We start from the raw sequence: 182,174 nt of genomic DNA on the forward strand, positions 1-182,174 counted from the left end.
CTTCGTTGTTCGAACGACGGCGGACACGTCGCTTCGCTCGCAATAACGGCGATTTTCATCAAGCAAGCAGTTCATCGAGCAGACGGACAGCAATAATGGCCACCCGACAAACCCAACTGCTCGCGCGGGCGCTGATGTCGCCGGCCGTCATCCTGCTGTTCATCTGGATGATCGTGCCGCTGGCGCTGACCATCTATTTCTCGACCTTGCATTACAGCCTGCTCGATCCCGGCTCCGAGAGCTTCGTCGGCCTGGAGAATTTCGAGTACTTCCTCACCGATCCCGCCTTCCTCGCCTCGCTGCAGAACACGCTGGTGCTGGTCGGCTCGGTGCTGCTGCTCACCATCGGCCTCGGCATTCCCCTCGCGATCCTGCTCGACCAGCCGGTGATCGGCCGGAATTTCATCCGCCTGATGGTGATCGCGCCGTTCTTCGTGATGCCGACGGTCAGCGCGCTGGTGTGGAAGAACCTCTTGATGCATCCGGTGTCCGGCCTTTTCGCGTGGATCGCGACCTCGCTGGGCCTGACCCCGATCGACTGGTTCACGGACGCACCGCTGCTCGCCGTCATCTTCATCGTCGCCTGGCAGTGGCTGCCGTTCGCGACGCTGATCCTGTTGACCGCGCTGCAGTCGCTCGACGAGGAGCAGAAGGAAGCGGCCGAGATGGATGGCGCGAGCGCGCTGTCGCGCTTCATCTATCTGACGGTGCCGCATCTGGCGCGGCCGATCACGGTGGTGATCCTGATCGAGACCATCTTCCTGCTCACTGTGTTCGCCGAGATCTTCGTCACCACCGGCGGCGGCCCCGGCCTGCAGACCACCAACATCGCCTTCCTGGTCTATTCGCAGGCGCTGATCCAGTTCGATGTCGGCACGGCGTCGGCCGGCGGCCTCGTCGCCGTGGTGATCGCCAACATCGTCGCCTTCTTCCTGGTCCGCATCGTCGGCCGCAATCTGGAGGCCTGACCATGGCGCGCAAGGTCACCGGACGTCATGTCGTGATCTCAACGGTCGGCGCCTGGCTCGCCGGCTTCGTGATCTTCTTCCCGATCCTGTGGATGGTGCTGGCGAGCTTCAAGACCGAGCTGGAGGCGTTCGCGACGCCGCCGTCGTTCCTGTTCTTCCATTGGACCACCGAGAACTACGTCACGGTCCAGGAGCGCAGCGACTATCTGCATCACGCGCTCAATTCGCTGATCGTCGCCGGCGGCTCGACCTTGATCGCGATGCTGATCGCCATTCCCGCAGCGTGGTCGATGGCGTTCTCGCCGACCAAGCGCACCAAGGACATCCTGCTCTGGATGCTCTCGACCAAGATGATGCCGCCGGTCGGCGTGCTCGTGCCGATCTATCTCATCTACAAGAACATGGGGCTGCTCGACACCCGCACGGGGCTCGTCTTCATCCTGTGCCTCGGCAACCTGCCGATCGTGATCTGGATGCTGTTCACCTACTTCAAGGAGATCCCGAAGGACATCCTCGAAGCCGCACGGATGGACGGCGCCACGATCGGGCGCGAGCTGATCTACGTGCTGACGCCGATGGCGATCCCGGGGCTCGCCTCGACCTTGCTGCTCAATCTGATCCTTGCCTGGAACGAGGCGTTCTGGACCTTGAACCTCTCGACCCTGGAGGCGGCGCCGCTGACGACCTTCATCGCCTCCTATTCGAGCCCCGAAGGCCTGTTCTGGGCGCGGCTCTCGGCGGCCTCGACGCTCGCGATCGCGCCGATCCTGATCATCGGCTGGTTCAGCCAGAAGCAGCTCGTGCGCGGGCTGACCTTCGGCGCAGTGAAGTAATAAAGGGGCTGAATCATGGGACGGATCACGCTTGAGGGTGTGCAGAAATCGTTCGGGCCGGTCCACATCATCAAGGGCGTCGATCTCGACATTCCCGACGGCGCCTTCGTGGTGTTCGTCGGTCCCTCCGGCTGCGGCAAGACCACGCTGCTGCGGCTGATCGCGGGGCTGGAGGACGTCTCCGGCGGCCGCATCCTGATCGACGGCAACAACGTCGTCGACGTGCCGCCGGCCAAGCGTGGCCTGTCGATGGTGTTCCAGTCCTATGCGCTGTATCCGCATATGAGCGTGCGCGGCAACATTGCGTTCGGCTTGAAGATGGCGGGGCTGCCGAAGGCCGAGATCAACCAGAAGGTCGAGGCTGCCGCGGCGACCTTGAACCTCACGCCCTATCTCGACCGCAAGCCGCGCGAGCTCTCCGGAGGCCAGCGCCAGCGCGTCGCGATCGGCCGCGCCATCGTGCGCGAGCCCAAGGCGTTCCTGTTCGACGAACCCTTGTCCAATCTCGACGCCGCCCTGCGCGTGCAGATGCGGCTCGAAGTCACGCGGCTGCAGAAGCAGCTCGGCACCACCGCGATCTACGTCACCCACGACCAGGTCGAGGCCATGACCATGGCCGACAAGATCGTGGTGCTGAACGCTGGCCGCATCGAGCAATATGGCTCGCCGATCGAATTGTATCAGCGGCCAGCGAATCTGTTCGTTGCCGGCTTCATCGGCTCGCCGAAGATGAACTTCATCGTCGGCGAGGAAGCTTCGCGGCGCGGCGCCACCACGATCGGCGTCCGGCCGGAGCATATCGCCATCGTCGAGGACGGCGGCGAAGGTTGGCGCGGCAAGGTGCTGATCGCCGAGCATCTCGGCAGCGACACCTTCCTCTATGTCGACGCCGGCGCGCTGGGCACGCTGACGGTGCGCTGCGTCGGCGAGAAGCGCCTCAGCGCCGGCGACGCCGTGACGCTGCGGCCCGAGCCCAACCGCATCTACCGCTTCGACGACAGCGGCCATTCCATCTTCGCATGAGAGGTGACGTCCCCTCCGGACGTCAACGACAACCACGGACCACGACGATGTATCTGGAAAAATTCAAGCTGAACGGCAGGACCGCCTTGATCACCGGCGGCGCGCAGGGCATCGGACTTGCCTGCGTCGAGGCGCTGGCGGAGGCGGGCGCGCATGTGGTGATTGCCGATCGCGACGCCAAGGCCGCGGCGGACGCGCAGGCGGCGATGAAGGCCAAGGGCTTCAGCACCGAGACGGCACTGATGGACGTCACCAATTCGGCACAGGTGAGCGCGGTGGCCGACGATCTCGTGGCGCGGCACGGCAAGGTCGACATCCTCGTCAACAATGCCGGCATAGCCCGCAGCGAGACGCCGGCCGAGACCGTCACCGACGAGCACTGGCTCAACGTGATCGACGTCAATCTCAACGGCACGTTCTGGTGCTGCCGCGCCTTCGGCAAGCACATGCTGGCGGCCAAGAGCGGCACCATCGTCAACATCGGCTCGATGTCCGGCTTCATCGTCAACAAGCCGCAGGAGCAGTGCTTCTACAACGCCTCCAAGGCCGCGGTGCACCATCTGACCAAGTCGCTCGCCGCCGAATGGGGCGCCCGCGGCATTCGCGTCAACGCTGTGGCGCCGACCTACATCGAGACGCCGCTCAACGCCTTCGTGAAGAGCAATCCGCGCATGTACGACGCCTGGATCGGCGGAACCCCGATGGCCCGCATGGGGCAGGTCGAGGAGATCGCCTCGGTCGTTCTCTTCCTGGCCTCGGAAGCGGCAAGTTTGATGACCGGCAGCGTCGTCGTTGTCGATGGCGGCTACACTTGCTGGTAAGCTCGCGTCAAAATTGACGGGAGCGAAACATGGCCAGGGCCTTTGTCGGTGTCGATGTCGGCACAACCAGCACGCGCGCCGGGATCTTCGACTGTCAGGGCCGCCTGCTTGCGGCAGCGCGGCACCCGATCCAGACCTGGCACGAGGCCGGAGATGTCGTCGAGCAGTCGTCCGACGACATCTGGCGCGCCTGTTGCGCCTCGGTCAAAGCCGCGTTGGCGGAAGCGGCGATCGCGCCGGAGCTGATCAAGGGCATCGGCTTCGATGCGACCTGCTCGCTGGTTGTCCTCGATCCCCGGGGCGAGCCGGTCACCGTCAGCGGCTCCGGTGAGTCGGCCCGCAATGTCATCGTCTGGATGGATCATCGGGCGCTCACGGAGGCCCGCGACATCAATGCGACCCAGGACGAGGTGCTGCGCTATGTCGGCGGGTCGATCTCGCCCGAGATGGAGATGCCGAAGCTGCTCTGGCTGAAGCGGCATCTGCGCGCGAGCTTCGATTCCGCCGGGCATTTCTTCGACCTCGCCGACTTCCTCACTTGGCGCGCCACCGGCTCGCAGGCGCGCTCGATGTGCACGGTCACCTGCAAGTGGAACTACCTCGCGCATGAGACGCGCTGGAGCGCGGACTACTTCCGCCGCATCGGGCTCGAGGATTTTGTCCGCGAGGATTACGCGCGCATCGGCACCGAGATCGTCGCGCCCGGCACGCCGCTCGGCCACGGTCTGTCGGCGTCAGCGGCGGCGGAGCTCGGCCTCGTCGCCGGCACACCGGTCGGTGCGGCGCTGATCGACGCCCATGCCGGCGGCATCGGGGCGATCGGCGGCCGCGCCGCTGATGGCGGCGATGTCGATGTCTGCGAGCGGCTCGCCTACATCATGGGAACGTCGGCCTGCATCATGGCGACCACGCGCGCGCCGTCTTTCGTGCCCGGCGTGTGGGGACCTTATTACCAAGGCATGGTGCCCGGCTTCTGGCTCAATGAGGGCGGCCAATCCGCGGCCGGCGCTGCGATCGACCATCTGCTGCGCTCGCATCCGGCGGCGGCCGAGGCCACTGCCGCCGCGCGCGCGGAGGGGCTCGACCTGATCAGCTTCCTCGAAAAGCGGATCATGGCGCGCACGACCCATCCCGGCGCCGCCGCGCTGCTGGCGCGTGACATCCATATTCTTCCCGAGTTTCTCGGCAACCGCTCGCCCTATGCCGATCCGGATTCGCGCGCCGTCATCGCCGGCCTCGACCTCGACGCCGATATCGGCGCGATGGAGCGGCTGTTCGTCGCGGGGTTGTGCGGCCTTGCCTATGGGCTGGCCGATGTGATCGATGCCTTCGCCGCCAACGGCGTCGCCAGCCGGACGCTGGTGATGGCCGGCGGCGCCTCGCGCAGCCCGCTGGTGCGCCAGATCATGGCGGATACGACCGGGCTGACGGTCGCCTTGCCCGGCACCCAGGAGCCCGTGCTGCTGGGTGCGGCGATGTTAGGGGCGGTCGCCAGCGGCGCCTTCCGCTCGATCGGCGAAACGATGGCTTCGATGTCGACGCTCGGGCGCCTCAGCGATCCGACCGATCCCGAGATCGCGGGCTTCCACCGCCGCAAGCGCCGCGTCCATGGCCTGCTGCGGACGCTTGATCGCGACAGCCGTTCCGTGATGCAAGGAGCGGGGGAGGGCTGACCATGATCCTGAGCTGCGGCGATGCGCTGATCGATTTCGTGCCGGCGAGGCTGGCGGATGGACGCGACGCGTTGCGGCCGGTGGTCGGCGGCTCCTGCCTCAACGTCGCCGTCGGCCTGGCGCGGCTGGGTGCGCCGACCGGCTTCGTGGGCGGCATTTCGACCGATTTGTTCGGCACCATGATCGCGGCCCATGCGGAAGCCTCGCAGGTCGATCTCCGGTTGGCGACGCGTGGGGATGACCAGACGACGCTGGCCTTCGTGCGCCATGTCGGCGGCGAGGCGCAATACGCATTCTACGACGCCGAGACTGCCGCCCGGAAATGGACCTATCGCCCGGACAGCATTCCCTTTGCCGATGTCGATGCGCTCCATGTCGGCTCGACCACGCTGATCCACGAGCAGGGCGCGCGGGAGACGCGCGAGATGATCGCGGCCGCGAAGGGGGCGGTGACGATCTCCTTCGATCCGAACTGCCGGCCGAACCTGGTACGGGACAAGGCGGCCTATCGCGCGGGCATGGACGTCTTCGCGGCCACGGCCGACCTCATCAAGATGTCGGATGTCGATTTCGACTATCTGCACGGCCATGACGATTATGCCGCTCGGGCCGAGGCGCTGCTCGCGCGCGGCACCCGCGTGGTGGTCGTGACGCGCGGCGCCAAGGGGGCACTGGGCTGGCATGCGGAGGCCGGAGCTGTCGAAGTGCCGGCGCCGGCCGTCGATGTCGTGGACACGATCGGCGCCGGCGACAGTTTTCAGGCCGCCCTGCTGTTCGCGCTGAGCAAGCTCGGCCGTATCCGGAAGGCTGACCTGCCTTTGCTCCGCGAGGCGGAATTGCGCCAGGCCTTGAGCTTCGCCGTCCGTTGCGCCGCGGTCACCTGCACGCGCGAAGGCGCCGATCCCCCACGATGGGCCGAGATGGCCGCGGTCTGGAATGATTTGAGCTGAGGACCTTCAGCTGAGGACCTTGAGTTGAAGGATCTTGGGTCGCAGCGCTTCGGATCTAAGACCTGGGCTGAAGCTCCCCATTGCACTCCGCATTGGGAACTGGTTGGCTGTTTCCCCGTCATATGAGAGTACCAGTCGTGGCCTCGGAGCGTCGGGGTCGCCACTGAAATCATGACGCGACAACGAGTTGCAGGGAGGAGAACCATGGCACCCGCCGCACGGACCGAGCCGCTGTCCCGTCACGCGCTGGCCTTCGTGCTGGCGGGCGGACGTGGCAGCCGCCTGCTGGAGCTGACCGACCGGCGCGCCAAGCCCGCGGTCTATTTCGGCGGCAAGTCGCGCATCATCGATTTCGCGCTGTCGAACGCCGTCAATTCCGGCATCCGGCGCATCGCGGTGGCGACGCAGTACAAGGCGCACAGCCTGATCCGGCACCTGCAGATGGGCTGGAACTTCTTCCGCCCCGAGCGCAACGAGAGTTTCGACATCCTGCCCGCGAGCCAGCGCGTCTCGGAGACGATGTGGTACGTCGGAACGGCCGATGCCGTGTACCAGAACATCGACATCCTCGAGAGCTACAATTCGAAATACATCGTCGTGCTGGCCGGCGACCACATCTACAAGATGGACTACGAGCTGATGCTGCAGCAGCACGTCGACCAGCGCGCCGACGTCACCGTCGGCTGCCTGGAGACGCCGCGCGCGGAATCCTCGGGGTTCGGCATCCTCCACATCAACGAGGACGAGACCATCCGCGACTTCATCGAGAAGCCGGCCGATCCGCCGCCGATCCCCGGCAAGCCCGACAAGTCGCTCGCCAGCATGGGCATCTACATCTTCGACGCGAAGTTCCTCTATGACGAGCTGAAGCGCGACGCCGCCGACCCGAACTCGAACCATGATTTCGGCCGCGACATCATCCCCTACATCGTCAAGAACGGCCGCGCGGTGGCGCATCAGTTCGCCCGCTCCTGCGTTCGCACCGAGCATGATACGCGCAGCTATTGGCGCGATGTCGGCACCGTCGACGCCTACTGGGCCGCGAATCTCGACCTGACGGATGTCACCCCGGAGCTCGATCTCTACGACCGCGCCTGGCCGATCTGGACCTATTCCGAGATCACCCCGCCGGCCAAGTTCGTCCATGCCGATGACGGCCGGCGTGGCGAGGCGGTCTGCTCGCTGGTCTCTGGCGGTTGCATCGTCTCCGGCGCCTCGGTGCAGCGGTCGCTGCTGTTCACGGGCTCCCACCTGCATTCCTATTCCAAGGTGCACAATGCGGTGCTGCTGCCTTACGTCAATGTCGCGCGTCATGCGCGCCTGACCAACGTGGTCGTCGATCGCGGCGTGCAGATCCCGGAAGGGCTCGTCGTCGGCGAGGATCCGGAGTTCGACGCCAAGCGGTTCAGGACGACGGAGAATGGCGTGACGCTGATCACCCAGCAGATGATCGACGGGCTCAATTCATGACGCCATTGCGCGTTCTGTCGGTTGCGTCCGAGGTCTATCCGATCATCAAGACCGGCGGCCTGGCCGACGTCGCCGGTGCCTTGCCCTGGGCGCTGATGGCGGAGGACATCGAGGTCCGCACGCTGATCCCCGGCTATCCCGCCGTCATGAAGGCGCTGGAGCAGGCCAGCGAGATCAGCTCGCTGCCGAACTTCTTCGGCGGCAATGCCCGGCTGCTCGGCGGCAGCCATGGCGCGCTCGACCTGTTCGTGCTCGACGCGCCGCATCTCTACGATCGCGAGGGCAATCCATATCTCGGGCCTGATGGCAAGGACTGGCCGGACAATCCGTTCCGCTTCGCGGCGCTGGCGCGCGCGGCGTCCTATATCGGTCTCGGCGCTGTCCCAAGCTTCGTGCCGGACATCGTCCACGGCCACGATTGGCAGGCCGGGCTCATCCCCGCCTATCTGCTGTACAGCCATCGTCCGCATCCGGGCACGGTCATCACCGTGCACAATCTGGCGTTTCAGGGCCGCTTCCCGCGCCACTTCCTGCCGCCGCTCGGGCTGCCGCCGGAATCGTTCTCGATCTACGGCCTCGAATATTACGGCGACATCAGCTTCCTCAAGGCGGGGCTGCAATTCGCCGACAAGATCACCACGGTGTCGCCGACCTATGCCAGGGAGATCCAGAGCGACGAGCACGGCATGGGCCTCGGCGGCCTGTTGCGCCAGCGATCGTCGGACCTCGTCGGCATTCTCAACGGCATCGACACCCATGTGTGGGATCCCGGCAGCGATCCCGCCATCACCTCGCATTTCGGCATCGAGAAGCTCGATGCGCGGGCGCCGAACAAGGCCGCGCTGCAGACCCGCATGGGCTTGCAGGTCTCGCCGGAAACCTTCCTGCTCGGCGTCGTCAGCCGCCTGACCTCGCAGAAGGGGCTCGATCTGCTGCTGTCCTGTCTGCCGACCTTGACCAGCGCCGGCATCCAGCTGGCGCTGCTCGGGGACGGCGAGGCCGAGCTGCGCGACGCCTTCCGCGCGGCGGCCGCGCGGCATCCCGGACAGATCGGCGTTCTCATCGGCTATGACGAGCAACTCGCGCACCTGATCCAGGCGGGCTGCGATGCGCTGGTGGTGCCGTCGCGGTTCGAGCCGTGCGGGCTGACGCAGCTCTGCGCGCTGCGCTATGGCGCCCTGCCGATCGTCACGGCGGTCGGTGGGCTCGCCGACACCGTGATCGACGAGACAGAAGCGGGTGTCGCCGCAACGGGTTTCAAATGCGCAGCCGTCACGGCCGAGGCGCTCGACCAGACCCTGCGCCGCGCCGCCGCAGCCTTCTACGCCGCCCGCAGCAATGCCTCGAACTGGACCCGCATGCAGCTCAACGCGATGCTGACGGATGTGTCATGGCGGCACCGCGCCGGGCGCTATGCCGAGCTGTATCGGCAGATCGTCGCGCAGCGGCGTCCGGCGGGTTGAACGCCCAGCGGCTTTTGACCCGAGTTTCGCGCCGCTTGCTCCGTCCCTTACCTCGCCCCGTCAGGGCGAAGCGAAGCTTCGCTAGGGCGGGGAGAGGTCGGATTGCATCGAAGATGCAATCCGGGTGAGGGGGGCTTTCCGCACGGTCGGTGCTCGTGGCTGCCCCTCACCCCAACCCTCTCCCCGTGAAGAACGGGGCGAGGGAGCAGACTGCCGTCGCCGAAGCGTTCCATGTCGCGCGCGCGAGTAGTGACTGCAACAATGGGAACGCAATACATCCCGACCGACGCCTCATGCCTCTATCAAAACCTTCAGCGCATGCGTTTTCGCGGCTGCGCCGAAGGTCTCATAGGCATCGAGGATCTGATCCAGCTTGAAGCGATGCGTGATCAGCCGCTTGGGCTCGAGCTTTTTCGACTGCACCGTCTTGAGCAGCATCGGCGTCGTCACCGTGTCGACCAGCCGCGTGGTGATCGCGATGTTGCGGTCCCACAGCTTCTCCAGATGCAGGTCGGCCTTGACGCCGTGCACGCCGACATTGGCGATGATGCCGCCGGGCGCGATGATGTCCTCGCAGGTCACGAAGGTGGCGGGCACGCCGACCGCTTCGATCGCGGTGTCGACGCCGCGGCCCTGAGTCAGCGCCATGACCTTCTCGACGGCCTTGCCGTCGCTGTTGTTGATGATGCTGGTGGCGCCGAAGCGGGTGGCGACTTCGAGACGGTTGTCGTCGAGGTCGATCATGATGATCTCGGCCGGCGAGTAGAACTGCGCGGTCAAGAGCGATGCCAGGCCGATCGGGCCGGCGCCGACGATCGCGACGCTTGAGCCCGGCTCGACCTTGCCGTTGAGCACGCCGCACTCGAAGCCGGTCGGCAGGATGTCGCTGAGCATCACCAGCGCCTCCTCCTCGGTGCCGGTAGGCACGTGATAGAGGCTGGTGTCGGCATGCGGCGTCCGGACATATTCCGCCTGGGTGCCGTCGATCTTGTGGCCGAGGATCCAGCCGCCGTGACGGCAATGCGAGTACATGCCGCGGCGGCAATAGTCGCAGGTGCCGCAGGCGGAGATGCAGGAGATGATGACGTGGTCGCCCGGCTTGAACGCGCGCACCGCGCTGCCGACGGCATCGACCACGCCGACGCCCTCATGACCGAGAATGCGTCCTGGCGTGCAGGTCGGCACGTCGCCCTTGAGAATGTGGAGGTCGGTGCCGCAGATCGTGGTCTTCAGGATTTTGACCACGGCATCGCCGGGTTCGAGGATCGCAGGCTTCGGGCGCTCGTCGAGGGATTTCTGACCGGGACCGTGGTAGACCAGGGCTTTCATGAGTGCTCCTCCGCAAAGGTTGCTGGAGGAAGAGTGGCGCAAGCGAGGTTGCGCGCCGTTGAGGCGTATCAAGGCCGGCCGCGATCCGTCTCACGATCCCGTGTCTCAGAAAACGGGACAGGGGGCGTCGATACGAGGACCAGACCGGCGCAGATGACATGCTGTTGACGCTGGACGCGCCGACATGGCTCCTCGATAGTTCTGTGGTTCCCAGCGAGACCCGACCACATGACCAATCCTCCGACGTCCTTCGATCTCATCATCCGCGGCGGCACCATCATCGATGGCACGCGTGCGCCGCGCTTCACGGCGGATGTCGGCATCAAGGACGGCCACATCGTCGCGATCGGAGAGGTCGCAGGTGAAGCTCGCCGCGTGATCGACGCGACCGGCCGCATCGTCGCGCCCGGCTTCATCGACGCGCACACCCATGACGACAGCGCGGTGCTGGTGGATCCCGGGATGACCTGCAAGGTGTCGCAGGGCGTGACCTCGGTCGTGACGGGCAATTGCGGCGTCAGCATCGCGCCGCTGAAGCCGGGCTCGCCGCGGCCGATGCCGCTCGGCCTGCTGTCGCCGGGCGATGGGCGCGTTGCGGAGTATGCGTCGTTTGCGGACTACGTCGCCGCCTTGCGTGCCGCACCGGCGGCGGTGAATGTCGCGGCGATGGTCGGCCACACCTCTCTGCGCGCTTCCGTCTTGAGCGATCTCGGTCGCGCGGCGACGGACGCGGAGATTGCCGAGATGCGCGCCTACGTGCAGGAGGCGCTCGATGCCGGCGCCATCGGCGTCTCCACCGGAACGTTCTATCCGCCGGCCGAGGCGGCGCCGACCGAGGAGATCATCGAGGTCTGCCGCCCGCTCTCCGGCAGCGGCGGCGTGTATGCGACGCATATGCGCAACGAGGCCAACGACGTGATCAAGTCGCTGGAGGAGAGCTTTGCCATCGGCAAGGCGCTCGATGTCCAGGTCGTGATCTCGCACCACAAGGTCGTGGGGCCGGCGAATTTCGGCCGCACCAAGGAGACGCTGCCGCTGATCTCAAAGGCGATGAGCTGCCAATGCGTGGCGCTCGACTGCTATCCCTACAATGCGTCGTCGACGATGCTGCACACCGATCCGGCCAAGCTGCAGGTCAAGGTCGTGGTCGCCGCGTCCGGCCCGCATCCGGAAGTCGCCGGCCGTGATCTCGCCGACATCGCCGCCGAATGGGGCGTCGACCGGCTCGAGGCGGCGAAGCGGCTGCAGCCGGCGTCGGCGATCTACTTCTCGATGGACGAGGCCGACGTGCGGACCATCCTCGCCTTCGAGCCGACCATGATCGGCTCCGACGGCCTGCCGTTCGGCGAGCGGCCGCATCCGCGGCTCTGGGGCACGTTTCCGCGCGTGCTCGGCTACTACTGCCGCGAGCTCGAATTGTTCTCGCTGGAAACGGCGGTCTGGAAGATGAGCGGGCTGACGGCGCAGAACTTCGGCATCGAGGGCCGCGGGACATTGGCGGTCGGCAACCACGCCGACATCACGATCTTCGATGCCGCCAGCGTGCGCGACAGCGCGACCTATGACGAGCCCTGCGTGCCGGCCGCCGGCATCGACGCTGTCATCGTCAACGGTGCGCTGACCTGGTGGCAGGGCGCGCACCAGAACGCGCGCACCGGCCAAGTGATCACGCGCGCGGGCGTAAGCTAAGCCGCCGCAGCCAGCGACCGCGCGAATTCCGGATAGCATTCGGCGAGCTCGTCGAGGATCCGCCCGCGGATCAGCTCGACAGTGGCGCGATCGGGCGCAGGCGTCGGCGGCACGATCTGGGGCAGCTCGTAGTCGAAGCCGGTGCGGTCGCGGACGTCCTCGGCCGTGTAACCCGGGTGCACCGAGCGCAGCCGGAAGCCGCCGCTGTTACGGTCGAAATCGAACAGCGCCAGGTTCGTCAGCAGGGCGTGCGGCCCGCCGCGCCGTTTCACCTCCGGCGTCACGGCGGCGGCGCTGACGAAGTCGACCTTGGGCACCAGCACGCGCGGCGAATGCTCCTCGCGGAACAGGATCACGCGCGGGATGAGGTGATAGAGATAGGCCGAGCCGAACGAGCCCGGCCAACGCACGTCCATGCGCGGATAGTCACCGGTGCCGACCAGGTTGATATTGCCCGCGCCGTCGATCTGGCCGCCGCCGAGAAAGAACGCGTCGACACGGCCCTGCGCCGCGCAGTCGAACAGCTCGACGCCGCCATTGGTGAAGAAGTTGTGCCGGCTCGAGCCGAGGATCGAGATCTTGATCGGTGGTTTGCCCTGCTGGTCGTTGCGGGCGCGCAGCAGCATCGCGCCGGCGGCCGGGATCGGCGAGGAGGCGCCGACCGCGACGTGGCGGATGCCGTCGAGCAGGCCGGCGATGATGGTGATGAGCAGCTCCTTGCGCGCGCGATCGTCCTGCATGTCAGGCCACCTGCTTGCTGCGGCTCAGGAACGTCGAGAGATAAACGCGGAAGCCTTCATCGGTGCGCGCCATCGCGGCGTAGCGCGAAAGCTCCGCGCCGTCGGTCTCGTATTCGTCCCACAGCGGCAGCGGCCAGGCGCCGTTCTCGGCCACCGCGATGGCATCGACATAGAGCCCCGGCAGCACGCCCGCCGCGGAATCCTCGGTCGCCATCAAGTCGCGCTCGACGATGCGCTCGACGGTGACGAGCGTGCGCTTGGCGGCGTAGGCCATCGTCGCCAGCTCGCGATAGCGGCCGATGCGGACATTGCCGAAGCGGTCTGCCTCCGGCGCATGAAACAGCGCGACGTCGGGCGTGATCGCGGGCACCACGACCACCTTGCCGGGCTCGCCGACCGGGCTGTCGATCACCTTCCAGTCGGGACGGACCTGGAGCAGGTCGCTGCCGATGATGCCGGCGATCGGCATGAACGGCACGCCCTTCTGCCCGGCCAGCAGGCCGGCATGAATCGCGGGGCAGGTGGCATCGCGCAAAGTGATGCTGCCCGCGCGGACGGCGGCCGAGAAACGCGGCGCGCCGCCGGCCTCGCCCAGCGAGACGGCGCTCGTCTCGACCACCGCGGCCACGCCGGCGCCGATCAACAGGTCGGCCTGCAGTCCGCTGATGGGCACGCAGACGAGATGCAGCCCGGTCAGGCCGGCTTCGATCATGGCCGCCGTGGCGGCCATCGAGACGCCGGCGCGGTCGACGGGGATCGCGACCGATTGTCCCGGTGCGATGGATGCGACGAGCGCCTCCAGGCTGACCATCTCGGTCATCGACGTATCCTCCTGTTATGCTTTGAGCTCGAGTGTAGCGGTGCGCCGCCCGCCTGTCAGTGCTCGCGTGCGATCGTCGAGCCGCGGATGATCAACTCCGGCGCCAGCACGATGTGCTCGCGCGATGCTCCGGGCGCAGCAATCCGCGCGAGCAGCAGCCGCGCCGCGGCCTCGCCCATGTCGCGCTGGGCGATGCGCACGGTGGTGAGTGGCGGCGAGACCATGTCGACGAACGGCATGTCGTTGTGGCCGACCACGGAGACATCGCCGGGGCAGGCCAGGCCGCGCGCGGCGAGCGCGTCGTAGACGCCGAGCGCGAGCAGGTCGTTGGCGGCGACGATCGCTGTCGGTCTGGTGCGGCGTGCCAGCAGGCGAAGCGCCGCTTCGCGGCCGGCCGCGCGCGTGTAGGTTTCGGCGATCTCGACCGGCGTGTGGCGTGCGGGCAGGCCGGCATCCTTGGCGCTGGCCTCGAAGCCTGCGCGGCGCCGCGCGCCGGTCGAGATCTCCTGCGGGCCGGCGACATGGCCGATGCGCTTGTGACCAAGCGCGACGAGGTGCTCGACCGCGAGCCGCATGCCCGCGGCGTCGTCACTGGCGGCCGACGGGAGCTGCCCGGCGGCATCGACGCGATTGACCAGCACCACCGGCAGCGCGGCGTCCAGGCAATGCTTCACGACATCGTCGCGCAGGCTCACCGTCGCCAGCACCAGGCCGTCGACGCCGCGCGCGATCAGCCGATCGACCAGATCCTGCTCCGAGCCCTTGCTGCCGACGTCGACGACGATCGTCGCATAGCCCTCCGCATTGAGATGATCGGCAATCCCGGAGAGCACCGGCGGGAAACCGGGATCGGCGATGTCAGGCGCCAGCACGCCGATCAGGCCGCTGCGCCCCGTGCGCAGACCCTTGGCCGCCATGTTGAGGCGATAGCCGATCGCGTTGGCGGCGGCCTGGATGCGGTCGGCGACCTCAGTCGCGACCAGATGCTTCATCGCCGGGCTGAGCGCGCGTGACACCGTCGAGGGATGCACGCCGCAGCGGGCGGCCACGTCCTTGATCGTCGGGCGTGCGGACGCGGTTGCCCGCAGGCCACTTGCCGGTCGCAATGTCTGCTTCATGTGCGGCCCCTGATGTCGCAATGCAGCGACGTTTCCACCCTGTCTTACCTTGACACCCTTAACGTGCGTGCAATAAATCTGCATATGCAATCGATTGCAATAACAGAACGGGAAGCGTCCACATGACAGCCAGCGCGTTGAAGCCGCATCTGGTGAGCCCCGAGCATCTCGATCCGCATTGGCGCTGGAGCCGGGCGATTCCCTCGCATGGCCATGTCTCGGTGGATTTCGAGCGCCGCGTCGATTTCGATCGTCTCCGGCGGTACCGATTGGCGCGGGCACGCCAGGCCCTGAAAAACTCGGGCTGCGGCGCGCTGTTGCTGTTCGACGTCAACAACATCCGCTACGTCTCCGGCACCAAGATCGGCGAGTGGGAGCGCGACAAGCTCTGTCGTTTCGCGCTCTTGGCCGGCGACGGCGAGCCGATCGTGTGGGATTTCGGCTCGGCCGCCGTGCACCATCGCATCTTCTGCGACTGGCTGGCGCCGGAGAACTGCCGCGCCGGCATGCTCGGCATGCGCGGCACGGTGCCGCCGGCCGTCGGGCTGATGAAGGCCCATGCCGAGGAGGTGATGAGCCTGTTGCGATCGGCCGGCGTGGCCGACATGCCGGTCGGCGTCGACCTCGCGGAAACCGCGATGTTCTTCGAGCTGCAGAAGGCCGGCATGAAGGTGGTCGACGGCCAGCAGGTCATGCTGGACGCGCGCGAGATCAAGAACATCGACGAGATCATGCTGCTCAATCAGGCCGCGGCGATGGTCGACGGCGTGTATCATTCGATCTACGAGAATTTGAAGCCGGGCGTGCGCGAGAACGACATCGTCGCGCTTGCCAACAAGATGCTCTACGAAATGGGCTCCGACGACGTCGAGGCGATCAACGCCATTTCCGGCGAGCGCTGCAATCCGCATCCGCACAATTTCACCGACCGCATCCTGCGTCCGGGCGACCAGGCGTTCTTCGACATTCTGCAGTCCTATCAGGGCTACCGCACCTGCTATTACCGCACCTTCAATGTCGGCCGGGCGACGCCGGCGCAGCACGATGCCTATAAGCAGTGTCGCGAGTGGCTGGACAATGCGATCGCGCTGATCAAGCCGGGCGTCTCGACCGACACCGTCGCCAAGGTGTGGCCGGCCGCGGAGGAGTTCGGCTTCCCCTCGGAGATGGCGGCTTTCGGCTTGCAGTTCGGCCACGGCCTTGGCCTCGCGCTGCATGAGCGCCCGATCATCTCGCGGCTCGTCTCGCTGGACAATCCGATGGAGATCAAGACCGGCATGGTGTTCGCGCTGGAAACCTATTGCCCGGCCTCCGACGGCTTCTCGGCGGCGCGTATCGAGGAGGAGGTCGTGGTCACCGACAAGGGCTGCCAGGTGATCACGCTGTTCCCCGCGGAAGAGCTGCCGATCGCCAACCGCTATTGAGCGTATTTGAGAGGGAGTAACGCAGATGGCAGCGACGCATTCGCTCGGCTGGATCGGCATGGGGCGCATGGGCTATCCGATGTCGGAGCGCCTGCTGAAGGCCGGCCACACGGTGTCGATCTACAATCGCACCCGGGCGAAGGCCGAGCCGCTGGCGGCGAAGGGTGGCGTGATCGTCGATCATGCGAGCGATCTCGCCGGCTGCGACATCGTGTTCTCGATGGTGTCGACCGGAAAGGATCTCGAGCAGGTCTATTTCGGCGACAGCGGCCTCGTCGCGTCGGGCTCCGGTCCGCGTCCGAAGATCCTGGTCGACTGCTCGTCGATCGGCGTCGAGCAGTCGGAGGCGATCGACGCGAAGTTGAGGCGGCTTGGCTGCGCGTTCGTCCGGGCGCCGGTGTCCGGCAATGGCAAATGCGTCAAGGCAGGCAAGCTGTCGTCGGTCGTGTCCGGTCCCAAAGCGGCGTTCGACGTCATCGAGCCCTATCTCGCCAAGATCGCCGTCTCCGGCGTGTCCTATGTCGGCGAGGGCGAGCTCGCGCGCATTTGCAAGATCGCGCACAACGTCTTCCTCGGCGTCGTGATCCAGAACCTCGCCGAGATCACCATTTTGGCGCAGAAGGCCGGCGTGCCGCGCCATGCCTTCCTCGACTTCATGAATGCGAGCGTGATGGGCTCGACCTTCACGAAGTACAAGAGCAATGCGCTGGTCAATCTCGACTGGACGACGACGTTCACGCCGCCCTTGCTGCGCAAGGATCTCGATCTCGGCTTGTCGGCGGCGCGTCAGCTCGATGTCGCGATGCCGGTGACCGCGGCGACGCGCGAGGCGCTGCAAGCCCATGTCGGCGCCGCCTCGCTGCAACCAGATCCCGCGGCCTATCTGGAGAAGGATTTTGCGGCGCTGCTCGAGACCGTGGCGCTCGCCGCCGGCCTCAAGCTGAAGCCGGAGAACGTGCCGATGCCGACCGGGCTGGAGACCGAGGGGTAGCGCGACCTATTCGCCACGGACGTCATTCCGGGTTCAATCGTCAACGCGCTGCCGCTTCGCGCCGTCGCATTGACGATTACCCCGGAATGACGGCGAGAGGCTGAAGCTCGCTCAATGCAGCCCAACTATCCGGCAGCCAGCGCCCGCCACCGCGTGTCGCGCGCCGAGGGGCGGCGGTGCAGGCGGGCGTCGAGCAGCGCGCGCGCCTTGGCCAGATCGCCGCTGCGGATCAGCGCGAGGATGTAGGTGTCCTCGATCACCTCGCGCTGGGCGTGGCTGCCGCCGACGCGGGCGAGGTCGCCGATGACGGGTGTGAGCTCGCGTGCGCAGGCGCGCCAATTGTCTTCGGCGAAGGCGCGCAGGGCCCGCAGCATGTTCGGCATGATGGGGCCCGCGGGGAGCTTTGCCTCGAGCTGTCGCCGCTCGATTGCGGTGAGACGCCCTTTGAGAGCCGCTGTGTCGTTGGTGGCGGCCGCGATCATCATCAGGTGCATCTCGATGAAAGCAAGCGTCGAGCCGGTGAAGCGGGGGCTGGCATAGGCGGCAATGTCGGCCCACGCGCCGTCGGGCAAGGCGTTATCTTCGGCCATCAGCCGCCACAGCAGCGAGGCGCAGTCCGACAGCGTGTTGAGCGGCGGCGCGGTGTCCATCGTCAGCACCAGAACGTCGGTGTAGACCTTGAGCGCCCCGGCCGCATCGCCGCGGTCCAGCGCGCCGAGCGCTTGGTGCCAGCAGATGTGACCGTGAAGCATGCCGGTGCGGTCGTAGTCGCCGATCCAACCCTCGACGAGCGCATCGGCCTCGTCAAATGCGCCCTCCTCGAACATCGCGTGCAGCAGCGCGTGCACGGCATAGGCGTTGTGTCGGCGCAGCGCGAAGCTGCGCTCGGTGATCGCGCGGCCTTGCGTCACGTCGCCGGCCTCAGTCAACGCCCAGCCATGGTTCGACAGGAACCACCAGTCCTCGCCATAGGCGGCGGCGAAGCGGTCGCAGAGGTCGCGCCGGGCGATGTCGTGGTCCCGCCGGCCGGAGAAGGCGAGCAGGCCGAAGGCGCCGAGCGGCAACGCCATGATCATCGCATCGCGCGGCCAGCTCTCGAGATGGGCCAAGGTGGCGTTGAGTGCTTCGGCACCGCGGCCTTCGATCGCCAGCGCGAGCGTCGCGACATGACTCTGCTCGCGCTCAGTGCCGCGCTTGGCGACGAGGTCGCGCGCCCGCTTGATCGTCTGCAACGCCGCCTCGCGTTGCATGTAGATTGCATGGATCCGGGCTCGCGCGGCGTGCGCCAGCGCGAAATCCGGATCGAGCATGATTGCCCGCTCGAACGCGTCCGTGGCTCCGGGCCAGAACGCCAGCAGGAGATCCATGCCCTCGCGATAGGCGGCTGCCGCATCAGCGGAGGCGGTCGACAGCGGCAGGCCGTAGCGATCCTCTTCCATCTCAGCTCACCCGCGGCCTGCGGCCTTCGATCGGATAGGCCGGGTCGTTGTAGCCGGGGGTCGAGGCGTGGCCGGTGACCACGAGGCGGTCGATCAGCGCCTCGTCGTCGGCCGCGAACGGATAATCCAGCGCGCGAATGTAGTCGTCCCACTGCGCTTCGGTCCGAGGGCCGGCGATGACCGAGCTGATGAAGGCCGAGTTCAGCACCCAGGCCACCGCGAACTGTCCGGGCGTAAAACCTTTGGTCTCGGCGTGGCGCTTGATCTCCTGCGCGAGCTTCAACGACTCTGGCCGCCACTCCGTCTGCATCATCCTGGTGTCGTTGCGGCCGGCACGCGTTTCCTTGTCGGGCGGCGCATCGGGGCTGTACTTGGCGGTGAGCACGCCGCGGGCCAGCGGGCTGTAGGGCACCACGCCGAGGCCGTAATAGCCGCAGGCCGGGAGATGCTCGACCTCGGGCATGCGGTTCATCGCGTTGTAATAGGGCTGGCTGACCACGGGACGGTCGATGCCCATGCCGTCGCAGAGATTGCAGATCTCGGCGACCCGCCAGGCGCGGTAGTTGGAGACGCCGAAATAGCGGATCTTGCCGGCGCGCAGGAGATCACCGATCGCGCGCACGGTCTCTTCCAGCGGCGTCGCGTGGTCCTCCTTGTGCAGATAGTAGATGTCGATATGGCCGGTGCCGAGCCGCTTGAGGCTTTCCTCCGCGGCCTGCAGCACCCAGCGCCGCGACAGGCCGGCTCGGTTCGGATCGTCGCCCATCGGATTGGCGAGCTTGGTCGCGACGATCCAGCGGTCGCGCTCTTGCGCGATGGCGCGGCCGACGACCTCTTCGGAGGCGCCCTTGTTGTAGGCATCCGCCGTATCGATGAACTTGATGCCGGCGTCGCGTGCTTTCGCGATGATGCGTCCCGAGGTCGGCTCGTCGGTCGGGCCGCCGAACATCATCGTGCCCAGGCAGATCGGCGACACTTTCAGGCCGGAACGGCCGAGCTGGCGATAGTTCATGGAAGCCTCATTCCTGCCATAAGCGAGCATGGTTTTGACGGACGATAACTCGCTCAGCGCGTCATTGCGAGCGTAGCGAGGGTCCGCCGAAGCCCGCAGGGCGAAGGCGGAAGCAATCCAGGGCTGCGCGTGCGACTCTCGATGGCTTCGCCGCGCTCGCAATGACGCCGGAGAAAGCCTATTCGCTCTTCAAGATCTTGAACACGCCGGAAGCCATCGCGATCACGCGGTCGGCCGCCGTGACCTCGGTGGTGATGAACACCAGGCTGCGGGTGATCCGCACCACATGCGGCCGCGACACCAGGGTCTCGCCGATCTTGCCGGACTCGACGAAGTGCGTGTCGAACTGGATCGTGGCCATGTGCTCCTTGCCTGCGGCATAGCGGGCGGTCATCCCGCAGCTGCGGTCGGCGAGCGTCATGATCACGCCGCCCTGAACCAGGCCGCGGCGGTTGTGGTGCTTGTCCTCGGTCTGAATCGCGTATTCGTGGACATCGTCGACGACCCGCTGCCACAGCGGGCCGATCAGATGCAGGAAGCCGGAGGTGTCGACGATCTCCCAGCCCTCGGACTTCATCTTTGCCGCGGCTGATTTCGTCATGTTGGACACTCCTCCGGTCGATGCCGCAGCCCGGCACGTGGTCGTTTCTTCCGTCGTGCGGCTGGTGTAGTCAAGCTGCATGGCCATGCCGTTCGACGATGCCACACGACGGAAAATCGAGCGCTGCTGCGCGCGCTTCGTGCGCCAGGATGCGGCGGCGCCGGTGCCGTGCCTGAAGCGCGCGGCGGTGGCGATTGCGCTGGCTCCGCATGATGACACCGGCACCACCGCGCTGCTGCTGACCCTGCGCGCGGCGGGGCTGCGCAGCCACGGCGGCCAATGGGCGTTGCCCGGCGGGCGCTGCGACGCCGACGAGACGCCTGTCGAGGCCGCCTTGCGCGAACTGGCCGAAGAACTCGGCCTCTCGCTGACGCCGGACGCCGTGCTCGGCCTGCTCGACGACTATCCGACACGGTCCGGCTATCTGATTACCCCCGTCGTTCTCTGGGCGACCAATGGCCGCACGCTCCGGCCAAATCCGGACGAGGTCGCCTCGGTGCATCGGATCGGGCTGGATGCGATCACGGCGGACGACGCGTTCGATTTCACCGCGATTGCCGAAAGCACGCGGCGCGTGATCCGCTTTCACGCTCGCGAGGGCCTGATCCACGCCCCCACGGCCGCGCTGATCTATCAGTTCCGCGAGGTCCTGGCTGGTCGTGACACGCGCGTCCACGAGCTGGAACAGCCGGTGTTTGCCTGGAAGTAACCACCGTTTCGGCTACAAGGACGGCATGCTGCACCAGCCGATTCGCAAGCTTGCCCTGATTCTCGCCTGCGCTGTCGCGAGCGCACCGCCATCGTTCGCCGGGGAACCCGCTCCGGCCGCAGCCTCGCGCGAGGCGCTGGCGCAAATGGTGTCGCCGGCTGCAATTGCCGAGTATCAGCGCCGGCTGGCCGAGTATCAGCAGGCGCGCGCGGAGTTCGACCAGGAGGCGGGCGCCTATTGGAAGGCCATCTCCGACAAGCGCCGCATCCGCAATGCCAAGCGCCGCGATCGCCAGCCGATCGGGCTCGACGACTATGTGCTGGAGCAGCCGCCGGTCTATAACGGGCCGAAGCGGCCGGTGAACCCCGAGCCGGAGCCGGAAGGCGAGCCGCGCGAGCGCAAATACATTCCGGTCGTCGCCGATCTCCTGAAGGCGGCGCAGGAGCATTTCCAGTGGTCGCCGCAGCGACCGACCAACGACAGCGATTTCAAGCGCGCCTATGCGCGCTTCGCCGCGGCCTCCGGCCTCACCCGCGAGCAGGCGGTCCGCGTCTATTCCTTCGAGACCGGCGGCAATGGCCGCCACGACTCGCAATCCGGCTTCAAGGGCAATCGCGCGATTTCGACAGCGATCGGCTACAATCAGCTGCTCACGACCAACACGGTCGAGCTGCTCGCGGAGCAGGGGCCGCTGTTCATCCGTTTGCTCGGCGAGCGCGTGGCGCAGACCTCGGGTCCGGCGCGGGCAGCGATGGAGCACAAGCTCGCCGTCTTGAAGAAGATGGTCGCGATCGCGCGCTCGGTCCCCGACGAATGGTCGGCGCATGAGAAGATCGGCAACACCCAGCAGGGTTGGGCGATGCATGCGATGGTGCTCGACATCGATGTCGGCCCGATGCTGCAGACCCACAAGCTCCTGACCTCGGTGCTGTTCGCGCGCGCCAAGGGCTACACCCGGCCGCTCTCGGCCGCCGAGCTCGAGATGATGAACCTCACGGGCGACGGCACCGGGTTCGACATGGTGACGATGCCGCTGGAGATGCGCGACCAGGTGCCGACCGCCAACTTCTTCCAGCGCGGCGGCTACGAGCGCAATCCGGTCGCCGTCCGCCACAACACGGTGGCAAAGCTGCTCGCGGTCACCGATTCCCGTATGGACTCGCTGAGCAGCCTGCCGGGCGCGAAGGAGCTTGCGGCAGCGTTCTGAGGCGCCGGGGCAGTGCGGGTACCAAAGAATTCCGCTGTCGTCCCGGGCAAGCCTTGACGTCGCATCGCGACGGCAAGGCGCCGACCCGGGACCCATAACCACAGGACGTCGTGGTTGCGAAGATCGTAGCTCCAGCGTGCTCGTCAACCGAACGCGGTGGTTATGGGTCCCGGCGTTCGCCAGGACGACACTGTTGATGTGGCGCGATCGCGCAGCTCAAACGAGTGCACTCACTCGTCCGCGCCGAACGAGAAGCTGCCGTCGCCTTCGAGATAGGGCGCGGTGCGCATGTAGAGCTGGCCGTTCTGGCCGACGAAGAACAGCGTGCCCTTCGGGACCTTCTTGGCGCCCTTCAGCAGCATGTCGGCGTTCTTGGTGCCCATCTTGTAGGCGAGCGTCTTGCCGTCCTTGCCATAGGCGTAGCCCATGTCGGGCTTGAGCTCCCACGGCTCCGGCGGCGCCGCGTGGGTCGCGCTGGCCAGCGCGCACAGCGCTCCCAGGGTGATCAGGGCTTTCAGAACCGGGCTCGTCATATCCTCCTCCACTTCCCAATTGGCTTGAACAAATCACGAACGGGATTGCGAGGTCAACGCCGTCAGCGGGTGGCGGATGCGGGCGCCTGACGGAATTTCCATTCGCAGATTTCGCGATTATCTTGCAGCGTGGTTTAGAAACAAATGCCAAGAAAACGATTTGGGGATGATTCGGATGAGCCTCGTCACGAAGATCGGTTGGGTTGCGGCGATGTCGCTGATGGCGCTGGCATCCGCTGCCCGGGCCGATGACTTCAAGCTGTCCAACAACCAGCGCATTGCCTGCAGCCGCGGTCTGTCCGCCGGCAAGCTCAACACCGCCGTCTGCAAGTCCTACGCCTATCTCTTCAACGTGAAGACCTCGGAGTATTTCCGCTGCCAGGTGTCGCTGTCGCTGACCCGGGACAACAAGGAAGTCCTCAACGTTCAGACCGATGGCAGCTGCACCAAGAAGCCGCGCGTGTTCGACACCGATTCGAAATACGAGTTCGACGCCACCGAGACCGAGCCGGCGAACACCAATTCCTTCTTCGGCAATGGCGGCTATTCGATCTGGGTGGCCGACACCACCCAGCAGAAGCTGCGCGGCTGCATCACGATTTCCTCGGGCCTCGGCTCCGACATCTCCAAATGCGTCGACATGACGTTTCAATGAGCCACCCGGCCTGACGACACGTCGCGGCCGCGACGCCCCGGTGGATCTGCGGTTCAAGCGGCCGGCCCGGTCAATGCTGGGTTGAAGCGTGGGGCCGGATTCCGCCTCACCGCCCCGGAGCTGCCGGACAGCCGCGCCGTGCGCCGCTGCCAGTCTTTCGGATGGGTTGACCCCGCGGCTGCATCCGTCCAATTTGCCGGCAAAATCAATGGGAGGACTGATGCGTTTCCTTAAATTCTCATGCACTGCAACCGGATTGTTCCTGGCCGCCGCCAGCCTGCTCGCGGCTCCCTCGGCGCAGGCCCAGAGCTTCATCAACGTGCTCACCGGCGGCACCTCGGGCGTCTATTATCCGCTCGGTGTCGCGATCGGGAAGATCTACGGCGACAAGATCCCGAACGTGAAGACCCAGGTGCAGGCGACCAAGGCGTCGGTCGAGAATCTTATCCTGTTGCAGCAGGGCCGCGGCGAGCTCGCCTTCGCGCTCGGCGACTCCCTGAAATCGGCCTGGAACGGCGAGGAGGAGGCCGGCTTCAAGACCAAGCTCGACAAGCTGCGCACGATCGGCGCGATCTATCCGAACTACATCCAGATCGTCGCGACGGCCGAGTCCGGCATCAAGACGCTGGCCGACCTGAAGGGCAAGAGCCTGTCGGTCGGTGCGCCCAAGTCGGGTACGGAGCTGAACTCGCGCGCGATCCTCGCCGCAGCCGGCATGAGCTACAAGGATCTCGGCAAGGTGGAGTATCTGCCGTTCGCGGAGTCGGTCGACCTGATGAAGAACCGGCAGCTCGGCGCAACCTTGCAGTCGGCCGGCCTCGGCGTCGCTTCGCTGAAGGACCTGTCGACCTCGTCGCCGATCACCGTGGTGTCGGTGCCGAAGGAGGTCGTCGACAAGATCGGCGCGCCGTTCGTGGCCGCGACCATCCCGGCCAATACCTATACCGGCCAGGACAAGGACGTGCCGACCGCGGCCGTGATCAACTACCTCGTCACCAGCTCAGCGGTCTCGGATGATCTCGCCTACCAGATGACCAAGCTGATCTTCGAATCGCTGCCGGAGCTCGCCAATGCGCATGCCGCCGGCAAGGAGATCAAGCTGGAGACGGCAGCCCAGGACAGCCCGGTGCCGCTGCATCCGGGCGCGATCCGCTACTACAAGGAAAAGGGCATCCTGAAGTAGGGGCGCCGCTCGCCGGACCGCTCTGCGGGCCGGATGGTTTGCATCCGACTGCGCGGGACACCTCCCGCGCAGTCTTGTCGTTAAGCGGGACGCGTTGGGCGCGCCGACTTCGGGACGCGTTGGGGACATCATGACGATCGAAGCCGTGAACATGGAGACGCCGGTCAAGGTCGAGTTCGACAATTTCGAGCACGGCTTTCCCGAAGGTTTCGGCCCCGGCCGCTGGGGCTATCTCGCCTACGGCATCGGCCTCGCGTTTGCGCTGTTCCAGCTCTATGTCGCCGCCTTCAATTATCTGCCGAGCCAGGTGGTGCGCGGCGTCCATGTCGGCTTCCTGCTGCTGCTGACCTTCGGCCTGATCGGCAACTTCACCGCCAAGACCGACGCCGGGCGCATCGCCGGCTGGGCGATCGGTGCGATGGGGTTCCTGTGCGGCCTCTACCAGTGGATCTTCTATGCCGATCTGATCGCGCGGGACGGCGATCCCACGCGCGCCGATCTCGTGGTCGGAACATTGCTCGCCGTGCTGATCTTCGAGGGCACGCGCCGCCTGATGGGCCTTGCGCTGCCGCTGATGTGCGGCGCCTGTCTGCTGTACTGGTTCTTCGGCCAGTACCTGCCGTCCCCGCTCAACCATCGCGGTTACGACTTCGATCAGGTGATCACGCATCTGTCGTTCGGCACCGAAGGCTTCTACGGCGTGCCGATCTACGTCTCCGCGACCTACATCTTCCTGTTCATCCTGTTCGGCTCGTTCCTCGAACATGCCGGCATGATCCAGCTGTTCACCGACGTCTCGCTCGGCCTGTTCGGCCGCACCCGCGGCGGCCCGGCCAAGGTCGCGGTGTTCGCCTCGGGCATGATGGGCACGATCTCCGGCTCGGGCGTCGCCAACGTCGTGACCGTCGGCCAGTTCACGATTCCGCTGATGATCAAGTTCGGCTATCGCCGCGCCTTCGCGGCCGGCGTCGAGGCCACGGCGTCGATGGGCGGCCAGATCATGCCGCCGGTGATGGGCGCCGTCGCTTTCATCATGGCCGAGACGCTCGGTGTCGACTACTCGGTGATCGTCAAGGCTGCCGTCATTCCGGCCATCCTCTACTTCGTCTCCGCCTTCTGGATGGTGCATCTGGAGGCCGGCAAGCACGGCCTCACCGGCATGAAGCCGTCGGAGATCCCGAGCGCCTGGAAGGCGCTGGTGGCGCGCTGGTACCTCGTGCTGCCGCTGGCCGCGCTGGTCTACATGCTGTTCGAGGGCTTCACGCCGCTCTATGCGGGATCGATGGGCTTGGCGCTGACGGTGGCGCTGATCCTGGGCACCTCGATCACGATGGGCTTCTCCAACCAGGTGCCGCGCTACGTGTTCTGGATCGGGCTGGCCCTGGTGGTCGGTGCGCTCTCGCGCGACGGCCTGCAGATCGTGCCCGTCGCCTCCGTCGTGGTGGCGCTGGTCGTCATCACCGGCTTCGTGCGCGGCGGCATGGCGACCCTGCACGCGTGCCGCGACTCGCTCGCCGAAAGCGCCAAGTCGGCGCTGACCGTCGGCATGGCCTGCGCCATCGTCGGCGTCATCATCGGCATGATGACCCAGACCGGCGTCGGATCGATCTTCGGCAGCTGGGTGATCGGGCTCGGCAAGACCAGCCTGTTCGCGGCGCTGATCATGACCATGCTGCTGTCGATCCTGCTCGGCACGGGCATTCCGACCATCCCGACCTACATCATCACCGCGGCGCTTGCCGCGCCTGCGCTGGCCAAGCTGGGCGTGCCGCTGATCGCGAGCCACATGTTCGCGTTCTACTACGGCATCATGGCCGACCTCTCGCCGCCCGTGGCGCTGGCCGCGCTTGCCGCAGCGCCGATCGCCAAGGAGAACCCCGACAAGATCGGCTGGGAAGCGATGCGCATCGCGCTCGCCGGCTACGTCATTCCGTTCCTGTTCGTCTATTCGCCGGCCCTGATGCTGCAGGCCGGCGATCCGATGGAGGCGCAGATCGGCTTCTACGGGGCGGTGGCGTACGCGTTCGCCAAGGCCCTGGTCTCGATCGGCCTGTTCGGCATGGTCGCGATCGGCTTCCTGTACACGCGCATGACGGTGGTCGAGCGCCTGGTGGCGTTTGGCGCATCGGTCTGCCTGCTCGGCGAGTTCCCGTACAGTGATGTGCTGGGCTTCGTGCTGGCCGTCGTGATCGTGGCGTGGCAGTGGCGGCAGCGGCCGTCGGCGACTGTGGCGGCGTCCGCTTGAGCCTCTGCCTGGCGTCATCCGGTGTGGTGAAGGCGCTGGCGCTGGCCGGCTTCACTCTGGCCTGGACCCATTCGGTGGAGAAGACCGGATGGCAGGAGGACTGGCGCGTCGCGGCCGACGGCCTGCAACTGGTGCAGGCGCGGGTCAAGGGCTCCGGCGCCGGCATGGAGCCGCCGCCCGAGGCGCGGCTGGTCGATGGCTGGTACCAATGGTCTATCGATCGCGGGCCGCTATCGCGGATCGTGCTCGCCAATTCCGGCGCGGCCGGGGAATGGCGGATCTGCAACGATGGGCAATGCCGGACGATGTCGGAGATCTTCGGCCATGACATCGGCACTGCGACGATCACGATGAGCGCCTGCAACGAATAACAAACAACGGGAGAACGCGATGGGACGTCTCGAGGGCAAGGTCGCGCTGGTGGTGGGCGCAGGCTCGATCGGGCCGGGCTGGGGGAACGGCAAGGCGACCGCGGTGACGTTCGCGCGGCAGGGTGCCAAAGTGTTCTGCGTCGACCGCAACAAGGAAGCGGCGGCGGAGACGGCCGCGATCATCAACGGTGAAGGCGGTCTGGCTGAGGCCTATACCGCCGATGTCTCGAAGGCCGCCGAGGTCGAGGCGATGGTCAAGGCCTGCGTCGCTGCCTATGGCCGCATCGACGTGCTCGACAACAATGTCGGCATCGCCGAGATGGGCAGCGTCGTCGATGTCGAGGAAGCCGAATGGGACCGCGTGTTCGCGGTCAACCTCAAGAGCGCCTATCTCGCGATGAAGCACGTCATTCCCGTGATGATCGGGCAGGGCGGCGGCTCCATCATCAACATCTCGTCGGTGGCGTCGATCCGCCAGGTCGGCATCTCCTATGTCAGCTACGGCGCCAGCAAGGCGGCGATGAACCAGATGACGCGTACGACCGCCGTCGAGTTCGCGCCCAAGCATGTGCGCGTCAACGCGATCCTGCCCGGCCTGATGAAGACGCCGATGGTCGAGCATTCCGCCGGCTTAGCTGCAAGCTACGCCAAGGGCGACGTCGATGAGATGTGGAAGAAGCGCGATGCGCAGGTGCCGATGGGGCACATGGGCGACGCCTTCGATGTCGCCAACGCCGCTCTGTTCCTCGCCTCTGATGAAGCGAAATACGTCACCGGCATCACGCTGGTGGTGGATGGCGGATTGACCTGCCGGAGTTGACGCGCCGGAAGTCTCCTCCGTCATTGCGAGCGAAGCGACGCAATCCAGAGCCCTTGAGCGGCCCCTGGATTGCTTCGTCGCCTTCGGCTCCTCGCAATGACGAAGAGGCCGGTGGGCGGTTACTGCGCCATCGCCAGGATGCTGCCGCCGATCGCATGCCACGCCGGCGTCATGCTGATCGGCCAGTTCAAAAGCTTCACTGCCATCAGCGCAATCCCGCCATAGAGATAGACCGGATGGACTCGTCCGAAGGTGCGGCGGTCGTAGATGATGGCGACGACGAGCAGCAGATAGGCGACGAAGGCCGGCGGGATGGTGACGAACACCGGCGGCGGACCGAGCGGGCCGGGTGGCGCCAGGAACGTCAGGAACCAGCGGGCAACAGCGGCGTCGAGCAGCGAGATGCCGGCCAGCAGCATCAGCCGCTTGTGCGTTTCCGGGTGCCGCGCCTGCATGATCGCGAGCGTGAACACCGCGGCGAAGAAGGCGATGCCGCCGAGCGGAACGATCGCAAAGGCAATGCCCGCGTCGGTCTGGCCCATGGCGGCGGACCGCTTCATCGCCTCGACCGCCACGAGAAAGCCGAAGATCGTCATGGCGGTGGCGAGCGACACGCCGAAGATGCCGAGTGATCGGTGCCATGACGTCCGCCCCGAGGCGGCAAGCCAGCTTTGGAGCACGAAATACAGCGTCCAGGTGAAGAACAGGAAGCCATGGAAATGAACCACGGGCGCGCCGGAGAACGAACCGCGGGCCAGCGGCAGCCAGTAGGTCGGCGCAAAGCCGAGGAAGGCAACGGCCATGCAGGCCAGGGCCATATGGAAATAAAATGTGCGCGCAGGGGACGCGATGACGCCGCGTGCGCGCGAATGCTCTGTCAGGATCGTCATGGAGGTTGTGTCTGCCGCCGGTGCTTCAGGTTCAATTCCCGGGCAGACGCGGCAGTCTCGCCGCATCGACGAGAGCGCGAGCGGAGCGCGCCGGGCGATCACGTGGATGTCAGTTGTCTGCGAGCGCGATTCGGCGCGGCGGCGCCCAGGCGTCAGCCTCGCGGGAGGGACTTCCTTCGCGGTGCAGCGGCTGTATAGTTTTGGCGAAGGACATCGCTCTGCCGCCGGTGTCCGGCTTGCCCACGCCTCGAGAAACAGCCGCATTGCTGACATCCATTTCATCACGGACCAGAATTGTTCGCCGCGGGAACGCGCGCCGGTTGGCCGCGCTCGTCACCTCGTGGTTATTGTTCGCGACGGCGGCCCATGCCATCGGCGCAGCCGAGCCGGCCAAGGAGCCGGTGGTGGATGCGACCGCCTGCATCGCCGCATCCGAGGCGCGTGATGGCGACAAGGTGCTGACCGAATGCGGCGCGCTGATCGACAATGCCAAGGTTCCGAAGAGCGACCGCATCAATGCGCTGATCGCGCGCGCCTCGATCTACATCGTCAGGGGCGAGGCCGATCGCGCCATCGCCGACTATGGCGTCGCGCTGCAGCTCGATCCGACGCTCGCCAGCATCTTCAATGCGCGCGGCGAGCTGTATCGGAAGAAGGGCGACCGGCCGAAAGCGCTGGCCGATTTCGCCGCGGCGCTGCGGCTCAATCCGGATCACGCCAGCGCCCGCAGCAACTATCATGACCTCGCCGTCGAGCTCGAGCGTCTCGGCGCGCAGATGGCGGTCGCCGGGCGGCCCAGCTTCAATTGCGCGACGGCGCGGCGCGCGGTCGAGAAGGCGATCTGTGCCGATCCGGAGCTTGCCAATCTCGACCGTGAGATCGACGGCTCGCATGCCCGCGTGATTCGTGAGGCACCGGGGCCGGCCGCGGCCCGCGCGCTGCAGCGCGAGCAGGACGTGTTCGTTTCCCGGCGCAACGCCGGATTTGGCCAGCCCGGCTACGATCTCAAGAAGGCGATGCAGGACCGGCTGCGGCGGCTGAACGGCTCGGACGGCTATTAACCATCGGATTGGCGGCTTGAACCCGGCTCGGGCCGGTGACGACAACGGGGAAGCCGACCGCTCCCGGTCGATGACCCAAGCCGAGCCAACGCCGATGCCTTGTTTTATTCGAGCCATGTCGCCCCGCAAGTCTTACCGCGCGCTGTCACTGGCTGCTGGATTCGTCCTCTGCCTGCGAGCTTTTCCAGCGGTCGCGGCGGAATGCACGCCAGGCAGCAAAGCATCTCCATCCGAACTGATCACCGCGTGCAACGTCGCGATCGAGCAGGCGGCGAGCGCGCCGAGGGATCAGTCCGCTGCGCTCGTCATCCGCGCCGATGCCCAGGCGCGCACGACGGGCGGCATGAGCCAGGCGCTCAAGGATCTCGATCGCGCCATCGCGCTCGACGGCAAGAATGCGCGCGCCTATCGGCTGCGCGGTGATCTCATGCGCGAGGCCGGCGGCGATGCCGGCAAGGCGACGGCCGATCTGAGCATGGCGATCTCGCTCGATCCCAATGACGCCGAAGCCTATGAGCTGCGCGGCGTCGTCTACACCGAACAGCGCCGGCTCGATCGCGCGCTCGCCGACTACGACCAGGCCATCCGCCTGAAGCCCGAGTACGCGCAGGCCTATGCCGATCGCGGCGTCGCGTTCTATCTGCGCGGCGACAACGAGAAGGCGGTGCAGGACTACAACGAGGCCATCCGCCTCGACCCCGATCGTCCGCGCACCTTCACCAACCGCGCCGCCGCCTATAAGAAGCTCGGCCAGATGGACAAGGCGCTGGCCGACGATGACGAGGCGATCCGCCGCGATCCGAAAGTGCCGGAATATTACGACAATCGTGGCCTGACCTACGCCGCGATGAAGGAGTACGACAAGGCGATCGCCGATTACGACCAGGCGATCAAGCTGCAGCCGAAGCCGAACTTCCTGACCAACCGCGGCGATTCCTATCAGTTCAAGGGCGAGCTCGGCTCGGCCCTCAACGATTACGATGCCGCCTTGCGCCTCGATCCGAATTTCGCGCTGACCTACAACAACCGGGCCGTGCTGTTCCGCAAGATGGGCGAGCGCGCCAAGGCGCTGGCGGACTACGAGGCCGCGCTGCGGCTCGATCCGGGCAACGACAATGCCGCGAGCGGCCGCCGCGTCATGATAGCGGAGATCAGGAAGTTCGGCGCCGAGCCGCCGCGGCCCTTGAACGCGCCGACGGAACACAGCGGCCCGTCGTTTGCGTGCGCGACCGCCGTACGTGAAGTGGAGAAGGTCATCTGTGCCGATCCGCAGCTGTCGGTGCTCGATCTCGGCATTTCCGAAAGCTACGCCCGGCTCTTGAAGTCGTCGCGCGGCCGCTCCGCCGCCGAGCTGCGCGGCACCCAGCGCGACTTCATCGCCGAGCGCAACGCCCGCTTCGGCAAGCCCGGCTACGACCTTCGTCTAGCCATGCAGCGTCGCCTGGACGCCCTGCGCGACGCAGCGCATTGATCCGGCCTGGAAAATTGCCGGAGGTTCAGGTCCACCTGATCTGGATCAATTCATGACGGCTTGAACTGTCGCTTTGTCCCGGACAATAGTCGGGAATAAACACAGATCTTGGGGAAACGTCATGAGCGCTGCGAGCCGCTATCACGAGGTCCATGCCCGGTCGCTGCAGGACCCGGAAGGGTTCTGGGCCGAGGCCGCCCGCGCGATCGACTGGATCGAGCCGGCCAAGAAGGTCTTCGACCCCACGATGGGCGCCTATGGTCGCTGGTTTGCCGGCGCCGTCGTCAACACCTGCTACAATGCGCTCGATCGCCACGTCGCCGCCGGCCGCGGCGACCAGCTGGCGCTGATCCATGATTCGCCGCTCACCAACTCGGTCACCAGGATCACCTACGCCGAGATGCTGCGGGAGGTGCAGACGCTCGCCGCGATCATGCAGGATTTCGGCGTGGGCAAGGGCGATCGCGTCATCCTCTACATGCCGATGGTGCCGGAGGCGATGGTCGCGATGCTCGCCTGCGCGCGCATCGGCGCGGTGCATTCGGTGGTGTTCGGCGGCTTCGCGGCCAAGGAGCTCGCCACCCGCATCGACGATGCGACCCCGAAGCTGGTGCTGTCCGCGAGCTGCGGCATCGAGCCCGGCCGCATCGTGCAGTACAAGCCGCTGCTCGACCAGGCGATCGAGCTGTCCGACAACAGGCCCAAGGCCTGCATCATCCTGCAGCGTCCCGAGCATGTCTGCGAGCTCAAGCCCGGCCGCGACTACGACTGGGCGGCGCTGCGCAAATCCGCGCTCGCCAACGGCAAGCTCGCTGCTTGCGTGCCAGTGCTCGCGACCGATCCGCTCTATGTTCTCTACACGTCCGGCACCACGGGCAAGCCGAAAGGCGTGGTGCGCGACAATGGCGGGCATCTGGTCGCGCTGAAATGGTCGATGGAATATCTCTACGGCATCAAGCCCGGCGAGGTCTGGTGGTGCGGCTCGGATATCGGCTGGGTGGTCGGCCACAGCTACATCATCTACGGGCCGCTGATTCACGGCGCGACCTCGGTGATGTATGAGGGCAAGCCGGTCGGCACGCCCGATGCCGGGGCATTCTGGCGCGTCATCGCGGATCACAAGGCGGTGGCGCTGTTCACCGCGCCGACCGCGTTCCGCGCCATCCGCAAGGAGGACCCGGAAGGCACGTTGCTGCGCCAATACGATCTGTCGCAATTCCGCACGCTGTTCCTGGCCGGCGAGCGCGCCGACCCGCCGACGGTGGAATGGGCCGAGCAGCAGCTGAAGGTGCCGGTGATCGACCATTGGTGGCAGACCGAGACCGGCTGGTGCATCGCCGGCAATCCGGTCGGCCTCGGCCTGCTGCCGGTCAAGCACGGTTCGCCGACGGTGCCGATGCCGGGCTATCAGGTCGACATCGTCGACGAGGCGGCCAAGCCCGTGCCTGCGAACACGATGGGCTCGATCGTGATCAAGCTGCCGATGCCGCCGGGCTGCCTGCCGACGCTGTGGCAGCAGGAAGACCGCTTCAAGGAATCCTATCTCAGCGAATTCCCCGGCTACTACAAGACCTCCGACGCCGGCTTCAAGGACGAGGACGGCTATGTCTTCGTGATGGGCCGCACCGACGATATCATCAACGTCGCGGGACATCGGCTCTCGACCGGCGGCATGGAGGAGATCCTGGCCTCGCATCCGGATGTCGCCGAATGCGCCGTGCTCGGCATCAAGGACGCGATCAAGGGCGAGGTGCCCTGCGGTTTCCTGGTGCTCAAGGCCGGCGTCGCGCGCAGTCCGTCGGTGATCGAGAAGGAGATCGTGGCCCTGGTGCGCGACAAGCTCGGGCCGGTCGCCGCGTTCAAGCTCGCCATCACCGTCGGCCGCCTGCCGAAGACGCGCTCCGGCAAGATCCTGCGCGGCACCATCAAGAAGATCGCCGACGGCGAGCAATGGAGCATGCCGGCCACGATCGAGGATCCCAAGGTGCTCGAGGAGATCGGCGAGGCGCTGAAGAGCCGGGTGTAGCGTCACGCTGCTCAGGGTCACCGCGCGGCGTCGATCGTGCTCAACCCTCATGGTGAGGAGCGCCGAAGGCGCGTCTCGAACCATGAGGCCACAGTCGGGCCTCGCCCTTCGATATGCCCGCCTCTGGCGGGCTCCTCAGGGTGAGGAGCACGGGTGCGCTCCTGGGCTTGACCCCGGCCTTCATTGTCGTCAAGCAACGGCCTCAGACCGCCCGATCGACGAGAATGGAACGCTCGATGCGACAGACTTCCGCCCGCCTCGCTTTGGTGCTGCTGACCGCGCTCTCGCTCGCAGCCTGCGCCTCCCGAAACCAGGGCGCGGCGGTCGCGCTGGGCAATGATGACGACGATGCGGTCTGCCAGGCCGGAGGCAAGGTCGCGCCGGGCTCGTCGGACTATGTTGCCTGCCGCAAGGACCGCGACGTGCAGCGGCAGCGCGCGGAAGCGCGCGCCGATCGCCGGCAGCGCGATCTCGGCGAATACATGATGAACCATCCCGATCGCCCCTGACCGGGACTGCAACCGCCTCGCATGGCGCGTGTCTCCCATGCAACAGTTTGGCGACATCGGTGCTGCAACATCGCCGATTGATTGAGATCAAATCCAACCCCATGGCGTCCCTGCCACATCTGTGACCGCAAGAGCGCGGCTTGGCCCGCGCGAATTGAGCGGAAGTGCAGCTCAACTGTGGCTATGGGGACCCCGATGAATAGAACCTTCCAACTCTCGTCGTCGCTGCTGGTGCTGGCGGCAATCTGCGGCGCCATGGGCTCTGCGCAGGCAGCCGACCTGCAGGCCGCGCCGGTCTACACCAAGGCGCCGGTTGTCGAGGCCTGGAATCCCTGGATGCTCCGCGTCCGTGCGCTCGGCGTGCTGCCGGATGCCGGCGGGTCGAGCGTGAACGTCGCCGGCGTGCCGGCGCTGTCGTCGCCGAATTCCGGCCTGAAGATTTCCAATCAGGTCGTGCCCGAGCTCGACATCAGCTATTTCTTCACCAAGAACATCGCGGCCGAGCTGATCCTCGGTGTGACCCGGCACTCCATCAGCGGCACCGGCACGCTGGACGGCCTCAATATCGGCAAGGCCACGCTGCTGCCGCCGACCCTGACGCTGCAATATCACTTCACTGATTTCGGCGCCTTCAAGCCCTATATCGGCGCGGGCGTGAACTACACGGTGTTCTTCAACCAGAGCGCATCCAATCAGGTGTTCAATGGTCTCGCGGTGACCAACCTGCACATCTCGAACCAGTGGGGCGGCGCGGTCCAGTTCGGCTTCGACTACATGCTCGACAAGCATTGGGGCTTCAACGTCGACGTCAAGAAGCTGTGGCTGCAGCCGAACTACTCGGCGACCGTCAACGGCGCCATTCCGGTCACCGGGCGCGCCAACATCGACCCGTGGCTGGTCGGCGCCGGCATCACCTACAAGTTCTGATTTTTGAAATTCCTCCCAAGACTGCGATGGCGCCGGATTTTCCGGCGCCATTTTTTTCGGTAGGATTGCTGCTGCGGGTTTATTAGCTCGATGGGGAGATCGCGTTAGCTTGATGGGGAGGTCGCGCCTTCCCACAGCTGTCGTCCCGGCCTTGAGCCGGGACCCATACTCCGCAGCGGAGGTGAGGAATGAGGCGCCGAGTCACGGCCAGCTGGGCCGTTCCACAATCCTGTGGTTATGGGTCCCCGCGTTCGCGGGGACGACGTCGGAGAGCGTGTTGTGCGCCGGTGACGGATAACAGACCGGCGATGGATGCGCCAAGGAGCTGGACGCCCTCGCGTCCTACTCCTCGTCCTCGTCGTGCTTCTTGCCGCCGATGGTCTTGAGCTTGGCGAACACGGCGTCGACGTTGAGGTCGTCCTCGTCGCGGCCCGCCGGCTCGTACTCGTCCTTGCGGGTGGTCTCGGAGGCCGGCAGCAGGGTGGCGCCGCTGTAATTGGCGTCGAGCGGCTTCTCCTTGGCGGCGCGCTGCACCTCGAAATCGAGCTCGATCTGCGAGCACAGGCCGAGCGTCACCGGGTCCATCGGGGTCAGGGTCTGCGCGTTCCAATGGGTGCGGTCGCGGACGCTGGCGATGGTGGTCTTGGTGGTGCCGACCAGGCGCATGATCTGCGCGTCCTTGAGCTCGGGATGGTTCCGCACCAGCCAGAGAATGGCGCTCGGCCGCTCATGGCGGCGCGACACCGGGGTGTAGCGCGGGCCTTTGCGCTTCGGCTGCGGCGGCAGCACCACCTTGCTCTCCTGCAGCCGGAGCCGGTAATTCGGGTCGCGCTCGGCCTTCTCGATCTCCTCGCGGGTGAGCTGGCCGGTCGAGATCGGGTCCATGCCCTTGATGCCCTGGGCCGCGTCGCCGTCGGCAATGGCGCGCACCTCCAGCGGGTGCATCTTGGTAAAATCGGCGACCTGGTCGAAGGTCAGCGCGGTATTGTCGACCAGCCACACGGCAGTTGCCTTCGGCATCAGCGGGGCGTTGCTCATGGCAAATCTCCTTTGTGCTCCGCCCCGGCCCTGGGAGGCGAAACCTGCGGTCATCGGCGATGACGGGGAATTCGCCCTATATAAGCCGTCCCGGGGGCAGGGCGCAATGGCCTGACGAAAACGGCCTTGACAGGGCTCGAAAGCAGTCCCAAGTCCTACCTAAACGAGTTCTAGCTCGAAGCCGTGACGTTTCGACCGCCCCCGCTTGCCGGCCCGGGGTGCCTCGGTCGCCGCAACAAGCCCGCACAGATCAGCTCAGACCGCCCATGGCAGCCAAACCAGACCTGAAAATCGTGCTTTGCTCGCCGCGCGGCTTCTGCGCCGGCGTGGTCCGCGCCATCGATACCGTCGAACGGGCGCTCGCCATTTATGGCGCCCCGGTCTATGTCCGCCACGAGATCGTGCACAATAAATACGTGGTCGACAGCCTGAAGACCAAGGGCGCGATCTTCGTCGAGGAACTCGCCGAGATCCCCGACAGTACCAACGCACCGGTGGTGTTTTCCGCCCATGGCGTGCCGAAATCGGTTCCCGCCGAGGCCCAGGCGCGCAATTTCTTCTCCCTGGACGCGACCTGCCCGCTGGTGACCAAGGTCCACCGTGAGGCAGCCATCCATTTCAAGCGCGGCCGCGAGATCCTGCTGATCGGCCATTCCCACCACCCGGAGGTGGTCGGCACCGTCGGCCAGCTGCCTGCCGGCGCCGTGACCCTGATCGAGACCGCCGATGACGCGGCGACCTTCACCCCGAAGGATCCGAACAACCTGGCGTTCGTCACCCAGACCACGCTGTCGATCGACGACACCAAGGATATCGTCGCGATCCTCAAGGGCCGGTTCCCGAACATCTCCGGCCCGCACAAGGAAGACATCTGCTACGCCACCACCAACCGCCAGCTGGCGGTGAAGAAGGTGGCGCCGGTGGTCGATGCGCTGATCGTGGTCGGCGCGCCGAACTCGTCCAATTCGCAGCGCCTGCGCGAGGTCGCCGAGCGCGAGGGCTGCCCGATCGCCGTGCTGGCGCAGCGCGCCTCGGACATCGACTGGTCGCGCTTCGAGGGCATCAAGAGCCTCGGCATCACCGCCGGCGCCTCGGCGCCCGAGGTGATCGTCGAGGAGATCATGGGCGCCTTCGCCGAGCGCTACGTGCTGCATGTCGAGACCGTGTCGGCCGCGGAGGAGAACGAGTTCTTCCCGCTGCCGCGATCGCTGCGGCCGGAAGCTGCGGCCGAGTAGATCGGCCGCCGTCTTTTCCACCCTCGCTCGCCCATCGGCCTTGAACGCGGCGCCCGCATGCGCGATGAAGGGCGCAACGGGCCTGTCCGATGATGAAGTTCGCATCGGAGAGGCGGGGCAGGCGAACTTCGATCACTGGGATAGCGCATGGCGGTCTACACCGATGTCGCCGCCGACGAGCTTGCGGATTTTCTCAAGACCTACGACATCGGCGAATTGCTCTCCTACAAGGGCATCGCCGAAGGTGTCGAGAACTCCAACTTCCTGCTCCACACCACCAAGGGCTCCTACATCCTCACGCTCTATGAGAAGCGCGTGGCGGTGGACGACCTGCCGTATTTTCTAGGCCTGATGGCGCATCTCGCCGAGCGCGGCGTGAGCTGTCCGCAGCCGGCGCGCAACCGCGACGGCGCGGTCTATTCCAGCCTCTCGGGCCGGCCTGCGGCCATCATCAACTTCCTCGAAGGGATGTGGCCGCGCAAGCCGACCGTCGTGCATTGCACGGGTGTCGGCGAGGCGCTGGCGCGGATGCATCTGGCCGGCCGCGATTTCCCGCTGGTGCGCAAGAACCCGCTCTCGGTGTCCGGCTGGCGCTCGCTGTTCGCCCAGGCGGGCGACCGCGCCGACTCGGTGCAGGCCGGTTTGTCGACGCTGCTCTCGACCGAACTCGATCTGCTCGCGCGCGCCTGGCCGACGAATCTGCCGGAAGGCGTCATTCACGCCGATCTGTTTCCGGACAACGTGTTCTTCCTTGGCGATGAACTGTCGGGGCTGATCGACTTCCCGTTCTCCTGCAACGACATCCTCGCCTATGACGTCGCCATCTGCCTGAACGCCTGGTGCTTCGAGGCCGATCATTCCCTCAACGTCACCAAGGCGCGCGCCTTCTTCAACGCCTATGGCCGCGTGCGGCCGCTGTCGGAGGCCGAGCTTTCGGCGCTGCCGCTGCTGGCGCGCGGCGCGGCGATCCGCTTCCTGCTGACGCGGCTGGTCGACTGGCTCAACGTGCCCGCGGGCGCGCTGGTCAAGCCGAAGGATCCGCTCGAATATCTTCGCAAGCTGCGCTTCCACCAGGCGGTGACTAGCGTGCGCGACTACGGCATTGGGGCTGCGGCATGAGCGAGCATCCGGTCGTCAGCATCTTCACCGACGGCGCCTGCTCGGGCAATCCCGGCCCCGGCGGTTGGGGCGCGATCCTCCGCTTCGGCGACAAGGAGAAGGAGCTCAAGGGCGGCGAGCCGCACACCACCAACAACCGCATGGAGCTGATGGCGGCGATCTCGGCGCTCGAAGCGCTGAAGAAGTCGTGCCAGGTCGAGCTCTACACCGACAGCCAATATGTCCGTCAGGGCATCACCGGCTGGATCCATGGCTGGAAGCGAAATGGTTGGAAGACGGCCGACAAGAAGCCGGTCAAGAACGCCGAGCTCTGGCAGCGCCTCGACGAAGCGCTGAAGCCGCACAAGGTGAACTGGCACTGGGTCAAAGGCCACGCCGGCCACCCCGAGAACGAGCGCGCGGATCAGCTCGCGCGCGATGGGGTCGCGATGGCGCGGATGCAGAAGAACGTGCGGAGTTAGCCGTATCGCCATTTGAGCGTCCGGCGAACCAGGAGCGTCGCGACGATCAATATGAGTTCAGCGCTCCAGAACCAGCGCCCTGCGTCTGTGAATCCCATGTGCTCACGGGCCATGTACATCGACAATCCGAGCACGATCAGCGCCATGACGCTGCCGATCCAGTAGAGCGGGTCGCGGGCCAAGCCGCTCGCCCAATGCTCTGCCGCATCCTCGTGCGCGCGGCGCATGCGCCATAGGCAAAAAACGGCCACGCCGCAGGCGATCAGGATTGTTGTCATACGATCTCCCGACCTATTGCTGTCTGTTCCTAGCGACCGAACGTTTCCGATGCTCGTCTCGGTTCGGTAAAATGCGAAGGCCAAATAAGCAAAAGGCCCGCGCGTGAGCGCGGGCCTTCGTATTCAGATCAAGCCATGCCGCCTTACAGCTGCCCGAGCAGCGTGTCGCCGCCGGAGACTTCGACCTTGCCTGGAGCGGCTTCGAGGTTCAGCTTGGTGACCTTGCCGTCCTCGACCAGCATCGAGTAGCGCTTGGAGCGGATGCCGAGGCCAGCGCCGGAGGCGTCGAGCTCCATGCCGATGGCCTTGGTGAAGTCGGCATTGCCGTCGGCCAGGAAGATCGCCTCGTCGCGCTGATCGGTGTCGCGCTTCCAGGCGTTCATCACGAAGGCGTCGTTGACCGAGACGATCGCGATGCTGTCGACGCCCTTGTCCTTCATGGCATAGGCGTTGAGGAAGATGCTCGGCAGATGCATCTTGTGGCAGGTGCCGGTGTAGGCGCCGGGCACCGCGAACAGCGCGACCTTCTTGCCCTTGAAGATGTCGTCGGTGGTTTTCACCTGCGGGCCTTCACCGGTCATCACGCGGAACTGGGCTTCCGGCAGCTTGTCGCCAACCTGGATCGTCATATCGAAACTCCTTCCCCTGGATCTGTCTGGTAGCGCGTCTTGCGAAGTATCTTTGCGAACGTGTCTTGCGCCGTGCGCGCTACACTATTCGGCAGGCCGAAAACGGCAACGGCCCGCCGCGTTCACGACTCCGTCATCGCACAACGGTGCTGCGGTGCCAACGGATCAGGCGGCGGCCGCCGGATTCTTCTTCTCGTCACGCAGCTCGCGGCGCAGGATCTTGCCGACATTGGTCTTCGGCAGCTCGGTCCTGAACTCGATCTGCTTCGGCACTTTGTAGTTCGTCAGCTGCTCGTGGCAGTGCTTGAGGATGTCCTCGGGTGTCAGGTTCGGGTCCTTCTTGACCACGAACGCCTTGACGACCTCGCCGGTCTTCTCGTCGGGCAGGCCGATCACGGCGGTCTCCAGCACGCCCGGATGGGTGGCGATGACCTCCTCGACCTCGTTCGGATAGACGTTGAAGCCGGAGACCAGGATCATGTCCTTCTTGCGGTCGACGATCTTGACCGAGCCGTCCGCGGCCATCACGCCGACGTCGCCGGTGCGGAAGAAGCCGTCCGAGGTCATCACCTTGGCGGTCTCGTCCGGCCTGTTCCAGTAGCCGGCCATCACCTGCGGGCCCTTGGCGCAGATCTCGCCGGGCTGGCCGAGCGGCACCTCGTTGCCGTCATCGTCGCGGATCGACAGCCAGGTCGACGGCAGCGGCAGGCCGATCGTGCCGGTGAACTCGGTCGAGGTCGGGACGTTGCAGGTCAGGACCGGCGCGGTCTCCGACAAGCCATAGCCTTCGGCGATGCTGCAGCCGGTCACCTGCTTCCACTGCTCGGCCACCGGGCGCTGCACCGCCATGCCGCCGCCGTTGGAGACCTTGAGCTTGGAGAAGTCGATCTTCTTGAAGTCAGGGTGATGCAGCAGGCCGTTGTAAAGCGTGTTGACCGCCGGGAAGGTGTTGACCTGGTACTTCATCAGCTCCTTGATGAAGCCCGCGATGTCGCGCGGGTTCGGGATCAGCAGATTGGCGCCGCCGGCGCGCACCGCGAGCAGGAAGCAGCAGGTCAGCGCGAAGATGTGATAGAGCGGCAGCGCGCAGACGATCAGCAGCTGATCGACATGCGGCGGCCTGTCCATCACCGGCTGCAGCCAGGCATCGTTCTGCAGCACGTTGGCGACGACGTTGCGGTGGAGCAGCGTGGCGCCCTTGGAGACGCCGGTGGTGCCGCCGGTATATTGCAGGAAGGCGACGTCGTCGGGGCCGATCACGGGCTTCTGGAAGCGCTTGCCGCGGCCGGCAGCGAGGGCATCGTTGAACGGCACCGCGCCCGGAAGCGAGAATGCCGGCACCATCTTCTTCAGCCGCCGGACGACGAGATTGACGATCACGCCCTTGAAGCCGAGCAGGTCGCCCATGCTGGCGACCACGATATGCTTGACCTGGGTGTGGCCGACCACCTGCTGCACCGTGTGAGCGAAATTCTCCAGCACGATGATCGCTTCGGCGCCGGAGTCCTTGAGCTGGTGCTCGAGCTCGCGCGGCGTGTAGAGCGGGTTGACGTTCACCACCGCATAGCCGGCGCGCAGCACGGCCGAGATCGCGATCGGGTACTGCAGCACGTTCGGCATCATCAGCGCGACACGCGCGCCCTTGGCCAATCCCAGCCCCTGCAGATAGGCGCCCATCGCGACCGACATCTCGTCGAGCTCGCGATAGCTGATCGCCTTGTCCATGCAGATGAAGGCGCGGCGGTCGGCGAATTTCTTAAAGCTCTCTTCCAGCAGATCGACCAGCGATTGATATTTGCCGGGATCGATATCGGCGGGAACGCCGGCCGGATAGTGCTTGAGCCAGATGCGCTCCATGAACCTTCCTCTCCTGATCGTCTCTTATGGCTGCTTGATGCGTCTGCGCCGGTCGTGTCCGGGCGACTTTCGGCGCCAATATCCAGCCTCCGGCCGGGCAAGGCAAGCGGCCGGGGCGTAGACCAAAGAGGGACGGGGAGAACCGTCCGCCGGCGGCGAGGTCGCCTGCCGGCGCGGGTGTGCGGCGCGGGGATCAGCCGTCCTTCGGCGCCGGCTTGCCCTCGGTCTTCGGCTTGGCGGCTGCCTTCGGCTTGGCTGGCTTGGCCGCTGTGTCGGCAGCGGGTTTTTCCAGCGGTTTCGTGCCGGAATCGTGCTTGGCGGCGACGTGGCGGGCCGCAGCCGGCTTGGCCTCGGCGTTTTTCGCGTCGGGCTTGGCGACCGGCTTCGCCTCCGCCTCGGACTTCGCCGCGGTGCGGGTCGCCGGCTTGGCGTCCTTCCGGGCGGCCACGGCATGCGCCTTCTTGCCGCGGTGTTTCGCCGGGGTCTGCGCGTCTGCATCGGCAGCGACCGCGGCGATCAGCGCCGGGCCCGTGCGGGTGGGACCGGTATAGACCAGCACCGGCTCGGACGGGGCGGGCGCTGCGGCCAGGAGCTCTGACGGCTTCATCGTCGGCGTCTGCAACCCGGCGAGCAGGGTGCCGCCGGTGGTCGTCTCGCCCTCGGTGCTCGCCTCTTCGCCGTCATCGTCGCTTGCAGGCCGGTGGCGCTTGCCGCTGCACATGTCGTCGCGCAGGTTCGGCGGCGTCGCGTCGACCGGCACCAGCTGCTCGACATTGCCGAGCGGCGCTTTCAGCCAGCTGAGCTGGTTGCCGTTGAAGCCGCGATCGAGCATCTGGATCGCGCGCACCGCGCGCATCTGGCCCGAGGAGGCGCCGAGCACGACCGCGATCAGGCGCTTGCCGTTGCGCGTCGCCGACGCCACGAGATTGTAGCCGGAGGCGCAGATGAAGCCGGTCTTGAAGCCGTCGGCGCCGGGATAGCGCCCGATCAGCCGGTTGAAGTTCTGCACCACGCGACGGCCGTAGCGGATCGACGGGATGTGAACGAAGTACTCGTATTCGGGGAGGTCGCGGATGATCGCGCGCGCCAGGATCGCGAGGTCGCGCGCCGAGGTGATCTGGCCGTCGGCCGGCAGGCCGTTGGGATTGACGTAGCTCGTCTGCGTCATGCCGAGCCGCTGCGCGGTCTCGTTCATCATGATCGAGAAACCGTCGATCGAGCCGCCGATGCCTTCCGCCAGCACGACCGCCATGTCGTTCGCCGACTTCACCAGCATCATCTTCAGCGCGTTGTCGACGGTGAGCTGCGTGCCCGGCCGATAGCCCATCTTCGACGGTGATTGCGAGGCCGCGGTCGGCGACACCGTCAGCAGCGTGTCGAGCGAGGCCTTGCCGTCCTTCACCGCCTTCAGCGTCACGTAGGCCGTCATCAGCTTGGTGACGGAGGCGGGGTACCAAGGATAGGTCGCGTTCTGCGCCTCGAGCACCTTGCCCGTGTCGGCCTCGACGAGCAGCAGCGCTTCGGCATTGGCCAAGCGCGGCGCGAGCACGAGCGCGGCAGCAACAGCGATGATCTTGAGCGGGGAATAGCGGAACAACAGGCGAAGCGTCTGCACTGGTCTGGTCCGGTCCTTTGAGAACCCGCCTCGGTGACGCGAGGTGGGCAAACGGGCTTTCGGGTTTCAAGCGTGTCCGGCGCCGCGTCGGTTGCGGCAGGTCGCGAACCTATACCGGGTCGATGCTGGTTAACAGAGCCCAGCCATTCAATTCCACGATGAAAGCGTCCCGCGATCAGGCCTTGACGGTGGAGGCATCGCTCTCCGCTGCTGCGAGGGTCGCGCGGGCATTCTCCTGCACCATGAATTGGGCCTTCGCGAGTTCCGCGAAGTGGCCGCCCCTGGCGACGAGTTCATCGAACGTTCCGCTTTCGATCACGCGTCCGTTCTCGAACACCAGAATCCGGGTCGCGTTGCGGATGGTGGAGAGCCGGTGCGCGATCACGAAGGTCGTGCGGCCCTTCATCACTTCATCGAGCGCAGCGTTGAGCTTGGCCTCGGTCACGGCATCGAGCGCCGATGTCGCCTCGTCGAGAATCAGGATCGGCGGATCCTTCAACAGCGCCCGCGCGATCGACAGCCGCTGGCGCTCGCCGCCAGAGAGCATGCGGCCGCGCTCGCCGGCGTTGGTATCGAAACCCTGCTCGGCGCGATCGATGAAGTCGAGCGCTTGAGCGCGGGCAGCTGCGGTGCGCAGCTCCTCGTCGGTCGCATCGGGCTTGCCGACCAGCAGGTTCTCGCGGATGGAGCGATTGAACAGCAGCGCCTCCTGAAACACGACGCCGATATTCCGGCGCAGCGCCGCCAGCTTCAATCCGCGCACATCCATGCCGTCGATCTTGATGAAGCCGGATTGCGGATCGAAGGCGCGATGCAAGAGCGCGATCGCGGTCGACTTGCCGGCGCCGGTCGGGCCGACCAGCGCGATGGTCTGGCCGGGCAGGGCAGTGAAGGTGAGGTCCTCCACCGCCGGACGCTTGCCGTCATAGGAGAACGAGACGTCGTTGAACTCGACGAGCCCCGAGAGCCGGCCGACATCGATTGCGTCGGGACGATCGCGCACGGCGGGGACGGCATCGAGCACGGTGAAGAACTCGGCGAGCCGTGGCGCCTCCATGAAGACGTTGTTGATGAAGGACACGACCTGTTCGAGCTTCTGGATCAGCATGGTCGCGAACGATACGAACATCACGATCTCGCCGACCGAGGTGAGGCCGGCCTGGTGCAGGGCGATGCCGAGCGTGAAGATCGCGAGCACGGTGATGGTCGTGGAGGCGCGGGTGATGACCGTCACCAGCGCCCACCAGCCGAGCACCGGCATCTGCAACGACAGCAATTGTCCGGCGACGCTGCGCAGCCCCTGCACCTCGGCATCGATGCGCACGAAGCTCTGCACCAGCGCGACATTGCCGAGCGCGTCGGAGGCGCGTGCCGACAGATTGCTGTAGTGTTCCTCGACCTCGCTCTGCATGCCGTAGGTCTTGCGCACCACCAGCGTCGTCAGCACGGTGAATACGACGCAGAGCACGAACAGCAGGATCGCGAGCCGCCAGTTGAGATAGAGCGACAACGGCAGCAGCACGAGCACCGACATGATCGCGGCGAAGTGCTCGCGGAAGAACGACAGCCACAGCTTCCACAGCGCATCGGTGCCGTTGATCATCACCTTCATCAGCCGTCCCGAATGCGTGCCGGAATGGAACGTCAGCGGCAGCTGCAGGATGTGCTCGAAATAGCTGGTCAGCACCGCGTGGCGCTGGCGGTGGGCGAGCCGGTCGGCCTGCAGCGCGACCCAGGCGCTGGCGAGAATCGTGAACAGGCCGAACGCCGCCCAGGCTGCGAGCAGCGGCCAGGCGGTGGCGGTCGAGGCGTTGCCGGACAGCGCATCGACAATGCGTCCGAACAGCACAGGCTCCGCGAACTGCGCGACCGCGAGGGCAAGATTGGCGATCGCCACGATCCAGCCGAGCCGCGCCTCCTTTCCGAGCAATTGGAGCACGCGAGCATAGATGCGGAGCAGGGACATGGGCGAGGCGCTTCTGTAGAGGCGGTGACGGAATCGGCGCCGGAGCGGCGCGCGCGCATGTTAGCAAGGGATGGCCACCGGGTGACAGCGCAATCCGCGGCGTCAGTTGACGAGGCGGCTGTCGGCGGGCGGCAGGAAGCCGTCGTCGAAAATGTCGGCCGCAGCGGGACGCTTGTGCTGGAATTTGAAATCGTCGGCGATCTGGCTCAATGCCCGTTCGAACCGCGCGGGATCGATGCCGCCGATGCCGTCGCGTCGCACGTCCGACGTCAATACATTGTCCGCCAGCACCGTCTGCAGCCGCTCCAGCTCGAGCTCGCGTGAGCCATCGTCCATCCGGCTCACCACCTCGGCGGCCGCGCCTTGCGGGTCCTTGATCGCGAGCTGAAGGCCCGATGTCAGCGCTCGCAGCACGCCCTTCACCGCTGCCGGCTGCTTGGCGGCGAAGGCCGGATTGACGATCACCGCATGTCCATAGGCCTCGCAGCCATAATCGGCGAAGCGCAGCACCGCGAGATCGGCCGCGGGCACGCCGCGGTCGCGCAGATTGATCGCCGAGAGGTAGGAGAATCCGCTGACGGCATCGACCTGGCCCGCCGACAGGATCGGCTCGCGCACGGCCGCGCCGACGCGCGACAGCTTGATGGTCTCGGGCTTGAGATGGTTGTGCTTGACGACCGCCGGCCATAGCCGGATCGACAGGTCGCCCTCGGCGACGCCCAGCGTCTTGCCATCGAGGTCGGCGAGCCCGTTGATGCCGCGGCTCTTGCGGGCGATGATGGCGTAGGGGGCGCGATTGAACAGCACGAACACGGCCTTGACGGGCGCGCTGTTGGCGCCGTCGCGATAGCGGATCAGCTCGTTGATGTCGGCGAGCGCCATGTCCGCCTCGCCCGATGCCACCCGCGCAATCGCATCCGGCGAGCCCTTGGCGGTGGTCATGGTGACGGCCACGCCCTGGGCGCCGAACAGTCCGCGGCTTGTGGCCAGCACCACCGGTGCCATGCTGCCGTCGAGTGGACGATCCAGCGCAAACATCACGGCGACCGGACGCTTCGGCTCCTCGGCTGCAACAACCTGCCCGGACAGCCATGCAGGCACGACGAAGGCTGCGATCAGCGCCAGGGCAAGCAGGGTGACTGGTGTTCGCATACGCATCGGGTCACGCCGGTCTTCGCAGGTCGCACCGGTCTTGTCACGCCGGTATTCTAATCAGTTGATGCGGCAAGTTCACTCGGCTCGTCCCGCGCGATGTGTCAATTCCGTGACGGGCTGTCCGGACGGCCAGCGCTGGATCATGTCCGATCGAATCTGAACGGTCCATGAGCAAGACCTGCGGCGAATTGCGGCTTGGACTCCGGGTTTCCAGGCGGGAACTGTAGGCCTGGTTGGAGAGTTGGTTCGCGAGACTGATCGAACGGAGGATCCACATGATCGCACAGCGCGGAAATATTTCACGCGTCGGCCGTGCTACCGTCCTGGCGACGGTGGCCGCGCTGACGCTGACGGCAGTTCAGCCGACGCTCGCATTTGCCGGCTCTGCCCCTGCCGACAAGGGTGTCGTCGCCAAGACGGCCAATGAGGGCGGCCTGACTGACGTCAGTGCCCGTCGCCGTCACTATCGCGGCAATGGCGGCGGAGCCGCGGCCGCAGCATTTGCCGGCATCGTCGGCACCGGCCTCGCCATCGCCGCGGCGCAGAACCGCCGCGCCTATTACGAGGACAACTACTACTATGGCCGCCCGGCCTATTACGGCAACCCCGGCTATCACTATTACGGTGGCGGCGGTCCGTACTACGGCAGCGGCTACTACAATCCCTGGTGACGATTGATCATCTCGAACGATCCGCCGGCCTCAGTGCCGGCGGATTTTTTCATGCCTGCCGCAGACTTTAACACCGCTGCCATTGATTTTAACTATTGTGCGCCGATGACTGATTCGATCGAGCGGCTCTATCGCGCAGTTCTGGCGGCGCGGGATCAGGATCCCGCGCGCTCGCGCACGGCCAAGCTGATGCAGCAGGGCACCGGCAAGATGGCCAAGAAGCTGGCGGAGGAGGCGATCGAGGTCGCGATCGATGCGGTCGGCGGCGACGCCCAGGCCGTGGTGCGCGAAAGCGCCGACATGATCTACAATATGACGGTGCTGTGGGCCGAATTGGGAATCCAGCCCGAGGACGTCTGGCGCGAGATGGAGCGGCGCGAGCTGATGCTCGGAATCGCTGAGAAACTGCCGAAATCGCCGGTGAAGGTCGCCAAGGCCGCGTCCGCCCGCGTCCCGGGGCGACCGATCGTCGCGGCTGAAAGCCGGGTCATCCGCAAGCGGCACTAGACGACCGTTTCCGAAGTCCTGGCACGCGGATCATGTAACCCAGGCTGTCATCGTCCGCGAATGCTTTCGCGGAGCATGACAGAGGTGGAGATGGCGAGAACTCGCCCCGGAAACGACCGGTTCTAAAGAGCCGCTCGTCTGGTGCCGCCGCTGACGGGCCATCGTCAAAGACAAACGCATGGACAAACGCTGTCCGGTTTGCTTCATCGCCAGCCATGCTCAGACGGATCTATGACTGGTGTATCGACGCCGCCCACAAGCCGCATGCCCTCTGGATCATGGCTGCGATCGCCTTCGCCGAAAGCTCGTTCTTTCCGGTGCCGCCGGATGTGATGCTGATCCCGATGTCGCTGGCGAAGCCGCAGCGGGCGTGGCTGTTCGCCGGCGTCTGCACGGCGGCCTCGGTTGCAGGCGGCTTGGTCGGCTACGCGATCGGCGCACTGCTCTATGACTCGCTCGGCCAGTGGTTGATCCATCTCTATGGTCTCGGCGACAAGGTCGAGGCCTTCCGCGCCTCCTATGCGGAGTGGGGCGCAATCATCATCCTGTTGAAGGGGCTGACGCCGATCCCCTACAAGCTGGTTACGATCACCTCGGGCTTCGCCGGCTACAACCTGTTCCTGTTCATCGTCTGCTCGATCGTCGCGCGTGGCGGCCGCTTCTTCATCGCCGCGATCGTGCTGAACCGGTATGGCGAATGGATCCGGGTGCACATCGAGAAGCATCTCGGTCTCTGGGTGGCGCTTGGTGCGGCCGTGCTGGTGGCCGGCTTCGTCGTCGCCGTGAAACTGATCTGATGGCGCCCTCGCGTCCCAGCCTCGTCGTCGGTTGGGCGCTGCTCGTCCTCGCGCTCTCCACGGCGTCGGCATGGGCGCAATCGGCGCCGGGCCTGGGTGTGCGCGAAGCGCCGCCGCCGCAGCCCGCGCCGGCCGTCGAGCCGGCGCCGCCGCCGTCCAATCCCGGCCTGGTGGAAGAGCTCGGCAAGCTGTTCGAGAAAATGTCGATCATTCCGCTCAAGCGTCCGGAGGCGGCCGCCGAGCCTCCTGCGACGGACGGCGGGGCAGCTGCTCCTGCCGACCAGGCGCCGCAGCCGCCCCGGCAAGCGGTTGCACCGGTCGCGCCGAAAGGCGGCGATGCGCTGCCGAATGGTCTGCCGGGCACCACCCCTCCGAGCGCCTCGACGAATGTCCTGAAGGAGACCGGCGACACGCTTTCGCGGCTCACCAAGCCCTCCACGATGGTCTCCGGCCGCATCGTCTGTCCGATTGCGGCGAACGGCACGCCGGATTGCAAGCTCGGCGCTGACAGGCTGTGCCAGGGTAAGGGCTACAAGGAAGGCAAGAGCCTCAACACCGATTCGGCGGAGACCTGCTCGGCCAGGGTGCTGATCCCCGGCCGCCAGCGCAAGCCGGGCGATTGCCGGACCGACACATTCGTGACGTCAGCGCTCTGCCAATGAGCGCATCGTCCCGGCCGAAGGCGCGCCAGCGCCTCAACGCAAGACCCTGATCGCGCTTTTCCGGTCCCTCTGCGAGCGAATTGCCATCACGGCATGATGTCGGGCATGCTCGCCATCACGAGCATCACCGCATTTCACAACGAGGAATTCCCATCCATGTCCATGCCCGCCTTGTTCAAGGGGCGCCTGTCGATCCCGGTGATCGGCTCGCCGCTGTTCATCATCTCCGTGCCTGATCTGGTGATCGCGCAATGCAAGGCCGGTGTCGTGGGCTCGTTTCCGGCGCTCAACGCGCGGCCGGCCGCGCTGCTCGACGAGTGGCTGGCGCGCATCACCGAAGAGCTCGCGGCCTATGACCGCGCGCACCCGGAGCGTCCGTCGGCGCCGTTCGCGGTCAACCAGATCGTGCACCGCTCCAACAACCGGCTCGAGCAGGATCTGGCGCTGTGCGAGAAGTACAAGGTGCCGATGATGATCACCTCGCTCGGCGCGCGCGAGGAGCTGAACCAGGCGGCGCATCGCTGGGGCGGCATCGTCTTCCACGACGTCATCAACCAGTTCTTCGCCCACAAGGCGATCGAGAAGGGCGCCGACGGCCTCATTCTCGTCGCGGCCGGCGCCGGCGGCCACGCCGGCACGATCTCGCCGTTCGCCTTCGTGGCGGAGACGCGCAGCTGGTTCGACGGCCCGATCGCGCTGTCGGGCGCGATCGCCAACGGCCGTGCCATCCGCGCCGCGCGCGTCCTCGGCGCCGACTTCGCCTATGTCGGCTCGGCCTTCATCGCCACCAAGGAGGCGAATGCCGTCGAGGCCTACAAGGACATGATCACCAAGTCGGGCGCCGACGACATCGTCTATTCGAACCTGTTCACCGGCGTGCACGGCAACTACTTGAAGCCGTCGATCGTCAACGCCGGTCTCGACCCCGACAACCTTCCGACGTCGGACCCGTCGAAGATGAGCTTCGGCACCGATGCCTCCGGCGAGCGCAACAAGCCGAAGGCGTGGAAGGAGATCTGGGGCTCCGGCCAGGGCATCGGCGCCATCAAGGACGTGCTCCCCGCCGCCGAGCTGATCGCGCGCTTCAAGAAGGAATACGACGAGGCGATCGACCCGCCGCTGTGAGGCGGTGACTCATTCTCGGTGTCATTCCGGGGCGACGCGCGCCAGCGCGGCGAGCCCGGAATCCATCGGGCCGCACGCTCTGTCGTGAAATGGATTTCGGGCTCGTGCTGCGAACGCCCCGGAATGACCGCGGAGAGAGCGGGACTCATTCCGGCACGCCATGGGCGTGAGGCAGCCTTTGATGTGAAGCAGCCTTGCGCGTGAGGCAAGAAGGACCGGAAAACGAAAACGCGGCAGCCGGGGGGCTGCCGCGTCGATTGTGGGGGTCTGAGTTCGAGAGCTTGGACTACTCGAGCTCGATCGCCTGGAACTTGCCGCGGTCGTCGAGCGCCGTGCCCCAGATCTTGTGCGAGGCCTGGTGCTCGGCGCGGCCGAAGCCGAGCTTGGCGCCAAGGCCGAGATCGACGTTCTGCATGTTCTCCAGCGTGTCGATCAGCGCCTCGGTGTCGAGCTGCGGCCCGACCTTGCGCAGGGCCTGGATCAGCACGTTGGCGGCGACATAGCCCTCGAACGAGACGTAGGAGGGCGCCTCGCCGGGGAAGTACTTCTCCAGCGCACCCTTGTACTCGAGCACGGCGCTGGAATAGCCGCCGACCGCCGGCACCACCTGGGTGACGATCACGCCGGACGCATAGCGCGGGCCGAGCAGCATCAGCTCATCGGACAGCTCGGTCGATCCCACGAACGACACGTTGGTGTAGATCATGTTCGGATACAGATCGCGCGTCTTCTCGATGAACTTCGCGGCGGCTCGGTAGGTCGCCACCATGACGATCGCCTTGGGCGGCGTCTTCATCGCGCGGAGCTGGTTGACGGCCTCGTCGACGTCGACCGTGTTGCGCTTGTAGTTGAAGCGCGTGATCGCGGTGTCGGCCAGTCCGAGCGAGCGGAACGCCTTCGCCACACCCGAGAAGCCGGCATCACCATAGGCGTCCTGCTGGGCGAACACGGCGATGTCGCGCGCCGGCAGGCGGCGCAGCTTCACGAGATAGCGGACGACGGTGTCGGTTTCTTCCGCATAGCTCGCGCGATAGTTGAAGACGTAGCGATCCGGCGGATCGTTGCGCAGGATGTTGGCGCCGGTGAAGGCACCGTAGAACAGCGTGCGGCGCTGCAGGGCGAAGGGCATGGCCACCGCCGATGTCGGCGTGCCGACATTGCCGATGAAGCCGAACACCTTGTCCTTGTCGTAGAGCTGCTTCATCGCGTCGAGCGTACGCGACGGCTCGTAACCGTCGTCGGCGGAGAAGAGCCGCAGCGACCGGCCGGCAACGCCGCCGGAGTCGTTGGCGCGGTTGAAGGCGGCCTCGATGCCCATCTTCATCTGGCGGCCGAGCTCCTTCGACGCGCCCGAGAACGGAGCGGCGATGCCGAAGCGGATCTCGTTCGCGGTGACACCCTGGACGTTGCTGGCGGCCTGGGGCGGCAGCGTCACGGTCGGGGCCGTTGCGGCAACGGCCGCGGCCGGGGCGATCACGCCGGCGAGGCTGGCTCCGGTCTGGCTCGGCGCGGTCTGCCCGAGCGAACGCTCCAGCTCGGCGAGCTGGCGGCCCGCCGTGTTGCAGTCCGTCTGGGCTGCACCCACGCGGTTGCGTCCGTCGGCGACGTAGCCGTTGAACACGCGGGTGAGTTCGTCCCGATCCGAGCCGCCGGTGGAGGCCTCCCGGATCACCTCGCGAAATTTGTCGACGATGGCCTGAACGCGGCCTTGGTCGATCGCCTGACAGGCGGATGCTGCTCCCACGATCGGCCCGACCCGGCTCGCAAGATTACGCACCACATCCGCATTGGTGCCCGCCGCGCTGGCGGGCGTTGCGAGCAATGCCGCAACCAAGAACACGCTAGAACGAAAGCTCATTGCCACTATCCCACTATGGACCCCATCCAGGTCTTCCGCCTGGTGATTTGACGCTCTGTGTCTGAGACGGAGTAGACATAAGACCGTCACCATGCACAGACCAGCCTTTCCTAAGAGCATGACCATTTCGGTAACCCGGCACGCCTTTCTCCGATCATGCTTTAGGACTTGCTAATACGTCGCATACAACCAGTTCATTCCCCTTAAGCTCAGTCTATTCCAGTTCGATTGCCTGATACGTGCCGTTCTCGTCGAGCGCCGTGCCCCAGATCTTGTGCGACGCCTGGTGCTCTGCGCGTCCAAATGCAAGCGGGGTGCCGAGGCCGAGATCGAGGCTGCGCATGGACTCCAGGGTGTCGACCAGTCGTTCGGTATCGAGCGGGTTGGTCTGCTTCAACGCCTGGATCAGGATCGTCGCCGAGATGTAGCCTTCGAGCGAGGTATAGTCCGGGGCCTCGCCCGGAGCGTATTTGGCCAGTGCATTCTTGTAGTCGAGCACCAGGCTCGAATAGCCGGAAACGGCGGGGACGCCCTGCGTCACGATGACGCCATTGGTGAAGCGCGGGCCGAGCAGCTTCAGCTCGGTCGCGAGCGAGGTCGATCCGACCGCAGACACGTTCGCATAGATCAGGCCCGGTACCGCATCACGCGTCTTCTCGATGAACTTGGCCGCGGCACGGTCGGTCGCCACCATGATGATGGCCTTCAGGCCCGGCTTGTGCGCCTTGACCTGGGCGACGGCCTCTTCCACGTCCATGGTCGCCCGCGGATAGCTGAACCGGGTCACCGCGTCGCCGATGTTCAACTGCCGATAGGCCTTGCCGACACCGGCAAAGCCGTCGTCGCCGAACGCGTCCTGCTGGGTGAACACGGCGATCTGCTTCGGCGGGATGCGCTTCATCTTGACGAGATAGCGCACCAGGGCGGCAGTCTCCTCGGAATAGCTCGCCCGATAGTTGAACACGTAGCGATCCGGCGGATCGCGCCGGACCACCGCTGCCCCGGTGTTCGGCGCGAAGTACAGCGCGCGCCGCTCCAGCGCATAGGGGATCGCGACTTCCGAATTCGCCGTGCCGACATTGCCGATGAACCCGAACACCTGCTCCTTGTCGTAGAGCTGCCCCATCGCCGCTAGCGTGCGGTTCGGATCGTAGCCGTCATCAGCCGCGACGAGCCGCAGCGTGCGCCCGTTGACGCCCCCGGCATCGTTGGCGCGCGCAAAGGCGATCTCGATGCCCTGTCGCATCTGGCGCCCGGTCTCCTTGCGGATGCCGGAGAACGGCAGGACCATGCCGAAGCGAATTTCGCGGTCGGTGATCCCGCGCACCGGAGCGCTGGTGACAGCGCCCGTGGTCGCGTCAGCCCTGGTCTGCGGCGGTGTTCCGGCCGCGGCCGGCTGGCTGAGCGAGCGCTCGAGGTCGGTGAGCTGCCGCTCCGCCGCGGGACAGTTCGCCTGCGCGGCTCCGGAGCGGCTGCGGCCTTCGGCAATGTAGCCGTTGAAGGTCCGGGTCAGCTGATCCCGTTCGCTGTCATTGTTCGTGGCTTGGCGGATGGCTTCGCGGAATTTGTCGACGATGGTCTGGACGCGCCCCTGCGCGATATCCGGGCAGGCCGAGGCCTGTCCCACGATCGGTCCGACCCGGCTGGCGAGGTCCCGGACCATATCAGGGGCCGCCGCAAAGGCGGTGCCGAAGGGAGCTCCAAACAGGCTCCCGATGATCAACGCGGACCAACGGAGTGTCATCGAACTATCCACTTGCTCTCTAGCTAACCCTCATTGCTCTGCTATTCGTGCCATTTCGAATTAATGTCGGGTTTCTCTGTCGCGCTTTTGTCTGTGGTAGCGGGTACCGGCTCCCTGTCCAGCGGTATCCTAATCAAGTTCGATCGGCTGATAGTTGCCGCTTTCGTCCAGTGCAGTGCCCCAGATCTTGTGCGAGGCCTGGTGCTCGGAGCGGCCGAAGCCGAGCTGAGCGCCCAGTCCGAGATCGACGTTGCCCATGGTCTCGAGCGTCTCGACGAGCTGCTCGGTGTCGAAGCTCTGGCCGGCGCGCTTCAAGCCTTCGATCAGGATGCTCGCCGAGACATAGCCTTCGAGCGACATGTAGTCCGCGGTCTCACCCGGGAAGTACTTGGCCAGCGCATTCTTGTAGTCGAGCACCAGGCTGGAGTAGCCGGCGACGCCCGGCACCGTCTGTGTCACGATGACATTGTCGGTGTAGCGCGGCCCGAGCAGCATCAGCTCGCTGGCGAGCGCCGAGCCGTCCACGGCCGAAATGTTGGCGAAGACCACGCCCGGAAAGACGTCGCGCGCCTTCTCGATGAACTTGGCGGCGGCACGCGTGGTCGCCAGCATGATCACGGCGCGGACCGGCGCCTTCAGCAGCCTGAGCTGGCTGATCGCGTCGTCGACCTCGATGCTGTTGCGCGGATAGTTGACGCGCACGATCGCGTTCTCGTTGGCGCCGAGCGTCCGGAACGCCTTGGACACGCCGGCAAAGCCGGCATCGCCGAATGCGTCGTTCTGAGCGAACACGACGATCTGGCGCGGGTTCAGCTTGCGGACCTTGACGAGATAGCGCACCAGCGCGTCGGTCTCCTCGGCATAGCTCGGCCGGTAGTTGAAGACGTAGCGATCCGGCGGATCGTGGCGCACGACATTGGCGCCGGTGTAGGGCGCGAAGAACAGCGTGCGGCGCTCGAGCGCGTAGGGAATGGCGACCGCCGCGGTCGCCGAACCGAAGTTGCAGATGTAGCCGAACACCTGCTCCTTCTCGTAGAGCTGCTTCATCGCATCGAGCGTGCGCGCCGGATCATAGCCGTCATCGGCCGTCACGAGCTTCAGCACGCGGCCGTTGACGCCGCCGGATTCATTGACGCGATTGAAGGCGGCCTCGACTCCGATCTTCAGCTGCCGCCCGCTTTCCTTCACGGGGCCGCTATGGGGGATGACCATGCCGAACTTGATGTCGCTCTGCGTCACGCCGCGCGTCTCGACCACGGGCGGCAGGATCTGCGCGGGCGCAGTGGCGGCGACGGCGGCCGAAGGCGCGATCGTCACGCCCGGCAGGTTCGCGCGCGCCGCCGGCGGCGCTGCGATGGATTGTTCGAGATCGGCGAGCTGGCGCTCGGCGCCGCGGCAATCCATCCGGCCCGACGTGACCAGGCTGCGACCTTCGGCCACATAGCGGTCGAGCAGGCGGGTCAATTCGTCCCGATCGGCCTCGCTCGTGGCGGCCTCGCGGATGACGAGCTGAAACTTCTCGATGATCGCCTGGACGCGCGGCCGCGCGATGTCGCGGCAGGCGAGCGCCGAGCCGATGATCGGTCCGACGCGGCTGCCGAGCTGGCGCGCCACGCTCACAGTCTCGCCCGGCGCTGCCTGGGCGTCGCCGGTCACGGCAAAGGCTCCGACGGCCACGATGGTCCCGAGCAGCATGGCTGCGATACGGGCGTGAACCAACGGACCGCGTGCTGCCGCTTTCTGCGGTAGGACGTCGATCATGATCGCCTTGTGCGAGATCTTTGTTTGAGTTCGGCTCAGGCGTGGCGGATTAGCGAACCCGCTCCATCTGACCCGTCTTCTGATTCCACTGCATGAACTGCTGCAGCATCGGCTTTTCGGGCGTATCGGCCTCTGCCGCCGGGGCCGGAGCGTCCGCGAGCAGCGACTTGAACTGTGACAGCGCCGGGACCTGGGGCTCGACGCGCTCGGGCAGAGCGCTGGTCTGGTCGGCCTTGGCGGCGTCCTGCGCATCGGCCGCGACCGGCGGCAGCGTCTTCATCGACTGCACGGCGGCAACGAAGGAGGAGCTCGCATCGGGCTGGCGCCACACCGGAACGATGTTGACGAAGAACAGCGCGACGACGGCGGCGACGCCGGTGGCGGCTGCAAAGCGGCCGGCGATCTTGAACACGACCGAACGGCGGTCGCGCTCGCGCTCGAACTCCGGCGGCTCACGCATGACTTGCGGATTCAACGATTGACGAAGGGACTCGAACACGGCGGTCTCCAGGCGAGCATCGAGCGGTCCTTGCTGTCCCGAAGCGGGACGCTCGGCCGCCTCCGCTGCCTTGGTGGTGTCACCGACGAGAGATAGACGCGCGGCTTCCGGACGTTCGCGCAGCCACCGCGGTGCATAGTGCAGCGGGTCCTGCGGGTTCATCGGATTCTGTTCACTCAACGAACTCATACGCTACTCCTCTGACGCTCGATTCCGGTAAACTGATACGCTTCTGCCACGGTCGTATGAGAGCTAGTTTCAAACGAAGAGCGGGAGCGGTTCTGCCACTTCAGTTCAGCCGGAATCACATGCAGAATCAGACGGTTCGCGCCGATCAGCGATCGCACGCCAAGAGCCCTTTCCTGCAAGGCGCCATGACACGTTGATCGTGCCTTCGGCGCCTCTATCGATCCCATGCCCCGCCCCCTGACGAGTGTCAATTGATCGGAACCGCTTAAAGCCGTCGGCTCCGAATTATATGTACGTTAAAGTTATCATCATGATGTGATTAAAATGAGGCGAGTTTAGTCTTGACGCATCTGCTCATGATTTGCGTCTCAATGCCGCCAAGTTTGCGCCTTGATTCGATCATCATCGAACCATGTCAGGCGCGCCGCTGTCGATTTTCGAGCGGCTTAGCGTCGATTTAACCATCCGTTAACCATCTGGCGCCGAGAGTTAACCAATCGCTAAGAGGGTTGGGTCGGATGGTCATGAGTGCCAGCGCTGAAACGGTACGTCCTGTTATTCGTCTGCGCGGGCGCTCCTACGTCGCCTTCGTGTTCTCGCCGGTGGTGCCGGTCGCCGACTGGCTCGCCGAGCTCGACGCGACGCTCAGGAATTCGCCCGGCTTCTTCGTCGGCAAGCCGGTGGTGCTCGATCTCTCGGCGGTCGATCTGAGCCCGCTCGCCATCACCCATCTCATCAAGAGCATCGAATCGCGCAACATCCGCGTGCTCGGCCTCGAAGGCGTCGAGCAGGCGCGGCTGTCGCTCGGCATGCCGCCGCTATTGTCCGGCGGCCGGCACTGCGCGGTGCAGGAGATCGAGCCGGAGAAGCCGTCTCTGCAACAGCCGACCTCGCTGCTGCTCGATCAGCCGGTGCGCTCCGGCCAGTCGATCGTGTTTCCCGACGGCGACGTCACCGTGCTCGGCGCGGTGTCCTCCGGCGCCGAGATCGTCGCCGGCGGCTCCATCCATGTCTACGGCGCGCTGCGCGGACGCGCGATGGCCGGCATCAACGGCAATTCCGCGGCGCGCATCTACTGCCAGAAGATCGAGGCCGAGCTGGTCGCGATCGATGGCTACTACCAGACCGCCGAGCAGATCGACGATGCATTGCGCGGCCGGGCCGCCCAGGCCTGGCTCGAAGGTCATTCCATGAAGATCGTTGCATTGAACTGAGTAGCAGGAGGATTCGTAAAATGGCGAAAGTACTTGTTGTGACGTCGGGCAAGGGTGGCGTCGGCAAGACCACCACCACGGCGGCGATGGGCGCGGCGCTGGCGCAGGCCGGCGAGAAGGTCGTGGTGGTCGATTTCGACGTCGGCCTGCGCAATCTCGATCTCGTGCTCGGCGCCGAGCGCCGCGTGGTGTTCGACCTCATCAACGTCGTGCACGGCGTCGCCAAGCTGCCGCAGGCCCTGATCCGCGACAAGCGGCTGGAGAATCTCTGGCTGCTGCCGGCCTCGCAGACCAAGGACAAGGACGCGCTGACCGAGGACGGCGTCGGCCGCGTCATCCATGAGCTGCGCAAGAGCTTCGACTGGGTGATCTGCGACAGCCCGGCCGGCATCGAGCGTGGCGCGATGCTCGCGATGCGCTACGCCGACGAGGCGCTCATCGTCACCAACCCGGAAGTGTCGTCGGTGCGCGATTCCGACCGCATCATCGGCATGCTCGATTCCAAGACCGTGCGCGCCGAGAACGGCGAGCGCGTCGAGAAGCACATCCTGATCACCCGCTATGATGCCGGCCGCGCCGCGCGCGGCGAGATGCTGTCGATCGACGACGTGCTGGAGATCCTGGCGACGCCGCTGCTCGGCATCGTGCCTGAGAGCCAGGACGTGCTGCGTGCCTCCAATGTCGGCTGCCCCGTCACGCTCAACAGCCCGGCGAGCGCCCCGGCGCGCGCCTATCACGACGCGATGCGCCGCCTGCTCGGCGAGACCGTCGAGATGCAGATCCCGAGTGAGCGCAAGGGCCTGATGAACCTGCTGCTCGGACGGAGGGCTGCATGAGCGTATTGCGGCTCTTTACAGGACGTGCCGCGTCTGCGCCGGTCGCCCGGGAGCGGCTGCAGATCCTGCTCGCGCATGAGCGCAGCCTGCGCGGCCAGCCCGATCTCCTGATGCAGCTGCGCGAGGAAATCCTCGCCGTGGTTTCGCGCCATGTGGTACTCGATCCGGACAAGGTCATCGTCCGCATGGACCGGGGGAAGCATGTCTCGACGCTCGAGGTCGACATCGAACTACCAACCGGCGCCGATCGCGCGTTTGCCAGCGCGGGCTGACGCGTGGCGAGACGTGCGCTGATGCGGCCGATCTTCCGCGTCACGGACAATCAAGTCATCGTCAGTCCCGACGCTGCGGGTCCCTGGGATCCGACCATGCAGCACGGCTCGGCGCCGTCGGCGCTCGCCGTGTGGGCGGCGGAACGCATCCCGACCAAGTCGCCGATGCGCATCGCTCGCGTCACCATCGACCTGATGCGGCCGGTGCCGCTCGCCGAGCTCAGCGTCGAGACCGAGGTGCTGCGCGAGGGCCGCAAGATCCAGCTCTCGGCGGTGCGCCTGCGCGCCGGCGACACGGTCGTCGTCACCGCGACCGTGCTCAAGATCCGGCAGGAGGCCGTGCCGCTGCCGGATGACGTCCGCGAGCTGCCGGTCGATCTCGCCGGCCCCGACGAGGCGCAGCCGGAGCCCGCGGATTTCTCCACCAGTCCCTTTGTGCGCGGCATGACCTTGCGCGCCGCGCGCGGCCGCTTCGGCGTCAGGGGCCCCGGCGCGATCTGGTACCGCGTCGACTGGCCATTGGTCGAGGGCCACGCCGTGTCACAGGCGATGCGCGCAGTCGTCGCCAGCGATTTCTGCAACGGCACCTCGGCCGCGCTCGACTTCCACAGCTACACGTTCCTCAACGCCGACCTCACCGTGAACATGGCCCGCGAGCCGGTCGGCGAGTGGATCCTGCTCGATGCCGAAAGCTGGATCGGCCCCGATGGCGCAGGACTGGCAATGGCGCGGCTGGGGGATGCGAGGGGCTATTTCGGCCGGGTGGTGCAGAGCCTGGTGATCGAGAAGCGGTGAGGAGGGGGACGGATTCGTCGCGTCCATGGCTGGACTGATCAATCCCCGTCGTTCGCGCTCTATATAAACGACAAAAGCTGCCGCAACATGGCGCGGTGCGCTCCCTCTCCCCGTTCTTCACGGGGAGAGGGCTGGGGTGAGGGGCAGCCACACCCAGTGGCGCATACTATCAAGCTCATCACCGCCAATCAGTTGGCACTCGAGGATGTCGATTAGATTGAGCGGGATGCAAATCTCGCAACTCACACTTCCCGTGCGGCTGCCCCTCACCCCGACCCTCTCCCCGTGAAGAACGGGGAGAGGGAGTGCACCGTCGCTGCCGACGATGCCTCTCCCGATCATTCTCGTCCGAAGTTCTCCCTCACGTCGCGCGTTACGCCGCCCGCACCGTGTTCAGGAACCGTCCCACCTCCAGCTTCAGCCGGTTGCTGTCCTGCGACAGCGTCTGCGCGGCCGACAGCACCTGTGTCGAGGCGGAGCCGGTCTCGCTGGCGCCGTGCTGCACGTCGGTGATGTTCGCCGAGACCTCGTGCGTGCCCTGCGCGGCCTGCTGGATGTTGCGCGAGATCTCCTGGGTCGCCGCACCCTGTTCCTCGACGGCTGCGGCGATGGTCGACGAGATTTCCGCAAGCTTCTCGATCGTGCCGCTGATCTCCCGGATGGCGCCGACCGACTCCTGTGTCGCCGCCTGAATGCCGGAGATCTGCTGACCGATCTCGCCGGTGGCCTTGGCCGTCTGCTCGGCCAGCGCCTTGACCTCGGTCGCGACCACCGCGAAGCCGCGGCCGGCATCACCGGCGCGGGCCGCCTCGATGGTGGCGTTCAGCGCCAGCAGGTTGGTCTGGCCGGCGATGGTGTTGATCAGCTCGACGACGTCGCCGATCCGTGCTGCCGCCTTCGACAGCTCGCTGACGCGATCATTGGTCTTGCGCGCCTGGTCGACCGCCTCGTTGGCCATCCGGGCGGAGTCCTGCACCTGCCGGCTGATCTCGCTCACCGACGAACTCAGCTCCTCGGTCGCGGATGCGACCGACTGCACGTTGGCGGTGGCCTGCTCGGAGGCGGCAGCCACGGTGGTGGTGCGCTGCTGCGTGCGCTCGGCGGTCGAGGTGAGCGTCGAGGCGGAGGCTTCGAGCTCGGTCGAGGCCGAGGACACCGTGTTGATGATCTGCCCGACCGCGCTCTCGAAGCTGTTGGCAAGCTCATGCATGTCGCGCTTGCGCCGCTCCGCGGCGAGCTTCTCGGTCTCGGCCTGCTCGGCGCGCAGCCGCTCGGTCTCGATGGCGTTGTCCTTGAACACCTGAACAGCGCCGGCCATGTTGCCGATCTCGTCCTTGCGCCCGGCGCCTGGAATGATGGCCGACATGTCGCCGCCGGCGAGCCTGCGCATCGCATCCGTCATCGCGGTGATCGGCCGCGACACGCCGGACACGATGAGATAGCCCATCGCGATACAGAGAATGGCGGCAAGTGCGATGACCGCGAGGATCCAGCTGCGCGAGGTCACGTACACCGCCGCGCCGCGATCCGCCTCCTTCTTGCCTTGCTCGACATTGAACGCGAGGTCCTGTTCGAGCGCCTTGCGAATGTTGCTGAAATCATCCCGCAGCTTGCCCATGAAGTAGGTGGCGGTCTCAGAGTCGTTCTTGTGTGCGAGCTCCATCAATTTCTTGCTGTCGTCGCGATATGTAAGCCACGGTTGCTTGAAGGCCTTGACCAACGCCTTCTCCTCCGCGGAGGTCACCGTGGGCTCGTAGAGGCTCCACGTCTTGTCGAAAGCCTGGAGCGTCTCGTCGATGAATTTCTCCTGCCGCTGCTTCTCGGCAGCCGTGGGAGCAACGATCAACTGCGCCTGCCGCGACCGATACATTTCAACCGTTTTGGAGATTTCGCCGAGCCATCCGGTCGCGGGCAGCCAGTTGTCGCGCACCTCCGCTGCCGAGCCGTTCACGCTCGCCAGACGGTCGATCGAGAAGACGCCAAGCCCCATGGCCGTGAGCAGTACAATGCCGAAGGCCAGCAGGACCTTGTTGCGAATGGACAGGTTGGAAAAAGACGGCATCTGCGACTCCAGCTCGAATGGTCCCGGAAGGATTGAAAGGGGGAAGGACCCATGAGGGCAGCGCACGCTGGTGAGGGTGCGCGTGAGATGCTCGCCGTTGAGGCATCGATTATGGGGCTCGTCGTGATTAGCAGCCGAGAAGTTAAACGATGCGCTAAAATGACGCAGATAAGGATGACGGTACAACTACGGTATGGAACCGGAGTGATGGCGGGGAGCACGATAGTGATGGCGACATTGAAAGACACCAAGCACGCGCCTGGCGAGGCGTCGGCTCTGATCGACGGCCGGATCAGAGAGCTTGCCGACTGGCGCGGCGCAACGCTGGCGCGCGTGCGCGAGCTGATCAAGCAGGCCGACCCCGACGTGATCGAAGAGTGGAAATGGCGCGGCGTGCCGGTGTGGTCGCATGCCGGAATCATCTGTACCGGCGAGAGCTACAAAGCGGCGGTGAAGCTGACCTTTGCCAAGGGCGCCTCGCTGCCGGACCCGTGCGGCCTGTTCAACGCCAGCCTGGACGGCAACACCCGTCGCGCCATCGATCTCCACGACGGTGACGAGATCGACACGGTCGCGTTCATAGCGCTGATCCGCGCCGCGGTGGCGCTGAACACGGCAAAGCGAAAGCGCTAGTGCGTACAGGCCGATGTCGCTGTCGCCTCATGAGCCTGCTCGTTCCAAACCGTGATGTCCGGGGCCGTCCCGGGCATCACAGTGGATCTTCGTCTTCTCATGATCTCCGTCTGTCCTCGTCCGGCGCGCGACCTCTCCGGACAATGATGGGAGCAGGCTTCGCCGTCGTGACAGATCGCATCCAGGAATGATCTCAGCCTGGAGGCGCGCTACGCGGCGCGCACCGTGGTCAAGAAGCGTCCGACCTCCAGCTTCAGGCGGTTGCTGTCCTGCGACAGCGTCTGGGCGGCCGACAGCACCTGCGAGGAGGCCGAACCGGTCTCGCTGGCGCCGTGCTGAACGTCGGTGATGTTCGACGACACCTCGTGCGTGCCCTGCGCGGCCTGCTGGATGTTGCGCGAGATCTCCTGGGTCGCGGCGCCCTGTTCCTCGACGGCTGCGGCGATGGTGGAGGAAATTTCCGACAGCTTTTCGATCGTGCCGCTGATCTCCCTGATCGCTCCGACCGAATCCTGCGTCGCGGCCTGGATGCCGGCGATCTGCTGGCCGATCTCGCCGGTCGCCTTTGCGGTCTGCTCGGCCAGTGCCTTGACCTCGGAGGCGACCACCGCGAAGCCGCGGCCCGCGTCGCCGGCCCGCGCCGCCTCGATGGTGGCGTTCAGCGCGAGCAGGTTGGTCTGTCCGGCGATGGTGTTGATCAGCTCGACGACGTCGCCGATCCGCGCGGCCGCCTTCGACAGCTCGCTGACACGGTCGTTGGTCTTGCGTGCCTGGTCGACGGCCTCATTGGCCATGCGCGCCGATTCCTGCACCTGCCGGCTGATCTCGGTCACCGACGAGCTCAGCTCCTCGGTCGCGGATGCGACCGACTGAACGTTGGCCGAGGCCTGTTCGGAAGCGGCTGCGACGGTGGTTGTGCGCTGCTGCGTGCGCTCGGCGGTCGAGGTGAGCGTCGAGGCGGAGGCTTCGAGCTCGGTCGAGGCCGAGGATACCGTGTTGATGATCTGCCCGACCGCGCCCTCGAAGTTGTTGGCGAGTTCGTTCATCTCGCGCTTGCGCCGCTCGGCGGCAAGCTTCTCGGCCTCCGCCTGCTCGGCGCGCAACCGCTCGGTTTCGATGGCATTGTCCTTGAAGACCTGCACGGCGCCGGCCATCTTGCCGATCTCGTCCTTGCGCTCGGCGCCGGGAATCTGCGCGGTCATGTCGCCGCCGGCGAGCCGTCGCATCACCTCCGTCATCGCCGCGATCGGGCGCGACACCCCGGTGACGATCATGCTGCCCATCGCGATGCAGAGAATGACGGCGAGCGCGATCACGGCCAGGATCCATGAGCGTGAGGACTGATAGACCGCAGCGCCCTTGTCCGCTTCCTTCTTGCCCTGCTCGACGTTCCAGGCGAGGTCCTTTTCCAGCGCCTTGCGGGCTTCGACGAATTCATCCCGCAGCTTGCCCATGAACAAGACGGTCGCCGCCTCGGTCTGGTTCTTGCGCGACAGCTCGAGCAGCGGCTTGCTGTCTTCGAGATAGGCGGTCCATGGCCGCTTGAAGGCGGCCACCAGCGCCTTCTCTTCCGCTGTCGTCACTGTCGGCTCGTAGAGGTCCCAGGTCTTGTTGAACAGCTCCAGGCTCTCGCCGATCTGCTCTTCCTGCTGCTTCTTCTCCTCGGCCGTGGCCGCCAGCAGGAATTGTCCTTGGCGCGCCCGGTACTGCTCGACGGATTTCGAGATCGTGCCGAGCCAACCCGTTGCCGGCAGCCAATTGTCGCGCACTTCCGCGGCCGAGCCGTTCACGGTGCCCAGGCGGTCGATCGAGAAGCCGCCGAGGCCGACGGCCGTTATCAGCACCACACCGAAGGCAAGAAGAACCTTGTTGCGGATGGACAGGTTGGAAAAGAACGACATCTTCTACTCCGGTTCGGTGCCAACGAGCCGTGCGCATGGACTCGCTGCTACAAAAATGCGCATGATCTGCTTCTTGAGTAAGCATCGCAGTGCGAAATCGTTGTCGATTAACGATCCGAGACTTAAATTTTGCCCTAAACTTGAGCAGGAACCCTGGGCCGTAGAACTACTGCGGCTGCTCTGCGATGGACGGCGTTGAAGGACAGGATCAATGCGGTTGTCGAGGAACGGATGGATGACCTGCCGCAGTGAACGCCCGATGCCGGCTGCAACGAAGGAATCCCGCAAGGGAATCGTTCAAGGCAATCCCCCAAGGGGCCTGCCTTGCAACTGATCGAACGCGCAACTGATCGAAGCGAGGATCTTGAACTCGATGATTGGCGCGGCGTAAAGCCGGCGCGTGTCCGCAGCCTGATCAAGCAAGCGCATCCTGATATCGAGAACCAATGAGAATGGCGCAGCGTGCCGGTGTGCTCGCACGCCGGCGTCTGCGTTTGCACCGGTTTCCGCAGTCCCCATCGTCTTCCCGGCCTCGTGCGCGATTGCGCACGCGGCGCATGCGCCTCGACAACGTGCCAGGACTTCGGAAACGGTCGCCTGGCCCTTCCGATCTCGGGGCTCTGTCATCGTGGCGATCGTCTCAAGAGTGACCGCCGGCAGGGCGATTTCGACGTGGCATCCCAGGCCCCCGTGAAACTACGACCGCCAAGATTAACCATCATTTATCGGCAGCCGGGCACCATCAGGAGGCGATTTGCGTAGTCGCAATTCCTGCCTGCAGCAAAGCTGCGGCCTATTCGGAGCTTTCAGGTGCTGACCTCGCTTATGAACCTCAAGACGTCACGTAAAATCGGTGGCGCCTTCCTCCTGACCATCATCGTTTCATTGGTGGCGAGCATCATCACCTGGCAGAATCTCGTTACTCTTGCCCAGAACAACCAATGGACGATCCATACCTACAAGGTGATCGACCAGACCAAAGCGCTCGTTTCCGCGATGGTGGACGCCGAAACAGGTGTGCGTGGCTTTCTGGTTGCCGGCACCGATAACTTTCTCGAGCCCTATCGAAATTCGGATGCGGCCTTCAAAACTGCACTGAACGACGTGAAGCAGCTGACGTCTGACAATCCCGCTCAGCAGCGGCGGTTCGAGCAGATCGAAAAGGCAGCGATGGGTTGGCGGCAGGAGGTGGCCGAGAAAGAGATTGCGCTCATGCGCAACCCGCAAACCGTCGCGGAGGCGCGCAATCTCGTCGCCTCGGGCATTGGCAAGAAGTACATGGATGGCCTTCGCGGTCTGGTGAAAGAGGTGATCGACGCTGAAGCATCGCTGCTGCAGACGCGCGCGGATGCCGCTGAAGCCGCCCTCGCTTCGTCGAAGACGGCAATCGTCACCGGTGGACTCGTGATGGTCGTGATCGCGCTCCTGTCCCTGATCATTCTGAATTCGGCTGTCACGCGGGGCATTACCAGCATGACCGTCGCGATGGGGCGGCTCGCCAACAATGATTTAAGCGTTGCGATCCCTTACGCCGACCGCCGAGACGAAGTCGGCGAGATGGCGAAGGCGGTGCAGGTCTTCAAAGACAATGCCATTCGTGTGCAGGCTCTGGAGGCCGAGCAAAAGGAGACAGAGCGCCGACAGGCCGAGCAGCGGCGCCAAGATATGCTCGCTCTCGCCAACCGCTTCGAGCAGGCCGTCGGCGAGATCGTCGATACGGTGTCGTCGGCGTCGACGCAGCTCGAGGCCTCGGCCGGCAGCCTGAGCAAGACCGCCGAGCGATCTCAAGAGATGTCCACCACCGTTGCATCTGCGTCGGAAGAGGCCTCTGCGAACGTTCAATCGGTCGCTTCTGCGACCGAGGAGCTGTCATCCTCGGTGACGGAGATCAGCCGGCAGGTGCAGGAATCCGCGAGGATGGCCAACGAGGCGGTCGGTCAGGCACGCAAGACCAACGAGCAGGTCGCCGAGTTGTCCAAGGCGGCCGGCCGGATCGGCGACGTGGTCGAACTCATCAACACCATCGCAGGGCAGACCAATCTGCTGGCGCTCAATGCCACCATCGAAGCGGCGCGCGCGGGCGAGGCGGGCCGCGGCTTCGCGGTGGTTGCAACCGAGGTTAAGGCCTTGGCGGAGCAGACCGCCAAGGCGACTGGGGAAATCGGCCAGCAGATCGGCAGCATACAGACGGCGACCAACGAGTCGGTGGATGCGATCCGGGCGATCTCGACGACGATCGAGAAGCTGTCCGAGATCGCCTCGACGATTGCTGCCGCGGTCGAAGAGCAGGGCGCCGCCACCCAGGAGATTTCCCGTAACGTCCAGCAGGCAGCTTCCGGAACACAGCAGGTGTCGACGAACGTCGTTCAAGTCCAGCGTGGGGCGGCCGAGACCGGCTCGGCTTCCAGCCAGGTCCTGGCGGCGGCCAAATCTCTCTCCCGGGACAGTGAGCGTCTCAAAGTAGAAATTGGCAGATTCCTCACGACCGTGCGGGCAGCCTGACGCAGGGCACCCGCTGCGGATCACCGGTCCACGGTCGTCCGGACGACATCGCGAGTTTCGAGGAACATCCGAGCGACCAAAGCGGTGCGGCGCCAAGCTGAATTCAGCAGTCAGTTCAGTCTGATTTGGGCTGTCCAGATGCCGCGCGAAAAATATTCAGCTTTGCGTTTTCCGAAATTCGTGTTTTCCTCTCCGCATCCCGCCTCATCCACGAGGGGCGCTTCGCGAACGTCACGACGCGTTGGGGTGGGAGGCGGTGGCCGCGACGGGCGCAGCGTGCTCCATGCATGCCGACGTACGTCTCGTCGCGGACGGTGAAGTCGCAGGGTCCTGGCCTCCCGACGCTGAGGTCAAGTTTCGTGAGATCGCCCACGGGCATCTTGCGGGATGACGGTGGCAAACAAGCCGGTCACCGGGGAGACTGCGTATAATCCGTCAACCCATCGCGCAGGGAAGGCCGGGTCGATCCGGCCGAACCTGTGGTTCTGCCGCGTGCTTTTTTGCTGCACGCGGACCGCAGGCCTCGGTCGAGGCCTGGCCTTCCCTGCGCCCTCCGTTCCGATGGAGGGGAGGAATACAGCAACACTCGGGCGCAGAGGCGCCGCGAGACGGCGATGCCGCGTTTGCAGCCTGCGCAACAGTCGTTCAGGTCGACTCGAAGGGCGGCGCGCTCATTGGTCGAGGCGGGATGCTATCGGGTGCCGACGCTCGTGCCACACCAATGGTGTCGTCCCGGCGAAAGCCGAGACCCATAACCACAGGAGGTCGAATGAGGCGCGCCCGTCGCGACATCCGCGCTTACCACGCCCCCCTGTGGTTATGGATCCCGGGTCGCGCTTCGCTTGCCCGGGACGACACCGGAGTGCGGCGGTTGCGAGCCGGGCTGACCAGACGTCGCGCAATCGAGTCGTCTGGTCTCGGTGTGCGCTAGGTCTCCGTCATGGCGAGCGCAGCGAAGCCATCCAGGGTCACGCGTGCCGCCCTGGATTGCCTCGGCGCGAGCGCGCCTCGCAATGACGGTGTCCACGTGAGTGAGCAGGCTTTGCCGCTACCCCACCATCCGCTCGCGTCCCTCCCAGTACCTGGCGCGCAGCACCTTCTTGTCGATCTTGCCGACGCCGGTCACCGGCAGCTCGCTGACGAACTCGATCCGCTTCGGCGCATGCGCCGAGCCCTTGCGCGTCTTGACCAGCTCGATCAGCTCGGCCGCATTGGGCTGTGCGCCCGCGCGCGGCACGACGATTGCGGTGACGGCCTCGCCCCATTTGTCGTCGGGCACGCCGACCACCGCGCACATCGCGACATCGGCGTGTTGCGTCAGCACATCCTCGATCTCGCGAGGAAAAATGTTGAAGCCGCCGGAGACGATCATGTCCTTCTTGCGATCGAGAATGTACATGTAGCCGCGCTCGTCGCGGCGGGCGATGTCGCCGGTGTGCAGCCAGCCGTTCTTCAGGGTCTCGGCGGTGATATCAGGCCGCTTCCAATATTCCGTCATCACATGCGGCGCGCGCACGCAAATCTCGCCGGCCTCTCCCTGCGCGACCTCCTGATCATCGTCGTCGAGGATCTTGACCTCGCAGGCCGCGATCGGGAAGCCGCACGACAGGAACAGCTCCGGCTGCTTCGGATCGTGGTCGGCCTTGCGCAGCACCGAGACCGGATAGCATTCGGTCTGGCCGTAGAGCTGCGAGAACACCGGGCCGATGCGCTCGATGCCTTCGACGAGGCGCGTCGGCGACATCGCCGAGGCGCCGTACAGCACGAGCTCGAGCGAGGAGAGGTCGGTCTTCGCCAGCGCCGGATGGTCGAGCAGAACGTAGATCATGGTCGGCACGAACAGCGTGAAGTTGATGCGCTCGCGCTCGATCGTCTTCAGCACCGCCTCGGGGTCGAAGCCCTTGAGCATGTGCACGGTGCCGCCGCGCATCAGGGTCGGCAGCACCTTGGTCCCGGCGACATGGCTGATCGGCGCCACCGTCAGATAGCGCGCACGCTCGGGGATCTCGAAATCGGCCAGGATCGCGGTGGCGAAACCGCCATACTCGCGGTGGTGACGCAGCGCGCCCTTCGACTTGCCGGTGGTGCCGCCGGTGTAGTTCAAGGTCGCAACATCGTTCGGCGTGGCGAAATTGCGCGCGGTGGCGTGGCCGGCCTTGTCGATGGCGACCAGAAGGTCGGCGCCATAATCCGCAGTTCCCAGTGTGAAAACGTGGTGCACGCCCGGGGCACGCGAGGCGAGCTCGCCGCCGCGATCACGGAACGCCGCGGCATCGATCACCAGAACCTGCGACTCGGAATCCGACAGCTGGAACAGCTGGTCCTCCAGCGATCCCAGCGGATGCAGCCAGGTGATCGCCAGCCGCGACAGCTGGGCCGCCATGCCGGCGCACCAGGCATCGGCGCGGTTGGCTGTGAGGAACGCGACGCGTGTTCCGGCCGTCAGGCCGAGCCGCATGAACACGCTCTGCATACGACCGATCAGATCGATCGCGCCCTGATAGGTCAGCGATCCGCCCGGCCAGCTGAAGGCCGTGCGCGAGGGATGACGCGACAATGTCAGCAGCGTCTGCTCGCAGACGACCGGAAATGAATGGAGCTGATGATGCATGGAACGTCCTCCCGATCCCCCCCGATCGTTGTTGCGTCGCGGGGCTTGTCGCAAAGGCTAGCAGAATGCGCCTTGCGCTCAAGCGACTCGCTCGCTGGTTGCTCGGAACATCGCCGCGCGCGCCGCGTTGCCCGGCCGAACAATCAGGGAGTACGGCCATGCGCACCTCGACAGCTTTCTTTGCAGGCGCCGGAACGGTCGCCATCGCCGTCGCCGCCGGTCTTGGCGGCGGGCTGATGATCGCCGAGGGCATGCATCCGAAGTCGCCGGCGCTGGAGTCGGCGAAGCTCGAGCGGTCCGTCCCCGATGCGCCATCGCCGAGTCCGACGGTCACCTCCTATCTGGCCGCGACGCAGGCGGCCGCGACGTCACCGATCAAGGTTGCTCCCGCAACGGCGACATCGGCTGCGACGACCCCTGCCGCAGCAAATGCCTCGCCGCCGCCGCCAGCTCCGGCCGCGGAGACGACCACCGCCGCGCTCGCTCCCACACAGACCAATGCGCAGACCAGCATGCCCGAGGATGCGCAGGCCAAGGAGCCGGAGAAGGTTCAGGACAAGTCCGCGGAGAAAACCCAGGATACCGATCAGAAGTCGCGCGAGGCCGAGCGCAAGCGCGCCGCCGAGCAGCGCCGCGCCGAGCGTCATCGCCAATATGTCGAGCGTCGCCGGCAGCGCCGGGAGCAGGATATGCGCGCGGTCGAGCAGGCCGTCCGCGACGATTCCACGCCGCGGACCTATGCGGCACAGCCGGTGGACATGCAGGGCCCGCGCTTCAGCTTCTTCGGCGACGATTGAACGCAAGCATCCGCGCCGCTATCCCCTTAGGTAAATCGCCTGAGGGAGAGCGCGCCATGCAACAGAGCCCATTTGCCGCCCTGCGGGCGCGGCTGCGTCTGCCGCTGATCGCAGCGCCGATGTTCCTGGTGTCGGGCATCGAGCTCGTCAGCACGGCCTGCATCAACGGCGTCATCGGCGCATTCCCGACCGTGAACTGCCGCACGCCCGACGAGCTCGACATGTGGCTGCGCGAGATCGCCGAACGTCGCAGCCGCGCAGTGGATGTCGGCGGCATTGCGGCGGCGCCGGTCTGTCCCAACCTGATCGTGCATCGCTCCAACGTCCGGCTCCTGGATGATCTCGCGGTCCTGCTGCGGCATCGGCCGGAGCTCGTCATCACCTCGGTCGGCTCGCCCGCGCCTGTGATCGCGCCGCTGCACGATGCGGGAGCGCTGGTGTTCGCCGACGTCGCCTCGATCCGCCACGCCGAGCGCGCCGTCGAGGCCGGTGCCGATGGCCTGGTGCTGCTCACGGCCGGCGCCGGTGGGCAGACCGGCTGGCTCAATCCCTTCGCCTTCGTGCGCGCCGTGCGCGGCTTCTTTGCCGGACCGATCGTGCTCGCCGGCGGCATCAGCGACGGCGTGAGCTTGCGCGCCGCTGAGGTGCTCGGCTGCGACCTCGCTTACATGGGCACGAGGTTCATTGCCACGCGCGAGAGCATGGCCGACGAGCGCTACAAGACGATGCTGGTGGAAAGCTCGGCGGACGACGTGCTGCTGACCTCGGCCTTCACCGGCCTGCCGACCAGCATGCTCCGCCCGTCCATCGTCGCCGCCGGGCTCGATCCGGACAATTTGCCGGCGCGCGGCACGATCGAGATCGGCAAGGACATCGATGTCGGCGCGCGCGAGAGCAGGCCGAAGCGCTGGCGCGACGTCTGGAGCGCGGGCCATGCGACGTCGGGCGTGACCGACATCGTCGACGTGGCGACGCTGGTCGCACGCACGACTGATGAGTATCGCCGCGCCTTCGAGGTGTCCTGATGCGGAGAAACGCGGCCTTTCTCCTTAAGCGGGCATTAACCATCCGATCCCACAATCGGCCAAGTTTGAGATTGGCGGAATTGCGCGATGGGCATCGAGTTGGGACAGGGCAAGGAGCGGGTGACGCTCGATGAAATCCGCATCCGCGTCGGCCATGCCCTGCAGCGCCATCCGCTGTGCCGAAGCGTGCAGTTCGACATCATGAGCGTGCCGCGCACCGCGCGCGGCGGGAACTGGACCATCAGCCTGCATTCGGTGGAACCGGCCGCGCTGTGGGAGGCCTCCGACATCGTCGCCGACATCCAGGCGGCCTATGATCTGCAGATGCCCGCCGAGCTCTCTTCTGCTGCATGAAAAAATATCCGCCATGTTCACAGGGCGGAATGGTGGCCTCGGTGTTTCTGTGGCATCGTATAGCCTTAATTAACTCCCACTTTACGGCGAAGTGCGGCCTGTCGGCCGGAATACGGAGATGTGCGTGACGAAGTCGATCGCTTTTGTCGCTTTGCTGGGTGTTCTGATCGCAGGCGCGGCCGTGACCAGCGTCCTGATGCGGGACAGCGTTCCCTCGGCCGGTGCCATGATGCCGGCTGTCGTCGCCAAGAGCCCGATCTCCAACCGCGAAGCCAAGGGCGATCGCCTCGCCATGGTCACACTTGCGGCTCCTGAGCCGCAGCAGCCGGCCGCCGCTCCGAAGACCACGCTCCGCCAGGCCTACGCCTATGCGCCGTCCGAGCCCGAGATGGCGAAAGCCTCGGCCTCCGCCGCGGCGGTGGTTGCGACCGAGCCGGTGGTGCCGAAGTCGAAGATTCTCGCCCGGAGCGAACCGACGCCGGCCCCGCTGAAGCCGGAGGTCCAGAAGGCCTATTCGCTGCTGTCGGATACCCAGATCGCCGGCATCAAGGATCGGCTGCGGCTGTCGTCGAGTCAGGAATATTATTGGCCGGCGGTGGAGAGCGCCCTGCGCAACGTCGCCCGCAAGATCCACAGCACGCGCCAGGGCGCCCCGAAGCCGGGAGCCGTGGCGATCGATCCGGATTCGGATGAGGTCCAGCAGCTCAAATCGGCGGCGATGCCGCTGCTGTGGCAGCTGCGCGAGGACCAGAAGGACGAAGTGCGGCGGCTCGCCCGCACCATCGGGCTCGACAAGGTCGCGGCAATGATCTGACGCGGTCGGGATGCCCTGCAACTGAAGCGTATGAATGAAGAGCGTATGAATGAAGAAAGGCCGCGCTGAGCGCGGCCTTCTTGCTTTTCAGACGTTCCGTTTTTAGCGGGCCGGCGGATTGGCCTCCGGATGGCCACCGCTCTCGGGGCCGGCACCGGTCGGCGAGGAGGCGGGGGCGGTGCGCAGGTCCGGATCCGGCCGGGCCGGCTGGGTCATGGTCGGCGCCTGCGGCGGGGTGATCGCCGCGCCGGCGCCCACGGGGGTGCCGCGGTCGGTGTTGGTCGGCGCCGTCGGAACCGGCGTCGCCTTGTCGCCACCGGCGAAGCGGGTCGCGCCGCCGCTCTGATAACCTGCCACCAGCAGGCCGGCCACGACGAGGCCGAGTACGAACAGGCCGCCGAGCTCCGGCAGCGCGCCGGACGGCGCCATGCCGCGGCCGCGCCCGTCGCCCTCGAGCGCAACGGCGGCGATCTCGCGATTATGGCGCGAGCGCAGGAAGGCCAGGAACGCGCCCGCGGCGATGATGATCGCGGCCGCGAGCGTAAAGAACATCAGCCAGCTGATGGGTTGATCGCCTTGCATGTCGAACATCCTTTGTGTGAGGGCGCTACGACGTGCAGTCGCGTCAGCCCTGCATGACAATCTCTGTTCGTGGCAATCGCCGGTGGCGTGAAAGGTTTCCTGCGGCCGTTCAAAATTCAGCCGCTGCCGCCATCGGAGCTCAGCGCCGCGCCCGTCGTGTAGGTGAGTTCAGGGGAGGCCATCGCAACCGCGAACTCGGCGATCTCCTCCGGCGAGGCCATGCGTTTGAGGCCGGGCATCTTGGCGTTGGCCCATTGCTTCGCGGCGATCTGCCACATCGCGTCGGGCATGCCTTCGGTGCCGGCGACGCGGCGGACCAGCGCGGTGTCGGTGGTCCCCGGCAGGATCGCGTTGATGCGGATGTTGTCCTCGGCATAGTCGAGCGCCGCCGACCTGATCAGCCCGATCAGTCCCGCCTTGGTCGCGGTATAGATGCTGCGGCGTGGCCCCGTGCGATGCGTCACCGAGGACGATGTGACGAGGATCGTGCCGCCACCGCGCGCCCGCATCTCGGCGATCTCAAATTTCATCGCGAAGAACACGCCGCGCAGATTGGTATCGACGATGTCGTTCCAGTCGCCGGCGTCGTATTCGTGAAGCGGCTTCTCGATGGTGATGCCGGCATTGTTGAGCGCGATATCGAGGCTGCCGAAGGTCGCGATGGTCTGCGCCACGAGGTCGCGCATCTCGGCTTCGACGCGGACGTCGGCACGGATATAGCGCGCGCGGCCGCCCTGGGCCTTGATCTCCGCCTCGAGCTCGCGGCCCAGCGCCTCACGCCGCCCGCAGAACACGACGGCTGCACCCTGGCGAGCGAACGCGATTGCGGCGGCGCGCCCGATCCCTGACGTGGCGCCCGTGATCAGCACCGTCTTGCCCGCGAACCGCTTGGGCGCCGCGATGATGGTGGGAGACGGACGTTGGCTTGCCTGCGCCACCGCGGCAGCGCCGGCGATTGCCCCAAGAGCGAGCCCACCAGCAGCGTCGGCGAGCGCACGCCGGCGTGATGTCATGGAAGAAGCCGGGGGAGAAGTCGTTGCTTCGGTCATGGTGCGAGCTCCAGTCTGGTTTTCTGGATATGAGCAGTGTTAACATTATGGGGTTAAATATGATCACTGTCAACATTGATGTGCGATGACCAAGCTGCCGCCAGAAAGTTCGTCAGGAAAACCACCCGCCCAGCCAACGCGCCGCGCCTATCACCACGGCGACCTGAAACGGGCGTTGATCGCGGCCGCAACCGACCTGCTCGAGCAGGAGGGGGCGGAGGCGCTGTCGTTCCGGGCGGTCGCCCGCGCGGCCGGAGTGTCGCAATCCGCGCCCTACAACCATTTTGCCGGCAAGGAGGATCTGCTCGCCACCATCGCGGAGGCAGGCTTCGTCGCGCTGGCAGCGGCGCAGACTGCAGCGGCGCGCCGTTGGCCGGCCGGCGAGGACCGGCTCACCGGCCTCGGCCTCGACTACATCCGTTTCGCGGTGGCGCAGCCGCAGCTCTACCGCCTGATGTTCGGCGTCGGCGTGAATGATTGGCACGCTTATCCCGATGTCTCCGCCGCAAAGCGGGCGACTTTCGCGCCGCTCCATCATGCTCTCGGCGAGTTCCTCGGGGCCGACACGCCGGCCGCAACGCTTGAGCAGGCCGCGGTGGCGGCCTGGGGGCTGGCGCACGGGCTTGCCATGCTCCGGATCGACGGCTCGCTCGCCGGCCGTGACCGCGTCGGCGAGGCAGGCCCGGAAGAGGGGGCGTTGCGGCTGTTCGGTCGCGGACTGCGCGCGGCCTGCGTCGCGGCCCGCTGAAGCCGTATTCGCTCAGCCCCGTCCCTCGCCTGCGGCCCACAGCGCATCGAGCCCGGCGCGATAGGTCGGGTAGGCAAAGGTCATCCGGAGATCCTGCTTGGCCCTGGTGTTCCGGATGCGCCGGTTGCTGGCGTAGAAGCTCCGCGCCATCGGCGACAGTTCGGCGCTGTCGAACGGCAGCTCCGGCGGCGGCGCGAGGCCCATCAGGCTGGCGGCATAGGCGATGACGTCCTGTGGCGGCGCCGGCTCGTCGTCGACGATGTTCCAGGCGCCACCGGTCCCACGCCGGATCGCGCCCATGATGGCGCCGGCGATATCGTCGACATGGATGCGGTTGAACACCTGGCCCGGCTTGACGATGCGGCGCGCCCGGCCGGCGCGCAACTCGACCAGCGCGTTGCGGCCGGGCCCGTAGATGCCGCCGAGCCGAAGCACCGCCAGCCGGTCGCCGATCCGGCTTTTCCACTCCTCCTCGACGCGAACCCGCGCCTGCACCCGGTCGTGCTCCGGCGCCAGCGGCGTATCCTCGTCGATCCAGGCGCCCTGGTGGTCGCCATAGACGCCGACGGTGGAAAGATAGACCACCCGCGCCGGGCCGGATGCGATCGCATCCCCGAAATGGGTCAGCGCGGGATCGTCACCCGCGCCGGGCGGGGCCGAGATCAGCACGACGTCCGCCTCGGCGGCCTTCGCCAGCGTCGCGGCGGCAGGCGTCGTCCCGTCGAACAGGCCGACATCGTAGCGCGCGAGCTGCGCGCGCTTCTCGTCGCTGCGCACCGTGCCGCTGATGCGCGCGAAGCCGGCGCCATGGAGATCGACGAAGCGTTGGGCGGAGTAGCCGAAGCCGATGACGAACAGGTTCATGCGCGGATTGCTCTGATGGGGCGAGCCCGATCTATCCGGCATCGGGCGACCCGCGCAAATCAAATGAGGCTCCTCCGCAAGGTGGCTCCGCCTGCAGATGCGGCGGTACTGACCTGCCGCCCTTGTCATGGCTCCCGTCATGGAACATGTCTTATGATCAGGCGACAGGAGATGGACTGCCCGATGAATTTCCATTCGATCTACCGCCACGGCTTCGCCCGCGTCGCCGCCTGCGTCACCGCCTCCAGCGTCGCCAATCCGACCGCCAATGCGGCGGCGATCCTGGCGGCCGCGCGTGCCTGCCATGACCAGGGCGCGGCGGTCGCGGTGTTTCCGGAGCTCTGTTTGTCCGGCTACGCGATCGAGGACCTCGTCAAGCAGGACCCGCTGCTCGATGCCGTGCAGCGCGGGCTGCTGACGCTTGTGGAAGCCTCGCACGATCTGATGCCCCTGCTGATCGTCGGCGCGCCGCTGCGCTTTGCGCATCGGGTCTACAATTGCGCCGTCGTGATCCACCGCGGCGAGGTGCTCGGCGTCATCCCCAAATCCTATTTGCCGACCTATCGCGAGTTCTACGAAGGCCGCCACTTCGCCTCCGGCGCCGGCATCCGCGGCGAGATGATCGAGGTTGCCGAGACCATGGCGCCGTTCGGCACCGACCTGTTGTTCGCGGCCGCCGATGTCCCCGGCCTCGTGATCGGCGTCGAGATCTGCGAGGACATGTGGGTCCCGGTGACGCCGGCGTCCGAGCTCGCGCTCGCCGGCGCCACCGTGCTCGCCAATCTCTCCGGCAGTCCCATCACCGTCGGCCGCGCCGAGTCCCGTTCGCTGCTGTGCCGCTCGACCTCCGCCCGCTGCCTCGCCGCCTATGTCTACGCGGCCGCCGGGGTCGGCGAATCCACCACCGACCTTGCGTGGGACGGCCAGACCTCGATCTTCGAGAACGGCGTGCTGCTCGCCGAGAGCGAGCGCTTCCGCCAGACCGGCCAGACCATCTTCGCCGATGTCGATCTCGATCTGCTGCGCCAGGAGCGCGTGCTGATGGGCACCTTCGACGACAATGCGCGCGCAACGGAGAGCGGCGTGCATTGGCGCCGCATCGGCTTCGAGCTGCAGCCGGCCGAGGGCGACATCGGCTTCAGGCGCAGCATCGAGCGCTTCCCGTTCGTGCCGAGCGATCCCGCGCGGCTCGATCAGGATTGCTACGAGGCCTACAACATCCAGGTCGCCGGCCTGACGCAGCGGCTGCGCGCCACCGGCACCAAGCGCATCGTCATCGGCGTCTCCGGCGGCCTCGATTCCACGCATGCGCTGATCGTGGCCGCCAAGGCGATGGATCTGCTCGGCCTGCCCCGGACCAACATCCTGGCCTACACGATGCCGGGCTTCGCCACGGGCGCGCAGAGCAAATCCTACGCGCATGCGCTGATGACCTCGCTCGAGGTCAGCGCCGCCGAGCTCGACATCCGGCCCGCGGCGACGCAGATGCTCAAGGACATCGGCCATCCGTTCGGCCGCGGCGAGGAGGTCTACGACGTCACCTTCGAGAATGTGCAGGCCGGCCTGCGCACCGACTATCTGTTCCGCCTCGCCAATGATCGCGGCGGCCTCGTGCTCGGCACCGGCGATCTCTCCGAGCTGGCGCTCGGATGGTGCACCTATGGCGTCGGCGATCAGATGTCGCACTACAACGTCAATGCCGGCGTGCCGAAGACGCTGATCCAGCATCTCATCCGCTGGGTCATCGCCACGCATCAGTTCTCCGCCGATGTCGACCGCACGCTCGAGGCGGTGCTCTCAGCCGAGATTTCCCCCGAGCTGGTGCCGGTGAAGGAGGGCGAGACGCCGCAGAGCACGCAGGCCGCGATCGGCCCCTATGAGTTGCAGGACTTCAATCTGTTCTACACGCTGCGCTACGGCCTGCGTCCGTCCAAGATCGCCTTCATGGCGCATCACGCCTGGAAGGATGCGCGCGCCGGCGCCTGGCCACCGCACTTCCCTGATGACAAGCGCAACGCCTACGCGCTCGCTGATATCCGGAAGTGGCTGGAAGTGTTCCTGAAGCGCTTCTTCGCCTTCAGCCAGTTCAAGCGCTCGGCGATGCCGAACGGTCCGAAGGTCGTCGCCGGCGGCGCGCTGTCGCCACGCGGCGACTGGCGCGCGCCATCGGACGGCAATGCCACGGCGTGGCTGGAGGATCTGGAGAGCGTGCCGAAGTAGCGGCCTGGCGAAGGGACTGGTCTTCGTCATAGAGGCGCGCGATGTTTCAGCATGGGCAGTACGCTCCCTCTCCCCCTTCTTCACGGGGAGAGGGTCGGGGTGAGGGGCAACCACACGGGCAGTCTTAGTTATTAGGCCGAGGGCCGCTTCAGCAGGAACATATCTCCGGCCCAGTCGAGCTTCTGCAGCTTCCCGTCACAAGTCCCCGCGTCCAATGAACACCATCGATGCCGCTGCCCCTCACCCCAGCCCTCTCCCCGTGAAGAACGGGGAGAGGGAGCGCAGCGGGGCTCGCCGCGACATGGTTGCATCCCGCCATCTTGCTCCGCGGCCCCGCTTACAATATGCGGAGAGGTGCCGAGGCCTGATCTCGCGCGGCCCTGCAATTGCACTCGTCCAACGGAGCCCATCATGAGCGTCACCGCCGCCGGCATTTCCTCGATGGCCACCCGACAGATCCTGGCCGAGCTCGCGGCCGCCTATGAGGAGGCGACCGGGGAGGTGATCACGATCGAATCCGTCGGCGGCGTCGACGCCGCCAAGCGCATCCGCGCCGGCGAGGCCTTCGACTTCGCGGTGCTGGCCTCCGACGCGCTGCAGAAGCTCGAGGCCGACGGGCATCTCGTGCCCGGCAGCATCATCGAGATCGCGGAATCGCCGATGGCGATGGCGGTGCGCGCAGGCGCGCCCAAGCCCGATCCGCTCGACGAGGCCGCCGTGCGCAAGGCGATGGAGAGCGCCAAGGCGATCGGCATCTCGACCGGGCCGAGCGGCACCCACGTGCAGACGCTCGCGAAAGACTGGGGCCTGGAAAGCGAGGGCGCCTCGCGCCTCGTCCAGGCCAAGCCCGGCATTCCCGTCGCAAAGCTTCTGGCCGACGGCGAGGTCGAGGTCGGTTTCCAGCAGCTCAGCGAGATGCTCGGCGCGCCCGGCATCGACATCGTCGGCCTGCTGCCGGCCGCGCTGCAGCCGGGCACCGTGTTCGCCGCCGCACTGTGCAAGGCCGGCGCGCACAGCGACGCCGCCCGCGCCTTCATCGAATATCTCGTCTCCGAGGAAACCGCCGAGACCAAGCGGCAGCACGGCATGACGCCGGTGTGAGTCGTTTACGCGGCAGCGGAGTTCCGCGCTCGCCCGCGTGAAAAAGAGTCCAGCGCCTGTCGTCTTGGCGATCGTCCGCTCGTCCTCCAGAATGAGATCTGCAGGAGACGCAAGATGAGCGCATCGTACTATCGCTGGGTGATCGTGGCGGCCGGGGGCGTGCTCGGCTGTGTCGCCGTCGGCGGCTTGTTCTCTCTGCCGGTGTTCCTCAAGCCGATGGCCGCCGCGACCGGCTGGTCCGTCGCCGGGATCTCCAGCGCGCTGACGATCGGCTTCCTGGCGATGGCCTGCACCAGCATGGCCTGGGGCACGCTGTCCGACCGCATCGGCCCGCGTCCCGTGCTGCTGATCGGCTCGACCCTGCTCGCGTTGAGCCTGCTGCTGGCGAGCCTGACGTCGTCGCTGCTGATGTTCCAGCTGCTGTTCGGACTGATCGCAGGCGTTGCGACGGCGGCGATCTTCCCGCCGGTCATGGCGACCGTCACCGGCTGGTTCGACACCCATCGCAGCCTCGCGGTCTCCCTGGTGTCGGCCGGCATGGGCGTGGCGCCGATGACGATGTCGCCGCTCGCGGCCTGGCTCGTCTCCAGCTACGACTGGCGCGCCGCGATGCAGTGCATCGCCGCTATCGTCGCCGCCATCATGATCCCGACGTCGCTGCTAGTGGGCCGTCCGCCCATGTCAGCGCCCGGCGCCGCCATCGCGTCCGGCCCCGCCGACGGCCCGCCCGAAATGACGCGCGCGGCGGCGCTGCGCTCGCCGCAGTTCCTGATCCTGCTCGCCACCAACTTCTTCTGCTGCGCCACCCATTCGGGCCCGATCATCCACACCGTCAGCTACGCCGTCACCTGCGGCATCCCGCTGATGGCGGCGGTGACGATCTACAGCATCGAGGGCCTCGCCGGTCTCGGCGGCCGCATCGCCTTCGGCCTGCTCGGCGACCGCTTCGGCGCCAAGCGCGTGCTCGTGCTCGGCCTGCTGGCGCAGGCGTTCGGCGCACTGGCCTATGTCGCCGTGCGCGACCTCGCCGCCTTCTACGTCGTCGCCGCCACCTTCGGCTTCCTCTACGCCGGCACCATGCCGCTCTATGCGTCCATCGCGCGCGACAACTTCCCGCAAGGCATGATGGGCACGGTGATCGGCGGCACGGCGATGGCCGGCAGCCTGGGCATGGCGACCGGCCCGCTGGCCGGCGGCCTGATCTACGACAGCTTCGCCAGCTACACGTGGCTCTATGTCGGCTCCTGGGTGATGGGCCTCGGCGCCGTCCTGATGATGATGACCTTCAGGCCGTTCCCGAAAACGCAGGCCGCGTTGGCGCCGGTGCAAGCCCCGGCGTGAGCCTGTTGCGAAGCAGCAATCGATCGGTGAATCGCTGCTAATAGGATTGTTCCTAATCAGTTATGTCCGAGCGCACACCAACGCTTGATCGGTGATCCGGAACCCGGCCGTCATCAGCGGGTTGGGCGAGCGTGTCGTTTCAACCCGATGGAGATCGGATCCATGAAGAAGACTCAGCTCGCCCTCGCCACTCTCGTCGCCCTCAGCTTCGCCGCCGCGCCGTTCGCGGCCCAAGCCAAGCACCACAAGAAGCACCAGTCCTCGACCGCCACCTCGTCGCAGACCACCGGCGCCAACATGCAGCCCGGCAGCGGCAACATGAAGTCCGGCCGCGACTCCACCTCGTCGAGCCAGGGCAATGTCGGCCCGGGCACGAACCAGGCGGGGAGCATGAGCAAGTAGTTCGCGTCGGCGGCGCTCTAGCTCAGCGCCGGAAAGCCACGAGGCGGGCTTTCCGGCGCACGATTGCAACCTGCGTCGAGCTCACCCTGCGGCGCACCGGCTCCCCTTACGGAGATCGTGAAAAAGTCACGCGGGGCAGTTCCTCAGACCTGACTACCTGTCCTCGATCCTGCACGCTGACGCCGACAGGAAGGCCCGACTACTTTGAGGCTTTCTTCAGCTTGTGGTCCAAGTGCCCGGTGCCGTGATCCCGGCGCAGCTGGCTGAGCGATGTTTCGTTCAGTTTAAACAGCACATCGCTGAGCTTGCTCTCCCCCGGATAGCCGGCCGCAAACGTCTTGCCGTAGATATTGCGCAGCGTGCTGACCAACGTGTTGCCATGCTTCCTGCTGATCTCGCCATCCTTGTCGCGATGGCGCCCGTCGAGGCCCGGTTCCTTCATCCGTCTCTCCCCATGATAGGCGACTTGCGCGCTTGAGGAACAGCCTGCGCCCAATTCATCCGATTGGCAACGCTGCGGCGCGAAAGAGCCTAGTCGGCAGCACTTGGGGGATACGGGCGATCGCAACTGACGATCCAAGTTTTGTGCCCGTCTGTCTCCGCGATCAATCAATTGGGGAGCGGGCCACGGGCGCGACGATACACGGATTGTCAGAGAGAGGACTTCGATCTCTCAAGCGCAACGCGGTGAAATGGCGCCTTGTCTCCGGTCAGAGATGAAGGCCTCGTCATAGCTAGTGCACCGTCATCTTGATGGTATCGCTTCAGTGGAGTGCGGCAAGGGAATGAAATCTTGTTTTCAAGGGCATGTCGATCTCGTCTGGCTTGCGGCGGACCCGTTTCATCATGCTAAGCTGACGCCTGGCAGCCAAGGGCAATATTGATGGTGACGAAGGGGCGTGACTATTATCTAGGACTGAGACGCCGCTATGAGCCGAGCGTTGTAGAGCTCATCATCGTCGCGGAATCGCCGCCGGCATCTGGGAAATATTTTTATGATCCGAGTGGTTCGATCGCGGAGCCGCTGTTCGCTGCCTTCATGCGCCAAATAGGAATAGTCCCTGTCCGCAAAGAGGCCGGCCTTCGAGAATTTCAGAGTAAGGGCTGGGTTCTGGTAGACGCAACCTACCAACAAGTGGACAAGCTCCCGCAAGATGCCGCCCAAGATAGAAATGCATTGATCGAAGGCGATTATTCTCTCCTCGTCGCAGACCTTGCCAGCCTAATGTCTGATCGCGGCGTTCCTCTGATACTGATCAAAGCAAACGTGTGCCGGATCCTTGAGCCCCGACTGACGAAGGACGGCTTCAATGTGGTGAACGCCGGCCGCCTTGTCTATTTTCCAAGCACGGGACAGCAGAAGAAGTTCGAGCAGCAGTTCGCCTCGGTTCTGAAATCGGTTGGTTGAGGTTCGGTCGGCTGGGGTAAGGTGCGGCGGGTGCCGATGTGTGCGAGTTCTAGCCGACACTTTCGACCACGCGGGTTGCGCCTTCATGTCCTCTTTCAATAACCCGCCGCCAGATATCATTCTCCAGATCTCCGAAAATCGTCTTCTGCTCCCGCCTCGTGTTGAGGGCGTACGCGTCATCACTATACGAGGTGGGATGCGATGGACGTGGATGCTGCGCGCGACGAGCGTAGGCGTTGCGGACGGCCAAGTCGTATGGTCCCGGCCTCCCGATGCTGAGGTCAAGTCCGTGCCGGCCTGTTGATACGGCGGCGCGGGCGATGGAGGCAAGAAAGTCCGGTTCTCAAGGAGAGCACGCAGGACACGGTTAAGACCAATCGAGCAGGGAAGGCAGGCTCGTCGTAAGGCACGACCCATTTTGTATTTTTAGAAGCTGAACAGCGGCCACTTCGAGACTTCGCGCTGCCTACTCTTTCGGCGCCGCCGGAGGGGGCGTCGGCGGCTTCGCCTCCGGTTGCTTCGCCTCGGCCGGCTTCTTGGCAGGAGCTCCAGTCTTGGCTGCGGGGGAAGCTGGCGCTGCCGGCGGGACTGGCGCTGCCGGCGCGACGGGCGCGGATTGTGAGACGTTCACCGCGAGGCCGAACAGGCGCCATTGGCCGTCGACCGGCGCGAAGAGAAGCTCAAAGTTCACCTGCGAGGGAACGGAGGGGAAGAAGCCGGCCATGCGCATCATGCCGTTCGGCACGATCTCCGGCAGCACGCTGAGTTGCGGATCGATGACGGCAGTGCCCGACAGGTCGAGCTTGTCGTTGCGCTGCGAGGTGAAAATTTCGGACAGGCGCGCGGCCGTGTTGGCCGCCTGGAAGCCGGGCGAGCCGAGGTCGCGCAAAACGGTGTAGTTGCCGGTCTTGTTGGCATGGTCGAGCGCCAACAGCGCCGAGCGGATCAGCATCAGCACGCCATTGCGATCGATGTTGGCGGGCTTGGCGTTCGGCGTCGGTTGCGGCTGCGCGAGAGCGGCGGCGCTGCTCACGATCAGCAACAGCAGCGCGGCGCCAGCGCGCCGCGCGATCGCTGCGAGCAATTGACTTACCACTGGACCGAGACGGCTCCGCGGCCACCCGCGACGTTGCGCTCGAGACCGATGCCCGCGCCGGCATTGCCGACGATGGCGTAGCCCTTCGTCTCGTAGAGCAGCGCGGTGCCGCCGATGGCGAACGCATTCGCCCCCTGGAAGTTGCCGTAGCCGGCGGAGAGCGCAAACTTGCGGCCGGGGAGCAGCGCGGGCATCGATCCGGCAGCGAGCGCGATGGCCGTGCCGGTGCGCGCCTCGAGCCGGTTATCGGTGATCTGCGCCGAGAGCGAGTTGATCTGGGTCTGGAAGCTGCCCGGGTTGAAGCTCGTCGCCGCCAGGTTGCCGGCGGCGTCGGTGGTCACGAACGAGGTTGGGCCGGTCTGCGCGGCGAGGCTTGCCGCCGAGGTCAGGCCTGCCATCTTGTAGGTGTTGGTGGCCGTTCCGATCGAGACCTGGTTGACGGCAGTGGTTGTTGCCCCCGCGCCGATCGCCGTCGAGCCGGCGAATCCCGCCGTCGCACCCGTGCCGATGGCCATGGCGCTGACTCCGGTGGCCTGCGCCGTGTTGCCGATCGCAATGCCGTTGTTGCCGGTCACGGTGGTGTTGGTGCCGATCGCGACGATGTTGGTGCCGTTCACGGTGTTGCCCGTGCCCATCACGCTTGCGCCCGCCGAACTCGCGGCCCCAGCCACCGTGTTGTTGGTACCCACGACCTGCACGTTGTCGCCAAAGCCCGCTGTATTCGTGCCGTTGACAGTGTTGCCGTCGCCGAACACGAAGCTGCTGTTGCCGTTGACGGTGTTGGGATCGCCGATTGCGAAAGTGCCGTTGCCGTTGACGGTTTGGCCGGTGCCGAACGCACCGCTGTTGTTGCCCGTCACGCTGTTGGCGGAGCCCATCGCCGTGCTGTTGGTGCCGCTCACGGTCTGACCGGTACCGAACGCGGAGCTGCCGGCGCCGCCGACGGCCACTGAACTGTTCGAGCCGACGACGGTGCTGTTCGCCGCATTCGCGACCGTGCTGCCGCCGATCGCGACGCTGAGGCTTCCGAGCGATCTGGCTGCGTTTGCGCCGACGCCATCGCCGCCGCCGATGGCGACGCTGTAATTGCCGGTAGACTGGACCTGGTTACCGCTGTTGGGATCGGCACCGGCGCCGATCGCGGTGCTGTAGGTGCCCGCAGCGGCGCCGGTCGCGTTGGCATTGGCGCCGATGCTGGTGACGCCCGCTGCCGGCGTGGACGCGCCCGAGAAACTGCCGATCGTCGTCGAGTTGGCGCCAAGGGCAAAGGCACCGAAGCCCAGGGCGGTGGCGCCGCCCGAGGTGCCGGTCGCAGCGCCTTGTGCCACGGACGAGATGCCGCAGGCGACGTCATGCTGGTTGGCTGAAGACGATCCGGAGCCGCTGACGGGGGCCGAGCCTGTTGCGCTGCCGCCGCATACGAATTGCGCGGACGCCGGATTGGAGATTGCGGGCAGCGTGACTGATCCCAACAGGACGAACAGAAACGCCGTATGAGGTAGACGATATGGCTTCTTCGAAAATTGCTTGCCGCTCATGGTGCCCTCAATATTGGCCCGCGCTGCTTTTATTACCGCCATCATTCATTAGTTCGAGGGGTTTGGAAATGATCAGAAACCTTGCTGCGACAACGAGTTTTCGACCGTGTCCGCCGCGCCACACACCATTTGGCGTATGGAACTGAGCAACGGTCGTAGACAAGGGGCGCTCTTCTCCAGGGAAAAGAGCTTCAATTGGGCGACTCCTCAGCCGGTCCACATCCGTTGTGATTTCGCCAGCTCAGAGTCTCAAGCAGGCACGCGCGAGCTCCCGCTGATTGACGGTGGAGCCTGTTTAAAGGTCGCAGCCGAATGCGATGGCAAAGCTGATAAGAATGCCGATGGTCGTCAGATCAGTCGCCTCGACATACTGATGGAGTATCGCTCGAATCCTGATGTATCGGTCTGGCGGATTTTGCGCCGAAGCCGACGTTCTATTTGCTGTCTCAATCCCTTGCGCCTCTCGAGCCTTGCAAGCAAAAAAAACGGCTTCACTTTTTCCGAAATTTGTGCTCTACTCCCTTGATCCCGCCTCGATGCAGAGGGCGTACGCGTCGTCACGATACGTGGAGGTGGGCTGCGGTGGACGTGGATGCGGCGCTGGACGAGCGCGGCATTGCGGACGGCGAAGTCGTGTGGTCCCGGCCTCCCGAAGCTGAGGTCAAGTCGGTGCTGGTTCGCGAGAGCGGCGGCGCTGACGATGGGGGCAAGAAAGCCCGGTCCCCAAGGAGAGCACGAAGGACACCGTTAAAACCGATCGCGCAGGGAGGGCCGGGTCCGTCCGGCTGGACCTGTGGTACCTGCCGCCTGCATTTTTTTCCGCAGGCGGGCCACGGGCCTCAGTCGAGGTCCGGCTCTCCCTGCGCCTCTGATGTGTCGAGGCGCGCGACGGATGCAACCCTCGGGCTGGTTCAGCCGCGAGATTGCGTGCGCATGTCCGGAGCGACCGTTCTGCATCGATCGCGCGTTGGCTGTTTGACAGGGTTGATCGGAGATCAGAGAGCGCGGCTCAAGCGAGACTTGGGCTCAAACGCCCCGCTTCGCCAAGAGGCTTCGCCGGCACGCTTCGCCGTTTGGGCCACTGCTCGGCTGCGCCACGCGTAGCCCAAAGGGCGAAGCGTGGTGCCCCTGGCCGGAATCGAACCAGCACTCCTTGCGGAACTCGATTTTGAGTCGAGCGCGTCTACCAGTTCCGCCACAGGGGCATTCGCGATGGACCCTGGGCAGGAACCAGCGAAGCGAGGCGGACTATAGCGGGCGGCGGGGCAGGGTCAACCCGCACGGACGTGATGCGCCGGCATCTCGACAGCTTTCGCGGGCCGGAGTAGGAGCCGGAACAGCCCGGCGTGGCGCCGGATGCAGGCCCGTTCGGGGAGGACCGATGAGCAATACCTCTGTGATGGCGCGACCCGCGGCAGGGGCGATGAGCCCGGCGGTGACGGCGGCGCTGCTCGCGGCCGGCATCGCGGCGGCGGCGCTGGCCGGCGCCTGGTACATGCAGCTGGTGTGGGGCCTGCAGCCCTGCGAGCTCTGCCTGAAGCAGCGCTGGGCCTATTACGCGATCGTGCCGCTCGGGCTGGTGATTGCGCTGGCCGCCAGGGGCGGGGTGCCGCGCGCGCTCGTGCTCGCAGGCCTCGGCCTGATCGCGCTGGCCGCGCTCGGAAATGCCGGGCTCGGCGTCTATCACGCCGGCGTCGAATGGGGCTTCTGGCCCGGCCCGACCGAATGCACCGGGCCGATCGGCAATCTCGGCAGCGCCGGCACGCTTCTGGACCGGCTCGACAGCGTCCACGTCGTGCGCTGCGACGAGGTGCAATTCCGCTTCCTCGGCCTGTCCTTGGCCGGCTACAGCGTGCTGATCTCGCTCTTCCTCGCCGCCCTCGCTGGCTGGGGCATCACGCGCAAGACGACCTAATCGTCCACATCCTCCTGCGGCCGTCCGAACAGATGGACGATGCCGGGGGTGGCGATCGTCACGAAGACGAAGCGCGAGAGGTGATGCGCGCCGACGAAGATCGGGTCGATGTGCAGGGTCAGCGCCAGCGCCATCATCGCGTCCATGGCGCCGGGGGCGAAGGCGACGATGGTGTCGGAGAAGCGCACATGCGTCACCATCACGATCACGGTGACGAACAATGCGGAGATCGCGACCGCGATCGCGAACGAGCCGAGCGCCGCCCTGATATGGCTGAGCAGCGTCTTGACCCGCATGCGCGCGAAGCGGCTGCCGATCAGGGCGCCGATGCCGACCAGCGCCACGCCGCGCATCCACTCCGGCAGGCCGCCCTCGACGAGCCCGGTGCCGTGCAGCACGCCGCTGGCGACCATCGCGCCGAACAGCCAGCTCGCCGGAAACTTGATCAGCTGCATCAGGACGGCCGCGGCCAGCGAGGCCACCAGCAGCGCGAGCAGGCCGAGCGGCGAGGCGACACTCTGGTCGAGCGAGATCGGTGCCGCCGGCGCGACGCCCGCGATCGCCAGCACCAGCGGCAGCGCCGCGGTCAGGATGATCACGCGCAAGGTCTGCACCACCGCGATCGCCGGCAGGTCGGCGCCGCGCTCGACCGCGAGCAGCGTGATCTGCGACAGCGCGCCGGGGCTGCCGGCGAGCAGCGCCGAGGTGCGGTCCCAGCCATGGACGCGCTGCAGATAGAGGCTGGAGCCGAAGGTCGAGCAGAAGGTCGCGAGCGCGAGCAGCGCGATCGTCACCGGATAGGCGCTGACATGGGTGATCAGCTCGCGTGAGACGATCGCGCCGATCGAGATGCCGAGCAGCAGCAGGATGGTCTGGGTCAGGATCGGCGGCATCGCCAGCGGGCGGCCGGCGATGGCGGCGATCGCCGTCGCGATCATCGCGCCGGAGATCAGCCCGCCCGGCAGATGGGCGAACAGGAAGATGAGCCCGCCGGCGGTGCCGAGCGCGAGCGTCTCGAGCGCGCTCAGCGTCTTGGCGCGGCTCGGCCATTCGAAGGGGAGGGAGGAGATGATCTGGCGCACGGCGCCTTATGCCAAAACCGAAGCGGGGGAACAATTCCCCGCCGCTGCGGTGCGGCCATGCATGCGGGGGAAGGCCAACAAAGGCTTGACGCTGCCGCCCGGCGGATCATTTCGGCTTGTCGGGCACAGCCGTGCTGGTGGCGGCCGCCGCCTTGTCGCGCTTGCAGGCGGAGCGGAACTTGCCGCGCGCCTTGCCCTTCAGCCCCTGCTCGTCCGCCTCCTTGGAGCAGGCCACCGAGATCGCGCGGCGCGCGGTCTTCTCCATCGTGGCGAACTTGTCGGTGGCGGCATCGGGCCGTGCCGGCAGCGTCAGTCCGGGCTGACAGACAGCGGGACCCGCGGCCAACAGGATGGCGATGGCGGCGAGCGTGGCAGCCGCGCGGGCAGGGAGAGTCATGCTGAAATCCTCGAACGAAACGCGCGGCCCATGTCCGCCGATGCTGAACCCGGTGTGAATGCCATGGGCCGGATCGGCAGGCGAGGCAAATTATATTTTCGCGCAAGGCCCAGCCTGCCTGCCTTGTCGCAGGCCGGCCGCCCGCTAAGATTGTAGTCCCATTCCATCATGGCTCCACAGGGAGATCGAGAATGAGTTTTCACGCAAAATCATTGGTTGCCGTTGCAACTCTCGGCCTGGCAGCTCTCGGCCTGGCCGCGTTCGCCGCCGCGCCGGCGCAGGCACTGACGTCGCAGGAATGCAGCGCGAAGTACAAGCAGGCGAAGGAGGCCGGCACGCTGAACGGCCAGAAGTGGAACGACTTCCGCAAGGCCCAGTGCGGCAGCGACGCGACCGCCGCGGCGCCGGCTGCGCCCACGGCCCCGGCCGCGCCCGCCGCCGAGGCGAAGCCCGCGAAGGAGAGCAAGTCTGCGGCAAAGGAGGAAGCGGCTCCTGCCGCGGCGCCGAGCGGTCCGGCCGTCTTCCCGACGGCGGTGGATCAGAAATACGCCAAGGAGAAGCCGGGTACGGCCCGCATGCATACCTGCGTCGATCAGTACAACGCCAACAAGGCGACCAACGCCAATGGCGGCCTGAAGTGGATCCAGAAGGGCGGCGGCTACTTCAGCGAATGCACCAAGAAGCTGAAGGGCGCCGCCTGAGCAAAGCGTTTCCGAAGGGTATCGCGCCGGCCGGATGCATCGCGTCCGGCCGCTGCTGTTGGCAGCCGCTGCTCTTGGCGGGGAGGGTCGGCCCGCTGGGATTGCTGCTCCGGTGAATTTGGGGCTTGCCTTCACGGCCGGGAGATGAACCTGCTCCCGTCATGATTTCGACGATTCAAGGCATCCTCGGCGTGCTCTGCGGCGGAATGGTCGGGTTCTCGCTCGGCCTCGTCGGCGGCGGCGGTTCGGTGCTCGCGGTCCCGCTGATGGTCTACGTCGTCGGCGTGCCGGAGCCGCACATCGCGATCGGCTCGAGCGCGATCGCGGTCGCCACCAATGCCGCGATCAATCTCGCCAATCATGCCCGCGGCGGCACCGTGATCTGGCCGATCGCGGCGCTGTTCGCCGCAGCCGGCATCGTCGGCGCCTTCACCGGCTCGCTGCTCGGCAAGATGGTCGACGGCCAGAAGCTGCTGGCGCTGTTCGCGCTGGTGATGATGGTGATCGCGCTGCTGATGCTGAAGACGCGGGCGCGGGTCGGCATCCCCGACGTGAAGATGAGCATGGCCAATGTGCCGGCGATCGTCGGCTTCGGCCTGGCCACCGGCACGCTGTCCGGCTTCTTCGGCATCGGCGGCGGCTTCCTGATCGTGCCGGCGCTGATGGCCGCGACGGGCATGCCGATCATGAATGCGGTGAGCTCGTCGCTGGTTGCCGTGACGACATTCGGGCTGACCACGGCGGCGAGCTATGCCTGGTCGGGCCTGGTGGCCTGGGACCTCGCCGGGCTTTTCATCGCCGGCGGCATTGCCGGAGGCCTTGCCGGCACGCGCCTGGCGCGCCATCTCTCGGAGCGGCGCGGTGCGTTGAATGTGGTATTCTCTGTCGTGATCGCGGCGGTGGCGCTTTACATGCTGACACGCAGCCTGCTGCATATCTGGAGCTGACATGATGAAGCGTAGCACCTCGGATGCTAGCAGCCGGCGCGAGCTTCTTTCTCTTTTTGGCGCCGGCGCCGCTTTGTCCCTGTGGCCACGCGCCAGCCGCGCCCAGGACGCCGACGAGCCTGACGAGGCTTCCGTGCTGCGCGATCCCGACGCGCCGGTGCTCGGCAACGCCTCGGGCGACATCGCGATCGTCGAATGGTTCGACTACAATTGTCCGTATTGCCGCAAGCTCGATCCCGAGCTGCAGCAGGTCGTGCATGACGACGGCAAGGTCCGCTGGGTCCTGAAGGAGTGGCCGATCCTCGGGCCGGTGTCGGTGACCGCGGCACGGATGGCGCTGGCCTGCAAGTATCAGGACAAATACGCCAAGGCGCATGAGGCCCTGATCGGTGTCAGCTCGAAGCTCACCGAGCCGCGCATCGACGAGCTTCTCGCCGGGGCCGGAATCGATATCGATCGCGCCAAGCGCGACCTCTCAGCCAACGGCAAGGCGATCGACGCGATGCTGGCGCGCAACGACAGCCAGGCGCGCGGCCTGCGCTTCCGCGGCACGCCGTCCTTCATCGTCGGCAAGTTCAGAGTGCCGGGCGTGCTGACCATGGCGCAGTTCGAGCAGGTCATCGCCGATGCGCGCAAAGCCAAGGCTTCCAATTAGCGGCGGCTAACTAGGAGCAAAGACCTTTCGAGCAAAGCAAAGGGCGCCCCGACCCGAGGTCGAGACGCCCTGCAAACGAGCGAAGCTCGCGCGTTACTTCGACGAGATGCGAACCCAGTCGTCATGCGCGCGGGTCTTCAGCGAATTCCAGCTGTCCGACGCGACGTCCCAGTTGACGATGGTCCGGCGCGACTGCGCACCCGATCCGTTGGCGACCTCCGAGGTCTGCATCGAATCATGGATGTAGACGCCGAACCCCAGAAGCAGCGCACCCAGGATCATTCCCACCAATGTCCGCATGATCATGTTCTCCAGTGTGACGGCCGACAACGCCGCCGTCGAAGCTTGGTTCCGCCGTCGCGGCGGAAGGTTCAAGCCGGACCAGACAAACTAACTGCGCGGTTTTTCAGGACGCGATTCCGGCACTGACGTGACCAGATTGAGCGTTTTCAGCTCGTCGGGCTTGAAGGTGAACAATTGGTCATGCGGCGTCTCCATCGCATGCACCCAGACCTTCAGGTCGATCCCCATGTCGGCGAGGTAACGCTGGCAGCGCGCCGAGACGTTCTGCGCGAGACTCATGTCGTTGTCGGTGCGAACAGCATTGGCGGAGCGGACGGCGGCAACCTGATGAACGCCGATGGTGGCGCGCTCGCCGACGCGGCGCTCGAGTCCGCCGGCGAGCACCAGCGGGCACGACGACACGCAAGTCTTGCCGGCCTCGACCTCGGTTGAGAATTTGCGCGCGCGGATCAGCCGTCCCATCGCCAGCGCATCGGCCACTGAGCCACCCGGCGAGTTCAGCACGACGGTCTTGATGTATTCGCCGTGCCGCTCGACCTCCTCGGTGAAGGCGCGCGCGCTGCCGGGCGTGATGGTGCCGGTCGCATAGAGACGGCCGCCGCCTCGCAGCTCGAGGCTGATCGGCTGCTCCAGCGCAGGGTCGCCTTTGGGTAGCGGCATCAGCCGCTTCAACAAGGGCGTGAGCACCGAGGGATTCTCGGCCGGAGCGTCCGTCGGCTCCTTCCGAATGTCGAGCTGAGGCGAGGCCGCTTCCGATGAGGCATGCGGATCATTCAGCTCGATCAGGTCGGCTGCGAGGACCACAATCGTGACGACGAGGATCGTGCGAAACACCCAGCGCAGGATGCTCTCGTCCGGATTGTCGGCGAGCCATGCGTGGACGCGTCGGTTCAGCGCCGAGGCCACCGGACTACTTCCCGATCCTTGCTGATGATAGCGAGGTGACGTTCTCGTCCGCGGCGGCAACGGCCGCCGCCGGTTGCGGCGCGTCAGCAGGCGCCGTGGGCGTGTCGGCTGGTGGTGCAGCGGCAGGTCGCGCCTCGGCGGCGCGTCGCGCATCCTCGACCTCGCGGGCGATCTGCAGCGCGGTCACGAGGTCGCTCGCCGTGAGGCTCGAGGCGCTGGCGGCTGGCAGGCCTTCGCGACGGATGGCGGCGTGCACGACGCAGAGGATCAGCACCAGCACCGCCGGCATCAGGTCGATGGAGATCGCGCCGGCCCAGCTCGGAATGAAATCGCCGGCATAGCGCAGCACCGCTTCCGCCGGCGACAAGGTCTGAAACCGCGTCGGCTCGATGCGCGGCAGCGCCAGGATCTTGTCGGCGGCATCCGCCAGCGACGCTGCCTGCGTCGCGATCGCGCCCTCGACCTTGCCGACGACGGCGGTTTGCCGCTCGGCGAGATCGCCGTTGCGTCCGCCCGCGGCGGGCGCGATGAAGCCGGCGGAGAGCGAGGCCGCGGCGCGCCTGACGGCAGGCGCTACCGAGGTCTGCTGCAGATTGGCGATCACGCCCATCAGGGTCAGCGACTCCGTGGCGAAGGCATCGCTTCGACTGGCGATCGGACCGCGGTCGGAGATCAGTTCGCGCATCCTGGCGAGGCTCTTGCCGCCCTGCTCGTAGAGGGCGGAGACGCGCTTGCCCGACTCCTGCACCTGCTGTCCGAGGCCATCGAGCTGCGTCGACATCTGCGTGAGAAGCTGGACGACCGTGCCGGAACCGGAGGTGCCGGTGAGCGAGCCGGCGCGCTCGGCGTCGGCCAGCTTGGCGAAACGCGAGGAGGCGAGCTGGATGTCGGGCAACAGGCTTTGCGCGGCAATCGCCTGGCTGTTGGCCCGGTCGAGGTCACGCGTGTAGTTCTGCACGGTGATCGCGAGGTGCTGCTGGATGGCGGCGGCGCCGGCCAGCGCCGAGGCGTTGAGCCAGGACGACATCGCGACGATCATCAGCGAGCCCAGCACCATGCAGCCGGCCATCAGCAGCCGCCCCATCATGCTGGTGACGTGCGGCATGAACTGCATCATGAACACCCAGAAGGCGTAGATGCCGACGGAGACCGCAACGGAATAGATGACGGCGGCGAAGAACACCGTGGTCGGGCTGCCGTTGAGCAGCTCGCGCACGCCGAGATAGGTGTAGACGCCGGCAGCCAGCGCCAGGATCGCCGTCGTGAGCTTGAGCGTGACCTCCAGGCGGCTCACGCCGTCTGCGAGCACGACAGCGGTAGGGCGGGCCGAGGTGAGAGGCGCGGCGGGCGAGGGCATGAGGGATCCTTCGGCGGCATCACATCCGCCTCTACAGCGCCCCCGCTGTTAGCCAATCGATAATCAATGCGGAGAAAATCCGTCGAGATTATGTCGGCGATCTTACCGATCCGTCATGTCGCGCGGACGCAGCAGACTGCCTCAGGCTGTCAGCCAGCGCAGCAGCTCGACATTCACTTCGCGCGGATAACAATGGCTGAGATCGTCGATCTCGCGATAGACAACATGGGCGCCGGACTTGGACAGCGCATCCTGGGTGTGCCGCGCGATCTCCACCGGGAACATCCAGTCGAGCTGGCCGTGCACGATCTGGATCGGCAGTCCGCGCAGGCGATCACGGTCGGCGATCTGAGCCATCAGCGGATGGAAGGTCGCGGCGACGGGGGCAAGATGCGTGAACGGCGAGCTGTGCTCCAGCCCGCTGACATAGCAGAAGGTGCCGCCATCGCTCATGCCCGTGAGCAGCATCCGGGCGGGATCGATCGCGACGCGGCTGCGCACGAGATCGAGGATGCGCATGAGGTTCGGCGTGTCCGCGTCATCGCCCATCAGCGCCCAGGTCGGGCCCGTGGCCGTCGGCGCCACGAGGATCGCGCCGACGCTGCGGGCCGCGCGCAGCCAGCTCCACAGAAAGTCACGGCCGTTTCCGCTGCCGCCATGCAGCGCCATCACCAACGGCCAGGCGCGGTCGGCGGTGTAGTATTCGGGCACGTAGAGCGAGAAGCCGCCGCGATTGCCGATCTCGTTGTGATCGTGGAACACCGCATCCTTGCCGGCCGACGCAGCGAGCAGCTGGCGCACGGCCTGATCATCCGCAATAGCCGGATCCAGGAAGAACTCGCTCAACGGCGGCAGCGTGGCTGCCAACGGAAACAGCGCCTCGAGCGCGCGCGGCAGTTGGCGCAGGGCGCGGAACACGTCGACCAGATCGCCTTCACCGCGCTGAACCGCGCGGAGGCCGGCGAAGGACATCAGCGCGGCATCCGCGGCGGTATCGAACGCCAGCCGGATATGGGCAAAATCCGCCGGCCAGGATGTCAGATGGACACGGGCGGTGTGCAGGGTCTGCTCGGGATTGCCGATCTCGGCCATCACGCGATCGAAATCCGGCGGGTTCAGATAGCGCGCGACAAAGGACAGCGCTTCGAGCGTCTGCAACAGCGGCGGCAACATGATGAGAATGTCGTCCACCACGGCGTCGGTCATGCAGATCTCCTGGTCGGGCGGGTTTCGGTATGTCACCCGCTAGCCGGGGAGCGCTGTCATGCAACGCAAAATCGGCGGCGCGGGCAATGATCATTTTCCGAACGGGCGTTCGCTGCGCGCATGACGGGGTGAGGCATCACAAGCGAAGTCATTGGTCGTCGGAGGGGGCTGATGATGCGGCCATCGCGCGACAGGCGCATCATCGGGAAATACACGTGTGGACGAATCGCGATTGACAAACATCGGACGCGATGTCGCACTTGGTGAAAGCCGACGGCGCAGCATCAGGTCCCAAATTCAGCTGATGTTGCGGTCAAAACTGCCGACCGGCTGTTACGGGGGATGCGCATCATGACCAGTTCGCCGTCGGCCGCGTTGATCAACGCGGTGCTCGCCATGGACGTCTACAACAGGGGCGTCAATCCGACGCTCTCCGTCAGTTTCAATCGTATCGGTAGCTACGAGCTGGTGGCGGGCTCGGTCGTCGCTGCAGCGGACAATTTCGAGGCGGCGACCTATCAGCTCGCCGGCGATCCATCGACGCGGATCATCTCGTATCGCGGCACCGACAGCATCGCCGACGTGCCGGCCTGGCTCGGCGGCGCCGGGCTCACCGGCTGGCCGACGCAGTTTCCGGATGCAGAGGCCTACTACAAGACATGGGCGACGACGTCGCACGTGTCGCTGACCGGTCACTCGCTGGGTGGCGGCTTGGCCGGGTACATCGCGGCGCTGAACGGCAAGGTGGCTTACGCCTATGACGCGATGCCGTTCGAGTTCGCAGCGGAGGTTCGCTACGATCAGCTGCATGGCTTCTGGGGCGCACTCGGTTCGCACCCGGTGGATCGCTTCGACGACATTCACATGGTCTCGGTCTCCGGCGAGGTCCTGCAATATGTCCGGGCCGCAGCGCCGGTGCTGGAAGCGCCGCTGGCCCTGCTGCAGCTCGGACCGATCGCCGGCGCGCTGGCGATCGCCCATGCCGCGATCGGCATCTCGTCCGAGCAGAAGACGGTGCTCGGCGCGGGGACGGAGCTGGGGCTCGACCCGATCCAGCTGCATTCGATCGCGCTGCTGACGATGATGCAGTGGGCGAGCGACAACAACGCGCAGGACTGGAAGAAGGCGGCAGCGGTGCTGCTGGCTCCGCTGGAGGATGATGCGATCGCCCAGGCGGTCGGCATTCCCGCGGCCGGCGTCGGCGGCGAAGGTGCGCCGTCGGACAAGATGAAGGACATGATCGCCTATTCGACGGTCACCGATGCGAGCGGCTATGGCAACAGCGCGGTGCAGGCGCTGTTCAATGGCGGCGGCGTGCTCGGCGACAGCGTCAGCGCGTCGACGGCCGCGACTTATCTGAAGAACGGCGGAGTCGACAAGGCGCTGGCCGAGATGGTCGTCGAGTATTCGGCGCTGCTGGCGCAGAACCATGACGAGGTGCTGTCGACGACGCCGGGCGTGATCGGGCACGAGCACGGCATTCTCTATCAGGACACGGCCAAGAACCTGCTCGTCGCAGATCTCTCGTCCGATCTGTGGTCGTCGGCCGCGACGGGCTCGGCGGTCGATATCCTCGGTAAGATCGCGCTGATCGATGCTGTCGCGAGCACCGACGGCGAGGATGCCAAGCTGATCGACGTGGCGATCAGCACGCTGTGGGGCGGCAAGACGGACAATCTCGATTGGCTCAGCGCGGCGCTGAGCGATGCCGCGACGACGGTGATGATCGATCCGGTGTCGGGCGTGGCGATCGCGGCGACCGATGGCGCGCTGTTGATTGCAGGCGGCGGCAACGACATGCTTTACGGCACCGCCAATGACGATCTGCTGATCGGCGGCCTTGGCAGCGATGTGCTGAACGGTGGCGCCGGGGACAACATCCTGGTCGGCGGCGTCGGCGCGACCTATGTCTATGCGCCGGGGGACGGCAATGACGTCATCATCAATGGTGTCGCATCGCTGTCGAAGCCGACCGGCACGCTGGATTTCGGCAGCGCCTACACGGCCGACAATTTCTGGTTCGTCAAATCCGGCAACGATCTCGAGATCGACATTGTCGGCACCCACCAGCAGGTGACGATCGCCGACTGGTTCCTCGGCGGCTCCTATCAGCTGCAGGAGATCAAGGCGGGCGGTCTGGAGCTCGACACCCAGGTCACGCAGCTGGTGCAGGCGATGGCGACCTACGCCCAGGCGCATCCTGGGTTCGATCCGACGGTCGCCTCACAGCTGCCGAGCGATGCGCATCTGCACGATCAGATCGCTGCCGCCTGGCACGTCATGGCGTGAGGCCGCGTCACCTCAGTGGAGGCGCGGCGCCTTCAACAGCTTGGCGCGATCGGTCGACGCCACCGTGACATCGAAGGTGACGCCCTCGTGGTGCACGGTGAGCGGCACGTCGACGCCGGCGTCGCCGAGCGACCAGAGCTTGCGGTAGAATTCGCTCTGGGTCGTGACCTTGTCGCCATTGATGCCGAGGATGATGTCGCCCGCCTTCAGCTCGGCGCGCGCCGCCGGGCCGTTGTTGGACACGCCGATGACCACGACGCGGTCGTCGACCTCGGTCGCGTACATGCCGAGCCAGGGCCGGGCCGGCTTGTTGACGCGGCCGAAGCGGCGGAGATCGTCGATGATCGGCTTCAGGAGATCGATCGGCACGATCATATTGACGTGCTCGGCCTTGCTGTCGCGCTCACGCTCGAGCTGCAGCGAGCCGATGCCGATCAGCTCGCCCTTGGGCGAGAGCAGGCCTGTGCCGCCCCAATTGGGATGCGCGGGATGGGTGAAGATCGCCTCGTCCAGCAGATACTCCCAATAGCCGGCGAACTCCTGCTTGGCGATGATCTGGCTCGCGACCGAGCGGGTCCGGCCGCCGGCGCCGCCGAGCACGACCTGGTCGCCGATCTTGGTCGCCGCCGAGGAGCCGAGCGGCAGCGCCGGCAGATCGAGCTGCCCGAGCGCCTGGACCAGGCCGAAACCGGTCGCGAAATCGAACCCGAGCACGTGACCTTCGACGACCCGTCCGTCATTGAGGTGTAGCCAGACGGATTCGGCCTCGGTGATGAGGTAGCCGATGGTGAGCACCAGCCCGTCGTCGATCACGACCGCATTGCCGGCGCGCTCGGTGCCCAGCGTTTCCGCGCTGAACGCATCCGGCGGAATGATGGAATGCAGGCCCACAATCGACGACAGCGCGTGGTCGAGATCATATTGGTAGTCTTCGGCGCGAGGCTGGAAGGCGAACGGCACTTTCCATTCGGTCAAAGAAGGCATTTCTTTCTCCTGCTCTGTCGATGTCCCCGGGGACTTCGACCAAGCTTGCTTCGTGTCGCGTGAGTGTCGCGTCTCGGCCGCAGCGTCAACGCGAGCTTAACATCTTTGGCCGCGGGCGCCAGTTCCGCCGCTCCGCGGCCCTGCCGGGAGAAACGACGCTCTCGCGCCGATCATCCGCGACCGCAGCCCTTGGATATGACGGGCCAGACGAACCATGCGCCGGCCGCATAGAGCTCGCCCACCGTCGCCGCGCCGGGACGAGCCGAGACATGGAAACGCCCGGCATCGAGCAAGGCTCCATCGCTGGCGACGATCGCCGGAATCACGCGGTCGGTCGGCCCGAAGACGACGACTGCCGAGGGCTTGATCACCAGCGCCAGCGCCGCCATGCCCGCGAACCAAATGACGGCAACGACCAGCAGCCCTTGCATGGGCAGTGCGCGGGCCGGAGACAGTCTGTCAATAGTCGTACGCATGCTCGAAATCATAGCCGGCGGCGTCGAAGCGGGTGACGTCCTGAACCAGGGAGCGGACCGGGACGTCGACGCCGATGCGGCGCGCGCCGGGGCGGGACTGGATCGGGACACTGAATATAGGCAGTCCATCGAAGCCCGCCAGCCGCCCGTCGCCGGGAGGCACGACGATGGTCACCAGGATGCGGTGGTTGCCGGCGACCTCCGCCAGCGCGGCGCCGGGGCGGCGTCCGAGCTCCTTCACGAACGCATCGAACCTGGCGTAGCGCTCGGTCTGCACCAGCACGCCGCGGACCCCCTTGGCGTCGCTCACCTCGCGGATCACCTTCACGCCGGAGATGGCCGCCACGTCGGCGGCGGGCAGGCCGGTCACGACGCTGTGGACAGTCAGAATCGCGGGATCATAGCCGGCGGCATAGCCGATGACCGCTGCATAGGCGGCACGCCCGGCATATTGCAGGCTGAGCGAAAGCCGCCGTTCCACCGAGCGCAACGACGGCACGAACGGCGTGTCGCGCCAGAACTGCTCGAGCTTCGCCCAGAATGGATAGCGGTACCAGGGCGTCTGATAGAGAAACGCCGCGTAGTCCTTCAGCAGCGCCAGGTTGAAGGCGTCCTCGGCGGTCTTGATGCCGTCGGTGGTCTCCTCGGTGAGAGCGCCAATCGTCTTCTCATAGCCGCCCTGCAGCGCCATCTCGGCGGTGAAGCTGAAGCCGATGATGTAGTTGGTCAGCTTCTGATCCGAGGTGGCGGGTCCGGAGCCGTCGGCCTGCCGCGTCGCGCGGCACAGGCTGCGCCAGAAGCCGGCGATGCTCGAGAGATAATGGAAGTGGGACTCCGACCTCTGCCCGGTCACGCCGGCGAGATCGCCATAGGCGTGGACGATGTACCACTCGGGAAAGGTCAGGAAGCTGTCGCCTTGGGATCTCGCATAGCCGGCGTCAGCAATGCCGAACTCGGAGGTCACCACGGGCGTGGGCACGTCCGCGGTGCAGACCGTCTCGACGGTGATCACCGTCGTCGTGATGCCGATCGCTGCGGCGATCACGACGGCGCCGGCGAAATAGAGAATCTTACGACGCAGGCTCATGCAAGCGCGGGCCTCGCGCCCCAGGGTGACCAGCCGACAGCGATGCCAACAGCGCCGAGCGCGAGATGCGGCAGGCTGGACAGCACCTTCACCAGCCAAGACGTGTTGCGGATGCCGTCGATGATGATGGAGAGGTCGAGATAGCCGGAGCCTGTGAACACGCCCATCACGCCGTCGAGGAAGTACAGCGTGCCGAACACACGCAGGAAGAACACGGCGCTGCGCCGCGACAGCGTCGCGGCCAAGGCCCACAGGCCCGAGGCGACGTGCAGCGCGTCCTTGTAGATGTCGAGCTGGAACAGGCCGAACACGCGACCCTGCGCATCGATGAAGGCGGGGATGTAGTCGGTCGCGGCGGCGAACAGCAGCGCCATGGCAAGCGCGAGAGCTGCGATGCGATAGCGGTCCAATGAGAAGCCGTCGGTCGTCATCGTCATGCGAAATAGGCGTCCCACATCGCGTTGCGGAACAGAAGGTTCGGATCATATTGCCGCTTGGCGGCGACGAAGCGCGCCGTTGCCGTATAGGCCTTCTCGACCTGGTCGCGGCGCGCATGCAGACGATAAGGCAGATAGAACGCGCCGCCAATCGCCGTGATGCGGTCGATCAGCGCCTCCGTCGTGCGAAGCATGTCGATCTCGCCCTCCGGCGAGGTGACCTGCGAGAACGACATCACCGCGGCGATGCGGCGGACGGGAGCGATGGTGAGGGCAGGCGTCTTGTCCTCGGCGACGTAGCGCAGGGTGACGTTGAGGAATTCGGCGCGCGCCTTCGGGATGATCTCGCGGCAGGCGGTGAGGAACTCGCCGAACCGCTCGGGCGCGACGAAATATTCGTGCAGGATGTCGGTCCGGTGCATGTCCTTCTGCGCGAGGTTCGCCACCGGCTCGGCCATCAGCGAATTGCGGGTGTAGCGGCTGTCGGAGATGGCAGGCCCCAGCCGCGTCTCCATGAACCAGCGCAGGCCCTTGGCGACCTCCCAGCCGGTCTGGGCGCGATAGATGGTGTTGGCGACGCCGGTCAGCTTGCCCGAACTCGCCACGGCCGGCAGCGTTGCCGGCGCATCGGGGGCCGGACGGAACGTGACGAGCAGCGCGTCGTCGAAGAACGATTTGCGCGACACCGACATCCGGCCATAGGCCATCTTCACGTTGGGATCGCCATCGATGCTCTGCGTGAACTTCTCGGCGAACGTCTCCGGAGCCATCCGCTCGAAGCGCGGCTCGAGCAGCACGTTCGGCACCATCTCGACCTCGAGATCGACGATGATGCCGAACAGGCCATAGCCGCCCATGGCGAGCCCGAACAGCTCGGCATTCTCGGTGCGCGAGCACTGCACCAGCGTGCCGTCGGCCAGCAGCATGCGGATCGACTTCACCGTCGAGCCGAAGGGTCCGTAGGGCACCGGCCAGCCATGGGCGTTGACGCTGAACGTGCTGCCGACGCCGAAATCGCTGTTGGATTGCATCACGGCCGGTGAGAAGCCCTTTGCGTCGAGCGTGGCGATGACGTCCCACCAGCGGTTGCCGGCGGCGGTGCGATAGGTCCGCGCCGCGGTGTCGAGCTCGATCGCGCCGCCGTCGAGCGTGATGGCGGTGCCATCCCGCGGCAGGCTCTGGCCGCCCATCGAATGCCGGGCGACGGCCGCGGCGACAGGGCCCTTGGCGGCCGCAGCTTCCTTCAGCTCGGCGCGCAGCCGCGCGATCAAATCGTCAGTCGCGGGCTTCGAGATCACCACATGCTTGGCAACCGGTGTCGGGTTGAGCCGGCTGGCATCGTTGAGGATGGTGCGCAGTTCGGCGCGAGCCCGCGGCATCCGCGCCAAAGGCAATGCCGCAGCCGTGGCTGCGGTGCGCAGAAACCGTCGTCGTGAGATCATGGGCGCACGCTCCTTACCATCTCGGGAGTCTACGCCAGCATCGTAAACGTTCGAAAAATTATCACCCCTCAGTCTGCCGAGGGGCGCCCGCGCGAGGGGATCAGGCGGAAGTCACGGCCATCCTTCAGCCAGGCGGCGCGCTCGTCGCGCAGCAGGGTTCGGCGCACCTTGCCGGAATCGTCGCGCAGCATGGTGTCGACGAGCTCATAGCTTTCCGGATGCTTGTAGCGGCTCAGCCGGTCGGCCAGGAACGCCCCCATGCCGTCGACGATCGCCTGTGCGTCCTTGGCGCGATCGATCTCGACGATCGCGTGCACGCGCTGGCCGAGCTCGGGATCGGGCAGGCCGACCACGACGCAGGAGCGGATGTCGGGATGCGCCATCAGCGCGGCCTCCACCTCGGCCGGATAGATGTTGGCGCCGCCGCGCAGCACCATGTCGGCGAGGCGGTCGCCGAGATAGAGGTAGCCGTCGGCATCGAGCCGGCCGATGTCGCCGAGCGACTCCCAGCCGTCGGCGCGCCGCTTCGGCTCTGCGCCGAGATAATGATAGGTGCTGCCGGCGCCATCGGCGGGCAGGAAGTAGATCTCGCCGCTCTCGCCGGGCGCGACGTCGTTGCCGTCGGGCCCGAGGATGCGCAAGCCGCAGGTCTCGTCGATCTTGCCGACCGAGCCCCTGTGCTGCAGCCATTCGGTGCCGGAGATGATGGTGCGGCCCTGCCGCTCGGTACCGCCATAGAGCTCATAGACCCGCTCGGCGCCGAGCCACTCGATCCACTTCTCCTTCAGCCATGGCGGCATCGGCGCAGCCATGTGGAACACCATCTTCAGGCTCGACACGTTGTAGCTGTTGCGCACCGCATCCGGCAGCGCCCAGATCCGATGCATCATGGTCGGCACGAAGTTGACCCATTGGATGCGCTGCGCCTGGATCAGCCGCAGCGTTTCCTCGGCATCGAACTTCACCATGCCCGTCAAGGTGCCGCCGGCGAACAGCGCGTAGTGCGACACGATGAAGGGCGCGTTGTGATACAGCGGCCCGGGATTGAGCAGCGACGCGCCCTTCGGAATTCCGAGCGGCGGCTCCGCCGCGGTATCGGTCACCGCGGGCGCATGATCGAGGATCACCTTGGGCCGCCCGGTCGAGCCGCCGGAGGTCATCGCCTTCCAATAGCGTGACACCGGTGCGGTGAGCGGCTCGTCGGAAAAACCTTCCGGCGTGAAGTCGGCCGGCAGTGCATTCGGCGCGTTCCAATCGGCCTCGCCGCCGACGACCAGCGACGGCTTGAGGATCTCCAGCACTGCGGCGGCTTCGCCGCGCGGCAGCCGCCACGACAGCGATGTCGGCGTCGCGCCGCATTTCCACACGGCAAAACTGGTCTCGAACAGCGCGTTGCCGTTGGGCAGGCCGATGGCGACGAAATCGCCGGGCTTGACTCCCTTGGCGGCGAAGGCGCGGGCGCGCGCATTGGCGCGGCGCTCGAGCTGTTCCCAGGTCAGCGCGTCAGTTCCATGTTGGACGGCGATGCTGTTTTTGGGTTTGCGCTCGGCGTACCAGCGCGGCACGTCCGCCATCGGGATCAGCATCAGGTCCTCCGCATCGTCAGGCGCTTCGCTGGCGCCGTTCTTGGTTCAGCAGCTCAGCGCGCTGAGATCAGTGACGAGGGGAGTTTTGCCTCAACCGCGCAGAGGCGTCCATACGCGCACGCCGCAGAGTTTCGGATGGCAGTTCTGCGAAATGGCGCTTGTAGTCGAGAGAGAACTGACTGAAGTGCCAGAAGCCATGGCGCACGGCGATGTCGTAAATTCCGTCGCGCGGATCATGCGAAGATTTGAGATCGCGCCGCACGCGATTGAGGCGCACGGCACGCCAATAGGTCAGGGGGCTGGTACCCAGCACGTCCTGGAAACAGTAGCTCAGCTTGCGCCGGCTGGCACCGACCGCCTTGCAGACATCCAGTAACGAGATGGACTGGTCGGCTGATGCCAGCATCAGCTCGCAGGCCCGATCGACGATCCGTTTGCGTGCGGCGCTGCTGCGGGTGTCGTCGCAGGGGCGCGCGTCCGGCAGCAGGTCCGTGATCGCCAGCAGCAGGCTGTGCTGAAGGGCTCCGCGAGACGCCGCGCTCAGCGTCGGCTCCGCCTCGGCGCCGTGGAGTCCATCGATGATCGTCAGCGCGGCGCGGAAGCGAGCCAGCACATCCGCCGGCGCCGACAGCGCGCGCATGCGATGTCGCAGATCGCGCGGGAGCTCGATCGCCAGTTCGTCGGCGATCTCGTCGATGAGTTGGACGGACAGAGTCACGCCGCGCAATGCGAAGCCGGGCGGCGTGCAGATGTCGACCTCGGCATCGAAGGAGACGATCAGCGCGTTGTGGGTGACGCCGCTCCCGTTGACTTTCACCGTGCCGTCGCCGCCGCATGGCACCGCGAAGCCGCAGCAGTCGCGTCCGAGCTCGCCATGTTGCCGCACCCGCTGGCTCGTCACCTCGTGGAAGACGTCGAGCTGCGGCAGCGACAACCGGCTGAAGCTCCCTCGAAAGGCGCCGGCGCTGATCTGGTCGTAGGTCAGCCGCCAGCCGCCGAGCTTGGCGCAATGCTCGTCGACATCTGTGCTGGTCGTCTGCACGAGGCCGGTGCTGACGTCCGCGCTATGTGTCTGGCTCAAGCTCATGACATCACGGCGAAATCTGATGCGAAGGCCGTGCAAGATGCGCGCCAGCGCAGGCCGCCGGCAGAGCCGGCTCGCCCTGGATCTTGCCCGATTTCGATAACGCTGTCCCGCGTCTGATTGGCAGTCTCTCCCGGAGACCGTTCACCTCGATGGAGCCATCCGTGCAGGGCATCGCTGCAATCGCCATCAGCCATCCGCTCGATCCGCTGACGTCGGATGAGATCGCCGCCGCCTGCAATCTGGTGCGTGCGAGTGCAGCATCAGCGGAGAATTGCCGCTTCCCGATCGTGCGGCTCGAGGAGCCGGGCAAGGCCGAACTCGCGGCGCATGGCGGCGGACGGAAGCTGCCGCGGCAAGCCTTCGTGGTCTCGCTCGATATCGCCTCCGGCGAGTCCGTCGAGCATGTCGTTGATCTCAGCGCCCAGGCCGTCGTTGCGCGCAAGGTGGTGCCGAACCGCGAGGCGCCCTACGGCCAGCCGCCCGTCATGCTGGAGGAGTTCTTTCGCTGCGAGGCTGCAGTAAAGGCCGACGCCGGCTGGCGCAAGGCGATGCACCGCCGCGGGCTCACCGACAAGGACATCGAGCTGGTGCAGGTCGATCCGTTCTCGTCCGGCTTCTTCGACCTGCCGTTCGAGCGCGGCGCCCGCATCGTGCGCGCGGTCAGCTATTATCGCGAGCATCCGCAGGACAACGGCTATGCGCATCCGATCGAAGGCGTCGTCGCCGTCGTCGACCTGATCGCCGGGAAGGTCATCGATCTGACCGACGATGACCCGGTCATTCCGATCCCGCGCAAGAAGCGCAACTACGGCGCCCACGAGGTGACCGCGCCGCGCACCGGCATCAAGCCGCTGAACATCGAGCAGCCGCAGGGGCCGAGCTTCACGGTGGACGGCTGGAAGGTCGAGTGGCAGAAATGGAGCTTTCGCGTCGGCTTCACGCCGCGCGAAGGCCTCGTGCTGCATCGGCTGTCCTATCAGGATGGCGAGCGCACGCGGCCGATCGTCCACCGCGCCAGCGTGACCGAGATGGTCGTGCCTTACGCCGATCCGACCGCCAACCATTTCTGGAAGTCGGCGTTCGACGCCGGCGAATACGGGCTCGGCATGCTCGCCAATGCGCTGGAGCTCGGCTGCGACTGTCTCGGCAACATCCATTACTTCGACGTGCCCGCCGCGGACAGCAAGGGCGAGCCCTTCGTCATGAAGAACGCGATCTGCATGCATGAGGAGGATTACGGCATCCTCTGGAAGCACTACGAATTCCGCAACGGCTTGTTCGAGGTCAGGCGCTCGCGCCGCCTCGTCATCAGCTTCTTCGCCACGGTCGGCAACTATGACTATGGCTTCTATTGGTACCTGTACCAGGACGGCACCATCCAGCTCGAATGCAAGCTCACCGGCATCATCCAGACTGCGGCGATCGCGCCGGGCGCGACCTATCCCTTCGGCGGCATGGTCGACGACAATCTCGGCGGACCCACGCATCAGCACTTCTTCAACTCGCGCCTGCACATGGACATCGACGGCGGCGGGAATACGGTGACCGAGCACGAGTTCGTGCCGCGGCCGTGGGGGCGCGACAATCCGCATGGCAACGTATTCGACACGACCAGCCGCGTGCTGGCGCGCGAGCGTGACGCTGCGCGCCTCGCCAACGGCGAAACGGGACGCTACTGGAAGATCTCCAATCCCAACGAGACGAATTCGGTCGGTGCGGCGCCCGGCTACAAGCTGGTGGTCACTCCGAGCCCGGTGATGCTGGCGCAGGAGGGCAGCTTCGTGCGCAGCCGCGGCGGCTTCGCCACAAAGCATGTCTGGGTCACCGCATATGATCCGGCCGAGAAATACGCCAGCGGCGACTATCCGAACGTGCATGGCGGCGGCGATGGCCTGCCGCGCTACATCGCGCAGAACCGCTCGATCGAGAACACCGACATCGTGGTCTGGCACTCGTTCGGGCACACCCATGTGTGCAAGCCGGAGGACTTTCCGGTCATGCCGGTGGAGTATGCGGGCTTCACGCTGAAGCCGGTCGGCTTCTTCGCCGCCAATGCCGGCTTCGACATTCCGGCGGAACGCAATGCGAAGAGCGTGCTGAGCGCGGATGGGACGTCTGACACGACCGGCGGTAACTGCTGTCACTGAGCAAGCGCCAATACGTGGCGGAGCAGAGGTGCGTGCCGGTTGTCACCCGGCATGTGCGCACCGCTCTCTCCACTCCCCTCCCCCTGCGGGGAGGGTCCCCGCAGGTGGTCTTTCGATCATCTCCGATCACTTCTCGGCCGGCAACCTCAAACGAAGCTCATTGCCCGCGGACCCCCACCCCCAACCCCTCCCCGCAAGGGGGAGAGGAGCACACCGCCTTCGTTGCACGATGGTCGGTTTCAATGAAATCGCATCATGCTGTAGAACTTTTCCCAAGTGGTTTCATTGACGCGCACGGGGGCCAGCTCTCTTCCAGCTCTCTTGGAGTGACCCATGCACGCCCAACAGATGATCGAAACCCATCCGCACGTCCGCGGCCAAGTGAATGACGCGCTCGTCCGCTGCATTGAGGAGTGCTACTCCTGCGCCCAGACCTGCACATCCTGCGCGGACGCCTGCCTCGGCGAGGACAGCGTTGCCAAGCTCACGCAGTGCATCCGCCTCAATCTCGGTTGCGCCGACGTTTGCAACATCACCGGCCGGATCGCGACGCGGCGGACGGGCTCGGATCAGGAGATGATCCGCCGCATGCTCGATGCCTGCGCCGCGGCCTGCCGGCTGTGTGCGGAGGAATGCGAGAAACACGCCGGCATGCATGCGCATTGCCGGATCTGCGCCGAGTCCTGCCGGCGCTGCATGAGCGCCTGCGAGGAGGCGGGGCGCGGCATGGCGCATTGAGCCGCGGGCTCGGTCATCGACGCGCGGGTCAACGCGACAAGCAAAAGGCCGGGCTCGAGAGCCCGGCCCGTCCGACCATGGCGACCGGATTGCTCCAGCCCTGAGAACGCCATTCCAGACTATTTCGATGGATCAGCCACCATTCAGTTTTGTCGTCAGCGTCGTGAAGATGCCCTCGAGGGTGAGTCCGAGCTTGTTGAGGATGGTGATGATCGCGAGCGCGATGCCCGCGGCGATCAGTCCGTATTCGATGGCGGTCGCGCCAGATTCGTCTTCGTAAAATTTGAGCAGCAATGCCTTCACTTATCCCCTCCGCAATATGCCGTTTCTCGGCTCCCGGGTGACGTCCGCGAAACTACGGAGTGGAACCTAAGGTAGTGTGAACGACGCTCCTCCAAGTGTCTCGACTTCGCGGAAACTGGCAGAATTCATAGTTGTAGCGCGTTCCTCTGCACGCCATCGAACTCAGTCGGGGACACCCGCAGCGCGCAGCGCTTCCGCGTAGGTTGTAGCCATGGCGGGAACCGGAAAGGGAATCCGATTCAGGAACCCCGAGACGGTGAGGTGAGGCTCCACTGCGAACAACTGGCGCGCGATCTGGGCCGCCCGGACGACATCGCCGCGTCCGACCAAAGCGACGATCAGGACGCGCAACGCGACTGCGAATCGGCGGTTCTGCGTCAGTGCCGTCTCGGCCCAGCGGATGGCGTCAGCGAAATCCTCGTCGGCGACCGCGCAGATCGCCATCGCGCCCGCCGCGAACCAGCCGCGCGGATCGCGCGGGTTCAGGCGCAGCGCCCGTTCAATCAGCGCCCGTCCTTCGGCGGGATGGCCGGCCATGGCCGCGATCCAGCCGCTCATGGTGAGCGCCATCGCTGAATTCGGATTGATCGCGAGCGATCGCCTGAACAATTCGCGCGCGGGGGTGATGTCATCGGCCATGTTCCAGATCGCGAAGGCGGCCATCCACAGCACCTGCGCGTCACCCGGCGCCCGCTCCGTTGCCTGCCAGGCGAGCGCGACGGCCTCGCCGCGGTAGTCCTCGCCGGGGTCGTTCCAGCCCTGGAAATGCCGCAGCGCCTGGCCATAGGCGCGCGCGGCCATGGCCGGCGCATAAGCGGGATCGAGCACCAGCGCGTCGTCGAGGCAGGCGATCGCAGCTTTGAGGCTCTCCGGGGTGAATGCGTCGCGCAGGCTGGCGGCGCGCAGCAACAGGTCGTAGGCCGCGGGATGCGGCAATGCGCGGCGCCGCTGGCTTTCGGCGAATTCGAGCGTCGGCTCGATGATCGCCACGACACTCCCGGTGATGCGGTCCTGCAGCGCGAACATGTCGCCGACATCTCCATCGAAGCGATCGGCCCACAGATGCGCGCCGGAGGCGGCGTCGATCAGCTGGCCGCTGATGCGCAGCCGCCCGCCGGCGCGGCGGACGCTGCCTTCCAGCACGTAGCCGACGCCGAGCTCGCGCCCGACCTCGCGGATGTCGACGGCCTTGCCCTTGTAGGTGAAGGACGAATTGCGGGCGATCACCGCGAGCCCGCTGCAGCGGGACAGCGCCGTGATGATGTCCTCGACCATGCCGTCGGCGAAGTAGTCCTGGGCGGGATCACCGCTCATATTGGTGAAAGGCAGCACCGCGATCGCCGGACCGTCGAACCCCGGCGCGGCCAGAGTCGGCGCTTCGCGTGCATCGGGCTCCTCGCGGACGACGCCGACGAAGCGCAGTCCCTTGCGCGGGATGGTGCGGATCAGCCGCTGCGCCTCGCCGCTGTCGCCGATCGCGCTCCGCGCCGCGCTGATGCGGCTCGCCAGCGTCGCCTCGGAAACGATGCGGCCGCCCCACACCTCGGCGAGAACCTCGTCGCGGCTGACGACGCGCTCGCGCATCCTGATCAGGAACGCGAGCAGATCGAACACCTGCGGTTCCATCGCAACGAGGCGCTCGCCGCGGCGCAGCTCGCGGCGGCCGGGATCCAGCACGCAATCATCGAAGCAATACAACATGCGCCGCCATCAGCCGCCTCGGGAGCTCCGGCAACCTTCACGCGGTGTGGCTCGAAATCAAGCCGGCCTCAAGGAAAAATCAATGCCGTCTCCAAGCGCAGCCAGGCGGTATCGGGCACGGTTGGGCCATATCAACAAGGAGCCTGCCATGCGCGATCCCTTTGCCCTCGGCCGCCGCCGCTTCCTCACGCTGGCTGGAACCGCCGTTGCCGCCCTCCAACTCGGTTCCAGCGCCGCGAGGGCGCAGAGCGTCAGCACCGCAGCGAAGCTGCCGGCGATCAAGCCGGGCGCGACGACGACGCTCGGCCCGATCAAGCAGGTCACCGCGGGCGAGCTCAGCATCGGCTATGCCGAAGCGGGCCCGGGCGATGGACCCGTCGTGATCCTGCTGCACGGCTGGCCCTACGACATCCACAGCTTCGCCGACGTCGCGCCGGCGTTGGCGGCCGCCGGTCATCGCGTCATCATTCCGCATCTGCGCGGCTACGGCACGACGCGGCTGTTGTCGCCGACCGCCTTGCGCAGCGGCCAGCCCGTCGCGGTCGCCGCCGACATCGTCGCGCTGATGGATGTCCTGGGGATCAAGAGCGCGACGCTCGCCGGCTATGATTGGGGCGCACGCACCGCCAACATCATCGCCGCGCTGTGGCCGGAGCGCTGCAAGGCGATGGTCTCGGTCAGCGGCTATCTGATCGGCAGCCAGCAGGCCGGCCGCATGCCGCTGCCGCCCGCCGCCGAGCTGCAATGGTGGTACCAGTTCTATTTCGCCACCGAGCGCGGCCGCGACGGCTACGACAAGAACCGGCGCGACTTCGCGAAGCTGATCTGGCAGACGGCCTCGCCGAAATGGGCCTTCGACGATGCGACCTTCGCGCGCAGCGCCGCCGCCTTCGACAATCCGGATCACGTCGACATCGTCGTGCACAATTATCGCTGGCGCCTCGGGCTTGCGCAGGGCGAGGCCAAGTATGATCAGCTTGAGGCGAAGCTCGCGACCTTCCCCGCGATCACGGTGCCGACCATCACCATGGAAGGCGACGCCAACGGCGCGCCGCATCCGGCGCCGGAGGCCTATGCCAAGAAGTTCACCGGCCGCTACGAGCACCGGCTGATCACCAGCGGCATCGGCCACAACCTGCCGCAGGAAGCGCCTCAGGCCTTTGCGCAGGCGGTGATCGACGTGATGGCGGAGGCCTAGCGCGGCGGTTCAGGCGGGAGCGGCGCGATCGCGCTCGCCTTGCAGCCACGTCTCCCGCCGCACCACCCATTGCTCGGATCGCGTCTCGCCATTGTGGTGCGCGAGCGTGATGAAGCCCGCGAACTCCGCGCCGGTCTTCTGCTTGACCCGGCGCGAAGCGACGTTGCTCGCGACATTGCAGACGGTGAATTGATCGAGGCCGAGCGGGCCGAAGGCGAAGTCGTTCACCGCCGCGATGGCCTCGCTCATCAGCCCGCGATTCCAATACGGCTCGGCGAGCCAGAAGCCGCGATGGCCTTTCACGGACGCCATGCGCGGCCGGAAATGGATGTTGCCGATGGCTTCGCCGTCTCCGTCGCGCAGCACCAGCACCCATTGATAGATCTCCTCGCCGGCCGCGATCCTGTCGAGCTGCAGCCTGACGAAGGTCTCCGCGCCGTCGGGCGGATAGGGCCACGGCACGGTGGCGGCGAGATTGCGGACGACATTCCAATTGTCGAAATGGCGCTGGATCGCGGGGATGTCGCCGAGCGCCAGGGGACGCAGGATCAGGCGGGCTGTATGCAACGTGGGCGTGAGCATGCCGGATGTTGCCGTTAACCACGTCGCGGCGCAAGCGGAGTCTGCGCGCCGCCGCATCGGCTCCATGTCATTGATATTACGGACATCCGCCGCGCCGTTAAGGTTACGGAATTGTTTCGTTCCTGTAATGGAACCAAACGTCTTCACAACGCTGCATTGCAGTGCATTATCCGAACACACGCAGTTGCAGGGATGCAGCGTGTGTACAACCGCCGGAGGTATCAGGGGCGGGACGGGCTCAGGGTTGCGCCCGATGAGGTGATGGAAATGAATCGCGGGACGGCGGGACATCGGTCGCGTGGGTCGCAGGCGCAGCGTGCGTTCGATCCACACATGTGGCGCACACGGCAATTGAGCCGGCCCATACCGTTTTACGGCTCGGAGCTGTTCCAGCTCGGCTGTCCGCCGCTGGCCTCCTTCATCGCCGCCTTCCTCGGCTGCCTGATGACGCTGCATCTCAGCGCCTCCGGCCTGTCGCCGCTGGTCGCCTCGGCGGCGGCCGCGCTGCTCTTGTGTGCCTCGCTGATCCTGACGCGGACGGCGGACCTGGTGCCCGGCACGTTCTTCTCATCGGCCTATGGCGGCAGCTTCGTCGGCATGACCCCGGTGGCGCTGTTGAATGCCAGCGTCATCCGCGCCGGCCTGCCGCTCGATGCGGCCTTCGTTCTGCTCTCGCTGTTCTGCGGCATGATGTTCTGTCTCGCTTGTGCGCTCGACATGTGGCTGCGCGGCGGGCTGGCTCGCGGCTATGGCGGACGGCTCGGCGCGCTCGCGGCCGTCGCCTCCTTCCTGTTCGTCGGGCTGGCGCCGATGCTCGGCCCGGACGGCGAGCTGTTTCCGATCGCACGCCGGCCGGTGCCCGAGTTTGGAGTCGGCGCGGCTGCGATCACCTTCCTGCTGTGCACGGTGGGCATGCTGGCGACCATGGCGGCGCTGCGCTGGCCACCGATCGCGGGATCGCGACGCGCGGTGCGCATCTTCGTCGCGGCGACGGTGGCGTTCGCCGGCCTGGTGCTGCTGCTGCAATTCGTCTCCGGCAACGCTTCCGAGCTCGATGCCTATTATGCCGGCTGCTTCCTCGGCATGTCGTCGTCGCGCCGGTTGCGCAGCCTGCTGCAGGCCATGGCGGCGGCGATCCTGCTTGCGGCTCTGCTGATGCTCACCGGTCCGATCCTCCCCGCGGTCGGCGGCAGCCTTGGCTATGTCGCCTTCGTGTCGGTGTTGTTCGTCGACGCCGGCGTGCGGCTGTTCATCGAAGCCGGAGAATCGCCACAACAGACCATGATCGCGTGGACGCGAGGTCTTCTCGCCGCGCTGGCCATCGTCGCGGTGCTGCTGTCGAGCGAGCTGCTGTTCGAGCAGCCGCGCGTCGAGCCGGCAGTTGCGCCGCTGTCGGTTGCGCCGCCAGTGCGGCAGTCGCGACCGGACGAAGCAAGAGAGGAGGGCGATGTGCCTGACGCTCCGCTGGCCAAGGCGATCGTGCCGGGCCTTCCGATGCAGATCCTGCAGTCGGATGGCGGAGAGCCGCTCCCGGCGCGCCGATCCGGCGAACCCAGCGCAAGCACGCCTCTGCCGGTGTCCTCGGAGCCGCAGCGGCGGGTCGTCCGCTATGGCCAGACGGGTGCGGTGCCGGCGATGTTGCCCAAGCGCAGCCAGGCGCGCGTGGTCCCGCGCTCGCCCCCGCGGCCGCGCATCGTGGCTCGCCAGGACGTGCCTGCGCCGGAGTGGACGCCCGACCCGTCCACATTCGCGGGGCCGTGACGGCGGACCGCAAGCCTTTTTGCGGCGATAACGCGCCGGGGCCACAGGTCCGCTCGTGTTTCGCCATGTTTCCACTTCATCGTGCATAAAGCGGTGCTCAAGGGGGGTCTCGTCCGGCGGTGACGGCGAGATGAGGAGCCCGGTCGATCCACACGGGGGTGGTTCGTTGATGCAGCAGGCTTCTGATTCCGCGCCATGTGATTCCGCGATATGGCGAACAGGCCTGCCGGTCCTGTTCGAGCCGCGTCCGCAAGCGCGGCGTTACGATCTCTCCGTCGCCCTCCTGGTGTCCTTCGCGGGCGCCTGCCTCGGCTGTTTCGCGACGCTGCATCTGAGCGCGCTGGGCTTGCCGCCCGCGCTCGCCTCGGCGGCGGTGACGGTCGTGCTGTGCGCGGGCCTGGTCATTGCGTCTTCCGGCAATCTCGCAGCGACCACATTCACGTCATCGGTTTACGGCGGCAGCTTCAGCGGCATGACGCCGATCGCACAGCTCAGCGACAGCGTCGCTCGCACCGGACTGCCGCAGGAGTCCTCGCTCTATCTGCTGTCGATCTTCTGCGGCCTGCTGTTCTGCATCTTCACCGCGATCGAGGTCCAGCGGCGGGTCGTGCTGCTGGAGGGCTATGGCGGACGATTGGGCGTGCTGGCGGCGTTCGGATCGCTGCTGTTCGTCACGCTCGGGCCGTCGCTCGCGGGGCAAGGCGATACGCTGCATCTGGCGCATCTCACTCAGTTCGACCAGGAGCTTGACGGCTCGCTCGAGATTCTGGCGGCCTGTCTCGCCGGCACCTTCCTGACCCTCTTCGTCCAGCGGCTTCCGCATGTCGCCGACGCGGGACGGGCCGCCCGCACCTTCGTCTCGGCCACTCTGGCGTTTGCCGGAATGGCGATCATGCAGGCGCTTTGGCCCGACCAGCGCTGTCTGGTCGACGCCTATTACGCAGGATGTTTCCTCGGCATGTCCTCGCCACAGCGGCTGTCCGGACCGCTGCAGCCGATCGTGGCCGCGCTGACCCTCGCCGTGGTTCTGGTGCAGGCGTCGACGGTTCTGCCGATGGTCGGCGGCAGCCTCGGTCTTGCGGCGTTCATTGCGGTGGCCGCTGTCGACATGGCCAAGCGAGCCGGTTGCGCGCTGCCGGCCCCGGACCTGTCCATGAAGGTCTGGCTTGGCCCGAGCGTGGCCGTCACCTTGGCGGTGGCGGGGTGTCTGCTGCCGAGCCATCTGTTTTTCGGGCTGGCCGACGATACCACCGACGTCCCACACGAAGCTGCTGCGGTCCTCGCTCCGGCGCTGGTGACCTTGCCCGACGAGCCGATCGTGAACGCAGCTGCCGCCGAAGCCGCATCGCCCGCGCCGGTCGCTCCGGTCGCCGAACCCGCTCTGGCGCTCGCCGTCAGTGCGGTGGCCGAGCCCGTCGCACCCGACGTGACGTCCCGAGTGGAAGCGCCTCCTGAGGCTGCCCGCGCACCGGCCCCGCGTACGGAGCTGCCGCGAACCCAGCGCGCAAGGCGTACCTCGCCGCCGCCTCCGGCCAATGCGGGGCCCTGGGGCATCATCCGGGCGGCAGAGCTGGGACGGACCGGCGCGGTTGGTGCCCGGCCTCGCGCAAAGCCGGTCCCCGTCCGTAGCGTTGACGCGGCGTCCGCCGCGCCGCAGCCGGCGACACGGTCCCAGCTTCAGAGCACGCCGAAGCGACCGGCGCGGTCGGTGGCGACAGCCGCCCCTGAATGAGCCGGCAGCTCAGCTGAATTTGCGCCGGGCATCGAGCGAAAGCCCGATGCCGACACTGCCGAGCAGATCGGTCTCGGCGACGCGCGCCGCCGGAAACAGCTTCAGGATCCCCTCGCGCAGCGCCGGCACCATGCTCGAGCCGCCGGTGAGGAAGATCGTGTTGATGGCGGCGGCCTCGACCGCGGCGTCATCCAACAGCGTCGTGACGGTGCGGACGACGCGCTCGACGGAATCGGCGATGGCGCGGTCGAAATCTTTGCGCGTGAACTTGATGCGCGCCCACTCGTCCTTCTCCGACAGCACCGAGGTCAGCGACTTCGCCGCCGTCAGCGCGATCTTGGCCTGCTCGACACCGATCGCCAGCGTATGTCCGCGATGCTCCTCCACCACCTTGATGAAGCGGTCGACCAGGTCGCGCCGCTCGGCCTCGTAGCGGATCTGGCGCAGCTCGTGGATCACGCCCTTCTTGTAGAGCTGGTTGATGCGATGCCAGGTGGCGAGCTCGTGATAGTAGGCCGTCGGCAGCTCGCGCTTGCCGTCGGCGGTCAGGCTGCCGTAGCCGAGATGCGGCATCACGCTCTTCAGGCTCAGCAGCCGGTCGAAATCGGTGCCGCCGATATGGATGCCGCCATTGGCGAGGATGTCGTCCTCGCGGTCCGCCTTGCCGCGCCGCTCCGGCGAGACGCGCACGATCGAGAAGTCCGAGGTGCCGCCGCCGATGTCGACGATCAGCACCAGCTCCTCGCGGCTCACCTGCTGCTCATAATCGAGCGCTGCCGCGATCGGCTCGTATTGGAAGGCGATGTGCTTGAAACCCTGCTCGCGCGCGATGCCCTCCAGCGCGCTCTGCGCGTCGGCGTCGGCCGCATCGTCCTTGTCGACGAAGCGCACGGGGCGGCCGAGCACGACCTGGCTCACCTCGTGGCCGAGCCTGGTTTCGATCTGCGTCTTCAGATGCGCGAAGAAGAAGCCGAGAATGCCGGAGAACGGCACCGCCTTCTGCCGGATATAGGTCTTCTCATGGATCAGCGCGGTGCCGAGAATGCTCTTCAGCGCGCGCATGAAGCGGCCGTCATGCCCGGTCAGATAGCGCTCGATCGCGCCGCGCCCGAACTGCACGCCGTGATCCTCGAAATCGAAGAACATCGCGCTCGGCAACGTCCGCTGCTCGCCCTCCAGCGGGATGAGCTGCGCCGAGGTCGAATCGCTGAGGCCGACCGTGGTGTTCGAAGTGCCGAAGTCGATGCCGCAATGGGCCGCTGCCGCCATGCTCGTCTCGTTTCCGTCCGGGGGGCGGTCCGCTTAGCCGTTTCGCAGTGCAATGTCATGTGCGAATGTGAGGCATGACGGGCATGAGGATTGCCCGGACGGCGCATGGCTCCTTCGCCGCGCGGCGCCCGCGGGCCGCTTTCATGACCATGGCATAGGGGAATAGGGCATCGCCACGAAGGATGCTGCCAGTTAGTTTCTCCGTCATGCCCGGGCTCGACCCGGGCATCCACGTCCTTCCCAGTGCGCCGAACGACGTGGATGGCCGGGACAGGCCCGGCCATGACGACGTGGAAACAGACGAGCGCAAAAATCCTGTCGTCGATGAAGATGGCCAGCGCAGTTGAGAGATGGTGCCCGCGGCGACACCGGCACCACTCTCGACGGTCACTAGGCCCCGACGCGGACGGCTCTCGTCAGCGCTGAAACACGATCTTGCCTCCGACGAGCGTGATATCGGCCTTGATGTCCTTGATCTGCTCGTCCGGCACGGTCATGTAGTCCGCCGAAAGGACAGTGAGATCGGCGAGCCTGCCCGGCTGGATCGTCCCCTTTCGCGCTTCGTCGAACGTGGAGCGCGAAGCCGCCGACGTGTAGAGGCGAAGCGCCTGCTCGCGACTGATGGCTTCCGCCGCGCCGTAAACGTTGCCGCTCGGATCCTTCCGCGTCACCATGATGTACATGTTGAGGAACGGGTTGATCGGGTTGACGGGAAAGTCGGTTCCGGCACCGAGATTGTCCAGCCCCATCTTTTCGACCAGCGTCTTTGTCGGCACGGCGCGATCGGCTGTCGGCCGCCCCAGGAAGCGCTCGACGGTCGCAGCCTTGTCCCACATGAAGACGTTCTGGAAATCGACCCTCACTCCCAACGCGCGAGCGCGCTCCATCTGCTCGGGCCTGATCAGGCTCGCATGGATCAGAACGAAACGACGATCCCGGATCGACTTTTCCTTGTCGGCCGCCTCGAAGGCATCGAGCACCTGGTCGATGCCGAGATCGCCGACGACGTGCACGCCGACGCGCCAGCCGTGGCGATTGCAGATCGAGACCAGTTGCGCCAGCCGCTCCGGCGTCTGCTGCGCGATGCCATGGTAATTGTCGTGGGAGTCCGGGTAGACGTCGCGCATCAATGCCGTCTTCAGCGTCATGCCGCCGTCGTAGAAAATCTTGATGCCGGCAAACCTGACCCAGTCGTCGCCGAATCCGGACGATGCGCCATTGCCCGAGATGATCGCTTCCCAGGCGTTGAGATCGGCGGGCGGCTCCGGTCTGTACATCAATCCCGTCCGCAGCGTCGCTCGTCCGGACGCGGCGAGCTTCTGCAGCGTGCGGATGTCGCGCGCTTCCGTGGCGCCTTCGACGACGCTCGTGATCCCGAAGCTGTTCAGCGCGCCCTCGGCAAGCGTGAACTGTCTGATTTCATCCTCTTCGGTCCACGGCGGAACGGCCTTCTCGACCCGGTCGATCGCGGTCTCCACGAGGAGGCCGGTCAGCTCGCCGGCCGCGTCGCGCTCGAACGAGCCGCCATCGGGATTCGCAGTGGTCTTGTCGACGCCGACCTTCTGCAAGGCCATCGAATTCGCCATCGAGAAATGCCCGACGGTCCGCATGTAGACCGGATTGTCCGGCGCGACGCTGTCGATCTCCTGCCGCGTCAAATAGCGCTTCTCGGCGAGTTGGGACGGCGGGTGCCAGGCTCCGCCAATGATCCACTCGCCCGGCTTTCTCTTGGCGACGAAGGCCTTGATGGCTTCGAGCGCGTCCGCGACCGTCTTCGCCCGGCCCATGACGACGACATAGTCGCCAAGTCCAGCCGCCTTGAAGTGCGCATGGGTATCGATCAATCCGGGAATGACGGTCTTGCCCGAGACATCGAGCACCTGCGTGCGCGCTCCGGCCAGCGCCCGCATGGACGCGCTGCTTCCGACCGCGAGAATCTTGCCGTCCAGGACGGCGATCGCCTCGGTCACGCTGGATTGCTCGTCGAGGGTCAGAACCTTTGCATTGACGAGGACGAGATCGGGCGCATTGACCTCCGCCTGAGCCATGGCAGGCGCCGGGCCTGCGAACAGAAGTCCCGCACCGAGCATCGCGAGCGCCGTCGATCTGCAGAGCATTCCAACCTCCAGATTATTGCGTTCATTCAGCGAACGTTTGGCCGTTGTTAGATGATAGCCGCGCGCATCGATGCGGTCCAATGATCCGGCACTTCGTTTTGCTGTTGGTGGCTGCCGCTCGTAGGCGCGCTCCGGGCAATCGCATGAGCTGATAAGGGGCGTGCTACGCAGGAAGCTGGGAATTAGTTTCTCCGTCATGGCCGGGACAAGCCCGGCCATGACGACGTGGAGACAGTCTCCTGGCCGCTCGCCGGTCACCCAACAGGCCTGAATGCCGGCCCCTCGAAGCGCAGACCGGCTGCGCCGCGTTCGACGCGGTCGTGCGCGGCTTGCATCAGGCGCGCCTCGCCGGCCTCGGCCAGGCGGGCTTGCCCGTCCAGCAATGCCGCAAGGCGCGCGAGCGCCACGGCCTTGTTGCGATGCTGGGAGCGGCCGTCGCGGGCGATCGCGGTGAGGCCGCTCGGCAGATGCACCGCGCGGACCGCGCTCTCGGTCTTGTTCTGGTGCTGGCCGCCCGGACCGCCGGCACGGAAGCTCTCGAACCGGACGTCGGCAGCCGCCAAAGCCGGCACCAATTGCGGCAACGGCAGATCGACGACGCCGACGAACCAGTTCTTGCGCCCGTGATGCGGCCGCAGCGGGCTGCGGCAGACCCAGAGCAGCGAGCCCTGCGCCCAGCGCCGCGCGAGATCATCCGCTGCCGGTCCGTCCAGCACGACGAGAGCGCTGGCCGGTCCATGACGGTCTGTGTCGCCGGGCGCGATCGCGTAGCCGCACTCCGCCGCATCGGCTTCGCGCGACAGCCGCGTGAGCGAATGCGCGACTGCGATCCGGCACTCGGCCGGACCGCGTCCCGAGGTGAGGAGAAGCCGTCTCATCGGCGGTCCTCCTTGTACCGCCGCTCGGCGGCGATCTTCTTCACCGTCACCAGCGGACGGAAGCTGGCGACGACGCGCGCGAGCCCGAAGGCTTCGAGATTGGCGATCACGCCTGATATCGGCTTGTAGGCCTCCGGCGCCTCCTCGGCGAGCAGCGCGCGATCCTCGCAGATCACGCGGCCGCCGAACGGATTGCGCGCGAGCCGCTCGCGATCCGACTTGGTGGCGCCGACCCGGCCGATCATCGACGAGCGGTCGAACTTGCGTCCGGCGCCATGCGCGATCGACCACAGCGCCTCCTGCGGCGCGGTGGCGAGCGGCGCGACCAGATAGGACAGCGCGCCGCGCGAGCCCGGCACGACGACGAGCCCCTGGTCGGACGGCGCCGCGCCCTTCCGGTGCAGCACGCCTTCGCTGCGATGGACCACGCAATTGTGCGAGCATTCGCAGACGGAGGCAGCCTCGCAACGCAACGCCGCCGCGGCACGCCGCGCGATGACGTCGCGGTTGAGCCGGGCCCAGCGCAGCGCATGGTCATGCGCCGCCAGATAGGCCTGGCCATCCGCGCTGTCAGGCGCGAGCGGCTTCAGGCCATCCGTGACATGGCGTTCGAGCAACGCATGGCCGAGGCCGCGCGAGCCCGAATGCACCAGCAGAAAGGCGCTGTCGCGATCGATGCCGAGTGTCTCATCGAACACCTCCTCGACCGCCTGCAGCTCACAGAAATGATTGCCGCCGCCGATCGTGCCGAGCGACGCGTCGAAGTCCGACGGCGCGAGCTCATGCGCCGCGAGCTCGCCCGTGATGTCGCCGTCATAGGGCTTGGCGATGTCGCGCAGGCGGTCGGCCGCCTTGTCGACGCGGATGCGGCGCGAGGCGAGATCGAGCTGATACAGCGCCATGCCGCAGCCGGCGTCGGAGCCGACGAAAGCCGGATGGATGTGGTCGGCGAGGATGGCGCAGCCGACCGGACCGTACTTGCCGGGATGCAGATCCGGCAGGCCCGCGACCGCGCGCACGCCAGGAATGTCCGCTACTGTTTCGAGCTGGCGCACGGCGGCGCCCTCGATCCAGGAGCTGGACGAGTAGAAGCCGTGGACCGGCGCACGGCCGTCCACGCGATGGGAATTGCCCATGTGGGTACCTTGGAGAAAGACAGGGAGATCTGGTCTGGGACTAACAGCGCGCACAGCCGCGCGCGTGCCTTGCCACACCCCGCCTCACGCGAGGATCAGGCCCGGCGGCTCCTGGCGGAGCAACGGATGATCGCAGTCATCGTCTTTCTCCTCATGCGGCGGAGCGGAATGCTCGACGCCTGCGGGCGTACTAATCATATCGCCCGGCGATTGACAACATGCCGCAATGTAGGAATTGCCGGCTGTGGCGGAGGCGACACGGCGGATCGTGACCTGGTGATCAGAACAAGGCGAGGAAGTCCCCGAGGAAATAGAGCAACGCCATCACGACCAGAACGCCCATCAGCACGAAAGAGAGCTGCACGGCGATCGCACAGCCGCCCAAGGTCGTGGCCATCGCCGCGACGTGCCGCTCTTCGCGGCGCAGTTGGCCGATGACGCCGAGAATAATCGCGAGCAGGCCGAGCGAGACCGCGGCCATGGGCAATTGCTGGTGCAGCCGGTCGGTCCATGACGGCTCGCGCACCGGCGCCTGGTAGTCGACGCCCTTGAGCCGCGCGACCAGCCGGTCCTTGACGCGGTGTCCGACGTCGACGATGACCTTGTCGATCGGCGGCGGCGGATCGATCACCGGCAAGACCCAGTGCGGCAGGACCGCTGCGACCAGCGCGAGAAGCCCAATCACGCAGCCGATCGCGCCGAGCCGGCGGGACCGAGTTAATGCGTCTGTCACTGCCAAAATCTCCGAAGTCGCCGCCCGTTCGGTTTTATCTATCACTGCCGTACAATCAAATGACGGTCACGCTGATTGGATCAGCAGGTGCAGATGGATGCGCCCTCTCCCCTTGCGGGAGAGGGCATGTAGGACCGAGCTACAGCCCCGGTTGGGTGAGGGGTATCTGTCCGCGAGCGTCGCTTGCCGAGAGATACCCCTCACCCAACCGCGCAAGGGGATGGGCCATCGATGCCCTCTCCCGCAAGGGGAGAGGGCGCTGCATCGCGCAGCACGCTCGATTGCTCGCTCGTTGCGTTGAGTGCCGGATCATGCGTCGACCGTCGGAGCCATATGGTTCAATCCATCCGCGCCTTCGCGCTCATAACAGCCGGCCGGTCAGCTGCTGCGCCTCCCAGCCTTCGAGAAACTCGCGCTGCTGGGTGATCCAGCGGACCGGCTCGCTGCCCCACTCGCGTGAGCGGCTGGCCTGTTCGCCCATCAGCCAGATGTGCCTGACGATGACGAAGGCATGCGCCGCCTCGAAGTCCTGCGACGCGATCGGGCGGACCGAGCGGTAGCCGTCGACGAAGGCGTGCCACGCCGCATGGAAGCGGCGCCCGAACGACAGCTTCGCCCACAGGAAGACTGAGAGATCGTAGGCCAGATAGCCGGGGCCGCCATCGTCGAAGTCGAAGAACACTGCGGTGCCGTCGGTGCTGATGCGCGCATTGAAGCCATGGCAGTCGCCGTGACACTGCGTCCAGGTCAGATCGCTCATCGCCTCGATCCGGGCCGCCGTGCGCGCGCCGATCTCCTGGAGGAAGCCGCCGTCATCGGCGTCGATCAGACGGCAGAGCTCTTGAACGCGCGCCAGCGGCCGGTGCAGCAGATGGTCGAGGTCGAGCCGGTAGAGCGGCGCATCAGCCGCATAGGACATTGCCGCGTCGTGGAGCCTGGCCAGCGTGACGCCGTTGGCGCGCGCGTCGGACTGCGAGGCGACCTCCGGCGTCCGTCCGTCGATCGCGGGAAACAGCACGCCTTCCCGCAGGCCTTCCGCCGCCTCGCCGCGCACGAACAATGCGCCGTCGCGTGCCGGAATCGCCGCGGCCACCGGCACGCCGCAGCGCGCCAGATGCGCGAGGAAGTCGGTCTCCGTGCGGACATCGGCAGGGCCGCGGGCGCGGTGATGCGACAGGCGAAGGACGTAGCGGTCGCCGTTTGCCGCGGTGATCAGATAGACGTCGTTGAAGCCGCGGTTCAGCATGCGGCATGCGAGCGGCTCGGGCAGCGCGTAGTGTGTCGCCACGAAGCGTCCGATGCTCTCGGCGCTGGTCGTCGTGTAGAGCGGCTCGAAGTCGGGCACGATGCCTGTTTCCGGATCTTTGGATGCGGCGGCATCCTAGGCCGCCGCGGAGAGCAGTGGAAGGTGTCGACCGCGCGTGCCTTCGTCTCGTGCTCGCGGATGCCGGCTGTGCCGGACTGCCCGTCGGCCAAATCAGTCGACCTTGCGCGCGCGACCGGCCCGCGTTGTCCAGACCGCCCGCGAAAAATATTCTTGTTTCGAAATTTCGGAAATCATGCTTATCTCCCGGCCATCCCGCCTCATGCAGAGGGACGTGCGCGTCGTCACGCTACGTGGAGGTGGGGAGTGGTGGCCGCAGGCCTGTCAGGCGCTGATGCGCGAGACGACTGGCAGCGCGCGGACGGTCAAGCCGTGTGGTCCTGGCGCCCCGAAGCTGGCGTCAAGTTTGCGATGACGTTCGTGCGGTGACAATCGTGCGTCGTTGCCGATGACGGGGGCAAACAAGCCGGTCCCCGGGGAGAGCGCGGAGCAGCCGTTCCAACCATCGCGCAGGGAGGGCCGGGTCGTATCCGGCTGGTCCTGTGGTTCCTGCCCCGTGCATTTTCTCCGCACGGGGGCCACGGGCCTCAGCCGAGGCCCGGTCTTCCCTGCACCCTCTCGTTTGGAGAGGGATTGATCATCACAGCTCGGGCTCATTGAGCGGCGAGAGCGCGCAGGCGTGCCGCAATCAGCCCGCCGCGATGACGCGCCGGGCGGCCGAATGCCGCAGCCGCTTGCGTCGGGCGCATGGTCCGGATTGACCGGGATCAAGAGCGCTCGCGCTTGGTCATCTAAGCGCCTACAACATCTGTCGCTCGTCGTGATGAAGAATGGACCTCGTGGTGCCGCCGACTGAAATCGTGCCTCCTTCCGGATTGCGGCGGCGGCTCGGGCTTCCCTTGCTCGTCCTCTACGGGACGGGTGTCACCGTCGGCGCCGGGATCTACGTCCTGATCGGCGCTGTGGCGGGTCATGCCGGCAGCTATTCGTCCTGGGCGTTCGCGCTGGCGGCGTTCGTGATGGCGTTCACCGCCGCCTCCTACGCCGAGCTCGCGACGCGCTATCCCGTCAGTGCCGGAGAGGCAGCCTATGTGAGGGCCGCGTTCAAGTCGCGGCTGCTGTCAACGGCGGTCGGTGCGCTGCGGCTCGCCACGGGGATCATCGCCGCTGCCGCCGTGACGCTCGGCGGGGCCGGCTACATCCGGCAACTCATCGATCTGCCCACGCCGTTGATCGCGATGGCGATCGTGGTCGCGCTCGGCGTCGTCGCATCCTGGGGCATTCTCGAATCGGTGATGCTGGCGGGCGTTCTGACCTTGATCGAGACCGGCGGTCTGCTTTGGATCGTCGTCTCGGCCATCTCCTCCGGTGTCTCGTTCGCTCCGGCGTTGTTGACGCCGCCGCCGCTCGAACTTGGAGCCCTCTCCGGCATCACCTTTGCCGGGCTGCTCGCGTTCTTCGCCTTCGTCGGCTTCGAGGACCTCGCCAATGTCGTCGAAGAGGCGAAGAATCCGCAGCGAAACATTCCGCGCGCGATGGCGCTGACGCTGCTCATCACATCGGTGCTGTATGTGCTCATCGCCGCGATCGCCGTCAGCGCCGTACCGCCGGCCGTGCTGTCGGCCTCGCCGGCACCGCTCAGCCTGGTGTTCAACGCCGTGGCCGGCATCAGTCCGGCGACGTTCAGCACGATTGCGGTCGTGTCCACGCTCAACACGGTTCTCGCCCAGATGACGATGACGGCCCGCGTCGTCTATGGCATGGCGGAGCAGGGCGATCTGCCGCGCATCGCGGGCCGCATCCACCCGCGCACCGGCACGCCGTTGATTGCGACCGGGCTGGTCATGCTGGCCGTGGCCGTGCTCGCGCTGGCTTTCCCACTGGAGCGGCTGGCGGAGGGAACCTCGCTCGTGACGCTCACGATCTTCGCCATCGTCAATCTGTGTCTGCTGCGCATTCGTATCAGGCACATCGGGGCGGAGGCCGCCCATGTGCGCGTGCCGCTCTGGATCCCTGCGCTCGGTCTCATCACCTGTGTGCTGATGATCATCAGCGCCTTCTTCGCACCGTGAGTAGCAGGGCTCCTTCAGGATCATGTCGATGCCGGATATCTTCAGCCGCAGCCCCGAGATCGTCGCGATCGCCGTCGCGCTCGGCATCGGATTGCTGATCGGGCTCGAGCGCGAGCGCCGCAAGGGCGAGGGGCCGGGGCGCTCGGCGGCGGGCCTACGGACCTTCGCCGCGGCCTCGCTTGCGGGCGCGATCGGCATGCTGGCCGGCGGCAAGCTGCTGCTGGCGGTCGTCGCGGCCGGCATCATGGCGCTGACGGCGATCGCCTATCTGCGATCGCGCAGCGACGATCCCGGACTGACATCGGAGACGGCGCTGATCCTCACCGTGCTGCTCGGCGGCCTCGCCACCGAGCGGCCGGCCCTGGCCGCGGGTGTCGCCGTGGTGCTGGCCGTATTGCTGGCGGCGCGGCCGGTGCTGCACGGCTTCGTCCGCTCGGTGCTCAGCGAGAGCGAGCTCAAGGACGGGCTGATCTTCGCGGCGGCCACCCTCGTCGTGCTGCCGCTGCTGCCCGATCAGCCGATCGGTCCGTTCGGAGCGCTCAATCCGCGCAGCATCTGGATGCTCGTCGTGCTGATGATGGCGATCGGCGCCGCCGGGCACGTCTCGATGCGGCTGCTCGGCGCGCGCGGCGGGCTTGCGGTCTCCGGCTTCGCCTCGGGCTTCGTCTCCAGCACGGCCACGATCGGTGCGATGGGCGCGCGGGCGCGCAAGGCGCCGGAGCTGGGCGGTGCCGCGGCCGCGGGCGCGACGCTGTCCACCGTCGCGACCATCGTCCAGCTCGCGGCGGTGCTGGCGGCCACGAGCCTGCCGGCGCTGCATTCGCTGCTGGTCCCGTTGCTGTGCGCCGGTGGCGCCGCCGTGATCTACGGCGCGATCTTCACGATCGTCGGGCTGCGGCAGAGCGGCGCGGCGGACATGCCGCTCGGGCACGCCTTCAGCCTGCCGGGCGCCTTGCTGCTGGCGCTGACGATCTCGGCGGTGCTGGTGCTGTCGGCGGGCCTGCGCGAGGCGTTCGGCGAAGCCGGCCTGGTGGTGAGCGCGGCGGTCGCCGGTCTCGTCGATACGCACGCGCCCGCGGTCGCCGCGGCCACGCTGGTGGCGTCCGGCAAGATCGGCGCGGCTGACGCGGTGGTTCCGATCCTGGCGGCGCTGTCGGCGAACACGATCAGCAAGATCGTGGTGGCCTGGACCAGCGGCGGGGCGTCCTTCGCGCTGCGGCTGATCCCCGGCCTCGTCCTCGTCATCGCGGCGGCTTGGGCCGGCGCGTTTGCTCCGAGTCTTGTCCATGCGCTGCAGTCAAATGTGCTGCAGCCATGACGGCGGGCGCTCACGCGCTGCGCGGCAGCGGCTCGACGGCGGCGGTCGCGTTGCGGTGCTGGACCAGCCAGGCGATCGCGTCGTCCTCCTTCATCGGCTTGCCGTACAGCCAGCCCTGGCCGTAGGAGCAGCCGAGCATGCGCAGGCACTGCGCGTCCTCCTCGCGCTCAACGCCCTCGGCGATGATGCGATGGCCGAGCGGCAGCGCCACGGCGGTGATGGCGGCGACGAGCTGCTGGTCCCGGCGATTGCCGGCGATGCCGTCGATGAAGGAGCGGTCGATCTTGATGGTGTCGATCTCGACCGCCATCAGGTTGGCGATCGAGGAATGGCCGACGCCGAAATCGTCGATGGCGAGCGCGAAGCCGTGCTCGTCGATCAGCTTCAATTCGTCGGCGCAGCGCTTGGGATCGAACATCGCCTCCTCGGTGACCTCGATCTCGATCCGCCTGGGATCGACGCCATAGCGTTCGGTCACCAGCTTGAGCGTCTGCGCCGGCGAGTGGATCGGAAATTCGCGCGGCGAGACGTTGATCGACACGCGGATGCCGTGCGCCTTCTTGCGGTCGAGCGCGCGCAGGAAGGCGCAGACGCGCTCGCCGACGAACTCGGTGAGTTGGCCCGACAGGCGCAACCGGATCGCGGCGGAGACGATGTCCGGCGGCGGGATCATCCCGGCGCAGGGGTGCTTCCAGCGCAGCAGCGCCTCGAAGCCGATCACCTCCTGGGTCGCCATCGCGACCTGCGGCTGGAATTCGACGTGCAGCTCGCGCCGTGCCAGCGCCGCCGCCAGCTCGACGTCGAGCCGGCGCTGCATCGTGAGCGCCGACTGCATCTGGTCGTCGAACACCCGCATGCAGGCGCGGCCGTCGTCCTTGGCGCGATACAGCGCGGCGTCGGCGCGCGCCGAGAGCTCCTCCAGGTCGATGGCGCCTTGCGGATGGGTCGCGATGCCGATCGAGCAGCTGACGCTCATCGGCTGGCCCGCGATCAGCACCGGCCGCAGCAGCGCCGCCATCAGCCGCTCGCCGAGCGCCACGGCCCGGCCGGCGACGTCAGCGCCCTGCAGCACCACGATGAACTCGTCGCCGCCGAGCCGCACCGGCAGATCGTCGTCGCCACAGGCCGACCGCAGCAGCGCCGCGACCGTCTGCAGCACGCGGTCGCCGGCATCGTGGCCGCGCGTGTCGTTGATGGTCTTGAAGTTGTCGACGTCGAACAGCAGGAACGCCACGCCATGACCGGCGGCGCAGGCCGCGCCCGCGGCCGTGCGGAAATGGCTGCGGTTGGCGAGCCCGGTCAGCGAGTCCATCCGCACCAGGCGCTCGAGCGTGTGATTGGCCGAGGCCAGCGATTCCGCCAGCTCCGTCGCCGCGATGGTCGTGCTGTGGCTGGCGATGAAATTGCGCTCGCCGAGCCGGGCTGCGCGGAACAGCATGACGGTGAGGAACGCGATGTCGGCGGCGACGATGTAGCCGACGTCGCCGCCGGACAGCAGCATCCGCAGCACCGTCGCGCCCATCAGCGGCGCGCCGAAGGCGATGGCCATCGGCGAATAAGCGAGGCTCTGGATGATCGCGCCGGTCGTCGTGCCGGCCATGATGAAGACGACGTCGTTGACGTTGTGGGCCTGCGTGAAGACCGGCAGGCCGAGCGGGACCACCGACCACAACGCGCCGCTGGCGAACGCCATGATCGTCAGGCCGCGCAGCACGCGGTGTGGATTGCGCTCGATCTTTCCCGAGGATTTCAGGTGCGAGACCCATCCGGCCCGCAGCAAGGCAAAGGCCACCGCCGCACCCAGCCACCACAGGATCGGCGTGCTGCCCTCCCGCAGATAGATCAGCAGCGCGAGCGAGATCGCGATGGCGACGTTGGCGAACAGCGTCAGGGCGATGTTCTGCAGCGAGCTCGCTGCCTGGGCCTTCGCGAGCGCCGCCGCCTGGGTGTCGGTGGGAGCGGTCTGCATGCGAAGCGGATGGCCCTGTGGATCGATGATGGGAGCGAGCCTGCCCTGTCGACGGCCCTTGCGCGAGAGCATGCTGAACAGGGGCCTAAGGCCGGGTTAATCCGCCGGATAATACCGCTTAGGGTTGCTGGCCCCGATGGCGCAGCGGAGAAGGCGGGCTCCTCACGGGCGGCCCGCGTCGGACGGCATGCAGGCCGGCGGGGGCGGGGCTTCGCTGACGAGGCCGTCGCGACCGCGCGCGCCAGGGATGACCGGGATCACGCCAGTCATCGCGCAGCCGATGAGTGGCGACACGCTCGCGGCGCCATCCGGCGGTCAAAACGAGGACGATCCGATCCGCTATGGATCCAGCTCGGTGTCCCAATAGAGATAGTCCAGCCAGCTGTCGTGCAGGTAGTTCGGCGGGAACAGCCGACCGTTGCGGTGGAGCTGGTGGACGGTGGGCGCGTAGGGCGCCTGCTTGGGGAACATCTTGGCCTGCTGCGGTGTCAGATTGCCCTTCTTCAGATTGCAGGGCGAGCAGGCGGCGACGACGTTTTCCCAGGTGGTCTGGCCACCCTTGCTGCGGGGGATGACGTGGTCGAAGGTCAGGTCGTCGCCGGAATGGCAGTACTGGCAGGCGAAGCGGTCGCGGAGAAAGACATTGAAGCGGGTGAAGGCCGGATGCGTCGACGGCTTCACGAAGGATTTCAGCGAGACCACGCTGGGCAGCTGGATCTCGAAGGATGGGCTTCGGATCGCCCTGTCGTAGTACTCGACAATGTTGACGCGATCGAGGAACACTGCCTTGATCGCGTCTTGCCACGACCAGAGAGACAGCGGGTAATAACTCAGCGGCCGGAAGTCCGCGTTCAGCACCAACACCGGCCAACCGCCTTGCGAGACATGTGCGTTCAAGTAACGCTCCTGGCCTCCATAACGGCTGCGAAGCAGCATGCCCTCACATACTACATGCAGCGTGACGGGATTGTGAAGCCCCAAGAATGGCTTGACACATGGCTGGAGATGACTTCTCCCGCCTTTCCAGCAGCCGTCCAAAGCGCGTCAGAAGCGTGGCGGTGCCACGTTCCGCCGCAGTGCAAATCAGTTGCAGAACGACGCCTGACTGATCGGCGGATGACCTCAGGCCGGCACCCGTTCCAGCTTCTGCAGGCAGCGATGGATGTTGACCTCGGCGGGCATCGGCTGGCCGGGAAAGCTCGTGCTCCAATTGGTGACGCCGACCTCGCCGACATAGATGTCGCCGCGGCTGTCGATGGCGAGGCCATGCGGCGCCAGAAAACGCCCGGTTTCCAGGCCCGGACCGTGTTCGCCGCCGAGCCGCGCCAGCCGCTGGCCGCTGGAATCCGTGATCGTCAGCCGCGGTCCGAGATTGGGAACGTTGAGGTTGACCGGCATGCCCGGGCCGAGTTCGCCGATGATGAAGGTCTTGCGCTTGGCGCCGCAGGCGCACAGCGCGCAGGGCCGGTGCAGATTGTTCCACTGCGTCTCGTAGCGGCCGTTGCCATCGAAGATCTGAATGCGGTGGTTCTCACGGTCGGCGACATAGACGAACCCGTCCTCATCAGTCGCGATGTTGTGAACGATGTTGAACTGGCCGGGATCCGAGCCCGGCTCGCCCCAGCTCCTGATCAGCTTGCCGTCGGGCGTGTATTTATGCACCCGCGCATTGCCGTAGCCGTCGGAGACATAGATCTCGCCGGAGGGCGACAGCGCGGTGTGGGTGCAACGGTTGAACGGCTCGCCGCTCATGAATGGCGTGGGCCGCTCGGGCAGGCCGATGGTCAGCAGCACCTTGCCGTCCGTCGTACACTTGCGCACGGTGTGGTCGCCGTCATCGGTGCAATAGAGATTGTCGTCGCCATCGATCGACAGGCCATGGGCGCGGCTGAACAGGCCTTCGCCCCAGCTCCGCAGAAAATTGCCATCGCGATCGAACACGATCATCGGATGGGCGCCGCGGTTGAATGCGTAGACGCGATCCTTGCTGTCGACTGCGACCGAGGCGACGTCGGTCAGCGCCCAGCCGTCAGGGACCTTGGCCCAGTCCTTGACGACGCGATAGGTGAAGTCGCCGGTCCCGAGTATAGCCATCGCCTTTGTTCCCCATGCAAGCTGCGTTTGCGCAACGCTACACGGGATCGGCCGCCGGCGGAAACCCGCTCAGCTCGCCATCGACAGCATGTGAGCTTCATGCGGTGGAATGCGTCCCTGCAAGGTGTCGAGATGGACGCGCTGCACGGCCTCCGGCCCGCGTCCCTCCGTCACCGTCAACCAGCCGTCGAGGCGTGGGGCGAAGTCTCGCCACGCTGCACCGAGCCGCGGCTCACCCTTAGACGTTGGTGGATGTCTCACCTGCGATCCTGGCCGACATCGATGACCGTTTTGCAATCCCAGCTTTGTTTCAAACGGCGTTCACCGCCGTTGTTAGTTCGTCGAAGCGATGACGCCCTCGCGGTTCTTCAGCACGCGGTAGTAGCTCCACCACAGATGCGCCGCGGCGCCGCGCAGCGGCCGCCAGCTTTCCGCGAGCGGCATCATCTGCTTGGCCGTGGGGCGCGCGGCGAGGCCGAGCCCGACCTTCACCGCCTCCTGAACGGCGAGGTCGCCGGCCGGCCAGGCATCGCCATGGCCGAGGCAGAACAGCAGATACACGTCGGCGGTCCACGGCCCGATGCCGGGCAGGGCGGTGAGCGTGGCGTGCGCGGCGTCGGCCTCCTCGTTGGCGAGGACGTCGAGGTTCAGCCGCCCGGCGTCGAGCTCGCGCGCCATGTGCTTCAGCGTCTTGATCTTGGCGGCGGAGAGCCCGAGGCGCCCCAGCCGGTCGGCGCGGGCGCGGCGGATCGCCTCGGCCTCGAACGGATCGAACGCCGCCTGCAGCCGGCCCCAGATCGCCGCGGCGCTCGCCGTCGACAGCTGCTGGCCGCAGACGATGTGGGCAATGCCGGCAAAGCCCGGCTCGCGCCGCCGCAGCGCCGGCATCCCTGTCGCATCGAGGATCGGCGCAAGCCGCGTGTCCTGTTTGACGAGGTCGCGGATCGCATCCTCGAGGATGGCCTGGCTGTCGAGATGGAGGGTCATGTCGGGGCACGCCGATCCGCGCGAGGCCCTGCCGGGTGGACGGCACGGAGACCCGGGGCTAAGCCAGCTTCAGTCAAAGTTGGAACTCTCATGAGCCTGCGTCACATCCCATCCGACATGGACCGCGACAAAGTCGCCGGTGTCGACACCCTGCTGGATCGTGTCGTTCGCGAGTACGGCGTGTTTCTGCCGTTGGCCATCGAGAGCGGCAGCCGTGCCTGGGGCTTTGCCTCGCCCGACAGCGACTATGATTGCAGGTTCGTCTATGTGCGGCGTGCGGCCGATCATATCAAGCCGTGGCCGGTACGCGACGTCATCGAGTTCCGCTGCAGGACGATTACGATGCGAATGGCTGGGATCTCGCCAAGGCGCTGCGTCTCTTGCTGAAGGGCAATGCTGTCATCATCGAGTGGCTGCGCTCGCCGGTGGTCTACCGCGGCGTGGCCTGGTTTCGTGATGATTTTCTTGCCTTCGCCAAGCGCGCCGCGAACCGCGACGCCATTGCCCGGCACTATCTGCATCTCGGCGAGCGGCAACGCCGGGTGTATTTCGACGACGGCACCAGCGTTGCGCAGAAGAAAATCTTCTATGCGCTCCGGCCCGCCGCGACGCTGCGCTGGCTTCGCTTGCATCCGACCGAGGCGGTGGCTCCGATGCATTTCCCGACGCTCATGGCCGAGTGCGATCCTCCGGCCGCGCTGAGCGAAGAGGTCGCGGATCTCATGCGCCGGAAGGCATTGACCCATGAGCTCGGTAGCGCGGCACTGCCTCTTGCCGTCGCCGACTTCATCGATGCCGAATTCGAGCTGGCGCGGTCGGCTTTTGGCGATGGTCGCGGCAGCGCGGCCGAGATGGTGCAGCAGGCGGAGCAATTTTACCGGACCGTGGTCGAGCGTCTGGAAACCGAAGCGCAGGGAGGAGGGGCGCCGGGATCTGTTCCCCCGATCGCACCATGACGCCACCCGTTTTCCGATTTGCTCCAAGCCCCAACGGCTATCTCCATCTCGGACACGCCTATTCGGCGCTCTTGAACTTCCAGCGGGCGCAAGAGAGTGGCGGTCGCTTCCTGCTGCGCATCGAGGACATCGACCCCACCCGCTGCCGTCCCGATTATGAGCAGGCGATCTACGAGGATCTCGCCTGGCTCGGCATCGCCTGGGCGCAGCCGGTGCGGCGGCAGTCGGAGCATCTCACCGAATATGGCGCCGCGCTGGCGCGGCTGCAGGCGACGGGGCTGGTCTATCCGAGCTTCGAGAGCCGGGCCGAGATCGCGCGGCTGGTCGCGCAACGGGATGGCGGCGGCGGCTGGCCGCGCGATCCCGACGGGGCGCCGCTCTACCCGGGGCAGGCCAAAATGCTCTCTGAGGCCCAGCGTGCAGAACTGATGGCGGGTGGGGCGCCCTATGCCCTGCGGCTGGATATGGCAGCGGCGGTCGCCCGCGTTGGCCGGCTGAGCTGGGAGGAGGCCGGCAGCGGGCCCGGTGGCGAGACGGGAGCGGTCGAGGCAAGGCCGGCCGCATGGGGCGACGTCATCCTGGCGCGCAAGGAAACGCCGACCAGCTACCATTTGTCCGTGGTCGTGGACGACGCGCTGCAGGGTGTGACCGAGGTGGTGCGCGGCCGCGACCTGTTTCATGCCACCAGCGTGCACCGGCTGCTGCAGGCCCTGCTCGGCCTACCGGTACCGGCCTATCGGCACCACCAACTGATTCGCGACGGGCAGGGCCACAAGCTGTCCAAGTCCACTCTGGCCACGGGATTGCGCACATTGCGCGCCGAAGGCGTCTCGCCGGCGGAAATCCGACACAGGATCGGCTTGGTCTAGCCGCGTCCGCCGCAAGTCCCGGCGTCTCCGAATGTTTCCGGCGGGGACAACCTCCGGGGCATCGTGACACCCGGAAACGACCGTGCCATGCTGCTTGATGGCGCGGGTTAATCGGGAGCTTCAATCGAAAGCGGCACGACGAGACATGACAGTAGAAGTGCCCCTTCGTTTGTCGGAGTTCATGTCACAGGGGCCATGATGAAGCGCGTTCGGAACATGAGTACGGGGCGGCGGGGGCGACCGGCCAAGCCGGCTGCGCCCAGGCCATCCGGCGCGTCCAAGACGCGCGCTGTGAAGGCGCCCTCCAGGACGACCTCCTCTCGGACGACATCCTCCAAGACGACCTCCGTGAGGACGCCGCCGTCCAAAGCACGCAAGCCGAAGACTGACGCGGCGAAGGCAACGCCTGCCAAGGTGCGCGCGAAGGCGCGGCCGCTGCAGAAGCACGTCCCCCAGGTCACTGCGCCGGCGGGGACGCGGCGACGTGCGGCCAAATCCAGAGCGCTGAAGGCCATGGCGGGGAAGCCGGCCCCAAAGACTGGTGCGGCTGCCCCGGGACCTGGCGTCGTGGAGGCCGCGCTTGCGGTCTTCGCGCACGAGGTGCGGACGCCCCTGACAGGCATTCTCGCCATCAGCGATCTGCTCGCCACCTCCGATCTCGGTGAGCGCGAGCGGCGCTGGGTCGATACGATCAAGGCCGGAGCCGAGCATCTGTCCAGTCTGGCGACGCTGTTCGTCGCTGCCGCCAAGGACGAGACCACCGGCGCGGTCCTGCGCGAGGATCTGTTCGACCTGCGCGTGCTCGCGCGCGCGGCGGGCGACTCGTTGTCCGGCCGGGCCGCCGCCAAGGGGCTGGAGGCCAAGGTGGAGGTTTCCGACGCACTGCCGGCGCTCGTGGTCGGCGACCCCGTGCGGCTGCGCGCGGCGCTGGAAAACCTGATCGACAATGCGGTCAAGTTCACCGAGCAGGGCGGTGTGGCGTTGAGGATCGCGTTGGCCGGCAAGCCCGGGCGCGGCAAGGGCGGCCCGAAGGGCAAGGTGGCGGTCGCCTTCCACGTCTCGGACTCGGGCATCGGCCTGACGCTGCAGGAGATCAAGCGGCTATTCCGTCCCTTCAGCCAAGCCAATGTCTCGATCGCCTCGCGCTTTGGGGGCGCGGGCCTCGGCCTGTCCTCGGTGCGGCAATTGGCGCGGGCGATGGGCGGCGACGTTGCGGTGGCGCCGCATGAGGGCGGCGGCACGACCTTCACGCTGACCGTGACGCTGACAGTCGCGGCAGCGCCGCTCACGACGGCAGGGGGCGGCGAGGATGGCGTCACCCTGGCGCCGACGCGGCCGCTGCGCATCCTCGGGGTGGAAGACAATCCGTTCGGCCGGGTGGTGCTGAACACGATTCTCAACGAGCTCGGCCATCAGGCCGAGTTCATCGGCCGCGGCGAGGCGGCGCCGGAACGGATCGCCTCGGGCAGCTACGATGCCGTGCTGATGGACATGGTGCTGCCGGGAATCAACGGCGTCGAAACCATTGCCCTGATCCGCGCCCTCGGTGCCCCCCATGGCGACATCCCAATCATCGGTGTCTCCGGGCGCGGCGAGGACGAGGCGGCGTCGCGCGCTGCCGGCGCGGACGCGTTCCTGCTCAAGCCCGTCTCGCCGCGGGCTCTAGCGACTGCGCTTCTTGCAGCGACATCCCGCGCGGCAGCCGCGACTTGATGATCGATGCGTTCAATTCGCCGCCATACACGAAGATGGCGGCGATGAAATACAGGAACACCAGCGCGATGATGACCGAGGCGAGCCCCGCATACATCGTCACGTAGTTGTTGGCGAAGCGCGCCAGATACTGGCCGAACACGATGCCCGACACCAGCGAGGCGACGAAGGTGAAGACGATGCCGGGCATGATCTGCATGAAGCTGCGCCGGCCCGCCGGCAGCCAGGCATGCAGGATGAACAGCGCGACGACCAGCGCGCTGATGGTGATGCCGTAGCGTGAGAGATTGACGAAGCGCTCATTAGCCTCGACCGCCAGCGGCAGATAGCGCCGGGCGGTGGCCAGCATCAGCGGCCCGAGCACGATCAGGAACGACATCGCCAGTGCCGTGATGGCCGCGACCAGCGTGTAGCCGATCGATTCCAGCCGCAGCCAGTACCAGCGGCGCTGCTCGATCACGCCATAGGCGCGGTTGAGCGCCACCCTAAGCGCCTCGACGCCGTTCGAGGCGAAGTAGACCGCGAGCACGGCGCCGATGGTCAGCGCGTCGGTGCGGGTCGTGGTCAGCACATCGTGGATCTCGCCGGTCAGCGCGTCCGCGACCTGGGCCGGCCATGTCTCGAGAATGAGATTGGCGGCCTGGTCGGCCAGATCCTTCGAACCGAGAAAGCCGGCGAGCGAGGTCAGGACGATCAGGAACGGAAACAGCGCCATCAGGGTCGACAGCGCGATATGGCTGGCGATCGCCCAGCCGTCGTCGGCGAGAAACGTGTAGAACGCATCCATGACGACGTGGAAGATGGTGCGAAGCGCCTTCACTTGTCCCTGCACTCCGCGACGGAATTGGCCTGATACAATCCAATAATACGGTGCCAAAAGCCAGCGGTTGCAGGGCCAGATGCGGCGATCCGGCATGGCGCTCCTGCGTCCGCGGTGTTATCTAGCCCCAATGGCTTCACTTCTCGGTAAATTCATCCTGCCCATCGCTGTCGGCGCGGTCGCGCTGGTGCTGTTTCTCGGCCTCGTCAACATGACGCGCGGCGGCTCGCCGAACCTGTCGCAGAAGCTGATGCGCTGGCGGGTGATCCTGCAGTTCGTGGCGATCGTCATTGCCATGGCGGCCATCTGGGCGATGGGGCGCTGAGGTTCAGGCGCTTTCGGCGTCGAGACACGGAGACATTGAGAACACAGCATGGTGGTCCTGAATCGTATCTACACGCGCACCGGTGACGACGGGACGACCGCGCTCGGCAATGGCGAGCGCCGCCCCAAGTTCGATCTGCGCGTCTCCGCCTATGGAACCGTCGATGAGACCAACGCGGCGATCGGTGTCGTCCGGCTGCATCTGGCCGACGCGCCGGAGATCGACGCGATGCTCGGCTTGATCCAGAACGATCTGTTCGATCTGGGTGCCGACCTGGCGGTGCCGCAGCGCGAAGGCAAGGCGGAGCGGCTGCGCGTCGTCGCCAGCCAGGTCGATCGCTTGGAGCGCGACATCGACACGTTGAATGAGAAGCTTGCGCCGCTGACCTCGTTCGTGCTTCCCGGTGGAACCCCGGCCGCAGCGCATCTGCATGTCGCGCGTACCATTTGCCGCAGGGCGGAACGGATCATGGCGGAACTCGCTTCCCGCCCGGAGGAGCCGGTCAGCGAGGCCGCCATTCGTTATATGAACCGGCTGTCGGATTTCCTGTTCGTCGCCAGCCGGGCCGCGAACCGGAATGGCGCCGGCGACGTGTTATGGGTGCCGGGGCAAAACCGTTAACCCGCAACCCCGTTAACCCGGAGGCGTGCGGGCTGGCGTTTTTTCGCCCCTCGCGCGTTGACCGGGGGGTACGGGCGCTTTAGGTTCCGCGCCCGAAAGATCAACCCCGGACAATTGAGAGCGAAAGAGGATCGATGAAGGTTCTGGTGCCGGTCAAGCGGGTGGTCGACTACAACGTCAAGGTCCGCGTCAAGAGCGACGGATCGGGCGTTGAGCTCGCCAACGTCAAGATGTCGATGAATCCGTTCGACGAGATCGCCGTCGAGGAAGCGCTGCGGCTGAAGGAAGCCGGCAAGGCGACCGAGGTCGTCGTGGTCTCGATCGGGCCCGCGCAAGCGTCCGAGACGATCCGCACCGCGCTTGCGATGGGCGCCGACCGCGGCATCCTGGTCAAGGCCGAAGGCAACGTGGAACCGCTCGCGGTCGCCAAGATCCTCAAGGCCGTGGCTCAGGAAGAGCAGCCGGGACTGATCATCCTCGGCAAGCAGGCGATCGACGATGACTCGAACCAGACCGGCCAGATGCTGGCCGCGCTGCTCGGCTGGGCGCAGGCGACCTTCGCCTCCAAGCTCGAGGTCGAAGGCTCCGACTTCAAGGTCACCCGCGAGGTCGATGGCGGCCTGCAGACCGTGAAGCTGAAGGGACCGGCGATCGTCACCACCGATCTCCGCCTCAACGAGCCGCGCTACGCGTCGCTGCCGAACATCATGAAGGCGAAGAAGAAGCCGATCGCCGAGAAGACCGCCGCCGACACCGGTGTCGATCTCACGCCGCGGCTCGAGGTGATCAAGACCGCCGAGCCGGCGGGCCGCAAGGCCGGCGTCAAGGTGAAGGACGTCGCCGAGCTCGTTTCCAAACTCAAGACCGAGGCGGGGGTGCTCTGATGGCCACGCTGCTGATTGCCGAACACGACAACGCTGGAATCAAGGACGCGACCAACAAGGCGCTGACGGCGGCTACAGCCCTCGGCGCCGACGTCGACGTGCTGGTCGCCGGCCAGGGCGCCAAGGGCGCGGCGGACGCTGCCGCCAAGCTCGCCGGCGTCAAGAAGGTGCTGCTCGCCGATGATGCGGCCTATGCGCATGATCTCGCTGAGCCGCTGGCCGATCTCGTCGTCAAGCTCGCCGCCAACTACGACTCGATCGTCGCGCCTGCGACCTCGCGCTTCAAGAACGTGATGCCGCGCATCGCCGCCCTGCTCGACGTGATGCAGGTGTCGGAGATCATCAAGGTCGTCGCGCCCGACACGTTCGAGCGGCCGATCTATGCCGGCAACGCGATCCAGACCGTGAAGTCGAAGGACGCCAAGAAGGTCATCACCGTCCGCACGTCCACCTTCGCCGCCGCGGGCGAGGGTGGCAGCGCGGCGGTGGAGAGCGTCGCTGCGGCCGGTGATCCGGCGCTGTCGAGCTTCGTCGGCGAGGAGGTCGCCAAGAGCGATCGCCCCGAGCTGACCTCGGCCAAGATCATCGTCTCCGGCGGCCGCGCGATGCAGAGCCGCGAGAACTTCGCCAAGTACATCGAGCCGCTCGCCGACAAGCTCGGCGCCGGTGTCGGCGCCTCGCGCGCCGCGGTCGATGCCGGCTACGCGCCGAACGACTGGCAGGTCGGTCAGACCGGCAAGGTGGTGGCGCCGGAGCTGTACGTCGCGGTCGGCATTTCAGGCGCCATTCAGCATCTGGCTGGCATGAAGGACTCCAAGGTGATCGTCGCGATCAACAAGGACGAGGACGCGCCGATCTTCCAGGTCGCCGATTACGGCCTGGTGGCGGATCTCTATCAGGCGGTTCCCGAGCTGACGGACGCGCTCGGCAAGTAATCCTGCTAACACCGGCCGCATGGGACTGCTGCGGCCGGTGTCTTATCTGTTAAGGGCATGGATGGGCGCGATGGCGCGCCGTCCCGGTGGATGACAACATGGCTCAGATCAACAAGCTCGGTGTGATCGGCGCAGGACAGATGGGCAACGGCATCGCGCATGTCGCCGCGCTGGCCGGGCTCGACGTGGTGCTCAACGACGTCACCTCGGACCGGTTGAAATCGGGCATGGCGACCATCAACGGCAACCTGACGCGTCAGGTCGCGAAGAAGATGATCTCCGAGGAGGCCCGAACCGAGGCTCTCAAGCACATCTCCCTGACCGACAGCCTGGACGGGCTGGCCGATTGCGATCTCGTGATCGAGACCGCGATCGAGAAGGAGGACGTCAAGCGCAAGATCTTCCACGATCTCTGCGCCACGCTGAAGCCGGAGGCGATCATCGCCTCCAACACCTCGTCGATCTCGATCACGCGGCTTGCCGCCTGCACCGACCGTCCCGAGCGCTTCATCGGCATCCATTTCATGAACCCGGTTCCGCTGATGGAGCTGGTGGAACTGATCCGCGGCATCGCCACCGACGACGCCACCTTCGAGGCCGCCAAGGAGTTCGTCGGGCGGCTCGGCAAGCAGGTCGCGGTGTCCGAGGATTTCCCGGCCTTCATCGTCAACCGCGTGCTGCTGCCGATGATCAACGAGGCGATCTACACGCTGTATGAAGGCGTCGGGAACGTCGAGGCGATCGACGCGGCGATGAAGCTCGGCGCGCATCACCCGATGGGGCCGCTGGAGCTCGCCGATTTCATCGGCCTGGATACCTGTCTGTCGATCATGCAGGTGCTGCATGAAGGGCTCGCGGATTCGAAGTACCGGCCGTGTCCGTTGCTGGTGAAATACGTCGAGGCCGGCTGGCTCGGCCGCAAGACGCAGCGCGGCTTCTACGACTATCGCGGCCCCAAGCCGGTGCCGACCCGCTGAAACAATCTGAAACGATCCACACGCTTCGTTAAGGCTGATCGGTTACCTTCAGCGTAACGAGGTATATGCGTATGGATATGAGCTTGGTGGCTGCGGTCATGGCGCAGCAGGCGAGTGCGACCCAGCAGCAGGTCGCCACGTCGGTGTTGAAGCAGAACTTGAATGCGCAGAAGGACGCCGTCCTGACCCTGCTCGGCGGCGCGCAGCAGACGCTGTCGCTCGCCAATGTCGGCCCCGGCGTCGGCGGCAACCTGAATATCGCGGCCTGAGCGGGACGACTTTTCTTCCCCCATCCGCAGTCATTCCGGGGCGATGCGCAGCACCGAACCCGGAATCCCGAGCTTATTGGACTCATCTCCAGATTCCGGGTTCAGCCCTGGCGGGCTGCCCCGGAATGACGGCCGTTGTGATCATGACGGCCGTGGTGATGGGCGACCTTACAGCCCCGCCGCCGCCTTCGACGTCGCCGCCTGGATCAGCTTGAGCGCGTCGGCGCTGTCCCATTCCGCCGGTCCCGCGATGGTGGCGATCTCGCAGCCATTGCCGTCGACCAGCACCGAGGTCGGCATGCCCAGCGCGCGGCCGACTGCCTTCAAATCCTGGAACACTTTTGCCTTCGCGTCGCTGAAATAGGCGAGCTGCGTCAGCTTGGCGTCGGCGAGGAATGTCTTCGGCTTCTCCGGGTCGCGGGTGTCGATGTTCACAGCGACGACCTGGAACGCGTCGCTGCCGAGCTTGGCCTGCAGGCCGTCCAGCGCGGGCATCTCCTTGCGGCAGGGCACGCACCAGGTCGCCCAGAGGTTCAAAAGTACCGTTTTGCCGCGGAAATCCGACAGCTTCTTCGCCGCGCCGCTTGCGTCCTCGAAGGCGAGGTCCGGCAGCCGCAGCGGCGCCTTGGCGGCCGTCAGCGCGGCCACCTCGCCCTTGATCAGCGGCGCCAGCCGCGCGGCGGTGTCGACCGCCGCCTGGCAGGCCTGGTCGCCGGCCGGCTTGCCCTTCAAAAGTCCCCCGAACGCCACCGCCGCGATGCCGGCCACGGCGATGACAGCCACGGCGCCGGCGGCGAGCACGGTTCGGCCGCGCGAGGCGGGGCGGGCAGGGGACGTCTCTGGCTTATCGTTTGTCATCTCGGGTCGGTTGCGGCTATCAGAGGCGCGAATTTCAGGGCGCACGAAACGGTGTGTCCCATCCAGACGCGGTCATCAAGGTTTAAGAGCGGCAGGCATGAGCAACAAGATGTGGGGCGGCCGGTTCACGGAACGTCCCGACGCCATCATGGAGGACATCAACGTCTCGATCGACGTCGATCGCCACCTCTACGCGCAGGATATCGCCGCGTCCAAGGCGCACGCCGCCATGCTCGCCGCCCAGGGCATCATCACCTCGGGTGATGCGAAAAATATCGCCAAGGGTCTAGACACGATCCTGTCAGAGATCACCAAGGGCTCGTTCGAGTTCAAGCGCGCGCTCGAAGACATCCATATGAACGTCGAGAGCCGGCTGTCCGAGCTGATCGGCCCCGCCGCCGGCCGGCTGCACACCGCGCGCTCCCGCAACGACCAGGTCGCGACCGATTTCCGCCTGTTCGTCCGCGACGAGCTCGACGACATCGACGCGGCGCTGGCGGCCTACCAGCAGGCGCTCGCGACCCGCGCGCTCGAATTCGCCGGCACTGTCATGCCCGGCTTCACCCATCTCCAGACCGCCCAGCCCGTGACCTTCGGCCACCACCTGCTGGCCTATGTCGAGATGGCCGGCCGCGACCGCGGTCGCTTCCTCGATGCCCGCAAGCGCCTCAACGAATCCCCGCTGGGCGCGGCCGCGCTCGCCGGCACCTCGTTCCCGATCGACCGCCACGCCACGGCGGAAGCGCTCGGCTTCGACCGCCCGATGGCCAATTCGCTCGACGCCGTCTCCGACCGCGACTTCGTGCTGGAGACGCTGTCGGCCGCGTCGATCTGCGCCGTGCATCTGTCGCGCTTCGCCGAGGAGATCGTGATCTGGACCTCGCCTTTGGTCGGTCTGATCAAGCTGTCGGACAAGTTCACCACCGGCTCCTCGATCATGCCGCAGAAGCGCAATCCGGACGCCGCCGAGCTCGTCCGCGCCAAAACGGGGCGCGTCATCGGCGCGCTCAACGGGCTCCTGATCGTCATGAAGGGCCTGCCGCTCGCCTATCAGAAGGACATGCAGGAGGATAAGCAGGGCGCGATGGAGGCCTTCGCGGCGCTGTCGCTCGCCATCCGCGCCATGACCGGCATGGCGCTCGACCTGGTGCCCGACGAAGCCCGCATGAAGGCCGCCGCCGGCGAGGGCTACGCCACCGCCACCGATCTCGCCGACTGGCTGGTCCGGACCCTCAAGATGCCGTTCCGCGAGGCCCACCACGTGACGGGGCGCATCGTCGCGCTGGCGTCGAAGCAGGGCGTGGCGCTGCACGAGCTGCCGCTGAAGGCGATGCAAGAGGTCGAGCCCAAGATCACCGCCGACGTGCTCGGCGTGCTCTCGGTCGAATCCTCCGTGAAGAGCCGCACCAGCTTCGGCGGCACCGCGCCGAAGAACGTGGCGTCGCAGGCCAAGGCCTGGCTGAAGCGGCTGGAAAAGCAGCGAAAGTAGGGCTCGGTCTGCAAATTTGATCGCCATTTGATTACCTTGGCGTGGCACTCCGGCACTCGTCAGGGCGGATCAACCTCTGTATGGTGCCGCCCGCATGGGGATTTCACACGTGACTAGCGCTCGCCGTCCAACCTCCGTCGCCCGGGTCGTTCTCGTCCTCGGCGCTTCCGCGCTGCTGCTCGCCGCCTGCGGCCGCAAGGGCCCGTTGGACCTGCCCGCCAAATCCCCGCCGGCCCCGCAAATGTCGGCCGCGCCGACCGACACCGCGACGGAAAACGCCAACAAGCCCGGCGTCTTCAACTCCGGCTACGGCGCCGACGGCGCCCCCGCCGCCTCGCGCGGCCAGAAGAAACCGTTCTTCCTGGATCCGCTGCTGGACAGCAAATAGGGCCTGCCGCCGTCGCGGCCCCGTAGGAACGGGAGAGGTCGGATTGCATCGTCAGATGCAATCCGGGTGAGGGGGTAAAGGTCTCACCGTGCACACCTCCCGTGCGTCTGCCCCTCACCCCGACCCTCTCCCCGTAAGAACGGGGCGAGGGGGCGCACCGTCGCTGTGGCGAGAGTTCGAATCCGACTTCCTGGACATCTGTGATCTCGCCCGTTCATGAAGGCGGTCAATCCATGCCGTCCCCCGACGTCCGCGAATTGACAATCCCCCTCATTTCCCGGCAATTCGCCGCCACAATCACCCACTCGCAGCCCCCGCGCGCGGACCCGAACCCATGAACCATTTCGACTACCGCGACGGCGTGCTGCACGCCGAGGCCGTCAATCTCGCCGAGCTCGCCGCCACCGTCGGCACCCCGTTCTACTGCTACTCCACCGCCACGCTGGAGCGGCACTACCGCGTGTTCGCGGAGGCCTTCGCCGGCCAGGACGTGCTGATCTGCTACGCCATGAAGGCCAATTCCAACCAGTCGGTGCTGCGCACCCTCGCAAAGCTCGGCGCCGGCGCCGACGTCGTCTCCGGCGGAGAGCTGAAGCGGGCGCTTTCGGCCGGCATCCCCTCCCGCAAGATCGTATTTTCAGGCGTCGGCAAGACCGAGGCCGAGCTACGCGCCGCTCTCGCCGCCGACATCCACTGCCTCAACATCGAGTCCGAGCCCGAGCTCGACCTGCTGGCGCGCCTCGCCGTCGAGACCGGCCACACCGCCCGCATCTCCATCCGCGTCAATCCGGACGTCGATGCCGGCACGCACGCAAAAATCTCGACCGGCAAGTCGGAGAACAAGTTCGGCATTCCCTTGGACCACGCCCGCCGCGTCTACGCCCGCGCGGCCAAGATGCCCGGCATCAAGGTCACCGGCGTCGACGTCCATATCGGCAGCCAGATCACCGATCTCGGCCCCATGGAGACCGCGTTCCGCATCCTCACCGAGTTCGTGCAGACGCTGCGCGCCGACGGCCACGACATCTCCCATGTCGATTTCGGCGGCGGCCTCGGCATCCCCTATCACATGGACCGCGCGGTGCCGCCGGAGCCCGCCGCCTATGCCGCGATGGTCAAGCGCATCTCGCACAATCTCGGCTGCACCCTGATGTTCGAGCCCGGCCGCATGATCGTCGGCAATGCCGGCATCCTCATTGCCAAGGTGATCTATGTGAAGCACGGCGAGGCCAAGAACTTCGTCATCATCGACGCCGCGATGAACGATTTGATCCGCCCGACGCTGTACGAGGCGCATCACGACATCCTCCCCGTGAAGCAGGCCGCGCCGAACGCGCCCGCTTTCATAGCCGACGTCGTCGGCCCGGTCTGCGAAAGCGGCGACTACCTCGCGCTCGACCGCGCGCTGCCCGAGCCCAAGCCCGGCGACCTCCTCGCCATCATGACCGCAGGCGCCTACGGCGCCGTGCAGGCCTGCACCTACAACACCCGCGCGCTGGTGCCGGAGGTGCTGGTCAAGGGCGACAAGTCGGCGGTGATCCGGCCGCGCATCGAGGTCGAGCAACTGATCGCGATGGACACGCCGGCGCCGTGGTTGTGAGGGAGTGGCTGCCGCGCAAGCAGCTCGCGCTGTTGCGCGCATCTGCCTCCACATCGTCATGGCCGGGCCTGTCCCGGCCATCCACGTCGTCCGGCATCCTGGGAACGACGTGGATGCCCGGGACAAGCCCGGGCATGACGATGTAACTGATCGGCAGGCGTTCCTGCCGCGATTGCCCAGTTCATGCTAGGCGTCGTCATCCTCCTCTGCCACGGCGGCGACACGCGCAGCTTCAGCCGTGCGCCTTACGCTGCGCCGAAACTCCGGATCCTTTGCATCGTCACGGCAGATTCAACGGGACTCGATGATGACCACCCTGGACAGCCGCGTGATCGAACTCGTCGAGCAGGTGATGGCTTGGCTGGTCAGCGGGAATTTCCCTGCCGTCGAAGTCCGTTCGCGAGGCCTCCGCTTGTCGGCCGAGATGATGCGGCAGGCCATCGAGGATTATGGCCGGACGTTGGTCATGCCTCCCAGCGAGGCCTTCGCGAGCATGGATGTGATTCGCGTGGCCGATGCGGGCAGGCGGGCGTGGTCAATCCGCTTCGACCTGTGGACGAAGGAGGAAGGCCGGTCGGATCTCTCGCTCGAATGCACAATTGTCGACCGATGCGATGGCCACGCCCTCGATCTGACTGTTGACGATATTCACGTGTTGTGACCATCAGGCTCTTTGTAGCAAAGGACCCCCACCCATGAGCATTCGCGTCGGCATCGTCGGGATCTCCGGTTTTGGCGGCGGCGAGGCGATGCGCCTGATCGCCGGGCATCCCGCGTTCGAGCTGGTCTACGCCGCGGGCGAGGGCAGCGCCGGCCAGCGGCTGGTGGAGCGCTTCCCCGGCGTGCCCGGCAAGCTCGCCGATCTCGTGATCGAGAAGTGGGACCCCGCGCGCCTGCCGCAACTCGACGTGCTCTTCGCCTCGCTCCCCACCGGCGCCTCGCGCGACGCGCTGGCGCGCATCCCGCGCGAGGTGAGGATCGTCGATATCGGCGGCGACCACCGCTATGCCGACGGCTGGACCTACGGCCTCGCCGATGTCTGGTCCGAGGAGATCGCGGGCAAGTCCCGCATCGCCAATCCCGGCTGCTTCCCGGCGGCGGCGCTGACCGCGCTGGCGCCGCTGCTGGCCAACAGGCTGATCGCGCCCGACAACATCGTGATCGATGCCAAGACCGGCATCTCCGGCGCCGGCCGCGGCGGCGGCACAGGCTTCGGCTACGCCGAAAGCAACGAGAACCTTATCCCCTACGGCCTGCTCAAGCACGTCCACATGCCCGAGATCGAACGGACGATCGGGCGGATCAGCGGCGGCAGCGCCGCAGGCCTCGTGTTCACGCCGCATCTGGTGCCGATGACCCGCGGCATCCTCGCCACCATCTACGCCCGCGGCCGCGCCACGTCAGAACAGTGCCTGGACGCCGCCCGCCGCTTCTACGACGGCCGTGCCTTCGTCCGCGTCACCGACAAGCCGCCGCACACCAAATGGGCCGCTGGCTCCAACCTAGCCTTCGTCAGCTACGCCGCCGACCCCGAGCGCAATCTGGTGATCGCGCTCGGCGTTGTCGACAATCTCGGCAAGGGCGCCGCCGGGCAGGCGGTGCAGAATGCGAATTTGATGTGCGGGCTGCCGGAGACGGCGGGGCTGGAGGGGGCGCCGGTTTGGCCGTGAGGGCGGGGGCGAGTCGGCGCAAGAGTATCACGTGCCATGCAGTCTAAGATTTACAAATAGCTACGTGGTTGTCTTGGGGCTGCTCAAGTATCTAACCTGTCTGCTCTGTATGCAGACCTATTGCGGCTTCGATAAAACGAATGTTCCGCGAGTGCTCTCTCGCCTTCCTGCTTCGTCATCTAAGAAAAGCCAGTGCGATAAAAGTCAAAGCGACACCGCCGGCGCCTAGCAGAATTCCATTTATAACTACTCGCCGAGCATCCACGCGCTTAACGCAGGACGGGCAAAGGGTTCGAAGCGAAAAATAGCTCCTTATGGAGGGTTGCTTGATGCCAAAAAGCGCGGAAATCACAATCGTTAATAGTGTTGGTGCGAAACTAGCGAGCCCGGCAACGCTCGTTCCTGTCCGCACAGTTCTGCGAACCCCCTGACCTTTGTTTAAAGACGTGCCACAGAGATAGCAGGCCGTCATTCTCTCCTCCGATTATCCGCATCGATGGTATGTCGCTTTGCCTTTAGCGCTCGACCAGACCAAAGACCTGCCGGAGATACTCAAGGTGATAGTTGCGGGCCACCTATCTACTCCGACTTGGCAATGACCTCGTACTGTCCAGCCCACTCGGCTTGGAAGAAACGCATCAAACGTGCATGTTCCACCGTCTGTGCGCGCTTCGTGCACGGAAATGTTGAGTTGAGTTCCTTGCGAGCAACCGGGGTCAGCGGCCCAGCTTCCGAGAAACGATCTAGCCCGACCGATCGCTCGGGACGAATTTAGGGCTTTCGCAGTTACAACATCTAGCTGGGTATCGGCCGGCAGACGGTTGATGATCTTGAATTCTCTCAAGGCAGCATAGCTGTCCTTATCCCATCCGAGACCAGTACCTGCCACATAGCCCAGCTCCGAAAGTCGATTGATTGCTGGGTCTGGCTTAGCGTCATCCGGGAAAGTCATGGAGACGCTGGGCGACAATTCGGGCGGAGGAGATGGAAGCGGCTTAATCTCCTGTGCGGGGGGAAGCGGCGGAGCAGCCGGCGGGGCTAGCTGTAGGCCAGGAGTTGCTTTAGTTTGGTCAGTAAAATCAAGTGTGTAGGGTTGTGCTTGCGCAATCGTCGGCTGAGGCGCGCCACTCGGAATGGCTAACGTGCCCAGATTGTTTGCAGGCCTGAAAGATGTGGAGTTTGGCCCCGGTGTCAGCGGTGTCGGGGTCGATACACTTGAAGTGCTCGGAGCCTTGGTGGATGTAACTGCCGGTGCCGTAGCGGGGGTCACCGGATTTGCCGTGCTTGAGCTAGATACGTTGACAGCCGGGGCAGTTGGCGTCTTTGGGTTCTCGATCGCACCGACCACCACGAGAGTGGCAACGCAAGCCACGCTGAACACCCATCGACGGGCAGTAACATCGCCGAAAATTCTGACTTTCTCGTCTGCCTCGGCCTGTTTCAATTCCACCCAAATCGACCGCGCACGAGTCGTGAGCTCGTTTCTAGATCTCTCAATCTCTGCAGCAACAGTTCTTACTGAAATGAGATCGTTCTTGAGTGCGGTCTCAAGTGATGTTCGCTTTTGCACAATGCTGGACTTGATCCGTCCGATCTCATTTGGATCAACAGGTAGGCTGGGATTGAAAGAAAATCGTTGCTCCAGTACCGAACGCCAAGATACCAGCTGACCCGCCGTAACTGGTCCAAAACCCGGAATCTGCTCGATGCGCTGTTTGGAAACATCGGCAGCCGTGCTGATGCCATAGGACCTCAACGTCGCCTTCTTGCCATCACCGACGCCCCTTATTTTTGCACTTACGACAGTAAAGCGCTCAAGAAAGCGCTTTAGCTGGATGTCCCGCTGTTTCTGAGCAAGCTCCGCGAGCAAACGAGATTCCTCACTAGGGAGCTCGTTGTACTCGCGAATATGTAGCTCGGCGTTGCGTCTGGCATCGCTGAGCCGGGAGTTATCTCCATCCTTTCGGTATCGCTGCTCTATTTGATCCCAGGCCTTTTTGAGCTGGTGCGAGCGAGGAGAATTTGCGTGCTGCTGCTTTGGGCTGCGAAGCGCGAAGTAACCAGATAAGCCAAGTGCCAGAATGCCTACGGCGGGCGGAACGGCTCCCATTCGCAGGATTGTGCTGGCCAAGATGCCACCGAGCGTTGCCCATATGAATTGCGTCGCCGAGCTGTCGAGAACTCCCTTGTTCTGAGCGTTTGGAAGGCTCTGCACAATCGGCATGAAGCCGTTCAGTGCCTGCGCCGGGCCTGGATCATTAACTCCACGTATTGCCGCAATCAGCTGCCCAAGATCGGCTGGTGTGGCAGTATTGATGGCGAGAGGCAGTGGAAACGCAATAAAACCCGGGAATGCGTTTTCCAGCTTGCACCAGGGGCAGTTCGGGGCGGACGAGAAATGAAAGTGAGCCGCAGAGGCGCTACACGAGATGAGTTGCGACTCTGCCTTCTGAAGCAGTGAGACCCAATCTGCGGCTTTTGGTCGGCCGTTGTGCGAGCCCCTTGGGCCGAAGCATGTCTCGAAGGCAGCGGCGCAATCCGCCGGCAGATATGACAAAGTCGGTGCAAATGGCGGCGGTTCGGTTTGCGTCCGGGCTCTATCCGATGAATACGCGAAACGGTATTCCGCGATAGCCCGTTCCTCAGGCATGTCACCCTTTCCAAGGTATCTGCCCGAAAACGGATGGCGGCCGAGGAACAGCAGGCTGAAGATGGCGACCGCTAGGCCGAATGCGTCATGGTTCTGCGTCCGAACTGTGGTTGCGAACGGCCGTCCTTGCAGTTCAGGTGGCGTGTAGTCGGGGACGCCAACTGTACAAAAATATAGGCGATTCTCCCTGGCGAATTGAAAGGAGTCGCAGTCGATTAATGTAGCCGTCGCATCGTCGCCGACTAATATGCCAGAGTGATTCAAGTCGCCAATAACGCACCCAGCCGCATGTACAGTCGCAACTGCTTTGGCAATGTTTAAAGAAGTTCGTACCAATAGCCTGTAGTCGGCATTTGGAAATTCATTTCGTCGGCTCGCGGGCGAGTACAGTTCGTGGACCGGCTTTTGTTTGCCGACGCGCCGCATCGTGAACCCAGCAAATTTTCCTCCCCCTTCGAATAAGGCTGATATCGGGAATGCTGCATTGCTGACGCGGGATTGAATGTCCGCGGCAATCATCGCGGAGATCTTATCTTTGCGCTCGTCGGCTTTGTCGGGATGATAAATTTTCGCAACTAGATCAGGTGACCCGACGATTTCGAACACCGCTCCTTCACCGCCTCGGCCAAGCAGTTTGCCGAGTGCCACGGCTCTTCTCTGTTGATCGAATATGTTTTTAAGGCGCGACATGGGGTTTTCGGCGCGCAAGTAGCAGCGTTTTATCGTCGTCTGTTCTTTGACAGACAGCCGGGCTTCTCAAATAATTCCTTAGGTGGGACGATAGATTTCGATTTCGCCCCGTTCCGAGAGGTTTGAAGCCCGAGAACATCTGGTTAAAGAATGGATCGAAGGGGCGTTTTGTTGCGAAGTTCAAAACTAGATGTTCGATGCCGTCGGTGAAGACAGCTAGTTCGGCGACCGAGCCGCTTATTTCATTTAGACTGAAATTCGGCTGAGGGTCGTCCGTGATGAAATAGGTTGTAGATGCATATTCGCCGTGAGCGGGCCAACTTGATACGTCCCACTCTTGCGAACCGGCTAGGCGGTGAACGGCTGCTCCGTCTCCTACATGCAGGACCGTTGCCTGGGATTGTCCAATAACACACCCTACAAGGGTTGCCGCGAACTCGCGACGAGGGAGTTCTAACGATTGTGAGATTATTTCAATACGTCCACGGATGTCGTCGAGCCAGTCGCTTGCTATGTCTCGAGAAATACCTCGGATCGTTCCTCCGTCCTTTAAATAATTCCGCACGTTGCGGCAAAACGCGCGGATAGCGATGCGAGCGCCTAAAGACGAGTGTTGAACTGAGCCAGCCCCATCCGAACAAGCGACGATAAGGGCTGCTTCGTGTTCTCCTTGAACGAAAAGGCATGCGCCAGAATCGTCGCAGCCCCTATTTATTTTTAGGTGGGACGTGCCAACAGCGCTTGCCGATACCCACTCCCACTCGATACTGGTCATCCCGCCGTGGCCCAGCCATTCGGAGCCGCTGGGTTTTGCAAGGGCACTTGGTCGCCTGGATTAGACCTGGATACTGAGGAGAGCGAAGCGGACAACCATTGGAAGAATTCTTTGAACTGAAGACCTTTCAGCTTCAAAGGTTCGCGAGTGGCGATGGCGCGCAGCGTGTTAAGATCTGCCCCTTCGACCCCGACGGCATAGAACATGAAGGACTTTGAGGCTTCCCCCTCGTGGACGAGTTGGGTGGCCCGCGATACAGAATCTGTAGGAGTTCCGTCCGTGATTAGAAACACCCAGGGGCGGTAGTTTTTAACGCCTGCCGATCGGTAAATGGCCTTTCTCTCTTTTAACATGTTGATAGCCTGCTCGATGGCTTCTCCCATTGGAGTCGCACCTGCTGGCTCGATCCTCGGCGGATAAAAGTTCTGAGCCGATACAAAATCGACTTCTATTCTCACAGGGCCGAAAGTTACGATCGCCACTTCCACGCGCTTTGCGGCAAGACTATCGGCTACTAGTTCATCCCGGAATGCCTGTAGGCCATCGTTCAATTGCTGAATAGGGGCGCCAGTCATCGAGGCCGAATTGTCTAGGACGAGGATCACGGGACACCTGTTCTCGGGATTCTCGATGAATTCGGTCGCGTGAAAAGGCTGTTGAGAGAAATCGATTTCCGACATTTGAGTGCCCTTATTCATGGCAGTAATGGACTATTCATATACAATGCCAATTGGTTTGCAACCCAGAGGGGAGATCTGCCCGCCGTTGGGGAGCGCGTCGGCATGACGGCCTCACGCCGTCGGACCTTGGTTCCGGTGCGCCTGATAGTTCGCGGGGTCCGCATGGACGTGGCCGCTTTTTATGACACGCAATAACGGTGAGCTTATGCCAGTTGCTGCGATCGCTCACATGCCCTTGGCAGGTCTTGCGACCGACTTCTCTGATAACTTAAAAGGCCGGGTCCTCGCCGGTGCGTCCGAAATAGGTGTTGCGCTTTATCCGAAATCGTGCTCTACTCCTGGCATCCCGTCCCGCTGAGGGGGCGCTTCGCGGTCGTCACGGACGTCGGGTGCGGGATGCGGTGGGCGCATTGGGACGCAGCGTGGGTTTGCTCGCGCGGACGAACGATCCCGGTGCGACGAGGAAGTCGCGTGGTTCTGGCATCCCGATGCTGATGCCAAGTGGGCGATGACGTGTCGTCCGCGACGGGGCCAACAAGCCGGTCCCCGGGAAGAGCGCGTATAAATCGTAACTCCATCGCGCAGGGAAGGCCGGGTGATCTCGGCTGAGCCTGTGGTTCTGCCGCGTGCTTCTTTGTTGCACGCGGACCATGGGCGCCGGCCGGCGCCCGGTCTTCCCTGCGCCCTCTGTTCGAGGAGGGTGACGAATTCCGGGATCACTCGGGTGCAGACGCGCCGCGAGAACGGATGTGCATGAGATGCGCGTGGTTGGCAGTGCGGGCCTCGCCCTTCGAGACGCCCGCCTGCGGCGTGCTCCTCAGGGTGAGGGACACGAGGCTTGTCCGGATTTGTAGCGCTCGCCTCGATGCCGACCCTCATGGTGAGGAGCGCCGCTGTGCGGCGCGTCTCGAACCACGAGGCCCCCGGTGCCGCGCCCCGTAGCTTCCCGGGAACCCGCGCCGGTCACACTGTTGTGTGCACGGCCTCCGGCCGCGGGAAAGCCCGAGATGAACGGGTGCCTCACGGCTGCCGTTGTGTTAGGGTGAACATCCGGGCAACCTGGAGACATCGTTGAGCGGCGAGACCCCCGAGCCGGCGCGGCCGGCAAGCAGCACCCCCGCAGGCAGCTCTCGTGAGGGGCTGAGCAACGACGGCTTGGCGCGGCTGAAGCTGGCGCAGGCGCTCAAGCGGGCGCAATACGCCATCGCCTGGGAGCGCGGCTGGCCGCATCTCGCTAGGCTGCTGATGGTGCTCGGCCTGTTCCTGATCGTCTCCTGGGCCGGGCTGTGGCTCGGCCTGCCGTTCGCGGCGCGCATGATCGGCGTCGCGCTGTTTCTGCTGCTGCTGCTCGGCGCCGCCGTGCCGATGCTCAGGTATCGCTGGCCGACCCGCGACGAGGGCCTGGCGCGGCTCGACCGCGGCTCCGGCATCGCGCATCGCCCCGCCACCGCGCTGACCGATACGCTCACCACCAAGGATCCGATCGCCCAGGCGCTGTGGCAGGCGCAGCGCGAGCGCACGCTGGCCTCCGTCAAGCGCATCCGCGCCGGCACGCCGCGGCCGCGGCTGTCGCTGCACGATCCCTGGGCGGTGCGCGCGCTGGTCGTCGTGCTCTTGGTCGCGACCTATGTCGCCGCCGGCGACGAGCGGCCGATGCGCATCGCCTCGGCGTTCGACTGGAACGGCGTGATGACGCCGGTCGCGATCCGCGTCGATGCCTGGATCAAGCCGCCGCTCTACACCGCGAAGCCGCCGATCATCCTGTCCGCCGCCAACAAGGAAGGCGCGGTGCCGGCGAGCGGCGCGATCGTCGTGCCCGCCGGTTCGACCCTGATCGTGCGCTCCAGCGGCGGCAATCTCGACGTCATCACCTCGGGCGGTATCGCGGAAGCCGCGGCAAACGAGGTCGCCGCCAGCGAGGCGGCGCCGAATGGCACCACCGAGAAGCACTACACCATCAAGGCCGACGGCACCGTCCATGTGCGCGCGCCGTCGGGGCAGCCGCAATGGGTGTTCGTCGCCACGCCGGACAAGCCGCCGGTCATCAGCATGGCCAAGGACCCGGAGCGCCAGGCGCGCGGCTCACTGAAGCTGTCCTACAAGCTCGAGGATGATTACGGCGTCACCGAAGCCCGCGCCAAGGTCGCCGCGCGCGCCGCCGAGGGCAAACCGGATGCGCCCGCGGCGCGGCCGCTGTTCCAGCCGCCGGAGTTTCCGCTGGTGCTGCCGAATTCGCGCACCCGCAACGGCGTCGGCCAGACCGTGAAGGATCTGAGCGAGGACCCCTATGCCGGCGCCGACGTCACGCTGACCCTGACCGCCAAGGACGAGGCGGGCAACGAGGGCCAGAGCGAGCCGTTCGAGACCAAGCTGCCGGAGCGGCTGTTCACCAAGCCGTTGGCGCGAGCGCTGATCGAGCAGCGCCGCATCCTGGCGCTCGACGCCAACCGCAATGGCGAGGTGTTCACCGCGCTCGATGCGCTGGCGATCGCGCCGGAATTGTTCACGCCGGAGCCCGGCCAGTATCTCGGCCTGCATTCGGTGACGCGCCAGCTCGAAGCGGCGCGCACCGATGATGCGCTGCGTGAGGTCGTCGCCAGCCTGTGGGCGCTTGCGGTGACCATCGAGGACGGCAACATCTCCGACGTCGACAAGGCGCTGCGCGCGGCGCAGGACGCGCTGAAGCAGGCGCTGGAGCGCGGCGCCAGCGACGAGGAGATCAAGAAGCTCGCCGAGGACCTGCGCAAGGCGATGGACAACTACATGCGCCAGCTCGCCGAGCAGCTGCGCAACAACCCGCAGATGGCGCAGCGGCCGCTCGACCAGAACACCAAGGTGCTGCGCCAGCAGGACCTTCAGAACATGATCGACCGCATGGAGCGGCTGTCGCGCCAGGGCGACAAGGAGGGCGCGCGCGAGCTGCTCGAGCAGTTGCAGCAGATGCTGGAGAATCTGCAGATGGCGCAGCCCAACCAGGGCGGTGATCAGGACATGGAGCAGGCGCTCAACGAGCTCGGCGACATGATCCGCAAGCAGCAGCAGCTTCGCGACAAGACCTTCAAGCAGGGTCAGGACTCGCGCCGCAACCGCGGCAAGCAGGGTCAGCAGGGTGATCAGGACCAGAGCATGGGCGACCTGCAGCAGGATCAGCAGGCGCTGCGCGACCGGCTGAAGCAGTTGCAGGAGCAGCTCGCCAAGCGCGGCATGGGCCAGAAGGGCGAAAAGGGCCAGAAGGGCGAGAAGGGACAGAAAGGCCAGAAGGGGCAGCAGGGTCAGCAAGGCGAGCAGGGGGATCAAGGCGACCAGGGCGATTCCGGCGACGGTCTCGACGAGGCCGATGGCGCGATGGGCGATGCCGGCAGTCAGCTCGGCGACAGCAACGCCGATGGCGCGGTGGAGTCGCAAGGCAAGGCGCTCGATGCGCTGCGCAAGGGTGCGCAGAGCCTGGCCGAAGCGATGCAGCAGGGCGACGGCGACCAGCCGGGCGACGGCCCCGGCCAGCGCGCCGGCCGCCAGCAGGGCGCGCAGCAGACCGATCCCTTGGGCCGCCCGATGCATCCCGGCCGCGACATCGACGATTTCTCGCAGAAGATCCCCGGCGAGATCGACGTCCAGCGCGTCCGCCGCATCCTCGAAGAACTGCGCCGCCGCCTCGGCGACCAGTCGCGGCCGCAGGTCGAGCTGGATTACATCGAGCGGCTGCTGAAGGACTACTGAGGAATGGCGCGGCCACGGGACATCATCCCCGTGGCTCGCCGTTTGGACTGGAGGCTGCGCTCGTCAGTAGCGCTTCTCGGACAGGATGCGCGCCGCGTGCTGCAGCCTGTCGACGGAGCGTTCGGTGTCGGTCAGCGCGCAGCAGCTGACCAGCGTGTCGATGATCGCAAGCTGCGCGACGCGGCTGCTCATCGCCTCCGGCCGGTAGCGCGTCTCATTGGCGACGGTGTAGAGCAGCACCTCGCAATGCGCCGCCAGCGGCGACTTGCCGAGCCGGGTGATGCCGATGGTGCGCGCGCCGGCCGCCTGCGCCAGCCGCGTCGCCAGCACCGTCTCGACCGTGCTGCCGGAATGCGACACCGTGACGGTCGCAACCTCGGGCCCGGTCATGCCGGCGCTGACCGCCTGGACGTGGGAGTCGACGATGGCGTTGGCCGCGAGCCCGAGCTGCAGCAGGCGGTACGACAGATCCTGCGCCACCGGCGCCGAGCTGCCGATGCCGTAGATCTCGATCCGCCGCGCCTCGCGCAACAGTCTCGCCGCCTGCGCCAGCGCGTCCATCGACAGCAGCCGGCGCGTCTCCTGCAGCGAGGCGGCATGGGCGGCGAAGATGTGGTCCGTGACGGTCGCGGGGTCATCACCCCGGTGCAGGTCCTCCTGGATCAGCCTGACAGGCTCGATCAGGTCCCGCGCCAGCATGATCTTGAGCTCCTGGAAGCCGCGCACGCCCACCCGCCGGCAGAACGACACGATCGTCCCCTCGCTGACGCCGCAGGCCTCCGCCACCTCGGTGATCGACATGTGGATGAACGGCTCCGGCCGCGCGACCACCAGCTCCGCAATCTGCCGCGCCTTGGGCGGAAGCTCGTTCTGCAACTCACGCACGCGGGAGAGAATGCCGGTCGCGGCCGTCCCGGAGCTGAAGGTGGAACCCGTCACGCGCGCCTCATGCGTCTGACTGAGAAAATCTCATCATGAATCAGATCATAAATAAATATTTCACAGCGGCGTCAAGTCGCCCTGTTACCCCGTCGGCCGTTCCCTGGCGGAGGTCGTTGCCCGGCCGCCGCCGAATTCCTCTCCAGGATTTCAGAAGGCCGAAACATCATGACAACACGTCGCGACTTTCTCGCAGGCGCCACGGCGGCGGCTGCCTTCGCCAGCATCCGCCAGGCATTGGCCATTCCGGCGCGGCGCCGGACCGGCACCATTCAGGACGTCAAGCACATCGTCATCCTGATGCAGGAGAACCGCTCGTTCGACCATTACTTCGGCACGCTGCGCGGCGTGCGCGGCTTCGGCGACCGCTTCCCGATCCCGCTCGAGAGCGGCAAGCCGGTCTGGTTCCAGTCCGACGGCACGCGCGAAATCCCTCCCTACCACCGCGACTCCACGACCTCCAACGCGCTGGTCGGCTACGGCACGCCGCATTCCTTCGGCGACAGCCAGGCGGCGTGGAATCAAGGCAAGATGGGCTATTGGCCGAAGTACAAGACGGCTTACGCGATGGGCTATTTCGGCCGCGACGACATCCCGTTCCAGTTCGCGCTCGCCGAGGCGTTCACGATCTGCGACGCCTATCACGCCTCGATCACCACGGGCACCGATCCGAACCGCATCGTGTTCTGGTCCGGCTCAAACTTCAATCCCGCGCTGCGCGCGCAGGGCGTCAACTCGACCACCAACGATTCCGAGCCGAACAACCTGCGCTGCTGGCCCAACCCGTCCAAATGGGTGGCCGGCCAGCCGCAGCCGCAGGCGACTTACAAATATGTCGGCAGCGATTTCAACTGGGACACGCTGCCGGATCTCCTGAACAAGGCCGGCGTCAGCTGGCACATCTATCAGGATATGAACGACAACTGGACCGGCGCGATGCACGGCTGTCTCGCGTTCTCCAGCTTCCGCCACGCGCAGCCGAACGATCCGAACTACGTGCACGGCCTGACCGGCGGCCCGGACTATCTCGACCGGCTGAAGGCCGACGTCATGGCCGGAACCCTGCCGCAGGTGTCGTGGATCCTGCCGACGCAGGCGAACTCCGAGCATCCCGGCGGCGGCAGCCCGACCCGCGCCGGCAATTTCACCGACCAGGTGCTGGAAGCGCTGACGGCCAATCCCGAGGTCTGGAGCCAGACCGTCTTCTTCCTCACCTTCGACGAGAACGACGGCTTCTTCGATCATCTGCCGGCGCCAGCCGTGCCGTCCTACGACATCAACGGCAGGCTGATGGGCAAGGCGACCTTGCCGCTCGACGGCGAGTATTTCTCCAACACTGTCGGCAGCGTGCTGACCGCGACGGACACGATCAGCGGTAACATCCGTCCGTGGGGCCTGTCCGCGCGTGTGCCGATGTATGTGGTGTCGCCCTGGAGCAAGGGTGGCTGGGTCAACTCGCAAGTGTTCGACCACACCTCGGTCGGCCGCTTCCTGGAGAAGCGCTTCGGCATCAAGGTCGAGGCCATCAGCCCGTGGCACCGCGCGGTCTCCGGCGATCTCACCTCGGCGTTCGATTTCGCCAGCCCCAACGATCCGCGCTTCCCGGAGCTGCCCGACCAGAGCAACTGGCAGGCCTCGGATGCGCATCAGAAGACCTTGCCCGCACCGGTCGCGCCGGCAACGCCGCAGCCGCTCTACCAGGAGAGCGGCGCGCGCTATTCGCGTCCGCTGCCCTACATCCTGCACGCCACCGCGAAGGTCGACGCCGCCGCGGGCAAGGTGAAGCTCCTGTTCGCCAACACCGGCTTCGCCGGCGCCGTCTTCCACGTCTACGACAAGCAGCACCTCGATCTCATTCCGCGCCGCTACACCGTCGAGGCCGGCAAGATGCTGGACGACGAATGGAGCGTCGGCCAGGACGGGCTCTACGATCTCTGGGTGCTCGGCCCGAACGGCTTCCATCGCCACTTCAAGGGCGATCTCGACAAGGTCAGCCAGGCGCATGCGGCCAATCCCGAGATCTTCGTCGGCTACAACATCTTCGAGGGCGGCCTGCACATGCAGCTGCGCAACGACGGCCAGGGCCGCGTGAATTTTGCGGTGAAGTCCAACGAGATCTACGGACCGCTGCAGGCCGTTACCGCGTCGGTCTCGGCCGCGCTCGAGCCGATGTGCCCGGGCTTCGGCCCGCGGCCCGACGTGCATCCGGTCGGCTTCGGTGCCGTGCCGGGCTTCCGTCCCGCGCCCGACTTCGATGCGCCGGGCTTCGGCTTCGGTGCGCCGAGCTTCTTCCCCGGCCCGAGCCATGGCGGCCCGTCGACGTCGTGGAACGTCAAGGTCTCCGCGCCCGGCCGCCACGGCGAGCTCTACTGGCATCTGCGCAAGTCGGGCCTGTGGTACGACTTCGTCGTCACCAGCGACACCGACGACAGCTTCTACAGGCGCGTCGCCGGCCACATCGAGACCGGCCGCCCCTCGTTCAGCGACCCCGGCATGGCGCTCGCCGACCGCTTCTGATTCAGGAGCCATGATTGCGGAGGGCGCCCGACGGGCGCCCTTTCGCGTTCAGCCGCTGCCGAGATCGTGGATCACGGGCGACAGGCTGCCTGAGGCGATATCGAGCGTCGCCAGTGTGATCGGCAGCCTGAAGCGACGCGGTCCCGCGCTGCCGGGGTTCAAGTAGTGCACGCCATCGCGTGTCTCGATGCGGGCGCGATGCGAGTGGCCGGAGATGACCATGTCGATGCCCGAAGCGACCGGATCGACCGCGATATCGTGGACGTCATGCACCACGTGGAAGCATCTTCCGCCGAGCATGACGGTCTCGGTCGCAGGATAGGCCTTCGCCCAATCCGCGGTGTCGATGTTGCCGCGGATCGCGGTGACCGGTGCGATCAGGCGCAGACGGTCGATGATCTCGGAACGACCGATGTCGCCGGCGTGGATGATGTGATCGGCGCCGGCGAGATGTTGCTCCGCTTCCGGGCGTAGCAGGCCGTGCGTGTCCGAGATGATGCCGATGCGCATGATGGCAGCTCACTTGATGCGTCGAGTCATCAAGCGATCGTCAGGATTTCCAGTTCCTGGCCCGACGCCTCGACCACGTCGCCGACCGCCTTGCCCATCAACAGCCGCGCGACCGGCGCGACGTGGGAGATCATGCCGAGCTTCGGGTCAGCTTCGTCCTCGCCGACGATGCGATAGGTCTGCACGCGGCCGTCGCCGCGCTTGAACGTCACCGTACTGCCGAACGCGATGGTTTCGGTCGAGGAGGGCGGGGGCATCACCTGCGCGGTCCGCAGCCGGCTCGCGAAATAGCGCGCGTCGCGCAGCGGCAACGCCTGCTCCCGGCGGCGCTCGTTGACGTCCTCGATCGCCTGCGCGGCCTCGTAGGCCGCTTGCGCCTGATGCAGCTGATCCTCGAGCGCCTTCAGGCCCGCTTCGGTGACGAGATTGGGATGCGGCGAGACCGGGCGATCCGGCAGCATCGTCTCTGCGGCCGTCTCGGCGCTCTCTTCCTTGGTGAATGCAACGCTCAATCCGGTCTCCTGCAAAGCGCCGCCGAATGCGCGGGCGCATCGGGGAGAGATCATGCGGGAGGGGCGAATTTCAAGCCGCCATCTGTGACCGGCGCACACGCAGCCGCGCGCCCCTTGACAGGCGTCGGCAACATCGCTTGAATATACGAACTATAGTTCGCAATCCGAACATTAGCAAGTCGAAAATGCCCGCATCGAGACGGGCGTCAAGCAGGAAACGTCGGAGCCTCCCCGTGGACGAGGACAACAAGGCCGCCAAGAGCGTCGTGCAGTCGCTGGCCAAGGGCTTTCAGGTGCTGAATGCCTTCACCAGCGAGGAGCCCGAATTGGTGCTCGCCGACGTCGCGCGCCGCACCGGGCTCGACAAGGGCACCACGTTCCGCCTGCTCAACACGCTGGTGATGCTCGGCTATGTCGAGAAGGTCGGCGACTCCAGGCGCTTCCGCCTGACGCTGAAATGCCTCGACCTCGGCTTCAACGCGATCGCGCGCTCCGAGCTGCGCGACCAGGCCCGCCCGATTCTGCGCAGCCTGGTCGGCGAGATGAACGAGGCCGCATCGCTCGCGGTGCTCGACGGCAGCGACATCGTCTATGTCGAGCGCATCCAGGCCGGCCTCGTCCGGCTCGGCGTCGACGTTCGTATCGGCAGCCGCGCGCCGGTTTATTCCACCGCCGTCGGCCAAGCGCTGCTCGCGCTGCTCCCCGTGGAAACGCAGATCGAGGTGCTCGACGCGCAGCCGCGCATCAAGCGCACGGAGACCACGATCACCGATCTCGATGCGCTGCTGCAGCGCCTGCGCCAGGTGAAGGCCGCCGGCTACGCGCTCTCCAACCAGGAAAATGCGCCCGGCCTGTGCGTGCTTGCCGCGCCCGTCGTCGACCGCGACGGCGTGCCGCTCGCCGCGATCAGCGTCGCCGCGCCGACCATGCGCATGTCAGCCGAGGCGTTCGAGCGCATGGGCGTCGCGCCGTTGCTGCGCGCAGCCGCGCAGCTGTCGCGCGCGCTCGAAGCCATGGGCGGCGCCACCGCCAACGTTTCCAACCGATGACACCAGAGCTGACCACCAGGAGACCGACATGAGCGTCATGACCAACTTCAAGGGGATCATCCCGGCGATCGCCGTCCCCTTCAACGCCGACCATTCGATCGACGAGGCCGAGCTGACGCGTTACGCGGCCTGGCTCGGCAAGCGCCGCGGCATCGTCGGCATCATGACCAATGGCCACACCGGCGAGGTGTTCAGCCTCACCGCGAAGGAGCGCGCCGAAGTGACCCGCATCGTCGCCAAGGCGCTGACCGGGATCTGCCCGACCATCTCCTCCGTCGTCTGCGAAGGCATCAAGGACGGCATCGAGCACGCGCTGATGGCCAAGGAGGCCGGCGCCACCGCGCTCGACATCATGCCGCCGCATCACTGGCTGCGCTTCGGCTTCAAGCGCGAGCACTGCCTCGACTACTTCAATGCGATCGGCGAGGCCACCAAGCTGCCGCTGATCGTTCACGTCTATCCCGCTTGGACCAGGGCCTCGTTCTCCTCGGAGCTGCTCGCCGAGCTCGCCCGCCTCGATCACGTCCAGGCGTTCAAGATCGGCACCCGCGAGATGAACAAATACGCCCGCGACCTCAAGGCCATCCGCGCAGCGGCGCCGCACAAGGCGCTGCTGACCTGCCACGACGAATATCTGCTGGCCTCGATGGTGCAAGGCGTCGACGGCGCGCTGGTCGGCTTCGCCTCGCTCATTCCCGACCTGATCTACGACCTGTATGCCGCGGTCAACGCCGGCGATCTGAAGCTGGCGATGAAGCTGCAGGCGATGATCGATCCGCTGAAGGACGCGGTGTATGGCGCGGGCGAGCCGACCGGCGAGGCGCATGGTCGCATGAAGGCCGCGATGCAGGTCGCCGGCGTCATCCGCGACGCCACCGTGCGTCCGCCGACGCATGCGCCGAGCGCCGAGGAGATGGCCGCGATCCGCGCCGCGGTGGCTGCGGCCGGACTGACGGTGCAGGCTGCGGCCTGAGCTTGGCCCAACCGGCGGCCGGGCTCGGCCCGGCTGCCGTCTCTGGCAATCAACGAATAACAATCCGGGTGGACGCTCATGCTGATGATGGATGTCGACAACGCGCCCCAGCGCGCCGCGATAGCGCCGAACGATGTGCTGATCGCGATCGACCAGGTGTCGAAGACCTACGTCTCGGCCTCGGGCGCGGCGGTGCATGCGCTGAGCCGGATCTCGCTCGACATCAAGCCGGGCGAGTTCGTCTGCGTCGTCGGCCCCTCCGGCTGCGGCAAGAGCACCTTGCTGCGTCTGCTCGCCGGTCTCGACGGCTATAGTGAGGGCCGGCTGCTGCTCGACGGCGAGAAAGTCGCCGGCCCCTCGCGCAAGGTCGGTGTCGTGTTCCAGGCCGCCAATCTGCTGCCATGGATGACGGTGCGCGACAATGTCGGGTTGCCCTTGCGCGTCGGCGGCAGGCATGCGCCGGCCGGCGACCGCATCGAGCGCCTGCTCGCGGTCACCGGCCTCGGCGACTTCGGCGACAAATATCCTTATGAGCTGTCCGGCGGCATGCAGCAGCGCGCCGGCATTTGCCGCGCGCTGGCGCGCGATCCCGAGATTCTGCTGATGGACGAGCCGTTCGGCGCGCTCGATGCGCTGACGCGCGAGCGGCTGAACCTCGAGCTGCAACGGATCTGGCAGGAGAACCGCAAGACCATCCTCTTGATCACCCACTCCATCTCGGAGGCCATCTTCCTGGCCGACCGCGTGATCGTGATGTCGGCGCGCCCCGGCCGCATCCTCGCCGATCTCGCCGTGCCGATCCCGCGGCCGAGGACGTTCGACGACATCGTGCTGCATCCGGACTACGCGCGACTGGCCAAGGACGTCCGCGGGCTGCTGAACGCCCAGGAGCATGGCCATGACTGATCTCGCCAACATTGCTGCGCCCGCCATGACCCCGAAGCCGACAAAGCCCAGCCGCCGCATCAGCCTCGGTTCGCCGATCGCCTGGATCGGTCTTGCCGTGCTGATCCTGAGCTGGATCGCTGCCGTCAATCTCCTGAACATTCCGTCCTACATCCTGCCGAAGCCGGAAGCGGTCGTCCGCGCGCTGTGGTCCGGGCTTGCCGTCAGCCCGGCCAGCCCGCTCGGCTATTACTTGCCGCTGTGGAGCACGCTCAGCAACGCCGCCATGGGCTGCGCCATCGGCGTCGGCCTCGGTCTGATCATCGGCTCGCTGATGGCGGAGATCGAGGCGATCGAGCGTCTGGTCATGCCCTATGCCTTCGCGCTGCAGAGCCTGCCCAAGGTGGCGATCGCGCCCTTGATCGTGATCTGGTTCGGCTTCGGCGACGGTTCGAAGATCGCGATCTCGGCACTGCTGTCGTTCTTCCCCGTGCTGATCAACAGTTTTACGGGCCTGCGCGCCGTCGAGCCCGAGCGTATCGACCTGATGCGCTCGCTCTCAGCCTCGCGCTTCGAGACCTATCGCATCGTCAAGCTGCCCAACGCCGCGCCCTTCATCTTCGCCGGCCTCGACATGGCGGTGGTGTACGCGCTGCTCGGCGCGATCGTCGCCGAATTCCTCGGCGCGCAGCGCGGCATGGGTGTTGTCATCACCCAGGCGCAGGCGGTGTCGGATGTTGCCGGCGTGTTCGCGGCGCTGATCATCCTCGGCGTCCTCGGCATCGTGCTGCACGGAATCGTGCGCTGGTGCGAGGCCAAGGTCGTGCACTGGGGCGCCAATCGAAAGAAATAAGAACGGGAGGAACGAACATGGTTTCGCGCAGATCATTCCTGAAGAGCAGCGCCGGCGCGCTGCTGATGAGCGGTGCTCCGTCGATCCTGATGGCCGCGGACGCAAAGAAGATCCGTTTCGGCGTCGGACTGAAGGCGCTCAACGCCACGGTGATCAATTGCGTGATCGGTGAGGCGCTCGGCTACAACGCCGAGGAAGGCTTCTCGCTCGATGTCCAGGCGCTCGGCACCAACGCCAATGTGCAGGTCGCGACCGATCGCGGCACGGTGGCGATCGGGGTCGGCGTGCCCTCGACCGCGCTGCCGCTGCTCGCCAAGGGCGAATGGAGCGGCGCGAAAATGTTCTATCAGTATACCTACCCGTACAAATGGGACATCGCCGTGCCGCCCGGCTCGGCGCTCAAGAGCTACACGGATCTGAAGGGCAAGAAGATCGGCGTCTCCGACTTCGGGGCCACAGAATATCCGGTGACCAAGAACGTGTTGAAGGCGCTTGGGCTCGATCCGGAGAAGGATGTGAGCTTCGTCGCCGTCGGCAACGGCACGCCGGCCGGCGTCGCCCTGCAGCGCGGCGTGATCGATGCGCTCGCTTATTTCGACACGGGCTTCGGCCAGATCGAGGCTGCTGGCATCGCGCTGACCTATCTGCCGCGCCCGACCACGCTTCCGATGGTCGGCGGCCAGTTCCTGATGGCGATGCCCGCGACATTCGAGAAGGAGAGGGATCTCCTGATCGGCTTCGGCCGTTCGGTCTGCAAGGCCTCGCAGTTCCTGCTCGCCAATCCTGCCGCCGGCGCGCGGGCGTTCCTCAAGCTCTACCCCGAGACGGCGCCGCGTGGCGCCAGCGAGGATGAAGCCGTGAAAGCCGTGCTGCAGTCGATCAGCCGCCGCATCAAGCTGTACACGCCGCCTTATGCCGATACGAAGATGGGCGCGATCAACGAGCAGGAGTTCCGCACCGAGGCTGCGATGAACGGGCTGGACATCAAGGACTATGCTGCGCTCTACACCAATGAGCTGATCGACAAGATAAACAATTTCGATGCGGTGAAGGTCAAGGCCGAGGCGGCTGCGTACAAGGGATGACGGCGGCGGATCATAACAGCCATTCCGGTGGCCACGCGGTGGTGACCGGAACCAGCTCCGGCATCGGCCGCGCCATCGCGGAGCGGCTGCTGACCGGCGGTTGGCGCGTGACCGGCGTCGATCGCGCGCCGTCCGCCATCTCGCACGAGGGCTTTCAGGGTCTGCCAGCTGATCTCGCCGAGCCGCACGCGCTGCTCGCGGGCCTGGCCGACATCGGCGCGGCGACCGCGCTGGTTCACGCCGCCGGCTACATGCGTGTCGGTTGTCTCGGCGAGCTCGCGCCGGACAACAGCGAGGGCATGTGGCGCGTCCATGTCGGCGCTGCCGAGGCCCTGGCCAATGCGCTGGCGCCTCGCATGGGCGAGGGCGGCCGCATCGTGCTGATCGGCAGCCGTACCGCCAATGGCGCCGCGGGACGCAGCCAATATGCTGCGACCAAGGCCGCATTGACGGGCCTCGCGCGCTCCTGGGCAATCGAGCTCGCGCCGCGCCGCATCACCGTCAACGTCATCGCACCGGCGGCCACCGACACGCCGTTCCTGCGCGATCCCAGCCGCGCCGGCACCGCGCCGGTGCTGCCGCCGATGGGCCGCTTCGTCGACCCCGCGGAAGTCGCCGCGCTCACCGCCTTCCTGCTGTCGCCAGAGGCGGGTGCGATCACCGGACAGACCATCACCATCTGCGCAGGCGCCTCGCTCTAGGGCAGCGCGCGCGACCACGACCAGGAGAAGACTAAATGACCGTTCGCATCGTCGACGTCCGCGAGGTGACGAAGCCGATCTCATCGCCGATCCGCAACGCCTATATCGACTTCACCAAGATGACGTCGAGCCTCGTCGCCGTGATCACCAATGTCGAGCGCAACGGCCGCCCCGTCGTCGGCTACGGCTTCAACTCCAACGGCCGCTACGGCCAGGGCGGCCTGATCCGCGAGCGATTTCGCGCGCGCCTGCTGGAGGCCGATCCGGCCTCGCTGCTCGACGCAACCAAGGACAACATCGACCCGGACAAGGCCTGGGCGGCGATGATGATCAACGAGAAGCCGGGCGGCCATGGCGAGCGCTCGGTCGCGGTCGGTACGCTCGACATGGCGATCTGGGACGCGGTCGCCAAGATCGCCGACAAGCCGCTGTTCCGCCTGCTCGCCGAGCGTCACGACCGCACGGCCGATCCGCGCGTCTTCGTCTACGCCGCAGGCGGCTACTACTATCCCGGCAAGGACCTCTCGGCCCTGCGCCGGGAGATGCGCGGCTATCTCGAGCGCGGCTACAACGTCGTGAAGATGAAGATCGGCGGCGCGCCGATCGACGAGGACCGCCAGCGCATCGAGGCGGTGCTGGAGGAGATCGGCCCGAACAACCGGCTCGCCGTCGACGCCAATGGGCGCTTCGATCTGGAGACCGCGATCGCCTACGCCAAGATGCTGCGCGACTATCCGCTGTTCTGGTACGAGGAGGCGGGCGATCCGCTGGACTATCATCTGCAGGCGACGCTCGCCGACTACTATCCCGGCCCGATGGCGACCGGCGAGAACCTGTTCAGCCACCAGGACGCCCGCAACCTAATCCGCTATGGCGGCATGCGCCCCGACCGCGATTGGCTGCAGTTCGACTGCGCGCTGTCCTATGGCCTGTGCGAATATCTGCGCACGCTCGACGTGCTCGAGACCTACGGCTGGTCGCCGTCACGCTGCATCCCCCATGGCGGCCACCAGATGTCGCTCAACATCGCCGCTGGCCTCGGCCTCGGCGGCAATGAGAGCTATCCGGACCTGTTCCAGCCCTATGGCGGCTTCCCCGACGGCGTGAAGGTGGTCGATGGCCACATCACCATGCCCGATCTCCCCGGCATCGGCTTCGAAGGCAAGTCGGATCTGTACGCGGAGATGCGCGCGCTCAGCGCGTGAGGCGCAAGCTCCACCCACGACCTCGCTGTCGTCACGGACAAGCGCGCGGCACGCGCGCGCCGATCCGGGACCCATAACCCCAGGGAGACGTTCGAGGCACGCTGGCCGCTCCATCTCGCCCAGCCACAGCCGACACGGGTCGTGACTCCTGGATCGCTTCGCTGCGCTCGCAATGACGGCGGAGAGGGCGGCGCATATCAACCTCTCCGTCATTGCGAGGAGCGGAGCGACGAAGCAATCCAGGCGCCTCATGCGCATATGCCCGACGGGCAATTCGCTCATAACAGCCCTGCGCCAACTGCCCGTCGAGTCAGTTTGTCGCATGGATGCAGCCTTGCCTCGTCGGGCAAATCACATCCACATTTCCGTGCATCCCGCCTCACTCGGAGGGCCGTTGCGCGCGATCGTCACGACACGCGAGGCGGGGAGGCGATGGCCGCGAGATGCAGCAGCGTAGCTTGCGACGCGGACGAACGGCAGCTTGCGGACGTGAAGTCGTGTGGTCCTGACCTCCCGGTGCCGAGGTCAAGCCGGCGCAAGCGCCTTGGTGCTGCGTTGGCGACGGGGGCAATCAAGCCGGTCCCCGGCGAGAGCACGAAGTAAGCGTTAAGCCCATCGCGCAGGGAATGCCGGAATGTCGGCTGAACCTGTGGTACCTGCCGTCTGCATTTTCTTTCGCAGGCGGGCCATGGGTTGCGGCCAGCACCCGGCATTCCCTGCGCCCTCCGACTTCTGAGGGCGATGACGATCAGCACAGCTCGGGCGTGAGATGCCGCGGGAACGATGATGCATGTCGGCTGATCCGCTGTCCTCGCGTCAAACACCGCTGTCGTCCCGGGCAAGCCGCGACGGCGCGAAGCGACGACGTGGCGCCGACCCGGGACCCATAACCCCAGGGAGACATTGTTGCGTATGATGGAGGGCCAGCGTTCTGTCTCAATAGCCGTCGGTGGTTATGGGTCCCTGCGTTCGCAGGGACGACAACTGAGAGTGGAGCGACACCGCGGATCGCAGCTATCAGTCGATCGCCTATGCGAGATCCATCCAGCGCCTTGCAGTCGCGCCCAAACCGCAGGCGTCCTACGCTTTCGCCGCCTTCGAGGCCAGCGCATCGGCGACGGCGGTGCGGATGTCGGCCACCGAGAACGGCTTGGTGATCACGTCATGCGCGATCGCATTCAAGTTCGACGCCCGCTCGCGCTGATGCGCGAAGCCGGTCATCAGCAGGATGATCAGGTCGGGAAAGTCGCGCGCGGCCGACAGCGCCAGCGCGATGCCGTCCATGATCGGCATCTGGATGTCGGTCAACAGCAGGTCGAAGGCGCCGTTCTCGCGCGTGAGGATGTCGAGCGCTTCGGCGCCGTCCTGAGCGGTGACGATCTCGTGGCCGTCCATTGCAATCGCGCGGGCGACCAGCGTCCGCATCGAATCTTCATCGTCGGCGATCAGCACGCGCGACATGTCATCGTCTCTCCGTGTCGTGGGCCCCGCGGGCGACCCACGAGACCGGAACCATCATGCACTGCCGGCAGCGAGATCGCGCCGGTTGAAGAACCGTATATCGATATTGCGGCCTTCGGGAGGGGGCGAGGCGAGGCGCGACTTGAATGCGATGCGCTCGCCGGGCTTGAGCACGGGCTGCTCGAGCAGGGTGTTCCAGGCGTAGATCTCGGTGCCCTGTGCATCTCGCACGCTGAATCGCAGCCGCGGCAGGTCGACCGCCTTCTTGGTGGTGCTCACGATCGTGCCTTCGATCACCAGCACCGGCTTGCCGTCGACGGTTTCGGTGGCCAGCTTCACGTCCTTGAAGGCGGCTCCGCGCAGATTTACCTCCAGCCCGACCAGTTTGTAGAACGAGGCGGTCTGCGGCATCAGCTTGACGACGTCGGCGCGCCACACCACGAGCGCGACCGTGAGCGCCGCCATCGCGGCCGTCAGCGCGGGCAGGCCGAACACCTTCCTGCCTGGGAAGTCCGGCAAGGCCGGACGCTTGACGAATTTGGCGAGGCCTTTGAGGCGAGCGAGCCGGCCCTGCGCCGGAGCCTCGGCATCGGGCTGGGCATCGTCGGGCTCCTCGGCAACGGCATCCTCGGGCCAGCCGGCGGCGATCGACGGACTTTCCACCTCGGGCTGCTCGTCGGGCTCCTCGCGGGCGAGGGCCTCCCATTCGTCGGCGGCGTCGCGCGGCGCCGATGCCGCGCCGGCTTCGGCCATTTCCGGGATCGGGGCCGGAGCCTCGACCGCGTCCTCCGGTCGCGCCAGCCAGACCTCCTTGCAACGGGAACAGCGTACGCTGCGGCCGGCCATACCCAGGGTTGCCGGGTCGATGGCGTAAGATGTCGCACAATGGGGGCAAACGATGAACATCGCGCCAGGTCTCCAACGGGCATTGCCGCTTTGTTTCCGAGAGTTCGTGCTACAAGGACCGCCATGTTGACGAACGTCGGAACGCAATCGCGCCATTGGTACATGGCAACCATTAACGAACCGGAAACCATAACGGGCGCTCAATCGGGCGATCGTACACCCGGGCTTGTCGCGTGCGGATCGACCCTGCGCGCCGTCGAACGGAGCTGATGCTTTGGTTCGGTTCGAAAATGTTGGGCTGCGCTATGGACTGGGGCCGGAGATCCTCCGCGACCTCACATTCGCGATTCCAGCCCATTCCTTCCAGTTTCTGACCGGTCCGTCGGGCGCCGGCAAGACCTCGCTGCTCAAGCTGCTGTTCCTGTCGCTGCGGCCGACCCGCGGGCTGGTCAATCTGTTCGGCTATGACATCTCGCTGCTCAGCAAGGAGGAGATCGCCGATCTGCGCAAGCGCATCGGCATCGTGCTGCAGGACTTCCGTCTGCTCGACCACATGACCACCTATGAGAATGTCGCGCTGCCGTTTCGGGTCATGGGGCGCGACGAGTCGAGCTATCGCAAGGAGGTGATCGATCTCCTGAAATGGGTCGGTCTCGGCGAGCGCATGGATGCGCTGCCGCCGATCCTGTCGGGCGGTGAGAAGCAGCGTGCGGCGATTGCGCGCGCCGTGATCTCGCGGCCGCAACTGCTGCTCGCGGACGAGCCGACCGGCAACGTCGATCCGACCTTGGGGCGCCGCCTGTTGCGGCTGTTCATCGAACTGAACCGCTCGGGGACGGCGGTGATCATCGCAACCCACGACATCACGCTGATGGACCAGTACGAGGCCCGACGGCTGGTGCTGCACCAGGGACGATTGCACATCTATGAGTAGCGTCGACGATCGCGGCCTTCTGGTCGATCTGGGCGAGGACCGCCCGCAACTTCCGGCGCAGGCGCGCATCGTGTCGCCGATCGTGCCGCGCGCCTCGATCGCCGGCCGCGCGCTGGTCGCCGTGGTGGCGATCATGACCTTCCTGGCCTCCATCACCACGGGCGGCGTGCTGCTGGTCAGCGAATCCGCGGCCGAGTGGCAGTCCGAGGTGTCCAGCGAAATCACCGTTCAGGTGCGCCCCAAGACCGGACGCGACCTTGAGCGCGACATCGCATTGGTGACGGAAGCAATGCGGGCGCAGTCCGGCATCGTCGAGGTCCGCCCCTTCACCAAGGACGAATCGAGCAAGCTGCTGGAGCCGTGGCTCGGCAGCGGCCTGTCATTCGACGAGCTTCCGGTGCCGCGCGTCATCATCGCCCGCGTGCAGCCCGGCACCAGCTTCGATCTCAACGCGCTGCGCAACCGGGTGACCCAGGTCGCGCCGACCGCCAGCGTCGACGACCACCGCGCCTGGATCGAGCGCATGCGGTCTATGACCGGGGCGACGCTGTTTGCGGGTTTCGGCATTCTCTTGCTGGTGATCGCGGCAACCATCATCTCGGTGTCGTTCGCGACCCGCGGCGCGATGGCCGCGAACCGGCCGATCGTCGAGGTGCTGCATTTCGTCGGCGCCGGCGACCGCTACATTGCCAATCATTTCCTGCGCCACTTTCTGCAGCTCGGTCTCGAGGGCGGTGTGATCGGCGGCGGCCTGGCGATGCTCGGCTTCGGGTTCTCGGAGTCGATTGCCAATTGGTTCTCAGGCACGCCGGTGGGAGATCAGTTCGCGGCGTTGCTCGGCACCTTCTCGCTGCGCCCGCTCGGTTACATCGCGATCGCGCTGCAGGCCATCGTGATCGCCGCGGTGACCGGCTGGGCCGCCCGCCGTACCCTGTTCGCGACCCTGGCGAGCATCGATTGATGGCGGCTTCTGTCCCCAGCCGTCGCGTTGCGGATTTCACTTGGCCTGAAAACCGCCTAAAATCGTCCGCGCCGGGTTGAGGCAGGACGGGGTGAGCTGGGTCACGAACACGGGGGCGACCGCGCGCCAGAGTAGGCCGCGAGCGAACGTGATCGGGACGCCGGCGAAACCTGTCGGCGTTCCCGGACTTGAACGACGGGAATGCGCGACGGCATGGCGCCGCGCGCAGGCAGGCAGGGATACACAAAGCGTTGCATGGGGCCGAAGACCGACGATAGCCAGCGCAGGGTGCCGCTCACCGTGGTGGCGGGCCGCACGCTTGCGGGCGTGGTTGGCATGCTCGGCCTCGGCTTCTTCGTCGCCGCGGTCGGCTTCGTCGGCTTTCTGTCGCAATTGCGCGGCGCCGAGATCAAGCCCGAGCGCAAGGCGGACGGCATCGTGGTTCTGACCGGTGGCTCGTCGCGGGTGTCGGATGCCGTGGAACTGCTGGCAGGCGGCTATGGCCGGCGGCTGTTGATCTCCGGTGTCCACCCCACCAACGAGGCCAGCGACATCACCCGCTCGTTGCCCGAGGCGCGCTCGTTCATCAATTGCTGCGTCGACCTGGATTATTCCGCGATCAACACCCGCAGCAACGCGGCCCAGGCGCGGCGCTGGGCGGCGGAGCGCGGCTTCAAGTCGCTGATTGTGGTGACGTCGAACTATCACATGCCCCGCGCCATCGTGGAGCTGTCGCACGCGATGCCGAGCATGGACCTCATTCCCTACGCGGTCGTCGGCGAGAAGTGGCGCGACGAGCCGTGGTGGACCAGCGCGCCGACGTTGCGGCTGCTGTTGTCCGAATATGCCAAATACGTTGCTGCCGAGGCGCGGCTGCGGCTGGCCGATCTCGGCATCGATCTGGTGCCCGAGAGCGAGCCGCCGACAGGTGCGATCTCGCGCCGCCCGGCGACGGCTCTGGCCAATTGAACTGGGTTCCTGATGGTTCTGATCTTCCTGCGTTCGCTTGTGTTCAACATCCTGTTCTACCCGAACTTCGTGTTCTGGCTGCTGGTCGCGTTGCCGACCCTGGCCATGCCGCGCGGAGCGCTGCTGCGGGTGGCGAACTGGTGGGCGCAGAGCAACATTTTCCTGATGCGCGTCATCTGCAACATCCGCGTCGAATATCGCGGCGTCGAGAAGATCCCGAAGGGGCCGCTGATCGTCGCCGCCAAGCATCAGTCGATGTGGGAGACGATCTCCCTGCTGCACTTCTTCGATGCGCCGTTCTTCGTGCTCAAGCGCGAGCTGCTGCGCATTCCCCTGTTCGGGCAATATCTGATCAAGGCCAACATGGTCGCGATCGACCGCAGCTCCGGCGCTCGTGCGTTGAAGCAGGTGATGCGGCGCGCGGCCGAAGAGGTGAAGCACGGCCGCCAGTTCGTGATCTTTCCCGAGGGCACGCGGCGCCCTGCGGGCGCGCCGCCGGACTACAAGGGCGGCGTCAGCCTGATTTACGTCGACTGCGGTGTGCCTTGCCTGCCGGTGGCGCTCAATTCGGGTCTGTTCTGGCCACGCCGGACTTTCCTGCGCTATCCGGGCACGCTGGTGGTGGAGTTTCTTGATCCGCTGCCGCCGGGCCTGCCGCGCGACGAGTTCATGACCCGGCTGCAGACCATGATCGAAGACGCGACCGCCCGTCTTGTCACCGCCGGTCAGGCCGAGCAGGCGCAGTTGTTCGGCCGCGTGCCGGTCGAGGTGAAGGCTTGATGCGCGCTATGGCGCATCGCCTGGTGCCGGATCCCGTGCGTGGCCGTCGTCGTGCAGCATCGTCGCCAGTCGATGCAGCTGCGTGTCGCGGAAACCCTGCGCCTCGATCGCCTTCACGGTCGAGATCACGTAGTCGCGATTGGCGCCTGACTGGCCGTGACCTTGCCGGACATGGCGCAACTGCTCCTGCGGCGACAGCCGTCCGGCATATTGCACATGGCCGCGGTCGACCACGTAGACCAGCGCGCTCACCCGTTCGCGCGTGTCGTTCTCCAGCCACACCGAGCGCGTCACCTCGCGATACACCGAGGTCACCTGCTCGCGGGCACGCAGATACGCAATGGTTTCGTCGCGCTTGTCGGCTGCGACGCGAAATGCAATGCCGCGACACGCGCCGCCGCGATCGAGGCCGAGCACGAGACCCGGCTTCTCCGGCGTGCCGCGATGGACGAAAGAATAGACGCACAGTGCGCGATGCTCGCCGATCAGCCGGGCCGGCACCTGCTCGATGGAGTCGAAGCCCGGGCGCCACATCAAGGAGCCATAGCCGAACACCCAGAGGTCGCCATGGGGAAGATCGCGCGGGGAGAGAGTCATTGCGGACATGACAGCGGACGCCTAAGTGTGGTGCTCGCGAATTGTTAATTTATGTACACAATCCGTGATCGTGGAATCGCCAAAATTGCTGCCCAAAGGGTGTCCTGCATGTCTCGTTTGCCGCAAGCGCGCCGCAGGCGCCCGCTCTGGGGGCTCTTCCTTGCCCCAATCCTGCTCCTGATCGCCGCCGTCGCGTGGAGCGCCTTCTGGTTCTTCGCTGCTTCGCAGGTCGATGTCCAGGCCGATGCCTGGCGCGCCCGTGAGGCCAAGGCCGGCCGCGTCTTTGACTGCGCCAAGCGCTCGGTCTCCGGCTTCCCGTTCCGCCTCGAGGTGCGCTGTTCGGATCCGACCGTCGCGCTGTTCTCGCAGGCTGCGGGCACGCCGTTGATGAACGCCAAGCTCGACGAGATCCTGGTCGTCGCACAGGTCTGGGATCCGAAGCGGATCATCGCGGAGTTCAGGGGACCGGCTGTTATTGCCGACGGACGCGGTCCGGCCTCGTTCAATGCGAACTGGAGCGTCGGGCAGGCCAGCGTGCGTGGTCTGCCGGGTCCGCCGCAGCGCGCCGATCTCGTGTTCGAACAGCCGACCATCGATCGCATCGAGGGCAACGCTGCCGTGCCGGCCGCGCGCGCCGATCACGCCGAATTGCATGGCCGTCTCGCCGAGGGCACGCCGCCCGATCAACCCGTGCTGGAGACGGCGCTGCAGATTGCGAACGGCAGCATCCAGGGCGCTCATCCGCTGCTTGCTGAGCCGTTCAATGCCGACATTCAGGGCCGCGTCACGGGGCTCAAGGATTTCCGCCCCAAGCCTTGGCCGGAGCGGTTTCGTGAGATCCAGGCGGCGGGCGGTCATGTCGAGATCGTCCAGGCGCGCATCCAACAGGGCGAACTGCTCGCCATCGCTGCGGGCACGCTCACCTTGACCGCCAATGGTAACATCGATGGCGAGGTGCAGATGACGGTGGCCGGCATCGAAAAGGTCATTCCGGCACTCGGCCTGGACAAGATGCTGGAGAACGGCGTGCCGCAGGGGACGCTCGATCGCGTGGCGCCGGGGGTGAAATCGCAGGACGTCAACAATCTGCTCGGTGCGCTCGACCGCGCCATTCCCGGCCTCGGCAAGGTCGTGAAGCAGAACGCCAATGTCGGCGTGGCTTTCGGCATCAATGCGCTCGGCAAGGAAACAACGCTCGAGGGACGCAAGGCGCGGACCTTTCCCTTGCGCTTCTCGGATGGCGCCGTGGTGCTCGGTCCGTTCAAGGTTGCCCGCGTTCCTCCGCTGTTCTGAGCTCAGGGCTTCTTGAGCTGCGGCAGCGGCCGGCCAAAATCCGGTGCCGCCGAATCCTGGCCGATGTCGACGATGCCGCGGCGGATCGCACGGGTGCGGGTGAAGTGATCGAACAGCGCATCACCGTCGCCGCGCCGGATCGCGCGTGTCAGTTTCGACAAATCCTCGGTGAAGGTGCCGAGCATGTCGAGCACGGCATCCTTGTTGCTCAGGAAGATGTCGCGCCACATCGTCGGATCGGACGCCGCAATGCGGGTGAAATCGCGGAAACCGCCGGCGGAGAACTTGATGACCTCGGATTCCGTCACCTGCGCCAGCTCGTCGGCGGTGCCGACGATGGTGTAGGCGATCAGATGCGGCAGATGGCTGGTGATCGCGAGCACGCGGTCGTGATGATCCGGCGTCATGATCTCGACCTTGGCGCCGAGCGCCGCCCAGAACGCACGGAGATGATCGATCGCGCCGGCATCGACGCCGTCGGGCGGCGTCAGGATGCACCAGCGGTTTATGAAGAGCTCGGCGAAGCCGGAATCGGGACCTGAATTCTCGGTACCGGCCACCGGGTGCGCCGGGACGAAGTGGACATTGGCCGGGAGGTGCGGAGCCATGTCGCGGACGATCGCGCCCTTCACCGAGCCGACGTCGGAAACGACGGCGCCGGGCTTGAGATGCGGCGCGATCTCGGCTGCGACAGGACCGCAGGCGCCGACGGGAATGCAGAGGATGACGAGATCGGCATCCTTGACCGCGTCCGCATTGCTCGCGACAACATGGTCGACAATGCCGAGCTCCGCGACGCGGGCGCGCGTCTTCTCGGAACGTGCCGTGGTGACGATCTCGCCGGCCACGCCCTGCTGCCGCGCCGCGCGTGCAATCGAGCCGCCGATCAGGCCGAAGCCGATCAGCGCGATGCGTTCGAATCTTCCTGCGACGCTCACTTCGGCCTCATGAATTCGCTCAAAGCCTCGACCACCAGACGGTTGGCCTCTTCGGTGCCGATGGTCATGCGCAGCGCATGCGGCAGCTTGTAGTTGGCGACCGCACGCAGCACGAGGCCGCGTCGCGTCAGGAATTCGTCGGCTTCGATCGCCGTCCTGCCCTTCTCGGTCGGGAAGTGGATCAGCAGGAAGTTGGTCACGCTGGGCGTCACCTTCAGTCCGAGCTTGCCGATCTCCTCGGTCAGCCAGTTGCGCCACGTTTCCGTGTGCGTCTTCGACATCTGCTGATGCGCGGTGTCCTCGATCGCCGCCACCGCCGCAAGCATCGCGGGCGAAGAGACGTTGAAAGGTCCGCGGATGCGGTTGATCGCATCGACGATGTGCGCCGGGCCGAACATCCAGCCGACGCGGAGTGCGGCAAGGCCGTGGATCTTGGAGAAGGTGTGCGTGACCACGGTGTTCTCGGTGGTCGCGACCAGCTCGATCCCGAACTGATAGTCGTTCCGCGAGACGTAGTCGGCATAGGCGGCATCGAGCACCAGCACGACGTGGGAGGGCAGGCCGGCTCGCAGCCGTTTGACCTCGTCGAACGGGATGTAGGTGCCGGTCGGATTGTTCGGGTTGGCGAGCCAGACCAGCTTCGTCCGCGGCGTCACCGCGGCCAGGATCGCATCGACGTCAGTGCGGTACTCGGTCTCGGCGGCGACGACGTTCTTGGCGCCGCATGCCATGGTGGCGATCGGATAGACGAGAAAGCCATGCGCGGTCGAAATGGCCTCATCGCCCTCGCGCAGAAACGTGTGCGCCAGCAGATTGAGGATCTCATCGGAGCCGGCTCCGCAGACGATGCGGTCGGGATCGAGGCCGTAGGTGCGGCCGATCGCCTCGCGCAGCACCCGCGAGGTGCCTTCCGGATAATCCTCGAGATGATCAGCCGCGCTCTTGAAGGCGTCGATCGCCTTCGGCGACGGGCCGAACGGGGTCTCGTTGGCCGAGAGCTTGAACACCTTGCGGCCCGGCTCCGGCTTCGGGCTCTTGCCGGGCGTGTAGGGCGCGATGTCTGATATGCCGGGGTTCGGCACGGGGCGGTTCATCGTCAACTCCGGAAAATCGTCACTGGCGCGCGGCGTCTCAGTTGGGAACCGTATAGCGTTTGGCATGGCCGCCGACGAGGGCCGCGGAGCGCACCGAGGCGCCCGCCGCGATCAGGGCCGCCTTGATCTTGTCGAGGTCCGACGGCGCCTCGATCGAGACCAGCAGGGCGGCGCTGTCGAAGGCGGTATCCGGCACCGCGACGACGTCGGCGAGGGGGGACAGCGCGCGCGACACCTGGGCATTCCATCCGGAGACACGGACGCTCCAGGTCTCGACCTCCAGCACCAGCGCGTCGTCGGCAACACGCGACACCGCGAACACCGGCAGCGCGGCCGGATGGTCGGCGCGCTCGATGAAGGGCATGCGCGCGATGATCTTCGGCGCGCCCACAGGCTCCAGCGTGATCCACCATGGCGTATGGCCCGAGGTCGTCGACACCAGCGCCAGATCGCCCTTCGAGCGCGCCACCGCTTCGACCGCGGCCTGGGCGCTGAAATGGGCGACGTAGGGCACTAGGAATCCGAAGTGGAACCTTGCGGAATCGCGCATCGCGGACTCGCCGACCGACACGTCGGCGTGCACCGAGAATGGCGCCTGCACATAAGTGAAGGTCGAGACGATCACCCGCCAGATGCCCTCGACGGTGTCGAGCGGCAGGATGCCGCGATGTCGCTGCACCAGGCGGCGCATCATGTCGGCCTCACGCGCCGGGCGGAACGCCGAACCGACCTCCTGGGTCTTCTTGACCTTGATCAGCCGGTCGATGATGTCGGCCCTGTTCATCAGCAGCTGATGCACCTGCTCGTCGATCGCGTCGATCTCCTTGCGCAGATCGGCCAGGGAGGGCGGGGCAGGGGGCGGGTTCGACATGGGCGTGGTCACTCTGCGCGGGCCACGTCTTGACGCGCGGCCGACTGGAACGGCTGTCGTTCTCTCCGATGCCGGGAGCCTGCGCAACAGCAAGTTTACCTTGTGCTGCCTAGGCTTGGCTGGAATGCAGCCTGGATTGGACCCTTGGAGCGCCCGGTCGGCGGTCAACCCCAGCTTGCCTTGACGGGGAGCGCCCGCGGGACTAGTTTCTGCCCGTTCCGTGGTCATTTGAGCCGGCCGGCTTGCAGCCACGTTAAAAAACTCGCTAAACAGGCCGGGGACGTTATCGATCCCGGCCGAACCCCAGTTCAGGCCGGGTTTTTCATGGCCTGATATGTCACGTGGTTCGGGAGCCCTGGCCGGGAGGTCGGGGTGAGAGACATGACAGGCCTGACGCCGAAATCCACATCCGTGCTGCGCACGGTTGCGCCCCAGGAACGTTCCGAGGAGCATTCGCACGAGGTCGATCATCCGAGCTCGCTGGTCGCGCAGTTCGGCGCCGACAAGCCGCTCAAGCTCGATTGCGGCGTCGATCTCGCGCCGTTCCAGATCGCCTACCAGACTTATGGCGAGCTCAACGCCGACAAGTCCAACGCCGTGCTGATCTGCCACGCCCTGACCGGCGACCAGCACGTCGCCAACCGACATCCGGTGACCGGCAAGCCCGGCTGGTGGGAGACGCTGGTCGGTCCCGGACGGCCGCTCGATCCCGCGCGCTATTTCATCATCTGCTCGAACGTGATCGGCGGCTGCATGGGCTCGACCGGTCCGGCCTCGCTGAACCCCGCGACCGGCAAGGTCTGGGGCCTCGATTTTCCGATCATCACCATCCCCGACATGGTGCGCGCGCAGGCGATGCTGATCGATCATCTCGGCATCGATACGCTGTTCGCCGTCGTCGGCGGCTCGATGGGCGGCATGCAGGCGCTGCAATGGACGGTGGCCTATCCGCAGCGCGTCTTCGCCAATCTCGCGATCGCCTGCGCGACGCGGCATTCGGCGCAGAACATCGCCTTCCACGAACTCGGCCGCCAGGCCGTGATGGCCGATCCCGAATGGGATCACGGCTGCTATGCCGACAAGGGCACGCATCCGCATCGCGGCCTCGCCGTGGCGCGGATGGCCGCGCACATCACCTATCTGTCGGACGCCGCGCTGCATCGCAAGTTCGGCCGTCGCATGCAGGACCGCGAGCTGCCGACCTTCTCGTTCGACGCCGATTTCCAGGTCGAGAGCTATCTGCGCTACCAGGGCTCGTCCTTCGTCGAGCGCTTCGACGCCAACTCCTATCTCTATCTGACGCGCGCGATGGATTACTTCGACATCGCCGGCGACCATGACGGCGTGCTGGCGGCGGCGTTCCGCGGCATCCAGACCCGGTTCTGCGTGGTGTCGTTCACCAGCGACTGGCTGTTCCCGACCTCGGAATCGCGGGCGCTGGTGCATGCGCTCAACGCCTCCAGCGCGCGGGTGTCGTTCGCGGAGATCGAGACCGACCGGGGGCACGACGCATTCCTGCTCGACGTGCCCGAGTTCTTCGAGATCGCCAGCGCCTTCCTCGATTCCGCGGGCAAGGCGCGCGGCCTCAAGACTGTGACGGGAGTCTGAGCCATGAGCCTGCAAGGGGTGCTGCCGCTGAACGGCTTGTCCGGCGGCGAGGTGCTGGCCTATCGGCCGGATCATCTGCTGATCGCGGGCATGGTCGATCGCGGCTCCAAGGTGCTCGACATCGGGTGCGGCGACGGCGACCTGCTGCAATTGCTGGAGAGTCGCGGCATCGACGGCCGCGGCATCGAGCTGTCGCGCGAGGGCGTCAACCATTGCGTCGCCAAGGGTCTCGCCGTGGTGCAGGGCGATGCCGACACCGATCTCGTCGACTATCCCGACGATGCCTTCGACTACGTGATCCTGTCGCAGACGCTGCAGGCGACGCGCCGGCCCAAGGACGTGCTGGAAAATCTCCTGCGCATCGGCCGCCGCGCCATCGTCACCTTCCCGAATTTCGGCTTCTGGCGGCTGCGCCTGCAGCTGCTCGTCGGCGGCCACATGCCGCGCACCGACAACCTGCCCTTCACTTGGTACGACACGCCGAACATCCATTTCTGCACCATCAAGGACTTCGTGCAGCTCTGCGACGAGATCGGCGTGAAGATGGAACGCGCGGTGGCGCTCGACAGCGACGGCCGTCCCTTGCGCGTCGCGATGCCCTGGTGGTTCTGGAACATGTTCGGCGAGCAGGGCGTGTTCCTGCTGAGTCGGGGTGAGCGGCGGTAGGGGTAGAGGACCACTGCAGCCCCGGGCCGCTGCCGACGTTGGACTCTCGCTCTCTTCACCGTCATGGCCGGGCCTGTCCCGGCCATCCACGTCGTTCGGCATCCTGAGAGCCACGTGGATGCCCGGGACAAGCCCGGGCATGACGAGTAACACAATGCGCATCGGTCGTAGGGCGAGTGATGGTTGATGGTCCTTTCGGTCGTCATGGTCGGGCTTGTCCCGGCCATCCACGTCTTGCAATATGGCGCCATGGCGGGTGGCTACGTGTATTTCATGAGCAATCGTCCCAATGGCACGCTGTATGTCGGCGTGACTAACAACCTCGTGCAACGCGTCTATCAGCATCGATGTGGTGTGGTCGACGGCTTCACCAAGCGATATGGCTTGAAGCGGCTGGTCTACTTCGAGGTCTTCGGCGACATCCAAAGCGCCATCCAGCGCGAGCACAACATCAAGCATTGGTCCCGCGCGTGGAAGGTCGGGCTGATCGTTGCAAGCAATCCCGACTGGGACGATCTCTACGACACGATCGCAATGTAGAGATCGCGTATGCCGAGTGACGTGGATGGCCGGGACAAGCCCGGCCATGACGAGCTTGGAGTTGGCGGTTTTCACTATTTCAAAGAGCGTTAGCCTGAGACGTGGGACGTCGTCCCCGCGGCACATTCGCGCCCGGGCTCCGCATCGATCATAGCCCCTCGAAAACGCAGAGGCGCAGGGAAGGCCGGATGCTGGCCGCACCCATGGCCCGCCTGCGGAAAAAATGCAGGCGGCAGGTACCACAGGTACGAGCCGGAACACCCGGCCTTCCCTGCGCGATGGCTGTACGGCTGCTTCGCGTTCTCCCCGGTGCGCCGGGCTTTTTGGCCACCGTTGCCTGCGCGACGCGTTCAGCGTCCTCGCAAGCGTGATACCAGCTTCGGGGTATCAGGACCGCGCGACTTGACCGTGCGTGCCGGAATTGTTCGTCCGCGCGAGCGAACTCACGCGCAACCCGACACGCCCACCGCATCCCACCTCAGCGTTCGTGACGACCGCGATACGCCCCTCGTGCTGCGAGGCGGGACGGGCGGAAAGTTGCGCCTGATTTGCCCGACGGTGCAAGTGTGCAGCGTGCGGCAAACTAACACGACGGGCAGTTTACGCATGAAGGTCATGCGCAAACTGCCCGTCGTGCAGAGTGATTTGCATGGACGACTGACGTTGCCGCGTCGTTGACCCGCCTCAAGCTCTCAACCGTCGATCTGTTTATGATGTCGCGCACACGGCGTCCGTGAGGGCTGGTGAGATGCGTATCCTGTTGTCCGAAGGATCAGGCCTGACCTCCCGCCAAGTGGCCGGGCGGCTCGGTGCGCTCGGTCATGAGGTTGAAATCCTCTCCTCGACACGCATCTGCCTGTCGCGCTTCACGCGCCACGTACAAGCCGTCTACGCGGTACCACGGTTCGGGCGCGGGCCTTTCGAATGGCTCGCAACGGCCGAGCGCATTGCAGCCGAGCGCAAGGTCGATCTGTTGTTCCCGACCCAGGAGCAGGTGACGGTGCTCTCGGCACGGCTGCCGCAGCTTCGCGTCGCGACCATCGTGCCGCCGTTCAAAAGTCTCGTGCGGGTGCAGGACAAGATTTCTGCCTTTCGGACGCTCGAAGCCGCCGGCGTTCCGCAGCCGCCCACGACTTTGATTTCGCGTGCCGAGGATCTGCGTGGCATCACCGCATTTCCGGTCTTCCTCAAGCATCCCGTGAGCACGGCAAGTTCGGGTGTCAGGCGGGCGCGGAGCACCGACGAGCTCGAAGCGGCGGCGGAGGAGCTCGGCGTCGGCCGATCGGAGCTGATCGCGCAGGCTCAGGTGGCCGGTCCGCTTGCGATGGTGCAGGCGGTCGCCGACCGTGGCCGGCTGATCGCGCATCACGCCTGTGTGCGCCTGCGCGAGGGCGTCGGCGGCGGCGCCTCGCTGAAGGAAAGCATCGTGCTGCCGACGCTGGCGGAGATGCTGGCCCGACTGGTCGGCGCGCTCGATTGGCACGGCGGCCTCTCGATGGACGTGATCATCGGAGACGGCGGGCCTGTCATCATCGACGTCAATCCGCGGCTGGTGGAACCGGCAAACGCGTTGGCCGCGGGCGTCGATCTCGTCGGTGCGATGCTCGATGCGGCCGCCGGCGCGCAGGCTCCCGAACAGCCGGCAGGCGTGGCCGGCGTGCGCACGCGCCAGACGCTGCTTGCGATCCTCGGCGCCGCCCAGCACAGCGGATCGCGACGAGCGGTGCTGCGCGAAGCCGTCGCTGCGACCTTCGCCCGTGGCGATTATGCGGGGTCGACGGAAGAGCTGACGCCGGTTGCGGGCGATCCGCTGGCGGTGATCCCGGTCCTTGCCGCGCTGGGGGCCTCGCTGGTCCGCCCGTCGCTCTGGAGGAGTTTCCACGCAGGCGCCGTCGGTCCCTACGCGGTCACACCGGAGGCGTGGGCACAGATCCTTGCCACGGCCGCGTGATGGCATCGCGTACCGGGTTCGGGCAGAATGGAGCGACCGCTGTCGACATGTCGGAGACGCCTCGATGAAATCCTTCCGCAAGGAGCTGTGGTTCGACATCCCGAACCGGCGCGCCTTCATCAACATCACTGGTGAGGTCGAGGCGGCGCTGCGTGAGAGCGGCGTGCGCGAGGGGCTGGTGCTGGTCAATGCCATGCACATCACGGCGTCGGTGTTCATCAATGACGACGAGAGCGGATTGCATCATGACTATGAGCAGTGGCTGGAGAAGCTGGCGCCGCACGAGCCGGTCTCAGGCTATCGCCACAACCGCACCGGCGAGGACAATGCCGACGCCCACATGAAGCGTCAGGTCATGGGCCGCGAGGTCGTGGTCGCGATCACCGGCGGCAAGCTCGACTTCGGTCCGTGGGAGCAGATCTTCTACGGCGAGTTCGACGGCGGCCGGCGCAAGCGGGCGCTGATCAAGATCATCGGGGAGTAGGATGACGCCGTAGCGATGTCGGATGGCCGAAGATCGAGAGGCCGTCATTGCGAGGAGCGCAAGCGACGAAGCAATCCAGGGGCCGGTCGTGTAGTCTTTCCGTGTGGCCCTGGATCGCTTCGCTGCGCTCGCGATGACGGAGAGCGGAGCTACACCCTCCGCCCTCATACCCACGCAGGCGGGCATCCAGTACGAAGCGGCGTCTCCGTGACTCACGGCCAGCTCGGAATCCTGGATCGCGCGGTCAAGCCGGGCGATGACAGCTCCGGTCCCGGCAGTCGAACGCCGTGGCCACGTCCCTAGCGACGCGACGGTCCGGCGCTTTGTCAGCTTGCCAAGCGCCAGTGTGGCGGACGCTGCGGGCGGCGCAGAGACACCTGGCTTCATTGTCACGATGGGTCTCGTGTCCCGCCGGGGTTGATCTCCTGCGCGATGGCAAAATGGTTCGGGCCATCGGTCCCGCGACGGAATCCGAGTTCGATCAGCAGCAGGATCTGTCCCACCAAGGGCATCAGGCCGATCAGCTGATACCAACCCGAGCGACCGCGGTCGTGGCAGCGCTTGGCGCCGATCGCCAGGGCCGGCCACAGAGTCAGGAGGAAGAGGACGAGCAGGGCTTCGTTGAACGCGAGCGGTGGCACGACAGTGACAACCATAAGGAACGTCAACGTGAAGGGCAGGATCAGGCCGAGCCAGTAAGCGGACCGGCTGATCCGTCCATGGAAGGAAAATAGGAAGCGAAGCATTCGCATGACCCTTGCCAGACGGTGCCGAACGCAGCGTCATCGCACATGCGCGATGAGCACGCCGTCGCTATGCCACCATCGACCGGGGATCCCGCGCTCCCCACCGCCCGGCCTCGACCAGTGCGATGAAACGCTCGACCGCTTCGTTGAATAGCGCCGGCTCCTCCAAATTCAACACATGACCGGACTTCGGGAAGAACGTCAGCCCCGACGCCGGCAGTTGCTTCTTCAGGAACAGGCTCGGTTCGATGCAGGCGTCGTCCTCGTCGCCGCAGATTATAAGTGCCGGCGTCGTCACGCGGCGGATGGCGTCGGTCATGGTGTAGATCGACGGCCTGCCGCCCTGGAAGCCGCGCATGGTGTTGGCCGAGCCCTTGGCGTCATGGCGGGCGAGGGCGGCGTAGAAGTCGGCGTGGCCGCGCGGGTCCTTGACCAGGAAGGGGATGCGGCCGGGCGCTTCGCGGGTGACCTTGGTGGTTTCGGCCGAGCCAAGCGTCTCGAACTGCTCGGCGGTGGCGCGGCACTGGGCGCGGAAGGCCTCGAGCTGCGCGAGGTCGGAGCCCGAGCCGACGCCGGCCAGCAGCATCGAGCGGATACGGCTCGGGGCGTTCAGCGCCACCTGCAGCGAGGAGTAGGAGCCCATCGACAGGCCGACGAAGTGCGCGGCTTCGATGCCGAGGTGATCGAGCACGGCCAGCGCATCGGTGTAGAAATGCACGTAGCTGTAGACGTCAGGCGAGGCCGGCACGTCCGAGGGCGTATAGCCGCGGGCGGAGTAGGCGATGCAGCGGTGACGGCGCGCGAAATAGCGCAGCTGCGGCTCCCAATTGGTGTGGTCGGCGGCGAACTCGTGCAGGAAGAGGAGCGGCGTGCCGGCGCCGACCTCCTCGAAATACAGGCGAACACCGTCTTTCGCCGTTGCGTGGGGCATCGTCAGCTCCTCCCGTGTCGCGTGCCTGATGATGACTTGTCGCGTGAGGCGCGACAATGACGTGCTCATCAGCCTTGTTTTCGCCGCAGGATAGACTCGGAATCACCCTCGCGTCGCCGGTCTTTTGCCGCCGATGGTCATGGTTTCGTCACACCGCGACTTTTTACGGACCCCGCTGGCGGCTTGCAGAGGGGCCGCGCTGAGGATCAGGGGGTGCCAAGTCAAGGTACTGGGGGAAGTAACAGAAGGAATGAGTATGGTTGTGTCTACCCTTCGCCGGTCGCTTCACATCGTTGCGTTGACCATGGGCACGGCAGCGATTGCCGCCACCGCAACACCGGCTTCGGCCCGTCCGCATCACGGCTCCGGGCATCATGCCCACCGCAGCCACGGCGGCCATCACGACGCTAGGAATCATCATCACCGTCGTTCGTTCGCACGGCAGTCGCGCTGGGAGCGCGGCGTGGCGCGGATGCAGGTCGAGGGCGTCGCCGACGCGCAGGCCAGCCTCATGATGCCGGGCACGGCGTCCGAGGGCATGGCGATGTCCGGCGGCTACGGCGGCGACAGCAGCGTCGTCTCCGCGGCGCGCAGCTTCATCGGCGGCGGCAATCCGACCGGACGGCGTAGCCTGTGGTGCGCGCGCTTCATGAACATGGTGCTGGAGCGCACCGGCCATCGCGGCACGGGCTCCGACATGGCGCGCTCGTTCGCGAGCTACGGCCAGCGCGTCTCCGGCCCGCAGGTCGGCGCCATTGCCGTCATGAGCCGCCGCGGCGGCGGTCACGTCGGTGTGGTCTCGGGCGTCGATGCCCAGGGCAATCCGATCGTCATCTCCGGCAACAATGGCAACCGCGTGCGTGAGAGCGCCGTGTCGCGCGGCCGCGTGTATGCGTATGTGATGCCGAACTGATCAGGTCGGCGTTTGCAGATGAGGGGCACTGCCCGCGTGGCTGCCCCTCACCCCGACCCTCTCCCCGTGAAGAACGGGGAGAGGGGGCGCACTGTCGGCGTGGAAGATAGCCGGATCAAACGTCGTTCAAGATCAGAACGTGGATCGCCCTCAAGGCTGAGAAGAATGAGTTGCGGCGGCATCATGCGGCGACGGTGGCTTGCTCCTCGCGTTTCGAAGCGAGCCATCTCGGCGCGGCCGGTGCAACCTCTCCCCGCT

167 protein-coding genes, 1 tRNA gene, 1 pseudogene and 1 riboswitch are annotated in these 182,174 nt (G+C 66.1%); of the genes and pseudogenes, 95 read left to right on the plus strand and 74 right to left on the minus strand.

Annotated features, from left to right (window positions below):
• Positions 1 to 95: 95 nt before the first annotated feature.
• The 8 genes from NLR35_RS15070 to glgA all read left to right on the plus strand — a co-directional run bounded on the left by NLR35_RS15070 (position 96) and on the right by glgA (position 9,201).
• The gene (locus NLR35_RS15070) at positions 96 to 968 is read left to right on the plus strand and encodes a carbohydrate ABC transporter permease (RefSeq protein WP_257167315.1); all 873 of its coding nucleotides are present in this window, start codon (positions 96 to 98) and stop codon (positions 966 to 968) included.
• A gap of 2 nt (positions 969 to 970) precedes the next feature.
• Positions 971 to 1,801, plus strand: coding sequence for a carbohydrate ABC transporter permease (locus NLR35_RS15075; protein ID WP_257167316.1), 831 nt, complete (start codon positions 971 to 973; stop codon positions 1,799 to 1,801).
• A 15-nt stretch (positions 1,802 to 1,816) separates the two neighbouring features.
• Positions 1,817 to 2,824, plus strand: a complete 1,008-nt coding sequence (locus NLR35_RS15080) for an ABC transporter ATP-binding protein (protein WP_257167317.1) — start codon at positions 1,817 to 1,819, stop codon at positions 2,822 to 2,824.
• Between the two features lie 47 nt (positions 2,825 to 2,871).
• The gene (locus NLR35_RS15085; RefSeq protein ID WP_257167318.1) at positions 2,872 to 3,645 is read left to right on the plus strand and encodes an SDR family NAD(P)-dependent oxidoreductase; all 774 of its coding nucleotides are present in this window, start codon (positions 2,872 to 2,874) and stop codon (positions 3,643 to 3,645) included.
• A gap of 29 nt (positions 3,646 to 3,674) precedes the next feature.
• Entirely contained in the window at positions 3,675 to 5,318 is a 1,644-nt protein-coding gene (locus tag NLR35_RS15090; protein ID WP_257167319.1) for an FGGY-family carbohydrate kinase, read from the plus strand.
• A 2-nt stretch (positions 5,319 to 5,320) separates the two neighbouring features.
• Positions 5,321 to 6,268, plus strand: coding sequence for a carbohydrate kinase (locus tag NLR35_RS15095; protein ID WP_257167320.1), 948 nt, complete (start codon positions 5,321 to 5,323; stop codon positions 6,266 to 6,268).
• A gap of 204 nt (positions 6,269 to 6,472) precedes the next feature.
• Entirely contained in the window at positions 6,473 to 7,738 is a 1,266-nt protein-coding gene (gene glgC, locus NLR35_RS15100) for a glucose-1-phosphate adenylyltransferase (RefSeq protein WP_257167321.1), read from the plus strand.
• Positions 7,735 to 9,201: a glycogen synthase GlgA gene (glgA, locus tag NLR35_RS15105; RefSeq protein WP_257167322.1), complete on the plus strand. Its 1,467-nt coding sequence runs from the start codon at positions 7,735 to 7,737 to the stop codon at positions 9,199 to 9,201. Before glgC ends, glgA begins: the two co-directional genes overlap by 4 nt.
• A 291-nt stretch (positions 9,202 to 9,492) precedes the next feature.
• On the opposite strand, the gene NLR35_RS15110 is transcribed toward glgA, so the two are convergent.
• Positions 9,493 to 10,530 carry a zinc-dependent alcohol dehydrogenase family protein gene (locus tag NLR35_RS15110; protein WP_257167323.1) on the minus strand — a complete coding sequence of 346 codons (1,038 nt, stop codon included), beginning with the start codon at positions 10,528 to 10,530 and terminating at the stop codon, positions 9,493 to 9,495.
• Between the two features lie 228 nt (positions 10,531 to 10,758).
• Between NLR35_RS15110 and NLR35_RS15115 the strand changes: the two genes are divergently transcribed.
• Complete coding sequence (locus NLR35_RS15115; protein ID WP_257167324.1) at positions 10,759 to 12,219, plus strand: amidohydrolase family protein; 1,461 nt, start codon at positions 10,759 to 10,761, stop codon at positions 12,217 to 12,219.
• On the opposite strand, the gene NLR35_RS15120 is transcribed toward NLR35_RS15115, so the two are convergent.
• The 3 genes from NLR35_RS15120 to NLR35_RS15130 are packed head-to-tail and all read right to left on the minus strand — an operon-like array spanning position 12,216 to position 14,897.
• The gene (locus tag NLR35_RS15120) at positions 12,216 to 12,959 is read right to left on the minus strand and encodes a CoA-transferase (RefSeq protein ID WP_257167325.1); all 744 of its coding nucleotides are present in this window, start codon (positions 12,957 to 12,959) and stop codon (positions 12,216 to 12,218) included. The genes NLR35_RS15115 and NLR35_RS15120 overlap by 4 nt on opposite strands.
• A gap of 1 nt (position 12,960) precedes the next feature.
• Positions 12,961 to 13,779 carry a CoA transferase subunit A gene (locus tag NLR35_RS15125; protein WP_257167326.1) on the minus strand — a complete coding sequence of 273 codons (819 nt, stop codon included), beginning with the start codon at positions 13,777 to 13,779 and terminating at the stop codon, positions 12,961 to 12,963.
• A 56-nt stretch (positions 13,780 to 13,835) separates the two neighbouring features.
• Positions 13,836 to 14,897 (minus strand): LacI family DNA-binding transcriptional regulator, encoded by a 1,062-nt coding sequence (locus tag NLR35_RS15130; RefSeq protein WP_257167327.1) that lies wholly within the window; start codon positions 14,895 to 14,897, stop codon positions 13,836 to 13,838.
• A gap of 122 nt (positions 14,898 to 15,019) precedes the next feature.
• Here NLR35_RS15130 and NLR35_RS15135 point away from each other — a divergent pair, with 122 nt between their 5' ends.
• Together NLR35_RS15135 and NLR35_RS15140 are read left to right on the plus strand one after the other, a co-directional pair.
• On the plus strand, positions 15,020 to 16,321 hold the full coding sequence (locus NLR35_RS15135; RefSeq protein ID WP_257167328.1) for a Xaa-Pro peptidase family protein: 1,302 nt from the start codon (positions 15,020 to 15,022) through the stop codon (positions 16,319 to 16,321).
• Between the two features lie 25 nt (positions 16,322 to 16,346).
• Positions 16,347 to 17,312, plus strand: a complete 966-nt coding sequence (locus tag NLR35_RS15140; RefSeq protein WP_257167329.1) for an NAD(P)-dependent oxidoreductase — start codon at positions 16,347 to 16,349, stop codon at positions 17,310 to 17,312.
• 125 nt (positions 17,313 to 17,437) lie between these two features.
• On the opposite strand, the gene NLR35_RS15145 is transcribed toward NLR35_RS15140, so the two are convergent.
• From NLR35_RS15145 to NLR35_RS15155, 3 genes are all read right to left on the minus strand, one after another.
• The gene (locus NLR35_RS15145) at positions 17,438 to 18,751 is read right to left on the minus strand and encodes a tetratricopeptide repeat protein (RefSeq protein WP_257167330.1); all 1,314 of its coding nucleotides are present in this window, start codon (positions 18,749 to 18,751) and stop codon (positions 17,438 to 17,440) included.
• Position 18,752: 1 nt separating this feature from the next.
• A complete protein-coding gene (locus tag NLR35_RS15150) occupies positions 18,753 to 19,763 on the minus strand; it encodes an aldo/keto reductase (protein ID WP_257167331.1) in 1,011 nt (336 codons plus the stop codon).
• Positions 19,764 to 19,941: 178 nt separating this feature from the next.
• A complete protein-coding gene (locus NLR35_RS15155; protein ID WP_257167332.1) occupies positions 19,942 to 20,364 on the minus strand; it encodes a PaaI family thioesterase in 423 nt (140 codons plus the stop codon).
• 79 nt (positions 20,365 to 20,443) lie between these two features.
• On the opposite strand from NLR35_RS15155, the gene NLR35_RS15160 reads away from it, so the two are divergent.
• Entirely contained in the window at positions 20,444 to 21,073 is a 630-nt protein-coding gene (locus NLR35_RS15160) for a CoA pyrophosphatase (RefSeq protein WP_257167333.1), read from the plus strand.
• Positions 21,074 to 21,098: 25 nt separating this feature from the next.
• The gene (locus NLR35_RS15165; RefSeq protein ID WP_257167469.1) at positions 21,099 to 22,280 is read left to right on the plus strand and encodes a hypothetical protein; all 1,182 of its coding nucleotides are present in this window, start codon (positions 21,099 to 21,101) and stop codon (positions 22,278 to 22,280) included.
• A gap of 230 nt (positions 22,281 to 22,510) precedes the next feature.
• Here NLR35_RS15165 and NLR35_RS15170 read toward each other — a convergent pair whose 3' ends face one another.
• Entirely contained in the window at positions 22,511 to 22,813 is a 303-nt protein-coding gene (locus NLR35_RS15170; RefSeq protein WP_257167334.1) for a hypothetical protein, read from the minus strand.
• Between the two features lie 175 nt (positions 22,814 to 22,988).
• On the opposite strand from NLR35_RS15170, the gene NLR35_RS15175 reads away from it, so the two are divergent.
• The 5 genes from NLR35_RS15175 to NLR35_RS15195 all read left to right on the plus strand — a co-directional run bounded on the left by NLR35_RS15175 (position 22,989) and on the right by NLR35_RS15195 (position 28,087).
• On the plus strand, positions 22,989 to 23,468 hold the full coding sequence (locus tag NLR35_RS15175; protein ID WP_257167335.1) for a hypothetical protein: 480 nt from the start codon (positions 22,989 to 22,991) through the stop codon (positions 23,466 to 23,468).
• 220 nt (positions 23,469 to 23,688) lie between these two features.
• Positions 23,689 to 24,651, plus strand: coding sequence for a TAXI family TRAP transporter solute-binding subunit (locus tag NLR35_RS15180; protein WP_257167336.1), 963 nt, complete (start codon positions 23,689 to 23,691; stop codon positions 24,649 to 24,651).
• Positions 24,652 to 24,802: 151 nt separating this feature from the next.
• Positions 24,803 to 26,896: a TRAP transporter permease gene (locus tag NLR35_RS15185; protein WP_257167470.1), complete on the plus strand. Its 2,094-nt coding sequence runs from the start codon at positions 24,803 to 24,805 to the stop codon at positions 26,894 to 26,896.
• Positions 26,893 to 27,267, plus strand: coding sequence for a DUF1850 domain-containing protein (locus NLR35_RS15190; protein WP_257167337.1), 375 nt, complete (start codon positions 26,893 to 26,895; stop codon positions 27,265 to 27,267). The genes NLR35_RS15185 and NLR35_RS15190 overlap by 4 nt, the downstream gene beginning before the upstream one ends.
• Before the next feature lie 19 nt (positions 27,268 to 27,286).
• On the plus strand, positions 27,287 to 28,087 hold the full coding sequence (locus NLR35_RS15195; protein WP_257167338.1) for an SDR family NAD(P)-dependent oxidoreductase: 801 nt from the start codon (positions 27,287 to 27,289) through the stop codon (positions 28,085 to 28,087).
• Between the two features lie 119 nt (positions 28,088 to 28,206).
• On the opposite strand, the gene NLR35_RS15200 is transcribed toward NLR35_RS15195, so the two are convergent.
• Both NLR35_RS15200 and NLR35_RS15205 read right to left on the minus strand, forming a co-directional pair.
• Positions 28,207 to 28,977, minus strand: a complete 771-nt coding sequence (locus NLR35_RS15200) for a hypothetical protein (protein ID WP_257167339.1) — start codon at positions 28,975 to 28,977, stop codon at positions 28,207 to 28,209.
• 109 nt (positions 28,978 to 29,086) lie between these two features.
• Complete coding sequence (locus NLR35_RS15205) at positions 29,087 to 29,401, minus strand: hypothetical protein (protein WP_257167483.1); 315 nt, start codon at positions 29,399 to 29,401, stop codon at positions 29,087 to 29,089.
• Between NLR35_RS15205 and NLR35_RS15210 the strand changes: the two genes are divergently transcribed.
• The 5 genes from NLR35_RS15210 (at position 29,298) to NLR35_RS15230 (ending at position 34,971) form a co-directional block, all read left to right on the plus strand.
• A complete protein-coding gene (locus NLR35_RS15210) occupies positions 29,298 to 30,038 on the plus strand; it encodes a tetratricopeptide repeat protein (RefSeq protein ID WP_257167340.1) in 741 nt (246 codons plus the stop codon). The two genes, NLR35_RS15205 and NLR35_RS15210, sit on opposite strands and share 104 nt — an antisense overlap.
• Before the next feature lie 115 nt (positions 30,039 to 30,153).
• Complete coding sequence (locus tag NLR35_RS15215; RefSeq protein ID WP_257167341.1) at positions 30,154 to 31,509, plus strand: tetratricopeptide repeat protein; 1,356 nt, start codon at positions 30,154 to 30,156, stop codon at positions 31,507 to 31,509.
• 121 nt (positions 31,510 to 31,630) lie between these two features.
• Positions 31,631 to 33,535, plus strand: a complete 1,905-nt coding sequence (locus NLR35_RS15220) for a propionyl-CoA synthetase (RefSeq protein ID WP_257167342.1) — start codon at positions 31,631 to 31,633, stop codon at positions 33,533 to 33,535.
• A gap of 236 nt (positions 33,536 to 33,771) precedes the next feature.
• Positions 33,772 to 34,044, plus strand: a complete 273-nt coding sequence (locus NLR35_RS15225; RefSeq protein WP_006613149.1) for a hypothetical protein — start codon at positions 33,772 to 33,774, stop codon at positions 34,042 to 34,044.
• A gap of 195 nt (positions 34,045 to 34,239) precedes the next feature.
• On the plus strand, positions 34,240 to 34,971 hold the full coding sequence (locus tag NLR35_RS15230) for an OmpW family protein (protein WP_257167343.1): 732 nt from the start codon (positions 34,240 to 34,242) through the stop codon (positions 34,969 to 34,971).
• Positions 34,972 to 35,313: 342 nt separating this feature from the next.
• On the opposite strand, the gene NLR35_RS15235 is transcribed toward NLR35_RS15230, so the two are convergent.
• Complete coding sequence (locus NLR35_RS15235) at positions 35,314 to 36,009, minus strand: DUF1013 domain-containing protein (RefSeq protein ID WP_009030002.1); 696 nt, start codon at positions 36,007 to 36,009, stop codon at positions 35,314 to 35,316.
• A gap of 266 nt (positions 36,010 to 36,275) precedes the next feature.
• On the opposite strand from NLR35_RS15235, the gene ispH reads away from it, so the two are divergent.
• The 3 genes from ispH to rnhA all read left to right on the plus strand — a co-directional run bounded on the left by ispH (position 36,276) and on the right by rnhA (position 38,824).
• Positions 36,276 to 37,244 (plus strand): 4-hydroxy-3-methylbut-2-enyl diphosphate reductase, encoded by a 969-nt coding sequence (gene ispH / locus NLR35_RS15240; RefSeq protein ID WP_006613152.1) that lies wholly within the window; start codon positions 36,276 to 36,278, stop codon positions 37,242 to 37,244.
• Positions 37,245 to 37,391: 147 nt separating this feature from the next.
• Entirely contained in the window at positions 37,392 to 38,363 is a 972-nt protein-coding gene (locus tag NLR35_RS15245) for a homoserine kinase (protein ID WP_257167344.1), read from the plus strand.
• Positions 38,360 to 38,824: a ribonuclease HI gene (rnhA, locus tag NLR35_RS15250; RefSeq protein ID WP_257167345.1), complete on the plus strand. Its 465-nt coding sequence runs from the start codon at positions 38,360 to 38,362 to the stop codon at positions 38,822 to 38,824. Before NLR35_RS15245 ends, rnhA begins: the two co-directional genes overlap by 4 nt.
• Here rnhA and NLR35_RS15255 read toward each other — a convergent pair.
• From NLR35_RS15255 to NLR35_RS15280, 6 genes are all read right to left on the minus strand, one after another.
• Positions 38,821 to 39,102, minus strand: a complete 282-nt coding sequence (locus NLR35_RS15255) for a hypothetical protein (RefSeq protein ID WP_257167346.1) — start codon at positions 39,100 to 39,102, stop codon at positions 38,821 to 38,823. The two genes, rnhA and NLR35_RS15255, sit on opposite strands and share 4 nt — an antisense overlap.
• A gap of 143 nt (positions 39,103 to 39,245) precedes the next feature.
• On the minus strand, positions 39,246 to 39,731 hold the full coding sequence (locus tag NLR35_RS15260) for a peroxiredoxin (RefSeq protein WP_035647238.1): 486 nt from the start codon (positions 39,729 to 39,731) through the stop codon (positions 39,246 to 39,248).
• Positions 39,732 to 39,896: 165 nt separating this feature from the next.
• The gene (locus tag NLR35_RS15265; RefSeq protein ID WP_257167347.1) at positions 39,897 to 41,588 is read right to left on the minus strand and encodes a long-chain fatty acid--CoA ligase; all 1,692 of its coding nucleotides are present in this window, start codon (positions 41,586 to 41,588) and stop codon (positions 39,897 to 39,899) included.
• Between the two features lie 193 nt (positions 41,589 to 41,781).
• Entirely contained in the window at positions 41,782 to 43,203 is a 1,422-nt protein-coding gene (locus NLR35_RS15270; RefSeq protein WP_257167348.1) for a serine hydrolase, read from the minus strand.
• Between the two features lie 175 nt (positions 43,204 to 43,378).
• Positions 43,379 to 45,169, minus strand: coding sequence for a glucan ABC transporter ATP-binding protein/ permease (locus tag NLR35_RS15275; RefSeq protein WP_257167349.1), 1,791 nt, complete (start codon positions 45,167 to 45,169; stop codon positions 43,379 to 43,381).
• Positions 45,170 to 45,271: 102 nt separating this feature from the next.
• Positions 45,272 to 46,327, minus strand: a complete 1,056-nt coding sequence (locus NLR35_RS15280; RefSeq protein ID WP_257167350.1) for an ABC transporter substrate-binding protein — start codon at positions 46,325 to 46,327, stop codon at positions 45,272 to 45,274.
• 272 nt (positions 46,328 to 46,599) lie between these two features.
• Between NLR35_RS15280 and NLR35_RS15285 the strand changes: the two genes are divergently transcribed.
• From NLR35_RS15285 to NLR35_RS15305, 5 genes are all read left to right on the plus strand, one after another.
• Positions 46,600 to 46,995 carry a hypothetical protein gene (locus NLR35_RS15285; RefSeq protein ID WP_257167351.1) on the plus strand — a complete coding sequence of 132 codons (396 nt, stop codon included), beginning with the start codon at positions 46,600 to 46,602 and terminating at the stop codon, positions 46,993 to 46,995.
• Positions 46,996 to 47,100: 105 nt separating this feature from the next.
• The gene (gene hisE, locus NLR35_RS15290) at positions 47,101 to 47,502 is read left to right on the plus strand and encodes a phosphoribosyl-ATP diphosphatase (RefSeq protein ID WP_257167352.1); all 402 of its coding nucleotides are present in this window, start codon (positions 47,101 to 47,103) and stop codon (positions 47,500 to 47,502) included.
• A gap of 215 nt (positions 47,503 to 47,717) precedes the next feature.
• Positions 47,718 to 48,299, plus strand: a complete 582-nt coding sequence (locus NLR35_RS15295) for a YqaA family protein (protein WP_257167353.1) — start codon at positions 47,718 to 47,720, stop codon at positions 48,297 to 48,299.
• Positions 48,299 to 48,961, plus strand: coding sequence for a hypothetical protein (locus tag NLR35_RS15300; protein ID WP_257167354.1), 663 nt, complete (start codon positions 48,299 to 48,301; stop codon positions 48,959 to 48,961). Before NLR35_RS15295 ends, NLR35_RS15300 begins: the two co-directional genes overlap by 1 nt.
• 156 nt (positions 48,962 to 49,117) lie before the next feature.
• Positions 49,118 to 50,086: a nitronate monooxygenase family protein gene (locus tag NLR35_RS15305; protein WP_257167355.1), complete on the plus strand. Its 969-nt coding sequence runs from the start codon at positions 49,118 to 49,120 to the stop codon at positions 50,084 to 50,086.
• Positions 50,087 to 50,372: 286 nt separating this feature from the next.
• On the opposite strand, the gene NLR35_RS15310 is transcribed toward NLR35_RS15305, so the two are convergent.
• From NLR35_RS15310 to NLR35_RS15325, 4 genes are all read right to left on the minus strand, one after another.
• Entirely contained in the window at positions 50,373 to 51,944 is a 1,572-nt protein-coding gene (locus NLR35_RS15310; protein ID WP_257167356.1) for an ABC transporter substrate-binding protein, read from the minus strand.
• Positions 51,945 to 52,158: 214 nt separating this feature from the next.
• Positions 52,159 to 53,688: an ABC transporter substrate-binding protein gene (locus NLR35_RS15315; RefSeq protein WP_257167357.1), complete on the minus strand. Its 1,530-nt coding sequence runs from the start codon at positions 53,686 to 53,688 to the stop codon at positions 52,159 to 52,161.
• Between the two features lie 129 nt (positions 53,689 to 53,817).
• Entirely contained in the window at positions 53,818 to 55,449 is a 1,632-nt protein-coding gene (locus tag NLR35_RS15320; RefSeq protein ID WP_257167358.1) for an ABC transporter substrate-binding protein, read from the minus strand.
• A gap of 49 nt (positions 55,450 to 55,498) precedes the next feature.
• Positions 55,499 to 56,137: a hypothetical protein gene (locus NLR35_RS15325; protein ID WP_257167359.1), complete on the minus strand. Its 639-nt coding sequence runs from the start codon at positions 56,135 to 56,137 to the stop codon at positions 55,499 to 55,501.
• A gap of 518 nt (positions 56,138 to 56,655) precedes the next feature.
• Here NLR35_RS15325 and minC point away from each other — a divergent pair.
• The 4 genes from minC to NLR35_RS15345 are packed head-to-tail and all read left to right on the plus strand — an operon-like array spanning position 56,656 to position 59,254.
• Positions 56,656 to 57,351 carry a septum site-determining protein MinC gene (gene minC, locus NLR35_RS15330; RefSeq protein ID WP_257167360.1) on the plus strand — a complete coding sequence of 232 codons (696 nt, stop codon included), beginning with the start codon at positions 56,656 to 56,658 and terminating at the stop codon, positions 57,349 to 57,351.
• 20 nt (positions 57,352 to 57,371) lie between these two features.
• On the plus strand, positions 57,372 to 58,187 hold the full coding sequence (minD, locus tag NLR35_RS15335) for a septum site-determining protein MinD (RefSeq protein WP_257167361.1): 816 nt from the start codon (positions 57,372 to 57,374) through the stop codon (positions 58,185 to 58,187).
• Positions 58,184 to 58,459 (plus strand): cell division topological specificity factor MinE, encoded by a 276-nt coding sequence (gene minE, locus NLR35_RS15340; RefSeq protein ID WP_257167362.1) that lies wholly within the window; start codon positions 58,184 to 58,186, stop codon positions 58,457 to 58,459. Before minD ends, minE begins: the two co-directional genes overlap by 4 nt.
• Before the next feature lie 21 nt (positions 58,460 to 58,480).
• Positions 58,481 to 59,254, plus strand: a complete 774-nt coding sequence (locus NLR35_RS15345) for a thioesterase family protein (protein ID WP_257167471.1) — start codon at positions 58,481 to 58,483, stop codon at positions 59,252 to 59,254.
• Positions 59,255 to 59,627: 373 nt separating this feature from the next.
• On the opposite strand, the gene NLR35_RS15350 is transcribed toward NLR35_RS15345, so the two are convergent.
• Positions 59,628 to 61,316, minus strand: a complete 1,689-nt coding sequence (locus tag NLR35_RS15350; protein ID WP_257167364.1) for a methyl-accepting chemotaxis protein — start codon at positions 61,314 to 61,316, stop codon at positions 59,628 to 59,630.
• 228 nt (positions 61,317 to 61,544) lie between these two features.
• Between NLR35_RS15350 and NLR35_RS15355 the strand changes: the two genes are divergently transcribed.
• The gene (locus NLR35_RS15355; protein ID WP_257167472.1) at positions 61,545 to 61,949 is read left to right on the plus strand and encodes a DUF1801 domain-containing protein; all 405 of its coding nucleotides are present in this window, start codon (positions 61,545 to 61,547) and stop codon (positions 61,947 to 61,949) included.
• 209 nt (positions 61,950 to 62,158) lie between these two features.
• On the opposite strand, the gene NLR35_RS15360 is transcribed toward NLR35_RS15355, so the two are convergent.
• Complete coding sequence (locus NLR35_RS15360) at positions 62,159 to 63,850, minus strand: methyl-accepting chemotaxis protein (RefSeq protein WP_257167366.1); 1,692 nt, start codon at positions 63,848 to 63,850, stop codon at positions 62,159 to 62,161.
• A gap of 324 nt (positions 63,851 to 64,174) precedes the next feature.
• Between NLR35_RS15360 and NLR35_RS15365 the strand changes: the two genes are divergently transcribed.
• Together NLR35_RS15365 and NLR35_RS15370 are read left to right on the plus strand one after the other, a co-directional pair.
• Entirely contained in the window at positions 64,175 to 64,300 is a 126-nt protein-coding gene (locus tag NLR35_RS15365; protein ID WP_257167367.1) for a hypothetical protein, read from the plus strand.
• 375 nt (positions 64,301 to 64,675) lie between these two features.
• Positions 64,676 to 66,352 carry a methyl-accepting chemotaxis protein gene (locus NLR35_RS15370; protein ID WP_257167473.1) on the plus strand — a complete coding sequence of 559 codons (1,677 nt, stop codon included), beginning with the start codon at positions 64,676 to 64,678 and terminating at the stop codon, positions 66,350 to 66,352.
• A gap of 1,048 nt (positions 66,353 to 67,400) precedes the next feature.
• Here NLR35_RS15370 and NLR35_RS15375 read toward each other — a convergent pair.
• The gene (locus NLR35_RS15375; RefSeq protein WP_257167368.1) at positions 67,401 to 68,963 is read right to left on the minus strand and encodes an AMP-binding protein; all 1,563 of its coding nucleotides are present in this window, start codon (positions 68,961 to 68,963) and stop codon (positions 67,401 to 67,403) included.
• A 158-nt stretch (positions 68,964 to 69,121) separates the two neighbouring features.
• Here NLR35_RS15375 and NLR35_RS15380 point away from each other — a divergent pair, with 158 nt between their 5' ends.
• From NLR35_RS15380 to NLR35_RS15395, 4 genes are all read left to right on the plus strand, one after another.
• Positions 69,122 to 69,760 (plus strand): hypothetical protein, encoded by a 639-nt coding sequence (locus NLR35_RS15380; protein ID WP_257167369.1) that lies wholly within the window; start codon positions 69,122 to 69,124, stop codon positions 69,758 to 69,760.
• Positions 69,761 to 69,816: 56 nt separating this feature from the next.
• A complete protein-coding gene (locus NLR35_RS15385) occupies positions 69,817 to 70,785 on the plus strand; it encodes a nitronate monooxygenase family protein (RefSeq protein ID WP_257167370.1) in 969 nt (322 codons plus the stop codon).
• A gap of 87 nt (positions 70,786 to 70,872) precedes the next feature.
• Positions 70,873 to 71,139, plus strand: coding sequence for a hypothetical protein (locus NLR35_RS15390; RefSeq protein ID WP_257167371.1), 267 nt, complete (start codon positions 70,873 to 70,875; stop codon positions 71,137 to 71,139).
• Positions 71,140 to 71,320: 181 nt separating this feature from the next.
• On the plus strand, positions 71,321 to 71,953 hold the full coding sequence (locus tag NLR35_RS15395; RefSeq protein WP_257167474.1) for a hypothetical protein: 633 nt from the start codon (positions 71,321 to 71,323) through the stop codon (positions 71,951 to 71,953).
• A 102-nt stretch (positions 71,954 to 72,055) separates the two neighbouring features.
• Here the strand turns inward: NLR35_RS15395 and NLR35_RS15400 are convergent, their stop codons facing one another.
• Positions 72,056 to 72,535: a hypothetical protein gene (locus NLR35_RS15400; protein ID WP_257167372.1), complete on the minus strand. Its 480-nt coding sequence runs from the start codon at positions 72,533 to 72,535 to the stop codon at positions 72,056 to 72,058.
• A 116-nt stretch (positions 72,536 to 72,651) separates the two neighbouring features.
• Positions 72,652 to 73,548, minus strand: a complete 897-nt coding sequence (locus tag NLR35_RS15405; RefSeq protein ID WP_257167373.1) for an SDR family NAD(P)-dependent oxidoreductase — start codon at positions 73,546 to 73,548, stop codon at positions 72,652 to 72,654.
• 121 nt (positions 73,549 to 73,669) lie between these two features.
• Here NLR35_RS15405 and NLR35_RS15410 point away from each other — a divergent pair, with 121 nt between their 5' ends.
• The gene (locus NLR35_RS15410) at positions 73,670 to 74,332 is read left to right on the plus strand and encodes a TetR/AcrR family transcriptional regulator (protein ID WP_257167374.1); all 663 of its coding nucleotides are present in this window, start codon (positions 73,670 to 73,672) and stop codon (positions 74,330 to 74,332) included.
• A gap of 12 nt (positions 74,333 to 74,344) precedes the next feature.
• Here NLR35_RS15410 and NLR35_RS15415 read toward each other — a convergent pair whose 3' ends face one another.
• A complete protein-coding gene (locus tag NLR35_RS15415) occupies positions 74,345 to 75,196 on the minus strand; it encodes an SDR family oxidoreductase (protein WP_257167375.1) in 852 nt (283 codons plus the stop codon).
• Positions 75,197 to 75,379: 183 nt separating this feature from the next.
• On the opposite strand from NLR35_RS15415, the gene NLR35_RS15420 reads away from it, so the two are divergent.
• The 4 genes from NLR35_RS15420 to NLR35_RS15435 all read left to right on the plus strand — a co-directional run bounded on the left by NLR35_RS15420 (position 75,380) and on the right by NLR35_RS15435 (position 80,260).
• The gene (locus NLR35_RS15420; RefSeq protein WP_257167376.1) at positions 75,380 to 77,416 is read left to right on the plus strand and encodes an NAD(+) synthase; all 2,037 of its coding nucleotides are present in this window, start codon (positions 75,380 to 75,382) and stop codon (positions 77,414 to 77,416) included.
• 411 nt (positions 77,417 to 77,827) lie between these two features.
• Complete coding sequence (locus tag NLR35_RS15425) at positions 77,828 to 78,517, plus strand: substrate-binding domain-containing protein (RefSeq protein ID WP_257167377.1); 690 nt, start codon at positions 77,828 to 77,830, stop codon at positions 78,515 to 78,517.
• Between the two features lie 114 nt (positions 78,518 to 78,631).
• Entirely contained in the window at positions 78,632 to 79,858 is a 1,227-nt protein-coding gene (locus tag NLR35_RS15430) for an MFS transporter (protein ID WP_257167378.1), read from the plus strand.
• 162 nt (positions 79,859 to 80,020) lie between these two features.
• Complete coding sequence (locus tag NLR35_RS15435; protein WP_257167379.1) at positions 80,021 to 80,260, plus strand: hypothetical protein; 240 nt, start codon at positions 80,021 to 80,023, stop codon at positions 80,258 to 80,260.
• A gap of 199 nt (positions 80,261 to 80,459) precedes the next feature.
• Here NLR35_RS15435 and NLR35_RS15440 read toward each other — a convergent pair whose 3' ends face one another.
• A complete protein-coding gene (locus NLR35_RS15440; RefSeq protein WP_257167380.1) occupies positions 80,460 to 80,702 on the minus strand; it encodes a hypothetical protein in 243 nt (80 codons plus the stop codon).
• A 441-nt stretch (positions 80,703 to 81,143) separates the two neighbouring features.
• On the opposite strand from NLR35_RS15440, the gene NLR35_RS15445 reads away from it, so the two are divergent.
• Positions 81,144 to 81,668, plus strand: coding sequence for a hypothetical protein (locus NLR35_RS15445; protein ID WP_257167381.1), 525 nt, complete (start codon positions 81,144 to 81,146; stop codon positions 81,666 to 81,668).
• Between the two features lie 466 nt (positions 81,669 to 82,134).
• On the opposite strand, the gene NLR35_RS15450 is transcribed toward NLR35_RS15445, so the two are convergent.
• Together NLR35_RS15450 and NLR35_RS15455 are read right to left on the minus strand one after the other, a co-directional pair.
• On the minus strand, positions 82,135 to 82,752 hold the full coding sequence (locus NLR35_RS15450; RefSeq protein ID WP_374940817.1) for a hypothetical protein: 618 nt from the start codon (positions 82,750 to 82,752) through the stop codon (positions 82,135 to 82,137).
• Between the two features lie 5 nt (positions 82,753 to 82,757).
• Entirely contained in the window at positions 82,758 to 84,302 is a 1,545-nt protein-coding gene (locus NLR35_RS15455) for a YadA family autotransporter adhesin (protein WP_257167382.1), read from the minus strand.
• Between the two features lie 136 nt (positions 84,303 to 84,438).
• Between NLR35_RS15455 and NLR35_RS15460 the strand changes: the two genes are divergently transcribed.
• Positions 84,439 to 84,828: a hypothetical protein gene (locus tag NLR35_RS15460; RefSeq protein WP_257167383.1), complete on the plus strand. Its 390-nt coding sequence runs from the start codon at positions 84,439 to 84,441 to the stop codon at positions 84,826 to 84,828.
• 594 nt (positions 84,829 to 85,422) lie between these two features.
• Here NLR35_RS15460 and NLR35_RS15465 read toward each other — a convergent pair.
• A tRNA-Leu gene (locus tag NLR35_RS15465) sits at positions 85,423 to 85,507 on the minus strand.
• Positions 85,508 to 85,683: 176 nt separating this feature from the next.
• Between NLR35_RS15465 and NLR35_RS15470 the strand changes: the two genes are divergently transcribed.
• Positions 85,684 to 86,217, plus strand: coding sequence for a disulfide bond formation protein B (locus NLR35_RS15470; RefSeq protein WP_257167384.1), 534 nt, complete (start codon positions 85,684 to 85,686; stop codon positions 86,215 to 86,217).
• Here NLR35_RS15470 and NLR35_RS15475 read toward each other — a convergent pair.
• Positions 86,214 to 87,299 carry an AbrB family transcriptional regulator gene (locus NLR35_RS15475; protein WP_257167385.1) on the minus strand — a complete coding sequence of 362 codons (1,086 nt, stop codon included), beginning with the start codon at positions 87,297 to 87,299 and terminating at the stop codon, positions 86,214 to 86,216. The two genes, NLR35_RS15470 and NLR35_RS15475, sit on opposite strands and share 4 nt — an antisense overlap.
• A gap of 106 nt (positions 87,300 to 87,405) precedes the next feature.
• Entirely contained in the window at positions 87,406 to 87,696 is a 291-nt protein-coding gene (locus tag NLR35_RS15480; RefSeq protein ID WP_257167386.1) for a PsiF family protein, read from the minus strand.
• A 191-nt stretch (positions 87,697 to 87,887) separates the two neighbouring features.
• Here NLR35_RS15480 and NLR35_RS15485 point away from each other — a divergent pair, with 191 nt between their 5' ends.
• The 3 genes from NLR35_RS15485 to NLR35_RS15495 all read left to right on the plus strand — a co-directional run bounded on the left by NLR35_RS15485 (position 87,888) and on the right by NLR35_RS15495 (position 89,999).
• Entirely contained in the window at positions 87,888 to 88,397 is a 510-nt protein-coding gene (locus NLR35_RS15485) for a hypothetical protein (protein WP_257167387.1), read from the plus strand.
• A 161-nt stretch (positions 88,398 to 88,558) separates the two neighbouring features.
• Positions 88,559 to 89,344 (plus strand): sulfite exporter TauE/SafE family protein, encoded by a 786-nt coding sequence (locus NLR35_RS15490; protein WP_006611716.1) that lies wholly within the window; start codon positions 88,559 to 88,561, stop codon positions 89,342 to 89,344.
• Between the two features lie 4 nt (positions 89,345 to 89,348).
• Entirely contained in the window at positions 89,349 to 89,999 is a 651-nt protein-coding gene (locus NLR35_RS15495; RefSeq protein WP_257167476.1) for a DsbA family protein, read from the plus strand.
• Positions 90,000 to 90,092: 93 nt separating this feature from the next.
• Here NLR35_RS15495 and NLR35_RS15500 read toward each other — a convergent pair whose 3' ends face one another.
• From NLR35_RS15500 to NLR35_RS15515, 4 genes are all read right to left on the minus strand, one after another.
• Positions 90,093 to 90,299 carry a hypothetical protein gene (locus NLR35_RS15500; protein ID WP_006611718.1) on the minus strand — a complete coding sequence of 69 codons (207 nt, stop codon included), beginning with the start codon at positions 90,297 to 90,299 and terminating at the stop codon, positions 90,093 to 90,095.
• Between the two features lie 90 nt (positions 90,300 to 90,389).
• Positions 90,390 to 91,208 (minus strand): hypothetical protein, encoded by an 819-nt coding sequence (locus NLR35_RS15505; RefSeq protein WP_257167388.1) that lies wholly within the window; start codon positions 91,206 to 91,208, stop codon positions 90,390 to 90,392.
• Positions 91,209 to 91,212: 4 nt separating this feature from the next.
• Positions 91,213 to 92,565, minus strand: a complete 1,353-nt coding sequence (locus tag NLR35_RS15510; protein WP_257167389.1) for a hypothetical protein — start codon at positions 92,563 to 92,565, stop codon at positions 91,213 to 91,215.
• 141 nt (positions 92,566 to 92,706) lie between these two features.
• Entirely contained in the window at positions 92,707 to 93,771 is a 1,065-nt protein-coding gene (locus tag NLR35_RS15515; protein WP_257167390.1) for a phospholipase, read from the minus strand.
• Between the two features lie 351 nt (positions 93,772 to 94,122).
• Between NLR35_RS15515 and NLR35_RS15520 the strand changes: the two genes are divergently transcribed.
• Entirely contained in the window at positions 94,123 to 96,060 is a 1,938-nt protein-coding gene (locus NLR35_RS15520; protein WP_257167391.1) for a calcium-binding protein, read from the plus strand.
• Positions 96,061 to 96,072: 12 nt separating this feature from the next.
• Here the strand turns inward: NLR35_RS15520 and NLR35_RS15525 are convergent, their stop codons facing one another.
• The 7 genes from NLR35_RS15525 to NLR35_RS15555 form a co-directional block, all read right to left on the minus strand.
• On the minus strand, positions 96,073 to 97,044 hold the full coding sequence (locus NLR35_RS15525; protein ID WP_257167392.1) for a S1C family serine protease: 972 nt from the start codon (positions 97,042 to 97,044) through the stop codon (positions 96,073 to 96,075).
• Between the two features lie 170 nt (positions 97,045 to 97,214).
• Positions 97,215 to 97,520 (minus strand): hypothetical protein, encoded by a 306-nt coding sequence (locus tag NLR35_RS15530; protein WP_257167393.1) that lies wholly within the window; start codon positions 97,518 to 97,520, stop codon positions 97,215 to 97,217.
• On the minus strand, positions 97,504 to 98,607 hold the full coding sequence (locus NLR35_RS15535) for a hypothetical protein (protein WP_257167394.1): 1,104 nt from the start codon (positions 98,605 to 98,607) through the stop codon (positions 97,504 to 97,506). Before NLR35_RS15535 ends, NLR35_RS15530 begins: the two co-directional genes overlap by 17 nt.
• Positions 98,604 to 99,044: a DUF4383 domain-containing protein gene (locus tag NLR35_RS15540; RefSeq protein ID WP_257167395.1), complete on the minus strand. Its 441-nt coding sequence runs from the start codon at positions 99,042 to 99,044 to the stop codon at positions 98,604 to 98,606. Before NLR35_RS15540 ends, NLR35_RS15535 begins: the two co-directional genes overlap by 4 nt.
• Entirely contained in the window at positions 99,041 to 100,486 is a 1,446-nt protein-coding gene (locus tag NLR35_RS15545) for an FAD-binding protein (RefSeq protein ID WP_257167396.1), read from the minus strand. The genes NLR35_RS15540 and NLR35_RS15545 overlap by 4 nt, the downstream gene beginning before the upstream one ends.
• A gap of 68 nt (positions 100,487 to 100,554) precedes the next feature.
• The gene (locus tag NLR35_RS15550) at positions 100,555 to 102,072 is read right to left on the minus strand and encodes an AMP-binding protein (RefSeq protein ID WP_257167397.1); all 1,518 of its coding nucleotides are present in this window, start codon (positions 102,070 to 102,072) and stop codon (positions 100,555 to 100,557) included.
• 67 nt (positions 102,073 to 102,139) lie between these two features.
• Positions 102,140 to 103,159 carry a helix-turn-helix domain-containing protein gene (locus NLR35_RS15555; RefSeq protein WP_257167398.1) on the minus strand — a complete coding sequence of 340 codons (1,020 nt, stop codon included), beginning with the start codon at positions 103,157 to 103,159 and terminating at the stop codon, positions 102,140 to 102,142.
• A gap of 149 nt (positions 103,160 to 103,308) precedes the next feature.
• On the opposite strand from NLR35_RS15555, the gene NLR35_RS15560 reads away from it, so the two are divergent.
• Together NLR35_RS15560 and NLR35_RS15565 are read left to right on the plus strand one after the other, a co-directional pair.
• Complete coding sequence (locus NLR35_RS15560; protein ID WP_257167399.1) at positions 103,309 to 105,306, plus strand: primary-amine oxidase; 1,998 nt, start codon at positions 103,309 to 103,311, stop codon at positions 105,304 to 105,306.
• 333 nt (positions 105,307 to 105,639) lie between these two features.
• Positions 105,640 to 106,044 carry a four-helix bundle copper-binding protein gene (locus NLR35_RS15565; RefSeq protein WP_257167400.1) on the plus strand — a complete coding sequence of 135 codons (405 nt, stop codon included), beginning with the start codon at positions 105,640 to 105,642 and terminating at the stop codon, positions 106,042 to 106,044.
• A 132-nt stretch (positions 106,045 to 106,176) separates the two neighbouring features.
• Here NLR35_RS15565 and NLR35_RS15570 read toward each other — a convergent pair whose 3' ends face one another.
• A complete protein-coding gene (locus NLR35_RS15570) occupies positions 106,177 to 106,347 on the minus strand; it encodes a Flp family type IVb pilin (RefSeq protein ID WP_006611732.1) in 171 nt (56 codons plus the stop codon).
• Positions 106,348 to 106,509: 162 nt separating this feature from the next.
• Positions 106,510 to 108,048: a winged helix-turn-helix domain-containing protein gene (locus NLR35_RS15575; protein WP_257167401.1), complete on the minus strand. Its 1,539-nt coding sequence runs from the start codon at positions 108,046 to 108,048 to the stop codon at positions 106,510 to 106,512.
• 148 nt (positions 108,049 to 108,196) lie between these two features.
• Between NLR35_RS15575 and NLR35_RS15580 the strand changes: the two genes are divergently transcribed.
• A complete protein-coding gene (locus NLR35_RS15580; RefSeq protein WP_257167402.1) occupies positions 108,197 to 109,246 on the plus strand; it encodes an alpha/beta fold hydrolase in 1,050 nt (349 codons plus the stop codon).
• A 9-nt stretch (positions 109,247 to 109,255) separates the two neighbouring features.
• On the opposite strand, the gene NLR35_RS15585 is transcribed toward NLR35_RS15580, so the two are convergent.
• Positions 109,256 to 109,828 (minus strand): GNAT family N-acetyltransferase, encoded by a 573-nt coding sequence (locus NLR35_RS15585; RefSeq protein ID WP_257167403.1) that lies wholly within the window; start codon positions 109,826 to 109,828, stop codon positions 109,256 to 109,258.
• Between the two features lie 333 nt (positions 109,829 to 110,161).
• Between NLR35_RS15585 and NLR35_RS15590 the strand changes: the two genes are divergently transcribed.
• Together NLR35_RS15590 and NLR35_RS15595 are read left to right on the plus strand one after the other, a co-directional pair.
• On the plus strand, positions 110,162 to 111,589 hold the full coding sequence (locus NLR35_RS15590) for a hypothetical protein (RefSeq protein WP_257167404.1): 1,428 nt from the start codon (positions 110,162 to 110,164) through the stop codon (positions 111,587 to 111,589).
• Positions 111,590 to 111,758: 169 nt separating this feature from the next.
• Positions 111,759 to 113,321: a hypothetical protein gene (locus NLR35_RS15595; protein ID WP_257167405.1), complete on the plus strand. Its 1,563-nt coding sequence runs from the start codon at positions 111,759 to 111,761 to the stop codon at positions 113,319 to 113,321.
• 9 nt (positions 113,322 to 113,330) lie between these two features.
• Here the strand turns inward: NLR35_RS15595 and NLR35_RS15600 are convergent, their stop codons facing one another.
• From NLR35_RS15600 to NLR35_RS15625, 6 genes are all read right to left on the minus strand, one after another.
• A complete protein-coding gene (locus tag NLR35_RS15600; protein ID WP_257167406.1) occupies positions 113,331 to 114,590 on the minus strand; it encodes an Hsp70 family protein in 1,260 nt (419 codons plus the stop codon).
• A 416-nt stretch (positions 114,591 to 115,006) separates the two neighbouring features.
• On the minus strand, positions 115,007 to 116,707 hold the full coding sequence (locus NLR35_RS15605; RefSeq protein WP_257167407.1) for an amidohydrolase: 1,701 nt from the start codon (positions 116,705 to 116,707) through the stop codon (positions 115,007 to 115,009).
• Positions 116,708 to 116,961: 254 nt separating this feature from the next.
• Entirely contained in the window at positions 116,962 to 117,585 is a 624-nt protein-coding gene (gene prfH, locus NLR35_RS15610) for a peptide chain release factor H (RefSeq protein WP_257167408.1), read from the minus strand.
• Positions 117,582 to 118,721, minus strand: a complete 1,140-nt coding sequence (locus NLR35_RS15615; protein WP_257167409.1) for an RNA ligase RtcB family protein — start codon at positions 118,719 to 118,721, stop codon at positions 117,582 to 117,584. Before NLR35_RS15615 ends, prfH begins: the two co-directional genes overlap by 4 nt.
• Before the next feature lie 280 nt (positions 118,722 to 119,001).
• On the minus strand, positions 119,002 to 119,454 hold the full coding sequence (locus NLR35_RS15620; RefSeq protein ID WP_257167477.1) for a hypothetical protein: 453 nt from the start codon (positions 119,452 to 119,454) through the stop codon (positions 119,002 to 119,004).
• Positions 119,455 to 119,815: 361 nt separating this feature from the next.
• Positions 119,816 to 120,799: a phosphotransferase gene (locus NLR35_RS15625; protein ID WP_257167410.1), complete on the minus strand. Its 984-nt coding sequence runs from the start codon at positions 120,797 to 120,799 to the stop codon at positions 119,816 to 119,818.
• Positions 120,800 to 121,608: 809 nt separating this feature from the next.
• Here NLR35_RS15625 and NLR35_RS15630 point away from each other — a divergent pair.
• Both NLR35_RS15630 and NLR35_RS15635 read left to right on the plus strand, forming a co-directional pair.
• Positions 121,609 to 122,850: an APC family permease gene (locus tag NLR35_RS15630; RefSeq protein ID WP_257167411.1), complete on the plus strand. Its 1,242-nt coding sequence runs from the start codon at positions 121,609 to 121,611 to the stop codon at positions 122,848 to 122,850.
• A gap of 22 nt (positions 122,851 to 122,872) precedes the next feature.
• Positions 122,873 to 124,168 carry a DUF4010 domain-containing protein gene (locus NLR35_RS15635; protein WP_257167412.1) on the plus strand — a complete coding sequence of 432 codons (1,296 nt, stop codon included), beginning with the start codon at positions 122,873 to 122,875 and terminating at the stop codon, positions 124,166 to 124,168.
• A 10-nt stretch (positions 124,169 to 124,178) separates the two neighbouring features.
• Here the strand turns inward: NLR35_RS15635 and NLR35_RS15640 are convergent, their stop codons facing one another.
• From NLR35_RS15640 to NLR35_RS15660, 5 genes are all read right to left on the minus strand, one after another.
• Entirely contained in the window at positions 124,179 to 126,137 is a 1,959-nt protein-coding gene (locus NLR35_RS15640) for a bifunctional diguanylate cyclase/phosphodiesterase (protein WP_257167413.1), read from the minus strand.
• Positions 126,138 to 126,476: 339 nt separating this feature from the next.
• The gene (locus NLR35_RS15645; RefSeq protein ID WP_006610584.1) at positions 126,477 to 127,034 is read right to left on the minus strand and encodes an HNH endonuclease; all 558 of its coding nucleotides are present in this window, start codon (positions 127,032 to 127,034) and stop codon (positions 126,477 to 126,479) included.
• Positions 127,035 to 127,259: 225 nt separating this feature from the next.
• Positions 127,260 to 128,231 carry a peptidyl-alpha-hydroxyglycine alpha-amidating lyase family protein gene (locus NLR35_RS15650; RefSeq protein WP_257167414.1) on the minus strand — a complete coding sequence of 324 codons (972 nt, stop codon included), beginning with the start codon at positions 128,229 to 128,231 and terminating at the stop codon, positions 127,260 to 127,262.
• A 69-nt stretch (positions 128,232 to 128,300) separates the two neighbouring features.
• Positions 128,301 to 128,492, minus strand: coding sequence for a hypothetical protein (locus tag NLR35_RS15655; protein ID WP_374940818.1), 192 nt, complete (start codon positions 128,490 to 128,492; stop codon positions 128,301 to 128,303).
• Between the two features lie 72 nt (positions 128,493 to 128,564).
• Positions 128,565 to 129,218, minus strand: a complete 654-nt coding sequence (locus tag NLR35_RS15660; RefSeq protein WP_257167415.1) for a DNA-3-methyladenine glycosylase — start codon at positions 129,216 to 129,218, stop codon at positions 128,565 to 128,567.
• Positions 129,219 to 129,335: 117 nt separating this feature from the next.
• Between NLR35_RS15660 and NLR35_RS15665 the strand changes: the two are divergent.
• From NLR35_RS15665 to NLR35_RS15675, 3 genes and pseudogenes are all read left to right on the plus strand, one after another.
• Positions 129,336 to 130,174 (plus strand): annotated as a pseudogene (locus NLR35_RS15665) (DNA polymerase beta superfamily protein).
• Entirely contained in the window at positions 130,171 to 131,043 is an 873-nt protein-coding gene (gene gluQRS / locus NLR35_RS15670) for a tRNA glutamyl-Q(34) synthetase GluQRS (protein ID WP_257167416.1), read from the plus strand. The pseudogene NLR35_RS15665 and the gene gluQRS overlap by 4 nt, the downstream one beginning before the upstream one ends.
• Before the next feature lie 513 nt (positions 131,044 to 131,556).
• Positions 131,557 to 132,756: an ATP-binding protein gene (locus tag NLR35_RS15675; RefSeq protein WP_257167478.1), complete on the plus strand. Its 1,200-nt coding sequence runs from the start codon at positions 131,557 to 131,559 to the stop codon at positions 132,754 to 132,756.
• Here the strand turns inward: NLR35_RS15675 and NLR35_RS15680 are convergent.
• Positions 132,683 to 133,576, minus strand: a complete 894-nt coding sequence (locus tag NLR35_RS15680; protein WP_257167417.1) for a YihY/virulence factor BrkB family protein — start codon at positions 133,574 to 133,576, stop codon at positions 132,683 to 132,685. The genes NLR35_RS15675 and NLR35_RS15680 overlap by 74 nt on opposite strands.
• A gap of 130 nt (positions 133,577 to 133,706) precedes the next feature.
• Between NLR35_RS15680 and NLR35_RS15685 the strand changes: the two genes are divergently transcribed.
• From NLR35_RS15685 to NLR35_RS15710, 6 genes are all read left to right on the plus strand, one after another.
• Complete coding sequence (locus tag NLR35_RS15685; protein WP_008964842.1) at positions 133,707 to 133,901, plus strand: twin transmembrane helix small protein; 195 nt, start codon at positions 133,707 to 133,709, stop codon at positions 133,899 to 133,901.
• Positions 133,902 to 133,949: 48 nt separating this feature from the next.
• Positions 133,950 to 134,522: a cob(I)yrinic acid a,c-diamide adenosyltransferase gene (locus NLR35_RS15690; RefSeq protein WP_257167418.1), complete on the plus strand. Its 573-nt coding sequence runs from the start codon at positions 133,950 to 133,952 to the stop codon at positions 134,520 to 134,522.
• 134 nt (positions 134,523 to 134,656) lie between these two features.
• Positions 134,657 to 135,406 (plus strand): electron transfer flavoprotein subunit beta/FixA family protein, encoded by a 750-nt coding sequence (locus NLR35_RS15695; RefSeq protein ID WP_257167419.1) that lies wholly within the window; start codon positions 134,657 to 134,659, stop codon positions 135,404 to 135,406.
• Positions 135,406 to 136,341: an electron transfer flavoprotein subunit alpha/FixB family protein gene (locus NLR35_RS15700; protein ID WP_257167420.1), complete on the plus strand. Its 936-nt coding sequence runs from the start codon at positions 135,406 to 135,408 to the stop codon at positions 136,339 to 136,341. The genes NLR35_RS15695 and NLR35_RS15700 overlap by 1 nt, the downstream gene beginning before the upstream one ends.
• 98 nt (positions 136,342 to 136,439) lie before the next feature.
• Positions 136,440 to 137,318, plus strand: coding sequence for a 3-hydroxybutyryl-CoA dehydrogenase (locus tag NLR35_RS15705; protein ID WP_257167421.1), 879 nt, complete (start codon positions 136,440 to 136,442; stop codon positions 137,316 to 137,318).
• Positions 137,319 to 137,389: 71 nt separating this feature from the next.
• Entirely contained in the window at positions 137,390 to 137,587 is a 198-nt protein-coding gene (locus tag NLR35_RS15710) for a putative motility protein (protein ID WP_006610573.1), read from the plus strand.
• A gap of 168 nt (positions 137,588 to 137,755) precedes the next feature.
• On the opposite strand, the gene NLR35_RS15715 is transcribed toward NLR35_RS15710, so the two are convergent.
• On the minus strand, positions 137,756 to 138,445 hold the full coding sequence (locus NLR35_RS15715; RefSeq protein WP_257167422.1) for a TlpA disulfide reductase family protein: 690 nt from the start codon (positions 138,443 to 138,445) through the stop codon (positions 137,756 to 137,758).
• 97 nt (positions 138,446 to 138,542) lie between these two features.
• Here NLR35_RS15715 and argH point away from each other — a divergent pair, with 97 nt between their 5' ends.
• From argH to argC, 5 genes are all read left to right on the plus strand, one after another.
• Entirely contained in the window at positions 138,543 to 139,934 is a 1,392-nt protein-coding gene (gene argH / locus NLR35_RS15720) for an argininosuccinate lyase (protein ID WP_257167423.1), read from the plus strand.
• 109 nt (positions 139,935 to 140,043) lie between these two features.
• A complete protein-coding gene (locus NLR35_RS15725) occupies positions 140,044 to 140,322 on the plus strand; it encodes a lipoprotein (protein ID WP_374940819.1) in 279 nt (92 codons plus the stop codon).
• A gap of 334 nt (positions 140,323 to 140,656) precedes the next feature.
• Complete coding sequence (lysA, locus tag NLR35_RS15730) at positions 140,657 to 141,922, plus strand: diaminopimelate decarboxylase (RefSeq protein WP_257167425.1); 1,266 nt, start codon at positions 140,657 to 140,659, stop codon at positions 141,920 to 141,922.
• Positions 141,923 to 142,229: 307 nt separating this feature from the next.
• Complete coding sequence (locus NLR35_RS15735) at positions 142,230 to 142,583, plus strand: hypothetical protein (RefSeq protein WP_257167426.1); 354 nt, start codon at positions 142,230 to 142,232, stop codon at positions 142,581 to 142,583.
• Between the two features lie 34 nt (positions 142,584 to 142,617).
• Complete coding sequence (argC, locus tag NLR35_RS15740; protein WP_257167428.1) at positions 142,618 to 143,592, plus strand: N-acetyl-gamma-glutamyl-phosphate reductase; 975 nt, start codon at positions 142,618 to 142,620, stop codon at positions 143,590 to 143,592.
• Positions 143,593 to 144,076: 484 nt separating this feature from the next.
• Here argC and NLR35_RS15745 read toward each other — a convergent pair whose 3' ends face one another.
• The 3 genes from NLR35_RS15745 to NLR35_RS15750 are packed head-to-tail and all read right to left on the minus strand — an operon-like array spanning position 144,077 to position 148,387.
• Positions 144,077 to 146,932, minus strand: a complete 2,856-nt coding sequence (locus tag NLR35_RS15745) for a helix-hairpin-helix domain-containing protein (protein ID WP_257167429.1) — start codon at positions 146,930 to 146,932, stop codon at positions 144,077 to 144,079.
• A complete protein-coding gene (locus tag NLR35_RS34320) occupies positions 146,919 to 147,707 on the minus strand; it encodes a PP2C family serine/threonine-protein phosphatase (protein WP_374940820.1) in 789 nt (262 codons plus the stop codon). The genes NLR35_RS15745 and NLR35_RS34320 overlap by 14 nt, the downstream gene beginning before the upstream one ends.
• Entirely contained in the window at positions 147,704 to 148,387 is a 684-nt protein-coding gene (locus NLR35_RS15750) for a VWA domain-containing protein (RefSeq protein WP_257167430.1), read from the minus strand. The genes NLR35_RS34320 and NLR35_RS15750 overlap by 4 nt, the downstream gene beginning before the upstream one ends.
• Positions 148,388 to 149,458: 1,071 nt before the next feature.
• Between NLR35_RS15750 and NLR35_RS15755 the strand changes: the two genes are divergently transcribed.
• Entirely contained in the window at positions 149,459 to 152,104 is a 2,646-nt protein-coding gene (locus NLR35_RS15755) for a TIGR02302 family protein (RefSeq protein ID WP_257167431.1), read from the plus strand.
• Positions 152,105 to 152,167: 63 nt separating this feature from the next.
• Here the strand turns inward: NLR35_RS15755 and NLR35_RS15760 are convergent, their stop codons facing one another.
• Complete coding sequence (locus NLR35_RS15760) at positions 152,168 to 153,043, minus strand: MurR/RpiR family transcriptional regulator (RefSeq protein ID WP_257167432.1); 876 nt, start codon at positions 153,041 to 153,043, stop codon at positions 152,168 to 152,170.
• Between the two features lie 168 nt (positions 153,044 to 153,211).
• Here NLR35_RS15760 and NLR35_RS15765 point away from each other — a divergent pair, with 168 nt between their 5' ends.
• Positions 153,212 to 155,560, plus strand: coding sequence for a phosphocholine-specific phospholipase C (locus NLR35_RS15765; RefSeq protein ID WP_257167433.1), 2,349 nt, complete (start codon positions 153,212 to 153,214; stop codon positions 155,558 to 155,560).
• A gap of 48 nt (positions 155,561 to 155,608) precedes the next feature.
• On the opposite strand, the gene NLR35_RS15770 is transcribed toward NLR35_RS15765, so the two are convergent.
• Positions 155,609 to 156,070 carry a metallophosphoesterase family protein gene (locus tag NLR35_RS15770; protein WP_257167434.1) on the minus strand — a complete coding sequence of 154 codons (462 nt, stop codon included), beginning with the start codon at positions 156,068 to 156,070 and terminating at the stop codon, positions 155,609 to 155,611.
• Positions 156,071 to 156,099: 29 nt separating this feature from the next.
• On the minus strand, positions 156,100 to 156,582 hold the full coding sequence (gene greA, locus NLR35_RS15775) for a transcription elongation factor GreA (RefSeq protein ID WP_257167435.1): 483 nt from the start codon (positions 156,580 to 156,582) through the stop codon (positions 156,100 to 156,102).
• A gap of 233 nt (positions 156,583 to 156,815) precedes the next feature.
• On the opposite strand from greA, the gene NLR35_RS15780 reads away from it, so the two are divergent.
• The 7 genes from NLR35_RS15780 (at position 156,816) to NLR35_RS15810 (ending at position 163,333) form a co-directional block, all read left to right on the plus strand.
• On the plus strand, positions 156,816 to 157,631 hold the full coding sequence (locus NLR35_RS15780) for an IclR family transcriptional regulator (protein ID WP_257167436.1): 816 nt from the start codon (positions 156,816 to 156,818) through the stop codon (positions 157,629 to 157,631).
• A gap of 28 nt (positions 157,632 to 157,659) precedes the next feature.
• The gene (locus NLR35_RS15785) at positions 157,660 to 158,604 is read left to right on the plus strand and encodes a dihydrodipicolinate synthase family protein (protein ID WP_257167437.1); all 945 of its coding nucleotides are present in this window, start codon (positions 157,660 to 157,662) and stop codon (positions 158,602 to 158,604) included.
• Between the two features lie 78 nt (positions 158,605 to 158,682).
• The gene (locus tag NLR35_RS15790) at positions 158,683 to 159,510 is read left to right on the plus strand and encodes an ABC transporter ATP-binding protein (protein WP_257167438.1); all 828 of its coding nucleotides are present in this window, start codon (positions 158,683 to 158,685) and stop codon (positions 159,508 to 159,510) included.
• Positions 159,503 to 160,342: an ABC transporter permease gene (locus NLR35_RS15795; RefSeq protein WP_257167439.1), complete on the plus strand. Its 840-nt coding sequence runs from the start codon at positions 159,503 to 159,505 to the stop codon at positions 160,340 to 160,342. The genes NLR35_RS15790 and NLR35_RS15795 overlap by 8 nt, the downstream gene beginning before the upstream one ends.
• A gap of 17 nt (positions 160,343 to 160,359) precedes the next feature.
• On the plus strand, positions 160,360 to 161,427 hold the full coding sequence (locus NLR35_RS15800; RefSeq protein ID WP_257167440.1) for an ABC transporter substrate-binding protein: 1,068 nt from the start codon (positions 160,360 to 160,362) through the stop codon (positions 161,425 to 161,427).
• Positions 161,424 to 162,128: an SDR family NAD(P)-dependent oxidoreductase gene (locus NLR35_RS15805; protein ID WP_257167441.1), complete on the plus strand. Its 705-nt coding sequence runs from the start codon at positions 161,424 to 161,426 to the stop codon at positions 162,126 to 162,128. The genes NLR35_RS15800 and NLR35_RS15805 overlap by 4 nt, the downstream gene beginning before the upstream one ends.
• Positions 162,129 to 162,163: 35 nt before the next feature.
• Positions 162,164 to 163,333: a mandelate racemase/muconate lactonizing enzyme family protein gene (locus NLR35_RS15810; RefSeq protein WP_257167442.1), complete on the plus strand. Its 1,170-nt coding sequence runs from the start codon at positions 162,164 to 162,166 to the stop codon at positions 163,331 to 163,333.
• A 1,080-nt stretch (positions 163,334 to 164,413) separates the two neighbouring features.
• Here the strand turns inward: NLR35_RS15810 and NLR35_RS15815 are convergent.
• Together NLR35_RS15815 and NLR35_RS15820 are read right to left on the minus strand one after the other, a co-directional pair.
• Positions 164,414 to 164,794: a response regulator gene (locus NLR35_RS15815; RefSeq protein WP_257167443.1), complete on the minus strand. Its 381-nt coding sequence runs from the start codon at positions 164,792 to 164,794 to the stop codon at positions 164,414 to 164,416.
• A 54-nt stretch (positions 164,795 to 164,848) separates the two neighbouring features.
• The gene (locus NLR35_RS15820; protein WP_257167479.1) at positions 164,849 to 165,700 is read right to left on the minus strand and encodes an MJ0042-type zinc finger domain-containing protein; all 852 of its coding nucleotides are present in this window, start codon (positions 165,698 to 165,700) and stop codon (positions 164,849 to 164,851) included.
• 214 nt (positions 165,701 to 165,914) lie between these two features.
• Between NLR35_RS15820 and ftsE the strand changes: the two genes are divergently transcribed.
• From ftsE to NLR35_RS15840, 4 genes are all read left to right on the plus strand, one after another.
• A complete protein-coding gene (gene ftsE, locus NLR35_RS15825; RefSeq protein WP_009025800.1) occupies positions 165,915 to 166,574 on the plus strand; it encodes a cell division ATP-binding protein FtsE in 660 nt (219 codons plus the stop codon).
• Entirely contained in the window at positions 166,567 to 167,535 is a 969-nt protein-coding gene (locus NLR35_RS15830; RefSeq protein ID WP_257167444.1) for an ABC transporter permease, read from the plus strand. The genes ftsE and NLR35_RS15830 overlap by 8 nt, the downstream gene beginning before the upstream one ends.
• Positions 167,536 to 167,790: 255 nt before the next feature.
• Positions 167,791 to 168,504 (plus strand): YdcF family protein, encoded by a 714-nt coding sequence (locus NLR35_RS15835; RefSeq protein ID WP_374940821.1) that lies wholly within the window; start codon positions 167,791 to 167,793, stop codon positions 168,502 to 168,504.
• Positions 168,505 to 168,516: 12 nt separating this feature from the next.
• Positions 168,517 to 169,284, plus strand: coding sequence for a 1-acyl-sn-glycerol-3-phosphate acyltransferase (locus tag NLR35_RS15840; RefSeq protein WP_257167445.1), 768 nt, complete (start codon positions 168,517 to 168,519; stop codon positions 169,282 to 169,284).
• Positions 169,285 to 169,290: 6 nt separating this feature from the next.
• Here the strand turns inward: NLR35_RS15840 and NLR35_RS15845 are convergent, their stop codons facing one another.
• Positions 169,291 to 169,890 (minus strand): gamma-glutamylcyclotransferase, encoded by a 600-nt coding sequence (locus NLR35_RS15845; RefSeq protein WP_374940822.1) that lies wholly within the window; start codon positions 169,888 to 169,890, stop codon positions 169,291 to 169,293.
• 99 nt (positions 169,891 to 169,989) lie between these two features.
• Between NLR35_RS15845 and NLR35_RS15850 the strand changes: the two genes are divergently transcribed.
• Positions 169,990 to 171,174 (plus strand): DUF2125 domain-containing protein, encoded by a 1,185-nt coding sequence (locus NLR35_RS15850; protein ID WP_257167446.1) that lies wholly within the window; start codon positions 169,990 to 169,992, stop codon positions 171,172 to 171,174.
• A 2-nt stretch (positions 171,175 to 171,176) separates the two neighbouring features.
• On the opposite strand, the gene NLR35_RS15855 is transcribed toward NLR35_RS15850, so the two are convergent.
• The 3 genes from NLR35_RS15855 to NLR35_RS15865 are packed head-to-tail and all read right to left on the minus strand — an operon-like array spanning position 171,177 to position 174,077.
• Positions 171,177 to 172,112, minus strand: coding sequence for a prephenate/arogenate dehydrogenase family protein (locus NLR35_RS15855; RefSeq protein WP_257167447.1), 936 nt, complete (start codon positions 172,110 to 172,112; stop codon positions 171,177 to 171,179).
• Positions 172,109 to 173,206 carry a histidinol-phosphate transaminase gene (hisC, locus tag NLR35_RS15860; RefSeq protein WP_257167448.1) on the minus strand — a complete coding sequence of 366 codons (1,098 nt, stop codon included), beginning with the start codon at positions 173,204 to 173,206 and terminating at the stop codon, positions 172,109 to 172,111. Before hisC ends, NLR35_RS15855 begins: the two co-directional genes overlap by 4 nt.
• Positions 173,207 to 173,243: 37 nt before the next feature.
• Positions 173,244 to 174,077, minus strand: a complete 834-nt coding sequence (locus tag NLR35_RS15865) for a chorismate mutase (protein WP_257167449.1) — start codon at positions 174,075 to 174,077, stop codon at positions 173,244 to 173,246.
• Between the two features lie 210 nt (positions 174,078 to 174,287).
• Positions 174,288 to 174,367: riboswitch (SAM riboswitch) on the plus strand.
• A gap of 82 nt (positions 174,368 to 174,449) precedes the next feature.
• On the opposite strand from NLR35_RS15865, the gene NLR35_RS15870 reads away from it, so the two are divergent.
• The 5 genes from NLR35_RS15870 (at position 174,450) to NLR35_RS15890 (ending at position 179,326) form a co-directional block, all read left to right on the plus strand.
• Positions 174,450 to 175,685: a homoserine O-acetyltransferase gene (locus NLR35_RS15870; RefSeq protein ID WP_374940823.1), complete on the plus strand. Its 1,236-nt coding sequence runs from the start codon at positions 174,450 to 174,452 to the stop codon at positions 175,683 to 175,685.
• Between the two features lie 3 nt (positions 175,686 to 175,688).
• Positions 175,689 to 176,351, plus strand: coding sequence for a methionine biosynthesis protein MetW (gene metW, locus NLR35_RS15875; protein ID WP_257167451.1), 663 nt, complete (start codon positions 175,689 to 175,691; stop codon positions 176,349 to 176,351).
• A 204-nt stretch (positions 176,352 to 176,555) separates the two neighbouring features.
• Positions 176,556 to 176,891, plus strand: coding sequence for a GIY-YIG nuclease family protein (locus tag NLR35_RS15880; RefSeq protein ID WP_257167482.1), 336 nt, complete (start codon positions 176,556 to 176,558; stop codon positions 176,889 to 176,891).
• Between the two features lie 748 nt (positions 176,892 to 177,639).
• The gene (locus NLR35_RS15885; protein WP_257167452.1) at positions 177,640 to 178,842 is read left to right on the plus strand and encodes an ATP-grasp domain-containing protein; all 1,203 of its coding nucleotides are present in this window, start codon (positions 177,640 to 177,642) and stop codon (positions 178,840 to 178,842) included.
• Between the two features lie 64 nt (positions 178,843 to 178,906).
• Positions 178,907 to 179,326 carry a secondary thiamine-phosphate synthase enzyme YjbQ gene (locus tag NLR35_RS15890; RefSeq protein ID WP_257167453.1) on the plus strand — a complete coding sequence of 140 codons (420 nt, stop codon included), beginning with the start codon at positions 178,907 to 178,909 and terminating at the stop codon, positions 179,324 to 179,326.
• A gap of 389 nt (positions 179,327 to 179,715) precedes the next feature.
• On the opposite strand, the gene NLR35_RS15895 is transcribed toward NLR35_RS15890, so the two are convergent.
• A complete protein-coding gene (locus NLR35_RS15895) occupies positions 179,716 to 180,072 on the minus strand; it encodes a DUF805 domain-containing protein (RefSeq protein ID WP_257167454.1) in 357 nt (118 codons plus the stop codon).
• A 67-nt stretch (positions 180,073 to 180,139) separates the two neighbouring features.
• On the minus strand, positions 180,140 to 181,003 hold the full coding sequence (locus NLR35_RS15900) for an alpha/beta fold hydrolase (protein ID WP_257167455.1): 864 nt from the start codon (positions 181,001 to 181,003) through the stop codon (positions 180,140 to 180,142).
• Between the two features lie 256 nt (positions 181,004 to 181,259).
• On the opposite strand from NLR35_RS15900, the gene NLR35_RS15905 reads away from it, so the two are divergent.
• On the plus strand, positions 181,260 to 181,916 hold the full coding sequence (locus NLR35_RS15905; RefSeq protein ID WP_257167456.1) for a TIGR02594 family protein: 657 nt from the start codon (positions 181,260 to 181,262) through the stop codon (positions 181,914 to 181,916).
• The last annotated feature ends 258 nt before the right edge of the window (positions 181,917 to 182,174 follow it).

Origin of the sequence: Bradyrhizobium sp. SRS-191 (assembly GCF_024586915.1) — a bacterium.
Taxonomy (GTDB): domain Bacteria; phylum Pseudomonadota; class Alphaproteobacteria; order Rhizobiales; family Xanthobacteraceae; genus Bradyrhizobium.

Excerpts from the sequence above, each read along its gene's own strand:
- NLR35_RS15115 (WP_257167324.1), top strand. The coding sequence starts at position 10,759 with ATGACCAATCCTCCGACGTCCTTCGATCTCATCATCCGCGGCGGCACC.
- NLR35_RS15155 (WP_257167332.1), bottom strand. The coding sequence starts at position 20,364 with ATGACGAAATCAGCCGCGGCAAAGATGAAGTCCGAGGGCTGGGAGATC.
- NLR35_RS15285 (WP_257167351.1), top strand. The coding sequence starts at position 46,600 with ATGATCGCACAGCGCGGAAATATTTCACGCGTCGGCCGTGCTACCGTC.
- NLR35_RS15315 (WP_257167357.1), bottom strand. The coding sequence starts at position 53,688 with ATGACACTCCGTTGGTCCGCGTTGATCATCGGGAGCCTGTTTGGAGCT.
- argC (WP_257167428.1), top strand. The coding sequence starts at position 142,618 with ATGAGCATTCGCGTCGGCATCGTCGGGATCTCCGGTTTTGGCGGCGGC.
- NLR35_RS15195 (WP_257167338.1), top strand. The coding sequence starts at position 27,287 with ATGGGACGTCTCGAGGGCAAGGTCGCGCTGGTGGTGGGCGCAGGCTCG.
- NLR35_RS15630 (WP_257167411.1), top strand. The coding sequence starts at position 121,609 with ATGGACCTCGTGGTGCCGCCGACTGAAATCGTGCCTCCTTCCGGATTG.
- NLR35_RS15815 (WP_257167443.1), bottom strand. The coding sequence starts at position 164,794 with ATGTCGCGCGTGCTGATCGCCGACGATGAAGATTCGATGCGGACGCTG.
- NLR35_RS15540 (WP_257167395.1), bottom strand. The coding sequence starts at position 99,044 with ATGACGATGACGACCGACGGCTTCTCATTGGACCGCTATCGCATCGCA.
- NLR35_RS15845 (WP_374940822.1), bottom strand. The coding sequence starts at position 169,890 with ATGTCCGCAATGACTCTCTCCCCGCGCGATCTTCCCCATGGCGACCTC.
- NLR35_RS15480 (WP_257167386.1), bottom strand. The coding sequence starts at position 87,696 with ATGACTCTCCCTGCCCGCGCGGCTGCCACGCTCGCCGCCATCGCCATC.
- NLR35_RS15600 (WP_257167406.1), bottom strand. The coding sequence starts at position 114,590 with ATGGCGGCAGCGGCCCATTGCGGCATCGACTTCGGCACTTCGAACACC.
- NLR35_RS15390 (WP_257167371.1), top strand. The coding sequence starts at position 70,873 with ATGGGCATCGAGTTGGGACAGGGCAAGGAGCGGGTGACGCTCGATGAA.
- ispH (WP_006613152.1), top strand. The coding sequence starts at position 36,276 with ATGGCAGCCAAACCAGACCTGAAAATCGTGCTTTGCTCGCCGCGCGGC.
- NLR35_RS15575 (WP_257167401.1), bottom strand. The coding sequence starts at position 108,048 with ATGTTGTATTGCTTCGATGATTGCGTGCTGGATCCCGGCCGCCGCGAG.
- NLR35_RS15145 (WP_257167330.1), bottom strand. The coding sequence starts at position 18,751 with ATGGAAGAGGATCGCTACGGCCTGCCGCTGTCGACCGCCTCCGCTGAT.
- lysA (WP_257167425.1), top strand. The coding sequence starts at position 140,657 with ATGAACCATTTCGACTACCGCGACGGCGTGCTGCACGCCGAGGCCGTC.
- NLR35_RS15080 (WP_257167317.1), top strand. The coding sequence starts at position 1,817 with ATGGGACGGATCACGCTTGAGGGTGTGCAGAAATCGTTCGGGCCGGTC.
- NLR35_RS15300 (WP_257167354.1), top strand. The coding sequence starts at position 48,299 with ATGGCGCCCTCGCGTCCCAGCCTCGTCGTCGGTTGGGCGCTGCTCGTC.
- gluQRS (WP_257167416.1), top strand. The coding sequence starts at position 130,171 with ATGACGCCACCCGTTTTCCGATTTGCTCCAAGCCCCAACGGCTATCTC.
- NLR35_RS15865 (WP_257167449.1), bottom strand. The coding sequence starts at position 174,077 with ATGTCGAACCCGCCCCCTGCCCCGCCCTCCCTGGCCGATCTGCGCAAG.
- NLR35_RS15440 (WP_257167380.1), bottom strand. The coding sequence starts at position 80,702 with ATGAAGGAACCGGGCCTCGACGGGCGCCATCGCGACAAGGATGGCGAG.
- rnhA (WP_257167345.1), top strand. The coding sequence starts at position 38,360 with ATGAGCGAGCATCCGGTCGTCAGCATCTTCACCGACGGCGCCTGCTCG.
- NLR35_RS15410 (WP_257167374.1), top strand. The coding sequence starts at position 73,670 with ATGACCAAGCTGCCGCCAGAAAGTTCGTCAGGAAAACCACCCGCCCAG.
- NLR35_RS15310 (WP_257167356.1), bottom strand. The coding sequence starts at position 51,944 with ATGAGCTTTCGTTCTAGCGTGTTCTTGGTTGCGGCATTGCTCGCAACG.
- NLR35_RS15435 (WP_257167379.1), top strand. The coding sequence starts at position 80,021 with ATGAAGAAGACTCAGCTCGCCCTCGCCACTCTCGTCGCCCTCAGCTTC.
- NLR35_RS15490 (WP_006611716.1), top strand. The coding sequence starts at position 88,559 with ATGATTTCGACGATTCAAGGCATCCTCGGCGTGCTCTGCGGCGGAATG.
- NLR35_RS15405 (WP_257167373.1), bottom strand. The coding sequence starts at position 73,548 with ATGACATCACGCCGGCGTGCGCTCGCCGACGCTGCTGGTGGGCTCGCT.
- NLR35_RS15810 (WP_257167442.1), top strand. The coding sequence starts at position 162,164 with ATGACCGTTCGCATCGTCGACGTCCGCGAGGTGACGAAGCCGATCTCA.
- NLR35_RS15280 (WP_257167350.1), bottom strand. The coding sequence starts at position 46,327 with ATGCGTATGCGAACACCAGTCACCCTGCTTGCCCTGGCGCTGATCGCA.
- NLR35_RS15545 (WP_257167396.1), bottom strand. The coding sequence starts at position 100,486 with ATGATCTCACGACGACGGTTTCTGCGCACCGCAGCCACGGCTGCGGCA.
- glgC (WP_257167321.1), top strand. The coding sequence starts at position 6,473 with ATGGCACCCGCCGCACGGACCGAGCCGCTGTCCCGTCACGCGCTGGCC.
- NLR35_RS15175 (WP_257167335.1), top strand. The coding sequence starts at position 22,989 with ATGAGCCTCGTCACGAAGATCGGTTGGGTTGCGGCGATGTCGCTGATG.
- NLR35_RS15400 (WP_257167372.1), bottom strand. The coding sequence starts at position 72,535 with ATGCAAGGCGATCAACCCATCAGCTGGCTGATGTTCTTTACGCTCGCG.
- NLR35_RS15460 (WP_257167383.1), top strand. The coding sequence starts at position 84,439 with ATGGAACTGAGCAACGGTCGTAGACAAGGGGCGCTCTTCTCCAGGGAA.
- NLR35_RS15220 (WP_257167342.1), top strand. The coding sequence starts at position 31,631 with ATGAGCGCTGCGAGCCGCTATCACGAGGTCCATGCCCGGTCGCTGCAG.
- NLR35_RS15530 (WP_257167393.1), bottom strand. The coding sequence starts at position 97,520 with ATGCGTACGACTATTGACAGACTGTCTCCGGCCCGCGCACTGCCCATG.
- NLR35_RS15850 (WP_257167446.1), top strand. The coding sequence starts at position 169,990 with ATGTCTCGTTTGCCGCAAGCGCGCCGCAGGCGCCCGCTCTGGGGGCTC.
- NLR35_RS15420 (WP_257167376.1), top strand. The coding sequence starts at position 75,380 with ATGAATTTCCATTCGATCTACCGCCACGGCTTCGCCCGCGTCGCCGCC.
- NLR35_RS15830 (WP_257167444.1), top strand. The coding sequence starts at position 166,567 with ATGAGTAGCGTCGACGATCGCGGCCTTCTGGTCGATCTGGGCGAGGAC.
- NLR35_RS15215 (WP_257167341.1), top strand. The coding sequence starts at position 30,154 with ATGTCGCCCCGCAAGTCTTACCGCGCGCTGTCACTGGCTGCTGGATTC.
- NLR35_RS15075 (WP_257167316.1), top strand. The coding sequence starts at position 971 with ATGGCGCGCAAGGTCACCGGACGTCATGTCGTGATCTCAACGGTCGGC.
- NLR35_RS15585 (WP_257167403.1), bottom strand. The coding sequence starts at position 109,828 with ATGCTCACGCCCACGTTGCATACAGCCCGCCTGATCCTGCGTCCCCTG.
- NLR35_RS15710 (WP_006610573.1), top strand. The coding sequence starts at position 137,390 with ATGGATATGAGCTTGGTGGCTGCGGTCATGGCGCAGCAGGCGAGTGCG.
- NLR35_RS15430 (WP_257167378.1), top strand. The coding sequence starts at position 78,632 with ATGAGCGCATCGTACTATCGCTGGGTGATCGTGGCGGCCGGGGGCGTG.
- NLR35_RS15265 (WP_257167347.1), bottom strand. The coding sequence starts at position 41,588 with ATGGAGCGCATCTGGCTCAAGCACTATCCGGCCGGCGTTCCCGCCGAT.
- NLR35_RS15295 (WP_257167353.1), top strand. The coding sequence starts at position 47,718 with ATGCTCAGACGGATCTATGACTGGTGTATCGACGCCGCCCACAAGCCG.
- NLR35_RS15485 (WP_257167387.1), top strand. The coding sequence starts at position 87,888 with ATGAGTTTTCACGCAAAATCATTGGTTGCCGTTGCAACTCTCGGCCTG.
- NLR35_RS15560 (WP_257167399.1), top strand. The coding sequence starts at position 103,309 with ATGGAGCCATCCGTGCAGGGCATCGCTGCAATCGCCATCAGCCATCCG.
- NLR35_RS15130 (WP_257167327.1), bottom strand. The coding sequence starts at position 14,897 with ATGAAGCAGACATTGCGACCGGCAAGTGGCCTGCGGGCAACCGCGTCC.
- NLR35_RS15275 (WP_257167349.1), bottom strand. The coding sequence starts at position 45,169 with ATGTCCCTGCTCCGCATCTATGCTCGCGTGCTCCAATTGCTCGGAAAG.
- NLR35_RS15835 (WP_374940821.1), top strand. The coding sequence starts at position 167,791 with ATGGGGCCGAAGACCGACGATAGCCAGCGCAGGGTGCCGCTCACCGTG.
- NLR35_RS15375 (WP_257167368.1), bottom strand. The coding sequence starts at position 68,963 with ATGCATCATCAGCTCCATTCATTTCCGGTCGTCTGCGAGCAGACGCTG.
- NLR35_RS15765 (WP_257167433.1), top strand. The coding sequence starts at position 153,212 with ATGACAACACGTCGCGACTTTCTCGCAGGCGCCACGGCGGCGGCTGCC.
- hisC (WP_257167448.1), bottom strand. The coding sequence starts at position 173,206 with ATGAACCGCCCCGTGCCGAACCCCGGCATATCAGACATCGCGCCCTAC.
- NLR35_RS15590 (WP_257167404.1), top strand. The coding sequence starts at position 110,162 with ATGTGGCGCACACGGCAATTGAGCCGGCCCATACCGTTTTACGGCTCG.
- NLR35_RS15510 (WP_257167389.1), bottom strand. The coding sequence starts at position 92,565 with ATGCCCTCGCCCGCCGCGCCTCTCACCTCGGCCCGCCCTACCGCTGTC.
- NLR35_RS15605 (WP_257167407.1), bottom strand. The coding sequence starts at position 116,707 with ATGCTCTGCAGATCGACGGCGCTCGCGATGCTCGGTGCGGGACTTCTG.
- NLR35_RS15800 (WP_257167440.1), top strand. The coding sequence starts at position 160,360 with ATGGTTTCGCGCAGATCATTCCTGAAGAGCAGCGCCGGCGCGCTGCTG.
- NLR35_RS15090 (WP_257167319.1), top strand. The coding sequence starts at position 3,675 with ATGGCCAGGGCCTTTGTCGGTGTCGATGTCGGCACAACCAGCACGCGC.
- NLR35_RS15140 (WP_257167329.1), top strand. The coding sequence starts at position 16,347 with ATGGCAGCGACGCATTCGCTCGGCTGGATCGGCATGGGGCGCATGGGC.
- NLR35_RS15640 (WP_257167413.1), bottom strand. The coding sequence starts at position 126,137 with ATGCAGACCGCTCCCACCGACACCCAGGCGGCGGCGCTCGCGAAGGCC.
- NLR35_RS15715 (WP_257167422.1), bottom strand. The coding sequence starts at position 138,445 with ATGACAAACGATAAGCCAGAGACGTCCCCTGCCCGCCCCGCCTCGCGC.
- NLR35_RS15260 (WP_035647238.1), bottom strand. The coding sequence starts at position 39,731 with ATGACGATCCAGGTTGGCGACAAGCTGCCGGAAGCCCAGTTCCGCGTG.
- NLR35_RS15135 (WP_257167328.1), top strand. The coding sequence starts at position 15,020 with ATGACAGCCAGCGCGTTGAAGCCGCATCTGGTGAGCCCCGAGCATCTC.
- NLR35_RS15515 (WP_257167390.1), bottom strand. The coding sequence starts at position 93,771 with ATGACCGACGCCGTGGTGGACGACATTCTCATCATGTTGCCGCCGCTG.
- NLR35_RS15070 (WP_257167315.1), top strand. The coding sequence starts at position 96 with ATGGCCACCCGACAAACCCAACTGCTCGCGCGGGCGCTGATGTCGCCG.
- NLR35_RS15200 (WP_257167339.1), bottom strand. The coding sequence starts at position 28,977 with ATGACGATCCTGACAGAGCATTCGCGCGCACGCGGCGTCATCGCGTCC.
- prfH (WP_257167408.1), bottom strand. The coding sequence starts at position 117,585 with ATGAGACGGCTTCTCCTCACCTCGGGACGCGGTCCGGCCGAGTGCCGG.
- NLR35_RS15565 (WP_257167400.1), top strand. The coding sequence starts at position 105,640 with ATGCACGCCCAACAGATGATCGAAACCCATCCGCACGTCCGCGGCCAA.
- NLR35_RS15325 (WP_257167359.1), bottom strand. The coding sequence starts at position 56,137 with ATGAGTTCGTTGAGTGAACAGAATCCGATGAACCCGCAGGACCCGCTG.
- NLR35_RS15635 (WP_257167412.1), top strand. The coding sequence starts at position 122,873 with ATGTCGATGCCGGATATCTTCAGCCGCAGCCCCGAGATCGTCGCGATC.
- minC (WP_257167360.1), top strand. The coding sequence starts at position 56,656 with ATGGTCATGAGTGCCAGCGCTGAAACGGTACGTCCTGTTATTCGTCTG.
- NLR35_RS15415 (WP_257167375.1), bottom strand. The coding sequence starts at position 75,196 with ATGAACCTGTTCGTCATCGGCTTCGGCTACTCCGCCCAACGCTTCGTC.
- NLR35_RS15355 (WP_257167472.1), top strand. The coding sequence starts at position 61,545 with ATGGCGACATTGAAAGACACCAAGCACGCGCCTGGCGAGGCGTCGGCT.
- NLR35_RS15350 (WP_257167364.1), bottom strand. The coding sequence starts at position 61,316 with ATGCCGTCTTTTTCCAACCTGTCCATTCGCAACAAGGTCCTGCTGGCC.
- NLR35_RS15500 (WP_006611718.1), bottom strand. The coding sequence starts at position 90,299 with ATGCGGACATTGGTGGGAATGATCCTGGGTGCGCTGCTTCTGGGGTTC.
- NLR35_RS15795 (WP_257167439.1), top strand. The coding sequence starts at position 159,503 with ATGACTGATCTCGCCAACATTGCTGCGCCCGCCATGACCCCGAAGCCG.
- NLR35_RS15360 (WP_257167366.1), bottom strand. The coding sequence starts at position 63,850 with ATGTCGTTCTTTTCCAACCTGTCCATCCGCAACAAGGTTCTTCTTGCC.
- NLR35_RS15370 (WP_257167473.1), top strand. The coding sequence starts at position 64,676 with ATGAACCTCAAGACGTCACGTAAAATCGGTGGCGCCTTCCTCCTGACC.
- NLR35_RS15495 (WP_257167476.1), top strand. The coding sequence starts at position 89,349 with ATGAAGCGTAGCACCTCGGATGCTAGCAGCCGGCGCGAGCTTCTTTCT.
- NLR35_RS15345 (WP_257167471.1), top strand. The coding sequence starts at position 58,481 with ATGCGGCCGATCTTCCGCGTCACGGACAATCAAGTCATCGTCAGTCCC.
- glgA (WP_257167322.1), top strand. The coding sequence starts at position 7,735 with ATGACGCCATTGCGCGTTCTGTCGGTTGCGTCCGAGGTCTATCCGATC.
- NLR35_RS15380 (WP_257167369.1), top strand. The coding sequence starts at position 69,122 with ATGCGCACCTCGACAGCTTTCTTTGCAGGCGCCGGAACGGTCGCCATC.
- hisE (WP_257167352.1), top strand. The coding sequence starts at position 47,101 with ATGACTGATTCGATCGAGCGGCTCTATCGCGCAGTTCTGGCGGCGCGG.
- NLR35_RS15185 (WP_257167470.1), top strand. The coding sequence starts at position 24,803 with ATGGAGACGCCGGTCAAGGTCGAGTTCGACAATTTCGAGCACGGCTTT.
- minE (WP_257167362.1), top strand. The coding sequence starts at position 58,184 with ATGAGCGTATTGCGGCTCTTTACAGGACGTGCCGCGTCTGCGCCGGTC.
- NLR35_RS15675 (WP_257167478.1), top strand. The coding sequence starts at position 131,557 with ATGGCGGGGAAGCCGGCCCCAAAGACTGGTGCGGCTGCCCCGGGACCT.
- NLR35_RS15580 (WP_257167402.1), top strand. The coding sequence starts at position 108,197 with ATGCGCGATCCCTTTGCCCTCGGCCGCCGCCGCTTCCTCACGCTGGCT.
- NLR35_RS15790 (WP_257167438.1), top strand. The coding sequence starts at position 158,683 with ATGCTGATGATGGATGTCGACAACGCGCCCCAGCGCGCCGCGATAGCG.
- NLR35_RS15170 (WP_257167334.1), bottom strand. The coding sequence starts at position 22,813 with ATGACGAGCCCGGTTCTGAAAGCCCTGATCACCCTGGGAGCGCTGTGC.
- NLR35_RS15245 (WP_257167344.1), top strand. The coding sequence starts at position 37,392 with ATGGCGGTCTACACCGATGTCGCCGCCGACGAGCTTGCGGATTTTCTC.
- NLR35_RS15230 (WP_257167343.1), top strand. The coding sequence starts at position 34,240 with ATGAATAGAACCTTCCAACTCTCGTCGTCGCTGCTGGTGCTGGCGGCA.
- NLR35_RS15770 (WP_257167434.1), bottom strand. The coding sequence starts at position 156,070 with ATGCGCATCGGCATCATCTCGGACACGCACGGCCTGCTACGCCCGGAA.
- NLR35_RS15905 (WP_257167456.1), top strand. The coding sequence starts at position 181,260 with ATGGTTGTGTCTACCCTTCGCCGGTCGCTTCACATCGTTGCGTTGACC.
- NLR35_RS15085 (WP_257167318.1), top strand. The coding sequence starts at position 2,872 with ATGTATCTGGAAAAATTCAAGCTGAACGGCAGGACCGCCTTGATCACC.
- NLR35_RS15320 (WP_257167358.1), bottom strand. The coding sequence starts at position 55,449 with ATGATCGACGTCCTACCGCAGAAAGCGGCAGCACGCGGTCCGTTGGTT.
- NLR35_RS15120 (WP_257167325.1), bottom strand. The coding sequence starts at position 12,959 with ATGCAGGACGATCGCGCGCGCAAGGAGCTGCTCATCACCATCATCGCC.
- NLR35_RS15305 (WP_257167355.1), top strand. The coding sequence starts at position 49,118 with ATGTCCATGCCCGCCTTGTTCAAGGGGCGCCTGTCGATCCCGGTGATC.
- NLR35_RS15895 (WP_257167454.1), bottom strand. The coding sequence starts at position 180,072 with ATGCTTCGCTTCCTATTTTCCTTCCATGGACGGATCAGCCGGTCCGCT.
- NLR35_RS15160 (WP_257167333.1), top strand. The coding sequence starts at position 20,444 with ATGGCCATGCCGTTCGACGATGCCACACGACGGAAAATCGAGCGCTGC.
- NLR35_RS15110 (WP_257167323.1), bottom strand. The coding sequence starts at position 10,530 with ATGAAAGCCCTGGTCTACCACGGTCCCGGTCAGAAATCCCTCGACGAG.
- NLR35_RS15840 (WP_257167445.1), top strand. The coding sequence starts at position 168,517 with ATGGTTCTGATCTTCCTGCGTTCGCTTGTGTTCAACATCCTGTTCTAC.
- NLR35_RS15525 (WP_257167392.1), bottom strand. The coding sequence starts at position 97,044 with ATGCCTTCTTTGACCGAATGGAAAGTGCCGTTCGCCTTCCAGCCTCGC.
- NLR35_RS15695 (WP_257167419.1), top strand. The coding sequence starts at position 134,657 with ATGAAGGTTCTGGTGCCGGTCAAGCGGGTGGTCGACTACAACGTCAAG.
- NLR35_RS15820 (WP_257167479.1), bottom strand. The coding sequence starts at position 165,700 with ATGTTCATCGTTTGCCCCCATTGTGCGACATCTTACGCCATCGACCCG.
- NLR35_RS15180 (WP_257167336.1), top strand. The coding sequence starts at position 23,689 with ATGCGTTTCCTTAAATTCTCATGCACTGCAACCGGATTGTTCCTGGCC.
- NLR35_RS15700 (WP_257167420.1), top strand. The coding sequence starts at position 135,406 with ATGGCCACGCTGCTGATTGCCGAACACGACAACGCTGGAATCAAGGAC.
- NLR35_RS15805 (WP_257167441.1), top strand. The coding sequence starts at position 161,424 with ATGACGGCGGCGGATCATAACAGCCATTCCGGTGGCCACGCGGTGGTG.
- NLR35_RS15225 (WP_006613149.1), top strand. The coding sequence starts at position 33,772 with ATGCGACAGACTTCCGCCCGCCTCGCTTTGGTGCTGCTGACCGCGCTC.
- NLR35_RS15535 (WP_257167394.1), bottom strand. The coding sequence starts at position 98,607 with ATGAGCCTGCGTCGTAAGATTCTCTATTTCGCCGGCGCCGTCGTGATC.
- minD (WP_257167361.1), top strand. The coding sequence starts at position 57,372 with ATGGCGAAAGTACTTGTTGTGACGTCGGGCAAGGGTGGCGTCGGCAAG.
- NLR35_RS15745 (WP_257167429.1), bottom strand. The coding sequence starts at position 146,932 with ATGTCGCGCCTTAAAAACATATTCGATCAACAGAGAAGAGCCGTGGCA.
- NLR35_RS15095 (WP_257167320.1), top strand. The coding sequence starts at position 5,321 with ATGATCCTGAGCTGCGGCGATGCGCTGATCGATTTCGTGCCGGCGAGG.
- NLR35_RS15660 (WP_257167415.1), bottom strand. The coding sequence starts at position 129,218 with ATGACCCTCCATCTCGACAGCCAGGCCATCCTCGAGGATGCGATCCGC.
- NLR35_RS15125 (WP_257167326.1), bottom strand. The coding sequence starts at position 13,779 with ATGACCGAGATGGTCAGCCTGGAGGCGCTCGTCGCATCCATCGCACCG.
- NLR35_RS15235 (WP_009030002.1), bottom strand. The coding sequence starts at position 36,009 with ATGAGCAACGCCCCGCTGATGCCGAAGGCAACTGCCGTGTGGCTGGTC.
- NLR35_RS15455 (WP_257167382.1), bottom strand. The coding sequence starts at position 84,302 with ATGAGCGGCAAGCAATTTTCGAAGAAGCCATATCGTCTACCTCATACG.
- NLR35_RS15470 (WP_257167384.1), top strand. The coding sequence starts at position 85,684 with ATGAGCAATACCTCTGTGATGGCGCGACCCGCGGCAGGGGCGATGAGC.
- NLR35_RS15425 (WP_257167377.1), top strand. The coding sequence starts at position 77,828 with ATGAGCGTCACCGCCGCCGGCATTTCCTCGATGGCCACCCGACAGATC.
- NLR35_RS15385 (WP_257167370.1), top strand. The coding sequence starts at position 69,817 with ATGCAACAGAGCCCATTTGCCGCCCTGCGGGCGCGGCTGCGTCTGCCG.
- argH (WP_257167423.1), top strand. The coding sequence starts at position 138,543 with ATGAGCAACAAGATGTGGGGCGGCCGGTTCACGGAACGTCCCGACGCC.
- NLR35_RS15150 (WP_257167331.1), bottom strand. The coding sequence starts at position 19,763 with ATGAACTATCGCCAGCTCGGCCGTTCCGGCCTGAAAGTGTCGCCGATC.
- NLR35_RS15445 (WP_257167381.1), top strand. The coding sequence starts at position 81,144 with ATGGTGACGAAGGGGCGTGACTATTATCTAGGACTGAGACGCCGCTAT.
- NLR35_RS15555 (WP_257167398.1), bottom strand. The coding sequence starts at position 103,159 with ATGAGCTTGAGCCAGACACATAGCGCGGACGTCAGCACCGGCCTCGTG.
- NLR35_RS15685 (WP_008964842.1), top strand. The coding sequence starts at position 133,707 with ATGGCTTCACTTCTCGGTAAATTCATCCTGCCCATCGCTGTCGGCGCG.
- NLR35_RS15595 (WP_257167405.1), top strand. The coding sequence starts at position 111,759 with ATGCAGCAGGCTTCTGATTCCGCGCCATGTGATTCCGCGATATGGCGA.
- NLR35_RS15890 (WP_257167453.1), top strand. The coding sequence starts at position 178,907 with ATGAAATCCTTCCGCAAGGAGCTGTGGTTCGACATCCCGAACCGGCGC.
- NLR35_RS15650 (WP_257167414.1), bottom strand. The coding sequence starts at position 128,231 with ATGGCTATACTCGGGACCGGCGACTTCACCTATCGCGTCGTCAAGGAC.
- NLR35_RS15520 (WP_257167391.1), top strand. The coding sequence starts at position 94,123 with ATGACCAGTTCGCCGTCGGCCGCGTTGATCAACGCGGTGCTCGCCATG.
- NLR35_RS15255 (WP_257167346.1), bottom strand. The coding sequence starts at position 39,102 with ATGACAACAATCCTGATCGCCTGCGGCGTGGCCGTTTTTTGCCTATGG.
- NLR35_RS15735 (WP_257167426.1), top strand. The coding sequence starts at position 142,230 with ATGACCACCCTGGACAGCCGCGTGATCGAACTCGTCGAGCAGGTGATG.
- NLR35_RS15785 (WP_257167437.1), top strand. The coding sequence starts at position 157,660 with ATGAGCGTCATGACCAACTTCAAGGGGATCATCCCGGCGATCGCCGTC.
- metW (WP_257167451.1), top strand. The coding sequence starts at position 175,689 with ATGAGCCTGCAAGGGGTGCTGCCGCTGAACGGCTTGTCCGGCGGCGAG.
- NLR35_RS15750 (WP_257167430.1), bottom strand. The coding sequence starts at position 148,387 with ATGTCGGAAATCGATTTCTCTCAACAGCCTTTTCACGCGACCGAATTC.
- NLR35_RS15705 (WP_257167421.1), top strand. The coding sequence starts at position 136,440 with ATGGCTCAGATCAACAAGCTCGGTGTGATCGGCGCAGGACAGATGGGC.
- NLR35_RS15885 (WP_257167452.1), top strand. The coding sequence starts at position 177,640 with ATGCGTATCCTGTTGTCCGAAGGATCAGGCCTGACCTCCCGCCAAGTG.
- NLR35_RS15880 (WP_257167482.1), top strand. The coding sequence starts at position 176,556 with ATGGTCGGGCTTGTCCCGGCCATCCACGTCTTGCAATATGGCGCCATG.
- NLR35_RS15900 (WP_257167455.1), bottom strand. The coding sequence starts at position 181,003 with ATGCCCCACGCAACGGCGAAAGACGGTGTTCGCCTGTATTTCGAGGAG.
- NLR35_RS15615 (WP_257167409.1), bottom strand. The coding sequence starts at position 118,721 with ATGGGCAATTCCCATCGCGTGGACGGCCGTGCGCCGGTCCACGGCTTC.
- NLR35_RS15690 (WP_257167418.1), top strand. The coding sequence starts at position 133,950 with ATGGTGGTCCTGAATCGTATCTACACGCGCACCGGTGACGACGGGACG.
- NLR35_RS15550 (WP_257167397.1), bottom strand. The coding sequence starts at position 102,072 with ATGCTGATCCCGATGGCGGACGTGCCGCGCTGGTACGCCGAGCGCAAA.
- NLR35_RS15205 (WP_257167483.1), bottom strand. The coding sequence starts at position 29,401 with ATGCAGGCGGTCGCATCCACCACCGGCTCCTTGGCCGGCTCGGCTGCG.
- NLR35_RS15165 (WP_257167469.1), top strand. The coding sequence starts at position 21,099 with ATGCTGCACCAGCCGATTCGCAAGCTTGCCCTGATTCTCGCCTGCGCT.
- NLR35_RS34320 (WP_374940820.1), bottom strand. The coding sequence starts at position 147,707 with ATGACCAGTATCGAGTGGGAGTGGGTATCGGCAAGCGCTGTTGGCACG.